A 228,248-nucleotide genomic window follows, 5' to 3' on the forward strand; every position below is an offset into this window, starting at 1 on the left:
GCTTATGTCGGCGCAGGACGCGGGGCGCTCGACAAGCGGGAATGTTAACTGCCCGCCCTGTCCCGCCCGCTCTACGAATGCATCCTTACCGGCGTCGTGCCCATCGACAGCGGGATCGTGCACAACAATGTCTCGCGCCTCTCGAACCAGCGCAGCATTTTCCATTACGCCACCGAGGCCGGCCTGGGTACGGCAGCCGCTGCCTATCATTGGGTCAGTGAGCTCTACAACGTTTCACCCTTCGTCGCCGGTCGTGATCGTCACACCGAAAACCCCGACCTGCCGATTCAGTACGGGCATTTCTACTGGAATGACCACTACCCCGATTCCCATCTGTTCGCCGACGCCGAGCACCTGCGCCAGCGCTACTCGCCGAACTTCCTGCTGGTGCATCCGATGAACATCGATGACGCCGGGCACAAACATGGCCTCGATACGCCGCAATACCGCAACAGCGCCCGCTCGGCCGATATCAACCTGGCGGTCTACCTGCAAGCCTGGCTCGACGCCGGTTATCAGGTGCTGGTGACGTCTGACCATGGCATGAACAACGACCGCTCCCACAACGGCCTACTGGCGGAAGAACGGGAAGTGCCGCTGTTTGTCCTCGGGAACGGCTTCAGCCTGGACGCCAACGCTGCCCCTCGGCAGACCGAGTTGTGCGGCACGATTTGCCAATTGCTCGGCATCGCCCACGACAAACCCTATTGCCAGGAGTTGCTCAAGTGAACGCCATGACGCGCGGCAAATGGCTGGCAGCGTTGTGCCTGGTGCCCTTCGCGATTTTCTTCATCGTGTTCCAGATCGCCCCGCTGCTGTGGGTGCTGGTCAACAGCCTGGAATCGGAAGAGTTCGGCTGGGGCCTCGCCAACTTCAGCAAGATCTTCAGTTCGAAGTTTTACCGGCAGGCGATCCAGCACAGCCTGGAAATCAGCTTCTGGTCCAGTGTGTTCGGCATCATCATCGCCGTGCTCGGCAGCTATTCCCTGCGCCGCGTCGACTCGCGCCTGCGCAACTTCGTCAACGCCTTCGCGAACATGACCAGCAACTTCGCCGGCGTGCCCCTGGCCTTCGCCTTCATCATCCTGCTGGGGTTCAACGGCAGCATCACGATCATGCTCAAGCAGGCGGGGATCATCGAGGATTTCAACCTGTATTCGAAAACCGGGCTGATCATTCTCTACACCTATTTCCAGATTCCCCTGGGCGTGTTGCTGCTCTACCCGGCCTTCGACGCGCTGCGTGAAGACTGGCGCGAGTCCGCCTCCCTGCTCGGCGCCAGCGGCTGGCAGTTCTGGCGGCACATCGGCTTGCCGGTGCTGACCCCGGCGCTGCTGGGCACGTTCGTGATCCTGCTGGCCAACGCCCTCGGCGCCTACGCGACGGTTTATGCGCTGACCACCGGCAACTTCAACGTGTTGCCGATACGCATCGCGGCCATGGTCTCCGGCGACATCTCCCTGGATCCGAACATGGCCAGTGCATTGGCCGTGGTGCTGGTGGCGTTGATGACCCTGGTAACCATCGTCCATCAACTGTTGCTCAAGAGGAGCTACCATGTCTCGCGCTGAATCGGGCCCCGCCGGGCTCTATCATCGGGCAGTGGTTTACCTGCTATTCGCCATTTTGCTGCTGCCCCTGGCCGGCACGCTGATTTACTCCATCGCCAGCAGTTGGTCGGCCACCGTGCTGCCCAGCGGCTTCACCTTCAAATGGTATGTGCAGTTGTGGAGCGATCCGCGTTTTCTCCATGCCTTCGGCCAATCCCTGATTGTCTGTGTGGGGGCGCTGGTGCTGTCGGTGGTGCTGATCCTGCCGTTGCTGTTCGTGGTGCATTACCACTTTCCCAAGCTCGATGCGCTGATGAACATTCTCATCCTGCTGCCCTTCGCGGTGCCGCCAGTGGTGTCGTCAGTGGGACTGTTGCAACTTTATGGTTCCGGGCCGCTGGCGATGGTCGGCACGCCGTGGATCCTGATCGGCTGTTACTTCACCGTTGCCCTGCCGTTCATGTACCGGGCGATCACCAACAATCTGCAAGCCATCAACCTGCGCGACCTGATGGACGCCGCGCAACTGCTCGGCGCCAGCACTTTCCAGGCCGCGTTGCTGGTGGTGCTGCCAAACCTGCGCAAGGGCCTGATGGTGGCGCTGCTGCTGTCCTTCTCGTTCCTGTTTGGCGAGTTCGTGTTTGCCAACATCCTCGTCGGCACCCGCTATGAAACGTTGCAGGTGTACCTGAACAACATGCGCAACAGCAGCGGTCACTTCACCAGTGCGCTGGTGATTTCCTACTTTTTCTTCGTACTGGTCCTGACCTGGGCGGCCAACATCTTGAACAAGGACAAAAGCCAATGAGCTACGTCAGCGTCCAACACCTGCAAAAAAGCTACGCCGGCACGCCGGTGTTCAGCGACATCAACTGTGAGATCCACAAGGGCGAATTCGTCACCCTTCTCGGCCCTTCCGGCTGCGGCAAGTCCACGCTGTTGCGCTGCATTGCCGGCCTGACGGCGGTGGATGACGGCAAGATCCTGCTGGACGGCCAGGACATCGTCCCCTTGAGCCCGCAAAAACGCGGGATCGGCATGGTCTTCCAGAGCTACGCCCTGTTCCCCAACATGACCGTGGAGCAGAACGTCGCCTTTGGCCTGCGCATGCAAAAGGTCGACGCCTCGGACAGCCGCCAGCGGGTGCTGGAGATCCTGCGCCTGGTGGAGCTGCACGACTTTGCCGCGCGCTACCCCCATCAACTTTCCGGAGGCCAATGCCAGCGCGTGGCCCTGGCCCGCTCCCTGGTGACCCGGCCCCGCCTGTTGTTGCTGGACGAGCCGCTGTCGGCCCTCGATGCACGGATTCGCAAGCACCTGCGCGAACAGATCCGACAGATCCAGCGCGAATTGGGTCTGACCACGATCTTTGTCACACACGATCAGGAAGAAGCCCTGACCATGTCTGACCGGATTTTCCTGATGAACCAGGGAAAGATCGTACAGAGCGGCGATGCCGAGACCCTCTACACGGCACCAGTCGATGTGTTTGCCGCCGGTTTCATTGGCAACTACAACCTGCTGGACGCCGACAGCGCCACCAAACTGCTGCAACGCCCGGTGAACGGTCGCATCGCGATTCGCCCGGAAGCCATCGAACTGAGTCGCAACGGCGAACCCGATGCGCTGATCCGCAGCCACAGCCTGCTGGGCAACGTGATCCGCTACCGGGTCGAGGCCCGTGGCGTGGAACTGGTGGTGGATGTGCTCAATCGCTCGGCCGCCGACCTGCATCCTGACGGTGCCCGGTTGGCACTTTCCATCGATCCGTCGGCCCTGTGTGAGGTAGCCTGACGGCCTTGTTGATTTTGAGAAGGAAAACGCGCTGATGGCCCTGGCAATTTTTGATCTGGACGAAACCCTGATCCACGGCGACTGCGCCACCCTCTGGAGCGAACAGATGGGACGCCTGGGCTGGGTCGATCCGGAGTCGTTCATGCGGCGCAACAACGAGCTGATGGACGCCTACAGCCACGGCAAGCTGCGCATGGAAGAGTACATGGACTTCAGCCTGGAGCCGATGATCGGCCGCACGCCGGAAGAAATCGAACACCTCGTCGCGCCGTGGGTGGAGGATTTCATCGAGCCGATCATCTTCAGCGACGCCACCAAGACCATCGCCGAACACCGCAAGGCCGGCGACAGGATCCTGGTGATCTCGGCTTCGGGCACCCACCTGGTCAAGCCGATTGCCGAACGCCTGGGCATCGATGAGATCCTGGCGATCGAACTTGAAGTGGCCCACGGGGTGTACAGCGGCAAGACCGTGGGCACCCTGACCTACCGCGAAGGCAAGATCACCCGGTTGCTGGATTGGCTGGATGCCGAAGAGGAGAACCTTGAAGGCGCGAGTTTCTATTCCGATTCGCGCAACGACTTGCCGTTGTTGCTGCGGGTGGATTACCCGCATGTGGTGAATCCGGATCAGGTTTTGAAAGCTCATGCCGAGCTGGCTGGGTGGCCAATCCATACCTGGAAATAACCCCCGGACGAGAAAAACACTCCGGTCCCTGTGGCGAGGGAGCTTGCTCCCGCTCGGCTGCGAAGCAGTCGTAAAACCGGCTGACGCGGTCTACCTGGATAGTTGCGCCGTCCCGATTGGGGCGGCTGCGCCACCCAGCGGGAGCAAGCTCCCTCGCCACGGGGGCGATCCAAGCCTGCGGATACAAGACCTGTGCGAGCTTGCTCGCCCACAGGTTCAACCCAGCAGCAGCCAAAAACTCCAGCCGATCAACAACACACCACAGATACGACTGAGCCAGAGCCCCTGGGGCAGGTTTTTCTCCAGCAGGATGAAGGCCCCGATCACTGCCACCCAGAACAGGTTCATCACGCCGACTACGAACAGCAGCCCCATCAGCGCCCAACAGCAGCCCAGGCAATAAGCGCCATGGGCCAGGCCCATGCGCCAGCCGCCGAGCACGTCGGGGCGCCAGTAGCTGAGCAGAAAATGCAACGGCCCGCGACAATGCTCGAGGCAGGCCGCCTTGCTGGGCAGCCACTGATAGACACCCGCGACCAGCAGCAGACCGGCGCCCAACACAGTACTGCTGCTGCGCATCGCCGGAGTGAGCAAGGCCAGTTGTTCGAGTGCCCACTGCAGCGCCGTGGCGCCCAAGGCGAAGCCGACCCAGACCAGGCCATAGGCGCTGCAGAACAGCAGCAAGGCCAAGTGTCGCTTCGGTGACGGCATGCACTTGCGCAGCATCTGCTGATAGATCAGCAACATGGGCAATGCGCTGGGCAGCATCATGCCCAGCATCATCACCCCCCACATGGCAAACATCAGCAGCGCATCGGCCAGGCTCCAAGGCATGACCATACCGGCCATTGCCGCATCAGCCATGCCACCCGGCGCGCTCATGTCGCGGGCCATGCGCAGCAGCATGAGCCAGGCCAGGGCGGTCAGCGCGAGCAGGCAGAACACCAATAACCACTGCTCGCCAGTCAGTCGCCTGCCCTGGGTCACTGCCTGAGGTGCTTCCATCGCTACGGCTCTATGCCGTGGCCAGTGAAGTGCACGTGGGCGAGGTGGCTATGGCTGCCCTGGGATTGCAGCTTGAGGGCTGAATGCGTCTGGTAGCTGCCGCTGGCGACTTCGGCCTCATGGAACTCGAAGCCCTCGGGCAGGGACAGGCGGACGCGATGAGGCGAGCCGTCGATCGGGCTGCGGATCGGCTCGCCGCTGGCCTGCAGCACGCCTGGAATGTCCAGGTGCGCCAGGCGCTGGTCGACATCGATGGACAGGGTGATGGGCACGAATTGTGGTTCGAACGCCTCACTCATGGTGCTGCTGAACACCTGGAACACGTTGGCCCCGGGGTCGCTCTCCAGGCCAGAGAGGATAGTCAGCAGGGCTTGGCGTTGCGCCTCGTCGGCGCGTTCATCGATGAACACCTGGCAACTGCCTTTGCCCTCATGGATAGCGCCCGGCCAAGCGAAGGTGGCGGCCCAGCACAAGCCGTCCAACGTGACTTGCTCGAAATACCCGCGTTCCACCCGCATCGACGCCACTGCCTGGCAGTGGCCATGGGTCGGTGGCGCATTGAATTGGCACGGGCAGCCCCAATTGCAGTTGCAGGCTATGAACTCGACGCCCTGCATGCGCCATTCGGCGATGGCCATGATCACTCTCTTCACCTGGCGGTGAAATAAAAGCTGCGGTTACCCCATCCCCTCATTGATTAACGCTAGCAGGGCGCGCGCATCGGATACGGGCTGCCGACCAAAGGTCAGCGTGCCGGAGTCGCCCTTGCCTCCTGTGTGGGAGCTTGCTCGCGATGGCGGTCGAGCATTCAACAGCCTTGTTGACTGTCACGCCGCTATCGCGAGCAAGCTCGCTCCCACAGGATCTGCATCAGCTCAAGCTTTCATCGACCACCAGCACCAACTTCCCGGACACCGTGTTCGTCGCCAGTTCCGCAAACGCCGCTTCGGCATCGGTGACCGCAAACGTCCGGGCCAACTGAGGGCTCAAGCGTTTATCAGCGAACAACGGCCATACCTGCTGCCCCAGTTCGCTGATCAGATCGGCCTTGAATTGATCGTTGCGACTGCGCAGGGTCGAGCCGAGCAATTGGATGCGCTTGCCCAGCACCTGGGCCAAGTCGAGTTCGGTCGTGCGGCCGCCCATGAGGCCGATCAATACCCAGCGGCCGTCAACTGACAAAAGTTTCACGTTGAGGCTGGCGTAGTTCGCGCCGACCGGATCGAGGATCACATCGAACGGCGCGAAGTCGTTCAGGCTGTTGATATCGTCGGTGCGCACCACGCCGCCCTGGGCCCCCAACGCCTCGCAATAGGCCAGCCGATCCGCCGAACCGACGCTCACCCAGCATGGGTTGCCAAACGCCTTGCAGAGCTGGATTGCCGCCGAGCCGACGCCACTGGCACCGGCGTGCAGCAGCACTTTTTCACCCGGCCGCAACCCGGCAAGCTGGAACAGGTTCAGCCACGCGGTGCCGTAGACCTCAGGCAGCGCGGCCGCTTCAGCCATCGACAGGCCTTCAGGTACCGGCAGCACGTGGCGGCCGTCGACCACCACTTCTTCGGCCATCCCACCGCCCGCCAACAGGGCGCAGACGCGGTCGCCGACCTGCCAGGAAGAGCCAGGCCCGACTTCGCTGATCACCCCGGAACACTCGAGCCCCAGCACCTGGCTGGCGCCCGGAGGCGGTGGATAATGCCCGGCTTTCTGCAATAAATCGGCCCGGTTCAGGCCGGCGGCCGCCACACGGATGCGAACTTGCCCCGCATCGCAGGCCGGACTCGGCTCATCTGCCCATACCACTTGACCTTCAACGCCTTGCAATGCTTTCACGGTGCCTCCATAGTGAGTCTCGACTGGGCCCGCTGCTTCAACGCCGGGCTTTCTTGCATTATGCGCCCGGGCCACATGGAACCGGCGACTTCAAAGACGGCCTAATATGCGTTATCAATTGTCCCTGCGTCGAATCAGCATGAAGCACTTGTTCCCCAGTACTGCACTTGCCCTTTTCATTGGCCTCGGCGTTTCGACGCTTTCGAGCAATACGTTTGCGGCCAACAGCTGGGACAAGCTTCAGCCCGATCGCGACGAGGTGATCGCCAGCCTCAACGTCGTCGAGCTGCTCAAGCGCCATCACTACAGCAAGCCGCCGCTCGATGACGCACGCTCGGTCATCATCTATGACAGCTACCTGAAGCTGCTTGATCCGTCGCGCAGTTATTTCCTGGCCAGCGACATTGCCGAATTCGACAAGTGGAAGACCCAGTTCGACGACTTCCTCAAGAGCGGCGACCTGAACGCCGGCTTCGTCATCTACAAGCGCTACCTGGATCGCGTCAAGGCGCGCCTGGACTACGCCCTGGCGGAGTTGAACAAGGGCGTCGACAAGATCGATTTCAATGCCAAGGAAACCTTGCTGGTCGACCGCAAGGATGCGCCTTGGCTCAAAAGCACGGCCGAACTCGACGACCTCTGGCGCAAACGCGTCAAGGACGAAGTGCTGCGCATGAAGATCGCCGGCAAGGATTCCAAGCAGATCCAGGAAACCCTGACCAAGCGCTACAAGAACCAATTGGCGCGCCTGGACCAGACCCGCGCCGAGGACGTCTTCCAGGCCTACATCAACACCTTCGCGATGTCCTACGACCCGCACACCAATTATCTGTCGCCGGATAACGCGGAAAATTTCGACATCAACATGAGCCTGTCCCTCGAAGGGATTGGCGCGGTACTGCAGAGCGACAACGACCAGGTCAAGATCGTGCGCCTGGTGCCAGCTGGCCCGGCAGACAAGACCAAGCAGGTCGGCCCGGCAGACAAGATCATCGGTGTCGCCCAGGGCAGCAAGGAAATGGTCGACGTGGTCGGCTGGCGCCTGGACGAAGTGGTCAAGCTGATCCGTGGCCCGAAAGGCTCGGTGGTTCGCCTGGAAGTCATTCCGGCCAGCAATGCGCCGAACGACCAGACCAGTAAAGTCGTGTCCATCACCCGTGAAGCGGTGAAGCTGGAAGAACAGGCCGCGAAAAAGTCGGTCCTCAACCTCAAGCAGGACGGCAAGGACTACAAGCTCGGCATCATCGAGATCCCGGCGTTCTACCTCGACTTCAAGGCCTTCCGCGCCGGGGATCCGGACTACAAGAGCACCACCCGCGACGTGAAGAAACTGCTGACCGAATTGCAGAAGGAAAAAGTCGACGGCGTCGTGATCGACCTGCGCAACAACGGCGGCGGCTCCTTGCAGGAAGCCACCGAGCTGACCAGCCTGTTCATCGACAAAGGCCCGACCGTGCTGGTGCGTAACGCCGATGGCCGGGTGGATGTGCTGGAAGATGAAAATCCGGGCGCGTTCTACAAAGGGCCAATGGCCTTGCTGGTCAATCGCCTGTCGGCCTCGGCCTCGGAGATTTTTGCCGGCGCCATGCAGGACTATCACCGCGCGCTGATCATCGGCGGCCAGACCTTCGGCAAAGGCACCGTGCAAACCATCCAGCCGCTGAACCACGGCGAACTGAAGCTGACCCTGGCGAAGTTCTACCGGGTCTCCGGCCAGAGCACCCAGCACCAGGGCGTGCTGCCTGACATCGATTACCCGTCGATCATCGACACCAAGGAAATCGGTGAAAGCGCCTTGCCCGAGGCCATGCCGTGGGACACCATCCGACCCGCGATCAAGCCGGCCGTGGATCCGTTCAAGCCGTACCTGGCCCAGCTGAAATCCGAGCATGACGCCCGCACGGCCCAGGACGCGGAGTTTGTGTTCATTCGCGACAAGCTGGCCTTGGCGCAAAAGCTGATGACCGAGAAAACCGTCAGCCTCAACGAAGCCGATCGCCGGGCGCAGCATGCCGACATCGAGGCCAAGCAACTGGCGATGGAAAACCTGCGTCGCAAGGCCAAGGGCGAAGAGCCGCTCAAAGAGCTGAAGAAAGAAGACGAAGACCTCATCACCGAACCGGAAAAGACCAAGCCGGAGGACGATGCCTACCTGAGCGAAACCGGGCGGATCCTGTTGGATTACCTGAAACTCAACACGGCGGTCGCCAAGCACTGAGATGATGGCCATTTAATGGTGACGCTCGTCGGAGTGTCATCAAACTGACATCAGTCTGTCGTGAAATACAGGACCGGGCGCACCCCAGCAGGGGTTGCGCCCAGTCCTTTTTTTATCGCCAGAGATCGCCATGACCACGATAGAACAGCTGAGTGCCTTGAGCTCAATCCTGACTCAAAGCGGTTTGCACAGTCTGTTCCAACCTATCGTCTGCCTCTCTGAACGACGTATCCTGGGCTACGAAGCCTTGACCCGTGGCCCGTCGAACAGCCCGCTGCACTCCCCCATCGCATTACTGTCCGTGGCCCGCCAGGCCGGACGGCTCACCGAATTGGAACTGGCCTGCCGACGCAGTGCCTGCCAGCGCTTCAATGAGCAAAAGCTGCCGGGCAAATTGTTCCTCAACGTGTCGCCCGAATCCTTGCTCGAAGCGGCGCACCAGACCGGTCGTACCTTGCAGCTCTTGCAAGACTTCGGCATTTCGCCCAGCCAGGTCGTCATCGAACTGACCGAACAAACCCCGATCGATGATTTCCAGCTCCTGCAAACCGCCCTGCATCACTATCGGGCCATGGGTTTTTCGATTGCCTTGGATGACCTCGGCGCCGGTTATTCAAGCTTGCGGCTCTGGTCGGAACTGCGGCCGGATTATGTGAAGATCGACCGCCACTTCATCGATGGCATTCACCAGGACGCGCTCAAGCGCGAGTTCGTCGGTTCGATCCTGAAGATTGCCCAGGCCTCACGGGCCCAGGTGATTGCCGAGGGAATAGAATTGCCGGAAGAACTGGCCGTGTTGATCGAGATGGGCGTCGATCTGGTCCAGGGCTACCTGCTCGCCCGGCCCCAGGAATACCCATCCCACGACGCCAAGGCGCTGATGCCTCGCTCAGACAGCGGCACGACGCCACTGGGCGACGAAGTCAACGACCTTGGCGCATTGCTCAACGAACAACCGGCAGTGACCCACAACACACCGACGGCGGCAGTCCTGGACGCGTTCCGCCGCCAGGCCAACCTCAACTCCCTGGCGGTACTGGATGACCGTGGCCAACCGTGCGGCATCGTCCATCGCCATTCACTCTCGGACGCCCTGCTCAAACCCTTCGCCACCGACCTGTTCGCGCGCAAGCCCATCAGCCGCCTGATGAGCGACGACTTCCTCGCGGTGGAACTCAACCAGTCCCTGCAGCAAGTCAGCCGGCTCATTACCAGCCGCGCCCGGCAACGCATCGAAGAAGATTTCATCATCACCCTCAACGGCAACTACATGGGATTGGGCCGGGTCATCGACGTGCTCAAACTCATCACGGAGCTGAAAATCCAGCAAGCCCGCTACGCCAACCCCCTGACCTTGCTGCCCGGTAACGTGCCGATCCAGCAATGCCTGACCCGCCTGTTGCAGCAACGGCAGGAATCGGTGATCTGCTACGTCGACATCGACAGCTTCAAACCTTTCAACGACATCTATGGCTATGGCCGCGGCGACGAAGTCCTACTCTGCCTGGCGCAATGCCTGAACGAACGCATCGACCCCAGCCGCGACTTCGTCGGCCACATCGGCGGCGACGACTTCCTGCTGGTCCTCGGCCCGGATGACTGGCGCAAACGCCTGACCCAACTCCTCAACGACTTCCAAACCCACTGCCGCCGTTTCTACCGCCCCGAACATCTCGAGGCTGGATGTTTTACCGCGCTGAACCGCCAGGGAGTGCGGCAGGAGTTTGCGTTGCTGTCGCTGTCGATTGGGGTGGTGCACCTGCGTTCCGAGGCCTGCGGAGAGCTGGATGCCAGCCAGTTGGCGGAGATGGCTTCACAGGCGAAGCATCATGCCAAGGAGATTGTGGGCGGGAGTGTGTACTTGATTAATGGTGCGATCGAGCAGGCACCGGTCCTGGAGTTGGGGCTATCGGTGTGAAAGTGGGTTGCCTTCACCCCAACGGAATGGCAGCTACAAATCCTGTGGCGAGGGAGCTTGCTCCCGCTGGGCTGCGTACAGCCCCGTTGGCCGAGTAGCCTGTGTCAGGCTTTTAGCTGATCCGTTGTGGGAGCGAGCCTGCTCGCGAAAGCGGTTTAGCAGGCAGCATCAACTCAAATCATCTGACCCTATTGCCAAGTCCTACTTTTTTAGTTTATTTAGCGCGTTCGTTAGTACTTCTTCCAGCTCCGCCCAGTTCTTTGCGTATTCACAGTGTATTGGAGTATCCCAGTTAGATTCTGATATCAGAACGACTCTAAAGTGGCCATCCTTACAAAATTCCGGGTACCAACCGATATCTAAAATTTGATCCAAGGGGAAGCTGACTTGAAACAGGTCCTCTTTCAGGTCATCTATAAGCAGCGTTGGCTCCGCTGTTTGGTTTAAATGCGAAATATCATCAAATGTTATTTTTCCGCCAAGCTCGTTTATTTTCTGAGTGTTCATCAATTACTTCTTCTTGGTGAATTTTTTAAACGATTCTTCGGATATCGGGTGCCCGTGTATTGTGCGGGCGCTCAATTCAACTCTCATATATCGAGTTTCTTTGCCGTCGTTTGCTCCGACCGTTCGTCCCAGATCCATAATTTTCCATGGCTTCCCATTATTAACACTTTGTCCGTTTGCAAAAACATAACGCTCCAGTGCTTCAATATCAGTACCCGGTAAATATCTGGCAGCACCACCGTTGGCAGTAGATTTTACAACGGCGGGCCAAGGCGCTTTTGGAGAAACATGCTTATTACCGTGATTTGTCCATTCGACATCTGGAAGCTTGGGTGTACCTTTGTTGACACTCGTTTTGTGTCCAGGAGCTTGATCGCCCTGTTCAGGAGCGCATTTACCTTTTCCTGGACAATCCTCCAACCCCAACGGATCCACCCAGCCCGTCGGGTTCAGGGTGTATCGATACCCATTGAGCCCGCCCTTGAGCTTGCTCGGATCCAGCGTCAGATACCGCCCCGTCTCCGGATTGTAGTACCGGTGCCGGTTGTAATGCAGGCCGCTTTCCCGGTCGTGGTATTGGCCTTGAAAGCGCAGCGGTTGTTCCAGGCGCTTGCCGTTGCCGTGCTTTAGCTCGGTGAGTTTGCCGTAACCGTTGTAGCGCGCCGCCCAGACAATTTCACCCTGGTGGCTGGTCAGTTCCTGCGGCGTGCCGAGGTGGTCGTTGTGGTAGTGGAACGGCGTGGCGTTGTCCGGGCCCTCGCCTTCCAGCAGGGCCAATGGGCGGAAGGTGCCGGGTTCGTAGACGTAGCTTTGGTAGTGGCGGTCGCTGCTTTCGGCGATGACTTGGTCGCCTTGCCAGATGAATTCCGTGGTGTTTCCAGCCACGGTCTTTTCGATGCGTCGGCCGAAGGCGTCGTAGCGGTAGGACGTTTCGTTGCCGTCCGGGCTGGTGACGCCGATGAGGCGGTGTTGGCTGTCGTAGCGGTAGTGGGTGACGAGGCATTGGGCTTTGCCGCGGCGTTCGCGGATGAGGTTGCCGTAGGCGTCGTAGTCGTAGTGGCGGTCGCCCTCCATGAGCAGGCGGTTGCCCTTGAGGGTGGTAGGGCCGGGGCGGTCTTGCAGCAAGAGGTTGCCGGCTGGGTCGTGGGCGAAGCGTTCGGGGCCTTGGCTGTGGGCATAGTCGATGCGAAGCAGACGATCTTGCGAGTCGTACTGGTAGCTGCGGCGGTTTCGATTGTCAGAAAGGGCGGCGAGGTTGCCGTTGGCGCTGTAGGAGTAATCGCGCCAGAACAATTGGTGCTGCTGGGTCTGCCACACGGTTTGGGCTTTGAGGCGACCTTGTTCGTCGTAGCGGTAGTCGCTGAGCAGCAGGCCTTGCTGGCGTTGGGTTTCGCGGCCGCCCTTGAAACGGTGTTCGGTCAGGCAGGTGCCGTTGAGGTCGATGGCGATCAGCGCACCGCCTCGAGCATGGCGGTAGTCGAGGGTACTGCGGTCGGGCAGTCGGCAGTGGATCAAGCGACCGACGCTGTCGTAGCGATAACGCAGGGTGGCCCAGCCCTGGTGTTCGGCGACGAGACGGTCTCGGGCGTCGTACTCGTAGGCCAGCGGCCAATGGCCGTCGTCGACGCTGACCAAGCGGCCGAGGGCGTCGTAGCGGTAATCGATCGCTGTGCCGTCGGGCAGGGTCTTGCGCAGCAGGCGCCCAGCGCTGTCGCGTTGGTAGGCGGTGATGCGCTGGCTGCCGTCGGCGCCAAACTCGGTTTTTTCCAGCAGGTGACCGTTGAGGTCGTAGGCATAACCGGTGCGCTGGCCGTCGAAGCCGGTTTCCTGTCGGATCAGTCCGTTGGGCGTGTAGTCCAGCCGATAGTGTTCGCCGGATTCGTTCTCGATGTCCGTCAGCAACAGCCGCGCCGAGTCGTAGCGATACTTCAGCTCGCTGCCGTCGGGGTTGAGGCGGCGGCTGATCAGGTGCAAATCGTCGGCGTATTCGTAGCGGGTGGTGCGCCCCAGTTCGTCCTGCTCGGCGATGACTTTGCCGTAGGCGTTGTAGCGCCAGGTGCGGGTGGCGCCACCGGGCAAGGTGGTCTGCAGCAAGCGGCCCACGGCGTCCCATTGGTAATGGGTGATAGCGCCGTGTTCGTCCTGGCGGGTCAGCAAACGCCCTTGGGCGTCGTAGGAAAAACACCGCCGACTGCCATCGGGCAGGGTTTCTTCCGTCAACTGGCCCAGGCGGTTGCGCACAAAATAATGGGCGCTGGCGTCCGGGTAGCTGATGGTTTTCAGTTGCCCTTGGCCGTCGTAGTGGTACCAGGTGCTTTGGCCGTCCGGGTCGATGGCCTCGATGACATCGCCCTGGTCGTTGCGGCGGTAGGTCCACACGGCTTTACCGCGCTGCCGGGTGTGCAGGAAACCGTTGCGGTATTCGTAGGACGTAGGCTCGTATTCAGGCGGAATCAGCGCCACCAGCCGTCCGACTTCGTCGTAGCGATATTCAGTGACGGCGCCGAGCGGGTCTTGCTCGGCGATCAGCCGGCCCTGTTCGTCATAGGCCTTGAGGTGTTCACCGCCGGCGGGATCGACCTGGCGCACCAGTCGCGCGCGGTCGTCGTGGACGTAGACTTCCTGGCTGCCATCAAGGTTGTGAACGGTGACGCTGCCGTCCTCGCCCCAGGTGTAGCGGCTGTCCATCTGGGCGAACGACGCCCAATGCCGCACGCAGCGCGCCGCCGGACCGGAGCCCTGCCACTCCCAGTAAAAACTCGCGCCGCCGGCCAGTTGCCGCTGGAGGATGACGTGCTGGTCGTCGTAGTCGTAGCGCTCGCTTTCGCCAGCCGCGTTGGTCGCTTCGATGAGTCGGAAACGGCCGTCGTAGCGGTAGGAAACCAGCGTTTGTTCAGTGCGCCAACTTTCGTCGCGGGTCGGCGCCGGGTGAAAACTCTGGTAATCGATGGCGACCAGGTGGCGGTGTTCGTAGCGTAAACGCAGGCAGCGTCCGGCGCCGTTGTCCAGCCGGCTGATGTCACCGTAGATGTTGCGCTGGATCGTCAGGCGGTTGTCGTACCGATCGCTCAGGGCGATCAGACAACCGTCGCGAAAATGTAGGAAAGGGGCGTCTTCGCCGGGCTGGGCGATGATCAATTCGTCCGGCTCATTGCTCAGGTAGATCGCCGCGCGGGCCAGGCTGTTGTGGATGGCCGGGCGTTGCAGGCTGGGCCGGGGAAAGGTGGTGCGACGGTTTTCCTGGTCGAGCCAGATGACCTGCTCGCCTTCGATCAGCAGGCGATGGGCCAGGGCATGGCTCCACCCGCGGCCGAGGCCGATGTCCAGCTCGGCGGCGCTGGTGCGATAGAGGCGGGTGAAGGTAAACGGCAAGCGTCCGTCGAGGATGCCGTCGTCCAGGGTCAGCAGTTCTTCGCCGGTGACCATCGACACCGGGCAGCCGTGGGTGCGGGTCTGGGCGGCGCTGTCGGCCGGGTCGCCGTTGGGGTTTGTCGATTGGGTGGGGACGTCGTCGTGGTGTTCCTGCTTTTTCAGCGTGGTGTTGCGCTGCGCGTCCCAGCGCAACTGCATCCGTCCCTTCTTGACACCAACGGCGATGCCTCGCGCCGCCACGGTTTTATAACGGTCGACGTAGCCCATGAAGCCGTTCACCAGCGCGAAAATGGCGCTGATAAAACGCTTCACCGCGTCCAACAGCCGTGCGCCGTACCGGAACAAGCGCATCGTCAAATAGGCAATGCCCGCCCCCACACCGACAAAGGTCAGCACCACGCCGATCAGCAGATCAATCGCCAATTGCACAACCATCGTGGCGACTGCCGCCGCTGTCCCGCCCGCTAATTCGCTGGGTGGTAGCATCTCCAGCCAAAGCATGGCGGTTCGCACCAGCAGGCAGAGCGCCGCTTCGTCACTGACGAGTAGCTGTAGCTTCGCCATGACCTGTGGTGCCGACTTGGCAAGCTTGACAAAATCGTCCGCACTGCTGCCCAACCGGTCGCCAAATTGGCTGGGATCCTTGAGGATGTCCGACAGCAAACCGATGCTGTCCCACACGCCTTCGATCGCCGCCCAACCGCCAGCGAGCAAGCCATTGCCCACCGCTGCCGCCGAAGTCGCCAACGACTGCTGGGCCCACTGCGGCTTGAAACCCTGCCACTCGCCGCGCAGCCAGTCCGTCAGATCGGAGCTCAAGCCGTCGTAGGAAGAAAACAGATCGTCAATTTGCTTGGGGGATACGTCGCCTTGGACGTGAACCCGATAGGACCGCCCCGCCTCGCCCTTGAAAGTCCCGATACCCTGGGCGTCAAGCGTGACTGGAGTGACTTCGCCCGTGTCCACCGACACCACATCGACCACGATGTCGCCCAGCGGGATGTCATACACAGACTCGAGCTTGCTCTCGATCGTCATGCTCCCGCCTTGCGGGCACTGGGCGACGGAAGAGAGAAAATCCTTGTCTTCGATACTGACAGCGGTAATGCCGTCGCCGAAACGAATCAGCCGCTCCATACCCATCAGTGAAGGCAGGTCGGTTGCTTGGCTGGCCCGGTCCGCAGCCCGGCTGTACCAACTTTCGAGCTGCTCGCGGTAGAGAGGGAGGGTGTCCTTGAAGTCGTCGAGTGCCTCCTCGATGCGGCGCACCTGATCCATCAGGACGGGGCTCGGCCATGAGGCAGCAGGAAAAAACGGTCGGACATGGAGGAGCATCTCGCGAGAAATCGGGAAGCGCGAGACTTTGCCGGGGACGGCAGGAAAAATAAGTCAGATAAGGAGACGCAGCTCGTAGGATCGTTCTTTAATTGGCCCTACAGGACCGGCCCACAAGACGGGGAACAACACTGGCCAGACAGCCTGTGGATAACGCTACGGATTCTGGTCGTCGAGCCCCTTGAGCTTGATGTCGGCCAATGGGTGCCCAGCCTTTGCCGCCAGGGTCCACCAACGCGCCGCTTCGGCCGGATCGGGCGCCTTGGTGGTGGAGCCAGCAAGGCTGATGACACCCACTTGATAGGCGGCCTTGCCATCACCGGCCAATGCAGCCAATCGCAGCAGACGAACGCCCTCTTCCCTGGCGCCGAGGCCTTGGCCGCGAAACGTCAGGATATGGCCATAAAAGCTTTGAGCACTGACGTCGCCCAGGTTCGCCATGCGGGCAAATTGACCTTCGAGCCAGGCCCACCCGCGTGGCTGCCGAACGAACCATGACCAATGAAACAACCGGCGCGCGAGCCAATAACCGGCCCGGGCCTTAATACGCCAGAGCATTCAGGCCTCCGCCGATTCGGGGTACTCGTATTCGAACACGCGGACCACTTCCGAAGCATGCCAGGACGCGGCGGCCACACCGTCGGAGGGGCCGGAAAAACGTCCAAGACGTTCAACGCACTCGAAGAAGCCCGTACGTGGCAGTCGGCTGGCACCCTGGCTGATGACCAGCGAACTGCGCAGCGGTTGCTCGGCCCGCGCATCCAGCGCCGCCAGATGTTCAAGCGCCGCAGTCAAGGTCTGCATGGCCGGGCTGGGAAGTTGCAAGCGCTCCAGCAAGGCGCGGTATGTCAATAAATGGCGCTGGCGACGCGCCTGGTCCAACTCACCCAACAACCCGTCCCAATGTTGCCGACTGATCCGTACACTCACGATTCATCCCTCCAACCCGGCACCGTCAGTTCCCAGGCCAGACTGCGCTTGATCGCGGCGTCGGGTTGACGCTCACCGCTTTCGATCATGGCCAGATAAGACGGGCTGATGCCTACCGTGCGGGCCAGCGCCTCGATGGCGATGCCCTTCCCTTCGCGCAGACTGCGCAGTTGATCCAGACCAGGGAGAACCTGGCCGGGTGCCGCCGCATGCGAGACGTTTGCCTCACGCGACGGAGCTTGATTGATGCCGGCTGCCTTCAATAACGACTGGTACTGATCCCACGGTAAAACCGCGTACTCGGGCTCTCCGTCGCGTGTGATTATTTGAATATCCATGAACACCCCGTAGGACAACAACACTTTGCGAGTCAGCTTTTTTCCTAGGAAGTGTAATCCTAAATAGCAGCCAAGGTCGCGGGGCGATGAAGTTCTGAAGGGAAACGGACTGAATCAGGTCTTTTTTGGACCTTGGAGCTGCAGCTGTTCCGGGGTGTCGGGGAGTCTTTCGACCAGTGCGAGTTTCTCGGGGGATTGGCAGTCACGCCACGCACGGAACGCACTCAGCTCGTCGTCGAGGGTTTTCATGATCCACGCCAGCACGGCGATATCGTCAAACATGCCAAACATGGGCAGCAAGTCCGGAATCGCATCCAGGGGACTGAGGAAGTACATGAGCCCCGCCACCACCGAGAGCAACGACTTGGCGCTCACCGCCCGGTATTCGCCACGCCAGTAGGCCAGGCACAGCGCCTGCAACAAGCGCAGGTCGTCCTTGAGCTTGCCCAGTCGACCGCCTTCCCGGGCACCCTTGCTGGCAACGGCAAACAGCAACGTCGGCAATCTGCCGCGGGCCAGCAGCCGTCCCGCCAAGGGCAGGAATCGCGTGAAATTCCACGGCGCCTTCATTTTTTCTCCCGCTGAAATGTTATCCACACAAATTGTGGATAACCTTGTGAACAGAGCTGCGTTTCACCGCTGAAGCCCCCGTTTTATAAGGGCCCGGCTTAGATCGGGCGTTTTTTACTCACATAAAAAAACCCAATATTTCATTGACTTGATGGGTCGACTGCGTCTAGCACAGGGCCCGTATTGCCTATGACTGTGGCCTGCAGCGGGGGTTCGGTTTTTTTGATCGTTTACCGAAAGCCGAATGCAACAACGCCCCGCATAAGCGAGGCGTTGTCTTTATAGCAGACGCGATTACTTGGCTGCGTCTTCTTTTGCCGGATCCTTGATCGCCAACAGTTCAAGGTCAAACACCAGGACCGAGTTGGCAGGAATGGCCGGGCTCGGGCTCTGGGCGCCGTATGCCAGATCACTCGGGATGTACAGCTTGTATTTCTCGCCGACGTGCATCAGTTGCAGACCTTCGACCCAACCCGGGATCACGCCGCTAACCGGCAGGTCAATCGGGCTGCCACGCTCAACGGAGCTGTCAAACACGGTGCCGTTGGTCAGCTTGCCGGTGTAGTGAACGGTCACTACGTCGGTTGGCTTGGGCTGTGCGCCGTCGGCTTTCTTGACCACTTCGTACTGCAAGCCGGAAGCGGTGGTGGTCACGCCGGCCTTCTTGCCGTTTTCCTCGAGGAATTTCTTGCCGGCAGCTGCCGACTCTTCGCTCATCTTGGCCATGCGCTCTTCGGCACGCTTTTGCAGTGCGGCAAAGGCCTCGACCAATTCTTCGTCTTTCAGCTTCTGTTCTTTCTTGCCGACGGCATCTTCGATGCCCTGGGCAACCGCTTTGGAGTCCAGGTCATCCATACCTTCCTGAGCCAGGCTCTTGCCCATGTTCAGGCCAATACCGTAGGAAGCTTTCTGCGCCGGGGTTTTCAGCTCTACGCTGGTCTGCGAGTCGCAACCCGCGAGTACCAGGCCAACCAGGGCTACCGCCGCCGCCAACCGATGCTGTTTCATGCTATTTCCTTGTTCATGCGCCTAAAGGGCAATCGAGTAAAGCCGCGAGCTTATCAGGCGGCCACGACCAATGGCTACCGGCATGTGAGCCGCAAACCGATGATAAGTTCAGGTCGGCAAACGCTTTTTAATCCCAGGAAGATGAAGCATCTGTCATCGATTTCGTACAGAGACGGATTGCCGCCCCCTGCAGCCCAAGGGTAATGGCCACTTGCCGGCCAGGCGGCACTGAGGCATAAGGACATATCAAAAAAACAAGGACGTTACCGTGCGCCTCCTCTCTCGCCTCCTCTTGCTGATCCTCGCATTGCTCATCGTGATCGTGGCCGTCGTGCTTTATTACGTCGCCAACCCACGCCTGCCGGTCTACACACCTGTCGAACAGGTGCATTACCTGGACCAATGGAGCGCCAGCGAGCGCCAGACTTACTATTTCACGCCCCAGGGTACCCAGGTCAAAGGCCTGCGTTACGACTGGTTCACCGCGCTTGAACTGCCGTTTTCGCAGCAGCGCTTCGCGTCGCCGGAGTACCTGGCGCGCTTCGGTTTCCTGGTCGATCCGGCGCAAAAAGCCACGCCGGACAATCCCGGCAACTTGCCGGTAGGCTTCACACGACACCAGAACGCGGGCAGCAGCGAGCAATATCTGGACATCACTTGCGCCGCCTGCCACACCGGCGAACTGCACTTCAAGGGCCAGGCGATACGGATCGATGGCGGTTCCGCCCAACACGTCCTGCCGTCGACCGTTCCGACATTACGCGGGGGCAGTTTCGGACAGGCCATGGTCGCCAGTCTCGCCTCGACCTACTACAACCCATGGAAATTCGAACGTTTCGCCCGCCAAGTGCTGGGCAAGGACTATGACGCCCGCCACGAAGCGTTGCGCAAGGCATTCAAGGTTTCCCTGGACACTTTCCTGCGCACGGCCTGGAATGACACGCACCGCGGCCTCTACCCCACCCAGGAAGGCCCGGGCCGTACCGACGCCTTTGGCCGTATCGCCAATGCCAGTTTCGGCGATGCCATTTCGGCGGAAAACTACCGGGTCGCCAACGCACCGGTGGATTACCCTCAGTTGTGGGAAATCTGGACCTTCGACTGGGTACAGTGGAACGGTTCGGCCCAGCAACCGATGGCCCGTAACGTCGGCGAGGCGTTGGGGGTCGGTGCCACCTTGAATTTCTTCGATGCCCAGGGCAAACCGTTGCAAGGTGAAGCGCGCTACCCCTCCAGCGTACGCGTGCGGGACCTGAACAAGATCGAAGAAACCTTGCAGTTGCTCAAGCCTCCCGCATGGCCTGAAGCGCTGCTGGGCTCAATCGACAAGCCCTTGGCCGCCAAGGGCCGGGCACTTTTCGCCGAGAACTGCGCCGGTTGCCACGTTCCTAAAGTCGTACAAGGACCTGACAGGCCAGTCCAGCAACTGCACATGCTGCCGGTGCAAGTGATCGGCACCGATCCCGGCACGGCTAACAATATCGCCGACCATCGCTTCAACCTGACCAGCCTGCAGTGGGACCCGGCCGAGCTGGCCAAACTCGACGTGCAACTGCACCCCACCCCGACGGAACCGTTGGATCTGAGCCAGGTATCGGTCGCCAAGGGCCTGGCCTACGTCACTGCATTCGTCGAAAACCGCGCCTATCGCGATGCCGGCGTCACCCCCGTCGAGCGCCCGGCCCTGGATGGTTTCGGGCTGCCCATCGGCGTTCGTGAATTGCGCGCCTACAAAGCGCGACCACTGGCGGGCGTCTGGGCCACGCCACCCTTCCTGCATAACGGCTCGGTTCCGACGATCTATCAATTGCTGTCGCCGCAGGATGAACGGGCGACCACTTTCTATAAAGGCACCTTCGAATACGATCCGCGACATCTGGGCTATCGCACCGAAGCCTTTGCCAACGGCTTCCTCTTCGACACCAAGATCACCGGCAACCACAACAGCGGTCATGAATTCCGCGCTGGCGAACGAGGCAACGGCGTCATCGGGCGCTTGCTGCAACCGCAAGAACGCTGGGCCTTGCTGGAATATCTGAAGGTGCTTGGCGGGCCGCTGGAGTCGCAACTGTAATGATGAACCTCATAAGTAAAAGGATGTTGGCATGTTGATCACGCTCTGGCTGCGCCTCGGCGCCTTTTTGGGCAAGACGCTCCTGTGGCTGCTGGGTTTCGGGCTCCTCGGCTGGGCCTTGGCCACAGCCTGGTTTGCCTGGCAGCACAGCGGGCCGGTCCCGGACCAGGAACAGATACCGCCCGGCGAAAGCGCCATGACCCAGGACATCATCCAGACCGCGATCCGCATCGTTGATCAGCACCGCGAAGGCACGCGTTACCTGCGCGACGCCCATGCCAAGGCACACGGTTGCGTCATGGCCGAAGTCCAGGTGCCCGGTGACTTGCCTGCGCCGTTGCGCCAGGGTGTATTCGCCGAACCGGGCAAGACCTGGCAAGCAACGATCCGCCTCTCCAACGGCAACGCCTATCCACAATTCGACAGCTTGCGCGATGCCCGGGGGATGGCCATCAAGTTGCTGGATGTGCCTGGCAAGCAACTGCTGGCCGATCGGCAATCCCAGGGTGAGCAGGATTTCGTGATGTTCAATCATCCGAATTTCTTTGTCAGCGATGTCGCCGAGTACCGTCAGAATGTGGCCGCTCAGGCTGACGGAAAGAAGGTAATGGCGTTCTTTCCGAGCCTCGACCCACGCACCTGGCAGATCCGACATTTATTCATCGCCCTGGCGACACTTTCGCCACCACCGGCCAGCCCGACCCAGACCACTTATTTCTCGGTATCGCCTTACAAATTCGGCGAGGCCAATGCCAAGTTTCGCGTCGCACCGGACCCGGACAGCTGTCCGGGCTACACCTTGCCGCCGCAGAACCAGGATTTGCCGAATTTCTTGCGTAGCGCGCTGAATCAGCAGTTATCCACCGATCGCGTGCCGGCCTGTTTTGTCTTGCAAATCCAACGTCAGGATCCGAGCAAGTACATGCCGATCGAAGACACCAGCATTGAATGGAATGAAAGCGATGCACCGTTCGAGACGGTGGCGCGCATCAAGGTACCGGCCCAGGACTTCGATACGCCCAAGCTGAACCTGGCGTGTGATAACCAGTCGTTCAACCCGTGGTTCGGTATCGAGGCCCATCGTCCGATTGGCGGTATCAACCGTTTGCGCAAGGCGGTTTATGAGGCGGTCAGCGATTACCGTCATAGCCGCAATGCCGAGCAGTAGGACAGAGGCAAAAAGACAGGCAACAAAAAGCCCGCTCAAATGAGCGGGCTTTTTGTTGGCAACCTGGCGTTCAGTATTCCAAGTGCCGAATATGGCGCAGCGGACGGGACTCGAACCCGCGACCCCCGGCGTGACAGGCCGGTATTCTAACCGACTGAACTACCGCTGCGCGTAACATTGAAAGTTTGGTGGGTGATGACGGGATCGAACCGCCGACATTCTGCTTGTAAGGCAGACGCTCTCCCAGCTGAGCTAATCACCCTTCACTTTCGATGCGGGGCGCATTCTCTCACAGTTTTTTGTAACGTGCTGATTTAATTAACAAATCCAGCAAAAAACATGAGCGACGCACACCGCAGGAACTGCAAACAGCAAAAAGCCCGCGTTAGCGGGCTTTCCGTGGTGACCTGGCGTTCAGTGTTCCAGGTAACCGAATATGGCGCAGCGGACGGGACTCGAACCCGCGACCCCCGGCGTGACAGGCCGGTATTCTAACCGACTGAACTACCGCTGCGCGTAACACTGGAAGCGAATGGTGGGTGATGACGGGATCGAACCGCCGACATTCTGCTTGTAAGGCAGACGCTCTCCCGGCTGAGCTAATCACCCTTCACTTTCGATGTGGCGCGCATTCTACGGAGCAGCCCCTGAGCTGGCAAGCACTTTTTAAATTAATTTTTTCAGGCCTTCCAAAGGCTTAGCGAAGGGTTGGCCTATGGCGCCGCGAAGAGAATAATGCCCCCCTTTGTATAAAGGAGAGACTCACCCCATGTGGTTCAAGAACCTGCTTATCTATCGCCTGACCCAAGATCTGCCTGTTGATGCCGAGGCGTTGGAAACTGCACTGGCGAGCAAACTGGCGCGCCCCTGTGCAAGCCAGGAGTTGACCACTTACGGTTTCGTCGCGCCGTTTGGCAAAGGCGAAGATGCACCCTTGGTGCACGTCAGCCAGGATTTCCTGTTGATCGCCGCGCGCAAGGAAGAACGCATCCTGCCTGGCAGCGTCGTGCGCGACGCGGTCAAGGAAAAGGTCGAGGAAATCGAAGCCGAGCAAATGCGCAAGGTCTATAAAAAGGAACGGGACCAGATCAAGGATGAAATCATCCAGGCCTTCCTGCCTCGCGCGTTTATCCGTCGCTCGTCCACTTTTGCCGCCATCGCGCCAAAACAGGGCCTGATCCTGGTCAACTCCGCCAGCCCGAAACGCGCCGAAGACTTGCTCTCCACGCTGCGCGAAGTCATCGGCACGCTGCCCGTGCGTCCGCTCACCGTGAAGACCGCACCGACCGCGATCATGACCGACTGGGTCAAGACGCAGAAAGCTGCTGACGATTTCTACGTGCTGGACGAATGTGAACTGCGCGACACCCATGAAGACGGCGGGATCGTGCGTTGCAAGCGTCAGGACCTGACCAGCGACGAAATTCAGCTGCACCTGAACACCGGCAAGGTGGTGACCCAACTGTCGCTGGCGTGGCAGGACAAGTTGTCGTTCGTGCTCGACGACAAGATGGTGGTCAAGCGCCTGAAATTCGAAGACCTGCTGCAAGACCAGGCGGAGCAGGATGGCGGCGACGAGGCTCTTGGCCAGTTGGACGCCAGCTTCACCTTGATGATGCTGACGTTTGGCGAGTTCCTGCCGGCGCTGGTGGAAGCGCTGGGCGGGGAAGAGATTCCGCAGGGGATCTAAAGACTGTTGGTCTCTATGTGGGAGCGGGCTTGCTCGCGAAGGCTGACTGATATTCAACGATGATGTTGAATGACACTTCGCTTTCGCGAGCAAGCCCGCTCCCACATTGGGTTTGTGGTGTTCTTAATAATAAGGATCAGGTCATGCGTGCACTGGCTGCATTGAGCCGCTTTGTCGGCAATACGTTCGCTTACTGGGTGTTGTTCTTTGCGGTGCTGGCATTCATGCAACCGCAGTGGTTCGTCGACCTGAAGGTCGCCATCGTGCCCCTGCTGGGGCTGGTGATGTTCGGCATGGGCCTGGCACTCAAACTTGAAGACTTTGCCGAAGTGGCGCGTCGTCCGGGACGCGTGGCCCTGGGCGTGATTGCCCAGTTCGTGATCATGCCGGGTACGGCGTGGTTGCTTTGCCAAGTATTCAGCCTGCCGCCGGAAATTGCCGTCGGGGTGATCCTGGTGGGCTGTTGCCCGAGCGGCACCTCGTCCAATGTCATGACCTGGCTCGCACGCGGTGACCTGGCCCTGGCCGTGGCGATTTCCGCCATCACCACCCTGCTCGCCCCTTTGCTGACCCCGGCACTGATCTGGCTGCTGGCTTCGGCCTGGCTGCCGGTGTCGTTCTCCGCGTTGTTCTGGTCGATCCTGCAGATTGTGTTGTTGCCCATCGCTCTGGGCATCATTGCCCAGCGACTATTGGGCGCGCGGGTTCGTCACGCTGTTGAAGTGCTGCCTCTGGTCTCGGTGGTCAGCATCGTGATTATCGTCGCCGCAGTGGTCGCGGCCAGCCAGGCGAAGATCGCCGAATCCGGCTTGCTGATCATGGCCATTGTCGTCCTGCACAACAGCTTCGGCTACTTGCTGGGGTATTTCACCGGTCGGCTGTTCGGATTGCCGCTGGCCCAGCGCAAGACCTTGTCCCTGGAAGTCGGCATGCAGAACTCCGGCTTGGGCGCGGCGCTGGCCAGCGCGCACTTTTCGCCGTTGGCGGCGGTGCCCAGTGCGCTGTTCAGCGTCTGGCACAATATTTCCGGGGCACTGCTCTCGACCTGGTTCCGCCGCATGAGCGAAAAACAGGACCGTGAGCAATTGGCCCGGCAGGCGGCGGACTGAGCGAGCGACTTGATCAAACGGTCAGCATTGGGCATCCTTCTGCCCAATGCGGGGACGACCCCGCTGCTCCATTGGAGTTTTTCTTGTCCGGGGACGACCCCATCCATCGATGAGGTGTGTGATGTCCTGGATCATTCTGTTTTTTGCCGGCCTGTTCGAAGTCGGCTGGGCTGTCGGCCTGAAGTACACCGACGGCTTCAGCCGCCCGCTCCCCACTGCGCTGACCATTGCCGCCATGGCGATCAGCCTCGGCCTGCTTGGCCTTGCAATGAAGGAATTGCCGCTGGGCACGGCCTACGCGATCTGGACCGGGGTCGGTGCCGTGGGCACGGTGATCGCCGGGATCATTCTGTTTGGTGAGTCAATGGCGCTGGTTCGGTTGGCCAGCGTCGCGTTGATCGTTGCCGGGCTGATCGGGCTCAAGGTCAGCGCTTAGATCCGTTTCTGTGGGAGCGAGCTTGCTCGCGATTACAATCAGCCTGCTGGCGTCGATGTCACAGGCAGACCGCTATCGCGAGCAAGCTCGCTCCCACAGGGTTTCGGCTTATCTCACAGCCCCGCGCAACTCCCCCACCAGCGCTTGCAACTTCGCAGGATCAGCCGCCTCGACCGCCACCGCCGTCCCCGCCACCAAAGTCACTCGCGACCAAAAACGACGGAACATTCCTTTACTCGGATCGCGACTGAAGAAGCTCCCCCACAACCCTTGCAGCGCCAGCGGGATCACCGGCACCGGGGTCTCCCGGAGGATGCGCGTCAAGCCACTCTTGAACTCATTGATCTCACCGTCGGCGGTCAACTTTCCTTCAGGGAAGATGCACACCAGCTCACCGTTTTTCAGATACTGGGCGATGCGGCTGAAGGCTTTTTCGTAGATATGGATGTCTTCCTGGCGCCCGGCAATCGGAATCGTCCCGGCGGTGCGAAAGATAAAGTTCAGCACCGGCAGGTTGTAGATCTTGTAGTACATGACAAAGCGAATCGGCCGACGCACCGCGCCGCCAATCAACAAGGCATCGACAAACGACACGTGATTGCACACAAGCAGCGCGGCGCCTTCGTCAGGAATCGCGTCCAGGTTGCGATGCTCCACGCGGTACATGGAGTGGCTGAGCAGCCAGATCATGAAACGCATGCTGAACTCGGGGACGATCTTGAAGATGTAGGCGTTGACGCCAATGTTCAGCAGCGAAACCACCAGGAACAACTGCGGAATCGACAGCTTGGCCAGGCTCAGCAGGACGATGGAGACAATCGCCGAGACCACCATGAACAAGGCATTGAGAATGTTGTTGGCGGCGATGACCCGCGCTCGCTCGTTTTCGACGGTACGCGACTGGATCAGTGCATACAGGGGCACGATGTAGAAACCACCGAAGATGCCCAGGCCGAGAATATCGATCAGCACCAGCCAGGCGTGGCCGAACCCGAGAATCTGCAGCCAGCCGTGGCCGTCGACGCTGTCGGGGATCCCACCGGAATGCCACCACAGCAGCAGGCCGAACACGGTCAGCCCGAACGAGCCGAACGGCACCAGGCCGATCTCGACTTTGCGCCCCGACAGCTTTTCGCAGAGCATCGAGCCCAAGGCGATCCCCACCGAGAACACCGTAAGGATCAGGGTCACGACGGTTTCATCGCCGTGCATCCACTCCTTGGCATAGGCGGGAATCTGCGTCAGGTAGATCGCCCCGACAAACCAGAACCATGAGTTGCCAACGATGGAACGGGATACCGCCGGCGTCTGCCCCAGGCCCAACTTCAGCGTGGCCCAGGACTGGCTGAAAATGTTCCAGTTCAAGCGCATCTGCGGCGAGGCGGCCGCTGCCCGTGGGATGCTGCGACTGGCCAGGTAGCCGGCCGCGGCAATGCCGACAATCGCCACTGACACGACTGGCGCGTAGTGTGCCGACGACATCATGATTCCTGCGCCGATGGTGCCGGCGAGGATCGCCAGGAACGTCCCCATCTCCACCAGCCCATTGCCGCCAACCAGTTCATCCTCGCGCAGGGCCTGCGGCAGAATCGAATACTTCACCGGCCCGAACAGCGCCGAGTGGGTGCCCATGGCAAACAGTGCCACCAGCATCAGCCATAAATGATCGAACAGGAACCCCAACGCGCCAACCGCCATGATCGCGATCTCGCCCAGTTTGATCAGGCGAATCAACGCATCCTTGGCGAATTTTTCCCCAAACTGGCCCGCCAATGCGGAGAACAGGAAGAACGGCAGGATGAACAAGAGCGCGCAGAGGTTGACCCAAATCGAGCGGTCACCCTCGATGGTCAGTTTGTAGAGGATGGCGAGAATCAGCGACTGCTTGAAAATGTTGTCGTTGAACGCGCCAAGGGACTGCGTAATGAAGAACGGCAGGAAGCGCCGCGTGCGAAGCAAATTGAACTGCGAAGGGTGACTCATCTTCCATGTTCCTGAGTGGCGTGGACGCTTATTGGAATGACGCTTTTTCGATCCAGGCCACACATTACCTGTCTTTGCCGATTATTTCGCCAACCCCGATATACACGGCGACACAAACAACTCACCGTGCCAGGCGCCGACCAGCGTGCGCCAGCCAACGATCAGCCACATCACCACCAGCAGCGCCACCAGCCCCCAGCCGAACACACTGAAAAACGCCAGGCCCAGCAGGCTCGCCAGCTTCAGGGTCGTCAGCGCGTACACGCCCAAGGGAAAGGTGAAGCCCCACCAACCAAGGTTGAACGGGATGCCTTCACGTAAATAGCGCGCGGTGATCAACAGCGCCATCAACATCCACCAGAAACCGAAGCCCCACAAGGTGATGCCGGCGACCAATCCCAGGCCTGAAGCGACCTCGCCCATGCCCGGCAGACCATTGGCGGCGAAAATCATGGGCGCATCACCGCCCAGCAACAACATGCCCAGGGCGCCGGTACCGATCGGGCCAAGGGCCAGCCAGCTCGAAGCAGCCATGTTTTCGTGGGGCAGTTTATGCAGGGCCATGCGCAACAGCAAGATCGTCAGAATGCTGAATGCCACCGGTAGGGAAAATGCCCAGAGTATGTAGCTGGTGACCAATATCACCAGTTGCGAATGGGCGTCCCCAAGGTGCGGTGCCAATAACCCACCGCTGGCGGCGGCGACTTCGGCGGCCACCACGGGCAACAGCCACACGGCCGTCATCTGGTCGATGCGGTGTTCCTGGCGGGTAAACATCAGGTACGGAATCAACACGCCACAGGCCAATGACATCGCCACGTCGATCCACCACAACACCTCGACCAGCGACAGCACGCCCTCCCCCCAGCGCGGTACGCCGAACAGCAGGAAACCGTTGATGATGGTTGCCAGCCCCATCGGAATCGTACCGAAAAACATCGACACGGTTGAATGTCCGAAGATCCGCCGGGCCTCATCAAAGAAGAGCACCCAGCGAGCGGTGTAGAGCCCGGCAAACACAATGAACAGCAAAATGTTGAGCAACCACAGCCCTTCAGCCACCCGGTGCAAGCCCGGGGTCGCCCCGGGCAACTGCGCCAAGGCCAGCGCCAGCACACCGGTGCCCATAGTGGCGGCGAACCAATTCGGGGTGAATTGCCGAACGACTTCCAGCGGACTCGGCAGATGGCTCAGTGGGCGCAGGCGATATCTTTCAGCACGGCACGTCATGGTCACTTCTCTCCTCGGATAAGGTGACGCCATGCTAGAACCCGAGAGAATATCTATATAACGGGTAATTTCTCTATATCTAATCTGTTTTGCAGATATGCGATCAAGAACGAAGCCCATCAGCCAACGGTTTTGCGGGTTGGCGCAGCAAGCCTGCCAGCGCGCCGACGGCCATTAAGATCAGCACTGCACCGAAACCATTGGTGGTCGGAATCAACCCGTAGATACGGGTCAGGTTTCCCGCCAGCAACGATGGCAAGCTGAACGCCAAATAACTGAGCACATAGAACGCCGACATCAACCCGGCCCGTTCGTGGGGCAAGGCCAGCGGCATGATGCTGCGCAGGGCACCGAGGAATCCCGAGCCGAAACCGCTGCCGGTAATCAGCGTGCCAATGAAAAACAAGGGCAGGCTGGCCGTGTGCACGGCGATCAGCACCAGGGCCAGGCCAAGTACCAGCAGGCTGGCGCCAAGCCGCAGCATCATGTCCGCCGCGCGGTTACGCAGGGCATAGATCGACAACGCCCCCGTGAGCGTCAACACGGCCACCAGCGCACCGCCGATCAGGTTCGACGTCGAGCCGGTCGCGGCCCGAACCAAAGACGGGGCCAGGGACAGATAGAATCCACCGACCGCCCAGGCCGCCAAGTCCAAGGGCAATATAAGCCACAACGCGCGCCGCGCCTGGACCGGCACATGTAAGGTCGGGCGCAGCGATCGCCAGGCCCCGGGTTGTGGGCTGACGCTTTCCGCCAGGCGCCAGAGGTAAATGCCTTGGAAGACAAACAACGCCAACAGAATCCAGTAGGTCAGTTGCAACGGCATCGGCGCGAATTCTGCCAACAAGCCACACCCCATCGCGCCACATGCCATGCCCAGCAGAGGCGCCACGCTGGTGATCAGCGGGCCCTGCTGGCGATCGAAATCCAGCAACGCTGCGCCCAAGACACTGGTGGCCATGCCCGTGGCGAAGCCCTGGATCAACCGCGCGCCGATCAACCAGGCGACACTCTCGGCATTGATAAATAGCAGCATCGCCAGCACGTTGAGCAGCAACGCGACGAAAATCACCGGTCTGCGGCCGAGGTAATCAGACAACGAGCCGACGACCAACAGGGCCGCCAACAGACTGAACGCGTACACGCCGAAGATTAGTGTCAGGATCGCCGGGGAGAATTGCATGTGCTCCTGGTAGAGGTGGTACAACGGCGTCGGCGCGCTGGACGCCGCCAGAAAACCGAGCAAGGTGATCGCCAGAAATATCAGGCTGACGCGGGTCGAAGCTGGACGAGACATGGGCACGCTCCACAAGGACATTCATAAAAGCTAATTTTTTGCTTTTGCCGAGTGTGCTACCGGTGTGTGCTTAAAGCAAATTCTTTGTGTTAAGGTCCGACACATGGCTATCAAAGAAGGTTTACGCCCCGGCGGCAGAAGCGCCCGGGTCCAAGAGTCGATTCATTCGGCGGTGCGCGCCCTGCTCCAGGAGCAGGATCGCGCCACCCTGACCGTGCCGCAGATCGCTGCGCGCGCGGGCGTCACGCCGTCCACCATTTACCGGCGCTGGGGCGATCTGCCGGCGCTGCTGGCCGACGTCGCCATCGAGCGCATGCGCCCCGACGGCGAACCGGCCAACACCGGCAGCCTGCGCGGCGACTTGCGCGCCTGGGCCGAGCAATACCTGGACGAAATGACTTCCGAGCCCGGCCGCAACATGATGCGCGACATCCAGGCCTGCGCCACGCCGGGGTATTGCGTGGGCATTATCAGCGGCCAACTGCAGATCATCCTGGACCGTTATCCCGATGAGCCGAATCCCGGGATCGAGCGGTTGGTGAACGTGATCGTCGCGCCGACGGTGTTTCGCATCCTCTTCGCCACGGCGCCGCTGGAGGTCGAGGAGCTGTATCGGTTGGTGGATATGGCGTTGGATCAGTGAAAATGCCATCGCGAGCAAGCTCGCTCCCACATTGGATTTCGGTGTGCCACAAATCTTGTATTCGATAAATAGCCATTGTGGGAGCGGGCTTGCTCGCGAAAGCGGCCCGAAAGAACACTAAATAATTCCCCACCCGCGACACCCCGCCGCGCCTCGACCTTGGTCGACACTGACGAACCCGAGCGGGCATGCGAGACTGTCTTGCCGGGCTCAAGCCCGGGCGTATTTGTCTGGGAGTTTCCATGTCGCTGTCCAGCGGGCTGATCGCCGTTGTCGCCCTGGCCTATATGGCCATCATGTTCGCCATCGCCTTCTACGGCGACCGACGCAGCACGCCGCTGCCGCCGCGCGTGCGGGCGTGGGTCTATAGCCTGTCGCTGGCAGTGTATTGCACCAGTTGGACGTTCTTTGGCGCAGTGGGCCAGGCCGCCGAACAACTCTGGGCCTTCCTGCCGATCTACCTCGGGCCGATCCTGTTGATGGTGTTGGCGCCGTGGGTCCTGCAGAAGATGGTGATGATCAGCAAGCAGGAGAACATCACCTCCATCGCCGACTTCATCGCCGCCCGCTATGGCAAGTCCCAATCCCTGGCGGTGGTGGTGGCCCTGATCTGCCTGGTCGGCGTGCTGCCCTACATTGCCTTGCAGCTCAAGGGGATCGTGCTCGGGGTGAACCTGTTGATCGGCGCCGGAGCCGACGCCATGGGCACCCGGGCGCAGGATACGGCGTTGATCGTCTCGCTGATCCTGGCACTGTTCACGATTGTCTTCGGCACCCGCAACCTCGACGCCACCGAGCACCACCGCGGCATGGTGCTGGCGATTGCCTTTGAATCCCTGGTCAAGCTGTTCGCCTTCCTGGCGGTCGGCGCGTTCGTCACGTTCGGCCTTTATGACGGCTTCGACGATCTCTTCAACCAGGCGATGCTGGCGCCGCGACTGGAACAGTACTGGAAAGAAACCATCAACTGGCCGTCCATGGTGGTGCAGACCGGGGTGGCGATGATGGCGATCATTTGCCTGCCGCGGCAGTTCCACGTCACCGTGGTCGAGAACATCGAACCCCAGGACCTGCGCCTGGCCAAATGGGTGTTCCCCGCCTACCTGGCCCTGGCGGCGCTGTTCGTCGTGCCGATCGCCCTCGCCGGGCAAATGATGTTGCCCAGCTCGGTGTTGCCGGACTCGTTCGTCATCAGCCTACCGCTCGCCCAGGCCCATCCGGCGCTGGCGGTGCTGGCCTTCATCGGCGGCGCCTCGGCCGCCACCGGCATGGTCATCGTCGCGAGTGTCGCGCTGTCGACCATGGTCTCCAATGACATGCTGTTGCCCTGGCTGCTGCGCCGCAACAATGCCGAGCGGCCGTTTGAAGTATTCCGCCAATGGATGCTGTCGGTACGCCGGGTGAGTATTGTCGTGATCCTCCTGCTGGCCTACGTCAGCTATCGATTGCTGGGTTCGACAGCGAGCCTGGCGACCATCGGCCAGATCGCCTTCGCCGCCGTGACGCAACTGGCGCCCGCCATGCTCGGCGCGCTGTACTGGAAACAGGCAAACCGGCGCGGTGTGTTTGCCGGCCTCGCCATGGGCATATTCCTCTGGTTCTACACCCTGGTGCTGCCGATCGCCGCCCACAGCCTGGGCTGGTCGCTGGGCAGTTTCCCAGGCCTGGCCTGGCTGCATGGCAACCCACTGAACCTGCCGATCACCCCGCTGACCCAAGGCGTCGTCCTGTCCCTGGCCGGCAACTTCATATTGTTCGCCTGGGTCTCGGTGCTGTCGCGCACCCGGGTGTCGGAGCACTGGCAGGCTGGACGCTTCATCGGCCAGGAGATCAGCGCCCGCCCCAATCCTCGCTCGATGCTGGCGGTGCAGATCGATGATCTGTTGCAACTTGCCGCCCGCTTCGTCGGCGAAGAACGCGCGCGCCAGAGCTTCATCCGCTTTGCCTATCGCCAAGGCAAGGGTTTCAACCCAAGCCAGAACGCCGACAGCGAATGGATCGCCCACACCGAGCGCCTGCTGGCCGGCGTCCTGGGGGCCTCTTCGACGCGAGCGGTGGTGAAGGCGGCGATCGAAGGCCGGGAGATGCAACTGGAAGACGTCGTGCGGATCGCCGACGAAGCGTCCGAGGTGCTGCAATTCAACCGGGCCCTGCTGCAAGGCGCCATTGAAAACATCACCCAAGGCATCAGCGTGGTCGATCAGTCCCTGCGGCTGGTGGCGTGGAACCGCCGGTACCTGGAATTGTTCAACTACCCCGACGGCTTGATCAGCGTCGGTCGGCCGATCGCCGACATCATCCGCTACAACGCCGAGCGCGGCCTCTGTGGTCCGGGCGAGGCGGAAGTCCATGTCGCCCGGCGCCTGCACTGGATGCGCCAGGGCCGCGCGCACACCTCGGAACGGCTATTCCCCAACGGCCGGGTGATCGAGCTGATCGGCAACCCGATGCCCGGCGGCGGTTTTGTCATGAGTTTCACCGATATCACCGCGTTCCGCGAAGCCGCCCAGGCCTTGACCGAAGCCAACGAAGGGCTGGAACAACGGGTGGCCGAACGCACCCGCGAACTCTCGCAACTGAACCTGGCCCTGACCGAAGCCAAGAGCACGGCCGAATCCGCGTACCAATCCAAGACCCGCTTCCTCGCCGCTGTCAGCCATGACCTGATGCAACCGCTCAACGCCGCGCGACTGTTCTCCGCCGCGCTGTCCCACCAGCACGACGGCTTGCCGGGCGAGGCCCGGCAGTTGGTCCAGCATCTGGACAGTTCGTTGCGCTCGGCCGAGGACCTGATCACTGACCTGCTGGACATTTCCCGGCTGGAAAACGGCAAGATCAACCCCGACCGCAAGCCGTTCGCCCTCAACGATTTGTTCGACACGCTGGGCGCCGAATTCACGGCGCTGGCCCAGGAGCAAGGCCTGAAATTTCGGGTTCGTGGTTCGCGGCTGCGGGTCGACAGCGACATCAAGTTGCTGCGGCGCGTTCTGCAGAACTTCCTCACCAACGCCTTCCGCTACGCCAAGGGGCCGGTGCTGCTGGGCGTGCGCCGCCGCGACGGTGAGCTGTGCCTGGAGGTCTGGGATCGAGGGCCGGGCATCGCCGAAGACAAACAGCAGGTGATTTTCGAAGAGTTCAAACGCCTCGACAGCCATCAGACCCGCGCCGAAAAAGGCCTCGGCCTCGGCCTGGCGATCGCTGATGGGCTGTGCCGCGTGCTTGGCCATACATTGCGCGTACGCTCCTGGCCGGGGCGCGGCAGTGTGTTCAGCGTCAGCGTGCCGCTGGCCAGCACGCAAGTCGTGGCGCCCACTGTCGTGGTCGAGCCCAACGGTCACTTGCCCAGCGGAGCACAGGTGCTGTGTGTGGACAACGAAGACAGCATCCTGATTGGCATGGACAGCCTGCTGACCCGCTGGGGTTGCCGGGTGTGGACCGCGCGCAACCGCGAAGAATGCGAGCGTTGGCTGACCCAGGGTGGTCGCCCGCAACTGGCCCTGGTGGATTTTCATCTGGACGACGGCGAAACGGGTACCGAGTTGATGGCCTGGTTGCGCACGCGGATGGGCGAACCGGTGCCGGGCGTGGTGATCAGCGCCGACGGCCGGCCCGAGACCGTGGCCCAGGTGCATGCGGCGGGATTGGATTACCTGGCCAAGCCAGTGAAACCGGCGGCGTTGAGAGCGTTGTTGAGCCGGCATTTGCCGTTGTAATTCAGGGAAAAGGTAACCCCCTGTGGCGAGGGAGCTTGCTCCCGCTGGGCCGGTCCGACGCCTCGGGCGTAGCGGCCCTCTTATTTGTGAGCGCTGCGCACTCAAGCGGGAGCAAGCTCCCTCGCCACAAGGGGGGCGGTGCAAACCTTGAAGGCTACTGACCCTGGCTTTCTTCGCCGGTCTCTTCAGGCAACCCATCCACATCCGCCATTGCGCGCTCGAGCAGCTCCGCAGGCAGGCTCTTGCTCGCCCGGGCGCCCAGCAGCTTCAGTTGTTCGCTGCGGCTGACCAGGTTGCCGCGCCCTTCCGTCAGCTTGTTGCGTGCAGCGGCGTAGGCTTTGTCCAACTGCTGCAAGCGGCTGCCGATTTCATCCAGGTCTTGGATGAACAGGACGAACTTGTCATACAGCCACCCCGCCCGCTCGGCGATTTCCCGGGCGTTCTGGCTCTGGCGTTCCTGTTTCCACAGGCTGTCGATCACCCGCAAGGTCGCCAACAGCGTAGTCGGGCTGACGATGACGATGTTGCGATCGAAGGCTTCCTGGAACAGATTAGGCTCGGCTTGCAGGGCCGCGGAAAATGCCGCTTCGATCGGCACGAACAGCAACACGAAATCCAGGCTGTGCAAACCGTCCAGGCGCTTGTAGTCCTTGCCGGCCAAGCCTTTGACGTGGGCCCGCAACGACACCACGTGTTGCTTGAGGGCGAGCTGGCCGATGGCATTGTCCTCGGCGGCCACGTATTGCTGGTAAGCCGTCAGGCTGACTTTTGAATCGACGACGACTTGCTTGTCGCCGGGCAGGTAGATCAACACGTCTGGCTGGAAACGTTCACCATCCGGGCCCTTGAGGCTGACTTGGGTCTGGTATTCGCGGCCCTTCTCCAGGCCGGCATGTTCCAGGACACGCTCCAAAATCAATTCGCCCCAGTTGCCCTGGGTTTTCTGGCCCTTGAGCGCCCGGGTGAGGTTGGTGGCTTCATCGCTCAGGCGCAGGTTCAGTTGTTGCAGCCGCTCCAGCTCCTTGCCCAGGGAGAATCGCTCCCGCGCCTCGGCCTGATAGCTTTCTTCGACGCGTTTTTCGAAGGACTGGATGCGCTCCTTCAGTGGATCGAGCAATTGCCCGAGGCGCTGCTGGCTGGTTTCGGCGAAGCGCTGTTCGCGCTCATCGAAGATTTTCCCCGCCAGCTCAGCGAACTGGGCGCGCAATGCGTCTCGCGAGCCTTGCAGGTCGTCCAGGCGCTGCTGATGGCTTTCCTGCTGCTCGCGCAATTCGGCATGCAACGAGGCCGCCTGGGCATCGAGGCGGCGCAGTTCCGCTTCTTTATTGGCGCGTTCCAGGTTCCAGGCATGAGCTGCGTCCCTGGCGTTGTCGCGTTCGATCTGCAGCAACTCGACCTCGCGACACGCGGCGGCAAGCTCGGCCTGCTTGGCGGCATTGGCCTGGCTCAGGTCGCTGATTTCGTCGCGGCAAGCATCGAGTTGGGCGTTCAACCCATCGTGGGCCATGTGGGCGGTGGCCAGGCGTTCTTCCAGCAGCGCCAGTTCGGTCTGCGCCGCGCTGGCCTGGCGTTGCAGGTGCCAGGCCAGTGCCAACAGCGGCACCGCAGCGCCTGCCAGGCCGAGCAACAGGCTGGTCAAATCCATCGCCATGACAATTCCCGCGCAAGAAATAAAGGCCGAAGGTTAACCAAGCCGCCAAGCGTTGCCCAGCTCAGTCTTCGATTTCGCCCAATGCCTGGCGGGCGCGATGATCGCCGGCCCGCGCGGCTTGGCGCAGCAAGTCCTGGCCGATGCGGCGGTCTCGCGCGTTGCCACATTCGCGGCACATCAACTGGCCGAGGCGACTTTGCGCAGCCACCACGCCTTCACGCGCCGGCTGCTTGAGCAGGCGACCGGCCAAGTGCTTGACGCTAGGGCGTTCGCCCAGGCGCGGGCTGTCCAGCAGCCACTCGGCGAGGCGCATCGATATGCGTTTGGGTGGGGTAACACCGGAGGGTGCGGCGGTAACAGGATTTGATACGGAGCGAAACTTCATGACGCACTACGGGACAGATCGGAAGGCGCGCCACTCTACTCCTTTTTTCGTACGGGTAAAGTCGAAAAAATCCAGCACGCCCGTCCTAGAGCAAGCGCGCGGGACAATCCACAGAAGCTGTGGATAACTCAGTGGACAACCCACCCTGAACCCGCCGCAAGCCCTGTGGAACGGGGCCTGCGCTCAAACTGACGATTTTTTCACCAGTAAAAAAAAGCGATGTTTTTCATTGACTTAAATTTTGGATACAGGCACCTACCCCCGAATGTTTCAACGTGACAGTTAGGTGACAACTCGGTGCACCGGTGTGTACAAGTAACATCCGAACGGTTATATCGCCGCGCTTTTTTGGCTCATCAGGGCTTGCATCCTGTGGACAAATCTGATCAATGAAGGCAAACCGCCAGCTTCCGGTCGTCGGCGGGACTGTTTCTTTTTTGACCAACGCCCTTCCCTTCACCGATTCGATCCGTTAGTATCTGCGGCGTTAGTACCAAGCTGAAAGTCAATTCCGGGTCGGAAACATCTCTGCGGTCAGCCATCCCCCAAGGGACGCCTCACCGAAAAAAGAGACCGCCCCCCTCGATGGTTTCCAGGTAACCCTTGCACCGACACGCTTTTCGCACGAACGCGAGGTGTGATGCCAGGCTCATTACTCTGACCGAACCAACCTGCAAAATTGATCAGGATCTTCACCCTGGGCCCAGAACCTTTGCCCTTGTCGTGTTGCCTGCCCTCCTAAGTACCTACCTGCCAGCCCAAGCGCGCCCTTTATCTAGCGCTCAAACTGGCTGCTTTGTTCCAGTCGGGTTCTTCGTTCGACCAATGGTGGTCGACGTTACTGGAACGTTTTAACGCTGCACGGTTCTTAACCGTGTCATTTGCAGGAACACCCATAACATGTCTAATCAAATCCAGACACAGGATGCCATTCGCACCCTAACCAACGCTTTTGCCCCAATGAACTGCCTGATCATGGCCGCTCGCAAAGGCTGCTTCAGCTTCACGCTGGTCAACGAACACGGTATCGCTCGTCACAGCGAACGCTTGTATCCCGACCAGTACTCCAGCGAAGAACCGCTGCAGGCCGTGATCAAGCGTACCCGCCAGGCACTGGTTGCCTGAAACGCCGAAGCGCTGAAACCCAAAGGCCCCGCCCGAAAAGCGGGGCTTTTTATTGCCCGGCGTTTCTCGATAAAGCGCAGCGGCGTAAGCACGTATGGCTATAACAGTCATAACCGTTCGGCGAACATGGTTTAAAAACAGTCCTTTACAGCGCAGATATGACACTACACTTCAACTCGAGCGGCATGATCCGCTTCGGCGGAGCCTGAACCGATCCACCCGCTGCCAAGCCCATACCTTCAGGCTTCGCCCATTTTCCCGATCCGAGGGTCTTATGGGTATCGCTGCCAGCGAACTGTGTCGATATGTGATCCGCCCGACGCTCCTGTACCTGGGGAGCCACAGCACCACGGCGGAAGCCTTGTTGCTGGGGATTGCCGCCAGCCAGTCAGGCCTGGGCGCTGCCTTGCATGACCGTCGCGGACACGGTTTGTACCGGATCACCGAACCTCGCCATCAAGCCCTCTGGGACGACTACCTCGCCCTCGACCCGGAACGTGCCAGCCTGGTGCGTGGCCTGGCGAGCCAGCACGCTTTCCTCAGCGGCCCTCATCTGGAACTCACCGTCAACCTGCGCTACGCCACGGCCATCGCCTGGTTATTGGTGGAAGAACACGCCACCCCGCTCCCCAACGCCGACGATCTGCTGGGCATGGCCCGGATCTGGCGCCAGGTTTTCCACCCTCCAGGCCGCCTAAGGGACTTTACCTGCGCCTGGCAAAATTGTGTCTCACCTGTGAATCAGGTCGCCTGCTGAACGGAAAAATGGAAACTTCCTACAAATGTCATGAATTTGGTCGGATTGTCCTACAAAACCCCTCTAAAACAAGCGATACAAGCTATAGCGCTTGCACGAAAATGTTGGTAATTTTCGCCTCGGTGATCACCTGGAGTTCTAACAATGAAAAAAATGATGCTCAAAACCACCCTTGGCCTTGCCGTGACCTTGGCATCCACCCAACTTTTTGCCAGTGGCTTTGCCTTGAACGAACAAAGCATCAGTGGCATGGGCACTGGCTTCGCGGGTCGTTCTTCTTCTGCCGATGATGCAAGCACCGTGTTCGGCAACCCTGCCGGCATGTCGCGCCTCAAGCGTCAACAAGTCACCGGCGGTTTCGCTGCCATCGACGCCTCCACCGATATCAACGATGCCAGCGGCAGCCGCTCCGGCACCAACGATGGCGACATGGTTCCGCTCACCGGTGTTCCGATGGGCTACTACGTCAAGCCAATCGATGATCAGTGGGCATTCGGCCTGGGCGTCTACGCGCCGTTCGGCCTGATCACCGACTATGAAAACAGCTTCCAGGGCCGCAACTTCGGCAGCAAGAGCGTAGTGAAGGTCGTGACCTTCCAGCCAACCGTCAGCTATGCCTTCAATGACAAGGTATCGATCGGTTTCGGCCCGACCATCAACCGGATTTCGGGTTCGTTGGAGTCGGCACTGGATGTACCGGGCCTGTCTACCAACGGCAATGTAAAGATCAAAGGCGATGATATCGGCTACGGCTACAACATCGGTCTCTTGGTACAGGCGACCGATACCACCCGTGTTGGCCTGACGTATCACTCCAAAGTCAAATACAAGCTGGAAGGCCATACTGAAGTGAACCCGGGTGGCACTCCCGTTTTCCCAGGCCTTCTGGTAGATGGGCGCTACGACGCCTCGCTGGACATCACCACGCCTGAGTCGGTGGACTTTTCCGTCACCCAGGAAATCAACGATGCCTGGACCGTCTACGCCGGCAGCACCTGGACTCGCTGGAGCCGCCTGAAAGACATCACCGTGAACAATGACGTCACGGGCGGCGGCGCATTGAACCCAACCCTCTTCGGCACCATCACCGAAGAACAGAACTGGCACGACACCTGGGCCTACGCCATCGGTACCTCCTACCAGCTGAACAAGCAGTGGGTACTGCGCACCGGCCTGTCCTTCGACCAGTCGCCGACCAACAACACCGACCGCTCGCCACGTATCCCTACCGGTGACCGGACCATCTTCAGCCTCGGTGCCGGCTGGAGCCCAACCGAAGACCTGACCATCGACGTGGCGTATTCCTACCTCAAGGAAGAAAAAGTCAACGTCAACAGGACCAACGCCTTGGGTCAAGCCTACAGCGCTGAATACGAAAACAGCGCCAACGGCTTCGGTGTCGGTGCAACCTATCGCTTCTGATGATTCACGGCGAGGTTGAATACCTCACCCATTGAAGCGAAAAAAAGCCCCGCACTCTGCAAAGAGGCGGGGCTTTTTCGTAGCTGAAGATCAGGGTTTGGAAGCGATGGCCGCCTCTACCGCCTTGATGAAATCAGGATCATCAGGCTTGATCCGGCTGGAGAAACTGCCGACCACCTTGCCTTGGCGATCAACGACGTATTTATAGAAATTCCATTTCGGCGCGCTGGATTGCTCAGCCAGATGCTTGAACAACGGTATGGCGTCCGCGCCTCGCACCGGTTGCGGCTCGGTCATGGTGAAGGTCACGCCGTAGTTGACGTAGCAGACCTTGGCGGTCTCTGCGCCATCCTTGGATTCCTGCTTGAAATCATTGGACGGTACGCCCAGCACTTCCAGCCCTTCGCCTTTGTAACGCTGGTTCAGGGCTTCGAGCCCTTTGAACTGTGGGGCGAACCCACAGAAGCTGGCGGTGTTGACCACCACCAATGGCTTACCGGCGAAGCGCTGGCAAAGATCGATGGTTTCCTTGGCCCGCAATTTGGGTAATTTGCCTTCCAGCAATGGCGGGCAATCAGCCGCCCATACTTGCCCGGTCACAGCGAGCAACAGGGCGGGAACAGCAAGCCAGCGCATCAGCATCTCGGATTTTCCTTGTAAGCCTGTCAGACCAAGACGTTACTCCGCCATGCCCAGTGCCGTCCACACGTCAGCAGTTGCCCATGCCCAGTTGCATCAAAGCCAACCCGCCCTGGTGCCAGCCCCACCAGGCGAGCGCCAGCAGCGCAGCAGCGCCAGCCACGATCAACCAGGGACCGACGCGACTCATGCCGCACCGACCTGGGCTTGCAGGCGCGCCACCGGGCGCTCACGCACCGGCCAGTTCAATGCCGCCGCCAGCAGGCTGAGCAGGATCGAGACTTGCCAGATCAAGTCATAACTGCCAGTCCGGTCGTACACCACCCCGCCCAGCCAGCCGCCCAGGAACGAACCCAACTGGTGGAACAGGAACACGATCCCACCCAGCATCGAGAGATTTCGTACACCGAACAACGTTGCGACCGTTCCGTTGGTCAGCGGCACCGTCGACAACCACAGCAAACCCATCGCCATGCCAAACAGATAGGCCGTGGTGGTCGTTACGGGCAGCCACAGGAACAAGCCGATCACCACCGCACGCACCAGATACAGACCAGTGAGCAGGCGCGGCTTGGACATGCGCCCGCCCAACCAGCCGGCGGTGTAGGTGCCGAAGATATTGAACAGCCCGACCAGCGCCAACACGGTGGTGCCAACGCTGGCCGGCAGGTGTTGGTCCACCAGATAGGCCGGCAGGTGCACGCCAATGAACACCACCTGGAAACCGCAGACAAAAAAGCCGACCGCCAGCAACCAGAAACCAGAATGACTGCACGCCTCGCGCAGCGCCTCGGACAAGGTCTGTTCGTTGCCGCTCAGTGGCGCCGGCGCATCCTTGAGCATACTGACCAACGGCACGATCAATGCCACCAGCAATCCCAGTGCCAGCAACGCGGCGGACCAGCCGAGCCAGCCGATCAGGCCCAGCGTGCCGGGCAGCATGGCGAATTGGCCGAAAGAGCCGGCCGCACTGGCGATGCCCATGCCCATGCTGCGTTTTTCCGCAGGGACGGCCCGCCCGACCACGCCAAGAATCACCGAGAACGAAGTGCCGGACAGGCCGATGCCGATCAACAGCCCGGCGCTCAACGACAGCGACCAGGGCGAGTCGGCCATGCCCATGAAGACCAGGCCAAGTGCGTAGAGAATGCCACCGATCAACACCACTTTCGCCGCACCGAAGCGGTCGGCCAGTGCGCCAGTAAAAGGCTGCGCCAGGCCCCAGATCAGGTTCTGCAAGGCAATGGCGAAGGCAAACACCTCGCGCCCCCAGCCGAATTCGGCGCTCATCGGCGCCAGGAACAGCCCGAAGCCATGCCGCACGCCCAGGGACAACGCCAATATCAGCGCGCTACCCACCAGGACCCAACCACAGGTACGCCACATCGATGTCATTCTTATTCTCCGGTCGCGGGTATATACCCACTTATCATCGGACGAACCGGCATTACGCCAGCTCATCCAGCAAGGCCAGCAAGGTGGCGCGTTTTTCGGCACCGAGCTTATCGATCAATTTCTGTTGCGCCGCTTCCCAGGCCGGCAGCGCCGCCGCCAACCGGGCATTTCCCGCCTCGGTGAGCACGACGATGCGGTTGCGCAAATCGTCGCCCTCAGCCAGCTTCACCAACCCCTCGCCTTCCAGTACCCGCAGGTTGCGCCCGAGGGTGCTGCGGTCCAGGCCCATGGCCTCGGCCAGGGAGGAAATGCTCGGCTGGTCCAGGCGCGCCAGGTTATTGAGCAGAGAATACTGGGCAACGTTGATCCCGAAGCCATCGAGAGCGCCGTCGTAATACCTGCTGACGCCACGGGCGGCGCGACGCAGGTTGATGCACAGACATTGGGAAGGAAGCATGATGCGTGTATATACCCGCGACTAAATGAATGCAAATTTAAATCAGCGCTGGCCCATCGGCAACATGCCGATTCAGTTAAAGACCAACGCCACCAGAACGGCCATTTCCAGCAGTTCCAGCAAGGCGCCCGCGGTGTCGCCGGTGCAGCCCTGCAGCCTGCGCAACATCAGCTGCCGCAAGCCAATGAAGACCATTGCGGCGACCACCAGTGCCCACAGCCCTGCCCAGCCCATCGCCAGAACGCAAACCAGGGCGCTGGCCAACAGCACCTGCCAACCCGAGCGGCGCGGCAGGTGATCGGCCAGCGCCTGGCCCAAGCCGCCGGCACGCACATACGGCGTCGTGAGGAACAGACCCAGCAAGGCGCCACGCCCCAACATCGGCACGATGAGCAAGGCCAGCGCCTGCCCTTGTTCGATCAATGCCACCAGCGCGGTCCATTTGAGCAGCAACACCAGCGCCAACGTAATTACGGCGATCGGCCCGCTGCGCGGGTCTTTCATGATCAGCAGCGTGCGCTCGCGATCGCCGAAACCGCCGAGCCAGGCGTCGGCGCTGTCGGCCAGGCCGTCCAGGTGCAAACCGCCGCTGAGCAGCACCCACGCCGCCAGGAGCAGCGCGGCATGCAGCAACGCGGGCGCGCCCGACAACAGCGCATCGAGCAAGCACAGCAGCCCCCCGAACAACAGCCCCACCACGGGATAGAACAACAACGAACGACCCAATTGTTCAGGCTCGGGCATGCCCGGCAGGCGAACCGGCAAGCTGCTGAGAAATTGCAGGGCGATCCAAAACGGCAACATCGTCAAACCGCCTCTTCGAGCACGGGACCGGACGACACGGTCAGGGAAAACAGCGCTCCATGGCCGACTTCGACATTCAGCAATTGCTCGCGAGGTAAACCGCGAGCCCGGGCCAGCAGCAAGCGCATCACACCGCCATGACTGACCAGCAGGACGCGCTGCCCGGCATACCCCACGTGTAAGCGCTCGACCGCTGCCAGGACCCGCGCCGAAAACGCCAGCACCGGTTCACCGTCGGGCGGGGTAAAGGCATAAGGATCGGCCCAGAAGCGACCGAGGGCGTCGGCGTCGGTTTCCATCAACGCCGCCGCGCTACGGCCTTCCCAGGCACCGAAATGCAACTCCTGCAAGTCCTTGTCCTGATGCACCGGAACACCCAGCCGGGCGCCGAGTTGTTCGGCGAAACGCGCGCAGCGCTGCAACGGCGAGCACACCAGGCGATCCCAAGGCCCGCGCTGCGCCACTGCCGCGTGCATTTGTTCCCAGCCGTTGGCCGTCAAGGCATCGTCGAGGCTGCCGCGCAATCCGCCGCCCAGTTCGGTTTCGCCGTGACGCAACAGGTCCAGGCGCAAGGTCATGCCGGGCGATCCGCCACGGCCGCTTCGGCAAACGTCGCCATCTGCCCGTGAAGATCACAGGCCAGGCGCAACAACGGCACCGCCAGCGCCGCGCCACTACCCTCGCCCAGGCGCAGGCCCAGGTCCAGCAGCGGTTCCGCGCCGAGGGTTTCCAATACGTGCTTGTGGCCTGGTTCGGCGCCGCGGTGACCGAACAGCAGCCATGGCCGGCATTCGGGATTGAGGCGCACCGCCACCAGCGCCGCAACGCTGCAGATGAACCCATCCACCAGCACGGCGACGCCTTGCTGGGCACAGGCCAGATAAGCGCCGGCCAATGCCGCGATCTCGAAACCGCCAAGGTTGAACAGCGTCTGCAACGGGTCGTTGCCTTGGGCGCCATGCAGCGCCAGGGCGCGCTCGATCACTTGCGCCTTGCGGCTGACTCCCGCCGCATCCAACCCCGTCCCCGGACCGACCAGATGCGCCGCCGCGCAATCGAGCAAGGCGCAGGCCAGCGCACTGGCCGCCGTGGTATTGCCGATGCCCATCTCGCCGCCAATGAATAATTGCGTCCCGCTCGCCACGGCACGCATCACGCTGTCACGCCCGGCTTGCAAGGCCTGTTCGCCTTGATCCAGGGTCATCGCCGGCCCTTGGACGAAGTTCGCGGTGCCAGGGCCAAGGTTCAAATGGCGCACGCCGGGCAAGTCCAGCGAAGGTGTCACGGTGCCCAGGTCCACCACGTCCAGCGAAGCCTCCAGTTGCCGTGCGAGCACGCTGATGGCCGCGCCGCCGCTGACAAAATTGAACAGCATCTGCCCGGTGACTTCCTGTGGATACGCCGAGACCCCTTCGGCCACGACCCCATGGTCGCCGGCAAAAATAGCGATCCAGAGCCGATCCAGGCTTGGCTTGAGCTGCCCTTGCAGGCCCGCCAGTTGCACCGCCACCGTTTCCAGGCGCCCGAGGGAGCCGGCCGGCTTGGTCAGTTGTTGCTGACGGGCCGCGGCCTGCTCCAGCGCCAGGGTGTCAACGGGCTTGCACGGATCCAGCCACCAGCGGTGATTCATAACGCAGTTCCTTTCAGAGTCAGGGGCAAGCCGGCAACGGTCAGCACGACGCGCTGACAACGTTCGGCCAGGGCTTGATGCAGCCATCCGGCTTCATCGACGTAACGACGGGTCAGTTCGCCCAGCGGCACGACGCCCATGCCGGTCTCGTTGCTGACGAATATGACTTCGCCGGGGAGCGCGCTGATGCAGTCCAGCAGCGCTTCACGCTCGGCGATCAACCGTTCGGGATCGTCGAGCATCAGCAGGTTGGTCAGCCACAGGGTGAGGCAGTCCACCAGCAGGCATCGATCGGTCGCGGCGTTTTCCCGCAGCGCCTGCGCCAGCGCCAACGGTTCCTCCACCAACGCCCATTCGGCCGGACGCCGGGCGCGGTGTTGGGCGACACGTTGGTTCATCTCGCCGTCGATGGGTTGGCTGGTGGCGATGTAGGTCACCGGCAAGCGTGTGTCTGCCGCGAGTTTTTCGGCCAGGCGACTCTTGCCGGAGCGGGCGCCGCCCAAGATCAATTGCAGCATGGGGCATTACCTTTTGTTTGGCGTATGGCGACTGTCCTCATCGCGAGCAAGCTCGCTCCCACAGTTTGAAATGCATTCCCTTGTGGGAGCGAGCTTGCTCGCGATGAGGCCAGCCTAGCCAACCTAGATCCCACAGAGTTCACGCAGCAACCCGGTATCGAGATGCCGCTCCACCAGGTCCGCCAACCGTTCGATATCTCGCTCGCGCAAGCCGTGGTAATCCACCGCCTGTACGTCCTCCAGACCCGACCAACGCAGCAACGCGCTGCTGGCCGCCGGCGACTCGAACAGCCCGTGCAGATAAGTCCCGACAATCTGCCCGTCCAGGCTCCGAGCGCCATCGCAACGGCCGTCATCGAGATGCACCGCAGCATGTTCCAGAGCGGAGCCGACGGTCACGCCCGCGTGGATCTCGTAGCCGCTGACCTCGGCGTCTTCCAAAGCCAGCCGCCCGCAAACATTGCGCAATTGCTTCTCGCGTTCCAGGGTCGTTTCGAATTCCAACAGGCCCAGCCCGGCGCTGGAGCCCGCCGCGCCTTCCAGGCCGAGCGGGTCGTGGACGTGCTGGCCAAGCATCTGCAGACCGCCACAAATGCCCAACAGCTTGCCGCCGTAGCGCAGGTGTCGATGGATCGCCGTTTCCCAGCCGTTGGCTCGCAGAAAGGCCAAGTCGCTGCGCACACTTTTGGAACCGGGCAGGATGATCAGGTCGGCTGGCGGGATGACCTGGCCGGGGCCGATGAATTGCAAATCGACTTGCGGATGCAGGCGCAGCGGATCGAAATCGGTGTGGTTGCTGATGCGCGGCAGGACCGGCACCACCACCTTGAGCACTTGTTCGGCCTTGTCGGCCTGACGCTGGTCGAGGCCGTCCTCAGCTTCCAGATGCAGGTCCATCACGTAGGGCAACACGCCGATCACCGGTTTGCCGGTGCGCGCTTCCAACCAGTCCAGGCCGGGCTGAAGCAAGGCCAGATCACCGCGAAAGCGGTTGATGACGAAGCCCTTGACCCGCGCCTGCTCGCTGGGCGAAAGCAGTTCCAGGGTGCCGACCAGATGGGCGAATACCCCCCCGCGATTGATGTCGGCAATCAGCAATACCGGGCAGTCAACCGCTTCGGCGAAGCCCATGTTGGCGATGTCTCCAGCCCGCAGGTTGATCTCCGCCGGCGACCCAGCGCCCTCGACCATGACGACTGGATACGCCGCGCTCAATCGCTCGTGGGAGGCGAGCACCGCCTGCATCGCGATGGATTTGTAATCGTGATAAGCCACCGCGTTCATGGTCGTGACGGCGCGGCCATGGATGATGACTTGCGCGCCGGTGTCGCTGTTGGGCTTGAGCAGGACCGGGTTCATGTCGGTGTGCGGTTCGAGGCCGCAAGCCTGGGCCTGGACGGCCTGGGCCCGGCCGATTTCGCCGCCGTCGGCGGTCACTGCGCTGTTGAGGGCCATGTTCTGCGGCTTGAACGGCACCACGCGCACGCCCTGGCGCTTGACCCAGCGGCACAGCGCCGTGACCAGGGTGCTTTTGCCGGCATCGGAGGTGGTGCCCTGCACCATCAAGGTCGTCATTGAATGTCCTTGGCGTAGGCTTCGAAAGCCTGTTCCAGGCGCAGGAATTGCGCGTCGTCAGCCGGCAGCCCAAAGCGCAGGCTGCTGGTCTCGGTGAAGAGCCGCAGGAGAATGCCGCGATGGGCCATGAATTCGTAAAGCGCCTGGGCATGTTCGGTGACCAGCCACTGGAACAATGCACAACCGCCTTGGGGCTTGAAGCCGTGGCGTTCCAGCGTCATGGCCAGGCGCTGGCTGGTTTCTACGCAACGCTCGCGCTGCCGTGCATGGGCTTCGGTGTCCAGCAGACAAGCTTCACCCAAAACCCGGGTCGGCCCGCTGATGGCCCACGGCCCGACTTGCTCGGCGAGTAGCTTCAGCAAACGGCGCTCGGCCAGGACGAACCCCAGGCGAACCCCGGCCAGGCCAAAGAATTTGCCGAACGAGCGCAACACGATCAGCCCGACCTGATGGGCATGGGCACTGAGGCTCAGGTGCGGCGTGATGTCCATGAACGCCTCATCCACCACCAACCAGCCGCCGCGCTGGGCCAAACGCGCATGCCAATCGAGCAAGCGTTCCGGGCTCAGGCTCAGGCCGGTGGGATTGTTCGGATTGACCACCACCAGCACGTCGAGGCTGTCGAGGAAGAAGTCCACTTCCGTCTCCAACACTTCGCGCACGATGTAACCACAGCGGCGCCAGGCTTCGGCGTGCTCGGCGTAGCAGGGCGACAAGACACCGACCTTGCCGGCCCGGCGCAGGCGCGGCAACAGTTGGATGGCCATCTGCGAACCGGCCACCGGCAACGCATGCGTCGCTTCGTAGTAGTCGCAAGCGGCCTGCTCCAATCCATCGTCGGCCTCGGGCAGGCGCGCCCAGGCTCGCGGCGGGATTGGCGGAATGTCGAACGGCCAGGGCGCCAGGCCGCTGGACAGGTCGAGCCAATCGGCCTCGGCAATGCCGTATTGCCGGGAAGCGTTGCGCAGTCGTCCACCATGCTCAAGCATAGAACTCGGCTCCGAGGCAGAGAATCAGCAGCCATAACCATACGCCGCGCTGCACCAATTGCCAGCCGCGATCAATGGAATCAGCACTCGCCGGCACACCTTCGCCCAGCGGCGGACGCTGATGCAGTTCGCCGTGATACACCGCCGCGCCCCCCAGTTCCACGCCCAGCGCACCGGCGCCGGCGGCCATCACCGGCCCGGCGTTGGGGCTGTCCCAGGTCGGCCCCTGGGTTCGCCAGCATTTGAGCGCCAGGCGGGTCTTGCCGAGGACGGCGTAGGTCAACGCCACCAGGCGCGCGGGAATGTAGTTGAGCACATCGTCGATCTTTGCCGCCGCCCAGCCAAAACGCTCGAAGCGCTCGTTGCGATAGCCCCACATGGCGTCGAGGGTATTGCTCAAGCGGTACAGCACCACGCCGGGCGCACCGGCCACCGCGAACCAGAACAACGCCGCAAATACCGCATCGCTGCCGTTTTCCAGCACCGACTCGGTGGCGGCACGGGCGACCGCGGTTTCGTCCAGCTCAGCCGTCTGGCGACTGACCAGATAACTGACCCGCTGGCGCGCCTCGTCCAGATCGCCACTGCGTAACGCCCTGGCCACCGGCTCGACATGCTCGCCGAGGCTGCGCAAACCGAGGGCGCAGTACAACGCGAGGATGTCCACCAGCCAGCCCACCAAGGGTACCCAGGACAAGGCCGTGGCCAGCAAGGTCAAGGGCAGCACGGCGATGATCCACGCCGTAACACCGTGACTGCGCCAGCCACGCCCACCGGAATTGAAACGTTGTTCGATACGGCTGGCGAAACCGCCGAATGCCACCAGCGGATGCCAGCGCCGGGGCTCGCCCAGCAACGCATCCAGCGCCACTGCGGCGGCGCTGAGCAACGCTACGCTCATGGGCGCACTCCCCAGTGATTTTCATAAAGCAGTTCATTGAGCGGACGCGGTTGCGCCCAGCCTTCCAGGGCGAGCATTGGCGCCGGATAGAAACCTTCGACTGGGCCAAGACACAGAATCGCCAGGGGCTTGGCGCCTGTGGGCAATCCCAGTAGATCCGCCAACGCCTGGGGTTCGAACAACGACACCCAGCCCATCCCCAGCCCTTCGACGCGAGCCGCCAGCCATAAATTCTGGATGGCACAGGACAGCGAGGCCAAATCCATTTCCGGCAACGTCCGACGCCCGAAAATGTGTCGCTCGCGGTCATCCATCAGCGCCGCTACCAGAACTTCGGCACAGTCGTTGATGCCTTCGACCTTGAGTTTCATGAACTCGTCGCTGCGCTCGCCCAGGGCTTCGGCGGTGCGGATGCGCTCTTCTTCCACCAAGTGCTGGATCTCGCCCCGCAAGGCGCGATTGCTGATACGGATGAATCGCCACGGTTGCATCAGCCCGACGCTGGGGGCCTGGTGCGCGGCTTCCAACAGGCGGCGCAGTAATTGCGGCTCGACGGTGCCGCCGTTGAAATGGCGCATGTCACGGCGTTCGGCGATGGCGCGGTAGACGGCTTCGCGTTCGGCCAGGGAGAAATAGTTGTCAGTCATGGCCTCTTCGCGAGCAAGCTCGCTCCCACACCGGTAGGCGTTGTACTTGAGATCACACGATCCCCTGTGGGAGCGAGCTTGCTCGCGATAGCGACCTGAAGATCAGGCGCAAACAACGCGGCAACCGCCCTCGGATTGGACGGAAAATAAAAATGCACGTAGGAAGCTGTCATCCGCCCCTGGCGAAAAACCGCCTCCGCTCCCCGTCCGCCATTGGGGCTGTGCCCACGGGCAATCGGCTCAAGCTCGGTACTGGTCAGCGAATGATGGTAGGTATGCCCGCGCAGGGTACCTTCCGGCAAATCCACCGATTGCAGCGCGAGGGCGGCCAGGCGCTTCTGCATCTGCGCATCCCCGGCCAGCAAACCCAGCAGTTCGGCGCGGACGCCTTCAACGTCGGTCAACGAATCAAGCAGATACAGCATGCCGCCGCACTCGGCGAGCAGCGGTTTGCCGGCCGCATGGTGGGCACGGATCGCTGCCAGCATCGGCGCGTTCTGCGCCAGGGCGACGTGGTGCAGTTCGGGATAACCGCCGGGCAGGTAAAGGCTGTCCGCCTCTGGCAATTGGGTATCGTGAATCGGCGAAAAGAAACTCAACTGCGCGCCCATGGCCCTCAGCAGATCGAGGCTCGCACCGTAGGTGAAGGCAAACGCCTCATCCCTGGCGACAGCGATGCGCACACCGTCGAGCCACGGCTCGACAACGGTCATCTCCGGAGCCGCGAATTCAACGCTGGGCGGCAGAGCCACTTCACAACTGCTGGCCAACGCCTCGGCGGCAGCGTCCAGGCGAACGTCCAGGTCGTTCAACTCACTGGCCTGGACCAGCCCGAGATGACGGCTTGGCAACTCGATGCCGGTTTCCCGTGACAACGCGCCATACCAGCGCAAGCCCTCGGTCAGGCTGCCTTCGAGCAATTGCGCATGACGCAAGGTCCCGACCCGGTTGGCCAAGACCCCGGCGAACGGCAGGTCCGGTTGATAACGCGCCAGGCCCAGGGCCAAGGCGCCGAAGGTCTGGGCCATGGCCGTGCCGTCGATCACCGCGAGTACCGGCACGCCGAAATGCCGCGCCAGGTCGGCGCTGGACGGCGTGCCGTCGAACAGCCCCATCACGCCTTCGATCAGGATCAGGTCCGCTTCGGCGGCAGCCTCCCACAACAGCCGGCGACTTTCCTGCTCGCCGACCATCCACATGTCCAATTGATAGACCGGCGCGCCACTGGCTCGCTCAAGGATCATCGGGTCGAGAAAGTCCGGACCACACTTGAACACCCGCACCTTGCGCCCCTGGTTGCGGTGCAACCGTGCGAGGGCGGCGGTGACGGTGGTCTTGCCCTGGCCGGAAGCCGGGGCGGCAATCAACACCGCCGGACAATGGCGGCTGGTCATCGGCGCATCGCTCACAATTCGACGCCTTTCTGCGCCTTGATGCCGGCCTGGAACGCGTGCTTGATCATGCCCATTTCGGTCACGGTATCGGCCAACTCGATCATCTCGGGCTTGGCGCCGCGACCGGTCACCACCACATGCTGCATGGGCGGTCGGGCTTGCAGATCGCTCAGGACTTGATCGAGGTCTAGGTAGCCGTGCTTGAGGGCGATGTTCAGCTCATCGAGTACCACGAGGCCAATGGCCGGGTCGCTGAGCAACTGACGCGACACAGCCCAGGCGGCTTCGGCGGCGGCGATGTCGCGCTGGCGGTCCTGGGTTTCCCAGGTGAAGCCTTCACCCATGACATGAAAGCGCACCTGCTCGGGGAAGCGGCGGAAGAACAGCTCCTCGCCGGTGCTGTTGCGCCCCTTGATGAACTGCACCACGCCGCATTGCATGCCATGGCCCATGGCCCGGGCCAGCATGCCGAATGCCGAACTGCTCTTGCCCTTACCGTTGCCGGTCAGCACCAGCAGCAGGCCGCACTCGTTCGGCGAGTTGGCGATGCGCTCGTCAATCACGGCTTTCTTGCGCAGCATGCGCGCCAGGTGGCGTTCGTCGCGATCGGGCGTGTCGGTCATGGGGGAGCTCTCCGTTGGGACTGGATAACGGCGGGCGGGCAAAAAAAGGACGGCAATGAGCCTGGCATCGCCCACCGTGATGCCGTTGGATGAATCAGGCCGGTCTCCGGGCTCATGAGCGGCATAACGCCTGGCTGCGCGCCTTCCCATGTCCTGGAACACAGTGGCTTAGGCACAGCGTTGACTCATTTACCGTTGCGGGGGCAGCGCCGGGTTTGTGTGCACGCACCGGCTTCCCTGTTTCACCCTATCGGCCATTGCCATAGAGCACCTGAAACAAGCCGCGAAGGTTAGAGGGTTGGGGGTGGAGCGTCAATTAAAGCCGCGACGGCTATCACCTGGGACATTGGCCCGGATCAATAAACTGACGTCAATCTTGTGTGATGCTGCGGCAAGTGATATCAAAGAGACACCATGACCCGATATCACAAGAACAAGAGGGCAAACGCATGCAAGGCATGATCATCAGCAATCCGAAGCTGGAATTCCTGCGCCCGGTGTTGGAACGCTGGTTCGACTGTATCGACCGCTACAACGCCGTGCGCGGCGATAGCGACACACCCTATTGGCACGATGAAAAAGCCAACCTCGGGTTGCTGTCGGCCGCCGCCTGGATGGCTGAGATGGTCACGCTGCAGGACGCGTCCACGCGCAAACAGAACGAAGAAGGCGAACGCAACGCCCGCGCCGACCTGTTGATTGCCAGTACCGATGAACGCGCCTTCATCCAGGCGACCCAACGCTGGCCGAAGGTCAACAACCTGAACCTGACCCAACCCTTGCTGGAAGCCACCAGCGACGCCAAGCGCATCAGCTATGCCAGCGACTTGAAGCTCGGCTGCCTGTTCGTCGCCCCGCAAAAAGCCCAGCAGAGCGCCACGCCCGAAGAACTGCAGGACATGATCGATGACCTGCAGAAAGAAAACACCTGCGCCGTGGCCTGGTATTTCCCCTATGCCTATCGCAAATTGCGCAACGAAACCGGGCACTATCACCCTGGCGTCGCGGTGCTGTTAAAGCAGGCCCATGGTTGATCTAGTGGAACCTGTGGGAGCGGGCTTGCTCGCGAATGCGGTGGGGCAGTAGGCATAAATACTGACCCACCGCATTCGCGAGCAAGCCCGCTCCCACCCAGATTTCACTTGGCTAAGCGGCCGCCCGCCATTGAACCATCCCACGTCTACGCTTCTCTATGAATAACACCATGCATTCATAGGGAAGCCCGCATGCTCAAGCCCTCTCATCTTTTGATCGTCGCCCTTGCTACAGGGCTAGTCGCTTGCGGCGAGTCTTCCACCTTGCAGGTTTCCGATGGGATCGGCCCGTCGCCGAAACTGCCCGAGCCGAACAAGACCCTGATCCCCACGGTGAATATCGCCGAAGCCGTCGGCTGGCCGGACGGCGCCAAGCCAACCCCGGCCCAGGGCCTGAAGGTAGTGGCGTTCGCCGAGGGGCTGGATCATCCACGCTGGCTCTATGTCCTGCCCAATGGCGATGTATTGGTGGCGGAAACCAACGCACCGCCCAAGCCCGACGATGCCAAGGGCATTCGTGGCTGGGTCATGAAAAAAGTCATGGGACGCGCCGGCGCTGGGGTGCCAAGCCCCAACCGCATTACGTTGCTGCGCGATGCAAACCATGACGGCGTTGCTGAAACCCGGACGATCTTCCTTGAAAATCTCAACTCACCGTTCGGCATGACGCTGGTAGGCAATGAGCTGTACGTGGCCGATACCGATCGGTTGATTCGCTTCCCTTATAAGGAAGGCGACACGAAGATCACGGCACAGCCGACCAAAGTGGTCGATTTGCCGGGCGGCACGCTCAACCACCACTGGACCAAGAACGTGATCGCCAGCCGGGACGGCAGCAAGCTGTACGTCACCACGGGCTCGAACAGCAACGTTGCGGAAAATGGCATGGAGGCGGAAGAAGGCCGCGCGGCGATCTGGGAGGTGGACCGGGCCACCGGCGCTCATCGCATTTTCGCCTCGGGCTTGCGCAACCCCAACGGCCTCGCATGGGAGCCCCGCAGTGGCGCGTTGTGGACCGCGGTAAACGAACGGGACGAGATTGGCAGTGACCTGGTGCCGGACTACATCACCTCGGTGAAGGATGGTGGTTTCTACGGTTGGCCCTACAGTTATTACGGGCAGAACGTGGACATCCGGGTCGAACCACAAAACCCCGAGCGGGTGGCCAAGGCTATCGCCCCCGACTATGCCGTCGGCCCCCACACGGCGTCATTGGGCCTAGCCTTCGCCGAAGGCAGCACCTTGCCCGCGCCCTTCACCGAAGGGGCCTTCGTCGGGCAGCACGGCTCCTGGAACCGCAAGCCCCACAGTGGTTATAAAGTGATCTTCGTCCCGTTTAGCGCAGGTAAACCGGTGGGACCACCGGTGGATGTGCTGACCGGTTTTCTCAACGCAGACGAAAAAGCCCAGGGCCGGCCGGTGGGCGTGGTGATTGATAAACAGGGCGGGGTGTTGGTGGCGGATGACGCCGGGAACAAGGTCTGGCGGGTTTCGAAGAACTAAGAACCGGAACCGAACCGTGGCGAGGGAGCTTGCTCCCGCTGGGCTGCGTAGCAGCCCCAAGCTTTTAGCGGTTGCTGCGCAACCGAGCGGGAGCAAGCTCCCTCGCCACAAGAGCCTCTCCAGCAGAGTCGATCTTCTTAATCGTCAGGGATTACGCGCCAGATGCTCCGGCTGCAACACGCGCTTGGCGCCCAGGTAGGCTTTCTGCCAATAGGCCTTGGACAGGCTGTCCAACTTGACCGTCCCGCCCGTGGCTGGCGCATGGACAAAACGCCCTTCCCCGACATAAATCCCGGCGTGACTGACCTGGGAGCCGCCATTGGTGGCGAAGAAAACCAGGTCGCCGGTCTCCAACGCATCCTTGCCGACCTCCGGCGCTCGCATGCTGATCATTTCCCGGGTGGAACGCGGCAGGGAAATACCGGCGGCGTCACGGTACACGTAGCCGATCAAGCCACTGCAATCGAAACCTGAATCCGGCGTGTTGCCACCCCAGCGATAGGGCGTTCCCACGAGCCCCAGCGCGCGGAACAGCACGTCTTCAGCGGCCGGAGACGAAGGTTGGGAGGGAGCGAATACCACCGGAGCCCGCACGGATGCGGGTGGCGGAGTACGACTGGCACATGCGCTGAGCAGCGCGGCAAGGAGCATGAGAGCGAGGCGGGCCGACGTCGACATATGCAGAACAATCCTGATCTGGATGCGGCTTTTTCTGCCGTGGAGATGGAAACAAATCCGCCCGCGTAATACGCAGGCGGATTGCCATCAATCAATGATCAAGGATTCTAGCGGCTATGGGGCAAACTTCAAGTAAGACTTTAAGTTTGCCCTACAAACTGTGCGCTTACTTGCGAGCGGTGACCACGGTCGGTGCCATGGCGAGGGCGCGCTTGGCTTCGAGGAAGGTCTTGCTCCAGTAGCTGTCGCCCAGGCTGTCGATTCGCACCCCACCGCTGCGGCGGCTGCTGGAGTGGATGAACTGGTTGTCACCCAGGTAGATACCGGCGTGGCTGACACGACCGCGACGACCGTTGGTGCTGAAGAACAGCAGGTCGCCAGGCTCCAGCTGATTGCGTGCAACCAGTGGGGCGTTCACGTTGATCATTTCGCGAGTGGAACGTGGCAGGTTCATGCCGGCCTCTTCGCGGAACAGATAACCGATGAAACCGCTGCAATCGAAGCCGGCCTCAGACGTACCGCCAAAACGATAACGAGTACCGATCAAGGACATGCCACGCTCCAGGATGCTGTCTGCCAGCACTGGAAGCTGATAAGGCTTGCTGCCGGCGAACTCTGCCAGCTCTTTGTCGGTGGCCATTTCTTCCTGGAACGCAACGGAGGAAGACTGGGCGGTTACGGAATTCTTGACCTGTACTTGCGGCGCTTGCTGGGACACTGGGGAGTGGGCAGCGCAACCGAACAACAGGCTAACGAGTGCGAGAGGCACGAGGGGTGCGAAGCGATTTAGCATGGGCACGACCGTGGCTGAAGTAGTAAAGATGGCGAGACTATGCCTTCTATCGTCCTCATTTGCAAATTCAATCGATGCAAATGTGACTTCTCGGTTTTACGTTTACATCTAAGCGCTTAAGCCCCATTTTGAACGTCACGCAGCCTGCAACCCAGCAGGACCGCGGGTTTCGCCGCGCCCAGAGCAGGCTATAAGCCACTATTTGCGCCGGTTCTACCAGCCCAAGGTTTCTTTCAAAAAAGGAATAGTCAGCTTGCGCTGCGCCTGGAGGGAGGCCTGGTCGAGGCGTTCGAGCAGCTCGAACAACGCGCTCATGCTGCGGGTGCCACGGGTGAGGATGAAATGCCCGACCTCATCGGTCAGGTGCAGGCCACGGCGGGAAGCGCGCAGTTGCAGCGCCCGCAGCTTGTCTTCATCGGAGAGCGGGCGCATCTGGAAAATCAGCGCCAGGGTCAGGCGGGATTTCAAGTCAGCCAGTTTAACCGGCAGCTCTCGCGGCGACGTGGATGCCGCGATCAACAAGCGCCGCCCACTGTCGCGCAACCGGTTGAACAGGTGGAACAGCGCTTCTTCCCAATCAGCCTTGCCGGCCACGGCCTGGAGATCGTCCAGGCAGACCAGTTCGTATTGTTCAAGGTTGTCGAGAATTTCAACGCCGCGATCAAGCAGCTCGGCCAGCGGCAGGTAAACCGCCGGCTCGCCCAGTTGCTCGAATCGCAAGCACGCAGCCTGCAGAAGATGCGTACGCCCTACTCCATCCTTGCCCCACAGGTAGATCAGGCTCTCGGTCCAGCCAGCGTCGGCTTCGCAAAGCCGCTCGACATAGCCGAGTGCAGCGGCATTGGCGCCTGGATAGTAGTTGATGAAGGTGGCGTCATCACGCAGACGCACACCAAGGGGCAGCTGAATCGGTTTCATGCTGACTGAACAGTTCCAAAGGAACCATTAGTGGCCTCTGTGTAAAGTTCGCAAAGTTTATACCCGTGACGCGGACCGCACAATGCGCCGGACCACGAGGAAAATCAAAGGTTTGCAGCGACAAGGGCGCGCAGCGTCAGTTTCCCTGACACCGCGCGCGCCCTTGGCCTTACAGCTCGGGGTCTTCGACGCCGCTATAGATGTCCGAATCCTTGTACAGATCGTGCACGTGACGCACCAGCACCATGATCACCGCTGCCACCGGCAGCGCCAGCAAAATCCCGGTGAAACCGAACAACTCGCCACCGGCCAGGATCGCGAAGATCACCGCCACCGGATGCAAGCCAATGCGATCGCCTACGAGCAGGGGCGTCAGTACCATGCCTTCCAAGGCCTGTCCAACCATGAACACCGCCACGATGCCGACCATGGGGTACAAGTCGCCGCCGAATTGGAACAGCCCGGCGACCAGCGCCGCGCCGATGCCGATGACAAATCCCATGTAAGGCACGATGGCCGCCAACCCGGCGATCATCCCGATCAACAACCCAAGCTCCAGCCCCACCAGCATCAACCCGGCCGCATAGATGAAGCCCAGCGCCACCATGACGAGCAATTGCCCGCGCACAAAGGCGCCCAGCACCTCATGGCATTCGCCGGTCAGGGTCATGATGCGTTCTTCGCGATGACGCGGCAGCAGGCTGCGGATCTTGGCCATCATCAGGTCCCAGTCACGCAGCAGATAGAAGGCCACCACCGGAATCAGCACCAGGTTCGCCAGCCAACCAATCAACGCCAGGCTCGAAGCCGTGGCCTGGCTCAACACAACCCCGACGATATCGGTGGTCTGGCCCATGTGCTCGCTGATGGCAGCCTTGACCCTGTCGAATTTCCAGAAGCCGTCCGCCAACCCCAGCTTCGATTGCACCCAAGGCACCGCGCTGTGCTGGAGCCAGTCGAGCATCTGTGGCGCCAGTTCATACAGGCGAAACAGTTGCTTGGCGAGCATGGGAATCAGCACCAGCAACAGGGCGCTGACGATCAAGGTAAACAGAGCGAACACCGCCACTACGCCCCAGGTCCTGGACAGCCCGAGCTTCTCCAGGCGATCCACCACCGGATCGAACAGATAGGCCAACAGCAGCGCAACCAGGAACGGCGTGAGGATCGGATGCAGCAAGTAGATAAATGCAATCAGCAGGGCGACCCCACCCAACCAGAACCAACGCCGCGTATCGCCCATGAACCACTCCTGATCCTATATAAAGAAGAAACTACCAGCGGAACCGCAGATTGGCCGCCGGCGCCGGCGCTGGCTGGGCGGGCGCAACGGTCCCATCGACGGCGGGCTGGGCTGCAGGCGGTGGCGCAACAGCCTCACCGGCGGGGATTTCCTGCAGCTTCGCCAGGGCCAACTGCGCCTTCAACTGCTCGGCACTGCCGTTGACCTTGTAGAAACTCATGTCACCCTCGACCCGCTGCAACTGCCCAGCGAACGGTTCGAGCAACCGCCCCAGCGCCGCGTAACGCTCAAGATTCATGCCCTGCACTTCCAGCAACTGCTCGGTCGCCACGCCCGGCTTGGCCACGAAACGTGGTGCCAGGCGCTGGCTCACCGCCAACATTACGGCATCGGCCAATGCCGCCGGATCAGCCCCTTGCGCGCTGCCTTGTTCGCGCTGGTCGCCCAACCACAGGCGCCAAGTCGCTTGCCATTGGCCGCCCTCTTCTTTCGCGTGGACAGCCAGCAAGGCGTCGGAGCCATAACGCTCCGAAGCATTACGCAACGGGGCCGGATCATTGCCTTCCAGGCTGGGTGCCGTCGCGACAATCTGCTCGCTCAGGTCAGCCAGCGGCAAGTGCAACGGCAAACCCCGGTGCTGAGCGGCACGGCGCAGCGGCGTAGCGCTGCCTTGCCCATCCCCCACCAGGCTGGAACCTTCCGCCGAATCATTCAGCCACCAGGCCAGGATCGAAGGACGATTCGCTCCCCAAAGCGATAGACCCGCCGAGCGCAACGCGCGATCGGTGCTGGCGGGATCGAAGTCCACCTGCAGGCTCTCAGGCGGACCGGCATCGTAGCCGTATTGAAGAATGATTTGCTGCGGGTCCTTGCGGATCGCCGCCAGGCCTGGGTTCTGCGCAGCCTTGGTGTCACCGGTCAGGCGCAGCACCAAGGTGTCCAGGGCTCGCAATGTCGCCTGGTTACGCTCGTCCGGCGCCTGGCTGCTGACCGGCTCACGCACCTGGTAAAGGTTATTGAGGGTTTCGGCATGGCTCGCGAGGCTGACCAGCGACAAGCAGCCAACAGACAAGAATTTGAACAAACGCATGGAAGATTCCCGGACATAACGGCTGGCACCGGCCGTGTGGAGAAGATTGAGCATGGCTGTGACACGGCACCAGGCAAAACATTCACCTGCCCGATGCAAGTTTCCACGGTCATAACCATAGTCGCTTACCGCTACACCTTATACAGACGCGTCGCACAGTACCAATACAAGAAATATCGGTTTTTTTTGGCGGATATGTCCCTGCCCGTCGGCGCGAGGATGGCCGCTGCTCCACAAGCCTGATAAAATCGCGCGCCTTCGCAGACCGGCAATGGCTGGGCACCCGGAATAATTCGTACAACGGTTATTCAACGGCCCCGGCGATCGGTCGTTACCCAGAAATCCCCCTTTAAAGGCCTGGATCATGAGCAAGCAACCCTCCCTGAGCTACAAGGACGCCGGTGTAGACATCGACGCCGGTGAAGCATTGGTCGAACGCATCAAGAGCGTCGCCAAGCGCACCGCGCGCCCGGAAGTCATGGGCGGCCTGGGCGGTTTCGGCGCCCTCTGCGAGATCCCGGCCGGCTACAAGCAACCGGTCTTGGTCTCGGGCACCGACGGCGTCGGCACCAAGCTGCGCCTGGCCCTGAACCTGAACAAGCACGACAGCATCGGCATCGACCTGGTGGCCATGTGCGTGAACGACCTGGTGGTCTGCGGCGCCGAACCGCTGTTCTTCCTTGACTACTACGCCACCGGCAAGCTGAACGTCGACACCGCTGCCCAGGTCGTGACCGGCATCGGCGCCGGCTGCGAGCTGTCCGGTTGCTCCCTGGTCGGCGGCGAAACCGCTGAAATGCCTGGCATGTACGAAGGCGAAGACTACGACCTGGCCGGCTTCTGCGTCGGTGTCGTGGAAAAAGCCGAAATCATCGACGGCTCGAAAGTCGCGGCTGGCGATGCCCTGCTCGCCCTGCCATCTTCCGGCCCGCACTCCAACGGCTACTCGCTGATCCGCAAGATCATCGAAGTGTCCGGCGCCGACATCGAGAACACCCAGCTCGACGGCAAGCCGCTGGCCGACCTGCTGATGGCCCCGACCCGCATCTACGTCAAGCCGTTGCTCAAGCTGATCAAGGACACCGGCGCCGTCAAGGCGATGGCCCACATCACTGGCGGTGGCCTGCTGGACAACATCCCGCGCGTGCTGCCAAAAGGTGCCCAGGCCGTGGTCGACGTGGCGAGCTGGACCCGCCCAGCGGTATTCGACTGGCTGCAAGAAAAAGGCAACGTCGATGAAACCGAAATGCACCGCGTGCTGAACTGCGGCGTGGGCATGGTCATCTGCGTGGCCCAGGAGCACGTCGAAACCGCCCTGAACGTATTGCGTGAAGCCGGCGAACAGCCTTGGGTCATCGGCCAGATCGCCACTGCGGCGGAAGGCGCTGCACAAGTCGAGCTGAAAAATCTTAAGGCACATTGATGCACGAGCAGATGCCTGCAACCTGTAACGTCGTGGTGCTGCTGTCCGGCACCGGCAGTAACCTGCAGGCCCTGATCGACAGTACGCGGACCGGCGACAGCCCGGTCCGCATCCGCGCGGTGATCTCCAACCGCGCCGACGCCTACGGCCTGCAACGCGCCAAGGATGCGGGAATCGACACCCGCGTCCTGGATCACAAGGCGTTCGAGGGCCGCGAAGCCTTCGACGCCGCACTGATCGAACAGATCGACACCTTCAATCCGCAACTGGTCGTACTCGCCGGCTTCATGCGCATTCTCAGCGCTGGCTTCGTGCGGCACTACCAGGGACGCCTGTTCAATATCCATCCCTCGCTGCTGCCTAAATACAAAGGGTTACACACTCATCAGCGAGCGCTGGAGGCCGGAGACACGGAGCATGGCTGCTCGGTGCACTTTGTCACCGAGGAACTCGATGGCGGACCACTGGTCGTACAGGCAGTAATACCGGTAGAGTTGCACGACACGCCGCAAAGCCTGGCGCAACGGGTCCATGCCCGCGAGCACCAGATCTACCCGATGGCCGTGCGTTGGTTTGCCGAAGGACGGCTGACCCTCGACGATCGCGGTGCTTCACTGGACGGCCAGTTGCTCGCCGCCAGCGGCCATTTGATTCGATACTAGGAGATTTTATGCGTCGCGCCCTGCTCTTCGCTTGCGCTCTGCTTGCCTTGCCCCTGGCACAGGCCGCAGACCTTCAACCGTTCTCCGCCAGCTACACCGCCGACTGGAAACAGTTGCCCATGAGCGGCACCGCCGAGCGCAGCCTGACCAAGGAGGCAAACGGTACCTGGAAGCTGAGCTTCAAGGCTTCGATGATGATCGCCAGCCTGACCGAAGAAAGCACCCTGACGCTGGACAAGGACACCTTGCTTCCGCAGTCCTACCACTTCGAGCGCGGTGGCCTGGGCAAGGCCAAGAAGGCTGACCTGGACTTCGATTGGAACACCAAGATGGTCACCGGCACCGATCGCGGTGACGCGGTCAAGATCCCGCTGAACCGGGGCATGGTCGACAAATCGACCTATCAGCTTGCCCTGCAGCATGACGTGGCGGCCGGCAAGAAAAGCATGAGCTATCAGGTCGTCGATGATGGCGAAATCGATACTTATGATTTCCGCGTGCTGGGCTCGGAAAAAGTCGACACCAAGGCCGGCCAGATCGACGCGATCAAGGTCGAGCGCGTGCGCGACCCGACACAGAGCAAGCGCATCACCGTGCTCTGGTTCGCCAAGGACTGGGACTACCTGCTGGTACGCCTGCAACAGGTCGAGACCGACGGCAAGGAGTACAACATCATGCTCCAGGACGGCACGGTCAACGGCAAGGCTGTGAAAGGCAGCTGATCGACGCCGATAACACCAAGCCCCGCAAATGCGGGGCTTTTTGTTGCCCGGATTTCAAACCCAACCAATGGGCCTTTGGGAGTAAACCTGTGGGAGCGAGCTTGCTCCGGGCGGCGATCCGACGATAGCGCCGGATCAGCCAACTCCACTATCAACTGACACACTGCTATCGCGAGCAAGCTCGCTCCCACAGGTTTTATTTGCGCTCACGCCTGGCAACATGAAAACTTTTTCATGAACACCGCCTGCGACCGAATGCCGCGCCCTGCCTGGCCTGCAGGATTGTTGCGCTTTTCATGAAAACTTCTTAACGAACCGGGGCATTTACTTAGCACGCTACCAAAATCTATAACAAAGTCCTGCACACGCCTTGCTGCAGATAACAGAGATTGGAGCTTGCAAGATGACTGTGAAAGTAACTGAACGCGACGACGCCCATATGTCCCACGAAGGGATTGCCGCCGGTATCCGGATCTGGGACGTGCATCAACAGGACATGCTGGTAGGGATGTTCCACTCCGAGACGGACGCCCACAGCTACAAGGCCGAGCTGGAGCGCGAGGAGCGGCAGCGTTTGCGTGAGACAGCTGAATCCTGAACCACACAAAACACCTGTGGGAGCGAGCTTGCTCGCGATAGCATCGTATCAGTCAATATTTCTGTCACTGATATACCGCTATCGCGAGCAAGCTCGCTCCCACAGGGTTTGTGTTCAACTCAATAGCATTGTCCCGCTTACCACATCAAATCATCAGGAATCTGATAGGCCGCGTACGGATCATCGGCATCGACTTCTTCGGTCTGGGTGTTGAGCTGGACGATGCGCTTGGGGTCGCGTTCCTGGATCTTCAGCGCCGCTTCGCGCGGGATCACTTCGTAGCCGCCGGCATGGTGAACGATCGCCAGGGAGCCGCTGCTGAGCTTGTTGCGCATCAGCGTATTGACCGAGATGCGCTTGACCTTCTTGTCGTCGACAAAATTGTAGTAGTCCTCGGTGGTCAGCTTCGGCAGGCGCGAGACTTCGATCAATTGCTTGATCTGCGCAGCCCGGGCTTTCTGCTCGGCCTTTTCCTGCTGCTGGCGATTGAGTTCCTGGTCGCGCTTGACCTTCTCGGCCATGGCTTCCTGGGCAGCACGCTGCTGGGAATCATCCAGTTCGATCTGGCCTTTGTGGGCCAGGCGCTGCTGTTTCTGTTTCTCTTTGCCGACCTGCTTGGCCTGCTTTTGGTTGACCAGCCCTGCTTTGAGCAACTGGTCGCGAAGGGAAAGGCTCATGGTGCTTACTCACTTAGGCAACGGCCTCAGCCACAGCTGGGCAAATTCTTTTCCTGACGTTTGGCTTCGCCCCACAAGGCGTCCAACTCTTCGAGGGTGCAATCTTCCATGGGACGGTGGGTGTCGCGCAATGCCTGTTCGATAAATCGGAAACGGCGCTCGAACTTCGCGTTGGCGCCACGCAGGGCTGTCTCGGGGTCCACCTTGAGGTGTCGCGCCAGGTTGACCACGCTGAACAACAGATCGCCCACCTCATCGCTGATGGCTACGGGATCGTTGTCTGCCATGGCTTCAAGCACTTCGTCCAGCTCTTCCCTGACCTTATCGAGTACCGGTAACGGCCCCGGCCAGTCGAAACCCACCTGGCCAGCACGCTTCTGCAGTTTTGCCGAACGGGACAAAGCCGGCAGCGCCGCCGGGACGTCGTCGAGCAACGACAGCTGCTCGGGCGCCGAAGCCTTCTCGGCACGTTCTTCGGCCTTGATTTCTTCCCAGCGCTGCTTGACCTGCTCTTCGCTCAATCGCGGGATATCCACCGGTGCATACAAGTCACCGGTAGGAAACACGTGGGGATGGCGACGAACAAGCTTGCGCGTGATGCTATCGACCACGCCGGCGAATTCGAAACGGTTCTCTTCCCGCGCCAATTGGCTGTAATACACCACCTGGAACAGCAAGTCGCCCAATTCGCCCTGCAAGTGATCGAAATCGCCGCGCTCGATCGCATCGGCCACTTCATAGGCTTCTTCCAGGGTATGGGGGACGATGGTGGCGTAGGTTTGCTTGATGTCCCACGGGCAACCGTATTGCGGATCCCGCAGGCGGTTCATCAGGTGGAGCAGGTCTTCGAGGCTGTACATCAATCCATCCCGTCACAAAAAAACCTGTGGGAGCGAGCTTGCTCGCGATTGCGGTGTGTCAGATAACCTTGATGCGTCTGATATACCGCTATCGCGAGCAAGCTCGCTCCCACATAAACCAAGACAACCAGCAATCACCCCGGTGTCCGATTCCGCCGCGTCTCGATGATGTTTGGCAACTGGGAAATCCGCCCCAGCAACCGTCCCAATGCATCCAGCCCCGGAATCTCGATGGTCAGGGACATCAGCGCGGTATTGTCTTCCTTGTTCGAACGAGTGTTGACTGCCAGCACGTTGATCCGCTCGTTGAGCAACACCTGGGACACATCACGCAGCAGGCCGGAGCGGTCGTAGGCGCGAATGACAATGTCCACCGGATAGGTGAGCACCGGCACCGGGCCCCAACTGACCTGGATGATCCGTTCCGGTTCGCGCCCCGCCAATTGCAGCACCGAGGCGCAGTCCTGGCGGTGAATGCTCACGCCGCGGCCTTGGGTGATGTAGCCGACGATCGCATCCCCCGGCAACGGCTGGCAGCAGCCGGCCATCTGCGTCATCAGGTTGCCCACGCCCTGGATCTGGATGTCGCCGCGCTTGCCGGGCTTGTAGCCCGTGGCCTTGCGCGGGATCAACTCCAACTGTTCGTTGCCGCGCTCCGGCTCCACCAACTGCTGGGCCAGGTTGACCAGTTGCGCCAGGCGCAAATCGCCGGCACCGAGGGCGGCGAACATGTCCTCGGCAGTCTTCATGTTGGCTTTTTCGGCCAGCTTGTCGAAGTCCACCTGCGGCAGGCCGAGGCGACTCAGCTCGCGCTCGAGCAAGGTCTTGCCGGCGGCGACGTTCTGGTCGCGGGCCTGCAATTTGAACCAATGGACGATTTTCGCCCGTGCCCGCGAGGTGGTGATGTAGCCCAGGTTCGGGTTCAACCAGTCGCGGCTCGGCGTGCCGTGCTTGCTGGTGATGATCTCGACCTGCTCACCGGTCTGCAGGCTGTAGTTGAGCGGCACGATCCGCCCGTTGATCTTGGCGCCACGGCAGTTGTGGCCGATCTCGGTGTGGACCCGATAGGCGAAGTCCAGCGGCGTCGCACCCTTCGGCAAGTCGATCGCATGGCCGTCGGGCGTGAAGATGTAGACCCGGTCAGGTTCGATATCGACCCGCAGCTGTTCCGCCAGGCCGCCGATATCGCCGAGCTCCTCGTGCCATTCCAGCACCTGGCGCAACCAGGAGATTTTCTCTTCGTAATGGTTGGAGCCGGACTTGACGTCGGTGCCCTTGTATTTCCAGTGGGCGCAAACACCCAGCTCGGCTTCTTCGTGCATGGCGTGGGTGCGGATTTGCACTTCCAGCACCTTGCCTTCCGGGCCGATCACGGCAGTGTGCAGCGAGCGATAGCCGTTTTCCTTGGGGTTGGCGATGTAGTCGTCGAACTCCTTCGGGATGTGCCGCCACAAGGTGTGGACGATCCCCAGCGCGGTGTAGCAGTCGCGCATTTCCGGAACCAGCACGCGAACGGCGCGAACGTCGTAGATCTGGCTGAATTCCAGCCCCTTGCGCTGCATTTTTCGCCAGATCGAATAGATGTGCTTGGCGCGGCCACTGATATCGGCTTCGACGCCGGTGGCCTGCAGTTCTTCGCGCAACTGGGTCATCACATCGGTGATGAAGCGCTCGCGATCCAGGCGTCGCTCATGCAGCAGCTTGGCGATCTGCTTGTATTGGTCGGGCTCCAGGTAGCGGAAGGACAAATCCTCCAGCTCCCACTTGATATGACCAATACCGAGGCGATGGGCCAGCGGTGCATAAATGTCGAAAACTTCCCGGGCAACGCGATTGCGCTTCTCGTCGTCGGCGGATTTCACGGCACGGATCGCGCAGGTGCGCTCGGCCAGCTTGATCAGCGCGACGCGCACATCATCGACCATGGCGACGAGCATCTTGCGCAGGTTTTCAACCTGGCCCTGGGTGCCCAGCACCATCGACTGGCGCGGACTGAGGCTGGCGCTGATCGCCGCCATGCGCAGCACGCCGTCGATCAGCTTGGCGACCACCGTGCCAAAGCGCTGGCTGACCACTGGCAACTGGATCTGCCCTTCGCGCACGCCACGGTACAGCACCGCGGCGACCAGCGAATCCTGGTCCAGCTTGAGGTCAGCGAGGATTTCCGCGATCTCGAGGCCTGTCTGGAAACTCGACGTGCCTTCGGACCACAGGTTCTTCGCCGCGTTGTGCTGCTGTTCCGCCTCGCGAGCGAACTCGCAGGCGGCCTTCAAGGCTTCGCGATCCAGTGCCGTGTCGATACTGACCGCGTGATCGAGCCAAGCCTCGAGATTGATACTGCCGTCGGTGTTGATCGGCTGGTGTGCTCTCACCTGTACCATCTTTACTTACCTTCCCTACGACGCAGATTCAATGCGTCAACATCGCTGACCTTCGTTGCCCGTGTTTCCGCCCAGGGCCGTGGCGGACTGGCACGAACGGGTCAGTCGGACAAGCCATCCTGGCTCGCTTCAAATAACGCCATGGCCTCGACATGCGCCGTTTGAGGAAACATATCGAGAATCCCGGCACGTTTTAACCGGTAGCCCTGCTTGATCAGTTCGACCGTATCCCGGGCCAAAGTTGCCGGGTTGCACGATACATAAACCAACCGTCTGGCCCCCAGGGACGACAGCTTGCGTACCACCTCGAAAGCACCGTCACGGGGTGGGTCCAAGAGTACCGCAGAAAAGCCTTCGCCGATCCATTCGGCACCCACCAAAGGCTGGGATAAATCGGCCTGAAAAAAAGCAGTGTTATGCAAATTGTTGCTGAGGGCGTTGGCCGCGGCACGGTCGACCATGGTCTGCACGCCTTCCACCGCCACCACCTCGCGCACGCTTTTGGCGAGCGGCAAGGCAAAATTGCCCAGGCCACAGAACAGATCCAGCACGCGCTCTTCGGATCGAGGCGCCAGCCATTGCAAGGCCTGGGCGACCATAGCCTCGTTGACGGCGGCATTCACCTGGATGAAATCCCCTGGCCGGTAAGCCAAGTCCAGGCCCCAGGTTTCCAGGCGATAGCCCAAGGACAATTCGGGATCGACCGGTTGCGGCTCGCCTTCGCCATGCAGCCATAACTGGGCTTCGTGGAGCGCGCAGAAATCCTTGAGGAGCGTCAGGTCGGCGTCCGACAGCGGCGCCATGTGCCGCAACAACAGCGCCACGGACGAACCGGCGAACAATTCAACGTGGCCCAATGCCTGGGGCTTGCCCAAGCGGCGAAGCATTTCCGGCAAGCGGCTCATGATCGGCTGCAAGGGCTGTACCAGCACTGGGCATTCGTCGATGGCGACGATGTCCTGGCTGCCGACGGCACGGAAACCCACTTCGAGTTTTTTTGCTTTCTGGTCCCAACGAACCGCCACCCGGGCGCGACGCCGGTAACCGAATTCCGGCCCGCTCAAAGGCTCAGCCCACTCCTCCGGCTCGACGCCCGCCACCCGTGACAGTTGCTCGGCGAGCATGCGCTGTTTCAGGGCGAGTTGTTCGTTGTGGGGCAAGTGTTGGACGCTGCAGCCGCCGCAGCGACCAGCATGGACACACAGCGCGGCACGACGCAGCTCGCTGGGCGAAAACACCCGTTCGGTGCGGACCTCGACCACTTTGCCGTGGGCCCCGAGCACCCGCGCCTCGACCTCTTCGCCGGCCAGTGCACCGATGACAAACCAGGTGCGCCCGTCGACAAAGGCAATGCCACGGCCATCGTTGGCCAGGCGCTCGATGGTCAGGCGCTGCTTTTTGCCGGTGGGCACTTGCGGGGCCCGGCTTCCGCCGCTGGGCTGGAAGCGCAAGCCTCGTTCTTGCTTGGCCATCAGTTGGGCGCGTCGAAAATGCCGGTCGACAGGTAACGGTCGCCACGGTCGCAGATGATCGCGACGATCACTGCATTCTCAACTTCCTTGGACAAGCGCAGCATGCCCGCCACGGCACCGCCGGAAGACACGCCGCAGAAGATGCCTTCTTCGCGAGCCAGGCGACGGGTCACGTCCTCGGCTTCGCTCTGGGCCATGTCGATGATCCGGTCCACGCGCTCGGCCTGGTAGATCTTCGGCAGGTATTCCTGGGGCCAGCGGCGAATGCCGGGGATCGCCGAGCCTTCCATCGGCTGCAATCCGACGATCTGTACGTTCGGGTTCTGTTCTTTCAAATAGCGCGAGGTGCCCATGATGGTGCCAGTGGTGCCCATCGAGCTGACGAAATGGGTGATCGTGCCGTCGGTCTGGCGCCAGATCTCCGGGCCCGTCGTGGTGTAGTGGGCCTCGGGATTGTCACCGTTGGCGAACTGATCCAGCACCTTGCCACGGCCTTCGGCCTGCATGCGCTCGGCCAGGTCGCGAGCACCTTCCATGCCCTCTTCCTGAGTCACCAGGATCAGCTCGGCGCCATAAGCCGTCATCGCAGCTTTACGCTCGGCGCTGGAGTTGTCGGGCATGATCAGGATCATCTTGTAGCCCTTGATCGCCGCAGCCATCGCCAGGGCAATGCCGGTGTTGCCGGACGTCGCCTCGATCAGCGTATCGCCGGGCTGGATCTGCCCGCGCAACTCGCCACGGGTGATCATCGACAGCGCCGGGCGGTCCTTGACCGAACCCGCCGGGTTGTTCCCTTCGAGCTTGAGCAGAAGCGTATTGCTGGTCGCGCCGGGCAGGCGCTGCAAACGAACCAGCGGAGTGTTGCCGACGCAATCGGCGATGGTTGGGTACTGCAAAGTCATGGCGTATTCGCAATCCGGGCTGCGGGGGCGCCTATCATACCGACAAACCCGGCGAGGCCATATCACGCAAAGTGTGGTGGTTATGGCTTATGGGAATAAGCAAGGTGAAAGCTGAGTGTGCTGCTGGGTGAAGGTAGTCCTTTCCCTACAGAGCCAAGCGCTCGGATCGCGCATGCATACCTGCTGTAAGTACTGTCTGTCATATCCTTCCGGCCTGCTTGTGGGATCGTTCCTTTTATATAAATAAGCAAGCATTCAAGGCTATCGAGCTTTGCACCGTTTGGTTTAAGGTAGTACCGCTAAGCGTACGAGCAGATGTAGAGCAATGACGATAGTCTTAATGAGGAAATTGGCTGCTGCTAGGTGTTCGCAGAAAAACACACACAGACAAGCGGATGGATCTGATGTCGCTTTCAACATCGACGGGGCAGAAGTCAGACGAAAATGTATGTTTACTTCAAGTCATCTTTAGACGCCTATCTTATTACGTTACAAATTGAGGCATGCGCGAATTTAGAGAACAGCTATAAATGTAGTTGCCATTCTAGTAACCAAATCCGCGCCCATCGAATAAAGCCGGGATTGCCTTGATAGAGCCGCATTACCCCAAGGGTTAAGGTAGCCGTCCGGCCTATCCGTTGGGGGCGATGTTGCGAGTTCATCTGATGCAAAACTGGTTTATCTCTGACGCAGAAAAGAAACGTCCTGGTTTATCTGGCCATGGATGTTGTTTTCACGGCGGATACAACCAGAGTTTTAGCTGCAGGCGGGCGTGGGTTTGGTAATGTGTGATGGCACCGGCAAGATAATATCGCTGACACGCCTGATTTATATAATAGATAGCGCTTGATTCTACTGATCGATACTTCGCCGCTGGATGGTTTGAGACACATGACAGACAGGAGTCAACAGATAACATTCATGAACTTGCACTCATTTAATGTAGGTGCAATCAATCGATAGAAGTAACCTTTTCACTTTTGGAGGCAAGGATGCACGACCTAGTTACGTCTGAATATTCTGTTCATCTGTGTATTCATCAGCTATTCGAGGAGCAGGTTGCGCACAGTCCTGAGGCAACGGCACTGATCTTTGAGGGCGAGGTGCTCAGCTATGGCGAACTCAACGCCAGGGCTAATCGGTTGGCGCATCGGTTGATTGCTTTGGGTGTCAGGCCAGACCAGCGAGTAGCAATTTGTGTTGAACGCTCCCCGGCGATGGTTATTGGCCTGATGGCGATCCTGAAGGCGGGCGGCGCCTATGTGCCGCTCGATCCGGAGTACTCGGGCGAGCGACTGGCGTTCATTCTTGGCGATACGACTCCGGCTCTGGTGCTGGCTGATGCGGCCGGGCGCCATGCGCTCGGAGACGCTTTGCAGGCTCGAACCGTACTCGATCCCAATGAGGCTCACGCTGAAGCGTTGATCGGGGCGGACGATAACCCTGAAGTTCCAGATCTTACCCCTAAAAATCTCGCCTATATCATCTACACCTCGGGTTCAACCGGTCAGCCCAAAGGGGTGATGATCGAACATGCTCAGGTGGTGCGCCTGTTCGGCACGACACACGCCAACTTTGGTTTTGAGGCCAGCGACGTCTGGTGCCTTTTCCACTCTTTTGCCTTCGACTTCTCGGTCTGGGAACTATGGGGAGCCCTTCGTTATGGCGGCACGCTGGTGCTGGTTCCGCACGCTATTACCCGTTCGCCGAAAGCGTTCTACCAGCTGATTTGTGAGCAGGGCGTCACTGTTCTGAACCAGACCCCGAGCGCCTTCACAGCCTTGATGGAATATATACAACCGTCATCGGACCGGCTGCGCTATGTCATTTTTGGCGGCGAAGCGCTGCAGCCGTCAACCTTGCGCGACTGGTATGGCGTGCATGAAGAAGCTGCCCCGCAACTGATCAACATGTACGGGATCACGGAAACCACGGTCCACACCTCCTATTACCCCCTGACTTCATCCGATGCGCGACAAGACGACAGCGTGATCGGTCAGCGTCTACCGGATTTGAATCTCTATCTTCTGGACGCGCTTGGCCAGCCTGTTCCGATGGGGGCCGCGGGTGAAATGTACGTCGGCGGCGCCGGTGTTGCGCGTGGTTATCTGAACCGCCCCGAACTGACAGCAGAGCGCTTCCTGCACGATCCCTTCGCCGGCAAACCTGAAGCGCGGATGTATAAAACGGGGGACCTGGCCCGTTATCTTCCAAATGGCAATCTGGCGTTTCTGGGTCGCAATGACGACCAGGTCAAAATCCGCGGCTTCCGGATTGAACTGGGTGAAATTGCGGCTCGATTGGCTGAGCATCGTTCCGTCCGCGAGGCGGTGGTGGTGGCACAAGGGGAGGATGCCGATAAGCGCGTGGTTGCTTACGTGGTGGCGCAGTCCGAAGTTCAGGATGCATCGGTAGCCTCTGAAGTGGGCTTGACGCTGGCGAGCGTGCTGCGTGAATACCTGAGTAGCCGTTTACCCGACTACATGGTGCCGTCTGCCTTTGTGCGGATGGAAAGCTTCCCCCTAACGGCCAATGGCAAGCTTGATCGCAAGGCTTTGCCTGTTCCGCAGGAGGATGCTTTTGCCCGTGAGGCCTACGAGGCGCCGCTGGGCGAGATAGAGGTTGTCCTGGCCGGGATCTGGTCGGAGCTGCTTGGTGTTGGACAGATCGGTCGCCATGACAACTTCTTCGCCCTCGGCGGCCATTCGCTCATGGCCGTGCGGCTGGTCAGTCGCATAGCCGCCCTGGGGGCTGAATTGCCACTCGCAACCTTGTTCGCCTCTCCAACGCTCAAGACTATGGCTTTGGCGATTGAAGCCCGACGCGACGCTGGCGCGGTAGCGCGTGCATCGATCCGCCCCCTCTCTCGCGATGAGTCCTTGCCGCTGTCTTTCGCTCAGCAGCGACTTTGGTTTCTGGCGCAACTCGACAGTGGAATCAGCAACGCCTATCACATCCCCTTGGCGCTGAGATTGCGCGGTCAGTTGAACGCTGACGGTCTGCAGCAGGCCCTTGACGCACTGTGGTCGCGCCATGAGGCATTGCGCTCCGTCTTTGTCATCCAAGAGGGCGAGGTCGAAGTGCGTCTGATGGCCAGCGATCAGGGTTTGCCATTGCGCGAGATTGATCTTCTCGCATCGGACGCAGAAACCGAGCTTGCAAAGCTTTGCACCGAAGAGGCTAGGGCGCCCTTTGATCTCGCAACAGGCCCGCTGATTCGGGCTTGCCTGATCAAGGTGCCTGTCGCCGCGTCCGCTGATGAACATGTATTGCTACTCACACTACACCACATCGTCTCGGATGGCTGGTCGCTCGGCATACTTTTGCCTGAGCTGAGTGCGCTGTACACGGCGTTCAGCAACCATCAGGCCAGTCCATTGTCGCCGCTGGCGATCCAGTATCCGGACTATGCCGCTTGGCAGCGGCAATGGCTGTCGGGGGAGCGCTTGAACGAGCAGGCGACTTACTGGAAACAGGCGCTGGCCGATGCGCCAACGCTGCTTGACCTGCCAACAGACCGGCGTCGGCCTGAGCAACAATCCCTTGTGGGCGCCTCTGTACCGATCAAACTCAGTGCAGAGCTGACTACGGCCCTCAAGCGTTTCAGTCAGCAGCAGGGTGTGACGCTATTCATGACCGTGTTGTCGGCCTGGGCGGCAGTACTGTCACGCCTGTCCGGACAGGTAGATATTGTGATAGGTGTGCCAAGTGCCAACCGGGGCCATTGCGATATCGAGCCGCTGATCGGCTTCTTCGTCAACACACTGGCGCTGCGGATTGACCTTGGCGACAACCCGAGCGTTGCCGACCTTATTGCGCGAGTGTGCGAACGGGTACTCAAGGCTCAGGATCATCAGGATCTGCCGTTCGAGCAGGTGGTAGAGATAACCCAGCCGCCTAGACGTTTGAGCCATACGCCACTGTTTCAGGTCGTATTTGCCTGGCAAAACTACGATGCAGGCCAATGGGCCTTGCCCGGTCTTGAAGCCAGCCCGGTGGGTTCTTCCTATGAAGTAGCCCGGTTCGATCTGGAGCTGAACCTGGCCGAGGCGGGCGATCAAATCGTGGGGGCTATTGGCTATGCGACGTCGTTGTTTGACGCCGCCACGATCGAGCGCCACGTGGGTTATCTGAAGACTGTCCTTGCCGAGATGACCCGGGATGCCAGCCAGACTGTCGCCAAAATAGACCTGCTTGATGTGCCTGAGCGCACTTTGTTGCTCAAGACATGGAACTCAATTGATGAATCCTGCCCGGCTCATTTGTGTATGCATCAGCTATTCGAGGAGCAGGTTGCGCACAGTCCTGAGGCAACGGCACTGATCTTTGAGGGCGAGGTGCTCAGCTATGGCGAACTCAACGCCAGGGCCAATCGGTTGGCGCATCGGTTGATTGCTTTGGGTGTCAGGCCAGACCAGCGAGTAGCAATTTGTGTTGAACGCTCCCCGGCGATGGTTATTGGCCTGATGGCGATCCTGAAGGCGGGCGGCGCCTATGTGCCGCTCGATCCGGAGTACTCGGGCGAACGACTGGCGTTCATTCTTGGCGATACGACTCCGGCTCTGGTGCTGGCTGATGCGGCCGGGCGCCATGCGCTCGGGGACGCTTTGCAGGCTCGAACCGTACTCGATCCCAATGAGGCTCACGCTGAAGCATTGATCGGGGCGGACGCAAACCCTGAAATTCCAGCTCTTACCTCTAAAAATCTCGCTTATATCATCTACACCTCGGGTTCAACCGGACAGCCCAAAGGGGTGATGATCGAACATGCTCAGGTGGTGCGCCTGTTCGACACGACACACGCCAACTTTGGTTTTGAGGCCAGCGACGTTTGGTGCCTTTTCCACTCTTTTGCCTTCGACTTCTCGGTCTGGGAACTATGGGGAGCCCTTCGTTATGGCGGCACGCTGGTGCTGGTTCCGCACGCTATTACCCGTTCGCCGAAAGCGTTCTACCAGCTGATTTGTGAGCAGGGCGTCACTGTTCTGAACCAGACCCCGAGCGCCTTCACAGCCTTGATGGAATACGTACAACTGTCATCGGACCGGCTGCGCTATGTCATTTTTGGCGGTGAAGCGCTGCAACCGTCGACCCTGCGCGACTGGTATGGCGTGCATGAAGAGTCTGTCCCGCAACTGATCAACATGTATGGAATTACGGAAACCACAGTTCACGTCACCTATTACCCGCTGACTTTATCGGATGCGCAACAAGACGACAGCCTGATCGGTCAGCGTTTACCGGATCTGAATCTCTATCTTCTGGACGCGCATGGCCAGCCTGTTCCTATGGGGGCCGTGGGTGAAATGTACGTCGGCGGCGCCGGTGTTGCTCGTGGCTATCTGAACCGCCCCGAACTGACAGCAGAGCGTTTTCTGCATGATCCCTTCGCCGGCACCCCTGAAGCGCGGATGTATAAAACGGGGGATCTGGCCCGTTATCTTCCGAACGGCAATCTGGTGTTTCTGGGTCGCAATGACGACCAGGTCAAGATCCGCGGTTTCCGAATTGAACTGGGTGAAATTACGGCCAAATTGGCCGAGCATCCTTCCGTCCGTGAGGCGGTGGTGGTGGCGCAAGGCGAGGAGACCGATAAGCGTCTGGTTGCTTACGTGGTGGCGCAGTCCGAAGTTCAGGACACGCCGTTAGACTCTGAGGCTGGCTTGGCGCTAGCGGGCGTGCTGCGTGAATACCTGGGTAATCGTTTACCCGACTACATGGTGCCGTCTGCCTTTGTGCGGATGGAAAGCTTCCCCCTGACGGGCAATGGCAAGCTTAATCGGCGGGCGTTGCCGATTCCAGAAGGCGATGATTTTGCCCATGCGACCTACGAGGCGCCGCTGGGCGAGATCGAGGTCACCCTTGCCTATATATGGTCAGAGCTGCTTGGCGTAGAACAAGTCGGTCGCCGTGACAACTTCTTTGCCCTCGGCGGCCATTCACTTTTGGCGGTGCGGTTGATCGAGCGGTTGCGCCGCCAGGGCTTGAGCCTTGCTGTGCGTGATCTGTTTCAGACGCCGGTGTTGTCGGTGCTGGCCAGCACGCTTGGCCAACACCGCGAGGTGGTGGTGCCGCACAATCTGATCAAGTCCGAGACGTGCAGAATCACGTCCGATCTGCTGCCGTTGATCGATCTCAGCCAATCGGACATCGACGTGATCGTTTCACAGGTACCTGGGGGGGCAGCCAACATTCAGGATATTTATGCGCTCTCACCCATGCAGGACGGCATCCTGTTCCACCACATGTTGGCAAAGGAGGGTGACCCCTATTTGCTGGTTACCCAGATGGCCTTTGCTAATCGTGAAACACTGGAGCGCTATCTTTCCGCCGTTCAACAGGTTGTAGACCGTCACGACATTTTGCGTACCGCCTTTGTTTGGGATGGGTTGTCTCGAGCCGCGCAAGTTGTCTGGCGACAGGCTCCACTTTCCGTCACTGATGTTGTTCTCAACCCGGCGGACGGCCCCGTTACCGAACAGCTTTCCCGGCGCTTTGATTCATGTCGGCACCGGATTGACCTGACCCAGGCGCCGGTGCTGCGCTTTATCGTTGCCCATGACCCTGGCGCAGGCCGCTTTATTCTGATGCAGTTGCAGCATCACTTGATTGACGATGCGTCTTCATTGCAGTTTTTTTATAGCGAAGTGCAGGCTTTCCTCGCCGGTCGCGGTGAGAAGCTGCCGTCGCCTCAGCCGTTCCGCAACCTGATCGGTCAGGTGCGGTTGGGTAAAAGCGCGGCGGAACATGAACGTTTCTTCAGATCCATGCTGGCTGACATTGAAGAGCCGACGTTGCCCTTTGGATTGGCGGAAGTGCATCTGGACGGCGCGCAGGTGGGCCAGACCCACCGCATAGTTTCGGCCGAACTCAATGATCGGCTGCGGGCGCAGGCGAGGCGATTGAATGTGAGTCTCGCCAGTCTGTGTCACGTTGCCTTTGCCCAGGTACTGGCGCGCACCAGCGGCCAGGAAAAGGTCGTGTTTGGTACGGTGCTGTTTGGGCGCATGCAAGCGGGCCAAGGGTCAGATCAAGCCATGGGTATGTTCATCAATACGCTGCCGATCCGATTTGACTCAGGCGGCACGGATACCGCTGAGAGTGTCCAGCAGGCTCATGCCCGTCTGGCTGAGTTGCTCGCCCACGAGCATGCCTCGCTGGCGCTGGCACAAAGGTGCAGTGGGGTCGCTACAGGCACGCCGCTGTTCAGCGCATTGCTCAACTATCGGCACAATGACCTCGCGGGTGCGGACAACATCGTCCAGACCATGGGGCAAATGCCGGGTGTTGAATTATTGAGTGAACAAGAGCGGACCAATTATCCGTTCACATTGTCAGTTGAAGATTTCGGTCACTCCCTGGGGTTGACGACCCAAGTGGTCACTCCGTTCGATTCCAATCGTGTGTGTGGCTACATGGAACAGGCGTTGAACAGTTTGGCGCAGACCCTGGAGCGCTCGCCGCACCGCCCGGTTCGACAGCTGAATATTCTGCCTGCGTCTGAACGTACATTGTTGCTCAAGACGTGGAACGCGACGGACGCATCCAGCCCGGATCATCTGTGCATTCATCATTTGTTTGAGGCGCAGGTGGCGCGCACTCCAGAGGCAACGGCGCTGATCTTTGAGGGCGAGGTGCTCAGTTACGGTGAGCTCAATGCCAAAGCCAATCGACTGGCACATCGGCTGGTTGAGCGGGGCGTTGGGCCAGACCAACGAGTGGCGATCTGTGTCGAGCGCTCGACGACGATGGTTATTGGTCTTATGGCGATCCTGAAGTCGGGCGGCGCCTATGTGCCGCTTGATCCGGCTTATCCGGGAGATCGACTGGCTTACATTCTTGCCGATACGGCGCCGGTCCTAGTGCTAGCCGATGCGGCCGGGCGGCAGGTGCTAGGCGAGGCGTTGCAGCGTTATACCGTGCTTGATCCCAATGAAATCTTGACGAAGGCAGATGCTAATTTCCAGGTCACCGGCCTCACACCCCGCAACCTCGCTTATCTGATCTATACCTCGGGTTCAACCGGACAACCCAAGGGCGTCATGATTGAACACCGTGGATTAATCGCATCGACATTGGCAAGAACCACGGTCTATAAGCCAAGTTTCGGCGCGGTATTTTTACTGCTGTCATCCGTGGCGTTTGACAGTTCCGTGGCAGGCATTTTCGGGACGTTAACAACTGGTGGTGCCTTGTGTTTACCAGGCAGAAAAGCCGTCGTAGATCCACACGTCATCAGCCGCCTTTTGATTGAAAACAAAGTCACCTCAGTGCTGCTGGTGCCGTCTCTCGCAAGATTGGTTTTGCCGCAAGTCGCCCAACTTGGATATGAACAGCTACGTCAGGTGATCGTGGCAGGTGAAGTGTGTCCTGCGAAACTGGTCCAAGAAGTGACCTCAGCATTTACTGCGGTTGAATTATTCAATGAATATGGCCCGACGGAGGCGACAGTCTGGGCGGCGGTCCATCGCTGTTCCTCTGACGACATTGATCCGGTTCCGATAGGCTTTCCGATTTCAAACACACGAATTTACCTTCTGGACGCGCATGGCGAGCCTGTTCCGCTGGGTGCGGTGGGAGAAATGTACATCGGGGGCATGGGTGTTGCGCGTGGATATCTGAACCTCGCCAAACTGACGGACGAGCGCTTCTTGCTCGATCCATTTGCCGGCAAGCCTGGCGCGCGGATGTATAAGACGGGGGACCTGGCCCGTTACCTGCCGAACGGAAACCTGGTGTTCCTGGGCCGCAATGACGACCAGATCAAGATCCGTGGCTTGCGAATTGAGCCGGGTGAAATTGCGGCCAGACTGACCGAACATCCCTCCATCCGCGAAGCGGTTGTAGAGATGCAAGGCGTAGACCCGGACAAGCGACTGGTCGCTTACGTAGTGGCTCACCCAGAGGTTTCGGAAAATGATGCCTTTATATCTAGGGCCGACTCGAAGACGGGTCTACCGCTTGCAGGACGACTGCGTGATTACTTGAATGAACGCCTACCCGACTACATGGTGCCGTCTGCCTTTGTGCTGATTGAACACTTGCCGCTAACCCCGAATGGCAAGCTTGATCGGCGGGCATTGCCTGTTCCTGAAGGCGAGGCCTTTGCCCATGCGGCGTATGAGGTGCCGCAAGGTGAGACCGAGACGATCCTGGCCGCGATTTGGTCAGGGTTGCTCGGGCTTGAGCAGGTCGGTCGCCATGACAACTTCTTCGCCCTCGGCGGCCATTCGCTCATGGCCATCCATCTGATGCAGAAAGTCAGGTGTTATGGTTTGGAGTGTTCGTTGAGCGACATTTTTGAACACCCACGATTGGCTAACCTTGCCACTCGGATCGCACAATCTCCTGTGTTCAATCCGCGGATCGGGGCGATCACGGTGCGCGCTGGCGGGACTGAACCCCCAGTCTTTTTCGTGCCCTCGGGATTAGCCGATTATTCGTATGCTATTTCGCTGGCCCAACAAATCCGAGCCAGCTGCCCGATCCATGTATTGCCGTGGTCGGCCATTGGCGACTCTCTGCCTCATTCAATGGAGGATATGGCCGAAAGAATGATACCGCTCATCCAGACGATCCAGCCTGAAGGGCCTTATCGCATTGCGGGGTATTCCTCTGGAGGGATTCTCGCTTATGCCATCGTCCATGCGCTTATGTGCAAAGAGGCCAGCGTTGAATTTTTAGGCTTTATTGATGTCCCCGCGCCGCATAAGTTGCTTTATAAAAACCAAGATGTTAAGAACTACTTTATTCAGCATGTTAAGGCCGTAGCTCCCGAGGCCGACCGTCATAAGTTCGGCATGTTAAATGAGGGTGATGAGTTTGCTGAGTTGATTAAAAAAGCACAGGATTTTGGAGGCTATGATTTAAATGCAAACATCTCGCTGGAAACAGTCAAATGGCAAGCCATTTATCATTTTTCGCAGATTGCCGGCGCCTATAAACCATCTCCACTGCCGGTCAATCTCCATCATTTCTACGCGGCTGACCGTGAGCGCCCTCCTCTGCCGCAGCTTGATATGGTAGACGGGTGGAGAGAGCTCTTACCTGATTTGGTGATTAGCTCTGTTTCTATTCCAGGTGGGCATGTTTCCATGATGGAGGACGTCAGTAATCGCAAGCACTTGGCTGAAGCATTGAATCGAGCGCTTTTGTAAGAGGTGAGGATTGAGCGTTTCGCTCATCTTCATGCAAGTGGGTTTATAACTTCCCACTTGTAATATTGGCTCAAATACCCGTTCAGGCGCCGATATACCGCTTTATTAGTTATTCGTGAGCGTCAAATTATAAAAAAGGAGGAATTATGGCAAATCCCTACCGCGAACTTTTCACTACCCCGGGCGTCATGGGGTTAGTGATCGCGAGTTCCATCGCCCGGCTACCACAGGCAATGATCGGCATTGGCATCATCACCATGCTGGTGCAGCAGACAGGCCTTTATTGGCTGGCGGGCTCGGTCGCCGGTACTTTTACCTTGGCGAATGCGTTTATCGGTCCGCAAGTATCGAAACTTGTTGATCAGCGGGGCCAGCGTCGGATTCTACCCTCTGTGACAGCCTTCAGCATTGTTATGTTGCTCGCGCTGATCATTGCCGTCTACATGAGAGCTCCGGCCACACTGCTGTTTATTCTTGCGGCATTGGCGGGCACGATGCCGAGCATGCCCGCCATGATAAGAGCACGCTGGACGCAGCTTTTTCGTGGCAAGCCAGAGTTGCACACGGCGTTCTCCTTGGACACGGTTCTAACTGAACTCGCCTTTATCATCGGCCCACCACTTGCCATTGGTTTGAGCGTCAGCTTTTTCGCGGAAGCCGGGCCTCTTGTAGCCGTTTTGCTGCTGGTTGTCGGCGTGACGGCTTTTCTTATGCAGCGGCAGACAGAACCGAAGGTGATCGTGGGCATCAGAAGGAGCGCACGCTCGACCCTGCTTATCCCCGGCGTTCGTACCATCGTGCTAGCGCTCTTGGCAATGGGTGTGATTGGCGGATCAATCGACGTGGCGGTTGTGGCCTTCGCCAACGTACAAGGCTGGCCGGCGTCTGCCAGTTTCATCCTGGCAGCCTATGCGCTCGGTTCAATGATCGCGGGTCTGACGTTCGGCGCCTTAAGGATTTCCTTGCCGATTGAAAAGCAGTTCTTTATCGGGGTACTGATAACGGCAGTCACTGCCGTGTTGCCCATCCTTTCACCGGACGTCTACATCCTTTCGGGGATGCTGTTTGTGGCAGGTATGTCATTTGCGCCAACGATGGTCGTCGTCATGAATCTCGGTACAACCATTGTTCCACCGTCCAGGATCACCGAAGGACTTACGTGGATGACGACAGGCATCAGCATCGGCGTAGCGCTCGGTGGCGTATTGGCAGGGCTGGTCATCGACGTCTATGGCGCGCAAGCAGGGTTCGGTGTCGCGATTGTCGCGGGCCTGTCCATGGTGGTGATTGTGCTTTTGGGGCTGCGTACACTTCGTGCCACGTCTGCGGTTTGTACCGAGCTAAACTTCCAGTGATCAGCACTCTGGACTTCTTCGGGGCATCGTTCCGCCGGTAACGGACGCGGGCCCCGTCTGCTGAGCGATGTTGTTCGCCAGCCCCCCGAAAACGTACTTCGTACTGCCAAACTGACGCTTAATCACGCGAAATGGGTGTTCAACCTTGGCCCTGACTTGCGCCTTGGCGTGTTCGATCTTGCGTCTCAGGCGACCGATCAACTCTTTCCATGCTGTTTATTACTGCTGTGCCAGGCGGCATTCGATCATCTTACGATCCTGACGCTCAGGACGCTTATCCACACCGGCGTAACCGGCATCGCCGCAGGCGTTTGTTTCCGTGCATGCAACAACTGATCGACCTGCGTCACGTCCGCTACATTGGCTGGCGTACCCATCGCGCAGTGGCAAGGTCCGCGCCGAACCGATGTACGGTTGACACGAATTTTACAAAGATCCCCCGCCCGCAAATCGCTACACTGCGCAGGTATTGCGTGCCGGATGCGCGCAAAGCTCAATCAGACCGCTGGATGCAGGAGACAAGTGTGCTCAAGAAACTGGGAATCAAAGGCCGCGTCCTGTTGCTGACCCTGTTGCCGACCAGCCTGATGGCGCTGGTTCTGGGCGGCTATTTCACCTGGATGCAGCAGTCGGACCTGCACGCCCAGTTGCTGCAACGGGGCGAGATGATCGCCGAACAGCTGGCCCCGCTGGTTGCGCCGGCGATGAGCCAGCACGACACCGATCTGCTGGAGCGCATCGCCACCCAGTCTCTCGAACAAGCGGACGTACGCGCCGTGACCTTCCTCGCCCCCGACCGCTCGCCCCTGGCCCATGCCGGCCCGACCATGCTCAACCGCGCGCCCGACGGCAACAGTACACAGTTGCTGCAGCGCACCGGTAACGACGCGACGCGTTACTTGCTGCCGGTGTTCGGCAAGCACCGCAACTTGGCGGGTGAACTGATTCCCGAGGAAGCCGACCGCCTGCTGGGCTGGGTCGAGCTGGAGTTGTCCCACAGTGGCATGTTGCTGCGCGGTTATCGCAGCCTGTTCGCCAGCCTGTTGCTGATCGCCGCCGGCCTGGGATGCACCGGGCTGCTGGCCTTGCGCATGGGTCGCACCATCAATCGCCCGCTGAGCCAGATCAAGCAGGCCGTGGCGCAGCTCAAGGATGGCCACCTGGAAACCCGCCTGCCGCCGCTGGGCAGCCAGGAACTGGATGAGTTGGCGTCGGGCATCAATCGCATGGCCGGCACGTTGCAGAATGCCCAGGAAGAATTGCAGCACAGCATTGACCAGGCCACTGAAGACGTGCGCCAGAACCTGGAAACCATCGAGATCCAGAACATCGAGCTGGACCTGGCGCGCAAGGAAGCCCTGGAGGCGAGCCGGATCAAATCCGAATTCCTGGCAAACATGAGCCATGAAATCCGCACGCCGCTGAACGGCATCCTGGGTTTCACCCATTTATTGCAGAAAAGCGAACTGACTCCGCGCCAGCTCGACTACCTGGGCACCATCGAAAAATCCGCCGACAGCCTGCTCGGGATCATCAACGAGATCCTCGATTTTTCGAAGATCGAAGCCGGCAAGCTGGTACTCGACAACATCCCGTTCAATCTGCGGGACCTGTTGCAGGATACCCTGACCATCCTCGCCCCCGCCGCCCATGCCAAGCAGCTGGAATTGGTGAGCCTGGTCTACCGCGACACGCCTTTGTCGCTGGTGGGCGACCCGCTGCGCCTCAAGCAGATCCTCACCAACCTGGTGAGCAACGCGATCAAGTTCACCCGCGAAGGCACCATCGTCGCCCGCGCCATGCTCGAAGACGAGCATGAAGACAGCGTGCAATTGCGCATCAGCATCCAGGACACGGGCATCGGTCTCTCCGCCCAGGACGTCCGGGCGCTGTTCCAGGCCTTCAGCCAGGCCGATAACTCGCTGTCCCGGCAACCTGGCGGCACCGGGCTGGGCCTGGTGATTTCCAAGCGGCTGGTGGAACAGATGGGCGGCGAGATCGGCGTGGACAGTACGCCCGGCGAAGGTTCGGAGTTCTGGATCAGCCTGCGCCTGCCCAGGACCCGGGACGACGCCGAGGACTTGCCCGGCCCACCGCTGCTGGGTCGACGCGTCGCCGTCCTGGAAAATCATGAGCTGGCCCGCCAGGCCTTGCAGCACCAGCTGGAAGATTGCGGCCTGCAGGTCACGCCGTTCAATTCGCTGGAAAACCTGACCAACGGTGTCACCGTCGCCCACCAGACCGACCAGGCCATCGACCTGGCCGTGCTCGGCATTACCAGCAACGACATGCCGCCGGAACGCCTCAACCAGCACATCTGGGACCTGGAACACCTGGGCTGCAAAGTCCTCGTGCTTTGCCCGACCACCGAGCAGACGCTGTATCACCTCTCTGTTCCCAACCCCCACAGCCAGCTCCAGGCCAAGCCCGCCTGCACCCGCAAGTTGCGCCGCTCGCTGTCCGACCTGGTCAATCCGCGCCCATTGCGCAACGAACCCAACGAACCGGCGCCCAGCCGTGCCCCCAAAGTGCTGTGCGTGGACGACAACCCGGCCAACCTGCTGCTGGTGCAGACCTTGCTCGAGGACATGGGCGCCAGGGTGCTTGCGGTTGAAAGTGGTTACGCAGCGGTCAAGGCCGTGCAGAAGGAAACCTTCGACCTGGTCTTGATGGACGTGCAGATGCCCGGCATGGACGGTCGCCAGAGCACCGAGACGATTCGCCAGTGGGAAAGCGAGCGCCACTGCTCGCCGCTGCCGATCGTCGCCCTCACCGCCCACGCCATGGCCAACGAGAAACGCGCCTTACTGCAAAGCGGCATGGATGACTACCTGACCAAGCCCATCAGCGAGCGGCAACTGGCCCAGGTCGTGCTCAAATGGACCGGCCTGGCCTTGCGCAACCAAGTGCCGGACCGAGGCTGGGACGGCCATGGCAGCGGAGAGCTGCTGGTGCTCGATCACGAAGAAGGCTTGCGCCTGGCCGCGGGCAAGGCCGATCTGGCAGCGGACATGCTGGCAATGCTGCTGGCCTCCCTGGAAGCCGACCGCGAAGCCATTCGCCAGGCCAGCGAAGCCAACGATCACAACGCCCTGATCGAACGGGTCCACCGCCTGCACGGTGCCACGCGTTATTGCGGCGTACCGCAATTGCGCGCGGCCTGCCAGCGCAGCGAAACCCTGCTCAAGCAGCAGGATCCCAAAGCGGCGGCGGCCCTTGAGGACTTGGAGCGCGCCATCGATCGCCTGGCCAGCGAGGCGCGTATCAGTGCCTGATCCAGGGCAATACCCTGGAAATCGGAATCACTGAAAATCCCCGCTCCGCCCCCGGACTGTAGGAGCTCCTACGCAGTTCCTACAGGCTTTTCTTTTTGCCAGGAAGCCGTCATGCGCGCCATTCTTTTCAGCAGCCAGACCTACGACCGTGACAGTTTCAGCAACGCGCCCGTACCTGCCAACCTGGAACTGCAGTTTCAACCTGCACGCCTGAACCTCGACACCGTGGCCCTGGCCGAACGGCACGAGGTGGTGTGCGCCTTCATCAATGACGATCTCAGCGCCCCGGTGCTCGAACGACTGGCTGAAGGCGGCACGCGGCTGATCGCCTTGCGTTCGGCCGGCTACAACCATGTCGACCTGCTCGCCGCCAAACGCCTGGGATTGAGCATCGTCCGGGTGCCGGCCTATTCGCCCCATGCCGTGGCCGAACATGCGGTGGCGTTGATCATGATGCTCAACCGATGCCTGCACCGGGCCTGCAACCGCACCCGGGATGGCAACTTCAGCCTCAACGGGCTGACCGGCTTCGACCTGGTGGGCAAGACGGTGGGCGTGATCGGTACCGGCCAGATCGGCGCGACCTTCGCCCGGATCATGGCCGGCTTCGGCTGCCAGTTGCTGGCGTACGACCCTTATCCCAATCCCCAGGTCGAAGCCCTGGGCGCCCGTTATGTGCCGCTAGCCGATCTGCTGGCGCAAGCGCAGATCATCAGCCTGCATTGCCCGCTCAACGAACAGAGCCGACACCTGATCAACGCCCGTTCCCTGGAAACCATGCAACGCGGCGCGATGCTGATCAACACCGGTCGCGGCGGCCTGGTGGACACACCGGCACTGATCGAAGCGTTGAAAAGCGGCCAGTTGGGGTATCTGGGACTCGATGTCTATGAGGAAGAAGCCCAACTCTTCTTCGAGGACCGCTCCGGCCTGCCATTGCAGGACGACGTTCTCGCACGACTGCTGACCTTTCCCAATGTCGTCGTGACCGCCCACCAGGCATTCCTGACTCGGGAAGCCTTGGCGGCGATCGCCACCACTACCTTGGACAATATCGCGGCCTGGGCCGCCGGCGCGCCGCAGAACCTGATAGCCAACTAGCCCCCCTGTGGGAGCGAGCCTGCTCGCGAATTAGATGGGTCATCTGACATCATTGCTGACTGATACACCGCTTTCGCGAGCAGGCTCGCTCCACAGGGGATGCATGGAGTTTCGTCGGCATGCCTTCCATCTGGATCATTCCAAGCCATGCCCCGTGCTAGCATGTCGCGCCTATTTGGAGGACCCATGGCCGAACACGATTTCCGCTACACCCTGATGAACCCACAGCACACCTTGACCGAGGTCCGCGCGCTGGCGCCGGGTCGTTATCAGGTCACCGGCAACGGCGGTTCGATCCAGGCCAACGATGTATTGCTCGTCACCCTCAAGGGCAGCAAGGATTTGTCCATGCGACTGACCGTGGACACCGTTCGCCATCTGCTCAAGCCGATGGGCCAATGGACCGCCATGACCACCGGCCCGGTGTTCGGCGAACTGGCGATCCACACCTGGCAGGTCAATTGCGACCGCTGCGCCAAGGAGCTGAGCTTCGAATTCGCCATCGATGCCAAGCTTGGCACCAAGGCCCAGAAGCCAGCCGCCACCGCACGCATCGCCGAGTTGGGCTGGACGACGGTCGGCGAAAAACACCTGTGCCCTCAATGCCAGGAAGCCGCTTGATGAAACGCCTGGTCCTGGCCGCGCTGATCGGCGCCGGCCTGCTGGGTTGTGCCGGCGAGCCGGTGCAACTGCAACAAAACCGCAGCTACATCCTTGAATGGATTGGTGAGCGACCATTGATGGATTACAGCCACCTGACCATCACCCTGGGCGATGATGGCCGGGCCTATGGCAATGCCGGCTGCAACCATTGGTTTGCGCCGTATACCCTGGAAGGCCATCGGTTGAGCTTCGGCAAGGTTGGCAGTACCCGCAAACTCTGCGCCCCGGCAGTGATGGAGCAGGAGACGCGTTTCCTGCAGGCGCTGGAGAAGGTAGAGCGCTGGGACGTTTCGCCCATCGAACAGATGCGTTTCTGGCCCGCCCAAGACAAGCCGCTGCGTTGGTGGTTGGAAGAAGGCTGAGAACAGCTGTTCGGGTTAACTCTGTGGCGAGGGAGCTTGCTCCCGCTGGACCGGTCCGACGCGTCGGGCGTAGCAGGCCCCTGCTTTCTACCTGACACACCGCAGTGGCAGATCCAAGGGGGCCGCTTCGCGGCCCAGCGGGAGCAAGCTCCCTCGCCACAAAAGCCCCATTATTTCAGTGCCTGCAACGCCTCCAGCTTCGCCATCACCGCCGCCGCCGTCTGCTCCCCGAGCAACTGCTCGCGCACCTTGCCCTGGTTATCGATGATGTAGGTCACCGGCAATCCCTCGCTGCGTGGAAGGTCGAAGATCTCGGCCGGGTCCCGAGCCAGCACGGTGAAATGAATGCCCATCTTGTCGCTGGCACTCTTGAGCTCCTCGCCCTGCACCTGATCGAAGTTGACGCCGAACACGCCCACGTTCCGTCCCTTGAGCTGTTCTGCCAAGGCATTGAATTCCGGAATTTCAGTGCGGCATGGCGCGCACCACTCGGCCCAGTAATTGAGCACCACCCATTGTTTGTCCAACCGTTGCGACGCAATCGGCTGGCCGTTCTGATCCACGCCGTAATCGTTTCCACAGCCGGCGAGCAATAAAATGCCGATGAATGTCAGTGCCGCCGCCAATCGCCTCGTCATGTGCCAATCCTTGCCTGAAATGTGAACGCTGGCCGCCCATCAGGTGCTAGGCGCCTCGCTGCACAGTAGAATAGCCGCCACCTTACGCAAGATGCGACCCGCTCATGACTGATCTGACGCTTTATCACAACCCGCGCTGCTCGAAATCCCGCGGTGCGCTGGAACTGTTGGAAGCCCGCGGCCTGGCGCCCACCGTCGTCCGCTATCTGGAAACCCCGCTGGACGCCGCGCAGCTCAAGCGCCTGCTGGGCAAGCTCGGCATCGGCGCGCGGCAGTTGCTGCGCACGGGCGAGGACGAGTACAAGACCCTGAACCTGGCCGACGAAAACCTGGCCGAGGACGATCTGATCGCCGCCATCGTCGCCCACCCGAAACTCATGGAACGGCCGATCCTCGAAGCCGGGGAAAAAGCCATTATCGGCCGTCCGCCGGAAAAGATCCTGGAGATCCTGCCGTGACCACGCCGTACATCCTGGTCCTGTATTACAGCCGCAGCGGCTCCACCAACGAAATGTCCCGGCAAATCGCCCGGGGCGTCGAGCAGGCCGGGCTGGAAGCCAGGTTGCGCACGGTGCCGGCGATTTCCACGGAATGCGAAGCGGTGTCGCCGGATATCCCGGAACAGGGCCCGCTCTACGCCACGCTCGATGACCTGAAGAACTGCGCCGGCCTGGCCCTGGGCAGCCCGACCCGTTTCGGCAACATGGCCGCGCCGCTCAAATATTTCCTCGACGGCACCAGCAACCTCTGGCTGACCGGCGCCCTCGTGGGCAAGCCAGCCGGCGTGTTCACCTCCACCGCCAGCCTGCATGGCGGCCAGGAAACCACGCTGTTGTCGATGATGCTGCCCCTGCTGCACCACGGCATGCTGATCACCGGCCTGCCCTACAGCGAATCGGCCCTGATCGATACCCAGGGTGGCGGTACGCCCTACGGCCCGAGCCATCACGCCGGCGCCGACGGTAAAAGCGGCTTGAACGCGCATGAAGTCGAGCTGTGCCGAGCCTTGGGCCTGCGCCTGGCGAAAACCGCTCTATTGCTGGAGAACGGCCGTGGCTAAGAAGCCCAAGATCCTCCCACCGGTCCACTGGCTGGAACCGCGCGTACGCATCGCCCGCGCCCTCAGCCTGCTGTGCTTTTTCGGTTTGGTGGGGTTGCTCAGTGCGTATTACTTGCTGATCGCCGACCTGCACGGCGCGCGCCCTTGGGTGATCCTGCTGATCGAGCTGGTGCCGCTGTTGATCCTCGCGCCGGGCATGCTCATCGGCAGCGCCCGCGGGCATTCCTGGATGTGTTTCGTGGTGAACCTGTATTTCATCAAGGGCGCATTGGCCGCGTACGACCCGAACCGGCAGTGGTTCGGCGTGCTGGAAATGGCGGCGAGCGTGGCGGTGTTCTGCTCGGCGTTGCTGTATGTGCGCTGGCGGTTTCAGTTGAATCGAAGGTTGGCGGGCGAAGGCGAACCCTCCGTCGCCTGATACACCGCTATCGCGAGCAAGCTCGCTCCCACACTGGGTTTTTGAACGCTGAAAATCCCCTGTGGGAGCGAGCTTGCTCGCGATGGGCGCTACGCGGTCTCAATGATTCACTGTGTAAGCCAGCATCATCGAAATCTGCGACATCGGCCGCCCACCGCTCTCTTCATGCCACTGGTTGAAAGCATTCTGCACCGTCGCCAGGTCCCGCTGGCTGGTGGGGACTTTGTCGATGATGTCCTGGGCATTGAGCGCCGCCACGACGTCATAACTGGTCGAAAAGGTGTCCTTGTCCATCATTCGCAGGAAACGCGGTGCCGACTGGCCGCCCAGTTGATGGCCGTGCTTTTTCAGGTAGGTCCACAGGCCGACGATGTCAGTCACCGGCCAGTCGGCGACCAGCGCGCCAAAGCTGCCCTTTTCATGGGCCACGTCCAATATCATCTGCGCGTTGCGCGGCACACTCTTGAGCTTGCCCAGGTGGCGGATGATCCGCGTATCCTGCATCAATCGCTCCAGGTGTTCGGCACCCATCAGCACGACTTTCTCCGGGTCGAACTTGAAGAACACCTCTTCGAACGCCGGCCACTTGGCGTCCACCAGGCTGTGCTTGAGCCCGGCGCGAAAGACCCGCAGCGCCAGGGTCGAGAGGTAGCGGTCGTCGCTGATCTTGCGCAGTTGCGCCGGGGTCTTGGGCACCGGCAGACGGGCTTCCAGTTCAGCCGCCGAACCGAAGCGGTTCAGACAATACTCGTGCAGCCACTTGTAATCGCGCATGCCCTCTCCTGGGGTCGGAAACGAAAACGGCGCTCGCAAGCGCCGCAAGAAAATGTCGCTGCAATCGTCAGAGATTCACCACATTGACGAACCGCGGCGTGGCGTTTTCATCGATGCGCAGGTTGGTAAAATCGAACAGGTTGCGATCCGCCAGTTGCGACGGAATGACGTTCTGCAAGCCGCGAAAAATGCTCTCGGTACGCCCCGGAGTCTTGCGTTCCCATTCCTGGAGCATCTCCTTGACCACTTGGCGCTGCAGGTTTTCCTGGGAGCCGCACAGGTTGCAGGGGATGATCGGGAACTGCTTGAAATCCGAATAGGCCTGGATGTCCTTCTCGTTGCAATAGGCCAACGGGCGAATCACCACGTTGCGCCCGTCGTCGGCACGCAGCTTGGGTGGCATGGCCTTGAGCGAGCCGTTGTAGAACATGTTCAGGAAGAACGTCTCGACGATATCGTCGCGGTGATGACCCAGGGCCATCTTGGTCGCGCCAATCTCGTCGGCGAAGGTATAGAGCGTCCCGCGGCGCAGGCGTGAGCACAGCGAGCAGGTGGTCTTGCCCTCGGGAATCAGTTCCTTGACCACCGAATAGGTGTCTTTCTCGACGATGTGGTACTCAACGCCCAACGACTCGAGGTAGGCCGGCAGCACATGCTCGGGGAACCCGGGCTGCTTCTGGTCCATGTTCACCGCGACGATGTCGAACTTGATCGGTGCAACCTTCTGCAGATGCATCAGCACGTCGAGCAAGGTGTAGCTGTCCTTGCCGCCGGACAGGCAGACCATGACCTTGTCGCCGTCCTCGATCATGTTGTAGTCGGCGACCGCCTCACCGGCCAGGCGGCGCAGGCGCTTTTGCAGTTTGTTCTGGTTGACCGTAAGAGTGCCCATGACGCGAAATCCGTGAGGTGTGACGAAAGGCCGGCATTTTACGCAAAAAATCCGCCGTCGGCGAAGGCTGATGACAGGCACTTTTGTGGCGAGGGGATTTATCCCCGTCGGGTTGCGCAGCACCCCCTGCGTTTAGCCTGACACTGCGCGGTGGTATGGGAATAATTGGGGCCGCTGCGCAGCCCAGCGGGGATAAATCCCCTCGCCACAGTAAAATCCGGCGCGCCAGAAACCTCGCGCACAGACCTAACGGCGATTAGCGCTCCCGGCTACAGCGCGATTTGCTCTAAGCCCCCCATCCCCCTCGCCGCCACTCCTTTCTATACTGCGGCATAAGGTCGCACACACTTACAGACCTTAACTTACCCGGCCACTTGGCCCGTAGGCGCTCCGTTGGGGGGCGATGGCAATAACAAAGGAGTGACTGACTATGATCCATCATGTCGTGGGGCTCTTTACCCACCCTGATCAAGAATGGAAAGAAATCCGTGGCGATCAGGAAGAAAGCATCAGCCACATGTACCTCACCCACACGCTGATCCTGGCGGCCATCCCGGCGGTGTCGGCGTTCATCGGTACCACGCAGGTGGGATGGGTCATCGGCAATCGCCCACCGGTCATGCTCACCCAGGAGAGCGCGCTGTGGATGACCATCATGTCCTACCTGGCCATGTTGGGCGGCGTGGCGGTGATGGGTGCGTTCATTCACTGGATGGCCCGCACCTATGACGCCAGTCCGAGCCTGGCCCGGTGTGTCGCGTTTGCCACCTATACCGCGACTCCATTGTTCATTGGTGGCCTGGCGGCGCTCTATCCACACATGTGGCTGGGGATGATCGTCGGCACTGCGGCGATCTGCTACACGGTCTACCTGTTGTACGTGGGCCTGCCGACGTTCATGAACATTCCCCAGGACGAAGGCTTCCTGTTTTCCAGCTCGGTGCTTGCCGTCGGCCTGGTGGTGCTGGTGGCTATCATGGCGTTCACGGTGATTGTCTGGGGGCTGGGCGTTGGTCCGGTCTATACCAATTGAAGGATTGAGGCTCTCCAACAAAAAACGATCTGCCACCACAGGCCGCCGCAAGGCGGCCTTCCTCTGTCTCTGGATCTGCCGGGACGACCATTGGGCACCTGGGCGATTCGCAACGGCCAGCGCTTGCGGCATACTCGCCTTTCTGGAGACCCGTAAAGCATGCTCGAGCAACTCAATACCCGCGTCGAAGAGTGTTACCAACAAGCCGAATCCTTTTTCAAACGTCCTTTCAAACGCCCGGTGGTCAGCCTCAAGTTGCGCGGCCAGAAAGCCGGCGTCGCGCATTTGCATGAAAACCTGCTGCGCTTCAACCCGCAGTTGTACCAGGAAAACGCCGAAGACTTCCTCAAGCAGACGGTGGCCCACGAGGTGGCGCACCTGATTGCCCATCAGTTATTTGGCGACCGTATCCAGGCCCATGGCGAGGAATGGCAACTGATCATGCGTGGAGTCTACGAACTGCCACCCAACCGTTGCCACACCTACGAGATCAAACGCCGCACCGCGACCCGCTACATTTATAAATGCCCGTGCGACGGCAGCGATTTCCCGTTCACGGCCCAGCGCCATCGCCTGGTGCGTCAGGGGCGGCGGTATTTATGCCGCAGTTGTCGCAATACTTTGGTGTTCAGTGGGGAGACGCGGGTCGAATAGTGCTTTTTGTAGTGTTTGGACTGGCCTCATCGCGAGCAAGCTCGCTCCCACACTGGATCCGTGAACGACATTAATCCCTGTGGGAGCGAGCTTGCTCGCGATAGGGCCCTGACGGTCGCTACACAACCACCCTGTCACTGCGCAATTGATTGATCCGCTCCGCACTGAACCCCAACGCCCCCAATACCTGGTCCGTATGCTCCCCCAGCCTCGCGCCGATATGCCGCGGCTCGGGCAGCCCTTCGGAAAACTTCAACGGACAGGCGATCTGCGGCTGTCGCGAGCCATCACCACGGGGCACTTGGGTGACCAGGTCCCGAGCTTTCAACTGAGGATGCTCAAGCGCCTCGTCCAGCCCCAGCACCGGCTCGACGCAGGCATCGACCTTGGCGAACATCGCCTGGAGCTCAGTGAAATCGTATTTTTCGAATTCGCTCTGCAGCTCCCGTTTCAGCAGGTGTTGTTGCCCAGGCTCGGACGACAATCCCTGCGCTGCCAGCTCCGGTCGCCCCAACACTTCGCACAATGCCTGCAGGAAAGCCGGTTCCAGGCTCCCCACCGACATCCACCGGCCATCGCGGGTGCGGTAGTAGTCATAAAAACTGCCGCCGTTCAGCACGTGATTTTCCCGCGCCGGCTCCACGCCACAAGCCAGGTAACCGGCGCCGGCCAAGGCATTCAGGCTGAAAACGCAATCGGTCATGCTCACGTCCAAGTGCTGGCCCTGCCCGCTCTGCTGACGGGCGATCACCGCCGCCAACAGCCCGATCACCCCATGCAGCGAACCGCCAGCGATGTCTGCCGCCTGGATCCCCAGCGGCAACGGGCCGCTGTCGGCACGGCCGGTATGGCTGGCCAAACCCGCCAGGGCCAGGTAGTTGATGTCATGGCCGGCGCGGGCCTTGTAGGGCCCCGTCTGGCCGTAGCCGGTAATCGACACGTAGATCAACCGCGGATTGATCGCTTTCAAGACTTCATACCCCAGCCCCAACCGTTCCATCACGCCGGGGCGGAATTGCTCCAACAGGATGTCATGGTCGGCCAATAGCCGTTTGATGATCTCCAGCGCCGCCGGCTGCTTGAGGTCCAGCGCCAGGCTGCGCTTGTTGCGATTGAGGTAGGCATGGCTGGCCGAGACGCCCTGGTCGTGGGGCGGCAGGATCCGCAGCAGGTCCGGACGGTCCGGCGATTCGATGCGCAGCACCTCGGCGCCCATGTCCGCCAGCAACAGCGAGGCGAACGGCCCTGGCAGCAGGGCCGAGAAATCCAGAACCTTGAGCGATGCCAGTGGCCCCTGCATGGAAGATCTCCGCTTTGAATGTGCATCCAAGACTAGGCAGGGGTTGGCGGTGGGGCAATTACCGAAGGGGTTGTCTGGGCTGACAATTATGCTCAGCACAACTTCATGGTGGCGAGGGAGCTTGCTCCCGCTGGGACGGTCCGACGCTTCGGGCGAAGCGACCCCAAACCAACCGCCGCGGTGTATCAGGTAGACAGCATTCAAGTGGTCGGGGGGCTGCTGCGCAGCCCAGCGGGAGCAAGCTCCCTCGCCACAAAAGCCTGTCTGCCGATAATTGCGTCCAACAAAAAACCCGCCGAAGCGGGTTTTTCGTCACAGGCCGAAGATCACTTCACAGGCACTGCGGTATCAGCCGCTGCAACCACGTCGTCTTCTTCACGGACATCGGAGATACCGCGACCACCGGAAGCCAGTTCGGTCTGCAATTGGTCTTCGTCCAGCTCTTTGACCCACTTGGCGACCACGATCGTGGCAACGGCGTTGCCCACCAGGTTGGTCAGCGCACGGGCTTCGGACATGAAGCGGTCGATGCCCAGGATCAGCGCCAGGCCGGCAACCGGCAAGGTGCCCACGGCCGACAGGGTGGCCGCCAGCACGATGAAGCCGCTACCGGTCACGCCAGCCGCACCTTTGGAGGACAGCAACAGCACCGCCAGCAAGGTGATCTGGTGAGTCAGGTCCATCGGGGTATCGGTGGCCTGGGCGATGAACACCGCGGCCATGGTCAGGTAGATCGAAGTACCGTCGAGGTTGAACGAGTAGCCAGTCGGGATGACCAGGCCAACCACGGACTTCTTGGCACCCAGGCGCTCCATCTTGATCAGCATGCGCGGCAGGGCCGATTCCGAGGAGGAAGTGCCCAGCACGATCAGCAGTTCTTCACGGATGTAACGGATCAGTTTGACGACGCTGAAACCGTGGGCGCGGCAGATGGCGCCCAGCACCACCAGCACGAACACCACGCAGGTGATGTAGAAGCAGATCATCAGCTGGCCCAGTTGCACCAGCGAACCGACACCGTAGGCGCCGATGGTGAAGGCCATGGCACCGAACGCACCGAGCGGCGCCAGCTTCATGATCATGTTGATGATGATGAACATCACGTGGGCGAAGCGATCGATGAAGTCCAGCACCGGCTTGCCGTAGGCACCCAGGCGATGCAGGGCAAAACCGAAGATCACCGAGAACATCAGCACTTGCAGGATGTCGCCGTTGGCGAACGCACCGACAATGGTGTTCGGGATCACGTTGAGGATGAAGGCAATGATGCTCTGGTCTTTACCGGCAGAAATGAAACCGGCGATCTTGCTGGTGTCCAGGGTCGACACGTCGATGTGCATGCCGTTGCCCGGTTGCACGACGTTGACCACGACCAGGCCGATCAGCAGAGCGATGGTGGAAACGATTTCGAAGTACAGCAGCGCGTAGCCGCCGGTCTTGCCGACCGATTTCATGTTCTGCATGCCAGCGATACCGCTGACGACGGTGCAGAAGATGATGGGGGCGATGACCATCTTGATCAACTTGATGAACCCGTCACCGAACGGCTTGAGGGCAACGCCGGTCTGCGGGTAGAAGTGACCGAGCAAAATGCCGATGGCAATGGCTACGATCACCTGGAAATACAGGGATTTGTACAGTGGCTGACGAGTCGTCATGGCAAACCTTCCTCAAGAGTCCCGTGGGGCAACATCCACCTGTTGTCCACGACACCTCAATTGCGAACCCTCCTGCACTGGAGGGATTTGTTTTGTCGGCTGCACGCGGCAGACCTGCACAGGGCATCGCAAGGTCCGTGCCATTTTGAGGAAATGCCCTACAACCCGCGTTGCAGAACGCTTTTGTTTATTTGTCGCCGGTTAAACAGGCGGCGAAGGATGGCGGATTTCCGCCAAGACGCCGTTTCTCACTCCTGGATTTGGCGGATATCCGCCTTGTCCAGCCCGGACGCCCTGCTACCATCGCCGGCTTAACGGACGGATTTGAGCCATGCGCCAACGCACGATTGCCAGCCACTTCGCCCGCGCAGCCCTGGGCGGCGCGCGCCGGCACGGGTTTGACTATCTCCCTCTGCTGCAACAATTGGGCATCAGCCCCGAGCTGCTCGACGAACCGCGAGCGCGAATCGCCCCGGAGCAGTTCGCCCGGCTGTTGCAGGCGCTATGGGCGGATCTGGAGGATGAATTCCTCGGATTTGGCCGGGCCGCGAGTAAACCCGGGACGTTTGCCATGATGTGTCACACGTTGATCCACTGTCGGACCCTGGGCAAAGCCCTGCAACGCGGCCTGCTCTTTTACAGCCTGTTTCCCGATGCGCCGAGCCTGACCCTGGAAACCGAAGGCGACCGGGTACGGTTGAACCTGGATGAGTCGACGCTGCGCGATCCCGATCATTTCCTGACAGAAAGCCTGCTGGTCATCTGGCATCGCCTCGGCAGTTGGCTGATCGGCCAGCGGATCGGTCTGGAGCAGGCGACCTTCAGCTATGCCAAGCCTGCCCACGGCGCGGAGTACGACCTGCTGTTCCCCTGCCCGCTGGTATTCGAGGCTCGACGGACCAGCCTGTTGTTTCACGGGCGCTACCTGGACATGCCGCTGCTCCAGGACGAGCGAACGCTCAAGCATTTTCTCGAACGCTCACCCGCCGACCTGCTCTCGCGCCCGGACGATGGCCACAGCCTGAGCAGCCAACTGCGCCGCCTGCTCAGCCGCGACACAGCGCGTTGGCCCGACCTGGACACCGTCGCCGCGCATCTGCACATCAGTTCCCAGACGCTGCGCCGACACCTTCGCGAAGAAGGCACCAGCTTCCAGGAACTCAAGGATCAACTGCGGCGGGATATCGCCATCTACCATTTGGGCCGGGCGGATCTGTCGTTGCAGCAGATTGCCGAGCAGCTCGGGTTCTCGGAGCCGTCGGCGTTTCATCGGGCGTTCAAGAAGTGGACGGGGGTGACGCCGGGGGCGTATCGGGAGTTGGAAAACTGATGGGGGCATCCAGCATCTTTGCTGCATGTACCGATTCCCGTGGCGAGGGAGCTTGCTCCCGCTGGGCCGCGAAGCGGCCCCAACATTTTGCGGTCGCTACGCAACCGAGCGGGAGCAAGCTCCCTCGCCACAGGGGCCCGTAAAAAACACTGGAAATATTCCAGTCAAACCACCGGAAACAGAATCCGGAACGCCGCCCCGCCCAATTCCGAATCCCCCAAGGTCAACCGCGCGCCATAGCTCTCGATGATGTCCTTGACCACCGCCAGCCCGATCCCTTGCCCCGGATGCTGGCGATCCAACCGTTCGCCTCGCTGGAGAATCCGCGCACGCTGGTCCGGCGGTACGCCTGGGCCATCGTCCTCGACGCTCAACTCCGTACCGCCGAGGGTCTGGTGCACGCTGATCCGCACTTCACCCAGGCACAGCCGATAAGCGTTTTCCAGCAAATTGCCAAGCATCTCCAGCAGGGCGCCCTGTTCGATCGGCACCTGGCAGTGCTCCGGCAAATCGAAATGGACCTGGACACGCTTGTCGCGATAGACCTTGTCGAGGGTGTCGCACAGACTCTGCAGGACCGGGCGCAGACGCACCTGGTGGCGCACCAGCCCGCTTTTGCGCAGGCTGGCCCGTTGCAACTGGTAGCCGATCTGCTGGCTCATGCGTTCGATCTGGGTCTGCAGCACCCAAGCCTGCCCACGGTCCTGCGGGCGCCGGGCCATGTCTTCGCTGACGCCCTGCAACACGGCCAGCGGGGTTTTCAGGCTGTGGGCCAGGTCATCGAGGGAGTCGCGATAGCGGCTGCGCTGTTCACGCTCGCTGTGCAACAACCGGTTAAGCGAGCCCGTCAGGCGCAACAGCTCCCGAGGGTGTGCAGTGCTCAGGCTTTCCCGCGTACCCGCTTCGATTTCGTCCAGTTCCTGGCTCAGGCGTCGCAAGGCGCGCAGCCCCCACGTCAGGCCGATCCACAACAGCGCCAGCAGCACCACCAAAGCCGCACCAAAGCCAAGGTAGAGATTGTCCCGCAGCCCTTGCAAGGTCAGTTCGTAATCACGCACCGGCTGCAAGGTGACGATACTGAACGCCGCGCTCTGGCCACCGAGCAGCTTGACCTCGACGTCATAGACAAAGAATTCCTGGCCGTTGTCCTCGCGGATACGCGCGAACTGGTTGCCTTGGCCGTCATACCGCGGCGTGTAGTTGATGTGTTCTTCCTGGGTCGCCTTCGAGCGCCAGACCAGGTTGCCGTCGCGATCATAGATGTAGCCCAGCAATCGGGCATCGGCGAGGTTGAAGCGCTCATCCGGCAATTGCGCCGGCATCTTCAATCGACCATTTTCCACCCGGGCGGCGGAAATCAGCGTGGTCACATCCGAGGCCAGGCGTTGTTCGATGGACTCCTGCAGGGCCAGGCTGAACGCCCCCTGCATCGCCGGCAACAAGGCCAGCATGAACAACGCCGCCAGGGTCATGGCGGCCAGCATCAACCGCAGCCGCAGCGAACGAATCACTGGCAGCGCTCGTTGAACAGATAACCCAGGCCCCGCACGGTGTCGATCGGCTTGAAGCCGGCCGGGGCTTCCAGTTTGCGGCGCAAGCGGCCCACCAATACCTCGATGACATTGGGATCGCGCTCGTCGTCATCCGGGTACAGTTGCTCCATCAAGCGGTCCTTGGCGACCACCTGCTGGTGGTGGCGCATCAGGTATTCAAGGATGCGATATTCATAAGCCGTCAATGCGAGTGGTTCTTCGCCGAGGGACGCCTGCTTGCGGTTGAGGTCCAGCAGCAATGGCCCGGCGACGATGGTCGACTGGGTGAAGCCACTGGAACGTCGCAGCAAGGCATTGAGCCGGGCCTCCAGCTCTTCGAACTGGAACGGCTTGACCACATAATCGTCCGCCCCGGCGGCAAGGCCTTCGACCTTGTCCTGCCAGTTGCCGCGGGCGGTGAGGATCAGGATCGGAAAAGTCTTGTCCTGTGAGCGCAGCCGGCGAATCAACTCCAGGCCGCTGATGCCTGGCAAGCCGAGGTCGATCACCGCCAGGTCATGATTGAACTCGCGGACCTGATACAGGGCCTCTTCGGCATTGGCCACGGCCTGCACCACATGGCCGCTGTCAGTGAGCCGGGTTTGCAGGTGATGACGCAACAGCGCTTCGTCTTCGACAACCAATAGTTTCATGGGCCTCTCCCAGGCGATTCAGAACAGCCATGTCAAACACGGCGCCGGATCGTCTTGGGCCGACCCGGCTGCACGTTTCCATCTCATGCCGCCTAAAAGGTGTAGTTCGCGGATAGGTATGTCTGGGCGCTGCTGGTCAGGTCCAGCGAGCCAACCTTGGCGCCACCGTGCGGACTCATTTCGGTGCTGGCATTGCTGCGCAGGTAACGGTACCCCAGTTCCACCGAGGTGTTTTGTGAAATCTGTTGCAGGACACCGCCTTGCAAGCCCACTGCGTAGCCGATGTCGGTGTCGCGGCTGAAGCCTGGCGAGTCCTGGGTCAATTTGGTCAGGCCCGCCGTGCCACCGCCGAACAGCTTGGTGCTGCTGGTGACCGGATAGAACAAGTCATAGCTGCCCAGCAGGTTTTCCTGGCGCAGCTTGATGCCGTTGTGGCTGCCCGATACGTTGTCGTAGGTGGCGTAGTAGCGACCTTGATCATTCTGCCGACCCAGGCGCAGGCCGTAGGTGGTGGCCTTGGCGATCGCGCCGTCGGCGTTCGGATGGTTCAGGTTCTGGTCCAGGGCGTTGGATTTCTTGACCTTGTCGCTGGTCTGGCCGAGGGTCAGGCTGGCGAAGTTGTCATCGGCGTGGGCCATGGCGCTGGCGCCCAGTACAGTGAATGCCAGCAACAGTTTTTTCATAGCAGTCATGATCAGGTTCCTTGTGAAGCAATGGTTGTGTGAAGTCGCAGCCACGATAGCCATCGCTCCCTGAACACCCCTTGAATGTTCTCTGAACCTCGGCTGAATGAATCGGCTAGTCTGTGTGCACCACTTTTTAAGGAGATCGATCATGCGCAGGTTGCTTGCTGTTGTACTGCTGGCCTTGAGCGGCGCCAGCCACGCCGCCATCCAGACCCAGGAGATTCCCTACACCAGTGCCGACGGCACGAAGCTGATCGGCTATTACGCCTACGACGACGCGGTCAAGGGCCCGCGCCCGGGCGTGGTGGTGGTGCATGAATGGTGGGGACTGAACGATTATTCCAAGCGCCGCGCCCGTGACCTTGCCGGTCTTGGCTACAGCGCCCTGGCCATCGACATGTACGGCGATGGCAAGAACACCGAGCATCCCAAGGACGCCATGGCGTTCATGCAGGCAGCGCTCAAGGACAGCCAGGCGGCCAGCGCGCGCTTCCAGGCCGGGCTCGACCTCTTGAAGAAACAACCCCAGACCGATCCGGACAAACTCGCCGCCATCGGCTACTGCTTCGGTGGCAAGGTGGTGCTGGACGCAGCGCGCCAAGGCGTGCCACTGGCTGGCGTGGTGAGTTTCCACGGGGCCCTGGTCACCAACACGCCGGCCACTCCTGGCAGCGTCAAGGCCAAGATCCTGGTGGAACACGGCGCGCTGGACAGCATGGTCACCGAGGACAACGTCACCGCGTTCAAGAGCGAAATGGACAAGGCTGGCGCCGACTATAAATTCGTCAGCCTCGACGGCGCCAAGCACGGCTTCAGCAACCCCGACGCCGACCGTTTGAGCCACGGCGAACACGGCGGGCCGGACATTGGCTACAACAAGGAAGCCGATCAGAAGTCCTGGGCGGACATGCAGAAGTTTTTCAAGAAGATCTTCTGACACATACTGCTCCTGTGGCGAGGGAGTTTGCTCCCGCTGGGACGGTCCGACGCTTCGGGCGAAGCGGCCCCAAGATTGTCGGCGACCGCTGCGCAGTCGAGCGGGAGCAAGCTCCCTCGCCACAAAAGCGATCCCGCTCAAGCCTCTCCCACTACCCAGCCTCAAGCCAACCCGGCAAAATGCCGGGCATGAACCCACTCCCCGCCCTGCCCGCCTGCTGCTCGCCTCTGGATGAACATTGGCTGCTGCCCGACGCCTTGCCCGATACGGTGCTGCTCAGCACTCGCTTTGATCCGCTGCTGCTCGTCGCGGCTGATTTCCCCAACAGCGCCATCGAAAAGCCGGACAGCATCCAGCGCTCGGTGGCCAAGCGCCAGGCGGAATTCCTCGCCGGGCGGATCTGCGCCCGGGCGGCCTTGCATCGGCTTGATGGGATCGCCTGTATTCCTCCCATCGGCGAAGACCGCGCCCCCGTCTGGCCAGCCCATATCAGCGGTTCGATCACCCACAGCACCGGCCGGGCGGCGGCCATCGTCGCGCAGAAACAGCGTTGGCAAGGCCTGGGCATGGACCTGGAAAACCTGCTCGACCCGGAGCGCGCCGAGCGCCTGGCCGGGGAAATCCTCACGCCCGCCGAACTGCTGCGCATGACAACCACTTCGCGAGAGGACCGGGCGCTACTGGTGACGTTGACCTTCTCGATCAAGGAAAGCCTGTTCAAGGCGCTGTATCCAATCGTCGGGAAGCGTTTCTATTTCGAACATGCCGAGGTGCTGGAATGGTCCCATGGTGGGCAAGTGCGCCTGCGGCTGCTGACCGACCTGTCGCCCGAATGGCGTCATGGCAGTGAGTTGCAAGGGCAGTTTGGGGTGAAGGATGGGCAGTTGTTGAGCCTGGTGGGGATCGAGGCCTGAGATTTGTATTGCCTGGAGTGCCGCCTTCGCGGGCAAGCCCGCTCCCACAGGTGGTATGCATTTTCAAAATGTGGGAGCGGGCTTGCTCGCGAAAGCGGAATATCATTCAGCGCTTATCTCAAGACCGATCCTGATGCCTCGGCCAGCTCAAGCTGAAACACGCCCCGCCCAGGCTTTTGCTCTTGCCGATCAATGCCCGGCCGTCATGCCAGTGGATGATCCGCCGCACGATCGACAGCCCCAATCCATGGCCACCCGAGGCACGCGCGCGGCTGTCGTCCAGGCGCAGGAACGGCTTGAAGACTCGCTCCCAGGCCGCCTCTGGCACGCCCGGTCCGTCATCCTCGACATCGATCCGGCAGCGCAACTGGCCCACCTGGTAACTCACCGTCACCCGGGATCTGGCGTGGCGCATCGCGTTGCCCACCAGGTTCTGCAGGGCGCGATGCAGGAATCTCGGCTCGGCCTCGACCCAGGCGCCATCGCAATCGGCTGCGGACAGGCAAAGGCCACGCTCCACGGTAACCCCGGCCCGCAGAGGGCCCAATTCTTCGATGACTTGACTGACCAACGCGTCCAGGTCCAATCGCTGGAAATTCAACGCCGGTGAGCCCTGCTCCAGACGCGCATACGTCAGCATTTCATCCACCAGCCGGTCGAGGTCTTCGATGTCGTGGTCCATGCCGGCCAGGTATTTGTCCCGGGCCTGGGGCGTGCTGGCGCTTCCGAGCATTTCCAGGCCGAACCGCAGGCGCGCCACTGGCGTGCGCAATTCGTGGGACACCGCACGCACCAGCTCCCGCTGGATCGCCAGCAATTGCTGCAGATGCTCGGCCATGCCATTGAACGCCGAGGCCAGCCGCCCCACCGAGTCGGCCCCGCGTGCCGGCACGCGGGTTTCCAGGCTGCCCTGGGCGATCTGTGTGGCGGCTGACTCCAGGCCGCGCAAACGTCGTTCCAACTGGCGCACCAGCAGATAGACGATCAAGCCGATCAGGCTCAACCCCAACGCCGCGATCAACACCAGCCATTCGGGCGGGTAAGGATTCATCTGGTACAGCGGGCCGATTTCCAGGACCCATGGGGTGCCGACCATCCCGGCGAACACCCGGATCGAATCGCCACCCTTGCCCAGCGCCATCACCGTATCGCCCTCCGAGACCCGACGACGCTGGTCTTCGTCCATGTCTGCCTGGTCGACGGTCATCAGGCGCAAGTCGAAACCGAAGCCCTTTTCCTGTTTGAGTTGTGCAAGCCGCTCGGGCTGCTCGGCCACGGGGTAGCGCACCAGCTCGTCGGCCAACAAGTAGATCGTCGCCCGGGCCAACTGCTCGCTGATCTGGCGAACTTCGCCTACCAACGCCAACTGCTCGCCATCGCTGACCAGCCGATAGACCTTCGCCGCATGGGGGCCGATCTGTTCCACCAGGACCTGCCCACGCAAGACGCGGGTGCGCTGGCCCAGGTCGAGCTCCGCCTGGCTGAGCACCTGCAGTTCCAGCGGGATGCCCAGCAGGCGCGCCCACACTGCCAGGGCCCGACGACGCTCGGTGTCATTCATCGGCCGCAAATTATCGGCCATCAAGGAAAACGTACCGTGGGCCAGGCGCTCGCGGTATTGCTCGCCGCGCGTCTGGTTGAGCAGGTGCAGCGCCAGTACGCCAAGCACCGCCACCAACACCAGTGCCGCGCACATGCCGCCATAGATGCGCAGGAAGATTGAGTTCACGGAGCGGTGTCTACGCAAGCTTCAGGGACGAACAAGTAGCCTTTGCTGCGGATGGTCTTGATCAAGCGCGGATGGTCGGGGTCGTCGCCGATCTTGGGACGGATGCGCGAGATGCGCACGTCAATGGAGCGGTCCTGGCCGTCGTAGCCGATACCGCGCAGGGCAGTGAAGATCTCCTCGCGGGACAGGATGCGCCCGGCATTGGAGACCAGCAGCCAGAGCAAATCGAACTCGGCGCTGGTCAGCTCGATGCCGTTGCCCTGCAGCCAGGCTTCGCGCAAGGCGTCGTCCACCACCAACGGACCGAACTCCAGGCGCCTCTGCTTCGGTGGCACGGCAGGTTCCGGTTCGCTGCGCCGCAGCAGGGCCTGGATGCGCGCCAGCAGCAAGCGCGGGCGCACGGGCTTGCAGACATAATCGTCGGCGCCCAGGTCCAAGCCCTGGATCTGGTCGCTGTCGTCGGTACGCGCCGTCAGCATCAGGATCGGTCCGTCGTAGCGCTCGCGCACCCTGCGGCAGATGCTCAGGCCGTCCTCGCCGGGCAGCATCAGGTCGAGAATGACCAGGTCCGGCTGCTCGTCGATGATCCGTTGTGCCGCCACCGCGCCGTTGCCTTCGATGGCGACGCGCAGGCCGTTGCTTTCCAGGTATTCGCGGGTCAACTCGGCGAGACGCTGGTCATCCTCGACGATCAAAATCTGCCAGGCTTCTTGTTCCACTGGGGGCCTCGTCTTGTTGTAGGTGCACATTAAACTCTGTGGCGAGGGGATTTATCCCCGCTGGGCAGCGAAGCGGCCCCCTGCATCCTGTCTGACACACCACCGTCACCCATTTGGGGCTACTGCGTAGCCCAACGGGGATAAATCCCCTCGCCACAACGGTGCCCGCTTGAAACCTGCATCCTCCCATCTTTTTGTCATGTTAAAGGAGGATAAACACGCCCATGCACCGGCCGATTGTATAAACGCCACCTTCGCAGAAAACAAGCGGACAAATGCGTTCGGTCGGGTTGGATTTGTGTGGTAACGTCCGCGCCCGCAAAAAACCTCGGGCTGTTTTCGAGTCGTCAAAAACATCGAAAAAAGGCTCGCTCCAGCTAGGTCGCGGCCTACAGAGCAGTTCCACGTTTCGCACACAAATTACGCACAGGCTTATCCACAGGTAGCACGTTGATTCACGCCTGAAAACGCATTATCTTGTAGCCCGCCGCGTAAAAAACCCTACATGTAGGGTTTCAGGCCAAAAACCCAACACAAGTCGGATAGAGAATTCAAGCGCTTTTCTTGCCTCTGTCCTTCTGCAACACCGCAGTTTCCAAGTCCAGACCGCCCCTGCGGATGGCAACCGTTTCGAACGGTCGAAAACGACCGAAACGGTACGGGTGTTGCAGTCCTTCGCTGCCACCTTGGCAAACCCGGTTTCGAGCCCAGGCCCGTTACCCAAGAACTTCGGATGGAGGCGGTGCCCGTGGCCCGCTTCCTACTGTCCCGAAGTTGTTATACCCGGCGCCAGTCGGTTGTAGTGCTTCAGGACGGAACGGTGGGCACCGTGATGGTGCCCAAATAAACATAGAGAACGTGGAGACACCCATGCACACCGACACAACTCGCGAGAACCCGCAGGGCACCGCGCCGCTGGCCGCCGATTCGAGCCCGGATCTGTCCGCCACCGCGCCGGGCCAACTGCGTGTGATCAAGCGTAACGGCACTGTCGTTCCCTACACCGATGACAAGATCACCGTCGCCATCACCAAAGCGTTCCTCGCAGTTGAGGGCGGCACCGCTGCCGCTTCGTCGCGAATCCACGACACCGTGGCCCGCCTGACCGAGCAGGTCACCGCGACCTTCAAGCGTCGCATGCCGTCGGGCGGCACCATCCACATCGAAGAAATCCAGGACCAGGTCGAACTGGCCCTGATGCGTGCCGGCGAGCAGAAAGTCGCTCGCGACTACGTGATCTACCGTGACTCCCGCGCCAAGGAGCGTGCCACCCGCACGCCGGCCGACGCCCCGGTCCAGGCCCACCCTTCGATCCGCATCGCACGCGCCGACGGCAGCCTCGCGCCGTTGGACATGGGCCGCCTGAACACCATCGTCACCGAGGCCTGCGAAGGCCTGGAAGAAGTCGATGGCGACCTGATCCAGCGCGAAACCCTGAAGAACCTCTATGACGGCGTTGCCCTCAAGGACGTCAACACCGCGCTGGTGATGACCGCGCGGACCCTGGTGGAACGCGAGCCGAACTACTCGTTCGTGACCGCGCGCCTGCTGATGGACACCCTGCGCGCCGAAGGCCTGAGCTTCCTGGAAGTCGCCGAGAGCGCCACCCACCACGAAATGGCCGACCTGTACGCCAAGGCCCTGCCGGCCTACGTCGCCAAGGGTATCGAATACGAATTGCTGAACCCTGTCCTGGCCGAATTCGACCTGGAAAAACTCGGCAAGGCGATCAACCACGAGCGCGACCAGCAGTTCACCTACCTGGGCCTGCAGACCCTGTACGACCGTTACTTCATCCACAAGGATGGCGTGCGCTTCGAACTGCCGCAGGTCTTCTTCATGCGCGTGGCCATGGGCCTGGCGATCGAAGAGAAGCAGCGTGAAGACCGTGCGATCGAGTTCTACAACCTGTTGTCGTCCTTCGACTACATGGCCTCGACGCCAACGCTGTTCAACGCCGGCACCCTGCGTCCGCAGCTGTCGAGCTGCTACCTGACCACCGTTCCAGATGACCTGTCGGGCATCTACGGCGCAATCCACGACAACGCCATGCTGTCGAAATTCGCCGGTGGCCTGGGCAACGACTGGACCCCGGTTCGCGCATTGGGCTCGTACATCAAGGGCACCAACGGCAAATCCCAGGGCGTCGTGCCGTTCCTCAAAGTGGTCAACGACACCGCCGTTGCGGTCAACCAGGGCGGCAAGCGCAAGGGCGCGGTCTGTGCCTACCTGGAAACCTGGCACATGGACATCGAAGAGTTCATCGAGCTGCGCAAGAACACCGGTGATGACCGTCGTCGTACCCACGACATGAACACCGCCAACTGGATCCCCGACCTGTTCATGAAGCGCGTCTTCGATGACGGCAAGTGGACCCTGTTCTCGCCGTCCGAAGTGCCGGACCTGCATGACCTGACCGGCAAGGCCTTCGAAGAGCGCTACGAGTACTACGAAGCCCTGACCGAGTACAACAAGATCAAGCTGTTCAAAGTCGTCCAGGCCAAAGACCTGTGGCGCAAGATGCTGTCGATGCTGTTCGAGACCGGCCACCCATGGCTGACCTTCAAGGACCCGTGCAACCTGCGCAGCCCGCAGCAGCACGTGGGCGTGGTCCACAGCTCGAACCTGTGCACCGAGATCACCCTGAACACCAACAAGGATGAGATCGCGGTCTGCAACCTGGGCTCGATCAACCTGCCGAACCACATCGTCGACGGCAAGCTGGACACCGCCAAGCTGCAACGCACCGTGAACACCGCCGTGCGCATGCTCGACAACGTGATCGACATCAACTACTACTCGGTGCCGCAAGCGAAGAACTCGAACTTCAAGCACCGTCCGGTCGGCCTCGGCATCATGGGCTTCCAGGACGCGCTGTACCTGCAGCACATCCCGTACGGTTCGGACGCTGCGGTCGAGTTCGCCGACAAATCCATGGAAGCGGTCAGCTACTACGCGATCCAGGCTTCCTGCGACCTGGCCGACGAGCGCGGCGCCTACGAGACGTTCCAGGGTTCGCTGTGGTCCAAGGGCGTCCTGCCGCTGGATTCGCAACAGATCCTGATCGCCCAGCGTGGCGAGAAGTACATCGACGTCGACCTGAAGGAAACCCTGGACTGGGCACCGGTTCGTGCCCGTGTGCAGAAAGGCATCCGCAACTCGAACATCATGGCCATCGCACCGACCGCCACCATCGCCAACATCACCGGCGTGTCGCAGTCGATCGAACCGACCTACCAGAACCTGTACGTGAAATCGAACCTGTCGGGCGAGTTCACCGTGATCAACCCGTACCTGGTCCGCGACCTCAAGGCCCGCGGCCTGTGGGACTCGGTCATGATCAACGACCTGAAGTACTACGACGGTTCGGTGCAGCAGATCGAGCGCATCCCGCAAGAACTCAAAGAGCTCTATGCGACCGCGTTCGAAGTGGACACCAAGTGGATCGTCGACGCTGCCAGCCGTCGCCAGAAGTGGATCGACCAGGCTCAGTCGCTGAACCTGTACATCGCCGGCGCCTCGGGCAAGAAGCTGGACGTGACCTACCGCATGGCTTGGTACCGTGGCCTGAAAACCACTTACTACCTCCGCGCCCTGGCCGCCACCAGCACCGAGAAGTCGACCATCAACACCGGCAAGCTGAACGCGGTTTCCAGCGGCGGCAACCACGGTGACGATTCGGTCCTGGCTGCTCCAGCCGGCCCGGCACCCGTGCCAAAGGCTTGCGCGATCGACGAGCCGGATTGCGAAGCTTGCCAATAAGCTGAGCGGGCGGGCGCGTAAAGGCGCCCGCTGAAAGAAGCCCCCGATAGGCCATTGGTTTATCGGGGGCTTTCTTTTGCCTGGAGGAATGTTGGCGACTGTTCTGGCCCCATCGCGAGCAAGCTCGCTCCCACATTGGAATGCGAACTCCTGTGGGAGCGAGCTTGCTCGCGATGAGGCCGGTCCAGGCAATACAAAACTGAAGCTCATGAAAAAGCCCCTCTTTCGAGGGGCTCCTTGTGCAGCGTTCAAGCAACCATCGATATCAGGTCATCTGAATGATGGTCTGCATGATGGTGCTCTGGGTGGAGATAGTCTTGGCGTTCGCCTGGTAGTTGCTTTGCGCCTTGATCAGCTCGACCAGTTCGTTGGTCAGGTTGACGTTGGACTCTTCCAGGGAGTTGGAGACGATCGAACCCAGGGTGCCGGTTTGTGGCGCGTCGTAGCCCGGGATGCCCGAGGCGAAGGTTTCCTTCCAGCTCGTGCCGCCTACCGGCTGCAGGCCTTGTTCGTTGGTGAAGCTCGCCAGGGCGATCTGACCGATCGGCTTGGTCTGGTTGTTGCTGAAGTTGGCGAGCATCACGCCGCTGCCATCGATGGTCAGGTTGGTGATCTGGCCAGTGGCGTAACCGTTCTGGGTCGGGATCGACCGCGCGGTGTCGGCGTTGAACTGGGTGGTGTTGCCCATGGAAATCGTGATGGTCGGCGCGCTGGCGGCGCCGTTAGCGGTCCAGGTTCCGTTGGTCACGGTGCCAGGAACCCAGCCGGTCAATACCAGATCGCTGTTGATCGTCGGCGCGGTGGCAGGCGGCACCGGTGGCGTGCTGACCTGAGTCAGCTTGCCGCTGGAATCGAAGCTCATGGTCGAAGGAATCGGCGCGTTCGCACCGGTCGTGGTCGGCAAGGTGCCGTTCAGGTTGCGACCATCGATCAACGTATAGACGTTCCAGGTGTTACCGGCAGTCTTGACCATGTACTGGTCCATCGAGTGCTGGTTACCCTGGGTGTCGTAGATCGGCGTGGTGAACTGCTTGGTGAAAGTAGCGGTATCGGCCGGGTTGAACGCGGCAGTGATCGGCGTCGCCGTCGAGTTCAGGTTGATGGTCGACGAAACCAGGCTGGTGGCTTGCGGCGGCAGGTTCGAGGTGTCGATGCGCAGGTCGGTCAGGATCCCGTTGAGGATCTTGCCGTTGGCGTCCACGCCGTAGCCCTGCAGGCGTGCAGTGCCATCGCTGTTGGTGACGTAGCCTTCCTTGTCGGTCTTGAAGGTACCGGCACGGGTGTAGCTCAACGAACCGTCGTTATCCAGGACAAAGAAGCCCTGGCCCTGGATACCCATGTCCAGCACGTTGCCGGTGTTGTTCACGTCACCCTGGCCGAACTGTTGGGAAACGTTGGCCAGGCGCACGCCGTTGCCGACGGTCTTGCTGCCCGAACCCAGCTTGGTGGCCGAGTAGACGTCTTCGAATTCCGCGCGGGACGATTTGAAACCGGTGGTCGCCACGTTGGCGATGTTGTTGCCGGTCACGTCCAGTTGTTTGTTGGCTGCATAGAGACCGCTAAGGCCGATGTTGAAAGACATGTTGACTCCTTTTGCCGGTTAGTCGGCTCTACATACCAATAGTTTGTACTTTGGACAGGGCAATGCTGCCCAGCCCTGCCAGGTTGAGCATCAGCTCACCGCCCGTCTGGCTGATCGTCACGCTGCTGACCGTGGCCGGCAGGTTGGTGATCAGCGACGTGGCCTGGCCGTCGATGGTGGTCGAGGCCGCGAAGGTGTAGGTGCCCGCTTCAACCGTGGCGCCCGCATCGTTCTTGCCGTCCCAGATGAAGGCGGAGTTGCCGGCCTTCTGGCTGCCCAGGTCGATGGTGCGGACGGTCTTACCGTCCTTGTCCATGACCTTGACCGTGAGGGACGACACCGCCGACGGAACCACCACCGTGCCGTTTAGGCTCTTGGAGGTGTCGACCACGGCCTTGTCACCCGGAGCGATGACCGAGCGACCGACCAGGGACGAAGCCTGCAACGCCTGGGACGAGTTGTAGTTGCCGGCGATGCCACTCACGGTCTGGTTGAGCGTGGTGATGCCTTCCAGGCTGCTGAACTGCGCCAGCTGGGCAACGAATTCACCGTTGTCCTGGGGCTCCAGCGGGTTCTGGTTTTTCAGCTGGGTCACGAGCAACTGCAGGAACGCATCCTTGCCCAGCTCTTTCTTGCCGGTCGCCGCACTGGTTGCCGCGCCCAGGCCATCGGTCGTGGTATTGGTCTTGACCGAAGAGTTGGCGAGGATCTCGTTGAGGCTCAAACCGCCGGTGGTGTTGGTGACGCTCATGTGACTCGCCCCTTATCACTGACCGAGGGTCAGGACCTTCTGCATCATGGTTTTGGCGGTGTTCATCATTTCGGCGTTGGTCTGGAAAGAACGACTGGCGGAAATCATGTCGGCCATTTCTTCAACGACATTGACGTTCGGGTAGTAGACGTAGCCCTTGGCGTCGGCCGCCGGGTGATTGGGCTCGTAACGGGCCTCGAGGTTGCTCTGGTCTTCGACCACGCCGAGCACCTGCACGCCCTGCCCGGCCGCGTCCTGCTCCTGGAACAGCGAGTCGCCGCCGGTGGATTGGCCGCCCTGGAACATGGTGGCGAACACCGGATGACGGGCGCGGTAGGTCTGGTCGATGCTCGACGAGACAGTCTCGGCGTTGGCGATGTTACTGGCGACGGTGTTCAGGCGAGTGGTCTGGGCACTCATGGCACTGCCGGCGATGTTGAAAACGCTCGCGATCGACATGGCTTACTCTCCACGCAGGGCCGATACCAGCCCTTTGAATTTACTGTTGAGCAGGGTGAAGCTGGCCTGGAAGTTCACGGAGTTTTCCGCGTAGTTGGACTGTTCCAGTTGAGCGTCCACGGTGTTCTGGTCGATCGACGGTTGCATCGGCGTGCGATACATCAGCGACTCATCGCCACTGCCCACGCCTTCGGCTTCGATATGACGGCTGTTGGTCATGTTCAAGGCGAAGTGGCCGTTCTTGGCTTTTTCGTTCTGTTCGGCGAGGACCTTGGAGAAGTCCAGGTCGCGCGCCTTGTAGTTCGGGGTGTCGGCGTTGGCGATGTTGTTGGCCAGGACTTCGGCACGCTGGGCGCGGAAGCTCAGGGCCTGTTCGTGGATACCGAGCGCTTTATCGAAGCTGATGCTCATGTCGGAAACCTTTGGGTGACCAGAATGTACGTACGAGAGCTTTAGCAAGCGCCGTGCCACTTTGAAAAACCCCGTAAACCGGGGCTTTGCGGGGATCGGCAAAGCGGCAATGCCAGAAAAGCGGCAATCGGTTTCCGCCGGCTGCCGCTTTTCTGCCGCTTTCGCCCAGGCAATGGGGATCAAATGTGGGAGCGAGCTTGCTCGCGATGGCGGTGTGTCAGTCAAGATTGATGTCGTCTGCAATACCGCCATCGCGAGCAAGCTCGCTCCCACAGGGGACGGGGGAGTGAATGAAAAATCAGCGGGCAAAAAAACGGGAGCCCCGTGGGGCTCCCGTTTTTTATAACCCAAGCCAATCACTTCGCCTGGTAGATGATCCCCGGGCTGCACTGGACCATCTGGTAATGATCCGGCAAGCCGTTCAACGCTTCCGACGCGCCAAGGAACAGATAACCGCCCGGCTTCAGGGTGCTGTGGATACGCATCAGGATGTCCTTCTTCACTTCCGCGGAGAAGTAGATCAGCACGTTGCGGCAGAACACGATGTCGAACTTGCCCAGGCTGGCGTAGCTGTCCAGCAAGTTGAACGAACGGAATTCCACTCGGCTCTTGATGGGCGCCTTGACCACCCACTTGCCCGGCCCTTTCGCGTCGAAATAACGCTGCAGGCGATCGGGTGACAACCCACGGCCAATGGCCAGGCTGTCGTACTCGCCGGTCTTGCAGTTATTGAGCATGGTCCCGGACAGGTCGGTGGCGACAATTTGCACGCCCGCCTTCAGCTGGCCGAGGTTGGTCCGCTCGAACTCATCGATGGACATCGACAACGAATAGGGTTCCTGGCCCGACGAACACGCCGCCGACCAGATCCGCAAGCGTTGGCCCGGGCTGGCCTTGATGGCCGCCGGCAATACTTTGTTCTTCAGCACTTCGAAGGGATAAGTGTCACGAAACCACAGGGTTTCGTTGGTGGTCATGGCATCCACGACCATTTCGCGCAGGCCACTGCGCGGCTGGCTCTGGATACGCTGGACCAACTCGCCCAATGACTTGATGCCCTGCTGTTCCATCATTTTATTGAGACGGCTCGACACCAGGTACTGCTTGTTTTCACCAAGCAAGATGCCACAGGCTTTTTCCAGGAAGACCCGGAACTGTTCGAAATCCAAATTACCCGTAGACAAGATACCGCCTCTTTTCACTGTATTGACTTGCCGGGCGCACAACGCGCCCGACCTTTTTAACCTGCTGTCTTGATTCGCTCGACGACCCGGGAAGCCAGGTCATCGGGCCGAAACTTGGCCAGGAAGTCGTCGGCGCCGACTTTCTTGACCATCGCCTGGTTGAATACCCCGGACAGCGAAGTATGCAAGATGATGTGCAGTTTTTGCATGCGCGGGTCGCTGCGGATCTCCGACGTCAGCGTGTACCCGTCCATCTCCGGCATCTCGATGTCGGAGATCATCATCAGGAACTCCTCTTCCGGCCGCTTGCCCTCGTCGACCAGGTTGCGCAGGTAATCCAGCGCTTGCCGTCCGTCATTCAGGGCGATCACCTCGACGCCGACCGTCTGCAGGCAACGCGTGACCTGCTTGCGTGCCACCGACGAATCATCGACGGTCAACACCCGCAGGGAAACCGCCTTGTGCTGCGTCTCGGCATCCACCACTCCGACGGAAATGGTCTCCGGCGTTGGCGCGACTTCGGCGAGGATTTTCTCCACGTCGATGATCTCCACCAACTGGTTGTCGACCCGCGTCACCGCCGTGAGGTAGTGGTCGCGCCCCGTCCCCTTGGGTGGCGGATGGATCTCTTCCCAGTTCATGTTGACGATGCGCTCCACCGACCGCACCAGGAACCCTTGGGTCTTGGTGTTGTACTCGGTGATGATCACAAACGGATTGCTCTGATCCAGCAACCGACCGGAACCGGTCGCCATCGCCAGGTCGAGAATCGGGATCGTCGCTCCCCGGATATTCGCCACACCGCACACGACGGGACTGGATTTAGGCATCAGGGTCAGCTTAGGGCATTGCAGCACTTCGCGAACCTTGAATACGTTAATTCCATACAACTGTTGGCCATCGAGACGGAACAACAACAGCTCCAGGCGATTCTGACCCACCAGCTGTGTGCGCTGGTTTACCGAATCCATCACTCCCGCCATGCCCTGACTCCTAATCACGCTAATGTGTCCGTCGCGCATTCATCACTAAACGGCACGGGGCTTGCTATTGAACCGGCATGAACGCACAAACGACATTTTCTCGACGCCTGACCACTCACTGCCGCCACTGGCTCGGTGCACTGCTGGCTGCCTGCCTGCTCGCTTCTGGCGGTCCTGCCGTCGGTGCTGCTGAAGTAACCTTGCCTGATCTCCTTATCGGCGTCACTCAGGGCTTTCTTGAGTTCACCGTAGAAGACTATCTGGCAACCAGTCAAACCGAAGGTCGCTACGAGATTGAAGTCAACCAGCTCGACCCGCGCCTGCGGATGCCAATGTGCGACAAGGAATTGACTGCCTCGCTGGAGAGTCCGGCCAGGCCGCTGGGCCGCGTCACGGTGAAGGTTCGTTGCGACAGCGCGGCCCCCTGGACGGTGTTCGTGCCCGCTCAAGTGCGCCTGTATCGCGAAATTGTCACCACCACTCGCCCGCTCAAGCGCGCCGGGATTGTCGAACCCCAGGACGTGGTGCTGCGTGAACGCGACGTCAGCCAGATCAGCCAGGGCTTCCTGACTTCCGTTGATGAAGCCATTGGTCAGAAACTTGTCCGACCAATGGTCGCTGACCAAGTGATCACGCAGGTACATCTGGAACAGGCCGAAGTGGTTCGCAAGGGCGACCAGGTGGTCATCACCGCCCGCAGTGGCACGTTAGCCGTGCGGATGCCGGGCGAGGCCCTGTCCAACGGCGGCATGCGCGAACAGATTCGGGTGAAGAACCTCAACTCCCAACGAGTCATCAAGGCGCAAGTAATGGCGCCTGGCCAGGTGGAAGTGGCTATGTAAGGAGGGTAGACAGGCTGGCGCTTGACCTCGGTGTTCCCTAGACTGTGCCTTACGCAAAGGCAAGCGCAGACGTGCGCTCGTTCATTGAAAAATGAGCCTAAAGTTTTTTTGGGGATGGCCGAAAACATGGCAAGCGTCCAAATACCCAGAGGTTTTTTACCATGGTCATCGATTTCAATCGTTTAAACAGCTCCTCACCTGTGACAGGGACTGCGCGTACCAGCGCCAGCAAGGAAACCGCCGAAACCGGCAAATCCAAGCCAGCCGAACAGGCCGCCACTGTCAGCAATGGGGAATCGGTACACCTCAGCAATGAGGCTCAGCAGTTGCAGAAGGTCACTGACAAGCTGCGCGATCAACCTGTCGTCGACAACGCCCGCGTGGCCGCGTTGAAAGCAGCAATCGCCGATGGCAGCTATCAAGTCGACAGCAACCGCGTAGCCAGCAAGCTGCTCAACTTCGAAGCCCAGCGCTAGGCCGTCCGCCGGCGCCAGGCTTTTGGACGCTCAAGACCCAAGGCCAGCCATGCACGACACTAATTTGTTGCAACTGATCACCGACGACTTCGCTCCAGCACAACAATTGCTGGAGCTGTTGCAGACCGAAGCCCTGGCACTCCACGGGCGGGACATGCCTCTGCTGGAAAATATTCTGGCGCAGAAACAGGCATTGATCATTTTGCTCGACCAGCATGGCCGCAAGCGCAGCGAGATTCTCGCCAGCCTCAACCTGCCCGCAGACAACAACGGCCTTGAACAATTGGCCAGCCAATCGTCGGTTGGCGATCAGTTATTGTCCCAAAGCGCAGTGCTCAACGACCTGCTCAGCCAATGCCAGGCCGCCAACGCTCGAAACGGCCAATCCATCCAAATGCAACAGGCCGCCACCGCCAATCAGTTGCGCATCCTCAATGGCGGCGAAATCCCGACGCTGTATGACGCTCGCGGATCGACCGCGAAACTGGTCAAGCACCGTCCGCTCAGCCAGGCGTGACGCGAACGATGACTGCGCACTATCAACGCGCGAAACATGCTGGCAAAATGCTGGCTCTATGTAGTCGTATTTTGCTTGGAGATTGACCCACCGTGTTCAATGCCTCAAACGCGGAAGATGCTCCGCAGCCACCGAAGGTCCTTACCACGCCCCTGGAAATCTCCGGCAACCTGCGGATGCTGCAAGACAGCCATGATCCGCTTATCATTACTTTCCACGAGCGCAGCCAGCGCTTCCAGAGCTACCTGGTGGATGTTGATCGCGAGAAAAACACCATGGCCCTGGACGAGATGATTCCCCGGGACGGCGAACGTTTCCTGCTGGCGGGCGAGCCGTTTCGTGTCGAGGGTTTCCATGACGGCGTGCGTATCGCGTGGGAAGGCAATGGTCCGCTGACCATCGATGATTCCAACGACGGCCGCTGCTACCGCGGCGCCCTGCCCGAAGAAGTGGTCTATCACCAACGTCGCAACGCCTTTCGGGCTGCGTTGAAACTGGCGCAACTGGTGAGCGTGGAGATGGGTGGCGATAAGCTCAAATCACCGGTCAATGGCCAACTGCTGGACATCTCCGCCACCGGCTGCAAGCTGCGCTTCGATGGCGACATCACCGAACGGCTGCAACTGGGCCAGGTTTATGAACGCTTTATCGCCGCCCTGCCATTCGGCAACATGACCGCGCCGGTGGAACTGCGTTACCTGCATTTTGAAGAGCGGATCAATACCACGTTCGCCGGTGTACGCTTCCACAACATCAGCGGCCTGGTGCAGCGCCAGGTCGAACGCTTCGTGTATCAGTTGCAGCGTGAAGCCCGTCGGTTCGATAAAGACGACTTCTGATTTCGCGGGCGTAAAAAACGGGCAATCCCTTGCAAGGATTGCCCGTTTTTTTATGCCCGGCTCAAGGCCTGGCCTGGGTGAAATCGGAGGATGGCGGTTCGTCGTCCGCACCTTCGGTGACTGGCTCCAATTCAGGTTCCGGCTCTGGCTCGACGTCTGGATTGGGCGACGCCTGCATCTGGTCTTGCACGACCTGCTCGTCTACCCGAGGATCGAGGCACGCCACGAGCGGCGAGCTGGTCATGTTGTCCGGCATGGCCACGTGGTGCAGCGGTGCATCGTCGACCTGGTGCAGGTTGGTAACCGCTTTCGGCCGGATCCGCCACACCAGGACCAACGCAAACAGGGCGAAAAAGCCATAGAGCATCTGACTGCCATACAGCTTCATCAGCACCCCGGCAACCAATGGGCCGATGCTGGCGCCCACGCCGTAGGTCACCAGCAGCATCGCCGTCAGCGACACCCGGCGATCGCCTTCGACGTGGTCGTTGGAAAACGCCACCGCCAGCGGATACAGGCAGAACTGCACCAGCGAACAGCAGAACCCCGCAACGAACAATACTTCCAGCGGCACCTGCGACCAGATAGCCAACGGCAACGCACAGACCGCCAGGGCCAGCGCAAAGCAGCGGATCAGCAACGCACGATCATAACGATCCGATAGCCAGCCCAACGGCCACTGGACCAACAGCCCGGCAAAAATGCAGCAGCCCATGAACAGACCGACCTGTTCGGTGGTGAGCCCTTGCTGGGAGGCGTACAGCGGTGCCAGGCCATAAAAGGAGCCGACGATCAGCCCGGAGCCCAGCACGGTGGTCAACGATTGCGGTACACGCTTGATAAAGAAGCGCGGCTCCATCGGCGCCGGATGCAGCGGTGCCGGGTGAATCCGTCGGGTCAACGCCACGGGCACCAGGCACAGGGCAAAACACAACGCCACCAGCATCAGCAGCTCCAGCCCAAGGGCCGGGTGCATGACCAGGATCAACTGGCCCAGCACCAGCCCCAGGTACGAGGCGATCATGTAGCCGCTGAATACCACCCCGCGCTGCTTGGCATCAGCCTGCTCGTTGAGCCAGCTTTCAATGACCATGTATTGGCACATCATGCCCAGGCCGACGATCATCCGCAGCACGATCCAGGCCGGCAGCCAGTCCACCAGGCCATGGCCCAGCACCGCCGCGCCGACAATCCCGGCACAAGCTGAATAAGCACGGATATGCCCGACACGGGCAATCAGCCGATGGCCGATCTTGCCGCCCAGCACCAGGCCGAAATAGTTGGCGGCCATCAGCGCACCGACCCACAGACTGTCGACATGATCGGCAGCCAGGCGCAACGCCAGGTAAGTACTCAAGAGGCCCGAGCCGATGAGCATCATCAGCGAGGCGAAATAAAGCGCTCGAAAAGGTTTCCAGATTTGGCGCATCGGCGTTCCGAGCGGCTCCTTGAGGTAAGTGAGGGCCATCTTGAAGATAGCCCCTATGCAACGGGTTCGTTATGCCTGGGCCGCCAGTACACGCCGTTCCCAGGGCGTGATCTCGTCGAAGAAACTGGTCAGTTCCAGGGTCTTCGACGCAATGTAACCTTCGATGAACTCGGCCCCGAACAGTTCCTTCGCCAAATGGCTACGCTTGAGACGCTCGAGGGCAGCGTGCAAGGTACATGGCAGCGACAGATTATCCGGCACCTCGAACTCGCCCTGGATCGCGGCGCCCGGTTCCAAGTGATTTTCGATGCCATAAAGCCCCGCCGCCAGGCTCGCGGCAATCGCCAGGTAAGGGTTGGCATCGGCCCCTGGCAAGCGGTTCTCGACACGCCGGGCCACTGGTGAACTGGCGGGAATGCGCAACCCGGCCGAGCGATTGTCATGGGACCAGCACGCATTGTTTGGCGATGCGAACGGATGACACAGGCGCTGGTAGGAATTCACGTTGGGCGCGAACAGCGCGGTGAAATCCGCCATGCCGGCCTGCTGCCCGCCAATGAAGTGCCGGAACGCTGCCGTCGGTTCGCCGGCCTCGTCGCTGAACACATTCCGTCCGCTGCCCAACTCGACAACACTCTGGTGGATATGCATCGAGCTGCCCGGCGTTTGCGCCAGCGGCTTGGCCATGCAAACCACAATCAGGCCATGCTTGAGCGCCACTTCCTTGAGCAAGTGCTTGAACAGGAACGTCTGGTCGGCCAGCAGCACAGGATCGCCATGGAGCAGATTGATTTCGAATTGGCTCACGCCCATTTCGTGCATGAAGGTGTCGCGCGGCAACCCCAGCGTCGCCATGCATTCGTAGACTTCATTGAAGAACGGTCGCAAGCCGTTATTGGAACTGATACTGAACGCCGACTGGCCGTCTTCGCGACGCCCATCCAGGCCCACCGGCGGCCGGAACGGCTGCGTAGGGTCCGCATTGGGCGCAAACACAAAGAACTCCAGCTCCGTCGCCACCACCGGCGCCAGTCCGAGGGCCGCGTATCGCGCGACGACAGCCTTGAGCTGGCCGCGCGTCGAAAGTGGCGAGCTTTCGCCGCTGAGCTCGTCGGCATCGCAAATCGCCAAGGCACGGGGCGGATGGCTCCATGGCAAGCGATGAATCTGCTGTGGATCGGGCACCAGCGCCAGGTCGCCGTCATCGCTGCCATAAAAGCGCGATGGCGGATAGCCGCCCATGATGCATTGCAGCAGCACACCTCGCGCCAGTTGCAACCGCCGGCCCTCGAGGAAGCCTTCGGCGCTCATCACCTTGCCCCTGGGCACGCCATTCAAATCCGGCGTGACACATTCAATCTCATCAATGCCCGTCAATCGCTGCGCGAGTGAACACTGGCCATCGGTCGTCATGACGCAATCCTTGTTATGTGCGAGCCGCGAACGGCAACCCGTACAAAATAGGCTTCGGCTGTTCGGAATATCAAGCACCCAGCGACAATAAAGATCTGCCATTGGAATGCACTGTGGGAGCAAGCTTGCTCGCGATAGCGTCAGGTCAGCAGCATTGATGCAAGCTGATATACCGCTATCGCGAGCAAGCTCGCTCCCACAGGGTTCTGTACCGACCCGGAGACTGGCTCAGGGCAGATAAAGCCTGAACACCCCACCGCCCAGCACACTGCCGTTGGCAATCTCGGTACGCCCGCTCAAGCCGCCACGCTGGTGCAGCCCGGCAATCCTGGCGGCGAAGTACAGGCCCAGCCCGGTGCTACCGCTGCTGTGGTTAATGCCCTGCACGTACTCGGCCTGACGCTCGATCATCTCAGGCGGGTAACCTTCGCCGTCGTCGTTGATGGTCAACACCAGTTGCCCAGCCTCGTCGCTCACGCTGATCAGCAATGCCTGCCGGGCATGGCGAATGGCGTTGTTGATCGTATTATCGAGCACCGAAGCAATCAGCTCACGGTCGAAGAAACCCAGCGGGCTCAGCGGATCGACTTCATATGTGGCCATGATCCCGCGACTGCGAAACACGTCCTGGTGGCCGGCCAGTTGCGCTTCGATGAAGTCATCCAGCTCGTGATAGGCCGGATGCAGCGGCAGTTGATTCACCCCGAGTTTATAAAGTCCCAACAATTGCACCAGGAGGCCATTGAGGTGAGCGAACTCGAAGTCCATCACGCCCTGCTCCGATGTCTGCCGCTCGCGCTCCGGCAAGCGCTCGAGCCATTGCGTATGCGCCTGCATGAGCAAGGTCAGAGAGTTTTTCATGTCATGCACGGTAGACGCGATCACCGTGGAAAAATCGAGTGCCTGTTCGCTGTCATTCATCGCCAAATGCCTTGCTTCGCAGTTTTTGATAGCGCGCATGACGCGCATCGGTGTCGGGCATCATGCCCACCAGTTTCAGGCAGGCGCGGCATTCCTGCAGCAGCTCCGACTCCACACTGGTATCGGTGCCATGCAGCAGGGACTGCGCCATGTTCAGGGCAATACTGATGTTTTTCGGTTGCATCTTCAGGGCCCGGCGGAACAATTCCCGCGCCTCGGGCAATGCGCCCGTCTTGTAGACGCGCACGCCTTCGCGGTTCAGCTCGGCGGCGGCATTGCCCTGGTTGAGAATGTTCGGGTCGTCGGTGAGCTTGGCGATGCCTTGCATGACCGCCGGATCATCACCGTAGATTTCCGCGCAGTTCTTGAGCATCGACTCGCCGGCGCTGGTCTGGCCAAGCATCTGCAACTGCTTGGCCACCAGCAAGGCGGCTTCGGCGCTCATGAACTGCTCCATGCCGTCGAGGCGCTGCAAGGCTTGCTCGGTCAACTTCTCGGCAGTTTCGGCATCGTTGAGCAGCAGGCTCGTGGCTTTCATCAGGCGCGCCCGCACCTGCAGCCCCGGATCGCTGGGGTTTTCCTTCGCCACGGCGCTGAGCGTCGTGTTGATTTCCAGACGGGTCCGAGTGTCCAGGCCCTTCTCGCTGCCCTTGCTGATCAACGCATGGGCGAGTCCAAGGTTGGTTTCCGGGTCCTTGAAGCGCGACTGCGCGCCCTGCCCCACCGCTTGACGATAGGCTTTTGAGGCGGTGTCGTAATCCTCGTTGGTCATCGCCAACTTGCCCAACAACGCTTGTCGGCGCACCGCCAGGGGCGACAGGCGGACGGCCTCTTCCAGCACACTTTGAGCCTGCTTGGTGTCGCCTTCGGCCACCAGCACATCGGCCATGCCGTCGTACAACGCCGGCATCATCGGAAAGACTTTCAGGGCTTTTTCATAGACAGCCTTGGCTTCGCCTATCTGCCCACGCTTGAAGAGCAATTTACCCAACCCCGCGTACGCCCACGGCAACGGGCGATCCGCGATGATGGAATTGTACAACCGCTCAAGGGCCTCGTTCTGATTCAGGTCGCGCAGCGCATCGGCCCGATAGCGCAGGCACAGCGGCCCGTAGCGCGGGTCCTGCTTGCACAGGGCGATACAGGCATTGAGCACTTCCATCGGCTTGCCACGATCGAGGGCCTGCAGGATCGGCTTGAGCAGCGTCTTGCGTTGCTCAAGGCGCTCCAACCGCTGGGCCAGGCCGGAGCGATTGAATGGCTTGGTCAGGTATGCATCGGGCTCATGCTCCAAGGCACTGAGCACCATCGCCTGGCTGGTCTCGGCGGTCACCATGAGGAAGACGCTTTCATGGCTGATCAATTTCTCGATCATCAGGTCCTCCAGGACCTGCTGACCATTTTTACGCCCATCACCCAGGTGATAGTCCTGCAGGATAAAGTCATAGCGCTTCTGCGAGCACATTCGCAGCGCTACTTCACCCGTATCGGCGGTGTCCACGTCCTTGACGCCCAGTTCACGCAGCATAGACCGGACGGAACTGCGGAAGTCCGAGAAATCATCGACGATCAGAAAACTTTTTTGGTGGTACGCCAGCATCGAGGATGTCCAGGCAAATAAGAAAATGAGCTCAATGGCAAAAAACAACACAACACCGCCCCGCGGTTGGGCGAGGCGCGCAGATGATAGACAACCGCGACACCCACCGCGAGCCGCTCCGGGACGCCGCGACGTCAGGAAAGGGGCCTCATTGGGTTATCGGCCGCAAACAGCGATCCGTTAAGGATTCGTGGAAGGGCTTGGGAGGATTTGCACAGGAAATGGTGTCCCAGGGCAGGTTCGAACTGCCAACCTTCCCCTTAGGAGGGGGATGCTCTATCCAATTGAGCTACTGAGACACGGGTCGACCACGAGAAACGCGGTGCGTTGGACGGCGAGCATGTTAACGGCCAGCCCCGCTTTTGTCATGCATCCCCGCCTATTAAGTGTAGGCAAATGGTACGGCCCACCGTGTCGTCAAGCGAATAGCCCGTGACTCCAGCCGCCACTCATCTGTCCCAGCCTTGTCGATCTAGTAAATCGGCCAATTGCCACTATCCTATACGTAACAAGGAAAGCAGCCGTCTTGTTCCGCACCGGTTATCTGCCCAACGGTATGGCACAACGACACGATGCAGTGGTCACAAATGCGGAACCTGACGGTTTTTTCAAACCAGTCCGCATTTTTTGATGAAAGGTGCTGGCATAACGCCTTTACCCGGATCAGAATTTGTCACAGAATTGGCGCCAATGATCTGGCAATTTTGAGGCATGATGCGGGCCTCATAACAATTCAGGTTGAACATTTGGCTGCGCGCCTTGTCCTATCGACATCCTGCGGCCAATCCCGAGAACCGCTCCCCTGAACTAACCGGTTAATAAATATGCGCCCAATGACAAAGCCAATTTATTCCAGCCGTACGGCTGACAAGTTCGTCGTACGTCTGCCAGACGGAATGCGCGAACGCATTGCCGAGGTGGCTCGTAATCATCACCGCAGCATGAACTCCGAAATCATTGCGCGCCTGGAGCAAAGCCTGATTCAGGAAGGTGCGTTGGGCGAAGAGCTGAGCATGCGCCTGGACAGCCCGGAGCTTTCGCTGCATGAGCGCGAGTTGCTTCAACGCTTCCGACAACTTTCCCATCGTCAGCAGAACGCCCTTGTTTCGCTGATCGCCCACGACGCCGAAATGGCCGCAGACGCGTCCTGATCGCGTCCAAGATATTAAAGCCAGCCTCGTGCTGGCTTTTTTTTGCCCGAAATTTGGCCGCGGTGAAAAGCAATCGCCCAGAAAAAAGCCCGCCGGCAGGGCGGGCTTCTTGATAAGCCATTCAGAGCAGGAAGATCGTCGCCAAGCCCAGGAAGATAAAGAACCCGCCGCTGTCGGTCATGGCGGTGATCATCACGCTGGCCCCCATCGCCGGGTCGCGGCCCAGGCGAGCCAGGGTCATGGGAATCAGTACCCCCATCAATGCCGCCAACAACAGATTGAGGGTCATCGCAGCAGTCATGACCACGCCCAACGACCAGCTTCCATAAAGCAGATAGGCCACAACGCCAATCACGCCGCCCCAGATGACGCCGTTGATCAACGCCACCGCCAGTTCCTTGCGCATCAACCGCGACGTGTTACCCGTACTGACCTGGTCCAGCGCCATGGCGCGAACGATCATGGTGATGGTCTGGTTGCCGGAGTTACCGCCGATGCCGGCAACGATAGGCATCAACGCTGCCAGCGCTACCAGCTTCTCGATGGAGCCTTCGAACAGGCCGATGACTCGGGAGGCGACAAACGCGGTGATCAGGTTGATCGCCAGCCAGGCCCAGCGGTTACGCAGGGATTTCCAGACAGAAGCAAAAATGTCTTCTTCTTCCCGTAGACCCGCCATGCTGAGGACTTCGCTTTCGCTTTCCTCACGAATCAGGTCAACCATTTCGTCGATGGTGAGACGGCCGATCAGCTTGCCGTTCTTATCCACCACCGGCGCCGAGATCAAGTCGTAGCGCTCGAACGCCTGCGCCGCATCGTAGGCATTCTCGTCAGGGTGAAAGCTCACGGGATCGCTGGCCATCACCTCGGCCACTTGCTTTTCCGGGTCGTTGACCAGCAGGCGCTTGATGGGCAGTACGCCCTTGAGCACGCCGTCATAATCGACGACGAAGAGTTTGTCGGTATGCCCCGGCAGCTCCTTCAGACGACGCAGGTAGCGCAAGACCACTTCAAGGCTGACGTCCTCACGGATCGTCACCATCTCGAAGTCCATCAGCGCACCGACCTGCTCCTCGTCGTAGGACAACGCCGAGCGCACACGCTCGCGCTGCTGGCCATCGAGGGCTTCCATCAGTTCATGGACAACGTCGCGGGGCAATTCGGGGGCAAGGTCGGCGAGTTCGTCGGCGTCCATTTCCTTGGCCGCAGCGAGAAGCTCATGATCATCCATGTCGGCGATCAGGGTCTCACGAACCGAGTCGGACACCTCAAGCAAGATGTCGCCGTCGCGATCAGCCTGGACCAGTTGCCAGACCGTCAGGCGCTCTTCCAGCGGCAAGGCTTCAAGAATGTAGGCGACGTCGGCGGAGTGCAGGTCATCGAGCTTGCGTTGCAACTCGACGAGGTTCTGCCGGTGGACCAGATTCTCGACCCGGTCATGATGCGGCCCTTCCTGGCGATGCGTCAGGTCTTCCACGACCCGCTGGCGATGCAGCAGCTCAACGACTTGAGCGAGGCGATCCTGAAGGCTTTCCTGCGTTTTTTTTACTTCGATTTCAGTCATAGGCGAACTCCACTCCCAGCAGTGGAGCACGCCGGAAGGATCAATCAGTTAATTCATGATTGGCAAAACAAGCTGTTGAGTAACTACTGGGTAAGTCCATGAAGATATTCCAAAGCCCCGGCGGGGCTGACGGGCGCAATCATACACCGCTTGGCGCTGTAAAACGTTAAAAAATCATGGCAAGAACAAGCGCTTGCGAGACAAACCTGAACACAAGCTGAACCTCCGTATCTACGACGACTTATTCTGAAAAGAAAACACACCGCCTGGCAAAAGTGCAGCAGCTACCCTTGCTCTATTCACCGTCAAGGAGGGACGCCAGGATGCCTGGATTTCGCTGTCTATTTTGGCTCTACGCCCTGCCCTGCCTGCCGCTCTGGGCTGCTGACCACGTTGTGCATCGCTGCGAAGATCTCGATGGACAGGTCACCTTCACGACCTTGAGCTGCGGCCCGGGAGAAACCCTGACGCTGCAACCGATCCATTCGTTCAACCCAGGCTACATCGAGCCGATGCTGCCCGAAGCCGAGAGCCATCAAACATCCAGCAACAAAACCAGGCGCAGGGAACCGACCATCGTCGGTCGCCTCGAAGACCGCTGCGGGAACCTGATCAGCGCCGGCCAGCGCCGCGAAGCGATCATCAACCGTCGGATCATCGCTGGCATGAGCCAGCAAGACGTCGAGAGCGCGCTTGGCAAGCCCGACACGATCAAGGTGCGGAATTCGAGCACGCGGTATACCTACAAAACCAAGAAGGGTCGCAGTGCAGAGGTGGTATTTGATGAGAAAGGATGTGTGAAAACCTGAATCGCAGACAGCAAAAAGCCCGCGTTAAACGCAGGCTTTTTGGTGTTTGGTGCACTCGACAGGATTCGAACCTGTGACCGCTCGGTTCGTAGCCGAGTACTCTATCCAGCTGAGCTACGAGTGCAAGTTGTGGTTTTATACCAGATCACAACTGGTTGAAGCCAAGTTATTTGCATTGCTGCAAGCAACTCTTAAATGGTGCACTCGACAGGATTCGAACCTGTGACCGCTCGGTTCGTAGCCGAGTACTCTATCCAGCTGAGCTACGAGTGCATTTGTTGCCGCGCATTATAGGTCGCCAAATCTTTTTGTAAAGCGCTTTTTTCAGTAATTTCAAACACTTACCGATCAAGCCAGATTACAGCGCACTAAACGAATAATGGCGGAGAACGGGGGATTCGAACCCCCGACACCCTTTTGAGGTGTACTCCCTTAGCAGGGGAGCGCCTTCGGCCACTCGGCCAGCTCTCCGCAACACGGGGCGTATATTAACCACCTTCATCCCCGTTTGCAAACATAAAAATCGATAAAAATTAATGGCTTGGTTCGTCGTCCTTCTCTTTCTTGATACGCAGGTAAATTTCCTCGCGGTGCACAGCGACCTCTTTCGGGGCGTTGACGCCGATACGCACTTGGTTTCCTTTGACGCCGAGCACGGTCACGGTGATTTCGCCATCGCCAATAATCAGGCTTTCTGCACACCGACGGGTCAGAATCAGCATACCTTTCTCCTCACGCAATTCACTTAAGGGACAACCGTCTGCAAAAAAAAGGCATGGGACCTACAACCGAAACGGTCGCAGCCTACAGGCCTAGTATTGACCAGCGCGCGCAAAAGAACAGTTTTGGGACACGCCATTCAGAAAAACAAAGGGCGCGGTAAAAACCGCGCCCTCAAGGCAACGCCTTACTCGCCCTGTCGGGCCGCAGCGTCGAGTTCAAACGCCGTGTGCAGGGCGCGCACGGCCAGCTCCAGGTACTTCTCTTCGATCACCACGGAAACCTTGATTTCCGACGTGGAGATCATCTGGATATTGATGCTTTCCTTGGCCAGGGATTCGAACATGCGGCTGGCCACTCCTGCGTGGGAACGCATGCCGACACCGACAATCGAGACCTTGGCGATCTTGGTGTCGCCAACCACTTCGCGGGCACCGATCTCGCCGGCCGTTTTCTTCAACACGGCTTCGGCGGACTGATAGTCGTTGCGGTGCACGGTGAAAGTGAAGTCGGTGGTGTTATCGTGCGCGACGTTCTGCACGATCATGTCGACTTCGATATTGGCGGCACTGATCGGGCCGAGAATCTTGAACGCCACGCCGGGGGTGTCTGGCACGCCACGGATGGTCAGCTTGGCTTCATCGCGGTTGAAAGCGATGCCGGAAATGATCGGCTGTTCCATGGATTCCTCTTCATCAATAGTAATGAGGGTGCCCGGACCCTCCTTGAAGCTGTGCAGGACGCGCAGCGGAACGTTGTACTTGCCAGCGAATTCAACCGCACGGATCTGCAATACCTTGGAACCGAGGCTGGCCATTTCCAGCATCTCTTCGAAGGTAATCTTGTCCAGGCGTTGAGCCACGGGCACGACCCGTGGATCGGTGGTGTAGACGCCATCGACATCGGTGTAGATCTGGCACTCGTCAGCCTTGAGGGCCGCCGCCAGCGCCACGCCCGTGGTATCGGAACCACCACGGCCGAGGGTGGTGATGTTGCCGTGTTCGTCCACGCCCTGGAAGCCGGCGACCACCACGACGCGACCGGCCTTCAGGTCGCCGCGAATCTTCTGGTCATCGATCTGCAGGATACGCGCTTTGTTGTGCGCACTGTCCGTCAGGATCCGAACCTGGTTGCCGGTGTAGGACACCGCCGGCACGCCACGCTTGATCAGCGCCATGGCCAGCAAGGCGATGGTCACCTGCTCGCCGGTGGAAACGATCACGTCCAGCTCGCGGGGAACCGGTTGCTGGTCGCCGCTGATTTGCTTGGCCAGATCGATCAGACGGTTGGTCTCGCCGCTCATGGCCGACAGCACGACCACCAGGTCGTCGCCCGCTTCACGGAATTTCTTAACCTTGTCGGCGACTTGTTCGATTCTCTCGACGGTGCCGACCGAGGTGCCTCCAAATTTCTGTACGATCAAAGCCATTTCAAAGCCGCCTCTGCCCATGAAGGGCGCCCAAATAATCAATCAACAGCGGCCGGGCGCACCTTGGCGAGCCCGGAGCGCCGTCTTAAATACCCTGCTCTACAAATGCAACGGTCTGGGCCAGTGCCGCGTCCAATGCGCCGGCGTCGGTACCGCCGCCTTGCGCCATGTCCGGACGACCACCGCCCTTCCCGCCCACTGCTGCAGCGGCCTGCTTCATCAAATCACCGGCTTTGAGTTGGCCAGTCAGGTCTTTGGTCACGCCTGCGACGAGAACGACCTTTTCCTCATGGACACCGCCGAGCAGGATCACTGCGCGGCCGAGTTTGTTTTTCAGTTGATCGACCAGCGCCAGCAGCGCCTTGCCATCCTGGCCGTCGAGACGCGCGGCCAGCACTTTGACGCCCTTGACGTCCACCGCCTGGGCCGACAGATCGTCGCCCGCGGCGCTGGCAGCCTTGGCCTGCAACTGCTCGAGTTGCTTTTCCAGCAGGCGGTTGCGCTCCAGCACAGCCGACAGCTTGTCGATCAGGTTGTCACGGCTGCCCTTGATCAGGCTTGCCGCTTCCTTGAGTTGTTCTTCCGCCGCATTGAGATACGCCAGCGCCGCAGCGCCAGTGACCGCCTCGATACGCCGCACGCCGGAGGCCACGCCGCCTTCGCTGACGATCTTCAGCAGGCCGATGTCGCCGGTGCGATTGGCGTGGATGCCACCGCACAGTTCAACGGAGAAGTCGCCCATGCTCAGCACGCGCACGCTGTCGCCGTACTTCTCGCCAAACAGCGCCATCGCGCCCTTGCGCTTGGCGGTCTCGATGTCGGTTTCTTCGGTCTCTACCGGGGAGTTCTTGCGAATCTCGGCGTTGACGATGTCTTCCAGCGCCTTGAGTTGTTCAGGCTTGATGGCTTCGAAGTGGCTGAAGTCGAAACGCAGGCGCTGGCTGTCCACCAACGAACCTTTCTGCTGGACGTGCTCACCCAGCACCTGACGCAAGGCTGCGTGCAGCAAGTGCGTGGCGGAGTGGTTCAGCGACGTCGCGTGACGAACCTCGGCATCGACATGGGCCGCCACCGGGGCAGCGATCATCAGGCTGCCGGAGGCCAGCACGCCGTGGTGCAGGAACGCGCCGCCGGTCTTGGTGGTGTCACGCACGTCGAAGCGCGAGTTGCCGGCCTGCAGGTAGCCGCAGTCGCCGATCTGGCCGCCGGACTCGGCGTAGAACGGGGTCTTGTCCAGCACGATGACGCCTTCCTGGCCTTCGCTCAGGATGTCGACCGACTGGCCGTCCTTATAGATGGCGACGATCTTGGCCGAACCGGTGGTTGCGCTGTAGCCGGTGAATTCGGTGGCCACGTCAACCTTGACCAGGCTGTTGTAGTCCATGCCGAAGGAGCTCGCGGAGCGTGCACGCACACGCTGGGCTTCCATCTCGCGCTCGAAACCTTCCTCGTCGAGGGTCAGGTTGCGTTCGCGGGCGATGTCGCCGGTCAGGTCCATCGGGAAGCCGTAGGTGTCGTACAGCTTGAACACCACGTCGCCAGGGACCACGTTGCCCTTGAGTTCGGCCAGGTCCTGTTCGAGGATCTTCAGGCCTTGCTCCAGGGTCTTGGCGAATTGCTCTTCTTCAGCCTTGAGCACGCGCTCGATGTGCGCTTGCTGGGACTTGAGTTCCGGGAAGGCTTCGCCCATCTCGGCCACCAGCGCCCCGACGATCTGATAGAAGAAGCTGCCCTTGGCGCCCAGCTTATTGCCGTGACGGCAGGCGCGACGGATGATCCGGCGCAGCACGTAGCCGCGGCCTTCGTTGGACGGCAGCACGCCGTCGGCGATCAGGAAGCCGCAGGAGCGGATGTGGTCGGCCACGACTTTCAGCGAAGCCTGGTTGTCGTTGGTGCAACCGATGGCCTTGGCCGACGCGGTCAGCAGGCTCTGGAACAGGTCGATTTCGTAGTTGGAATGGACGTGCTGCAGCACCGCACTGATCCGCTCCAGGCCCATGCCGGTGTCCACCGACGGCGCTGGCAGCGGATGCAACACGCCATCGGCGGTGCGGTTGAACTGCATGAAGACGTTGTTCCAGATCTCGATGTAACGGTCGCCGTCTTCTTCCGGCGAGCCGGGTGGGCCGCCCCAGATGTCGGCGCCGTGGTCGTAGAAGATCTCGGTGCAAGGGCCGCACGGGCCGGTGTCGCCCATGGTCCAGAAGTTGTCGGAGGCGTAAGGCGCGCCCTTGTTGTCGCCGATGCGCACCATGCGCTCAGCCGGGACGCCAACTTCCTTGGTCCAGATGTCGTAGGCTTCATCGTCAGTCGCGTAGACCGTTACCCAGAGTTTTTCCTTGGGCAGGTTCAGCCACTTGTCAGACGTCAGGAACGTCCAGGCGAAGGTAATGGCGTCGCGCTTGAAATAGTCACCGAAGCTGAAGTTGCCCAGCATTTCGAAGAAGGTGTGGTGACGAGCGGTATAGCCGACGTTTTCCAGGTCGTTGTGCTTGCCGCCGGCGCGCACGCATTTCTGGCTGCTCACCGCGCGGGTGTAGGCACGTTTTTCCTGGCCCAGGAAGCAGTCCTTGAACTGGTTCATCCCCGCGTTGGTGAACAGCAGGGTCGGGTCGTTGCCCGGAATCAAAGAGCTGGAGGCTACTCGGGTGTGGCCTTGCTCTTCGAAGAAGCGAAGGAAGGCTTCACGGATTTCTGCGCTTTTCATTAGGTTCTTCCACGGAGGCTGCGGCCAAAGGCCTGTGCATAACGTCAACAGACGAAGCAACGGCAAAGGGCCGCATTATATCGGCCCTTTGCGCGGGGTACAGCGTGTTTATGCGATAGAAACTGTCAATTGGCGCGGTTGGCGGGTCATTGGCGGGAAAATTCGACGAAAGTGGCGACTACCTGATCAATTTGCGCCGCGCTGACGTCCATGTGCGTCACCATTCGTAGGCGCGACGCCGCGCTGAGCTTGACGCCCCGCTCACCGGCAAACGCCTTGATCGCCTCGGCCCGCTCGCCCATTTGCACATAGACCATGTTGGTCTGCACCGGCTCGACCTCGTAGCCCGCCGCCCGCAAGCCCTCGGCGAGCCGCTGGGCATTGGCGTGGTCATCCGCCAGGCGCTGCACGTTATGCTCCAGGGCATACAGCCCCGCCGCCGCAAGGATCCCGGCCTGGCGCATGCCGCCACCGACCATCTTGCGCAACCGGCGTGCCTTGCCGATCAGCTCGGCCGTACCGCACAGGACCGAGCCCACCGGAGCGCCCAAGCCCTTGGACAGGCACACCGACACCGAATCGAAATGCTGGGTGATTTCCCGCGCATCGACATTCAATTTGACGGCTGCGTTATACAACCGCGCGCCGTCGAGGTGCAGGGCGAGGCCATGTTTCCGTGTAAAGCGCCGGGCCCGGGCCAGGTATTCCAGGGGCAGGACCTTGCCCTGCATCGTATTTTCCAACGCCAGCAGCCGGGTACGGGCAAAGTGAAAGTCGTCGGGCTTGATTGCCGCCGCGACGTGCGCCAGATCCAGGGAGCCATCGGCCTGCACTTCGAGAGGCTGAGGCTGGATCGAGCCAAGCACCGCCGCACCACCCCCCTCGTATTTGTAGGTGTGGGCCTGCTGGCCGACGATATATTCGTCGCCGCGCTCACAATGGGCCATCAACCCCAGCAGGTTGCTCATGGTGCCCGTGGGCACGAACAACGCCTCGGCAAAACCCAGTCGTTGGGCCAGCTCGGCTTCGAGGCGATTAACGGTCGGATCTTCGCCATACACATCGTCGCCGGTCGGCGCGCTGGCCATGGCATCCAGCATACCGACGGTGGGTTGGGTGACCGTGTCGCTGCGAAGATCGATAACACTCATGAATCTGGCCTCGGGTTCTGGTGGGGGAATTCCCTTTCGAAGGGCAATTACTGCGGGCATGGCGAGGAATAATCAAGCCCAGGACCACACTAACCCAACAGATTATCCAAATCCCTGTGGGAGCGAGCTTGCTCGCGATGGCGGCAGTACATCCTGCATCGATGCAAGCTGAACCACCGCTATCGCGAGCAAGCTCGCTCCCACAGTGGTTTATGTGTTAAAAATTCTCCGCCGTCACATGCCGTGGCGGCAAAACGTTCTCAGGGCGGGGTGCAACTCCCCACCGGCGGTAATTGCGCGCAATGCGCATAGCCCGCGAGCGCTTGGCACTACACGGCTTTTGCGGTGCAGCGACAAGGTCAGCAGACCCGGTGTGATCCCGGGGCCGACGGTCATAGTCCGGATGAAGAGAGAACGGGATTGACACCCAAGGGCCGACTGCGACTCTGTGCGCGGCGTACCCTCGAATCCCCTTCGATTCATGACGCCCTGTTTTTCACACAAACAGGAACCAGAACATGCAACCCACCGCAATCGACAGCAAGACCAAAAACCATCCGGGCGAGCGCGTCGCGTTCATCCAGGCCTGCTGGCACAAGGAAATCGTCGACCAGAGCCGCAAAGGCTTTGTCGCCGAGATGATCAGCCAGGGCTATCAGGAAAGTGACATCGACTTCTTCGAAGTCGGCGGTGCCTTTGAGATTCCGCTGCACGCCAAACTGCTGGCCAAATCCGGCCGCTACGCCGGCATCGTCGCGGCCGGCCTGGTAGTAGACGGCGGCATCTACCGCCACGAGTTCGTCGCCCAATCGGTGATCAGCGGCCTTATGCAGGTGCAGTTGGAAACCGAAGTGCCGGTGTTCTCGGTCGTGCTGACGCCGCATCACTTCCATGCTGGGGAAGAACATCAGAAGTTCTTCTTCGAGCATTTCGTGCACAAGGGCCAGGAAGCGGCGAAGACCTGCGCCGATACGCTGCACAAGACCCGGGCGCTGCGTCGCAGTGAGCAGCGGGCGGTAGCGGTTTAAAAGCCGCTAAAGAACCTGTGGGAGCGAGCTTGCTCGCGAATGCGGTGTGTCAGTTAACAAATAAGTTGTCTGACACTCCGCATTCGCGAGCAAGCCCGCTCCCACACTGGAATGATGGGGCTTTAGATCAGGTTTTCGTCGGTTGCCGGCACGATCAGGATGCCAGCCCGCAAGCCATTCTTCACCTTGGGATTCGGGAAGATGATCCGCGCGCCCTCTTCTTCGATCACCCAGCGCGTATGGGCGATGTCTTCGGCCAGCACGTAGCCTTTTTCAAGCTCGGAGAAGTTCTCGATGTCCGCCGGCAGGTTCAGGCGGAAGCTGTCGCTGTGCTTGATGATTTCCCGCGCGACGCTGAACAGTTGCAGGCCGTCGAGGCTGTCTTCCATCTCCGGCTCGTTGCCTTCGATGATCTGTTGCAGGCGCGTTTCCAGCTGGCTGACATTGACGCCGTCGTTCTGGCCGAATGGCCGGGCCTTGCCCAACTCCAGGGTGAAGGACTCGGCACCGAGCTGATCGTAGGTATAAGCGCTGAACACGATGGACGGCTTGTTCTGCAGCAACACCGCCTCCATCCCCGCAGCACGCAGGCGCGCCAGTTCACGGCGTGAATGCTGGCGACCTTCTTTCCATGGATAGAGGGCGAACTGCTCGATCTTCGAGCCGCGGATGGCGGTGTGCAGGTCGTAATGCAAGCGGCTGCGGTCCGGCACGCTGAAGAAACTCGCGGCCAGCCGTTCCAGCTCACAGGCGCGCAACGCCTCGGGGCCGCCGCTCAGCTCATGGCGACCATTGAACAGGCGATTGACGTCCTGCTCGACAAAACGCTCGCCGCGCCGGATCGCCTCGGGATTGCCGAACAGGAACAGGATGCGTGCCCGTGGCTTCAGGTCGCCACGGGCAATGTCATGCAGCAGGCGATCGAGCAATTCGATCGGCGCGGTTTCGTTACCGTGGATACCGGCCGAGAGCAGCAAGTCCAAGCCATTATCCCGCGCCTCGGGCGGCTTGACCTCCAGCGCGCCCTCGCTCAACCAGCGCATCCGTACGCCTTCGACAGTCAGTTGAGTCTTCTCCGCCGGTTCACGGCCGGCGAGGGTCAGTTCAAGCAGTTTGCCGAGGGCGAGCATAGTGCGATTTCCTTAATGGTCGTGGCCGCAATCCGGGCCATGGACATGATCGTCATCGCTCATGTCAGCCGGCTCCATTTCCAGCTGCAGGCTGACCAGGTTGGTCGCCAATGGGCGCAACAGCAGGTTGGCGTATTCCTCGTCCCCTTCCTCGACATCGACGCCGATCAGCAGCTGGCCGCGGCCGTCCTGCTGGATCCACAGTTCCTTGCCCTGCCACATCACCGCGACGCGGGTGCAGGAGGTTTCCAGTTGCGTGCCGTCGGTGTCTTCAAGGATCAGCTGCAGGGTATCGCTCATGTTTTTACATTCTCGTCTGGGGATAAGGCAACGCGCCCTGCTTTGACTGTAGTCAGGTCGCGCGCGCTTTCAATTGATCTGGAAAGGATAGACCGAGCCAAGTTTAAGGATTTGTGTCAGCTCATCCAGGGCCGACCGGCATTCCAGCAGCAATTGCGGGTCCGCCAGGTCGTTTTCGGTCATGCGGTCGCGGTAGTGAGTCTCGACCCATTGGGTCAGCGAATCGTACAGCGGCGCGGTCATGATAACCCCTGGGTTGACGGCTGCCAGCTCGGTTTCGTTCAGCGCCACGCGCAACCGCAGGCAAGCCGGGCCGCCACCGTTCTGCATGCTTTGCTTGAGGTCGAAGACCTGCACCTCACGGATGACGCCGCCAGAGCTTGTCAGGCCTTGCAGGTATTGCCAGACGCGTTCGTTGCTACGGCATTCTTCCGGTACGATCAACAGCATCGAGCCGTCGGGACGCGACAGCAATTGGCTGTTGAACAGGTAGGAACGGACCGCGTCATCGACGGTGACCGCCGAACGCGGTACGCACACCGATTGAAATTTCCCACCGACCTTGGCGAGTTTGTCGCTCAGCTCGGCCAGCATCTTCTCGGTCTCGAGGAACGCATCCTCGTGGTAGAACAGCACTTCGCCGTTGCCCACCGCGATCACGTCGTTGTGGAAAACGCCCTGGTCGATCACCGCCGGGTTCTGTTGGGCGTACACCACGCCCTCCTCACTCAAGCCATGCAGGCGAGCGACGGCGCGGGAGGCTTCGAGGGTCTGGCGCGCCGGGTATTTCTGTGGCGACGGGAAACGACTGTCGAACGCACTGCGGCCGAACACGAAGAACTCGACACCAGCCTCGCCATAGGCGCGGCAGAAGCGCGTGTGGTTGGCCGCACCTTCGTCACCGAATTGCGCCACGGCTGGCAATGCGGCGTGGTGCGCGAAGTGTTGCTGGTTGGCGAACATCGCCCCCAGCACGCGACTGGTGGTCGGGTGCTCGATGCTGCGGTGGTATTTGCAGTTGAGGTTGGCGGCGGTGAAATGCACGCGGCCGTCAGCCGTGTCGGCGCTCGGGCTGACGGTGGCGGCGTTGGCGACCCACATGCTCGACGCCGAGCAACTGGCGACCAGCAGCGGCATCGCTTCTTTCGCGGCCTGCTGGATGACCTGCGCGTCGCTGCCGGCAAAACCCAAGCGGCGCAAGGCCGCCACGTCCGGACGTTCCTGTGGCGCCAGCACACCTTGCTTGAACCCCATGTTCATCAGCGCTTTCATCTTCGCCAGGCCCTGCAGCGCCGCTTCCTTGGGGTTGGAGCATTGCTGGCTGTTGCTCTGGGAGGCGACGTTGCCGTAGGAGAGCCCGCCGTAGTTATGGGTCGGCCCCACTAGACCGTCAAAGTTGACTTCATAGGATTTCATCAGCGAGGCTCCACGAGAATCTGTTTTTTATAGGCATCAGTTAAGACCGCAGCGCGGTCTTCGCGAGCAGGCTCGCTCCCACAAAAGGACGGTGCAAATCCCTGTGGGAGCGAGCCTGCTCGCGAAAAGGACTACACCATTTTTACGCCAGGCGTCAGGCTCGCCGGCATGACCAGGCTCGGCGTCTCCAACGAAGCCACCGGATACGCGCAATAATCCGCCGCGTAATAAGCGCTGGCGCGATGGTTGCCCGAGGCACCGACACCGCCGAACGGCGCGCTGCTGGCGGCGCCGGTCAGTTGCTTGTTCCAGTTGACGATGCCCGCACGGCTTTGCAACCAGAACTGCTCGTAGCGCTCCTGAGAGTCCGAAAGCAAGCCGGCGGCCAGGCCATATTGAGTATTGTTGGCTTCGGCGATCGCGCCGGCGAAATCTTTGTAACGTATAACCTGCAGCAACGGCCCGAACAATTCCTCGTCGGGGCGCTCGGCCACGGCGGTGACATCGAGGATCCCCGGCGTCAACAACGCCGCCTGGGGTCGTGGCTGGGTCATGGACAGCAGCGGCACGGCCCCCTTGCCCAACAAATGATTCTGCGCATCCATCAAGGCTTTCGCGGCAGCCAGGGAAACCACCGAGCCCATGAACGGCGCCGGTTGCTGGTCAAACGGCCCAACCTCAATGGTCGAGCTGACTTGCACCAGGCGCGCCAGCAAGGCATCGCCCCACGGGCCTTCCGGCACCAGCAGGCGGCGTGCGCACGTGCAGCGCTGGCCGGCGGAGATGAACGCAGACTGGATGATGGTGTACACCGCCGCATCGACATCGGCCACTTCATCCACCACCAGCGGATTGTTGCCGCCCATCTCCAGCGCGAGGATCTTGTCCGGACGACCGGAGAACTGTTGGTGCAACAGGTTGCCGGTACGGCTGGACCCGGTGAAGAACAGCCCGTCGATGCCCGGCTCCGCCGCCAGGGCAATACCGGTTTCACGCGCGCCTTGCAGCAGGTTCAGCACACCCGCCGGCAGGCCCGCTTCGGCCCAGCACTTGACCGTCAGCTCGGCGACTTTCGGCGTCAACTCGCTGGGCTTGAACAACACGCAGTTACCCGCCAGCAGCGCCGGCACAATGTGGCCGTTGGGCAAATGGCCGGGGAAGTTGTAAGGGCCGAACACCGCCACCACGCCGTGGGGCTTGTGGCGCAGCACGGCGGTGGCGTCGCCCAGGGGCCCGCTCTTTTCGCCGGTACGCTCGCGGTAGCTCTGCACCGAAATGGCGACCTTGTTGATCATGCTGGTGACTTCGGTGGCCGCTTCCCACAGTGGCTTGCCGGTTTCCTCACCGATGCAGCGGGCCAATTCGTCAGCGTGAGTCTTCAGGGTGCCGGCAAATGCTTCCAGTACCTGGATACGTTCGTCCAGCGGGCGCCGAGCCCAGTCCGGGAACGCCTGGCGCGCAGCCTGCACTGCGGATTCCACCTGGGCCGCCGTGGCGCCTCTTCCAGACCACAGCACTTGCTGGGTCACCGGATTCAACGACTCAAAGGCGTCGCCCTGGCCTTCCAGCCAACTTCCAGCGATGTACAACGATTTCATTATTTCGACTCCCGAGCAGCGGACAACGCCACGGCACGCACCTGGTCGCCAGCGTTGAGTTGAAGACGTTTGGCGGTCAGCGGATCGACCACCAGGGTGCCCGCGGCAAAGCGCGCCGGCGCCGCCGTGATGCGGCAGTCCTGGCATTTGCGGTTATGGATGAGGAATGGCGTGGCGTCATCGCCCGGCGTGCCGATGGCCAGCACCAGCGCCTGGCTGTCGCGGATCGCACGGATCTTGCCAGTCTCGCATTCGACGGCCGGGCCGGCATCGAAGATGTCGACGTAGCCCTGGTAGCTGAAGCCTTCGCTCTTGAGCATCGACAGCGCCGGCTCGGTGTCGGGATGAACCTGGCCAATCACGGCCCGGGCGTCCTCCGACAGGAAGCAGGTGTACAGCGGAAACTTGGGCATCAGTTCGGCAATGAACGCCTTGTTGCCCACGCCGGTCAGGTAATCGGCCTGGCTGAATTCCATCTTGAAGAAATGCCGGCCCAGGCTTTCCCAGAACGGCGAGCGGCCATTTTCGTCGGACATGCCACGCATTTCGGCAATGATCTTGTTGCCGAAAAGCTGCGGGAACTCGGCGATGAACAGCATCCGCGCCTTGGCCAACATCCGGCCATTGAGGCCGTTGCGGTAGTCCGCATGGAGGAACAACGAGCACAGCTCGGAATTGCCCGTCAGGTCGTTGGCCAGGAACAGCGTCGGGATTTCCCGGTAGATGTTCAGTTCCTGGGAAGCGCTGACCGTCAGGCCAACCCGGAAGTTGTACCAAGGCTCACGCAACCCCACGGCGCCAGCGATGGCGGAAATGCCCACCACGCGACCGTCATCGTCTTCGAGCACGAACAGGTAGTCCGCGTCACCACGCCCGGCTTCGCCGCGAAACGTCTTCTCGGCCCAGCCAACCCGATGGGCCAGGCGCTCTTCGTTGGCCGGCAAGGTGGTCAGGCCGGTGCCGGTGCTGCGGGCCAGGGCGATCAGAGCGGGTAAATCGCTGCTGCGTACGGGACGAACGATCATGCTATCTCCTCAGACGGGCCGCTCACGCCACCCGCGAAACACTGCTGTTAAACCGCCACCAGGCGCACGCTGGCGCCTTCACCGACGCCCAGGGCTTCGGCTGCTTCCATGTCCAGCGTCACAGGCTTGCCTGGCGCGTAGTCGAGGTCGAGCAGCACGGCGCGGTAGTCCTGCAATTGGGCGTTGGCCACCAGGTATTGGCGACCGGCGCCCTTGACGGCTTCGCCGATCTTGACCGGCACCACTCGGCTCTGGGCGATCGAGCGGATCCCCGAGACGCGGGCATGCAAGGTCGGGCCACCGTCAAAGATGTCGATGTAGTGATCGGTCTCGAAACCCTCGCGCATCAGGATGTCGAAGGTGATCTGTGCGCGTGGGTGAACCTGGCCCATGGCTTCCTGGGCGGCATCCGGCAACAGCGGCACGTAGATCGGGTAATGGGGCATCAATTCGGCGAGGAAGGTCCGGCTTTTCAGCCCGCACAGACGCTCGGCGGCGGCGTAGTTGAGGTCGAAGAAGTTGCGACCGATGGCGTCCCAGAACGGCGAGTCACCATTTTCATCGCTGTAGCCGACGATCTCGGTCACCACCGAATCGGCAAAGCGCTCCGGATGGCTGGCGACGAACAGCAGGCGCCCACGGGAATTGAGTTCGGCCCAAGGCGACCCGACCAGTTCCGGCACGACGTAGAAACTCGTCAACAGGCTGTTGCCGGTCAGGTCGTGGCACTGGGAGAGTACGTGGATCTTGTTATGGATCTTCAGCTCGCGGGACGCATGGACGAAGGTCTCGTTGCGAAAGCTGTAGAACGGCTCGGAGTATCCCGCCGACGCAACGATGGCCGAACAACCCACCAACTTGCCGGTGGCGGTGTCTTCGAGGACGAAAAAATAGCTCTCTTCGCCGTTGAAACTGACTTCGGCGGCGAACGAGGCTTCGCTTGCGGCGATCTTGTCGCTCAGGCGTTCCACGTCATCCGGCAAGGAAGTGACACCGATCGGGCTGTCCGCAGCCAGACGCTGTACCTCGCCCAGATCAGCCATTTGCGCGGGGCGCATCACCAGCATGGTGTCACTCCTTAACTTGAAATAAACGGTTCGACCATTGGGTCGATACACAGAAAAAAATACTCAGTGTGGGAGCGGGCTTGCTCGCGAAGGCGGTTTGTCAGGCAACATTTGGGTTGAATGTGACTGCCTCTTCGCGAGCAAGCCCGCTCCCACAAAGGGTCCGACTCAGCCTCAGGCTTGGGTCAACTTCGCCGCAGCCCGTTCGAAGCGGTCCAGGCCGGCGTCGATGTCGGCGTCTTCCACCACCAGGCTCGGGGCGAAACGAATCACGTCCGGGCCGGCTTGCAGGATCATCAGGCCTTCCTGTTCGGCGGCATTGAAGATGTCCTTGGCCTTGCCCTTCCAGGCGTCGTTCAGCACGCAACCGATCAGCAGGCCCAGGCCACGCACCTGGGTAAACAGGCCGTACTTCACGCCGATCTGCTCCAGGCGGGTCTTGAACTTGTCGTGCTTGGCCTTGACGCCATTGAGCACCTCAGGCGTGTTGACCACGTCGATCACCGCCTCGGCCACCGCGCAGGCCAGCGGGTTGCCGCCGTAGGTGGTGCCATGGGTGCCGACGACGAGGTGCTTGGCCAGTGCTTCGGTGGTGAGCATCGCCGCGATCGGGAAACCACCGCCCAGGCTCTTGGCGCTGGTGAGGATGTCCGGGACCACGCCGTAATGCATGTAGGCGAACAAGTGGCCGCTGCGGCCCATGCCGGTCTGCACTTCGTCGAACACCAGCAGCGCGTTGTGCGCATCGCACAGTTCGCGGGCGCCTTGCAGGTAAGCCAATTCGGCCGGCAACACACCACCCTCGCCCTGGATCGGCTCCAGCACCACGGCGCAGGTCTTGTCCGAGACCGCCGCTTTCAAAGCGGCCAGGTCGTTGTAAGGAACGTGGGTGATGCCGGTGATTTTAGGACCGAAACCGTCGGAGTACTTCGACTGCCCGCCGACGTTGACGGTGAACAGCGTGCGACCGTGGAAGCTATTGAGCGCAGCGATGATTTCGTATTTTTCGCTGCCAAAACGATCGAACGCGACGCGACGGGCCAGCTTGAAAGCGGCCTCGTTGGCTTCGGCACCGGAGTTGCAGAAGAACGCACGCTCGGCGAAGGTCGCGTCGACCAGCTTATGGGCCAGGCGCAAGGCCGGCTCATTGGTGAAAACGTTCGATACGTGCCACAGCTTGTTGGCCTGTTCGGTCAAGGCTCCGACCAGAACCGGGTGGGCATGGCCCAGCACGTTGACTGCGATACCGCCAGCAAAATCGATCAGCTCGCGACCGGACTGGTCCCACACGCGGGAACCGGCACCACGCACAGGGATGAAGGCAGCAGGTGCATAGTTGGGAACCATCACCTGGTCGAAATCGGCGCGTTGTACCGCGGCTTGCTCAACGGACATCGGAGTCTCCTGAAGAGGAACACCCACCTGGAACTGGCGGGCTTGGTAAGGATTGTAAGGACAGTTTTCAGCCCGGCCTTGCCGCCAAGCGACAACTTCTTATAGCGCCAACCCACGTTTTTCGCGGGTTTACGGCAATGCGACAAATAGCGTCGCAAAGGCGCAGTTTAAACGTTGCCGGTGTATTTGAGGTGCCTGCATCCACATTTCCCTCGGCCATGCAAAACACACCTTGTGGCGAGGGGATTTATCCCCGCTGGGCTGCGAAGCGCCCCCTAAAGCCAGGCTGCTCGGTGTGCCAGATAGATTGGGTTGGCTGTCTTGGGGCTGCTTCGCAGCCCAGCGGGGATAAATCCCCTCGCCACAGGGTTACATGCACTACCCATATAAGGGGTTGCGCCAGCTTTAGCCCCGTTCGGACGGCACCGAGGACAATTCGAACGGGCTGCTGCTACGCCGCTGGTTACGGTCTTCCCGCGGCGTGGCACCAAAGAAGTTGCGATAGGCGCTGGAAAAATGAGGGCCGGAAGAGAAACCGCAGGACAGGCCGATCTGGATGATGGACTTGCTGGTCTGCATCAACATCTGCCGCGCCTTGTTCAGGCGCAGTTCCAGGTAATACTGGCTCGGCACACGATTGAGGTACTGCTTGAAGATCCGCTCCAGCTGCCGACGGGACACGCACACATGCTGGGCGATTTCGTCGGTGGTCAGCGGCTCCTCGATATTGGCCTCCATCAGCAGCACGGCCTGGGTGAGCTTCGGATGGCTGGACCCCAAGCGATTCTGCAACGGAATGCGCTGGCGCTCACCGCCCTCGCGAATGCGCTCGACCACCAGTTCTTCCGACACCGCGCCGGCCAATTCGGCACCGTGGTCACGGGCCAGAACCGCCAACAGCAAATCGAGCACCGACATTCCGCCGCAGGCACTCAGGCGATCGCGATCCCAGTCAAACAGATGACTGGTGGCGATGACTTTGGGGAAGCGCTCGGAGAAATCATCCTGCCAGCGCCAGTGCACGGCAGCCCGATAGCCATCGAGCAAACCCAACTGGGCCAGTGGATAGACGCCGGCGGACAAACCACCAATGACGCAACCGGCCCGCACCAATTGTTTAAGCGCACTGCTCAGCGGCGAAGCCAGCGCAGTCGGCGGCTCATCGGCCACCAGGAACAGTTTCTGCAAACCTTCGAGCTTGCCCGCCCACGGTTCGCCCGGCAGTTGCCAGGCGCCCTCGGTCGGAGGCTCGGCTTGAAGAAACGACAGCTCGTAGACCACGTCCGGATGCACTCGCTGAGCGACACGCAAGGCCTCCTCGGCCAGCGCCAGCGTCAAGGCTTTAGTGCTGGGCCAAATCAGGAAACCTATTCGATGGGCAGTCATGGCGGGCGATCCGAAGCGAAAACAGTGTTAAAGCCAAAAGCGGCTGCAACCAAATTAGACCATCTGGCGCGCGGTGCGCAGCATGACCCAAATCAGGTGCGTAACGGGAGCGATTACTTGAGGCTGCCCGACAGGAATTGCTGCAGGCGCTCCGATTGCGGATTGACCAGCACTTCGCGCGGGTTGCCACTTTCTTCGACGATGCCTTTGTGCAAGAACACCAACTGGTTCGACACTTCACGGGCAAAGCCCATTTCGTGGGTCACCACCACCATGGTCCGGCCTTCCAGGGCCAGGGCCTGCATCACCTTGAGCACGTCGCCCACCAGCTCCGGGTCCAGCGCCGAGGTCGGCTCATCGAACAGCATTACCTCAGGCTCCATTGCCAGCGCACGGGCGATCGCCACGCGTTGCTGCTCGCCGCCGGACATGTGGCCTGGGTAGGCATCCTTGCGATGGGCCACGCCGACCTTGTTCAAGTAATGCTCGGCCTTCTCGCGGGCCTCGGCCTTGGGCACGCCCAGCACATGGACCGGCGCTTCGATGATGTTTTCCAGCGCAGTCATGTGGGACCACAGGTTGAAATGCTGGAACACCATCGACAACCGCGAACGCATGCGCTGCAGTTGCTTGGGGTCCGAAGCCTTCATCGCGCCGTCCTTGCCGGCAACCAGTTTCAACTCTTCGTTGTTGAGCAGGATCTTGCCAGCGTGGGGTTGCTCAAGCAGGTTGATGCAACGCAGGAAAGTACTCTTGCCGGAGCCACTGGAGCCGATGATGCTGATCACATCGCCAGCCGCGGCTTTCAGTGACACGCCCTTGAGCACTTCGTGACTGCCATAGCGTTTATGCAGGTCTTGGACTTCAAGCTTATACATGCGGTCGGTTCTCACAAAACGTCAGTCGTTGAGCAGTCGATCGGATCGACGCGTTATCAGTGCTTGCGCGGCGCCAGGTAACCCAGCCAGCGGCGCTCGGCCAGCTTGAACAGGCGCACCAGGATGAAGGTCAGGCACAGGTAGAACACACCGGCGGTGATATAGGCCTCGAACGGCAAGTAATACTGCGCGTTCACCGTGCGCGCGGCACCGGTAATGTCGATCAGGGTCACGATGGACGCGAGACTGGTGGTCTGCAACATCATGATCACTTCGTTACTGTACTGCGGCAGCGCCCGGCGCAGGGCCGACGGCAACAGGATCCGGCGATACAGCTTGTAGCGCGACATGCCCATGGCCTTGGCAGCTTCGATCTCGCCATTGGGCGTGGCCCGCAGGCTGCCGGCGATGATTTCAGCGGTGTAGGCGCTGGTGTTGATGGCGAACGCCAGGCAGGCGCAGAACGTTGCGCTGGACAGCCATGGCCAGAGGAAGCTCTCGCGCACGATGGCGAACTGCGCAAGCCCGTAGTAGATCAGGAACAGCTGCACCAGCATCGGCGTGCCGCGGATCACATAGGTGTAGAGCCAGGCCGTCATGTTGACGATCGGCTGCTTCGACACCCGCATCAGCCCCAGGGGCAGCGCCGCCAACAGGCCGAAGAACAGCGACAAAGCCAACAATTTGAGGGTGGTCAGCAAGCCACTGAAGTACAGCGGCAAGGCGTCATAGATGACGTTGTAGTCGAAGATCATAGATCAGCCGCCCTTACGCCTACCGAGTAGCGCTTCTCAAGGTGACGCAACGCCAGCAACGAGACGCTGGTGATCACCAGGTACATCGCCGCCACTGCGAGGAAGAAGGTGAAAGGCTCGCGAGTGGCATCCGCCGCCTGCTTGGCCTTGAACATCATGTCTTGAAGGCCCACCACGGAAATCAACGCGGTGGCCTTGGTCAACACCAGCCAGTTGTTGGTGAAGCCCGGGATCGCCAGGCGAATCATCTGCGGCACCAGCACCCGGAAGAACACCTGGAAGCCGTTCATGCCGTACGCCATGCCCGCCTCGGCCTGCCCCTTGGGGATCGCCATGAAAGCACCGCGAAAGGTTTCCGACAGGTAGGCGCCGAAAATGAAGCCCAGGGTACCGATACCGGCCGCCAGCGGGTTCAGGTCGATGTAGTCGTCATAGCCAAGCATCGGCGCGACGCGGTTGAGCAGGTCCTGGCCGCCGTAGAAAATCAGCAGGATCAGCACCAGGTCGGGAATGCCGCGGATGACCGTTGAATACAGGTCGCCCAGCCACGCCAGCCAACGCACCGGCGAGAGGCGCAAGGCAACACCGATCAGCCCCAGGACGATGGCCAGGGCCATGGACGACAAGGCGAGCTGAAGCGTCAACCATGCGCCATCGAGGATGACAGCCCCGTAGCCTTTCAACATGATTCAGGTCCTCGAAAGTGGGATGAAAAAATGGCGCAAACCGCAGAGATCCTGTTGCTTGCGCCATTTCGCACGAGTGGCGAGACGTGGTTACTTGCCGTAGATATCGAAGGCGAAGTATTTGTCCTGGATTTGCTTGTACTTGCCGCTCGCCCGAATGGCAGTGATTGCGTCGTTGATTTTGCCTTTCAGCGCATCACCCTTGCGAACCGCGATGCCGATGCCGTCGCCGAAGTATTTCTCGTCGGTGAAGGCCGGGCCGACGAACGCAAAGCCCTTGCCGGCGTCGGTCTTGAGGAAACCGTCATCCAACAGCGTAGCGTCTGCCACGGTGCCGTCGAGGCGGCCGGCGGAGACGTCCAGGTAGATTTCGTTCTGCGAGCCGTACGGCTTGATCTCGGCACCCAGCGGGGCCAGGACTTCACGAGCGAAACGCTCGTGGATCGAACCGCGCTGCACGCCAATGTTCTTGCCCTTGAGCTCGGCCAGGCTGTCGCTGACCTGGGTGCCAGCCTTCATCACCAGACGGGCCGGGGTGTTGTAGTACTTGTTGGTGAAGTCCACGGACTTCTTGCGATCTTCAGTGATCGACATGGACGACAGGATCGCGTCGATCTTGCGCACCTTCAGCGCCGGGATCAGGCCATCGAACTCTTGCTCGACCCACACGCACTTGACCTTCATCTCTTCGCACAGCGCGTTGCCGATGTCGTAGTCGAAACCGACGATACTGCCATCCGGAGCCTTGGAGGCAAACGGAGGGTAAGCCGCTTCGATACCGATCTTCAGGGGCTTCTCGTCAGCGAAGGTTGGCAGGGACAGCACGGACAGTGCCAGGGCGCCAAGCAGCACAAGTTTCTTCATCTTGGGACTCCATCGGTAAAGGGCAAAAACGGCAGAGTGAGCAACAGCCCAATATGCGAATGGGTGAAACGAACTTTAGTGCTGCGTCCGACAAGCGCGCATTTTAGTCAACGCAGGTCACGACGAGCGAGTGATCGGCATTCTAACGACAGGCCCGAAGTCGATATTTCTTCAATGCGACAACAAATTACAGAAGCACCGAGAAAGCTGTTCGAGCACATTGACAGTCTCGAAAATTCATGCAAGAGCAACAGAAAGGGAACCAATCATCGCTGCAAATAGCGGGCCCATTATTCGCAAACCCTTCTAATCCGGCAAGCACAGCGTGTCGGCTTGTTTTTCGAAACGCTTGAAAACGCCCTGCAACGGGGCTTGGCGTTTCACATCGCCCCGTTGTGGCGCCTTTGGTTACACATTTCGAAACACCGGTAACGTTCAGACGCGTCCTACATTGAACGCCGATATTTATTCACCCACCTGTCAGCCAAACGCCAGCCCCTGTGGCGAGGGAGCTTGCTCCCGCTGGGCTGCGAAGCAGCCCCAAAAGCCAGGCACCGCGTTTGTTCAGGCATATCGCATTTATCGGTTTACGACTGCTGCGCAGCCGAGCGGGAGCAAGCTCCCTCGCCACAAAGGCACTCCCACTCCCGGCTCACATAGCGCGTACGAGCGACCATAAAAAAGCCCCACCCGGCAAATACCGGGCGGGGCTTTTCAGTGTTACACGCGACCGTCAGGCAACGTTCATGGTCTTGTGCGTCTCGATCAGGTGCGCCACCACACCCGGGTCGGCCAGGGTGGAGATATCACCCAACCCGTCGTATTCCGCGGTAGCGATCTTGCGCAGGATGCGGCGCATGATCTTGCCGGAGCGGGTTTTCGGCAGCCCCGGTGCCCACTGGATCACGTCCGGCGAAGCAATCGGACCGATCTCCTTGCGCACCCAGTTCTTCAATTCCAGGCGCAAGGCTTCGCTGGTTTCTTCGCCGGCATTGAGGGTGACGTAGACATAGATGCCCTGCCCCTTGATGTCGTGCGGCACGCCCACCACCGCCGCTTCGGCGACTTTCGGGTGGGCAACCATCGCGCTTTCGATCTCGGCCGTACCCATGCGGTGGCCGGACACGTTGAGCACATCGTCCACTCGACCGGTGATCCAGTAGTAGCCGTCCTCGTCGCGACGGGCACCGTCACCCGTGAAGTACATGCCACTGAAGGTCTTGAAGTAGGTGTCGACAAAACGGTCATGGTCGCCGTACAGCGTACGCGCCTGGCCCGGCCACGAGTCGAGGATCACCAGGTTGCCTTCGGCGGCGCCTTCGATCAGGTTGCCGAGGTTGTCCACCAGCGCCGGCACTACACCGAAGAATGGGCGGGTTGCGGAACCCGGTTTCAACGCCGTGGCGCCTGGCAGCGGGCTGATCAACACGCCACCGGTCTCGGTCTGCCACCAGGTATCGACGATCGGGCAACGCTCCTTGCCGACATTCTTGTAGTACCAGTCCCAGGCTTCCGGGTTGATCGGCTCACCCACCGAACCCAGCAGGCGCAGGCTGCTGCCGTCGGCGCCTTCGACAGCGGCAGTGCCCGAGGCCATCATCGCGCGGATCGCGGTCGGCGCGGTGTAGAGGATGCTGACCTTATGCTTGTCGACAACCTTGGCCACGCGGGTGATGTCCGGGTAGTTCGGCACGCCTTCGAACAGCAGCGTGGTCGCGCCATTGGCCAACGGGCCGTAGACGATGTAGCTGTGACCGGTGACCCAACCCACGTCGGCGGTGCACCAGTAGACCTCGCCCGGCTTGTAGTCGAACACACGCTCATGGGTCAGCGCCGCGTACAGCAAGTAACCGGCAGTGGTGTGCTGCACGCCCTTGGGCTTGCCGGTGGAACCGGAGGTGTAGAGGATGAACAGCGCTTCTTCGGCGCCCATTTCCTTCGGCGCGCAAACGGTACCGGCCACCTTCATCAGGTCTTCGTACCAGATGTCGCGGTGCTGGTTCCACTTGATGTTGCCCGCCGTGCGCTTGCACACGATGACCTTCTGGATGCTGCTGGTTTCCGGGTTGGTCAGCGCGTCATCGACGTTGGCCTTGAGCGGGATCTTCTTGCCGGCGCGAATGCCTTCGTCAGCAGTGATCACCACTTTGGATTTGCAGTCGATGATCCGACCGGCCAAGGCTTCAGGGGAGAAACCACCGAACACCACAGAGTGAATCGCACCGATGCGGGTACAGGCCAGCATCGCGACCACGGCCTCGGGGATCATCGGCATGTAGATCGTCACCACGTCGCCGCGATGCACGTCCTGGCCGCGCAGGGCGTTGGCGAACTTGCAGACTTCTTCATGCAGCTCGCGATAGGTGATGTTGCGGCTCTCGGATGGGTCATCGCCCTCCCAGATAATCGCAATTTGATCGCCGCGCTCGGCCAGGTGACGGTCGAGGCAGTTGTAGGAAACGTTCAAGGTGCCGTCGGCAAACCACTTGATGTCGACATGGTGATCGTCGAAAGAAGTCTGCTTCACCGTGGTGAAAGGCTTGATCCAATCGAGGCGCTTGGCCTGCTCGCGCCAGAAGCCATCGGGGTTGACGACCGACTGCTGGTACATGGCCTTGTAGGTCGCCTCGTCAGTCAGCGTGTTGGCCGCAACCTCGGGACGAACGGGATACACAGAAGCCGCACTCATCTTTCTTACCTCGGTGACAATAGTTGTTTTTGTATGGTTCCGTTGTAGCTTGGGGCGGGCCTATAGAACCATTCGACGATGGTAGTAACAAGTCCCTACAAAATGTCGGTACTAACCCGCAAAGCCACCTGAAGATATCTTCATGTGGGAGCGAGCTTGCTCGCGAAGGCGGCGGTAAATCCCACATAGATATAGCAGGCAGCCCCTAGCCCCTAGCCCCTCCGCCGATTATTACCAGATCAACCAACAGTGTTTATCAAAACCGAGTCTGTTTACCCCCACCCCCTCCTTCTAAAATCCACCTCGCCAACCGGCAAACACGATTGACGCAACACAGCCCCCACGAAGGCCGTTGATCCAACTTCCAACACTTGCTCCACACGCAACCCCAAAAAGGTTGCGTGACCCCACTCGACCTCAAAAAAGGTGAAATACAGATGAAAGCTCTATGGGTTCTGGTCCTCGGCAGCCTGTGCGCCACCGCGATGGCGGATGAGACCCCGACGGATGTTGCACAGCAAAAACCGGCAATCGAGGAGTACACCTACTCCACCCACCTGGACATCGCCAAAGTTATCTATATGAGCGACATCCCGAATGTCTGCGAAGTGGTCCCGGCGAAGATGGAATACGACGACTCCAAGGGCCAACGCCACATCCTGCGCTACAGCGTCATGGGCAACGGTTGCTCCAACGGCTGATCAACCTAATCGAACCAGGACCAACCCTCATGAAAAGCAGACTGATCCTCACCCTGACCCTGTCCGTACTGGCTGCCAGCACCTTCGCCGCCGACGGCTTCGATCGCACCGGTTCCGCCGCCGCAATCAAGCGCCAGGACCTGACGGACTCCGCCACGATCGCCACCGACGATCACGACCGCACACGCACCGCGACTGTCGCCACCGATGACCGCGACCATGCCGATTCGGCGCGTACCGACTGATCATTACTGGCAACTTCCATGGCCCGATTTCGGTCGGGCCAGGTTGTGTCTGGAACCGCCGAAAACCCTTCACAAACACAACATGTAGTGCAAAACCGCAAAAAACGCTGGTTTTTTGATCAAAAAAAACCGCGATCCGCACCCTGCAAAAAAAATCTTCAACGGCCAAAGCCTTGTAAACCCTCGCTCCCACGCGGATATACCCCCCGCCGCCCCTTCTGTGAGCTATTTCGCCGCACCACGTAGGCAAAAAAGTCCTTATAATGCCGCCTTAAATGGGCCTGCAATATTCCCTTACAGGGGATCACGCCAGCCTGGAGCCCACGCAGGGGCCCATCGCCTCCTCGCGTTCACCGCTGCTCCGGAATGACCCGTACATTTTTCTGTTTATTGCCTGCGTCAGCTGCTGCAACAAACGATTTTTCAAGATCCACCGCGGCCAGTAGGCCTTCATCGGGCATCTGGCCCTCACGCAGGAGACGACACGTCATGCTGAGCTGGGACGAATTCGACAAAGAAGACAGTGGCGAAGTCGCTGTAAAAGGCGCCAACGCCGGCCACGCTTCTGAAGCCAACATGGACCGCCTCGACAGCGCCGGCGGTGCCGCCGCCCTCGAAGCCCGGGCCGTGACGGCCAGCGACTCGGCCGCGATCATTCGCGCCAAGGCCGCCCTCGACAAACTCGACGTCGCCGAAGGCCTCGCCGAACTCGAAGGCGCCTCCGCCCGTGTCGCCGTCGATGAAAAGCGCATGATCAACTGCCGCGCCGACCTCAACCAGCTCGTGCCATTCAAATACGACTGGGCCTGGCAGAAGTACCTGGACGGCTGCGCAAACCACTGGATGCCGCAAGAAGTCAACATGACCGCCGACATCGCCCTCTGGAAAAACCCGGAAGGCCTGACCGACGACGAACGCCGCATCGTGATGCGCAACCTGGGCTTCTTCTCCACCGCCGACTCCCTGGTTGCCAACAACCTGGTCCTGGCCGTGTACCGCCTGATCACCAACCCGGAGTGCCGCCAGTACATCCTGCGCCAGGCGTTCGAAGAGGCGATCCACACCCACGCCTACCAGTACTGCATCGAATCGCTGGCCATGGATGAAGGCGAAATCTTCAACATGTACCACGAGATCCCATCGGTCGCGAAAAAAGCCGCCTGGGGCCTGAAATACACCCGTTCGATCTCCGATCCGAAGTTCGAAACCGGCACCCCGGACACCGACAAAGAGCTGCTGCGCAACCTGATCGCTTACTACTGCGTCCTGGAAGGCATCTTCTTCTACTGCGGCTTCACCCAGATCCTCTCCATGGGCCGCCGCAACAAAATGACCGGCGTCGCCGAGCAGTTCCAGTACATCCTGCGCGACGAATCCATGCACCTGAACTTCGGTATCGATGTGATCAACCAGATCAAAATCGAAAACCCACACTTATGGGATGCCGAGATGAAGGAAGAAGCGACCCAGATGATCCTGCAAGGGACCCAACTGGAAATCGAATACGCCCGCGACACCATGCCTCGCGGTGTATTGGGGATGAACGCGGCGATGATGGAGGACTACCTCAAGTTCATCGCTAACCGTCGCTTGTCGCAGATTGGCTTGAAGGAAGAGTACCCAGGGACGACCAACCCGTTCCCTTGGATGAGCGAGATCATGGACTTGAAGAAAGAGAAGAATTTCTTTGAGACTCGGGTGATTGAGTATCAGACGGGTGGGGCTTTGAGCTGGGATTGATTCGAAAGACAGATCCTAGGCTGCATGCGTAACTAAAACCCCGTGAAAACGGGGTTTTTGCATTTCTACAGGGGCCCAAACCGCGTTTAACTTCAGGCAGGCATACCACCTCTGCCCTACAACAAACTCAGATTTTTTCCGTATTGACCCCGTATCGCCTCGTTACCTATCTTAGTCGCAGGTGCCTAAGAAACGCCCAACGTAGTAGCTAATCGCCGAACATGGAATCGCGTACTGTCCGAGGACACGTGCAATTCTGTGTGGGGAAATAGCCAGTTGGGATTTTTCTTACATCCTCTACGTCGGGCTCGCGCCACTAACTTTCAAACGTAGAGGTAGTTATGCCCACAAGAACGCAGCTCTGCTCTCCGTATGTCTCGGAGAACCGTCATGCCTGACGCTTACACTCCGGCGGTTTTTACCCGTCATAACGTTAATTTTCATGCCCTTCTGCTTGAAAACCAGGCTTGGTTCAGCGCCTCCGATTTGGGGCGTTTGATGAGCAAGCACCTCGACGAGCGCATGACCCGCAAGCTTGACCCTGACCAGCGCCGGATGATGCTCGTGCATGTCCATGGCTTGACCGAAGAGCGTCTGATGCTGAGCGAGTCAGGCGTTTATGCGCTGCTGGTTTATCACTACTGCCCTGAGTATCGGTTGCTGCGTGAGTGGATCACGCATCAGGTGGTACCAACCCTGCGGGATGAGCGCTACTCGCATAAGGTGGAACGGCCTACGTTGAGCGTGTTGGATTGGCCGAAGATGTCGCTCTGCATGCTGCACTGGCAGGATGAGCCATGGATTCGTTTGCGGGATATGCCAGCGGTGCTGGTGGATGATCCGTTTGGGCAGCACGAATCCTGGTGGCGGAAAGCTTCTCGGATTTTGCGAGGGTCTTGAGATTCAATCAGAGGCCGTCGTCCGTGTTCGAGCGACGTTTTTTGTTGGTCATATGGAATGAGGGCTGCTGCGCAGCCCAGCGGGAGCAAGCTCCCTCGCCACGGGTGTAGGCTCTGAGAACTTCAGCGTCTGTTGATAGAAAAGAATTTATGGAGATATGTAATGACGAAAAAAATAAGAAGTGAGGCCTTCGAGTCGATTCACAGCTCGGCCGAAGCGTTGCTGAAAGTAGGCGCTATCGACGAGGCCACCATGCGAGAGTTCGACGAGGCCTGCATGGCTGAGGTATCTGCTGAACTCTCAGATCAAGAAGATTCGCCTGAACTCAGAGCTAGCCCTCAAACCCCTTGATGACGTCCTCCGGAGTGCGGTCGAAATCCGCCAGCATCCGAATATTCCCCTTCAATCGACCAGGCTTGCGCGCCTGCGGTGTAGCGACATGAGGCAGCAGTTCCAGATAAGGCTTGCCGGCCTTGGTGATCACCACCCTGTCGCCCTGCCATGCACGCGCACCCAGTTGTAAGAGCTGGGACTTTGCTTCGCGCAAGGTTACTTCCACCTGTTCACTCATGCACCGTCTCCACGGATTCAACTGACCCAAGCTTGAGCGCTCGATAGGTTCAAGCTGGCGCTCCAAGTCTCTGCTCTGAACATTTCTCCACCTACCCGGCCGCGCCCTTGTCGCCATCCTTGGCCTTCGTACCGAGCTGTGCTGCGGTTTTGCGTTTAGGATTAGCACCGCGAATGGGCATTTGGGGAGTCGTTTTTTGCGGCTTGGGCGGCGGCGTGTAAAGGGTCGTGGCAGACTTCGTCAGCCCCAGGCGCAGCCCGAACTTTCTCAAGATGGCTTCGATGGTGCTAAGGGTTGGATTGCCCTTGTCCTTCTCGATCTGGTACAGGGCCTTGGTCGACATGTTGCACATGAGAGCAAAGGTTTCCTGATCCAGGCCGGTCACCTCAAGCCGTAGACGGCGAATAGCGGTTCCCAGGGTTTCGATCCCCGTCACATGTTGCATGACGATGTCGTCAATGAGCTCCCTGCGCCGTTCGTTGATGTTCTCTTTCATCGCAGCCCCCATTCAGCCAGGCGCTTATCCAAATTGTTCAGCGGAATAGACTGAGCGCGCCTCACTTCCTCTGGAAGATCAACCAGCAGATCCGGTAAAGCCCTGAATATCTCGGCGGCTCCAAGCAGACGCTCGAAAAGCACGTCAGGGCTGACCAAGTCCTGGAAGTCACTGCAGACCGCTTTCCAGTCTGGACTTCCCATACGCTCAGCCTTCCATTTGGTTACCCGAGTGACACCTTCCGGATCGAGTACCATTGGTGCAAGGTCATAGATCGGCGCCAGTTCGAATTTGTCCCGATATCTGAAGATGGCCGTGTTGCGCCCATGGTTGTCCGAATTTCCCAGGATACGGTTCAGCAGGTCACGGCGAAGGTATTCAAATACCAGTTCCTCAAGCTCACCTTCCTGCCCATTCGTGCGCCACAGGTGAATCAGGCGACTGAGTACATCCTCATGATTCATTCTCGAACCAGGCTCGGTGTTCTCACACACTGAATAAATCGACTCGACCGGAATCCTCTCCACCATGTCGTTGGCGACTCGCCGATCAAAGCGCGGCATCCACAGGCTTGGCTTATCGGCTTCCTCAAGCACCAGTCCATCTGTAGATATCGTCTTCAAACCGAGTCGGGAGATCGCTTTGTAATAGTGGTACTCGGCCCGCAGGATGTTCTTGTCGCGCTCAGTCGCTTGGTTGCGAGCAAACTTCACCAACCAATGACGACGCGCAAGTTCGTCAGAAAGCATCGCATCGGCATAAAGCGCGCCATCCCCATCCTCAACCATAATCAGCTTTGGAGCTTCCCCCTGAGCGCCCGTAGCACCGCCCAGCGCAGCGCCAGATTCATAGGCGTATTCGAGGAAGTCATTTGTTCTGTCTACGATTTCTTTGCGTGCAAAGGCCTCTTTGCGAGTCTGGTCGATCTGCTCGAAAGACTCCTTCACCCTCAAGTGCCCAATGGGAGAAGGTGTGCAGCGACTCAGGAGGAAAAAACTCATGTCCATGCCGTCTGGCTTTTCCTCACCAAATCTCTTCTGCAACGATTTCCGAGCAGCTCCGGCCGGTATGATGTCGTAGACGAATGGGGGATAGCCTTTACCATCGACAGCATTCCAGCTCAGCGGAAGATTTACGCTGAGGGCGTGTTCAAATGCGGTATCTAGCTTATGAATGAAGTGAACCAAGTAATCTTGGTCGTAGGATACGCTGCATCGCGACTCCTCAACCTTCTGAGCGTTCGACACGCTGAAGACCACAGCGTCGCGCCAGTGGCCTTCAACGTAAGTCTGGATGGTGAGTTGTTCGGACATTTTTAAATCAACCGGAACTATGATGCCGGTTAGTCTCGCCAAAAGCCTCTCTACCAGCAATATAATTCCGATTAAAGGCGGAACGCGGCAGATAATCGGCATTCTAATACCGACTAATTGGACCTGGAGCTGCAGAACGAGGGCTGCTCCGCAGCCCAGCGGGAGCAAGCTCCCTCGCCACGGGTCGATGTCAGGGCGCAGGCGGGCGGCGGGCTTGATGGCCAGGTTGGTTCTGGGAATCGCGAGCAAGCTCACTCCCACGGGGTTTGTGATGCGTTGAAACTTCGGGTGCATCCCGCCCTGCCCTTCGGTATTAATACACTTCCTCTCACGGACCCGAGCCCCGATGAAATTCGATACCGCCTATTGCCTCAGCCTCGATGCCAAGCTTTCGATCTATGACGTTCGGGACCTGAATTTCGACGAGACCATGGCCTTCGATTCGGCCAAGGAGCGCTTTCAGTGCCCCAACGATGCCTGTCGGGCGGCGTTTGATGAGGGGAATCGGCTGACGACGTTCAATGCCAAGAACGTCAATTACATCCGCACGCCGCATTTCAAGAATCAGCCGACGACCCAGCATATCGAAGGCTGCCCTTATGTCAGTCCAAAAACGCCAGGGCTTGATGCGCAAAGCGTTGAGGCAGATGACGACCGCGAGGAGCATTTTCCGTCGGAGTTGTTACTGACTCGGCGTCAGTACGTGCGCAAGCCGTCCGATCCGTCGAAGGACGTTGAGGCAGCGACTCGGCCTACGTCGCCCACCCTATCGTCCCATGGTGATAACGCTCATTCCGCCCAGGACTCGACACCGGACAAAACCAGCGTCTTCGCCCACCCAGTGGAGTGTTTCGTCTCGAACTTCGCGGACAAGGATCTGCTCAAGCGCATGCCGCTGAAGATTGGCGAGCACACGGCGCCCTATGGATTGTTCTTCAAGAAGATCGAGTATTTGCAGGACAACAGGGGCTTGATTTACTGGGGCAAGATCAAGGAAATCAAGGATTACACGCTGAGCTTTCGCATCGATTTCGAAGCAAAGGTCTGGTTCAAGCAACCGGACGAGGCGAAGAAAAAACCTTACTCGGTCAACGTTTACCTGAGCAAAAAGCTGATCGATAACTACCGCAAGCGCAAAGCGTTCCTGGCTGAGATCAAGCACGCCATCGACAGTGATGCGCCGTTGTATTGCTTCTTTTATGGCGTGACGCCGGAGTTCAAACAAGTACCGAGCAAAAAGAACCCCGAAGAAACGTTCGGGGTGTTCAGTGCCAATATCGAGAACCTGGATCACTTTATTATTCGGGAGGCGCCGGGGCTAACCGATAACTGATTTCGCCTTGGCTAGCCGTAGCGCTACGCCTCCTTCATTGCGCTTCTTGGGCAAGTTGCCGCTCGAACGACCGCATCTCTCGTTTCACTTCGATGTGCCGCTCACGTGCTGCCTGGGCGGCAGGCTCATCCAAGCCACCATAACGCCGCAACCAATGGACGATCATTTCTTCGTCCGGGTAGTAATAGTCCTTATGTCCCTTACTGCTTCTCGGGGTGTCATTCATATTGCCGTCGAAGCGACCTGCAGAGACTCATCAGAGGGTAACGTGCCCCATTCGGCAGCGCAGTCCTCAAAAATCCAGGAAATCTCGTTGAGGTGCTTTTGCGCACCACGATGGCCACGTTTATAAAAGATGTAATCACGACAACTTTCCTGGAAGCGCTCCATCATCGCTTCATCATCGACCCAGCGAAGAAGATCATGCTGCCCCGCGTGACGCATCAAGCCATTGATCCATCGTTCGGAAAACCGGTGAACAAAACCTTCAATTTCCGCTTTTTTAGCACCGGCGAAAATCATGCAATAACGGGTTCGCACGTGGATGACGAACAACACGTGTTTGCGCTGCACAGTGATTACATGAACCAGCCATTGCTCGTCGAGCTCACCCAGCTCATCGTCCTCGATAACAGGGGATGGCGGTTTCTCTATCGGGGTGACTTTCTTACCTTTGCTCACGCGGCTGAAAAAATTACTGGCCGCTTCGGTGCAGTTGAAGATCAGCATTTAAACTCTCGGAAAATATGAGAGACGCTAGGCGTCGTCGGCCCATTCAATCTCGAACGGTTGGCGAACAGCGTCGGAAACTCTTTCACGAAGCTCCTCATTCAGAATCGTCAATTCCTGATCGCTCAACAGGTCGTACGCAATCAGCTATCTCAACGATAAGGAAATGTCTCGACGTCGACCTACGTTGAACGCCATCGCCAAGCTCTTGTCACGATCTCGCATGAGCCGGTAGAGCGTGCGATATCGAGCGTGAGCGGATAGAGCTTCGTTCTGAGCCACTGTCTGGGCATCCGAAAGAACGCCTTGGCAGAAGCGTTCCAACGCCAGCTCGCTGAGCTCGTTGTAACGCTTCCAATCACTGTCGGATATCGACATGCCACTCTCCTTCAACAAGACATGGAGCAACGCTGCACGGAGATTTTATCTTATCGATATGCCCAGCATCACAACGACCAACAATCCAATATAGACCCAGGCGTGAAGCCTATCCGGTATCCGTCCGATCCATGGCGTTGCCAGACGGATACCCAGCAGCGCGCCAAGTGTCAGCACAGCGAAGGCCATCAAGTCGACGTACCCAACAAACCAAGCCCCCAAATCAAACTCGGTAAACCCAGCCATGAGCATGTAAGTCAACGTCCCGGCCACCGCAACCGGCAAACTCAACGGGTTGGCCATGGACGTCGCGCGGGACATGTTCAGCCCGCAACGGCGCAGCAAGGGCACCGTCATGACGCTGCCACCCACGCCCAGAAAAGTGGCAATGACACCGATGCTGATCCCGCCTGCCGAGACCTCTGTGCTGCTCAATCTCCGTGGGACTGCAGCGTCAGACTGTGTCAGAAAACCGCGTCGGAACAAGCAGTCCAGAATGGTCACGCCCAGGTAAACGATAAAGGCATAGCGAATGACTTCGCTGTTCGACCACATCGCGACAACGGCTCCGATGATAGCGCCCAGGCCAATGAAGCCGCCCAACGGCCATACATAATGACAAATAAGATTACCGGCGCGGTGATGCTTCACGGTGGCGATCAGCGCGTTGACGATCATCACGCAGGTCGAGGTGGCCACGGCAATGTGCATCGCCGATTGGCCGATTGGGTCGTCGGTACCGTGGCTGGCGGTGAGCATGCGGTATAGCAAGGGCACCACGACGAAGCCGCCGCCGAAGCCGAACAACACGGCCGTCACACCACTCAGGCAGCCAAAACAGGCAAGCAATACATAGAACATCGCGGCGAATCCGTGAAATGGGGAGACGCCTACGATAAGAACGCCAAGCTTGGCTCGCCGCAGCAAATAAGCCAACAATGTTCGCGTTTACGCCAATTTGCGAGTAGCCCATCGATGCGCAACAGCTCTATCGATCTATTGGATGCGACACCCAGGGCCGTCGTTGCCATCGGCACCGACTACGCCCACGGCCAAATGTTGCCGTTGCATCGCCATCGCCGCGCGCAGTTACTCTACGGCGCCACCGGGGTGATGCAGGTCTGCACGGCGGATGGCAACTGGGTGGTGCCACCGCAACGGGCGGTGTGGATTCCGCCGGGGATTGATCATGAAGTACTGATGCTGGGCGTGAGTACGCGCAGTCTCTACATCGAACCGGCCACGGTAACGGCCATGGATTCGCGCTGCCAAGTCATCAGCGTGTCGCCCTTGATGCGTCAGTTGTTGATGGAAGCCGTCGAGCTTGCGCCGGAATACGACGAGGCTGGACGGGACGGTGCGCTGATAGGCCTGCTATTGCATGAACTGCTTCGCAGTGCCCATTTGCCGCTGCACCTTCCCATGCCACGGGATCCTCAACTGCTCGAACTATGCCAGGCGTTCCTGACACACCCTGACGCCCATGCCTCGCCTGTGAAATGGGCGGCGCAGTTGCACATCAGCTTACGCACGTTCAATCGGCTGTTCAGTCGGCACACTGGCCTGAGTTTCAGTCAATGGCGTCAACAGGCGTGCGTGATGGCGGCGCTGCCTCGCCTGGCTGACGGGGACTCGGTGACGCGCATCGCCCTGGACTTGGGCTATGACAGCCCAGCGGCATTTTCCACCATGTTTCGCCGCACGCTCGGCCATGCTCCGAGCACCTGGTTGGAGATGACCGCTGGTCGTTGATCAAAAAAATGAGATTGAAGCGGCCTCAAAACAACTGTACAAAAACACAGTATTTATAATCCGCCGCTTTGGAGCTGCTCATGGCCTCTCTCGCAATCAAAACCACCCTGGAACGCATCGCTGTCTATCAATTCACCCCCGCCCACAGTGCACAGGCCCGCGCCATGTTGGGCTGGAGTGTCGAGGAGCTGTCCCGGCAGTCCGGCGTGTCGGTCAAGGCTATCCGGCGCTTCGAAGCCGGTGGCGACTTGCTCGACGTGACCCGCCTGGCCCTGGCGTTTCGCCTGGAAGCCGAGGGCCTGGTGTTCTTCCCCGGCTTCGCACCGGGGCGCGGCATGAACATCAAGGGCGCGACGCCAGACCCGATGGGGCGGCCCGATTACGCGATGATCGAGTAAAACCTACCGCGCAGGTTCTAGGCGATCCCAGCTTGGTCTTGATACGTCGAGGATTCCACGTCCAGCCACCAGGCGCGGCCAGATTGCGGCTGCGTCAGTGTGAAAGCTTCGCCCATTTGGGGCGTGGTGATGCAGACGTTGCGTTCCCAGGCCAGGGCCAGGATTCGATCGAAGGGTTCATACCAGGCATGCATCGCCAGGTCGAACGTGCCGTTGTGGATTGGCAACAGCCAACGGCCCTTGAGATCGATATGGGCCCGCAAGGTTTGCTCCGGCTGCATGTGGACATGAGGCCAATCGACGTTATAGGCGCCGGTTTCCATCAGCGTCAGATCGAACGGGCCGTATCGTTCGCCGATGCGCTTGAAACCGTCAAAGTAACCGGTGTCGCCGCTGAAGAAGATTCGTGTGGCGCCGTCGATCATGACCCACGAGGCCCACAGGGTGCTGTTGCTGTCGAACAGGCCGCGTCCGGAAAAATGCTGGGAGGGCGTGGCTATGAATTCGATGCCGTCAACCTCGGTGCCCTGCCACCAGTCCAACTGGCGCACCTTGCTGGCGTCGACACCCCATTTGATCAGGGTGTCGCCTACGCCCAGGGGCGCCAGGAAGTGGCGGGTCTTGGTCGCCAGCTTGAGAATGGCCTGATGGTCGAGGTGGTCGTAATGATCATGGGAAAGGATCACCGCTTCGATGGGCGGCAATTCTTCCAGGCTGATGGGCGGTTGGTGAAAACGCTTGGGGCCGGCCCATTGCACAGGTGAGGCGCGCTCGGAGAAAACGGGGTCTGTGAGCCAGAATTTATCCCGCAGCTTGAGCAGCACGGTGGAATGGCCCAGGCGGAAGACGCTGTGGTTCGGCGCGGCCAGCAACGCGGCACGTGTCAACGGTCGAACGTCGATGGCACCCGCAGGACGGGTGGAGTGCGGCTTGTGGAAGATCATGTTCCAGATGATGCGCAGGGTGGTGCCAAAGCCTTCGCGCGGTGTGAAGGCATGATTGCGATACTTGCCCTGTTCATGTCGCGATGCAGGGTTATCCGGAGAAGAAATGGTCATGATGCGATAACTCCAAGGGCGTCAGCGCTGTTGCGCTTCGCCGTTGTGGACGCTGGATGGCCGCTACGTACACGCTCAGCCGCTTGATTCAGAAAACTACACCACTCGGTGTAGTTTCTACATTGCATGAATCCTCCAGCCAAGTAAACTGCCGAGTGTAAATTCTCTCCTTCGACCGACGAATGCCCATGACCGCACCGCAACGCCTCACCGAGCGAAAACGCGAAGCCATCCTCCAAGCCGCGATTGCTGAATTCCGTAGCAGCGGTTTCGAGGTCACCAGCATGGACAGGATCGCGGCGACTGCCGGCGTATCCAAACGCACGGTGTACAACCATTTCCCGAGCAAGGAAGAACTGTTTGCCGAAATCCTGAATCGGTTATGGAACAGCATCACTGCGGAACAAGACATGCCCTACCGCTCTCAGGCGCCACTACGGAAGCAATTGCAAACGCTGTTGCAAGCCAAACTGCAGCTGCTGGCGGACGAGAATTTCCTCGACCTGGCACGCATTGCCATCGCGGCGACGATTCACTCCCCGGAGCGAGCACAAGACATGGTGTCGCGCATGGGTGAACGCGAAGAAGGCCTAACGGCCTGGATTCGCCAGGCCCAGGCCGATGGTCGGTTGAAGCCCGTTGAGCCAGCCTTCGCCGCCCAACAGATGCATGGGCTGCTCAAGACGTTCGCGTTCTGGCCGCAGGTTTCAATGGGCCAACCGAGCCTGACTCAGGAGGAGCAGACCCGGGTGATCGAGTCGGCGCTCGATATGTTCCTGAGTCGCTACGAGACCTGAATATCAGCGCCAGCGCAGATTGCGCCCCAACTCGTCGAACAAGGTCACCACCGAACGCAAGGCCCGGCAGTCCGGACGGGTCAGCAGCCACAGCGCCGTGTCGTAACCCTCCAGCGGTTCGCCCAAAGGCATCAGGCCCTTGCCTTCATCGATCAGAAAGTCCGGCAGCGCCGCAACCCCCAGGCCGGCCCGCACCAGCTCGGTGACCGAGAGCATACTGTTACAGCGATAGGCGGGCACCACGCCGGGTAGATGTTGACGACGCCAGGCCACGGTGGGGTGATCGGGCAGGAAATCGTCCGGCGCGATCCACGTCATGGAAGCCAGCGCCTGGGTATTCGTCGAGCGCAGATACTCGGCCCCGGCACATATCCGGTAAGCCACACTGCCCAGGTTTCGACCGACCAGATGCTCCGGCGGTGTACGGGTCAATCGCAACGCAACGTCGGCATCGCGGCGGCTCAGGTTAGCAAAGTCGTTGGAAGTGCTCAGTTCAAGGCTCAACGCCGGATAAGCCGGCATGAAACGCGCAAGTGCCGGCAACAACAACGCTTGCAGGACTGAGTCACTGCAGGTCAGGCGCACCGTCCCGCTGATAACTTCACCGCCCTGCTCCACGCCCACCCGCGCCGCCTCCAAGGCTTGCTCTGCCCGTTCGGCTTGTTCGGCCAACGCCTGGGCCAGGCTCGTGGGCAAGTAACCCGAACGACTTTTATCGAACAAGGGCTGGCCGAGGGCGGCCTCCAAACGACGCACCGAGCGAAAGACGGTGGAGACATCCACCGCCAGCAGTCGAGCCGCCCGTGCCAGAGAGCCGCCACGGACCAGCGCGAGGATCAGGGACAGGTCGGGATAGTCCAGACGATAGTGCGCAGCTGCATTGATCACTTGGGTAAACGCCAATATTGATTGCGTGAACGCCAATCTATAGTGGCAACCAGGAATCAACAAGCGGCGAGCCACCCATGGAAAAACAGCACCCCCTCAACATCGCCCTGGTCGGCGATTATGACCCGCAAATCACCGCTCACCGAGCGATCCCCCTCGCACTTGAACTGGCCGGCAGGCATACGGGCCACGACATTCGCTTCCAGTGGCTGGCCACCAACGGGCTTGTCGACGATACGTTGTTGAATGACTTCGATGGTGTCTGGTGCGTCCCCGGCAGCCCCTACCAAAATGAAGAAGGCGCCTTGCGAGCCATTCGTTTTGCCCGCGAACAACGTCGGCCTTTCCTCGGCACCTGCGGCGGCTTTCAGCATGCCGTGCTGGAATATGCCCGCAACGTGATGGGCTGGGTTGACGCCGTCCATGGCGAAAGGACCCCGAAAGCTGAACGGGCATTATTGACGCCGCTGAGCTGTGCCTTGGTCGAGACCATCGACAGCCTTCAGCTCGATGCGGGCTCGCTGATTGCCAAGGCTTATGGCCGACAGACCGCGTTCGAGGGCTACCATTGCCGATTCGGGGTTAATCCAGATTTTGAAAAAGACTTGCTGAGTCAGCGCCTGCACGCCGTTGCGAGGGATTCGGCCGGCGACCTGCGAGCCGTGGAACTGCGCGATCATCCTTTCTTTGTCGCAACATTGTTCCAGCCAGAACGCGCCGCACTGGAAGGCCGCGTGCCGCCACTGGTCAGCGCTTTTGTCGAAGCCTGCGCGAGGAAAACGCCATGAGCGCCGCCCATTATTACGCCGTGATTTTCACCTCCCTGCGTACCGAGGGGGACCAAGGCTACGCCGAAGCCGCCGAGCGCATGCTCGCCCTTGCCCGGGAGCAGCCCGGATTCCTGGGCGTCGAATCGGCCCGTGGCGACGACGGCCTGGGGATCACTGTTTCCTATTGGAACGATGAAGCAGCCATCCTGGCCTGGAAGCATCACCCCGAACACGTCGCGATCCGTGAACGTGGCCGATCAACCTGGTATGCCGAGTTCCAGACGAGGGTGTGCAAGGTCGAACGAGACTATGCCTTCCAACGCCAAACTTGATGCCAGGCCACAGAACCTGTGGGAGCGGGCTTGCTCGCGAAAGCGGTGGGTCAGCTGCAGCGATGTTGAATGTGCCTACGTCTTCGCGAGCAAGCCCGCTCCCACATTGAATCTTTGGTGTTCACAGATCCAGGTTTTCAGCCTTCGACCAACTGCCGCACCGCAACAATTTCCGGCAGATCGCTGCGGGCCATGTACACACGCAGCGGCTCGGTGAGGTTGATCCGGTCGTCGACGTTCTGGTCCAACAGCAACTGGATTCGCTCGCGCTTGAGCGCCATGGTGCCGTCTGCCGCCGGGGCCCAGGCAAATTCGCTGGTGGGGATGATGCCGTCATCGGCGACGTCCATGCCAAAAGCGTCTTCGCTGAAACGCACGATGTATCGGCCGGTCTTGCGGTTCAGGCCGACAAAACCTTTTAGCTGGTCGGCGGCCTGGCAGATGAGTGTCGAAGTGATGCGCATGGTAAACCTCATGGATGCGTCCCGTGGGACGTCTGATCGATGGTTTACACGCAGGGCAAGCGAATGACGTTCAGGTTTCCCTCTACCGGGGAAACTGGTGCGACCAAGGGTACTGCAAAGTGGTTGGAAAGTGCGTGGGAAAATCTGCTTTACGCAGGTCAATGTCGGTATGGCGATAGCGTCCGCAGCGTTCAATTGTTAAAAGAGAGGTTTTACAGAAACCACGAAAGGATCTCGAGCATGCCTGTCACCTTTACCCGTAGCGCCCTGATGCTCGGCCTGTTGCTCGGCCTCGGCCAGGCACACGCCCTCGAAACGCCAAGTCCGAAGGCCCTGGCAACCCAGCAGGGGATTCCCCATCCAGCGGTCATCGCCCATCGCGGCGCCTCGTTCGACGCCCCGGAATCGACCGCCGCAGCCTACAAGCTGGCGAGGGACCTGGGAGCGGATTACCTGGAGCTCGACCTGCAACGCAGCAAGGACGGCGTCCTGTTCGTCTTGCATGACGACAACCTGCTGCGCACCACCGATGTCGCGACCAAGTTTCCCGAGCGCAACGACAGCAGCGCCAACGCGTTCACCATGGCCGAACTCAAGACGCTGGACGCCGGCAGTTGGTTCAACGCGGCTTATCCGGACCGTGCTCGGCCTTCCTTTGTGGGCTTGAAGATCCTGACGCTGGACGAGGTGATCAACATCGCCGAGGGCAACCCCCAGCAGAAACCAGGGCTGTACATCGAGACTAAGGAGCCCAAGCTGTTTCCCGGCATCGAACGTGACCTCAAGGACAAATTGCAGGACCGTGGCTGGCTGAGTCCGTCCGGGTCCAAGCTGGCCAAACGCGCCACCGGCGTGGGCCAGGGCAAAGGCAAAGTGGTCTTGCAAACGTTCGAGAAGAGCAGCTTGGAACTGCTTCATCAGGAAATGCCCAAGGTGCCGAAAATCCTGCTGCTGTGGGTGGGTGAAGGCAACATCGAGCCTAAATCAAAAGTGACATTCGCCGAGTCCGGCGAAACCGACAAGGCCGCCTACTACGCCAGACAGGAGCCCAAGGACAAGGCCGAGTTCGAGCAATGGATCCAGTACGCCAAGGCCCACGGCGCCATCGGCACCGGACCTTCAGCGGCACTGACCCATGGTGGCAGCCAGAGCTATTCGGACCTGGTGAAACCGTGGATGAACCAGTACACCCATGACCAGGGTCTGCTGGTACATGTCTACACCGTGGATGAACCGGTGGACTTCAAGAAAGTGATGGATGCCGGCGTAGATGGCATTTTCACCAACCGCTCCAGTGAGTTGCTCAAGTACTTCAAGCGTCCCGAAACCGGCAGTGTGGTGCAACTATTGGAGAAGAACGGTTATTAAGAATCGGGGGCGGATCGGTGCGGTCGGCGCAAGTTTTCCGAATTAAGGGTGAATTAAGTTGCCAGAGATAATCTGGCCCCACTTAAACGAATCACCCTTTAACGACACCAAGGAAAGACAGATGAAAACTTTGACTGCCCTGTTCACCGCTGCCGCCCTGACCCTCACCGCTGGCCTGGCCCAGGCGGATGTACGAATCGACCAGATTCCTCAATTGGTCAAGGACGGCAAGATCAAATCCCTCGAGTCGATGAATGCCGAAGCCCTGAAGTTGCACCCGGGCGCCACCATCACCGACACCGACCTGGATAACCACTTCAACGGCTACGAATATGAAGTGGAACTCAAAACTGCCGATGGCAAGGAATTTGACGTTGATTTCGACGCCACCACTGGCAAAGTCTTGTCGAACAAACAAGACACTTGATCCATGGAAATAAAAGAAGCCGCGCAACTTGAAAGTTGCGCGGCTTTTTCGTGAACGCTGACCAAGCCTTCGCCGCAGCCCAACCGTCACAAAACCTTCAAAGAACCCTGCAATGATGCCGCACAAGTGAACCTGTCATCGCCGCGACAGGCACTCCCGCCAGCGAGCCTTCATGAACCACAGCATCGACCAAAGCCATCGCGACCCGGACCTGTTCGGCCTGCTTTACGGGTTTCGCTTCCTGCCTGGCGAGCGCGGACGAGAAATTGATTCGGCCCAGGCCCTGCAAAGCCTGCAACAACCGCAAGATCCCGACGAATTCCTCTGGCTGCACCTGAATTTGGCCCACGCCGCGTGCGAGCGCTGGATGAAAAGCCGGCTGGCCTTGCCCCAGGAATTCTTCGAAGCCTTGCACGAGGGCTCGCGCTCGACCCGCATCGAGCACGTGGACTCGGCCTTGCTCGCCGTGGTCAACGATGTGGTGTTCAACCTCAGCAACCTGGTGTCCTCGGATGTGTCCACGTTGTGGGTTTGCGTGAGCAGTCGGCTGATTGTCAGCGCACGCCTGCAACCGCTGCACTCGGTCGACAAGCTTCGCTCATCGGTCAAGGCCGGCGAGTGCTTTCGGTCACCTTTGGAGTTGCTCGTGCATCTGCTGCGCGACCAAGGCGAGGTGCTGACCCAGATCGTGCGCAAGACCAGCCTCAGCGTCGACCAGATCGAGGATCAGTTGCTGTCTTCACGCCTGTCCACCAACCGCGCCGAACTGGGCAGCCAACGCCGGGTGCTGGTGCGCTTGCAACGTCTGCTGGCCCTGGAGCCGGGTTCGCTGCTGCGTCTGCTCAATCGCCCGCCGCAATGGCTGCAGAAAGAAGACGTCAAGGAACTGCGCAAATCCACCGAGGAGTTCGCCCTGATCATCAACGATCTCACGGCCCTGGGCGAGCGCATCAAGTTGCTGCAGGAAGAAATCGCCGCCAACCTCAACGAACAAAGCAACCGTACCCTGTTCACCCTGACGGTGGTCACGGTACTGGCGTTGCCCATCAACATCATTGCCGGTTTCTTCGGCATGAACGTCGGCGGCGTGCCGCTGGCCAGTGATCCCGAGGGCTTCTGGATCCTGGTGGCGCTGGTCGCCACCTTCACCGTGATTGCAGGCCGATGGGCGTTTCGCAAGCGGCGCGATTATTGAGCTGGTTCACTTCAAGTTTGCATGGAACCTTGTGGCGAGGGAGCTTGCTCCCGCTCGGCTGCGCAGCAGTCGTAAAAGCTGTCGCACCGCGCTGAATGGCTTTGGGGCTGCTGCGCAGCCCAGCGGGAGCAAGCTCCCTCGCCACGGGTGTTAACCAAGCCCTGTTCCAAACCGATCAATGTCGTCAGGCACTCAACCGCGCCGTCACTTCGTTCAACTGCCCCGACAACCCGTGCAGATCCCGACTGGCCGCTTCAGTACGCTGCACATTGTCCAGGTTGGTGCTGGCGATGCAGGTGATTTCAGTCAGATTGCGCGAGATGTCCTCGGCCACGGAGGTCTGCTCCTCCGCCGCCGTGGCAATCTGGCGATTCATGTCGCGAATCGCTTCGACAGCCTGGGTGATACGTTCGAGCATCTCGCCGGCCTGAGTCACCTGCTCGACACTTTCTTCGCTGCGCGACTGCCCGCTCTCGATGGCCTGGGCCGCGTCCACCGCGCCTGTCTGAACGGTCTGGATGATCTGGTTGATCTCGATGATCGACGACGCAGTGCGCTGGGCCAGGCTGCGCACTTCATCGGCCACCACCGCAAAACCGCGCCCGGCCTCGCCGGCCCGCGCGGCTTCAATGGCGGCGTTGAGGGCCAACAGGTTGGTCTGCTCGGCGATCCCGCGAATCACTTCCAGGACCTTGCCGATGCGACCGCTGTCGGTTTCCAAGCGGCGGATCACCGTGGCCGTGTTGGCAATCTCGCCGCGCATTTGGGTGATCGTGTGGATGGTGCCTTGCATGACCTTTTCGCCCAACTGCGCGGAATGATCGGCATCATCAGCGGCCCGCGCCGCGTCGGCGGCATGACGGGCAACTTCCTGGGCGGTGGCGGACATCTCGTTCATCGCCGTTGCGACTTGATCGGTGCGTTCGAATTGCTCGCTGGTGCCTTGGCTCATCAGGCTGGCAATCGCGTTGAGCTCGCCGCTGGCGCTGTCCAGTTCCGTGGCGCTGCGTTGCAGCCGGGTGAAGGTTTCAGCGAGGAAGTCACGCAACGTATTCGCCGCCAGGGCCAGGTCGCCCAACGCATCCTGACGTGTGCTGGTTACGCGCTCGGCGAAACGCCCACGGCTCAGTTGAGTCACGTATTCGATCAGGCTACGGATTGGCTGCACCAGGTTGCGGTTGACCAGCCACAGACTCAGCAAGCCGACCAGCAATCCCGAAAGCAGCATGATCACGGTGCCCAACAGGATCGTACGATCCGCACCGGCACTGATCAGCGCCGATTGTTCATCGCCCAGTTTGTGCAGCTCCACCACCAATTCGCTCATCTGCTCGCTGGCGGCACGGTCAACACCCTTGACCGCCGCGTCCCCTGCCGCGGCGTCTGCACCAGCGGAGACAAACGCATCACGCCCCTTTTGATAGGCGGCACCCAATTGCGCGTGCTCGCCCCGCAGGCGTTCGATGCGCGTCCTGATCGACGCCGGGACACCTTCGTGCTTGATCAACTCACCCAGGAGGTTCTGGACATCGCGCTGGCGATCATCGAACTGCTTCCAGTATTTTTCCAGGTCCGCGGGCTGCTTGCCGCGCAGCAAGACGTTTTTCCATTCCTGGACTTGTACCTTGAATTGCAGATTGGCCTCGTCGATCAATTGCGACGCACGCAACGGGCCATCAATCAGGCTGCGATAATTCTGGATGCCATCGGAAAGGAAATGAAAGGAGGCCAGGGCGATCAGCAGCATCGCCAACAGGCTGCCGCTCAGCAGGGCCAGAATCTGCGCTCTCAGGGATTTTTGTAGAAACATGGAGTCGATCTCTTCGAAGAAAGGACCTCCATGTCCAGGGTCCACTCTCGCTACTGAATGTGGAGGATATGTACACAGGGTCGGCCCCCAGGCCCTGTTCTTGAGCCCTGCCGACCACCGGTAGCGACGGCGTTTTCGCTGCTGGACATGACCTGTCCAGACAAGCCCACCGGTCGCCCCACCAGGATTGAAAGTCTTTTTGTCATTTCTCCTGGGGTATCCTGCCCACGCTTTGTAGAAGCGCGGATCTACCCGATCAATCAACAGACTTTGCGAGGAGCGCGAAATGCACGAGATCCCTAATCTCCCCTTCCCAAGCCTGCACGAACCTGAGCAGACGACCCCGCTGCAAGCCGGAGGGCAACCCGACGCCCAGCAACCCGAGCAGCAGCAAACCACTGAACGCCGCCAGGCCGACAACGAAGACTGATCCACCCGCAGCACCAGACTGTGTGGAAAGCGCAAGGCTCTGTACGAAATGTATCCGCACTCGCCCATACTGCGTTGAAACGGGGCTCGGAATGCTCATGTACTCCAGTACACTGCGCTTCCTCGCCCCGTTTCGCCTTGTCTGGCCTTCGCGCGAACACATTTCGTACAGAGCCTAAGATGCGCTTTCCACACCGCCTGAATCCGAGCCCCACGCCATGACCGACGACACTTCCTCCTTCAGCCCGGCCCAGGCCAGCGTGCTGATTGGCACCGCCGAGAAAATGGTCGAGATCTGGACCCGCCTCTCTTCCGAGAAACAAGCAGCCCTGCTGACTCGGTTCGGCACGGAAGAAAATGCCATTGCCGCGCTGGTCACTGCGCACCTGGTCGCTGACAAAACCACACCCGAGCCGCCGTCCGGCAAATAGTTTTACTTTTCCACGCGCCACCGCTGCGGTCGCCGCTATCATAAGCAGCCTATCTATCCTGCTGCCCCGTGGACCTTTTCCCCATGCCAGATCTCCAGCGCCCCATGGCGGTCACGCTGCAAGTCGTTTCCATCGTCCTGTTTACCTTTATCGGCTATCTGAACATCGGCATTCCCTTGGCCGTCCTGCCCGGGTTCGTCCATGGCGAGCTGGGGTTCGGCGCGGTAATCGCCGGGTTGGTGATCAGCGTCCAATACTTGGCCACGCTGCTTAGCCGTCCTTATGCGGGCCGCATCATCGACAACCTGGGCAGCAAGCGCGCGGTCATGTTCGGCCTGGCCGGGTGTGGTTTGAGCGGCGTGTTCATGCTGGTTTCTGCCTGGACCGCAGGCATGCCGGTCCTGAGCCTGACCAGCCTGTTGATCGGTCGCCTGGTGCTGGGCAGCGCCGAAAGCCTGGTCGGCTCGGGCTCGATCGGCTGGGGCATCGGCCGGGTCGGCGCGGCGAATACCGCCAAGGTCATCTCGTGGAACGGCATCGCCAGTTACGGCGCGCTGGCGATCGGCGCGCCGTTGGGGGTGTGGCTGGTGAAATCCCTCGGGCTGTGGAGCATGGGCGCCAGCATCATCCTGCTGGCCGTGCTCGGGCTGGCATTGGCTTGGCCGAAAACCGCCGCGCCCATCGTCGTCGGCGAGCGCCTGCCGTTCATGCATGTGCTGGGGCGCGTATTGCCCCACGGCTGCGGCTTGGCCTTGGGTTCAATCGGGTTTGGCACCATCGCGACCTTCATCACCCTGTACTACGCCACGCAGCACTGGGAAAACGCCGTGCTCTGCCTGAGCCTGTTCGGCGCCTGTTTCATCGGTGCGCGGCTGTTGTTCGGCAACCTGATCAACCGTCTCGGAGGGTTCAGGGTCGCGATTGCGTGCCTGTCGGTGGAAACCCTGGGCTTGCTGCTGTTATGGCTGGCGCCCGATGCACAGTGGGCACTGGCGGGGGCGGCGTTGAGTGGTTTCGGTTTCTCGCTGGTATTCCCGGCGTTGGGCGTGGAAGCGGTCAACCTGGTGCCAGCCTCCAGCCGTGGGGCGGCGGTGGGCGCTTATTCGTTGTTCATCGATTTGTCGTTGGGCATCACCGGCCCACTGGCCGGGGCGATAGCCGCCGGTTTCGGCTTTGCCTCGATTTTTCTGTTCGCTGCGCTGGCGGCCCTGGGAGGGTTGGCATTGAGCGTCTACCTGTACCGTCAGGCGCCTCGCTACCGTGAGGCGCGGGAGAAACTCTAGAAATCCACCTTGCCGCGCCCGGCCTTGATCGAGCCGCGCTTGGTCTTCGATTCGAGGCGACGTTTTTTCGAGCCGAGGGTCGGTTTGGTCGGGCGGCGTTTCTTTTCGACCTTGGTGGCGCTGAGGATCAGTTCGACCAGGCGCTCCAGCGCATCGGCCCGATTCTGTTCCTGGGTGCGGTATTGCTGGGCCTTGATGATCAACACACCGTCGCCAGTGATGCGACTGTCGCGCAGCGCCAGCAACCGTTCCTTGTAGAACTCGGGCAGCGACGACGCAGGAATATCGAAGCGCAAGTGCACAGCGCTGGAAACCTTGTTGACGTTCTGCCCCCCGGCGCCCTGGGCGCGAATGGCCGTCAGCTCGATCTCGGCGTCCGGGATGTGCACGGTGTTGGAAATGACCAGCATGGAAAGTGTCCGGTGTCAGGGTCCACAGGATACCGCGAATCCCCAAGACAACACTTAACCCCTTGTGGGAGCGAGCTTGCTCGCGATAGCGGTGTGCCAGTCAACATCAATGCTGCTGATCCACCGCTATCGCGAGCAGGCTCGCTCCCACAGGGGATTTGTATGTGGCCTGAAAGAACAAACCCGGCACTCGGCCGGGTTTGTCTTCTTTCAGCGATGCTTACTTGGCGGCAGCCGCCACGGCCAGCTCATGCCGAGCCTCGCGCTTGTTCTTGATCACATAGCACACCCACATGAACACCACCCACACCGGAATCGCGTACACCGAGACCTGGATGCCGGGGATCAGCAACATCACGCCGAGGATGAACACCACGAACGCCAGGCAGACATAGTTGCCATACGGGTACCACAGCGCCTTGAACAGCGGCGTCTGGCGAGACTGGTTCATGTGCTGGCGGAACTTGAAGTGCGAGTAGCTGATCATCGCCCAGTTGATCACCAGGGTCGCGACCACCAACGACATCAGCAGCTCCAGCGCATGCTGGGGAATCAGGTAATTGAGCAGCACCGCCACCAGCGTGACCGCCGCCGAGGCGAGGATCGAGCGAACCGGCACGCCGCGCTTGTCGATTTTCGCCAGGGCCTTGGGAGCATCGCCCTGCTCGGCCATGCCCAGCAACATGCGGCTGTTGCAGTAGGTGCCGCTGTTGTACACCGACAGTGCGGCAGTCAGCACCACGAAGTTGAGGATGTGCGCAGCTGTATTGCTGCCCAGCATCGAAAACACCTGCACGAACGGGCTGCCGCTGTAGGCATCGCCGGAAGCGTTAAGGGTGGCCAACAGGCTGTCCCAAGGCGTCAGGGACAACAACACCACCAAGGCACCGATGTAGAAAATCAGGATCCGGTAGATCACCTGGTTGATGGCCTTGGGGATCACGGTCTTCGGCTTGTCGGCTTCAGCGGCGGTGAAACCGAGCATTTCCAGGCCACCGAAGGAGAACATGATGATCGCCATCGCCATCACCAGGCCGCTCACGCCGTTGGGGAAGAACCCACCGTGGGACCACAGGTTGCTGACTGACGCTTGCGGGCCTCCGTGACCGCTGACCAGCAGGTAGCTGCCCAGGGCAATCATGCCAACGATCGCCACGACCTTGATGATCGCGAACCAGAACTCGGCCTCGCCGAAGACCTTGACGTTGGCCAGGTTGATCGCATTGATCAGGATGAAGAACGCCGCCGCCGAGGCCCAGGTCGGAATGTCCGGCGCCCAATAGTGAATGTACTTGCCAACCGCCGTCAGCTCGGACATTCCCACCAGGATGTAGAGGATCCAGCAGTTCCAACCCGACAGGAACCCGGCGAAACCGCCCCAGTACTTGTGGGCAAAATGACTGAAGGAGCCGGCCACCGGCTCTTCGACGATCATCTCGCCGAGCTGGCGCATGATCATGAAGGCGATGAAGCCGCAGATGGCGTAGCCGAGGATCATCGACGGGCCGGCTGATTTCAGCACCCCCGCCGAGCCGAGGAACAGGCCGGTGCCGATCGCGCCGCCAAGGGCGATCAGCTGAATGTGGCGATTTTTCAGGCCGCGCTTCAGCTCGCCTGAATGCGAGTTTTGTCCACTCATGAAAAGGGTCTCACGCAAGGTTTGATGATATTCGTTAGACGTTGCCGCTCGAATCGGATCTCAAGCAGCGCCGATCAAACCCCAGCGCAGGCACCAGGAATTCAGCGTTTTTACAACGGTCATGCGTCACCTGTTTGTTTTTATCTGTGACGAAATCGAACCCGACACGCTTGTGGCGTGGCGGAGTGAACAAGGCGGATAACCTTGAAAGTGCGTGGCTACGCGAAGGGTCACAGTAAAACGCGGCGCATTGTACACCGCTGACCCCCTGCTGCCAGACACCACCGGATCAGCGTGTCATTTGCCGGGATCGCACGGGGCCGCCTCGAACATCTCGGGCGGCTGCGAAAACAGGTCCGGGCTCTTGCGAGCCGTTGAAGCGTGGAATGCGAAAAACACAACCACGGGGGAAGGAAAACGGAGCTACGGCGTTCATTGCGCCTCCTTTTTGTTATTCACCTGCACGACAGGCATGGAGCGCATCTCACCCTTGAAGAAGCGCTGAAACAAGCGGGCCAGAGCTCCGGAACCAGTCCACGTCGAGGCCATGCGGAAGCTTTTTCTTACAACCGGGAAAACCTGCCTCTACGACCCGCATGCAAGGCTTTTTTCGTCATCAATTCTTTACGGCGCGTAAAGCAGACTTTCCATCAAGGGTGTTTGCAGATCCTGACCACAAATTGACGGTAGATAGCTACCTAACGAAGACAGCCCACCAGACGACTGTTTTTAAACAGCTAATTTGCCCATGAAAAAATGGAACAAAAAGTTCAAACAAAAAAAATAAAATAATTTTTTGCATTCCAAAAAACCCTCGACTAGGTTTTCAGCCACTTGCCCAGGCATCGTGCCGGCGAGTTTTTGCGGTGCCGATTCAGCCGGGTTCCACTCGCCGAATCGGCCCGCGTTTTCCGCAAAAGTCATCTAGGAGATTCACTATGCAAGCACTGGACAAAGACTTGGAAACCGAACTGCAACTGGATGAATGGTTCGACGCACCGACCCATGAAGCCGCCGTTGAAATGATGCAAGCCGACGCCGTCGTTCCGTTCGGCACGGCGATGTGGCCTCTGTAAGCGATACCCGGCGGAGCTGATCCGGCCGGTCGGCTCCGCATCCTGCTGCCAGGAAGCCAAATCAATCGTCAGGGAAGAATAAGCATGGACACACAACGAGCCATCTCACATTTCCTTTACTACCTCGAACATCATCCTGCCCTGGCCGGCATCCAGCCCGCCAAGGTATTGCTCGGCCACACCGCCGATTACGAAGCGTTGGCCGGCAGCATTGCAGAACAAGCCGGGAGCACTTCGCCGTTCAGGTTCAACGCCATGCGCCTGGACCTCGAACCCACGGAACGCCTGTCCCAGGCCATTGCCGACAGCGATCTGTACATTTTCTTCTACGACTCATCCACCCTTCCCAACCCACGCCCCGATGGCCCGGACTTTGTCCGCGCGCTGCAGGGCGTAATGGCGGACAACTGGAAAAAATCGCTGTTGTTCAAAGACTATGGCGACTATTTCTACGACACTTTCAGCGTCATTCCCCAACGGATCGCCGGGCTCAATAGCCACCTGATCCGCCGCATGTCCCAGGCTACGACGTTGAGCTTCGAAGATGAGCACGGCTCGTATTTCGACACCGCGCTGCACAACGTCAAGAAGTGGACCGACATCAATGGCGTCGGCAACTACGATCTGGCTCCCGGCGAAATCGCCACCCACAGCGACACCATCAATGGCCGGGTGAAATTCGTCGGGACTTTCCTGAGCACGATTCCCTTCGCACGCAAATATGGCGTGCTGCAGTCGCCGCTGGAGCTGTGGATCGAAGACTCCACGATCCAGAAAATCGCCACCGATGTCCCGGGTCTGGAACACGATTTCAACCGGTACCTGGACGCCAACCCGTCCAACCGGCGCATCGAAGAACTGGGGATCGGCACCAACGAAGGGGTCAAGAGCCTGTACGCTCGCAACGCCGGTTTCGAAGAGCGCCATTGCGGCCTGCACCTGGGGCTCGGTGGCGGCGCCAAGGGCAGCCATCACCTGGATCTGATTTTCGAAAGCGGTGTGCTGGCGCTGGACAAAGAGCCGATGTTTGATGGGCGGTTTGTGCTTTAGGCTGAAATCGATTGTGGGGCTGCTGGCGCCATCGCGAGCAAGCTCGCTCCCACAGTTGATCTTGGTGACTGGGAGATGTGTGTTCGGCGCCGCTCCATTGTGGGAGCGAGCTTGCTCGCGATGGCGGACTCAAAAAGCGCTGCATCACTAAAGCCAGGCCAAAAAAAACGCCAACCCAACGGTCGGCGTTTTTTCTTGCAGCTTGCAGCTAGAAACTCACAGCTGCCTCACTCCGGCTTACGACGCCCAAACCCCGGACGCTGTCCCGAACCTGCCGGGGCACCACGGCGCTTGCCCGACGGTGCATCGCGGTCAGCCAGGATGATGCCCGGACGCTTTTTCGGCGCAGGCTTGGCCGGGCGCTTGGTGTCGGCCGGGCGATCCGCCACTGGCGTACCGCGACCAGCCGGGGCTCCACGCCCTTCGCCACGCTCGGTACGACCATTGGCCGGACGTGGCGCACGCGGGCCACGCTCGCCGTCCTGACGCGGTGCAGGCTTGCGGGCCGGACGTTCGCCTTCGATCTGCGGCTCGCGGGAAGGACGCGGGCCGGTCGCTACGCCGTCGGCCGCCGGGCGCAGTGTACGCACGCGCTCGGTCTTGCCCATCGGACGCGAGGACTTGCGCTGCATCCGCTCCAGCTTGTCCTTGCTCTTGGCGGTCATCTGCGGCATTGCCACAGGCTTGAGGCCCACTTCGGCCGCCAGGATGTCGACTTCCTGCTGGGTCATTTCACGCCAGCGGCCCATCGGCAGGTCGGAGTTGAGGAACACCGGGCCGAAACGCACACGCTTCAAGCGGCTGACCACCAGACCCTGGGATTCCCACAGGCGCCGCACTTCACGGTTGCGACCTTCCATCACCACGCAGTGGTACCAGTGGTTGAAACCTTCACCGCCCGGCGCCTGCTTGATGTCGGTAAAACGCGCCGGGCCGTCTTCCAGCACGACGCCGGCCTTGAGACGCTCGATCATCTCGTCATCGACTTCGCCACGCACACGGACGGCGTATTCGCGGTCCATCTCGTAGGACGGGTGCATCAGACGGTTCGCCAGCTCACCGTCGGTGGTGAACATCAGCAAACCGGTGGTGTTGATGTCCAGGCGACCGATGTTGATCCAGCGGCCTTCTTTCGGACGCGGCATCTTGTCGAACACAGTCGGACGGCCTTCCGGGTCGTCACGGGTGCAGATCTCGCCGTCGGGTTTGTTGTACATGATCACGCGGCGCACCGTTTCGGCGGCCTCTTCACGCTTGATCACCTTGCCATCGATGGTGATGGCGTCATGCATGTCGACGCGCAGGCCCAAGGTGGCGTCTTTGCCGTTGACCTTGATGCGGCCCTGGGTAATCCAGGCTTCCACGTCACGGCGCGAACCGACGCCGATGCGGGCGAGGACTTTTTGCAGTTTTTCGCCTGCTGGGCCGATTTCCTGGCTGTCGTTCTGGTCTTGGTCGTTCATTTCTGGGCACCTCCCGGTGTGGTCGAGCCAGGCTTGGCCTGACACTTTGAAAACAGGTCTTTCGGCGAAGGGATCGCCAAAGGGTCGCGAATCATACGCTCGTTGAGGTGATTGCGCATCAGAGACTAGCTGATCGAAATGCCCTTGGTGCTTTTTCCGCCGATCGGTGGCACCCGACTTAATGAAGGCCCCTGTGGGACGGCGGTGGATCAGCCAGTGTTTGCAAACCAGTTGAGTCAGTCGTCGAACTGGCGCCGTTCGTTTTCGATCGCTTCAGCCAGGGCGCGGGCCTCGGCCTCTTCATCGCTCAGTTCGGGCTCAGGCGGCGCAAGGGCGGCGACGGCGGCCAGCAATTTTTCCCGGGCTTCGGCGACGCCAAGGATGTCCTCCTCCGGCTCGGGCTCGATTTCACTGAGCGGCGTCGGTTCATCCGCTTCTTCTTCGAGGCCCGGCTCCTCACGCAGCAGGTCGTCGAAGTCGGTCTTCAAGCCCTCCTCCATCGTGTCCAGTTCCAGCAGCAACGAATGGAAACTGGTCTCTTCCTTCGGCTCCTCAGGCTCGGCACTGGCGTCGGCCAGTTCCTGCAAGCCCTGGGGCACCGGAGCGTCGTCGAATTCCAGCATCGGCTCGGGTTCCAACTCCCGCAGTTCCGCCAGCGGCGGCAGGTCGTCGAGGTTCTTCAGGTTGAAGTGATCGAGAAAGGCCTTGGTGGTGGCGAACATCGCCGGCTTGCCCGGTACGTCGCGATAACCGACGACGCGAATCCACTCGCGCTCCAGCAAGGTCTTGACGATGTTGCTGTTGACCGCCACGCCGCGCACATCCTCGATCTCGCCGCGAGTGATCGGCTGGCGATAAGCGATCAGCGCCATGGTTTCGAGCAGCGCCCGGGAATAGCGCTGCGGCCGTTCTTCCCACAGGCGTCCGACCCACGGGGCAAACTTCTCACGGATTTGCAGGCGGTACCCGGACGCCACTTCCTTGAGCTCGAAAGCCCGACCCTCGCAGGATTTGCCCAGCAATGTCAGGGCTTTCTTGAACACGGCCGGCTCGGGCCGCTCGCCTTCTTCGAAGAGTTCGAACAGACGCTCCATCGATTGCGGCTTTCCCGAGGCCAACAGGAAAGCTTCAAGCAAGGGGGCCAGCTCGCGGGGTTCAGTCAGATTCATTGATTTGCTCGTTATTCGGCTCGGGCTCGCACGTGGATCGCTGCGAACGGCTCATTCTGCACCAGCTCGACCAAGGATTCCTTGACCAATTCCAGGACCGCCATAAACGTCACCACCACGCCCAGCCGCCCTTCCTCGGCGGTGAACAGCTCGACGAAGGGGACGAAGCCGCCGCCCTTGAGCCGTTCCAGCACATCGCTCATGCGCTCGCGGGTGGACAGTGCCTCGCGACTGACCTGGTGGCTTTCAAACATATCGCCCCGGCGCAGGACCTCGGCCATGGACATCAGCAACTCTTCCAGGCTCACGTCCGGCAGCAACTTGCGTGCCCGCGCCTCGGGGGCATCGAGCTTGGGCACCACCACATCGCGCCCGACCCGGCTCAGGCCGTCGATGCCCTCGGCGGCCACCTTGAAGCGCTCGTATTCCTGCAAGCGGCGGATCAGCTCCGCCCGAGGATCGTCTTCTTCCTCCTCGACTTCGGCCGAGCGCGGCAGCAGCATGCGCGACTTGATTTCGGCAAGCATGGCCGCCATCACCAGGTATTCCGCCGCCAGCTCCAGGCGCACCGACTGCATCAGCTCGACGTAGCCCATGTACTGGCGGGTGATTTCCGCCACGGGAATGTCGAGGATATTGATGTTCTGTTTGCGGATCAGATACAGCAGCAGGTCGAGCGGACCTTCGAAGGCTTCAAGGAAAACCTCCAGCGCATCCGGCGGAATGTACAGGTCCAGGGGCATTTCCATGACCGCCTGGCCATAGACCATCGCGAAGGGCAGCTCCTGTTGCGCGCCAGCCTGGCTGTCCACGCTGTCGACGGCGGTCTCCACAACGGACATTCAGGCCTCGACCATGAACGGCGTCGGGTCGCCGCAGCCGACGCGCACCACCTGCGGCTCGCCGTCGGCCAGATTGATCACCGTGGAGGCCTTCATGCCACCGAAACCGCCGTCGATGATCAGGTCGACCTGATGTTCGAGCATCTGGCGGATTTCGTAGGGGTCAGTCAGCGGATCGGTCTCGCCGGGCATGATCAGCGTCACGCTCATCAAAGGCTCCCCCAGCTCCGCCAGTAGCGCCAAGGCAATGGGGTGGCTCGGCACGCGCAGGCCGATGGTGCGTTTTTTGGGATGCAACAACAGCCGCGGGACTTCCCGGGTGGCATTCAGGATAAAAGTATAAGGGCCCGGTAGATGGGCCTTGAGCAGGCGGAAAGTGCCGGTATCGATCTTGGCGAACAGCCCCAACTGCGAAAGATCGCTGCAGATGAGTGCGAAGTTGTGCTTGTCATCCAGCTGACGCAGGCGTCTGACTCGCTCGACGGCATTCTTGTCGCCGATCTGGCAACCGATGGCGTAGGACGAGTCGGTGGGATAAACCACCACGCCACCGCCACGGATGATTTCCACGGCCTGTTTGATCAGGCGCGCTTGCGGGTTTTCCGGATGAATCTGGAAAAATTGACTCACGTGTTCTACCTGTTCAGACGGCGGCGATAACGGGATCATGTTTGAATCTACACCATAGTGGTGGCAGATCTTCCGGCAACGGGCGATATTCGCCTATCTCGGACCAGCCCCCCGGGCCATGGAAATCGCTGCCGGCGCTCACCAGCAATCCAAACTCCCGGGCGAGGATCGCCAGGCTGCCGACCTGCTCGGCCGGCTGATGGCCATTGACCACTTCGATGGCATGGCCCCCTGCTTGAATATAGTCGGCTATCAGGCGGCGGCGCTTGCTGCGGGTGAAATCGTAGTGCCAGGGATGCGCCAGGCTGATCCAGGCGCCGGCGGCCCGCAGTGTCCCGACCGTCTCCTCGAGTGTCGGCCAGTGCTGCTTGACGTCCCCCAGCTTGCCGGCCCCCAGCCATTTGCGGAAGGCTTCGGCGCGGTCCTTGACGAAACCTTCGCGCACCATCCAGTCGGCAAAATGCGGCCGGGCCGGCGCGTTGCCGCTGTCGCCCAATTCCTGCTGGATCTGCCGGGCCCCTTCCAGCGCACCGGGCATGCCCTTGAGGGCGAGCTTGCGGCTGATCTCCTCGGAGCGCAGCCAACGACCATCGCGCAACTCGGCGATGGCCTGGACCAAGGGCGGTGCCGTCACATCAAAACCGTAGCCCAGTACATGAATGGTCGCCCCGCCCCAGGTACAGGACAGCTCGACCCCGTTGACCAACTGCATGCCCAGCGCGGTCGCGGCACTGCGGGCCTCGTCGAGGCCTTCGAGGGTATCGTGATCGGTCAGGGCCAGGACTCGCACGCCGTGCTCGAACGCCCGCGCCACCAGAACCGCAGGCGCCAGGGCCCCATCGGAGGCCGTGCTATGGCAGTGCAAATCAACATTCACGGGACTTTGTTACCTCAAATCAGCTGGCCCTATCGCGGCCAAGGATGTTTGTTATTATGCCGCCACATCCTGCTCCTGGCTGCCACTGTGAAACAATTCATCGATTTCATCCCGCTCCTGCTGTTTTTCATCGTCTACAAACTTGATCCCCGGACCGTCGATATCGCCGGCCACTCCTTGACTGTAGGCGGTATCTACAGCGCCACCGCGGTGCTGATCATCAGTTCCCTGGTGGTCTACGGCGCGCTGTTCATCTCCCAGCGCAAGCTGGAGAAGAGCCAGTGGCTGACCCTGATCGCCTGCCTTGTATTCGGTAGCCTGACCCTGGCCTTCCATAGCGAGACGTTCCTCAAATGGAAAGCCCCGGTGGTCAACTGGCTGTTCGCCCTGGCCTTCATCGGCAGCCACTTCATCGGCGACCGCCTGCTGATCAAGCGCATCATGGGCCACGCCATCAACCTGCCCGAGCTGATCTGGACCCGCCTGAACATCGCCTGGATAGCGTTTTTCCTGTTCTGTGGCGCCGCCAACCTGTTCGTTGCGTTCACGTTCCAGGAATACTGGGTCGACTTCAAGGTGTTCGGCAGCCTGGGCATGACGTTGCTGTTCCTGATTGGCCAGGGCATCTACCTGTCCCGTCACCTGCACGATGCCGACCCCACCACGCCAAAAACCGAGGACTGACATGCTCTACGCCATCATCGCCACCGACGTCGCCAACTCCCTGGAAAAACGCCTGGCTGCCCGCCCTGAGCACCTGGAGCGCCTGCAACAGCTCAAGGCCGAAGGCCGCATCGTGCTGGCCGGTCCCCATCCGGCGGTGGACAGCAACGACCCAGGCGCCGCCGGTTTTACCGGCAGCCTGATCGTGGCCGAGTTCGAGTCCCTGGCCGCCGCACAAGCCTGGGCCAAGGCCGACCCGTTCGTGACAGCTGGCGTCTATGCCAATGTCGAGGTCAAGCCGTTCAAGCAAGTCCTGCCGTAAATTTCCCCGGCGCGATGAGCCTTCCTGGCTCATTGCGCTCAATGGCTCATTGTTCTCGTCCGCCTGCCGACAACCTGTCTAATCTGCTAAATCTCGATTGGAATTCAGGAGCTGCAATGCGCAAAGGTCCGTTGTGCCTGTTGTTGGTCACGTTGGCGATCGGGGCGCCCGCCCATGGCGAGGAAACCTCCGAAGCCGGCCATTCGACGCCCTTGTCGCTGAGCGCAGGCGGCCAGATCGCCGAATTGCAGCAACGCTTGAAAGACAGCGAGCGCATGCGTGAAGAGCTCACCCAACAATTACAGAACACCAACGGCGAACGCGAAAGCGCGCTGGTGGGACGGTTGCGCCAGGAAAACCAGCGCTTGAAATTGCAGCTCAAGGAAGCCCAGGCCAATCCCCTGCCACGCCTGCTGACCGATCAGCAGCAATGGTTCGTGGTGGGCGCCGGGGTAGCGCTATTGGCCCTGCTCTGCGGTATCTTTGCCAGCGGTGGACGTAGACAACGTCGGCAATGGCTAAATTGAGTGAGTCATGAGCGAGCTGTTACTGATAGATGATGACCAGGAGCTGTGTGAGCTCCTCGGCAGTTGGCTGGGCCAGGAAGGTTTCCAGGTCCGCGCTTGCCACGATGGCCTGAGCGCCCGCAAGGCCCTGGCCGAAACCGCCCCGGCGGCGGTGGTGCTGGATGTGATGCTGCCCGACGGCAGCGGCCTGGAATTGCTCAAGCAATTGCGCAACGATCATCCGGAGCTGCCGGTATTGATGCTCTCGGCCCGTGGCGAGCCGCTGGACCGCATCCTCGGCCTGGAATTGGGCGCCGATGATTACCTGGCCAAACCCTGCGACCCACGGGAACTGACCGCCCGCCTGCGCGCCGTGCTGCGGCGCAGCCACCCGACGGCCGTGTCCAGCCAGATCGAACTGGGCGACCTGACCTTCAGCCCGGTACGCGGCGTCGTCAGCATCGACGAGCAGGAACAAACCCTCACGGTGTCCGAAAGCCGCCTGCTCGAAGCGCTGCTCAAGCAACCGGGCGAGCCGTTGGACAAGCAGGAGCTGGCGCAGCTCGCCCTGGGCCGCAAGCTGACCCTGTACGACCGCAGCCTCGATATGCACGTGAGCAACCTGCGCAAGAAAATCGGCCCCCACCCCGATGGCCGGCCACGGATCGTGGCGCTGCGTAGCCGGGGTTATTACTACAGCCTTTAAGGCACTGCGCCGATCTCTTGTGGCGAGGGGATTTATCCCCGCTGGGGTGCGAAGCGCCCCCTATTGCTGCCATTAAGGTATATCAGTTGAAGCCGTGGGGGCCGCTGCGCGCCCCAGCGGGGATAAATCCCCTCGCCACAGCAAGCTCCCTCGCCACGGGGATTAGTCTTCGCCCGCTGGATTTGTCAGGTCCGCACCAAACCGTCTTTACCCAAGCTTTACCCACCCCTGACCGCCGCTGACCTTGATCTCCGTAATCTGGACACATCCGGAACTGACCGGGAACGAGACAAGGAGAAACACCATGCGCAAGACCCTCACCGCCCTGATGTTCGCCGCAGCCCTGCCGACCGTCGCCATGGCCATGCCCGAAGGTCCTGGCCCGATGGGCCCGATGGACGGCCCGCGCCACGGTGGCCAGATGCATGACAGAGGTCCCTACAGCCAACTGGACCTGAGCCACGAGCAACGCCAGCAGATCCGTCGGATCATGGGCGAACAACGCCACGAACAACGTGAACTGGTGGACAAATACCTGGCCAAGCTGTCGCCAGCCGACCAGAAAGCCATGCAGGACGAAAGGGAGGCTCGGCACCAAAAAGTCGATGCGCAGATCCGCGCACTGTTGAAGCCGGAACAACAGAAAGAATTCGACGCGATCCAGAAGAAGCAGGCCGAACGTCGGGCCGAGTGGGCCGAATTCAAGGCCTGGAAAGCGCAACAGCCGCAAAAAGCGCAATAATGCCCTGAAGTACCACCAGCCCAACGGCACACCGCCGTTGGGCTTTCTTTGTTTTCGAGGATAAATCCGTGCGTTCATTGTTCTGGCGCGTCCTGGCCAGTTTCTGGCTGGCCATCGCTCTGGTGGCGGGACTTTCGATTCTGATGGGCCACATGCTGAACCAGGACGCCTGGATCCTCAGCCGTCATCCAGGCCTCAATACCCTGGCCGAAGAGTGGACGCAGACTTACGAAAGCCAGGGCGAAGACGCCGCGCAGGCCATCCTCCAACAGCGCAAGCGCCAGTATCACATCGACGTCCAAGTGCTCAACGAAAGTGGCGACCCGGTGGTGCGCGGCACCTTTCCGCACCGTGCCGCCGCGTTCGAGGCGCGCCAGAACAACGACGACCGACGCCTGCCCTGGCGGCGCCTGACCGACGAGTTCACCAGCGCCAAGACCGGCGACACGTACCTGTTCATCTACCGCATCCCCCACCCCGAATTGGACGCCTGGCACCGCGGCAGCTTGCTCTGGCCCCTCAGTGCCCTAGCGATTGCCCTGGTAGTACTGACCTTGTTCAGCCTGTTGGTGACCCTTTCCATCACCCGTCCGCTGAGCCGACTGCGCGGCGCGGTGCATGACCTGGGGCAAGCGGCCTATCAGCAGAACAGCCTAGCCAAGCTGGCCAACCGACGGGACGAATTTGGTGTGCTGGCCACGGATTTCAATCGCATGGGCGCGCGCCTGCAAAGCCTGATCGCCAGCCAGCGCCAACTGCTGCGCGACGTTTCCCACGAATTGCGCTCGCCCCTGGCCAGGCTGCGCATCGCCCTGGCACTGGCGGAGCGCGCGAGCCCCGAGGAGCGCGAAAAACTCTGGCCGCGACTGACGCGTGAGTGTGATCGACTGGAAGCGCTGATCAGTGAAATCCTGGTCCTGGCTCGCGTCGATGCCGACAACGCCAGTGCCGAAGAGGTCGATCTCAACGGGCTACTGATCAATCTACAAAAAGATGCCCAGATGGCTTCGCCGGAGCAAATCGTGCAGCAGGAAACCGAGCCGAACCTGGCCCTCAAGGGTTGGCCGACGATGATCGAGCGTGCCGTGGACAATTTGTTGCGCAACGCCCAGCGCTTCAGTCCGGACGGGCAGCCCGTCGAAATGCGCGCGGTGCGCCAGGGGGAGCGAATCCTGGTCAGCGTGCGCGATCACGGGCCGGGCGTCGAGGCCGAGCATCTGGGCCAACTGGGCGAACCGTTCTATCGCGCGCCCGGCCAGACCACTGCCGGTCATGGCCTGGGCCTGGCGATCGCCCGCCGCGCAGCCGAACGCCACGGCGGAGCGCTGGTATTGGCCAACCATCCCGAGGGCGGGTTCATCGCGACGCTGGAATTGCCGTTGGTGCCGGGGGCAGTAGTCCCCCCTACAGACCAACAGTGAACCCCGTGGCGAGGGAGCTTGCTCCCGCTCGGCTGCGCAGCAGTCGCAAACTGGTTGGCGGGATTTACCTGTTGCACCGCGGCGCCTGGTTTTGGGGCTGCTTCGCAACCCAGCGGGAGCAAGCTCCCTCGCCACAGGAAATCAAGCGCCCCGATCAAACCAAACGATAATTCCTCTTATTCAAACCGCCCTGCCCTGTTAGACTTTGCGCCCGCGTTTCACTCGTCCCGCAGGATTCCCGATGCCGTCGTTGCCTCTTCGCTTATGCGCTCTGCTGTTGGCCTTGGGCCTGAGTGCCTGCGATGACGCCCCGCGTTTCACCCAGGCCGAGCCCGGCGAAGCCAAGTCCGGTGGCAACGCGACGGTACGCAAGGCCGACCAGAATGCCTTTTCCCTGCCTTCGGCCAACCTGCCGCCCTCGCGGCGCGTGGATTTCAGCGTCGGTAACAGTTTCTTCCGCAGCCCTTGGGTGATCGCTCCTTCGACGACGACTGCCCGCGATGGCCTCGGTCCCTTGTTCAACACCAATGCCTGTCAGAACTGTCATATCAAGGACGGTCGCGGCCACCCGCCCGCACCAGACGCAACCAGCGCGGTATCGATGCTGGTGCGCCTGTCGATTCCGGACGCGCCACCCTACGCGAAGGTCATCGAACAGCTCGGCGTCGTGCCGGAACCGACCTACGGCGGGCAATTGCAAGACATGTCCGTGCCAGGCGTTGCGCCGGAAGGCAAGGTGCGGGTCGATTACTCGCCAGTCCCGGTGCGTTTCAACGACGGCACCGTCGTGGAACTGCGCAAGCCGAACCTGCAGATTACCCAGCTGGGTTATGGCCCGATGCACCCCGACACGCGTTTTTCGGCCCGCGTCGCACCGCCGATGATCGGCCTGGGTTTGCTCGAGGCCATCCCCGACGACGCCATCCTGGCGAATGCGCAGGCTCAGGCACGGGACAAAAACGGTATTGCTGGCCGTCCGAACAGGGTCTGGGACGATATCCAGCAAAAGACCGTGCCGGGGCGTTTCGGCTGGAAGGCCGGGCAGCCGAACCTCAATCAACAGAACGTCCATGCGTTTTCCGGCGACATGGGCCTGACGACCAGCCTGCGTCCGTTCGACGATTGCACCGAGGCCCAGGTCGATTGCAAGCGCGCGCCCAACGGCAACGGTCCGAAGGGCGAGCCGGAGGTCAGCGACAACATTCTGCGCCTGGTGTTGTTCTACAGCCGCAACCTCGCCGTGCCGGCCCGTCGCGACGTGAACTCGCCCCAAGTGCTGGCGGGCAAGAATCTGTTTTTCCAGGCGGGTTGCCAGTCCTGTCACACCCCCCAATACACCACATCCGCCAACGCTGCCGAGCCGGAGCTGGCGAACCAGGTCATCCGCCCATACACCGATTTGCTGCTGCACGACATGGGTGAAGGGCTGGCTGACAACCGCAGCGAGTTCCAGGCCAGCGGCCGCGACTGGCGGACTCCGCCGTTATGGGGTATCGGCCTGACCGAAACCGTCAGCGGTCATACCCAGTTCCTGCACGACGGTCGCGCCCGCAACCTCCTCGAAGCCGTGCTCTGGCATGGCGGCGAGGCCCAGGCGGCGCAGCGACAGGTCTTGGCTTTCAACGCCGAGCAGCGCGCTGCGCTGTTGGCTTTCCTGAATTCCCTTTAACGTTATTTCCTGAAACGGGAGCCCGACATGTTCCGTCCCAAGCTGTTGTTCACCAGCCTCGCCGCCATCGCCCTCGGCGCCTGCTCGCCCCAGGATCCCCAGGCGGTCACGTCGGCTGCCATTGCCAAGCAAGTGATCCTGCCGACCTACAGCCGCTGGGTCGAGGCAGACCGGCAATTGGCGAGCAGTGCCTTGGCGTTCTGCCAAGGCAAGGAAACCCTGGAGACCGCCCGCGCCGACTTTCTCAAGGCACAAAAAGCCTGGGCCGAACTGCAACCACTGCTGATCGGTCCACTGGCCGAGGGCAACCGCGCCTGGCAAGTGCAGTTCTGGCCGGACAAGAAAAACCTGGTCGGCCGCCAGGTCGAGCAATTGGTCAACAGCGAGCCGCAGATCGACGCCGCCGGCCTGGCCAAATCCAGTGTTGTCGTGCAAGGGCTCTCCGCCTACGAATACCTGCTGTTCGACGCCAAGATCGACATGGCCGACAGCGCCCAGAAAGCCAAGTACTGCCCACTGCTTACCGCCATTGGTGAACGCCAGAAGCAACTGGCCGAAGAGATCCTGTCCCGTTGGAACACCAACGACGGCATGCTCGCCCAGATGAGCAAGTTTCCTAACCAGCGCTACGCCGATTCCCACGAGGCAATCGCTGATCTGCTGCGGGTCCAGGTCACTGCCCTGGACACCTTGAAGAAAAAACTTGGCACTCCAATGGGCCGCCAGAGCAAGGGCGTGCCGCAACCGTTCCAGGCCGATGCCTGGCGCAGCCAATCGTCACTGCAAGGTCTGGAAGCCAGCCTGAGCGCCGCCAGGACCGTGTGGGTCGGCGTCGACAACAAAGGCCTGCGCGGTCTGCTGCCAAGCGACCAGAAGCCATTGGCGGACAAGATCGATGCTGCCTACGATGCCTCGTTGAAGCTGTTCGCCAGCAGCCAGCGCTCACTGACCGACATGCTCAACGACGACGCCGGGCGCCAGCAACTCAACGATTTGTACGACAGCCTCAACGTCGTCCACCGCCTGCACGAGGGCGAACTGGCCAAGGCGCTGGGCATTCAACTGGGCTTCAACGCCAACGACGGTGACTGATCATGTTTCGACGTCAGGCTCTGGCACTCGGCAGTATGCTGCTGGGTGCCGTTACCCTGGGCGGCTGGACGCTGTTCAAGCAAAAGGACAAGCGTGCGCTACTGCTTTCGGCACGGGACGATGGCGATGGCAATCACTTCGCCGTCGGCTATCGACTGGACGGCACCCGGGTGTTCGCCACCCGGGTCGGCCAGCGTTGCCATGACATCATCAACCACCCGACGCTGCCGATCGCGCTGTTCGTTGCCCGCCGTCCAGGCACCGAAAGCTATCTGATCGACCTGCGCGACGGGACACTGTTGCAGACCATCGCCTCGTTACCGAACCGGCATTTCTACGGTCACGCGGTGATCCACAAGAGTGGCGAGTGGTTGTACGCCACAGAGAACGACACCCGCGACCCGGGGCGCGGCCTGTTGGGCGTGTATCGTTTCGAAGGCGAGCGGCTGGTCCACAGCGGCGAAATCTCCACCCACGGCATTGGCCCCCACCAAGTGTCATGGATGCCTGACGGCGAGACATTGGTCGTTGCCAACGGCGGCATTCGCACCGAGGCCGAAAGTCGGGTCGAAATGAACCTTGACGCCATGGAGCCGAGCCTGGTGTTGATGCAGCGCGATGGCACGCTGCTGAGCAAGGAAACCCTCGCCCAGCAGATGAACAGCGTGCGCCATTTGGGCATCGCCAGCGACGGGACCATCGTCTCCGGCCAGCAATTCATGGGCGCCGCACATGAGCCGTCGGAACTGCTGGCAATCAAGCGACCGGGCCAACCTTTCCAGGCGTTCCCGGTGCCCGAACATCAGTTGCAGGCCATGGGGCACTACACCGCCAGCGTCGCCGTGCACAGCGAACTGCGCCTGGTGGCCCTGACGGCGCCACGGGGCAATCGCTTTTTCATCTGGGACCTGGACAGTGGCGAGGTTCGCCTGGACGCGCCTTTGCCGGATTGCGCCGGGGTGGGCGCGGTGGCCGACGGTTTCGTCGTGACATCGGGCCAGGGGCGTTGCCGCTATTACGATTGCCGGCAATCACAATTGGTTGCAAAACCGCTGGACCTGCCGGCGGGGCTCTGGGACAACCATCTGCATCTGGTCTGAGCGGGGGGCGGTGCCGGGCGCTATGACTTTTCAGAAGAGTCCTACGCCCCACCGTCCCGCCAGCATCTGGAATACCCCGAGCGCACAGGGTAATGTGCCCGCCTATCTGTATTTTCTCTCAGCTCTTTTCCAAGGAAGTGGAACATGCTGCGACGCCGCATGCTGATCATGTTGGGTGTTGTCCTGCTGGTGGTGCTGTTGCTGGCAGGCTACAAGGCCTTCTCCATCTACCAGCAGATCCAGATGTTTTCTGTCCCGAAACCGCCCGTCAGCGTTGCCGTGGCCAAGGCCACCGAGCAACCCTGGCAGTCTCGCCTGCCCACCGTCGGCAGCCTGAAGGCCTTGCAAGGCGTTGACCTGAGCCTGGAGATCGCCGGCACGGTGCAAAAGCTGCAGTTCGAATCGGGGCAAAAGGTCAAGGCCGGCCAACCGCTCCTGCAACTGGACAGCGAAGTCGAAAGCGCCCTGCTGGAAACCGCCCAGGCCGACCTTGGCCTGTCGCAGCTGGATTTCGGCCGGGGTCGACAACTGGTCGGCAGCCAGGCGATTTCCAAAGGCGAGTTCGATCGGCTTGCGGCCCAGTTGAAGAAGAACCAGGCCACGGTCAACCAGCTCAAGGCATCGCTGGCGAAGAAACACATCGTCGCGCCTTTCAGCGGCACCATCGGCATTCGTCAGGTGGACGTTGGCGATTACCTGGCCAGCGGCACGGTGATCGCCACCCTGCAGGACCTCAGTAGCCTGTACGTGGATTTCTATGTCCCGGAACAGACGGTGCCTCGGCTCGCCGTTGCCCAAACGGTCAACGTCAGTGTCTCGGCCTACCCAGGCCAGACATTCGTCGGCACCATCAGCGCCATAAACCCCAAGGTCGAGGACAGCACCCGCAATGTGCTGGTGCGCGCCACCCTTGCCAACCCCGATGGCAAGTTGTTGCCCGGCATGTTTGCCAACCTGCAGGTCGTCTTGCCAGACGTGGCCGCCGGCATCGTCGTGCCGGAGAGCGCCGTGACCTACACGCTCTATGGCAACTCGATGTACGTGGTCACCCAGAAGAAAGCCGCCGATGGCAGCGTCGAGAAAGATGACAAGGGCCAGCCGGTCCTGATCGCCGAGCGGCGCTTCGTCGAGACGGGTGAGCGTCGCGACGGGCAGGTCCTGGTGACCAAGGGCGTGCACAGCGGTGAAGACGTGGTGATTGCCGGCCAGCTCAAGCTCGACAACGGCACGTCCATCGCCATCAGCGACGACAAGACCCTGACCGAACAGAACAGCACGCCGCGCGCGGACTGATCAAGGAACCCCCATGGCTTTTACCGATCCGTTCATCCGCCGCCCGGTGCTCGCCACCGTGGTCAGCCTGTTGATCGTGCTGCTGGGCTTCCAGGCCTGGAGCAAGTTGCCCCTGCGCCAGTATCCGCAGATGGAAAACGCCCTGATCACGGTGACCACCGCCTACCCCGGCGCCAATGCCGAGACTATCCAGGGCTATATCACCCAGCCAATGCAACAAAGCCTGGCCAGTGCCGAAGGCATCGACTACATGACCTCGGTCAGCCGACAGAATTTCTCGGTGATCTCGGTCTATGCCCGTATCGGCTCCAACAGCGACCGGCTCTTTACCGAACTGCTGGCCAAGGCCAACGAGGTCAAGAACCAGCTGCCCCAGGACGCCGAGGACCCCGTTCTCAGCCGAGAGGCTGCCGACGCCTCGGCGCTGATGTACATCAGTTTCTTCAGCAAGGAATTGAACAATCCGCAGATCACCGACTACCTGTCACGGGTGATCCAGCCCAAACTGGCAACCCTGCCCGGCATGGCTGAGGCGGAGATTCTCGGCAACCAGGTCTTTGCCATGCGCCTTTGGCTGGACCCTGTCAAGCTCGCAGGCTTTGGGCTGACGGCTGCCGACGTGACCGATGCGGTGCGCCAGCAGAACTTTCTTTCTGCCGCCGGCGAAGTGAAAGGCGAGTACGTCGTTACCAGTATCAACGCCAACACCGAACTCAAGTCCGCCGAAGCGTTCGCCGCGATCCCCCTGAAGACCGCCGGGGACAGCCGCGTGTTGCTGCGGGACGTCGCTCGCGTGGAAATGGGCGCCGAAAACTACGACACCATCAGCTCCTTTGGCGGCACGCCTTCGGTATACATCGGGATCAAGGCCACGCCCGGCGCGAACCCACTGGACGTGATCAAGGAAGTGCGCAAGATCATGCCGGAGATGGAAGCCCAGCTTCCGACCAACCTCAAGGCCGAGATCGCCTATGACGCCACTTTGTTCATCCAGGCCTCCATCGACGAGGTAGTGAAGACCTTGTTCGAGGCGGTACTGATCGTCATCGTCGTGGTCTTCCTGTTCCTCGGAGCCTTGCGCTCGGTGCTCATCCCGGTAGTGACCATTCCACTGTCGATGATCGGCGTCATGTTCTTCATGCAGTTGATGGGCTACTCCATGAACCTGCTGACGCTGCTGGCCATGGTGCTCGCCATCGGCCTGGTGGTGGACGATGCCATCGTGGTCGTGGAAAACATCCACCGACACATGGAGGAAGGCAAGACCCCATTCGACGCCGCCATTGAAGGCGCGCGGGAAATAGCCATGCCGGTGGTCTCGATGACCATAACCCTCGCGGCGGTGTACGCGCCCATCGGCTTGCTTGAAGGCCTGACGGGGGCATTGTTCAAGGAGTTCGCCTTGACCCTGGCTGGCGCCGTGGTCATTTCAGGCATCGTCGCGCTGACCTTGTCACCCATGATGTGCGCGATGCTCCTGCGCCATGACGAGAATCCCACGGGGCTGGCCCATCGACTGGACGTGATTTTCGAACGCCTGAAAAACCGTTACCAACGCCTGCTCCATGGCACGCTCAACAGTCGGCCCGTGGTGCTGGTATTCGCGGTGATCGTGCTGTTGCTCATTCCCGTGCTGATCATGTTCACCAAGTCCGAACTGGCGCCCGACGAGGACCAAGGCATCATCTTCATGATGGCCAACGCGCCGAAGACGACCAACCTCGATTACCTGAACGCCTACACCGATCACTTCATCACGATCTTCAAGGAGTTCCCCGAGTACTACTCCTCTTTCCAGATCAACGGCTATAACGGCGTCCAGTCAGGCATCGGCGGCTTCTTGCTCAAGCCCTGGAACGAACGCAGCCGCACCCAGATGGAAATCCTGCCCGAGGTCCAGGCCAAGCTGGAAGGCATCCCGGGCCTGCAGATCTTCGGTTTCAACCTGCCCTCGCTGCCAGGCACCGGCGAAGGCTTGCCCTTCGAGTTCGTCATCAATTCGCCGAAGGACTACACGACGCTGCTGCAGATTGCCGAACGGGTCAAGAAACGCGCGCTGGAGTCCGGCAAATTCGCTTTCATGGACATCGACCTGGCCTTCGACAAACCCGAAGTCGTGGTGGATATCGATCGCGCCAAGGCCGCCCAGATGGGCGTGTCAATGCAGGACCTGGGCGGAACCCTGGCAACACTGCTGGGTGAGTCCGAGATAAACCGCTTCACTCTGGAAGGGCGCAGCTACAAAGTAATTGCCCAGGTCGAACGACCGTTTCGGGACAATCCGGACTGGCTGAACAATTACTACGTAAAGAATACCCAGGGCGAATCGCTCCCGCTGTCGACGCTGATCAAGGTCAGCGACCGGGCACGACCGCGCCAGTTGAATCAGTTCCAGCAGCTCAATGCGGTGACGATTTCAGGCTTTCCAACCGTGAGCATGGGCGAGGCCATTGAAACCGTCCGCCAGATTGCCCGCGAGGAAGCTCCGGTGGGGTTCGCCTTCGATTACGCCGGAGCTTCGCGCCAGTTCGTACAGGAAGGCAGTGCGCTGTGGGTGACCTTTGGCCTGGCGCTTGCGATCATCTTCCTGGTGCTGGCCGCGCAGTTCGAGAGTTTCCGGGATCCACTGGTCATCCTGGTCACGGTGCCGTTATCCATTTGCGGCGCGCTGATTCCGCTGTTCCTCGGCTGGTCGAGCATGAACATCTATACCCAGGTCGGGCTGGTGACGCTGATCGGACTGATCAGCAAGCACGGTATCCTGATCGTCGAGTTCGCCAACCAATTGCGCAAGGAACAAGGCCTGAGCCCGCGCGATGCCGTTGAGCAGGCCGCGTCGATACGACTGCGGCCCGTACTGATGACAACCGCGGCAATGGTATTCGGCATGGTGCCGTTGATCCTGGCCACCGGCGCCGGAGCGGTCAGCCGCTTCGACATCGGCACGGTCATCGCCACGGGCATGTCGATCGGCACCCTGTTCACGTTGTTCGTGTTGCCTTGTGTCTACACCTTGCTGGCCAAAGCCGACAAACACTGAGACCTGTGACGGTGCAAAAAACAAAGGCCTCGCAAATGCGAGGCCTTTGTTTTGAATCAGGACGCTCAACTCTGAGGCTTCATGCCTTGGGACAGGCCAAACATGAACAGCAACAGATCGTTATCCGGTCGGATAGCATCCGTCGCCTTTGCTACTCGAGGCAAAGGGCAATGCGCGCCAACGGTGGAAGTATGGTTGGAGGCACTGAGGATCTGTGATCGGGGCTGCTCCCATACCGCGACCGCCATTGATGCAACTGCCAGGGCTCCGACTAGAAACAAACCTCTAGCAATTTCTAGTTTCATCGCTATAAACCTTTGATAGCGCTGCCAAACGCCGTCTCATAAAAGTAGACCAGTTTTTTCCAGTCGGAATCACGAAACGACGAATGGCGCCGCAGTTGCTTCATGTCGTGGGAGGCCGCGCTTCGGGCAGTCAGGCGTTGTCGGCATTTCTCGAAATCCAACAGGGCGACTTCGGCCTTCGCCGACTCGCCTTCTCCGGTTACGCGGACAAACACATGCTTGATGTAGAGGCATCCATGTTGCCAGCGGCCCTTGTGCATACGAGCCAGGTTTTCAGCCAACGACTGGAGGATATGGTCATGTACGGCCTCGCCGTGACGTTCGCGTCCGCCTCCGGCATACCAGTGTTCGATTTCCTGGAAGCCATCCATCGCGTGAGTCACCAATAGCGCACGCCACTTATGCACCGGGTCTCTTTGGGCGCCGCAGAAAAAAATCTGGGGAACCGTGACGTTGAGCTCGCTCAGAGCCGACAACGCACGCTGCTCACGCAGCACAGTCGGGCGACCAAACGGATGCATCAGGCTGCGGTAGATGTGCCCCGTCTGACGCTTGGAATACAACAGTTCGCCATTACTGCTGATCCGTTGTACGCCACTTTCACCGCCACGGCGCGTATTGGGCTCTTCCACCCATTCGCCGCGCTGATTCCAAAAATGATCGAAGCAACTATGAGAAGCCGTTGGGGCTCCTGCTGCCTGCACTGCCATCCCGTTACCCCTTGCGCAATACATAAACTCGCCACATGGCATAAAGCGGTAGGAAATCCAATTGTTCCTGGATCCGAAACCCGGCCTGTCGAAATTCCTCCTCCACCGTAACAGCAGGTAACACAAATCGGTTTTGGTAGCCTTTCTGCCCACGCTTTCGCTCCGCGCGTTTGCGTTTCCAGGCCTTGAAATTGCCATCGACCCACAATGAAACGATCACGCTGTCCCGGCTGACACGCTCGAATTCCCGCAGAATCGCCAGGCGGTGCGCGGGTTCACCGATGTGGTGGAGCAGGCGAATGCAAAAAATGCTATCGACGGCGTTATCAGGCAAGGCGATGTCGAACGCAGAAGTCTGCAAAGGTTGTACCCGTTTTACGACATCGGCGGGCTGAGCGCTCATTGCGGTTTGAAGCATGGCTTCGGAATTGTCCGCACCGATAATGACCCGGTTCGGTTTTTCGGCCAGCAAGGGCCAGAAACGCCCCGCTCCGCATGGCAGGTCCAGCACCAAGCCAGGCTCACCCGCCAGGGTCAGGGCGCGGCGTGCTAGTTGTTGGTCGCGATGGTGGGAGAGACGACGGCTCAATCCACTGCGATGCTTGAGAAAATATTGCTTGGCGTGCTGCTCGTCGTATTTCTCGGAAAAATCCAGCTTGACGGTCTTCGACATGGGGGCACTCCGTTACGAATGCCCAACCTTATGAACCGGCATGTCATCTCTTTGTGAAAAATCCGTCGCGAAAATTGACGAATCGTTTCAAGGTTTTTCAAGTACCAGTGTCAGCCCTTCGGATTCAGTTCTACCTCGAAACGGCAGCCATTGGGTTCCATTGTGCTGAGGCTGACCGTCCAACCCTGGTTCTCGCAAATCCGTTGCACCAACGACAGCCCCAGCCCCAGGCCTTCGCCGCGCTTTTCGTTCCCTCGCACGAAAGGCTCGAACATCGCCTCGCGCTTCTCCTCGGGGATGCCCACGCCGCTGTCTTCGACCACGAAACCTGTCGCGGTCAGCGAAACACGAATGAACCCCTGATCGGTGTAATGCAAGGCATTGCGCAACAGGTTGCCCATGACAGCTGTGAGGAAGGTGGCGTTATACGGTGTATCAAGGGGCTGCCCCGATTCGAAGATCAACGCCAGCCCTTTGGATTCGATAGGAGCGCGCCATACACCGAGCAGGTTTTCCGCGACCTGACCAAGCGTCAGCCGGGGTGCCATGCCGTTGTCTTCGCGCTGGGCCCGGGCAAGCATCAGGAAGGTCTGCACCAATTCGCGCATTTCTTCACTGGCCCGGTTGATGCGTTCGACCTGAGTACGCCCCCGCTGGTCGAGTGCCGGATTCTCCAACAACAGTTCGCAGGACGTGGCCAAGACCATCAATGGCGTGCGCAACTCATGGCTGACGTCACTGGTGAATAGCCGCTCACGGGTCAAGGCTTGGCGCAGTCGGCCCAACGTAGCGTCGAACGCCACGGCCAGCTCGCCCACTTCGTCGGCGGCATAGTCCGGGGCCAGCGGTGGCGCGAGTCCGAGGAGCTGGTCGCGATGCCGAACCTGGCGGGCCAGGCGCACGACCGGCGCCATCACCCGACGGGCCAACACCCACCCCAGGAACACTGCCAATGCGAGGCTGAGCACGAAGCCCACCAACACCACGGCGAACAGGACCCGTTCACGCTCCTCGAAATCGCTCTGGTCCTGCAGCAACACGTAATGCCGACCGTCTACGATCTCCACCATGGCGTGGTAGGACAGTTGTTCGCGAAACACCTCATGAAAGCCACGGTCGAGGTGACGGAGATCCTTGGGCAGCTCGAAGTCACCCGGGCCGCCGCTGAAATAGAACAACTGGTCGGGTTCGGGCCGATGACTCCAGTCGGAAACGCTGTCCATCAACAGCAAGCGTTGCAAGTCGCCGCCGAGCCCGGCGGAAATCAGTTTTTCTTCCACCAGGTGGACCGTTGCCACGATGCCAAGGGCGAAGGCCCCCGCCACCAACGCGCTCATCAACGCGAACGCGATGATGATCCGCTGGGCAAGGCTTTGCTTAAACTCCATCGCGGCCCTCGGCCAAGCGGTAACCGACGCCGTGCACCGTATGCAGCAGCGGTTTTTCGAATGGTTTGTCGATCACTTGTCGCAGTTGATGCACGTGGCTGCGCAGGCTATCGCTGTCCGGGCAATCATCGCCCCACAAGGCTTCCTCGAGTATCTCGCGACGCAGCACATGAGGACTTTTCTGCATCAGTACCGCCAGCAACTTCAGCCCTACGGGGTTGAGCTTGAGCAGCTTGCCTTCGCGGGTAACCTCCAGGGTATCGAGGTCGTAGCTCAGGTCGCCGACCTGCAAGGCGCGCCGACCACCGCCCTGGGCGCGACGCATGACCGCTTCGATCCGCGCCGCCAGCTCCGACAAGGCGAAAGGTTTGACCAGATAATCGTCGGCCCCGGATTTGAAGCCCTGCAAACGATCATCCAATTGGTCGCGCGCGGTGAGCATGATCACCGGCGTATCTCGCCGGGCATCTTCGCGCAGACGCTTGCACAGCGTGTAGCCGTCGATGCCCGGCAGCATGATGTCGAGCACGATCAAGTCATAGTGTTCGGTCGCGGCCAGGTGCAGCCCCGACAAACCGTCCTGGGCACAATCGACGGTGTAGCCCTTGAGCCCCAGGTAGTCGGCCAGGTTGGCCAGGATGTCACGGTTGTCTTCGACCAATAGAATTCGCATGGGCATCTCCTCTGCACACGTAGGCAATCGTCGTGGCCCGCGCAGCTTAAGGCCAAGCGTGTCTCGCGGCTAGGGTTGTATCTGCCTGTGTCGGGGCGAACCAGTAGAGCGCATTGCACGGACTGGACCGCATTGACGAGTTTTTCACCGAACATTCACACCTCGCCAACGCTGCGCGGCCCACACTTCGCGCGACGCGCTGTTCACGAACATTCCCTTAAAGGTACCGCCATGGTTTCCACCCTCCTGCGCCCCGCTTCCAGACCGCTGAACGTGCCGGTCGCCCTGGGTATTCCCGCCGTGGTCGCGGTCATTCTGGTGTTACTGGAACTGACCACGCTGGACATGGACCTGGCCCGTCTGTTCTACAACTCCGCTGGCGGGGGATTCATCGGCCGGCACAGTTTTTTCCTTGAAGATATCCTGCACGACCGGGCCAAACAGCTCGTTATCGCATTCTCTCTTCTGGCCGTCCTGGGGTTCATCGCTTCTTTTTTTATCGCCCGACTCAAACCTTTCAAACGCGAGCTGGGCTGTCTGGTCTTGTCGCTCGCGCTGGCAACGGCCTTTGTCACGCCCCTGAAGGCGGTCACCGCGGTGCAATGCCCCTGGAGCCTGAAAGAATTCGGTGGCAAGGAAACCTACAGTGAATTGCTGAGCCCACGTCCAGCCACCGACAAGCCTGGCCGATGCTGGCCCGGTGGACACGCCGCCACGGGTTTCACGTTGTTTGCGCTGTTTTTCGTGCTGCGCGACCGCCGTCCGCGCCTGGCCCGTCAATCGCTGATATTTGCCTTCTCACTGGGCACCGTTTTCTCCGTGGGCCGGATGATGCAGGGGGCGCATTTCTTTTCCCACAATGTGTGGACAGCGGTGTTCTGCTGGCTGATTTGCCTGGGGTGTTATTACTTCATTCTCTACCGGCCGGCCGCCAGGGCTGATCGCGTAGCGCTGAGCCAACCCGCCAACGCCTGAACATGGTGCAGTAACTCTGTGGGAGCGAGCTTGCTCGCGATGGCGGTGGGTCAGTCAATCAAGCATCGACTGATACTCCGCCATCGCGAGCAAGCTCGCTCCCACAGGGGAATGGGGTGTTGCTTCATGAATCCAGGGCAATAAAAAACCCCGCTTGCTTTCGCAGGCGGGGTTTTTCGCTACAGGGGTAAGGCTGGCTTACATCATGCCGCCCATGCCACCCATGCCGCCCATGTCCGGCATGCCGCCGCCAGCTGGAGCGTCTTCCTTGATTTCAGCGATCATCGCCTCGGTGGTGATCATCAGGCTGGCAATCGACGAAGCTGCTTGCAGAGCCGAACGAGTCACTTTGGCTGGGTCCAGGATACCCATTTCGATCATGTCGCCGTATTCGCCGGTAGCAGCGTTGTAACCGTAGTTACCCGAACCCTGCTTGACCTTGTCGACCACGACGCTTGGCTCGTCGCCGGAGTTGGCAACGATCTGGCGCAGCGGTGCTTCAACAGCGCGACGCAGCAACTGGATGCCGACGTTCTGGTCATCGTTGTCGCCTTTCAGCTCGCTGATGGCTTGCAGGGCACGAACCAGTGCCACGCCACCGCCAGGTACCACGCCTTCTTCGACGGCTGCGCGGGTTGCGTGCAGGGCGTCTTCAACGCGGGCTTTCTTCTCTTTCATTTCAACTTCGGAACCGGCACCAACCTTGATCACCGCAACACCGCCGGACAGCTTGGCCAGGCGCTCTTGCAGTTTTTCACGGTCGTAGTCGGACGAAGTCTCGGCCACCTGGGCGCGGATCTGGGTCACACGCGCCTGGATATCGGCATCGTTGCCAGCGCCGTCGATCACGGTGGTGTTTTCCTTGGACAGGATCACGCGCTTGGCGTTACCCAGGTGCTCCAGGGTGGTGCTTTCCAGGCTCAGGCCGATCTCTTCGGAGATAACGGTACCGCCGGTCAGTACGGCGATGTCCTGCAGCATGGCCTTGCGACGGTCGCCGAAGCCTGGTGCCTTGACGGCAGCAACCTTGACGATACCCCGCATGTTGTTCACGACCAGGGTCGCCAAGGCTTCGCCTTCGACGTCTTCAGCCACGATCAGCAGTGGGCGACCGGCTTTGGCAACGGCTTCCAGCACTGGCAGCATTTCGCGGATGTTCGAGATCTTCTTGTCGACCAGCAGGATCAGCGGGCTGTCCAGCTCGGCAACCATGGTGTCTGGCTTGTTGACGAAGTATGGCGACAGGTAGCCACGGTCGAACTGCATGCCTTCTACAACCGACAGTTCGTTTTCCAGGCCCGAGCCTTCTTCAACGGTGATCACGCCTTCCTTGCCGACTTTTTCCATGGCTTCGGCAATGATGTCGCCGATGGAGTTGTCGGAGTTGGCCGAGATGGTACCGACCTGGGCGATTGCCTTGGAGTCAGCGCATGGCTTGGCCAGGCCCTTCAGTTCCTTGACGATGGCGATGGTCGCCTTGTCGATGCCGCGCTTGAGGTCCATCGGGTTCATACCGGCAGCGACGGCTTTCAGGCCTTCGTTGACGATCGACTGGGCCAGTACGGTCGCGGTGGTAGTACCGTCACCGGCGTCATCGTTGGCACGGGAGGCAACGTCTTTGACCAGTTGCGCACCCATGTTTTCGAAGCGATCTTTCAGCTCGATTTCCTTGGCTACGGAAACGCCGTCCTTGGTGATGGTCGGAGCGCCGAAGCTCTTCTCGATGATCACGTTACGGCCTTTCGGGCCCAGGGTCGCTTTTACTGCGTCAGCCAGGACGTTGACACCGGCGAGCATTTTCTTGCGGGCGGAATCGCCGAATTTAACTTCTTTAGCAGCCATGATCGATATTCCTTAAATACTTTTTAGTAGCGGGAAAATGAGCGGGGGAATCAGCCTTCGAGAACGGCGAGGATTTCGCTCTCGCCCATTACCAGCAGGTCTTCGCCGTCGACTTTCACAGTGTTGCTGCCGGAGTAAGGGCCGAACACAACCTTGTCACCCACTTTCACGGCCAGCGCACGTACTTCACCGTTTTCCAGTGCCTTGCCTGGACCTACAGCGAGAACTTCACCGTGGTTGGCTTTCTCGGCAGCCGAACCTGGCAGGACGATACCGCCAGCGGTTTTCTTCTCTTCTTCGCTGCGACGGATGACGACGCGGTCATGCAGAGGACGAAGCTTCATTGTCGATCTCTCCTAATTTTGGTTTTCATCGGCCGGTGTAGTCCCGGCGGGTTTAACAAAAGCCGGCGGAGCCGGGGTGCGGTTCGTCAAGCGAACCGCGGAAGTCTGTCCAGTGTCGCCACCGGAAACCTTGCGGTGACCCATACATAAGGGCGTGCAAGGCGATTACAAGGGCAAGAGATGAAAATTTTTACTTCATCCGGGCAAAAACGGACACGGCACCCGAAGGTGCCGTGTCGCAGGATATTCACTTGGTATCGCGGTGCTCGAATTCACCTTCGATCACGTTCGGCTCGCGGCCTACGGGCTCCCTGGGGGCCGGGCCGCCACGAGGTTGGAGATCATCGGCAAAGGCTCGCTGACGCATCGCCTGATCTTCGGCGCGCTGGCGCATCTTGTTGGCCAGCAACCGGCGGGTAAACGGCAACAGCAGGACCAGGCCCAGCACGTCGCTGATGAAACCTGGCAGGATCAACAGGCCGCCGCCCAAGGCCAGCATCAGGCCTTCAAGCATGGTCTGGGCAGGCAGCTCGCCACGGCTCAGGCTTTCACGGGCCCGCAGCGCCGTGGCGAGACCGGCGATGCGCAGCACGAACACGCCGAGCATCGAACCGAGAATGACCAGCAACAGCGCCGGGAAGAACCCGATCGCACCGCTGACCTTGACGAATACGAACAGCTCCAACACCGGGAACAGCAGAAAGAGCAACAAAAAAGGGCGCATCAAAAGGTTCCTCAACGCAAGAATGCCTTGCTATGAAAACCTAGATGACGTCGCCCTTTCGTGAATTCAAGCACCAACCTCGGCATTTTTTGGCCATTGCTCGGCGTGGGCCAGATAAACCAAGGCCTCGCGAACTTGTGTCGGCGTGTTGCAAGGGTTCGGGAACGCGAGCCAATGCAATCCCTGCCCGATGCGCAGGTGCATGCCTTCGCTGTCGATGCCGACCAATTGCGCCGGTTCTGTTTTCGGCAGCCCCGTCAGCGCCACGTAATGGGCGATTGCCTTGGCGTGATCGACATTCATGTGTTCGATCATGCTGGCTTCGGCCTTGCCGGCGAAAGGATTGGCCAGGGTGAGGTGGTCGATCCAGTGAATGGCGCCGAAACCGCCAATGTAGCGATGGCGCACCGGGTCCAGGACCCAGAAGTCGAAATCGTGGGCCTTGTGGTAGTTCTGCGACTCAGGAAAATAGCGGTAGTAACGCTCGGCTGCGGCCTCGATCGCGATACTGTCTTCGAGTCTGCGGGCCTCGGCCAGATAGGTCAGGCGCCCCACCGCCTGCACATCCTCAGCGCCCCGCTCCCCTACCAGCATCGAGCACTTGGGATCTTTCTGCAGGTTGTGGGTGTGCTGGGCGATGCGGCTGATCAGGATCAACGGCCGGCCCTGCTCGTCCAGGCAATACGGCACAACGGAGCCGAACGGAAAACCCGGCATCGACTTGGAATGGGTGGAGAGCATCCCCCGGTATTCCTTGAGCAGCAATTCTCGGGCATGCTTGGCAACGTCAACGCTCAATTTATGACTCCTTTGAAGAAATCCGTTTAAAAAACGGACAGGCGACTGATGGATGTTTCAGTGCGCCGTCGGGGCAGTTCTCATGTGCAGCCGGGCTACACCGTCGCAGATCGAGAGGCCTCCATGAAGGTAATCCTCTAACGTTCTGCCACCGGGACATGCGAATGCAACTCACCGACAAAGTAATCATTATCACTGGCGGTTGCCAGGGCCTGGGCCGCTCCATGGCGGAGTATCTGGCTGGCAGGGGCGCGAAGCTCGCCCTGGTCGACCTCAATCAGGAAAAGCTCGACCAGGCGGTCGCCGCTTGTGCCGCCAAGGGTGTCGAGGCCCGTTCCTATGTGTGCAACGTGGCGAACGAGGAGCAGGTCAGCGACATGGTTGCCCGGGTGGCAGAGGATTTCGGCGCGATTCACGGCCTGATCAACAACGCAGGCATTCTGCGTGATGGGCTGCTGCTCAAGGTCAAGGACGGCGAAATGACCAAGATGAGCCTGGCCCAATGGCAAGCCGTGATCGACGTCAACCTCACCGGTGTATTCCTGTGTACCCGTGAAGTGGCGGCAAAAATGGTCGAGCTGAAGAACAGCGGCGCGATCATCAATATCTCGTCGATCTCCCGCGCGGGCAATATCGGCCAGACCAATTATTCCGCCGCCAAGGCCGGCGTCGTCGCCGCCACCGTGACCTGGGCCAGGGAACTGGCGCGTTATGGCATCCGCGTGGCAGGCATCGCGCCAGGTTTCATCGAAACCGAAATGACCCTGGGCATGAAGCCCGACGCCTTGGAAAGAATGACCTCCGCAATCCCGCTCAAGCGCATGGGCAAACCCGAGGAAATTGCCCATTCGGCCGCCTATATCTTCGAGAACGACTACTACACCGGTCGGATCCTGGAGATGGATGGCGGGATGCGCATCTAAACCCACCGCATAACCCATGTGGGAGCGAGCTTGCTCGCGATGGCAGAGTATCAGTCACATCAAGGCTGACTGAACCGACGCCATCGCGAGCAAGCTCGCTCCCACAGGGGATTGTGTTTCAAAGCATCAATCGTCGCTGACGGTGATGTTCGGCATCGCCGGTGACGCGGCTTCCTGCAACACGATCCGCGCGCCGACGTGGCGGGCCAGTTCCTGGTAGACCATGGCGATCTGGCTGTCCGGTTCGGCGATGACGGTCGGCTTGCCACCGTCGGCCTGTTCGCGGATCACCATCGACAGCGGCAGCGAGGCCAACAGCTCGACGCCGTACTGGGTCGCCAGTTTTTCCCCGCCACCTTCGCCGAACAGGTGCTCGGCGTGCCCGCAGTTCGAGCAGATGTGCACTGCCATGTTTTCCACCACGCCCAGCACCGGGATGTTCACCTTGCGGAACATCTCCACGCCCTTGCGCGCGTCCAGCAGGGCGAGATCTTGGGGCGTGGTGACAATCACCGCGCCGGCCACCGGGACTTTCTGCGCCAGGGTCAACTGGATATCGCCGGTGCCCGGGGGCATGTCGATCACCAGGTAATCCAGGTCGCCCCAGGCGGTTTGCGTGACCAATTGCAGCAAGGCCCCGGACACCATCGGCCCGCGCCAGACCATCGGCGTGTTGTCGTCGGTCAGGAAGGCCATGGACATGACTTCGACGCCGTGGGACTGCAGCGGCACGAACCATTTCTGATCCTTGACCTGCGGGCGGGTACCCTCGGCGATGCCGAACATGATGCCCTGGCTCGGACCGTAGATGTCCGCATCGAGAATCCCCACCTTTGCCCCTTCGCGGGCAAGTGCCAGCGCCAGGTTGGCGGCCGTGGTGGACTTGCCCACGCCGCCCTTGCCCGACGCCACGGCAATCACGTTCTTGACGTTCGCCAGCCCCGGCACCTGGGCCTGGGCCTTGTGCGCGGCGATCACGCTGTTGATCTCGACTTTGGCGGCTGCCACGCCGTCCAGGCCTTCGATGGCCATCTGCAGCATTTGCGCCCAACCGTTCTTGAACAGATCGGCGGCGTAGCCGATTTCCAGCTGGACACTGACGCGATCGCCCTGGATGTCGATGGCACGCACGCATCCGGCGCTGACCGGGTCCTGGTTCAGGTAAGGGTCGGTGTACTGGCGAAGGACGGCTTCCACCGCTGCGCGATTGACGGCGCTCATGGGCAACTCCGATAGCAAGACTTGAAAAACAGGTCGCTATCCTACGCCGCACGCTCCCGCGTGGCGACCCGATTACAGCAGTGCGAACACCTTTTGTGGCGAGGGGATTTATCCCCGCTGGACTGCGCAGCAGTCCCAAAACATTCGATCCCGATCAGCCTGACTCACCGAGGCGCCAGGTTTTGGGGTCGCTTCGCAACCCAGCGGGGATAAATCCCCTCGCCACAAACAGGCCGGCGGGGTGAAATATATTTCCCGGCGCTTTATAGTGGCCGACCTCCGTTTCATCAAGTAGCCGAGCCCCATGTCCGAGCCACGCAAGATCCTCGTCACCAGCGCCCTGCCCTATGCCAATGGTTCGATTCACCTTGGCCATATGCTGGAATACATCCAGACCGATATGTGGACGCGCTTCCAGAAACATCGCGGCAACCAATGTATTTATGTCTGCGCCGACGACGCCCACGGTTCGGCCATCATGCTGCGCGCGGAAAAGGAAGGCATTACCCCGGAACAACTGATCGCCAATGTCCAGGCTGAACACAGCGCCGACTTTGCCGAGTTCCTGGTGGATTTCGACAACTTCCACTCCACTCACGCCGAAGAAAACCGTGAGCTGTCGAGCCAGATCTACCTGAAGCTGCGTGACGCCGGGCATATTTCCACCCGTTCGGTCACCCAATATTTCGACCCGGAAAAGAAGATGTTCCTGGCCGACCGCTTCATCAAGGGCACCTGCCCGAAATGCGGCACCGAAGACCAGTACGGCGACAACTGCGAAAAATGCGGCGCCACCTACGCCCCGACTGATTTGAAAGACCCGAAGTCGGCAATTTCCGGCGCTACCCCGGTGCTCAGGGACTCCCAGCATTTCTTCTTCAAGCTGCCTGACTTCCAGCAGATGCTGCAGACCTGGACCCGCAGCGGCACGCTGCAGGACGCGGTCGCCAACAAGCTCGCCGAGTGGCTCGATTCGGGCTTGCAGGAGTGGGACATTTCCCGCGATGCGCCGTACTTCGGCTTCGAGATTCCCGGCGAACCCGGCAAATATTTCTACGTGTGGCTGGACGCGCCGATCGGCTACATGGCCAGTTTCAAGAATCTTTGCGACCGCACACCGGAGCTGGACTTCGATGCGTTCTGGGCCAAGGATTCCACCGCCGAGGTGTATCACTTCATCGGCAAGGACATCGTCAACTTCCACGCGCTGTTCTGGCCGGCCATGCTCGAAGGTGCCGGTTTCCGCAAGCCGACCGGTATCAATGTCCATGGCTACCTGACCGTCAACGGCCAGAAAATGTCCAAGTCCCGCGGCACCTTCATCAAGGCGCGCACCTACTTGGATCACCTGTCGCCGGAATACCTGCGCTACTACTACGCGGCCAAGCTCGGCCGTGGCGTCGACGACCTGGACCTGAACCTCGAAGACTTCGTGCAGAAGGTCAACTCCGACCTGGTGGGCAAGGTCGTCAACATTGCCAGCCGTTGCGCCGGCTTCATCCATAAGGGCAACGCCGGTCTACTGGTGGCCGGGAACGCCGCGCCGGAACTGACCGACGCCTTCCTGGCCGCCGCGCCAGGCATCGCCGACGCCTACGAGAACCGCGACTTCGCCCGTGCCATGCGCGAGATCATGGCCCTGGCCGACCGCGCCAATGCCTGGATTGCCGACAAGGCACCGTGGTCGCTGGCCAAGCAGGAAGGCAAGCAGGACGAAGTCCAGGCCATCTGCGCCCTGGGCATCAACCTGTTCCGCCAGCTGGTGATTTTCCTCAAGCCGGTGCTGCCGTTGCTGGCCGCCGATGCCGAGGCGTTCCTCAACGTTGCGCCGCTGACCTGGACCGATCACCAGACCCTGCTGAGCAACCATCAGTTGAACGAGTTCAAGCCGTTGATGACCCGCATCGACGCCACCAAGGTCCAGGCCATGATCGACGCGTCCAAGGAAGACCTGGCCGCCAGCCAGACCGATACCGGCGGCCCGAGCGGCAACGGTGAGTTGGCCAAGGACCCGCTGTCGCCGGAAATCGACTTCGACGCCTTCGCTGCGGTCGACCTGCGCGTGGCACTGATCGTCAAGGCCGAGGCCGTGGAAGGGGCGGACAAACTGCTGCGCCTGACCCTGGACATCGGCGATGAACAACGCAACGTGTTCTCCGGCATCAAGAGCGCCTACCCGGACCCGGCCAAGCTTGAAGGTCGGTTGACGATGATGATCGCCAACCTCAAGCCACGCAAAATGCGTTTCGGTATGTCCGAGGGCATGGTGATGGCGGCGGGCCCCGGCGGTGAAGAGATCTACTTGCTGAGTCCGGACAGCGGCGCCAAGCCGGGCCAACGGATCAAATAATCCGATCGCGTACGGCACCGATCCCACAGTCGCCTCCCAGCGACTGTGGGATTTTCATATCTGGCCCACCCTCACGGCGTACCGGATAATGCCTAATCTTGCTTACAGGCTCCTCATCACCAACGGACCATGACCGACATCCTCCTCTCCCTGTTCAGCGCCGCCCTGATCAACAACCTTGTGTTGCAATGGCCGCTGGGCATCGATCCGCTGCTAGAGGCCAAGGGCAGGCGCCAAGTCCACGCCTTGGGTCTGGCGACGGCGTGCCTGATGCTAATGGTCGGTACCTTCGGTTATATGGTCGACGCGTGGCTGTTGGCTCCGACACAGCTGACATCGCTCCGGTTATTCGCCTGGCTGCCGCTGAGCGTGCTGCTGATCGCGCCGTTGCTGCGCCTGCTGGCGCGCTGGCTGCCCTCACTGCCGTTCGATGGCTTGTGGCCGCTGTTGCTCGGTAATGCCGGTGTCCTCGGTGTCGCGTTGCTCAATGGACGAAGTGATCAGGGGCTGGGGTCTGCGATGGCTTTCAGCTTGGGCGCCGGGTTGGGCTTCTGGTGGGTGCTGAGCCTGTTCGACGACTTGCGCCAGCGTACCTTCAACAATGATATTCCCCTGCCCTTCCAGGGCCTGCCGATTCAGTTGATCAGCGCCGGATTGATGGCGGTGGCCTTCCTCGGATTACGCGGGCTGGTCAAGACATGAACCTGATCCAAAGTATCGACGCCCTGCTGCCGCAGACCCAATGCGGCAAATGCGGCCATCCCGGCTGCAAGCCCTACGCCGAAGGCATCGCCCAAGGCGAGCCGATCAACAAATGCCCCCCCGGCGGCGATGAAACCATCGCGGCCCTGGCCGAGCTGATGAAAGTGCCCGTGCTGGAACTGGACGCCAGTCGCGGCTCAGCGCCGGCGCAGATCGCCTTTATCCGTGAGGCCGAGTGCATCGGTTGCACCAAATGCATCCAGGCCTGCCCGGTGGACGCGATTGTCGGCGCGGCAAAACTGATGCACACCGTCCTCATCGACGAATGCACCGGCTGCGATCTCTGCGTGGCGCCTTGCCCGGTGGACTGCATTGAAATGCGGCCACTGCCGATGGAGACCGTGCTGCCGGTCGTCGGCGGCCTGGCCTTCAGCATCGAAGCGCTGCAAGCGCGTGCCGCCAAGCGCAACCACGCCCGCCAGCGCTTTGAACAGCGCAACGCGCGTCTGCGTCGCGAAGAGGAGCAGCGTCAGGCCGAGCGCCTGGCGCGGGTCCAGCGCAACGCTCAGGCTCAAGCCCAGCCCCTGGATCCGGTGCAAGCCGCGCTGGAGCGAGTGCGCGCGCAAAAAGCCGCCAGTGCCGATGCCGCGTTGAAGAAGGCCAAGATCGACCTGGCCATGAGCCGGGCACAACTGAACAAATCCTTGAAGGCGTTCGGCCATCCGCCCACGTTCGAGCAGCAGTCGCAATTGATCGTCCTGCAACGCCAGTTCGAAGCGGCGGAACAGGCGCTGGCCCAACTGGAGAGCACTACGCCGCCAGCCGCTGCCCTAGCTCCTGCGCCGATAAACGACGCCGATCTCAAGCGGGCCAAGATCCAACTGGCGATGCGTCGCGCCGAGCTTGCCAAGGCCCGGGCCGCCTCCGCTTCGGATGAGCAATTGAAAGCGCTGGAGCAAGCCGTGGAAGACGCCGAACGGCAGGTGGCCGCCCATGCCGCTTCCTGAGCCGCTGGATGAGCGACTGCGACAGGCGATGGGCCGGGTATTACTGGCGACCCTGCCGGGCGTGCTGGCCTTGATGTGGGTTTATGGCTGGGGCGTGATATTCAATCTGCTACTGTCCGGCCTCACCGCACTGGCGGTCGAGGCGCTGGTACTGCGTTTGCGACGCCGCCCACTCAAACCGCCACTGGGCGATGGTAGCGCACTGGTCAGCGCCACCTTGTTGGCCGTTGCCCTGCCGGCCTATAGCCCGTGGTGGCTGACGGTCACAGCGACCGCCTGCGCCTTGTTGTTTGGCAAACATGTGTGGGGCGGGGTCGGCAGCAATCCGTTCAATCCGGCCATGCTGGGATACGCCCTGGTCCTGTTGGCGTTCCCCCAACACATGAGCCAATGGCCGACGCTTCATGGCATCGGCCTGGGCGATGGGTTGCGGCACGTTGCTGGCATTGCCCAGGCACCCGACGGATGGGCTGGCGCCACTGCGCTGGACAGCCTGCAAATCAATCGAAGCCTGACCATCGACGAACTGTTTGCCAGTGACCCGGCGTTCGGTCGTTGGGGTGGGCGTGGTGTCGAGTGGGTCAACCTGGCCTTCCTCGCTGGCGGCCTGTTTCTGCTGCAACAACGCGTGTTCAGTTGGCACGCCCCGGTGGGCATGCTTGTCAGCCTGTTTACTGTGAGCCTGTTGTGCTGGAACGGGTCTGGCTCCGACTCCCACGGCTCGCCGCTGTTTCACCTGTTGACCGGCGCGACCATGCTGGGCGCGTTTTTTATCGTGACCGAGCCCGTGTCCGGGGCCAGGACGCCGCTTGCGCGGTTGTTGTTCGGCGCAGGCGCGGGGTTGCTGGTCTATCTGATTCGCACCTGGGGCGGCTTCCCGGATGGCGTGGCGTTTGCGGTGCTGTTGATGAACCTCGGTGTCCCGGCACTGGACCGCTTCGTCGAGGCGCGGCAAAGACGGTCGCCGACATGAAGAAAACCGCGGGCATTGCGATCCTGACCTTGCTGGCCGGCCTCGGTATCGGCGCCACGTACCTTGTGCAGATCAATACCACCGCGCGCATCGAAGCCCAGCGGCAAATCATCGCCAACAGAACGTTGCTCGACGTGTTGCCAGCCGGCCAATATGACAACCAGCCACTCGCGCAGTCTGTTGTCGCAGCCCCTGTGGTATTGCCCCACAGCACGCTGCTGAACGGTTACCTGGCGACCCGCGGCGGCCAGCCCACGGCTGTGCTCTTGCGCAGTCAGGCACTGGGTTATGAAGGCAGTATCGAATTATTGGTCGCCATCGACCCCACCGGCCGACTGCTGGGCGTGAAAACCCTGCGCCAGTCGGAAACCCCCGGCCTGGGCGCGGCGATCGCCGGTTGGCCGAACAGCTGGCTACAGATGTTCCAGGGCAAGACGCGCCAGGCGCCAACGGATGAAGGTTGGGCCTTGAAGAAGGACCAGGGCCAATTCGATCAACTGGCTGGCGCGACGGTGACGTCCCGGGCAGTCCTTGAAGCGGTCCACGATGCGCTGCGTTACTTCGACGAGCACACGGTTCAATTGACCGGAGCGATAGAGCATGATTAAGCCTGCGTCCTGGTCCCGCGGCCTCGTGCTCGTTCCCCTGGTAGGCGCCAGCGACTCGTTGGTCAATGCGCTGGCCCTATGGGTTGCCTGGGTTTTGATCAGCCTCGCCCACGGCTCGGCAATGACATTTTTAAGGACACGCCTCTCAGTCCGCCAGCAACTCCTCGCATCCATCGTCCTGGCAGCCACAATGACCGCTTGCGCAGACTTGCTGGCACAAGCCTGGATGTTGGAACGGCACGACGCGTTGAGTTTGTATATCGGATGGATCGCGCTGAGCTGCGTGACACTGGAACGCCTGACAGTCGTCGAGACCCGCATGCTTGCTTATCTCAGGCTGGCGGGACAATTCGGCCTGCTGATCACCAGCCTGGGCGCTCTGCGCGAGATGATCGGCGCAGGCGTCCCATTGGCCCTGCTCGTCCCCGGCGGATTCATCCTGCTCGGCCTGTTGCTCGCCGCCTACCAAGCTTGGACTTCCACTCCGCCCCGTTCACCCCTAGAGGAAAAGCCGCGCCCATGAACGCCGCAAAACGCCTGGAAATATTTCGTCGCTTTCATGAAGACAACCCGGAGCCGAAGACCGAACTGGCCTACTCCTCTCCGTTCGAGCTGCTGATCGCGGTAATTCTGTCGGCCCAATCCACCGATGTTGGCGTCAACAAGGCTACGGCCAAATTGTTTCCTGTGGCCAATACGCCACAAGCGATCCATGCCCTGGGCGTCGAAGGGCTGTCCGAATACATCAAGACCATCGGGCTGTTCAACAGCAAGGCAAAAAACGTGATCGAGACCTGTCGCCTGCTGATCGAGCGCCACGGCGGCGAGATCCCCCAGACCCGCGAAGAGCTGGAAGCCCTTCCGGGCGTCGGCCGCAAGACTGCGAACGTGGTGCTCAATACCGCTTTCCGGCAATTGACGATGGCAGTCGACACGCACATTTTCCGCGTCAGTAACCGGACTGGACTGGCCCCGGGCAAGGACGTAGTAGAAGTGGAAAAGAAGCTGATGAAATTCGTTCCCAAGGAATACCTCCTGGATTCCCATCATTGGCTGATCCTGCATGGACGTTACGTCTGCCTGGCGCGCAAGCCCCGTTGCGGGAGCTGCCGGATCGAAGACCTGTGCGAGTACAAGCACAAGACATCCGACGATTGATGCGCTATTGCTTTTGTTTATCCGTCGATTGAAAAAATCTTTTTTACCCGCCGGTGGTTTATCGCTATAAGGAGCGCGAATGGCAGTCTTAGCCTGGAGCCGAACCCATGAGTACTGGCAAAGAACAACTGGATGTAGAAGACGATTTCATCGCCGTTGAGGCTGACGACGCGGAACCGGTGGTGGTGGAAGTGGCAAAAACCAACCTGAGCAAACGCCGCACCATCGATAACCTCCTGGAAGAGCGTCGCTTGCAGAAGCAACTGGCCGATTACGATTTTGACCTCTGACACGTAAAAGCCTCCCTGGTGGAGGCTTTTTACCGTGTGCCTGTGGCCCTGAACTCAGACCAATCCATTTCGCTGGGCCAATTCGATCAGGTCGACCAGCGAGCGGGCGTTGAGTTTCAACAACAGGCGGGTCTTGTAGGTGCTGACGGTCTTGTTGCTCAGGAACATCGCGTCCGCTATTTCCTTATTGGTTTTTCCGCGAGCCAGTTGCTGCAGGACCATCATTTCTCTCCCGGACAAACGGTTCACCATCTCGGACTCACTGGCATTGCCAAGACTTGAACGTACCGTGTGCAGCGCCTGGTTGGGAAAGTAACTGTAACCCGACAGCACGGCCTTTATTGCACTTAACAACTCGGTCAGGTCCTGTTGTTTGCAAACATAGCCCGCTGCCCCCGTCTGCATGCAACGCATCGAAAAATGCCCGGGAGCCTGGGACGTCAATACCAATACTTTCAAGGGTGAAGGATTGACGGTCAGGCGTGCGATGACTTCCAACCCATCCAACTTCGGAATTCCAATATCCAGGATAACGATATCGGGCATTTGTTCCCGGGCAATCTGTAATGCATCAACGCCATTATCCGTTTCGGCGATAACTTCATATCCATGACGCTCCATTAGTAAACGTACAGCAAGACGAATGACGGGGTGATCATCCACGATCAGCACTTTATTCATGGGCAAATCCAATTTCGCTGTTCGAATTTTTAGAGCATGCACAATAGCCTAGTCATTTTCCCTTGGCATGCCGCTCCCCCTGAGCGCTCGCAGCGAAAGACATAACCTACAAACATCACAGAAAATTCCTACAAATAATCCGCAAAATAATGTGGCATGAATTTTCCGAAAAAATCGAAGCGGCGAATCTGACGCACCGACCCTCCTATGAATGACGCGACCTTTCCTGCACAACAAAACACATTTCAGTTCACATCGACAACATACTCATAAAAAGTAACTGATTTATTTATAGACAAACGGTAAAAATTTCACTCAATCGAATCAGCTTCTGTATAAAAAGAATGGCTCAACACCCTCGACTTAAAAGACGTCATTGTGCTTTTTTGGCCAGGCTGTTTTGTTTAGAGCCAACACATCAAACCCACTCGATTAAAACTTCAATCACCGAGCATAAAATTATCCATGAGCATTTATTATGAACAACACCCAAAGAACCATTACCAACCCCATGACGTTGATTGCCATACTGGCAACGTTATCAGAAACATCCGCAGCGATAGCCTTGCCCTTCCTGGATGATGAAGATCGTGAATGCTATATCTGGTTCCTGATCGGTTTTCCCTTTTACTTGTCGCTGCTGTTTTTTCTCACACTCAACTTTAATTACCGTTCTCTGTATACCCCTTCGGACCTTCATAAAAGCAAACACCTCAAAAAGACCACGAACGGCTCCGCCGGCCGACGCGGCCATGCATTACGTCGAGGGAGGAAAAACCAGCGTCATTTGATGCGTCTTCGTCGGAGAAGAAAACCGTGACCCTGTTCGACGGACAAAAAAACGGCCTGCTCATGGCAGGCCGTTTTTCATTGAACCGGATCAGATCAGAACAGCTTGCGACCCTTGTTCGCCGCGATACGCATGCGCAAGGCGTTGAGCTTGATGAAACCGGCCGCGTCGGCCTGGTTGTAGGCACCGCCGTCTTCTTCGAAGGTCGCGATGTTGGCATCGAACAGCGAATCGTCGGACTTGCGCCCGGTCACGATCACGTTGCCCTTGTACAGCTTCAGGCGCACGACACCATTCACGTTGACCTGGGAGGCATCGATCATCTGTTGCAGCATCAGACGCTCCGGGCTCCACCAGTAGCCGGTGTAGATCAGGCTGGCGTACTTGGGCATCAACTCGTCCTTCAAGTGAGCCACTTCGCGATCCAGGGTGATCGATTCGATCGCCCGGTGAGCGCGCAGCATGATGGTGCCGCCTGGGGTTTCGTAGCAGCCACGGGACTTCATGCCGACATAACGGTTCTCGACGATGTCCAGGCGACCGATGCCATGCTCGCCGCCGATACGGTTCAGGGTCGCGAGCACGGTGGCCGGGCTCATTTCCACGCCGTCCAGCGCGACGATGTCACCGTTGCGGTAGGTCAATTCCAGGTATTGCGGGGTATCGGGAGCCTTCTCAGGGGAGACGGTCCAACGCCACATGTCTTCTTCGTGCTCGGTCCAGGTGTCTTCCAGAACGCCGCCTTCATAGGAGATGTGCAGCAGGTTGGCATCCATCGAGTACGGCGATTTCTTCTTGCCGTGGCGCTCGATCGGAATCGCATGCTTCTCGGCGTAGTCCATCAGTTTTTCACGGGACAGCAAGTCCCACTCACGCCACGGGGCGATGACTTTCACGCCGGGCTTGAGGGCATAGGCCCCCAGTTCGAAACGCACCTGGTCATTACCTTTACCGGTGGCACCATGGGAAATGGCGTCAGCGCCGGTTTCGTTGGCGATTTCGATCAGGCGCTTGGCAATCAGCGGACGGGCGATGGAGGTACCCAGCAGGTACTCGCCTTCGTAAACGGTGTTGGCGCGGAACATCGGGAACACGAAGTCACGGACGAACTCTTCGCGCAGGTCATCGATGTAGATTTCTTTGACGCCCATGGCCTGGGCCTTGGCGCGTGCAGGCTCGACTTCTTCGCCCTGCCCCAGGTCCGCGGTGAAGGTCACCACTTCGCAGTTATAAGTGTCCTGCAGCCACTTGAGGATCACCGAAGTGTCCAGGCCGCCGGAATACGCCAGAACGACCTTGTTTACGTCCGCCATGCCATCACTCCACGGGTTGTACGGAAAGCCGGGAAGTCTAACGTCCAGCGCGGATAATTTACAGAGGCGCGACAGCTTATGACGACGAAGCGACAGATTATGTCGATTGAGCGACGATCAGGACGGGGTCAGGAAGTGCGTGCAGTTGCCGCGGCAGGCGCAGCCGTCTTGGCCGGAGCAACCGGCGTCGGTGCCTTGCCCGGCGCAGCAGCGGGCGCCACGGCAGGAGTAGCTGGCGCTGGCGCGGCTGTTGGTGGCTGAGGAGCCGGGGCCTGGGTAGCCGCTACACGCTCGAGCTGAACGACGACACGGCGATTCTTGGCCCGATTGGCTGCGTTGGTGTTGGGAACCAGCGGATAGCGCTCGCCGTGGAAACGCACGGTAAATTGGGACTCCTGGAAACCGTTGGCCTTGAAGAAATCCATGACCGCCAGCGCACGACGACGTGACAACTCCCGGTTGGTCAGACGATTGCCGCTGTTGTCGGAATGGCCGTCAAGCTCGACATGATTGACGCTCGGGTCAGCCTTGATGAAGTCGAGCATGACCTGCAACTGGGCCTTGGCCTGGGCGTCGAGCTCAACCCCCTCGCCCGGAAAACCGATCTGGGTCTGCTTGATCTGCTCGAAGTTCTTCGGCAACAGTTTCGCTACACAGCCCTGGTAATCGTTGAACGCCTTGTTGAAGCGCACAGGCAGCAGCCGGACTTCGGATACGCGCCCATCCTCGGTATTGCGTCGAATCACCGGACTGCGTCCCTCCATCAGCCCGCTGATCAGACGGCCCGCCTGTATTTGGGAGCTATTGAACAACACGTCGCCACTGCCGATCCGGACCGAGCCCAGATTGATGTCGCCCCGTCCCGGCTGCCACGGCGCCGCAGCCGCCAACAACGTCGCGGAGCCACCACCGAGCATCGGGTTATACGCCTTGAGCCGGAACGTAGCCTGCTCGCCCGCCTTGCGCACGAATTCGCCGCTGCCAAAATCGGTGATCGGCTGACTCAGCCGGCACTCGAACTTGTCACCTTCGACCGTCCACTCAATGCTCTCCAGACGGGTCTGGAAAGTGAGCGCCATCGCAGGAAGGCTGGCAAACACACTGAGCAAGGCTAGATAACGCTGGCGCACGGGAGGCTCCACTGGCTTTTATACGGAAATCGAAAACGCTGGGCATGCCGTTTGGCCGAGACAAGGCACAAAATCGCGGCACACCTGAAGGGGCTATCGGTAACTTGCGGCAAAACTTGATAGCGGGTGCCCGGATCAGTCTTTTCCGGTAGCATTCCCCGGAGATTTACCCGCCTGGAAGCCCCCCATGTCCGACCGCCTGACCCTGCTGCGTCCCGACGACTGGCATATTCATCTTCGCGATGGTGCTGTGTTGACCCATACCGTCGCCGATGTCGCGCGCACTTTTGGCCGCGCCATCATCATGCCCAACCTGGTTCCGCCCGTGCGCAACGCCGCCGAGGCCGATGGCTATCGCCAGCGCATCCTGGCCGCGCGCCCGGCCGGCAGCCGCTTCGAACCGCTGATGGTGCTTTACCTCACCGACCGCACCCAACCCGAGGAAATACGCGAGGCCAAGGCCAGCGGTTTCGTGCACGCGGCCAAGTTGTACCCGGCCGGCGCTACGACCAATTCGGATTCCGGCGTCACCAGCATCGACAAGATCTTCCCGGCGCTGGAGGCGATGGCCGAAGTCGGCATGCCGTTGTTGATCCACGGCGAAGTGACCCGGGGCGATGTCGATGTGTTCGACCGCGAGAAAATCTTCATCGACGAGCACATGCGCCGCGTCGTCGAGCGTTTCCCGACCCTCAAGGTTGTGTTCGAGCACATCACCACGGGCGATGCCGTGCAGTTCGTCAACGAGGCCCCGGCCAACGTTGGCGCAACCATCACCGCCCATCACCTGCTGTACAACCGCAACCACATGTTGGTGGGCGGGATCCGGCCACACTTCTATTGCCTGCCGATCCTCAAGCGCAACACCCATCAGGAAGCCTTGCTGGACGCGGCCACCAGCGGCAGCGCCAAGTTTTTCCTCGGCACCGACTCGGCACCCCACGCCCAGCACGCCAAGGAAGCGGCCTGCGGTTGCGCCGGCTGCTACACCGCCTACGCCGCCATCGAGATGTACGCCGAGGCGTTCGAGCAGCGCAACGCCCTGGACAAGCTCGAAGGCTTCGCCAGCCTGCACGGCCCACGCTTCTATGGGCTGCCGGTGAACACCGATCGTATTACCCTGGTCCGCGACGAGTGGACCGCCCCTGCCAGCCTGCCGTTTGGCGAGCAGACTGTCATCCCGCTGCGCGCCGGTGAAAAACTGCGCTGGCGCCTGCTGGAGGAAAACGCGTGAGTGAAGATCATTTCGACGACGAACTGGACGGCAATGGCGGCTCGGGCGGCCCTCGCCACCCCATGGCTGCCCGCTTCCGGGGTTATCTGCCGGTTGTGGTCGACGTAGAAACCGGTGGTTTCAACTCAGCCACCGATGCGCTGCTGGAAATCGCCGCGACGACCATTGGCATGGACGAGAAAGGCTTTGTCTTCCCCGACCACACCTATTTCTTCCGGGTCGAACCGTTCGAAGGCGCCAACGTTGAAGCAGCCGCCCTGGAGTTCACCGGGATCAAGCTCGATCATCCGTTGCGCATGGCGGTCAGCGAAGAAACCGCCCTGACCGACATCTTCCGTGGCGTGCGCAAGGCGCTGAAAGCCAACGGTTGCAAGCGAGCGATCCTGGTCGGTCATAACAGCAGCTTCGACCTGGGCTTCCTCAACGCCGCCGTTGCACGCCTGGACATGAAGCGCAATCCGTTTCACCCGTTCTCCAGCTTCGACACCGCGACCCTGGCGGGCCTGGCATACGGCCAGACGGTATTGGCCAAGGCCTGTCAGGCGGCCGACATCGATTTCGATGGCCGCGAAGCCCACTCGGCCCGCTACGACACCGAAAAGACCGCCGAGCTGTTTTGCGGCATCGTCAACCGGTGGAAGGAGATGGGTGGCTGGCAGGATTTCGACGACTGATATAGAGCTAGGCTTAGCTCTTTGTGGCGAGGGGATTTATCCCCGCTGGGTCGCGAAGCGGCCCCAAACCTGCCAACTGGGTGTGGCGGACTCACCTTTTTGGGACTGCTGCGCAGTCCAGCGGGGATAAATCCCCTCGCCACAGTATGTATTCAGCCACCCATAAAAAAACCGGCCCATCGAGGGCCGGTTTTTTTATGCCGCGGTTGTGCTTACAGCTTGTCGCCGTGCTCACCCAGGTAAGCGGCTACGCCTTCAGGCGATGCAGTCATACCCTTGTCGCCTTTTTTCCAGTTGGCCGGGCAGACTTCGCCGTGCTCTTCGTGGAATTGCAGGGCGTCGACCAGGCGGATCAGCTCTTCCATGTTACGGCCCAGCGGCAGGTCGTTGATGATCTGCGAACGAACGACACCTTTGTCGTCGATCAGGAACGCGCCACGGAAGGCCACGCCGCCCTCGGACTCAACGTCGTAGGCCTTGGCGATTTCGTGCTTCATGTCGGCAGCCATGGTGTATTTCACCGGGCCGATGCCGCCTGCGTTGATGGCAGTGTTGCGCCAGGCGTTGTGGGTGAAATGCGAGTCGATCGAAACAGCGATCACTTCCACGTTGCGCGCCTTGAAGTCGTCCATGCGGTGATCCAGGGCGATCAACTCGGACGGGCAGACGAAGGTGAAGTCCAGCGGGTAGAAGAACACCAGGCCGTATTTGCCTTTGATGGCCGAGGACAGGGTGAAGCTGTCGACGATTTCGCCGTTGCCGAGGACGGCGGGAACGGTGAAGTCAGGGGCTTGTTTGCCTACGAGTACGCTCATTGGATATCTCCTGGTGTAGTAACGTGAAAACAAGGTCCGCGCCAGCCTGCCACCTCCAGGCGACAGCCCTGTGACACGAACCCGCTTCGCAAGGACCGACCATCATACACCGCACGTTTGGACTGTCCTCAACGGTTTTTCCACGGCATCGAAAATCTGTTGCGCATGATCGACTCTCCAACCGAAAACCGTTCGTCAGCCCGAAGCAAAGGTGATGAAAGAGTCCTAGAAACCACTTTGACAATCATTCTCGTTAACATTAAGATCCGTCTCAATTGAGTCACAACCAGCGACGGTTCTCACTTATGTATGTATGCCTCTGCACTGGCGTCACCGACGGGCAAATCCGCGAAGCGATCTATGAAGGTTGCTGCAGCTATCGCGAAGTCCGCCAGGCCACCGGCGTAGCCAGCCAATGCGGTAAATGCGCCTGCCTCGCCAAGGAAGTGGTGCGTGAAACCCTCGCCAAAGTACAGACCGCCCAGGCCTCGATCCCTTATCCGGTAGAATTTACTGCCGCATAAATCCAGCTTTTTGAAGAACCGGACTCAATGTCCGGTTTTTTTATGCCTGTAAATCAAATGGTTAGGTGCCAGACGCGGAACTCAAACATTCTTATTCCGATTAATTTTCATTTATTATTCAAATACTTAGGTTTGACACCGGTAAATGCGCGGCTCAAACTCTGCCTTATACACAGCTATTACAGGGCAGGCCGTTACCATGAAAGGCGACATCACAGTCATCCAGCATCTCAACAAGATCCTCGCCAATGAGCTGGTCGCGATCAATCAATACTTCCTGCATGCGCGCATGTATGAAGATTGGGGCCTGAACAAGCTGGGCAAGCACGAATACCACGAATCGATCGACGAGATGAAACACGCGGACAAGCTGATCAAGCGCATCCTGTTTCTCGAAGGCCTGCCAAACGTCCAGGATCTTGGCAAGCTGCACATCGGTGAACATACCCGCGAAATGCTTGAATGCGACCTGCGTATCGAACGCACTGGCCACGCCGACCTCAAAGCCGCCATCGCCCACTGCGAAAGCGTCGGTGACTTTGGCAGCCGCGAACTGCTCGAAGATATTCTCGAATCCGAAGAAGAACACATCGACTGGCTGGAAACCCAACTGGGCCTGATCGACAAAGTGGGTCTTGAGAACTACCTGCAATCGCAGATGGGCGAAGAATAAGCTTCCCAGAAGCAAGCCACTAAAAAGCCCCGCCCTCTTTCGAGGCGCGGGGCTTTTTGTTGCCCGAATTTCAAACCACTGAAATCCATCGTGGGAGCGAGCTTGCTCGCGATAGCGGTGGATCAGGCAAAAAAATACTGACTGACCTACCGGTATCGCGAGCAAGCTCGCTCCCACAAGGGTTCGTGTTCACCACAACCGGTGTAATGAACAGAACCTCATGAATCAGGCTTCGGACTTGTTCGCCGCTGCTGCTTCAACAGCTGCCTTGATCGTGGTTTGCAGAGAACCGTCAGCCGCCATCTCGGTCATGATGTCGCTACCACCGATCAGCTCACCACCCACCCACAGCTGTGGGAAGGTTGGCCAGTTGGCGTACTTTGGCAGGTTGGCGCGGATTTCCGGGTTCTGCAGGATGTCCACGTAGGCGAACTTCTCGCCACACGCCATCACCGCCTGAGCAGCCTTGGCCGAGAAGCCGCATTGCGGGGCATTCGGCGAGCCTTTCATGTAAAGCAGGATAGTGTTGTTGGCAATCTGGTCTTTGATCGTTTCGATGATATCCACGGAGCACCTCGGCTTGAACTTTGCGACTACAGATGTCGACACGGTGGCGCATTGTAACGGAAAGCCGAGCACCCTGCTCGGTCCGCCCCAGGGACAATTTTACGCAGCCGCGACCTTCACCGGAACCCCGTTGAGCGCCGCATTCCCGGACAGCTCATCAAGCTGACAGTCATCCGTCAGGTCGTTGGCACTGGAACCGGGTTGCCCGCTGGCGATGGTCATCTGTACACCCGGGCGGGCGTGGCCCCAGCCGTGTGGCAGGCTGACCACGCCTTTCATCATGTCCTGGCTGCCCTGCACTTCCACTTCAATCATGCCTACGCGAGAACTGACCTTCACCCGCTGCCCATCGACAAGGCCTCGGCTGGCAAGATCGTCCGGGTGCATCAGCAACTGGTGACGCGGCTTGCCTTTCACCAGCCGATGAAAATTATGCATCCAGGAATTGTTGCTGCGCACATGACGACGGCCAATCATCAATAGCTCGTCGGACGCTGGCGGCGGCAACGCGGCAAAACGTGCCAGGTCGGCGAGGATCACCGCTGGCGCCGCCTGTACCCGGCCGTTTTCGGTTTTCAACCGGGAAGCCAGGTTGGGCTTGAGCGCACCGAGATCGATGCCGTGGGGATGATCGAACAGCGTCGCCAGGGATAATTTGTGCGGCGATGCATCCCCGTACGCACCCGCCCGCAGGCCGAAATCGATCATCTGCGCGGGCGGCATGGTCGGCTTGAGTTCCTTGCCAGTCCGGCCAGCAAAGGCTTTTGCCAGGCCAACGAAGATCTCCCAATCGTGCAATGCACCTTCGGGCTTGGGCAGGATCGCTCGGTTGAAACGAGTGACGTTGCGCACCGCGAACAGATTGAAGGTGGTGTCGTAATGATCGTTTTCCAACGCTGAAGTCGATGGCAGGATCAAGTCGGCGTAGCGCGTGGTCTCGTTGATGTACAGGTCAATGCTGACCATGAACTCAAGTCCGTCCAACGCCTGTTCGAGCTGTCGCCCGTTGGGCGTGGACAAGACCGGATTGCCGGCCACGGTCACCAGTGCGCGGATCTGTCCTTCGCCCTCGGTGAGCATTTCTTCGGCAAGGGCCGAGACGGGCAGCTCGCCAGCATATTCGGGGCGCCCGGATACCCGGCTTTGCCAGCGATTGAAATGGCCGCCCGAGGTGGTCGCCACCAGGTCAACCGCCGGCTCGGTGCACAGCGCACCGCCCACCCGATCGAGGTTGCCGGTGACCAGGTTGATCAGTTGGATCAGCCAATGGCACAGCGTGCCAAAAGCCTGGGTTGAAACCCCCATCCGCCCATAACACACCGCCGACGGCGCGGAGGCGAAATCCCGGGCCAACTGACGGATCTGTGCGGCCGGAACGGCACAGAGAGGGCTCATCGCCTCGGCGGTAAAGGTTGCAACGGCCTGGCGCACTTCGTCGAGGCCATCCACCGGTAAATGGCTGTCGCGGGTCAAGCCTTCGCTGAACAGTGTGTTGAGCAAGCCAAACAGCAGCGCGGCGTCGCCACCAGGACGTACGAAGATGTGCTGGTTGGCGATGGCCGCTGTCTCGCTGCGCCGAGGATCAACCACCACAACCTGGCCACCACGGGCCTGGATCGCCTTCAGGCGCTTCTCCACGTCCGGTACGGTCATGATGCTGCCATTGGAGGCCAGCGGGTTGCCGCCCAGGATCAACATGAAGTCGGTGTGGTCGATGTCCGGGATGGGCAGGAGCAAACCATGCCCATACATCAGATGGCTGGTGAGGTGATGGGGCAACTGGTCCACCGAGGTCGCCGAGAAGCGGCTGCGGGTCTTCAACAGGCCCAGGAAATAATTGCTGTGGGTCATCAGCCCATAATTGTGCACGCTGGGATTACCCTGGTAGACCGCCACCGCGTTCTGGCCGTGACGCTCTTGAATGCTCGCGAGGCGATCAGCCACCAATGCGAAGGCTTCTTCCCAGGCAATCGGCTGCCACTCGCTGCCGACCCGCCGCATCGGCTGGCGCAACCGGTCCGGATCGTTCTGGATGTCCTGCAGGGCCACGGCCTTGGGGCAGATGTGGCCACGGCTGAAACTGTCCAGCGGATCGCCCTTGATCGAAGTGATCGCCAGGCCCTGGCCTTCTGTTTCAGTGGTTTCGAGGGTCAGGCCGCAGATGGCCTCGCACAGGTGGCACGCACGGTGGTGAAGAGTCTTGGTCATGGCCAGTCTCTGTTTTATTCGTGGCGGGCATTGTTGGCCGCGGGAGCAAAACTATGGCCCGTGATCCTCCACAGCGCCAGCGACGTTCGTCCCGTGAATCGCCGGGCATCAGGCCCGCCGATGAAGCGGCGTCAGGGCTGTTCGGGCGGCGGCGCCAGCAACTGGATTTCCTCGATGGTCTCCACCTGCTCCTGGGCGATGGGCACCCCGGTCAATTCGCCGATCAATCGCCAATGTTCGTCGAGCCCACTGCTGATGGTGGCCATGCGGTCGATCATTCGCCGGCCAGCGGCCTTGGTCACTTCGTCATCACTGCGCAACAATTCGAATGACATGGACGTCACCGAAGCGGTGAGGTGCGTCAGGGAGCGTGCCGTCAGCCCCAGCAATTCCATCAGTTGTTGCTCTTTCAAATCCATTTCGGGGCTCCTGCATCTCGGGATTCATTTATAACCCAGCCCCCTGCATTAGGAAATATTTCACGTCAGACAACAGACAGGCGCGCCAAAGACTGGCCTCCACAATCGCTCGCCAGATAGACAGCCACCCGCCCAGCTTGATTGCCAAGGGACTCGACGCCAGTGTACAAATGGGTCGCTGCTGTCAGGAAACCGGCCTCGACCATGCCATTGCAACTCTGTGATGGCTTCGCTGAAATCCCTTAAAACCGTAGCCCTATTGGTAAGACGCGACATTTAATGTCAATATCGCGCCTTCCCCTATTTTCGTCGCCCCGTGCGGCTTTTGCCGCAGGTCTCGCCCGTTTTTTCGTTAAACAAGGCTTTGAGCATCTGCGGTCAGTAACAAAAAGGTAGTCAATCATGAGCGCAAGGCACTTTCTCTCCTTGATGGATTTCACGCCCGAAGAGTTGCTCGGCGTCATCCGTCGAGGCGTGGAGCTCAAGGACCTGCGTAAGCGCGGCGTACTGTTCGAGCCCTTGAAAAACCGTGTGCTGGGGATGATTTTCGAGAAGTCATCGACCCGCACGCGCATTTCATTTGAGGCCGGCATGATCCAACTCGGTGGCCAGGCGATCTTCCTCTCGCCCCGCGACACACAGTTGGGCCGTGGCGAGCCGATCAGCGATTGCGCCATCGTCATGTCGAGCATGCTCGACGTCATGATGATCCGTACTTTTGCACACAGCACCCTGACAGAGTTCGCGGCCCACTCCCGCGTGCCGGTGATCAACGGCTTGTCCGATGACCTGCACCCTTGCCAACTGCTTGCCGACATGCAGACATTCCTCGAGCACCGCGGCTCCATCCAAGGCAAGACCGTGGCCTGGGTCGGTGACGGCAACAACATGTGCAACAGCTATATAGAAGCAGCGATGCAATTCGACTTCCAGTTGCGTATTGCCTGCCCCGAAGGTTATGACCCCAATACCGAACTGCTCGCCAAGGCCGGTGACCGGGTGTCCATCGTGCGTGATCCGAAGCTGGCCGTGGCCGGTGCGCACCTGGTGAGCACCGACGTCTGGATATCCATGGGACAGGAAGAGGAAACCGCCAAGCGCCTGAAGCTGTTTGCCCCGCTGCAAGTCAACCGCGCCCTGCTCGACCTGGCGGACGCCGAGGTGCTGTTCATGCATTGCCTGCCAGCCCACCGTGGCGAAGAGATCAGCCTCGACTTGCTGGATGACCCGCGCTCCGTGGCTTGGGACCAGGCGGAAAACCGTCTCCATGCGCAGAAAGCCCTGCTGGAATTCCTGGTCGAGCCGGCGTACCACCACGCATGAGCCATTCATTGCTGCTGAACCTGCAAAACCTGGCCTGCGGCTACCAGGACCAGCGGGTCGTACAAAACCTCAACCTGCACCTCAATGCGGGCGACATCGGTTGCCTGCTCGGCTCGTCCGGATGCGGCAAGACCACGACCTTGCGGGCCATCGCCGGGTTCGAGCCCGTACACGAAGGCGAGATCCAGTTGGCCGGGGAAACCATCTCCCGCGCGGGTTTTACCCTGGCACCGGAAAAACGCCGCATCGGCATGGTGTTCCAGGATTACGCGCTGTTCCCGCATTTGAGCGTCGCCGAGAACCTGGCGTTTGGTATCCGCAAGCACCCTGAAAAGGACCGCGTGGTCGACGAACTGCTGGAACTGGTCAACCTGAAGAACCTGGGGAAACGCTTCCCCCATGAACTCTCCGGAGGCCAGCAACAACGCGTCGCACTCGCCCGGGCACTGGCGCCCGAACCGCAATTGCTGCTGCTCGACGAACCCTTCTCCAATCTGGACGGCGAGCTGCGACGCAAGCTCAGCCATGAAGTCCGGGACATTCTCAAGGCCCGGGGCACCAGTGCGATCCTGGTCACCCACGATCAGGAAGAAGCGTTTGCCGTGAGTGATCATGTCGGCGTGTTCAGGGAAGGTCGCCTGGAACAGTGGGACACGCCTTACAACCTCTATCACGAACCACTCACGGCCTATGTCGCCAGCTTCATTGGCCAGGGCTATTTCATCCGGGGACAGCTGGATAGCCCGGAATCGGTGCAAACAGAATTGGGCGCACTGCGCGGCAACCGGGCCTACACCTGGCCGGTTGGCTGTGCCGTGGATGTGTTGCTGCGCCCTGACGACATCGTCTACGCGCCAGACAGCCCGCTGACGGCCACCATCGTCGGCAAGACCTTCCAGGGCGCTTCAACCTTGTATCGCCTGCAATTGCCGACGGGTGCGCAACTGGAATCGATCTTCCCGAGCCATGCCGACCATCTGGTCGGCGCCACTGTCGGTATTCGCGTGGCGGCCGAGCACTTGGTGCTGTTCCAGGCCTCGGGTAGCACGGCGGCACACTTGCCGCCGGTGGAAAGCGGTGTGCGGCGGTTCAGCACTGTGTAGGCGCTGCCGAAGGCTGCGATCTTTTGATCTTCTGTTTGATTCAGTGGGCCTGAAAAAGATCGCAGCCTCGCTTCGCTCGACAGCTCCTACCAGATGTATCGGGCATTAGCCCAGCGACAACGTCCCGCTGGCCACCAACGTCGCATTGCCGCCGATCTTCACTCGCTCGCCTTCCAACCGACAAAACAACGCCCCGCCCCTGGCCGAGCATTGATAAGCCGTCAGCCCCAGCTTGCTCAGGCGTTTGGACCAGTATGGAATGAGGCTGCAATGGGTCGATCCGGTCACCGGGTCCTCGTTGATACCAATCGCCGGAGCAAAATAACGCGAGACAAAATCGTGCTTGCTTCCCGGTGCGGTAACGATCGCGCCCGGCCACGGCAGTTTCGCCAGGGCCGTCATGTCCGGCTTGCATTCAAGGACAGCCTGTTCCGATTCCAACACCACGAACAGTTCGTTCGAGCTCAGCACGTCCACCGCCTCGACACCCAAGGCATTCTGGACCGCCAGTGACGCGCCCAATTCAACGGGCACGATGGCCGGAAAATCCAACCACAGCCGATCACCTTCCCGGGTCACGCTCAGGGCACCGGATTTACAGATGAAATCCAGTCGCTCCGAAGCTTCTTTATATATCTCGAACAACACATAGGCGCTGGCCAGCGTGGCATGACCACACAACGGAACTTCAGTGGTTGGGGTAAACCAGCGAATGTGCCATTGCTGGTTCTCTCGCACCAGGAACGCGGTCTCAGCCAGGTTGTGTTCAGCGGCTATTTTCTGCATCAACTCATCGGCGAGCCAGGCATCGAGGCGATAGACCATCGCAGGGTTACCGCCGAAAGGCCGGTCACTGAACGCATCGACCTGATGAAACGCAAGCTGCATGGCACTTCTCCTTTTTTATTGATGCGCGAGCATGATCGGTCACGGCACCGTTTAACCAGTGACAGATCCGCAGAATTTTCGCCCTACAGCGCATAAAAAATCCGACATCCTTTCAGCCTTGAAGACTCCCTCCATTGTGAGGCGCGCGCTCCTGCCGGGTGGCGCAGCTGCTACAAACCTTCAGTCAGGCACGTCCAATATCAGCAAACTTCGCCCCGGTATGCTCCGCCAATACCGCAGGCGCCAATTCGACTTCCAGGCCACGTCTCCCCGCGCTGACGAACATATGGGTGAGCGGCTGCGCGGAACTGTCGATAAACGTGCGCAGGCGCTTTTTCTGTCCCAAAGGGCTGATGCCCCCCAGCAAATAGCCGGTCGAGCGCTGTGCGGCGGACGGATCGGCCATCTCGACTTTCTTCACCCCGGCAGCATGAGCCAGTGCTTTCAGATCCAGGCTCCCCGCCACTGGCACCACAGCCACCAGCAGCTCGCCTTTTTCGCTGGTCGCCAGCAAGGTCTTGAATACCTGCGCCGGGTCCAGTCCGAGCTTTTCCGCCGCCTCCAAGCCATAAGACGCGGCCTTGGGATCGTGTTCGTAGCTATGAATGCGATGTTCGGCGCGCACCTTCTTAAGCAGATCCAACGCAGGGGTCATGACCATTCCTTACAGGGAAACGAATGGCAAAATTCTATGCGATCAGCGAGCAAAAGGCTTTGAGGACATTGCTTTCAGTGTCAAGACGCCCTGCGCCAAAGAATCATTCACAGCACGAATAATCCAAATATGACCAATGGTTCACTTTCGACCTTTGACAGCAGCGTTTCTTGTCTATATTTTTTCGAAACTGAAAGCAGAAACACGTGTCTCAAGAAACAACCCGAGGGCAGGCTGAACATCAGGTCCCCTGGCGAAGAACGCGCAACCAGGTTTATCGGCGGCGCAAGACAAGAAAAAGAATTGAGGTTTGAATGGCTACTGCTTTAGAACAACCGTCCCTCTCCAGCCAGTGCCTGGCAGAATTCCTGGGGACGGCCCTGCTGATATTCTTCGGCACGGGTTGCGTTGCGGCGCTCAAGGTCGCGGGTGCCAGCTTCGGACTATGGGAAATCAGTATCATCTGGGGCGTCGGCGTCAGCATGGCGATCTACCTCAGCGCTGGCATTTCCGGCGCGCACCTGAACCCCGCCGTCAGCATCGCCCTGAGCCTCTTCACTGACTTCGAAAAACGTAAACTGCCCTTCTATATCATTTGCCAAGTGGCCGGCGCTTTTTGCGGCGCGCTGCTGGTCTATACGCTGTACAGCAACCTTTTCTTCGATTTCGAACAGTCCCGTCATATGGTTCGTGGCACAGAAGCGAGCCTCGAGCTGGCTTCGGTATTCTCCACCTACCCTCACTCCGCGCTATCCACTGGCCAGGCGTTCCTGGTGGAGGTGATCATTACCGCTATCCTGATGGGCGTGATCATGTCCCTCACCGATGACAACAATGGCTTGCCCCGAGGGCCGCTGGCACCGCTGCTGATCGGCCTGTTGATCGCGGTGATCGGCAGCTCGATGGGCCCCTTGACGGGCTTCGCAATGAATCCAGCGCGAGACTTCGGTCCAAAACTGATGACTTTCCTTACTGGCTGGGGTGAAATTTCCCTCACTGGCGGACGCGACATTCCGTACTTCCTGGTGCCGATCTTTGCGCCGATTGTCGGGGCATGCCTGGGCGCAGCCGCGTACCGCGGATTGATCGCGCGCCACTTGCCAAGCCCCTTGGCTACGGGAAAGGATGCAGGATCTGCCATCGACGGCAAACCCAGAACGTCTTGAAACAACGGGTGCGCCGCCTGCCCCTCACTGCGCGCCCCATGGCTCCACCCCTTATTTACGTCCCAAGGCAATCGACATGACCGACATTGAGAATAAGAACTACATCATTGCCCTCGACCAGGGCACGACCAGCTCACGTGCGATTATTTTCGACCGTGACGCGAACGTGGTCGGTACCGCCCAACGGGAATTCGTCCAGCATTATCCGCAGCCTGGCTGGGTCGAACATGATCCGATGGAGATCTTCGCTACCCAGAGCGCAGTCATGGTAGAGGCGTTGGCCCAGGCCGGCCTGCATCACGACCAAGTCGCCGCCATCGGCATTACCAACCAGCGCGAAACCACCGTGGTCTGGGACAAGAACACCGGGCGCCCGATCTACAACGCCATCGTCTGGCAATGCCGACGCAGCACCGAGATCTGCCAGCAACTCAAGCGTGACGGCCACGAGCAATACATCAGCGAAGCCACCGGCCTGGTCACCGATCCGTATTTCTCCGGCACCAAGCTCAAATGGATCCTCGACCACGTCGAGGGCAGCCGTGAGCGAGCGCGCAACGGCGAACTGCTGTTTGGCACCGTGGATAGCTGGCTGATCTGGAAATTCACTGGCGGCAAGGTCCATGTCACCGACTACACCAACGCCTCGCGCACCATGCTCTTCAATATCCACACGCTGGAGTGGGATGCGAAGATGCTCGACATCCTCAACATCCCTCGAGAGATGTTGCCGCAAGTCAAATCCTCCTCCGAGATCTACGGTCGTACCAAAAGTGGCATCGCCATCGGCGGCATTGCCGGCGACCAGCAGGCCGCCCTCTTCGGCCAGATGTGCGTGGAGCCGGGCCAGGCAAAAAACACCTACGGCACCGGCTGCTTCTTGTTGATGAACACCGGCAACAAGGCCGTCAAATCCAACCACGGCATGCTCACCACCATCGCCTGCGGCCCTCGCGGCGAAGTGGCCTACGCCCTGGAAGGCGCGGTCTTCAATGGTGGCTCCACCGTGCAATGGCTACGCGACGAGCTGAAAATCATCAACGATGCCCTCGACACCGAATACTTCGCCAACAAGGTCAAGGACAGCAACGGCGTTTACCTGGTGCCGGCCTTTACCGGCCTGGGCGCACCGTATTGGGACCCCTACGCCCGCGGCGCCCTGTTCGGCCTGACCCGTGGCGTGCGAGTCGATCACATCATTCGCGCCACGCTGGAATCCATCGCCTACCAGACCCGCGACTTGCTTGACGCCATGCAGCAAGACGCCGGCGAACGCCTCAAATCCCTGCGCGTGGATGGCGGCGCGGTGGCCAACAATTTCCTGATGCAATTCCAGGCCGATATCCTCGGCACTCACGTCGAACGCCCGAAGATGCGCGAAACCACGGCCCTTGGCGCTGCGTACCTGGCCGGCCTGGCGTGCGGTTTCTGGGGCAGCCTGGAAGAGTTGCGCGGCAAGGCAGTCATCGAGCGCGAATTCGAACCGCAACTGGATGAACAAGCGAAGGAAAAACTCTACGCCGGTTGGAAAAAAGCCGTCAGCCGCACCCGCGACTGGGAACCTCACGAAGACGCTGAATAAGGCCCGATAAAACTCTGAAACTGGTCGGGAGGGCGTTCCTGCGGCATCATGGGCAAATTTTGTATGGCAGCCCAAAGGAAGCCCCATGAATCTGCCTCCCCGCCAGCAACAAATCCTCGAGCTTGTCCGCGAACGCGGCTATGTCAGCATCGAGGAAATGGCGCAATTATTCGTCGTTACCCCACAGACCATTCGCCGCGACATCAATCAACTGGCGGAAGTGAACCTGCTGCGCCGCTACCACGGCGGCGCCGCCTATGATTCAAGCGTGGAAAACACCGCCTACGCCATGCGCGCCGATCAGATGCGCGATGAGAAACAACGCATCGCCGAGGCGATCGCTGCACAGATTCCCGACCACGCCTCGTTGTTCATCAACATCGGCACCACCACCGAATCCATCGCTCGGGCGCTGCTCAATCACAATCATCTCAAGGTCATCACCAACAACCTGCACGTAGCGTCGATCCTCAGCGCCAAGGACGACTTCGAAGTCCTGATCGCCGGCGGCAATGTACGACGCGACGGCGGCGTGGTGGGCCAGGCCTCCGTCGATTTCATCAACCAGTTCAAGGTCGACTTCGCCCTGGTGGGCATCAGCGGAATCGATGAAGACGGCAGCCTGCTGGACTTCGACTACCAGGAAGTGCGGGTATCCCAAGCCATCATCGCCAATGCCCGACAGGTATTGCTGGCGGCGGACTCGAGCAAATTCGGACGCAACGCCATGGTTCGCCTGGGCCCGATCAGCCTGATCGATTGCCTGGTGACCGACCAGCAACCGGTGCCAGCCCTGGCGCAGTTGTTGAGCCAGCACAAGATTCGGCTGGAAGTGGTCTAGCTCCGCCCCCTGTATCCAGTTCCTGTGGCGAGGGGATTTATCCCCTCGCCACAAAAGCACTTCCACCCACATCCCCACCCTTCGTGTTCGAAAATTTTCCTTTCAGCCCCCTTCGATCAGTATTTTCAATCGAATTCGACTGGCTGCGGCCGTGCTTATGGGCTAGTATTTTCGCAAATGAACATAAATGTTCGAATTCAAATATTTCGAAAAGAGCCCGAGGCCAGCCGATGCCCACTTCCACCTTGCCTACGCCCCCTATCGCCGAGATCTACGACATCGCCGTCATTGGCGGCGGGATCAATGGCGTGGGGATTGCCGCGGACGCTGCCGGTCGCGGTCTTTCGGTGTTCCTTTGCGAAAAGGACGACTTGGCCAGCCATACCTCATCGGCCAGCAGCAAGCTGATTCATGGCGGCCTGCGCTATCTCGAACATTATGAATTCCGTCTGGTGCGTGAAGCCCTGGCCGAACGCGAAGTGCTGCTGGCCAAGGCCCCGCACATCGTCAAGCAGATGCGCTTCGTCCTGCCCCATCGCCCGCACCTGCGTCCGGCCTGGATGATTCGCGCCGGCTTGTTTCTCTACGATCACCTGGGCAAGCGTGAACAACTCGCCGGCTCCAAGAGCTTGAAGTTCGGCGCCGACAGCGCCTTGAAAAGCGAGATCACCAAAGGCTTCGAATATTCCGACTGCTGGGTCGACGACGCACGGCTGGTAGTGCTCAACGCCATGGCCGCCCGGGAGAAAGGTGCGCATATCCATACCCGGACCCGCTGCATCAACGCTCGCCGCAGCAAGGGCTTGTGGCATTTGCACCTGGAACGTGCCGACGGCAGCCTGTTTTCGATCCGCGCCAAGGCATTGGTCAACGCCGCCGGCCCGTGGGTGGCCAAGTTCATTCGGGATGACCTGAAGATGGAGTCGCCCTACGGCATCCGCCTGATCCAGGGCAGCCACCTGATCGTGCCGAAACTCTACGAAGGCGAGCACGCTCACATTCTCCAGAACGAGGACCAGCGCATCGTCTTCACCATTCCCTACTTGAACCAATTTACCTTGATCGGCACGACTGACCGCGAGTACACGGGCGATCCGGCGAAAGTAACGATTACCGAAGGCGAAACCGACTACTTGTTGAAAGTGGTCAATGCGCACTTCAAGAAACAGCTCAGCCGCGAGGATATCTTGCACAGTTATTCCGGCGTCCGCCCGCTGTGCAACGACGAGTCCGACAACCCTTCCGCCGTGACTCGGGACTACACCCTCTCACTTTCCGGGGGCGGCGAAGAGGCGCCGTTGCTGTCGGTGTTCGGCGGCAAACTGACCACCTACCGCAAACTGGCCGAATCGGCCATGGCGCAACTGGCCCCTTACTTCACACAGATGCGCCCAAGCTGGACCGCCGTCGAGGCCCTCCCCGGCGGTGAAAACATGACCACGCCACAGGCGCTGTGCTCGGCGATCCGCGACAAATTCGACTGGCTGCCGACCGACATCGCCCGCCGCTGGGCCACGACCTATGGCAGCCGAACCTGGCGCATGCTCGAGGGCGTGCACAGCCTGGCCGATATGGGTGAACACATCGGCGCCGGCCTCTACACCCGGGAAGTCGATTACCTGTGCAGCGATGAATGGGCAGTCGATGCCCAGGACATCCTGTGGCGCCGCAGCAAGCTGGGCTTGTTCACCACCGCTCCCGAGCAACAGAAGCTCCAGCAGTACCTGGATAAGGTCGAGCACAACCGCCGCAAGATCGAAGCGGCCTGAACGTAACCCGCTAAACCAAAAGCCCTTGAAATCCGGCGATTCAGGGGCTTTTTATTGTCTGTAATCCGTCATGGACTTGTGGGAGCGGGCTTGCTCGCGAAGACGGCGGCCCCTTCTACATCATCGTTATAGATGGACCGCTTTCGCGAGCAAGGCCGCTCCCACAAGGATCGAGAAGCCCGTGAGGAATTCGGTTTTCCGAACACGACCCGGCAGTCAGTTCGGCAAACCGGATAAACAACGCTTAAAAAAGCTGAAACAAAACATTAATTTCCTTTAAAAACAGCCAGATAGCACCAAGCCACTGGCTTGGCACGACTCATGCTCTACACTCCTCGAGACGAACGCCTGTTACGCCAACACAACAGGAGCTGCCAGGCATTCGACGCACTCAGGGCCGGTGAACCGGCCAAATACAAAAAAAACAATGTCGAGGAAACATCGATGCGCATCGTTCCCCATCTCCTGGGCGCAGCCATTGCTGCCGCTCTGATCAGCACTCCGGTCTTCGCAGCCGAACTGACCGGCACGTTGAAAAAGATCAAAGAGTCCGGCGTCATCACGCTCGGTCACCGCGACGCCTCCATTCCGTTTTCCTACATCGCGGACGCTTCCGGCAAGCCGGTCGGCTACTCCCATGACATCCAGCTGAAAGTCGTCGAAGCCCTGAAGAAAGAGCTCGACGTACCGAACCTGCAGGTCAAGTACAACCTGGTCACCTCGCAAACCCGTATCCCGCTGGTGCAGAACGGCACCGTGGACCTGGAGTGCGGCTCCACCACCAACAACGTCGAGCGCCAGCAGCAAGTCGCCTTCTCCGTTGGCATCTTCGAGATCGGCACCAAGCTGCTGTCCAAGAAAGATTCCAAGTACAAGGATTTCGACGACCTCAAGGGCAAGAACGTCGTGACCACCGCCGGCACCACGTCCGAGCGCTTGCTCAAGGCGATGAACGCCGACAAGCAAATGGGCATGAACGTCATCTCGGCCAAAGACCACGGCGAGTCCTTCCAGATGCTGGAATCGGGCCGGGCCGTCGCGTTCATGATGGACGACGCCCTGCTCGCTGGCGAAGCCGCCAAGGCCAAGAAGGCCGATGACTGGGCCGTTACCGGTACTCCACAGTCCTACGAAATCTACGGCTGCATGGTGCGCAAGGGCGACGAGCCGTTCAAAAAGGCTGTCGATGACGCCATCAAGGCCACCTACGCCTCGGGCGAGATCAACAAGATCTACGAAAAATGGTTCATGCAACCTATCCCGCCAAAAGGCCTGAACCTCAACTTCCCGATGAGCGAAGAACTCAAGAAGCTGATCGCCAACCCGACCGACAAAGCGGCTGACGAAAAGAAATCCTGATTTCTGACTAACCTTATCTCCTGAAGGGGCCCGGCCCTTTCAGGGGATGGTCATTCCCTGCTGGCAAATCTGGAAACACTCGAACCGGTGGCTGTCGAGCCGATCGCGTGTGCCTGGCCCTCCAAGCCGGGCGGGAACGGAGTTTCCCCAGGCGGGCATTTGTATATCGAACGATCTGAGGGGAGACCCTAATGAATTACAACTGGGACTGGGGCGTGTTCTTCAAGTCCACCGGCGTGGGCAGCGAGACTTATCTCGACTGGTACGTGGCCGGCCTGGGCTGGACCATCGCCATCGCCGTCGTCGCCTGGATCATCG

204 protein-coding genes, 8 tRNA genes, 7 pseudogenes and 2 riboswitches (1 of these 221 running past the window's edge) are annotated in these 228,248 nt (G+C 60.3%); of the genes and pseudogenes, 99 read left to right on the forward strand and 120 right to left on the reverse strand.

Annotated features, from left to right (window positions below; translation table 11 throughout):
* The 5 genes and pseudogenes from Q7C33_RS00005 to Q7C33_RS00025 form a co-directional block, all read left to right on the forward strand.
* Window positions 1-729, forward strand: a pseudogene (locus tag Q7C33_RS00005) (alkaline phosphatase family protein); the annotation flags it as partial.
* A 5-nt stretch (window positions 730-734) separates the two neighbouring features.
* Window positions 735-1,571, forward strand: a complete 837-nt coding sequence (locus tag Q7C33_RS00010) for an ABC transporter permease (protein WP_187293360.1) — start codon at window positions 735-737, stop codon at window positions 1,569-1,571.
* On the forward strand, window positions 1,558-2,358 hold the full coding sequence (locus Q7C33_RS00015; RefSeq protein ID WP_030142357.1) for an ABC transporter permease: 801 nt from the start codon (window positions 1,558-1,560) through the stop codon (window positions 2,356-2,358). The genes Q7C33_RS00010 and Q7C33_RS00015 overlap by 14 nt, the downstream gene beginning before the upstream one ends.
* On the forward strand, window positions 2,355-3,344 hold the full coding sequence (locus Q7C33_RS00020) for an ABC transporter ATP-binding protein (RefSeq protein WP_030142358.1): 990 nt from the start codon (window positions 2,355-2,357) through the stop codon (window positions 3,342-3,344). Before Q7C33_RS00015 ends, Q7C33_RS00020 begins: the two co-directional genes overlap by 4 nt.
* Before the next feature lie 34 nt (window positions 3,345-3,378).
* The gene (locus Q7C33_RS00025; RefSeq protein ID WP_407682637.1) at window positions 3,379-4,032 is read left to right on the forward strand and encodes an HAD family hydrolase; all 654 of its coding nucleotides are present in this window, start codon (window positions 3,379-3,381) and stop codon (window positions 4,030-4,032) included.
* 216 nt (window positions 4,033-4,248) lie between these two features.
* Here Q7C33_RS00025 and Q7C33_RS00030 read toward each other — a convergent pair whose 3' ends face one another.
* The 3 genes from Q7C33_RS00030 to Q7C33_RS00040 all read right to left on the reverse strand — a co-directional run bounded on the left by Q7C33_RS00030 (window position 4,249) and on the right by Q7C33_RS00040 (window position 6,870).
* Window positions 4,249-5,037, reverse strand: a complete 789-nt coding sequence (locus Q7C33_RS00030; protein WP_407682638.1) for a DUF2182 domain-containing protein — start codon at window positions 5,035-5,037, stop codon at window positions 4,249-4,251.
* Between the two features lie 2 nt (window positions 5,038-5,039).
* A complete protein-coding gene (locus tag Q7C33_RS00035; RefSeq protein ID WP_030142361.1) occupies window positions 5,040-5,675 on the reverse strand; it encodes a DUF1326 domain-containing protein in 636 nt (211 codons plus the stop codon).
* Window positions 5,676-5,907: 232 nt separating this feature from the next.
* Entirely contained in the window at window positions 5,908-6,870 is a 963-nt protein-coding gene (locus Q7C33_RS00040; RefSeq protein WP_030142362.1) for a zinc-binding dehydrogenase, read from the reverse strand.
* Between the two features lie 139 nt (window positions 6,871-7,009).
* On the opposite strand from Q7C33_RS00040, the gene Q7C33_RS00045 reads away from it, so the two are divergent.
* Together Q7C33_RS00045 and Q7C33_RS00050 are read left to right on the forward strand one after the other, a co-directional pair.
* Complete coding sequence (locus Q7C33_RS00045; protein ID WP_187293361.1) at window positions 7,010-9,088, forward strand: carboxy terminal-processing peptidase; 2,079 nt, start codon at window positions 7,010-7,012, stop codon at window positions 9,086-9,088.
* Between the two features lie 130 nt (window positions 9,089-9,218).
* Complete coding sequence (locus Q7C33_RS00050) at window positions 9,219-11,006, forward strand: bifunctional diguanylate cyclase/phosphodiesterase (RefSeq protein WP_407682639.1); 1,788 nt, start codon at window positions 9,219-9,221, stop codon at window positions 11,004-11,006.
* A 201-nt stretch (window positions 11,007-11,207) separates the two neighbouring features.
* Here Q7C33_RS00050 and Q7C33_RS00055 read toward each other — a convergent pair whose 3' ends face one another.
* From Q7C33_RS00055 to Q7C33_RS00085, 7 genes are all read right to left on the reverse strand, one after another.
* Entirely contained in the window at window positions 11,208-11,513 is a 306-nt protein-coding gene (locus Q7C33_RS00055) for a hypothetical protein (RefSeq protein WP_198798094.1), read from the reverse strand.
* 3 nt (window positions 11,514-11,516) lie between these two features.
* Window positions 11,517-16,163, reverse strand: a complete 4,647-nt coding sequence (locus Q7C33_RS00060) for an RHS repeat-associated core domain-containing protein (protein WP_407682640.1) — start codon at window positions 16,161-16,163, stop codon at window positions 11,517-11,519.
* Window positions 16,164-16,376: 213 nt separating this feature from the next.
* Entirely contained in the window at window positions 16,377-16,778 is a 402-nt protein-coding gene (locus tag Q7C33_RS00065; RefSeq protein ID WP_030142013.1) for a sel1 repeat family protein, read from the reverse strand.
* Window positions 16,779-17,150, reverse strand: coding sequence for a hypothetical protein (locus Q7C33_RS00070; RefSeq protein WP_003179080.1), 372 nt, complete (start codon window positions 17,148-17,150; stop codon window positions 16,779-16,781).
* A complete protein-coding gene (locus tag Q7C33_RS00075) occupies window positions 17,147-17,488 on the reverse strand; it encodes a helix-turn-helix domain-containing protein (RefSeq protein WP_249875755.1) in 342 nt (113 codons plus the stop codon). Before Q7C33_RS00075 ends, Q7C33_RS00070 begins: the two co-directional genes overlap by 4 nt.
* A gap of 114 nt (window positions 17,489-17,602) precedes the next feature.
* Window positions 17,603-18,058 carry a YkvA family protein gene (locus Q7C33_RS00080; protein ID WP_217861439.1) on the reverse strand — a complete coding sequence of 152 codons (456 nt, stop codon included), beginning with the start codon at window positions 18,056-18,058 and terminating at the stop codon, window positions 17,603-17,605.
* A 294-nt stretch (window positions 18,059-18,352) separates the two neighbouring features.
* On the reverse strand, window positions 18,353-19,066 hold the full coding sequence (locus Q7C33_RS00085) for an FKBP-type peptidyl-prolyl cis-trans isomerase (RefSeq protein ID WP_030142016.1): 714 nt from the start codon (window positions 19,064-19,066) through the stop codon (window positions 18,353-18,355).
* Between the two features lie 268 nt (window positions 19,067-19,334).
* Here Q7C33_RS00085 and Q7C33_RS00090 point away from each other — a divergent pair, with 268 nt between their 5' ends.
* Both Q7C33_RS00090 and Q7C33_RS00095 read left to right on the forward strand, forming a co-directional pair.
* Complete coding sequence (locus Q7C33_RS00090) at window positions 19,335-21,140, forward strand: di-heme-cytochrome C peroxidase (protein WP_407682641.1); 1,806 nt, start codon at window positions 19,335-19,337, stop codon at window positions 21,138-21,140.
* A gap of 31 nt (window positions 21,141-21,171) precedes the next feature.
* Window positions 21,172-22,308, forward strand: a complete 1,137-nt coding sequence (locus Q7C33_RS00095) for a catalase family protein (RefSeq protein ID WP_407682642.1) — start codon at window positions 21,172-21,174, stop codon at window positions 22,306-22,308.
* A 92-nt stretch (window positions 22,309-22,400) separates the two neighbouring features.
* On the opposite strand, the gene Q7C33_RS00100 is transcribed toward Q7C33_RS00095, so the two are convergent.
* The 4 genes from Q7C33_RS00100 to Q7C33_RS00115 form a co-directional block, all read right to left on the reverse strand.
* A tRNA-Asp gene (locus tag Q7C33_RS00100) sits at window positions 22,401-22,477 on the reverse strand.
* Window positions 22,478-22,494: 17 nt separating this feature from the next.
* A tRNA-Val gene (locus tag Q7C33_RS00105) sits at window positions 22,495-22,570 on the reverse strand.
* Between the two features lie 175 nt (window positions 22,571-22,745).
* Window positions 22,746-22,822, reverse strand: a tRNA-Asp gene (locus tag Q7C33_RS00110).
* A 19-nt stretch (window positions 22,823-22,841) separates the two neighbouring features.
* Window positions 22,842-22,917, reverse strand: a tRNA-Val gene (locus Q7C33_RS00115).
* Window positions 22,918-23,077: 160 nt separating this feature from the next.
* On the opposite strand from Q7C33_RS00115, the gene rdgC reads away from it, so the two are divergent.
* The 3 genes from rdgC (at window position 23,078) to sugE (ending at window position 25,543) form a co-directional block, all read left to right on the forward strand.
* Entirely contained in the window at window positions 23,078-23,998 is a 921-nt protein-coding gene (gene rdgC, locus Q7C33_RS00120; RefSeq protein WP_030142368.1) for a recombination-associated protein RdgC, read from the forward strand.
* Window positions 23,999-24,141: 143 nt separating this feature from the next.
* Window positions 24,142-25,107 carry a bile acid:sodium symporter family protein gene (locus Q7C33_RS00125; RefSeq protein ID WP_030142369.1) on the forward strand — a complete coding sequence of 322 codons (966 nt, stop codon included), beginning with the start codon at window positions 24,142-24,144 and terminating at the stop codon, window positions 25,105-25,107.
* A 121-nt stretch (window positions 25,108-25,228) separates the two neighbouring features.
* Window positions 25,229-25,543 carry a quaternary ammonium compound efflux SMR transporter SugE gene (gene sugE / locus Q7C33_RS00130; RefSeq protein ID WP_003204587.1) on the forward strand — a complete coding sequence of 105 codons (315 nt, stop codon included), beginning with the start codon at window positions 25,229-25,231 and terminating at the stop codon, window positions 25,541-25,543.
* Window positions 25,544-25,651: 108 nt separating this feature from the next.
* Here the strand turns inward: sugE and Q7C33_RS00135 are convergent, their stop codons facing one another.
* From Q7C33_RS00135 to Q7C33_RS00145, 3 genes are all read right to left on the reverse strand, one after another.
* Window positions 25,652-27,526, reverse strand: coding sequence for an MFS transporter (locus Q7C33_RS00135; protein WP_407682643.1), 1,875 nt, complete (start codon window positions 27,524-27,526; stop codon window positions 25,652-25,654).
* Between the two features lie 81 nt (window positions 27,527-27,607).
* Complete coding sequence (locus tag Q7C33_RS00140; RefSeq protein WP_334597074.1) at window positions 27,608-28,756, reverse strand: TDT family transporter; 1,149 nt, start codon at window positions 28,754-28,756, stop codon at window positions 27,608-27,610.
* A 103-nt stretch (window positions 28,757-28,859) separates the two neighbouring features.
* The gene (locus tag Q7C33_RS00145; protein ID WP_407682644.1) at window positions 28,860-30,053 is read right to left on the reverse strand and encodes an MFS transporter; all 1,194 of its coding nucleotides are present in this window, start codon (window positions 30,051-30,053) and stop codon (window positions 28,860-28,862) included.
* 103 nt (window positions 30,054-30,156) lie between these two features.
* On the opposite strand from Q7C33_RS00145, the gene Q7C33_RS00150 reads away from it, so the two are divergent.
* Both Q7C33_RS00150 and Q7C33_RS00155 read left to right on the forward strand, forming a co-directional pair.
* Window positions 30,157-30,696 carry a TetR/AcrR family transcriptional regulator gene (locus tag Q7C33_RS00150; RefSeq protein ID WP_030142373.1) on the forward strand — a complete coding sequence of 180 codons (540 nt, stop codon included), beginning with the start codon at window positions 30,157-30,159 and terminating at the stop codon, window positions 30,694-30,696.
* Window positions 30,697-30,938: 242 nt separating this feature from the next.
* Window positions 30,939-34,409 carry a hybrid sensor histidine kinase/response regulator gene (locus Q7C33_RS00155; RefSeq protein ID WP_198798102.1) on the forward strand — a complete coding sequence of 1,157 codons (3,471 nt, stop codon included), beginning with the start codon at window positions 30,939-30,941 and terminating at the stop codon, window positions 34,407-34,409.
* Between the two features lie 154 nt (window positions 34,410-34,563).
* On the opposite strand, the gene rmuC is transcribed toward Q7C33_RS00155, so the two are convergent.
* Together rmuC and Q7C33_RS00165 are read right to left on the reverse strand one after the other, a co-directional pair.
* Entirely contained in the window at window positions 34,564-35,946 is a 1,383-nt protein-coding gene (rmuC, locus tag Q7C33_RS00160; RefSeq protein WP_187293364.1) for a DNA recombination protein RmuC, read from the reverse strand.
* Between the two features lie 175 nt (window positions 35,947-36,121).
* Window positions 36,122-36,445, reverse strand: a complete 324-nt coding sequence (locus Q7C33_RS00165) for a sel1 repeat family protein (RefSeq protein ID WP_407682645.1) — start codon at window positions 36,443-36,445, stop codon at window positions 36,122-36,124.
* A gap of 900 nt (window positions 36,446-37,345) precedes the next feature.
* Here Q7C33_RS00165 and Q7C33_RS00170 point away from each other — a divergent pair.
* From Q7C33_RS00170 to Q7C33_RS00180, 3 genes are all read left to right on the forward strand, one after another.
* The gene (locus tag Q7C33_RS00170; RefSeq protein WP_030142377.1) at window positions 37,346-37,570 is read left to right on the forward strand and encodes a hypothetical protein; all 225 of its coding nucleotides are present in this window, start codon (window positions 37,346-37,348) and stop codon (window positions 37,568-37,570) included.
* Window positions 37,571-37,844: 274 nt separating this feature from the next.
* Window positions 37,845-38,327 carry a hypothetical protein gene (locus Q7C33_RS00175; protein WP_030142378.1) on the forward strand — a complete coding sequence of 161 codons (483 nt, stop codon included), beginning with the start codon at window positions 37,845-37,847 and terminating at the stop codon, window positions 38,325-38,327.
* Window positions 38,328-38,471: 144 nt separating this feature from the next.
* Window positions 38,472-39,749 (forward strand): OmpP1/FadL family transporter, encoded by a 1,278-nt coding sequence (locus Q7C33_RS00180; protein ID WP_181288487.1) that lies wholly within the window; start codon window positions 38,472-38,474, stop codon window positions 39,747-39,749.
* A 90-nt stretch (window positions 39,750-39,839) separates the two neighbouring features.
* Here the strand turns inward: Q7C33_RS00180 and Q7C33_RS00185 are convergent, their stop codons facing one another.
* The 13 genes from Q7C33_RS00185 to cobO form a co-directional block, all read right to left on the reverse strand.
* A complete protein-coding gene (locus Q7C33_RS00185) occupies window positions 39,840-40,391 on the reverse strand; it encodes a glutathione peroxidase (RefSeq protein ID WP_030142380.1) in 552 nt (183 codons plus the stop codon).
* Between the two features lie 183 nt (window positions 40,392-40,574).
* Entirely contained in the window at window positions 40,575-41,783 is a 1,209-nt protein-coding gene (locus Q7C33_RS00190; RefSeq protein WP_198798104.1) for an MFS transporter, read from the reverse strand.
* Between the two features lie 52 nt (window positions 41,784-41,835).
* Window positions 41,836-42,240 carry a MarR family winged helix-turn-helix transcriptional regulator gene (locus Q7C33_RS00195; RefSeq protein WP_030142382.1) on the reverse strand — a complete coding sequence of 135 codons (405 nt, stop codon included), beginning with the start codon at window positions 42,238-42,240 and terminating at the stop codon, window positions 41,836-41,838.
* 72 nt (window positions 42,241-42,312) lie between these two features.
* On the reverse strand, window positions 42,313-43,044 hold the full coding sequence (locus Q7C33_RS00200; RefSeq protein WP_198798105.1) for an adenosylcobinamide-GDP ribazoletransferase: 732 nt from the start codon (window positions 43,042-43,044) through the stop codon (window positions 42,313-42,315).
* A gap of 2 nt (window positions 43,045-43,046) precedes the next feature.
* Window positions 43,047-43,622 carry an alpha-ribazole phosphatase family protein gene (gene cobC, locus Q7C33_RS00205; protein WP_407682646.1) on the reverse strand — a complete coding sequence of 192 codons (576 nt, stop codon included), beginning with the start codon at window positions 43,620-43,622 and terminating at the stop codon, window positions 43,047-43,049.
* Window positions 43,619-44,674 (reverse strand): nicotinate-nucleotide--dimethylbenzimidazole phosphoribosyltransferase, encoded by a 1,056-nt coding sequence (cobT, locus tag Q7C33_RS00210; protein WP_407682647.1) that lies wholly within the window; start codon window positions 44,672-44,674, stop codon window positions 43,619-43,621. The genes cobC and cobT overlap by 4 nt, the downstream gene beginning before the upstream one ends.
* Complete coding sequence (gene cobU / locus Q7C33_RS00215) at window positions 44,671-45,192, reverse strand: bifunctional adenosylcobinamide kinase/adenosylcobinamide-phosphate guanylyltransferase (protein ID WP_407682648.1); 522 nt, start codon at window positions 45,190-45,192, stop codon at window positions 44,671-44,673. The genes cobT and cobU overlap by 4 nt, the downstream gene beginning before the upstream one ends.
* Before the next feature lie 123 nt (window positions 45,193-45,315).
* Window positions 45,316-46,767, reverse strand: a complete 1,452-nt coding sequence (locus tag Q7C33_RS00220) for a cobyric acid synthase (RefSeq protein WP_407682649.1) — start codon at window positions 46,765-46,767, stop codon at window positions 45,316-45,318.
* Window positions 46,764-47,756, reverse strand: coding sequence for a threonine-phosphate decarboxylase CobD (gene cobD, locus Q7C33_RS00225; protein ID WP_198798107.1), 993 nt, complete (start codon window positions 47,754-47,756; stop codon window positions 46,764-46,766). Before cobD ends, Q7C33_RS00220 begins: the two co-directional genes overlap by 4 nt.
* Complete coding sequence (gene cbiB, locus Q7C33_RS00230; RefSeq protein ID WP_407682650.1) at window positions 47,749-48,657, reverse strand: adenosylcobinamide-phosphate synthase CbiB; 909 nt, start codon at window positions 48,655-48,657, stop codon at window positions 47,749-47,751. Before cbiB ends, cobD begins: the two co-directional genes overlap by 8 nt.
* Window positions 48,654-49,304, reverse strand: coding sequence for a 5,6-dimethylbenzimidazole synthase (gene bluB, locus Q7C33_RS00235; RefSeq protein ID WP_407682651.1), 651 nt, complete (start codon window positions 49,302-49,304; stop codon window positions 48,654-48,656). Before bluB ends, cbiB begins: the two co-directional genes overlap by 4 nt.
* Window positions 49,301-50,698, reverse strand: coding sequence for a cobyrinate a,c-diamide synthase (locus Q7C33_RS00240; protein ID WP_407682845.1), 1,398 nt, complete (start codon window positions 50,696-50,698; stop codon window positions 49,301-49,303). Before Q7C33_RS00240 ends, bluB begins: the two co-directional genes overlap by 4 nt.
* A gap of 11 nt (window positions 50,699-50,709) precedes the next feature.
* Window positions 50,710-51,321: a cob(I)yrinic acid a,c-diamide adenosyltransferase gene (cobO, locus tag Q7C33_RS00245; protein WP_030142392.1), complete on the reverse strand. Its 612-nt coding sequence runs from the start codon at window positions 51,319-51,321 to the stop codon at window positions 50,710-50,712.
* Window positions 51,322-51,401: 80 nt separating this feature from the next.
* Window positions 51,402-51,611: riboswitch (cobalamin riboswitch) on the reverse strand.
* Window positions 51,612-51,770: 159 nt separating this feature from the next.
* Here cobO and Q7C33_RS00250 point away from each other — a divergent pair.
* Both Q7C33_RS00250 and Q7C33_RS00255 read left to right on the forward strand, forming a co-directional pair.
* Complete coding sequence (locus tag Q7C33_RS00250; RefSeq protein ID WP_198798111.1) at window positions 51,771-52,355, forward strand: hypothetical protein; 585 nt, start codon at window positions 51,771-51,773, stop codon at window positions 52,353-52,355.
* A gap of 192 nt (window positions 52,356-52,547) precedes the next feature.
* Window positions 52,548-53,858, forward strand: coding sequence for a PQQ-dependent sugar dehydrogenase (locus Q7C33_RS00255; protein ID WP_407682652.1), 1,311 nt, complete (start codon window positions 52,548-52,550; stop codon window positions 53,856-53,858).
* 144 nt (window positions 53,859-54,002) lie between these two features.
* Here the strand turns inward: Q7C33_RS00255 and Q7C33_RS00260 are convergent, their stop codons facing one another.
* The 5 genes from Q7C33_RS00260 to Q7C33_RS00280 all read right to left on the reverse strand — a co-directional run bounded on the left by Q7C33_RS00260 (window position 54,003) and on the right by Q7C33_RS00280 (window position 58,580).
* The gene (locus Q7C33_RS00260) at window positions 54,003-54,536 is read right to left on the reverse strand and encodes a C40 family peptidase (RefSeq protein WP_407682653.1); all 534 of its coding nucleotides are present in this window, start codon (window positions 54,534-54,536) and stop codon (window positions 54,003-54,005) included.
* A 166-nt stretch (window positions 54,537-54,702) separates the two neighbouring features.
* Window positions 54,703-55,329, reverse strand: coding sequence for a C40 family peptidase (locus Q7C33_RS00265; RefSeq protein ID WP_030142396.1), 627 nt, complete (start codon window positions 55,327-55,329; stop codon window positions 54,703-54,705).
* Window positions 55,330-55,542: 213 nt separating this feature from the next.
* Complete coding sequence (gene hda / locus Q7C33_RS00270) at window positions 55,543-56,247, reverse strand: DnaA regulatory inactivator Hda (protein WP_003178999.1); 705 nt, start codon at window positions 56,245-56,247, stop codon at window positions 55,543-55,545.
* A gap of 169 nt (window positions 56,248-56,416) precedes the next feature.
* Window positions 56,417-57,490 carry an AI-2E family transporter gene (locus Q7C33_RS00275; protein ID WP_407682654.1) on the reverse strand — a complete coding sequence of 358 codons (1,074 nt, stop codon included), beginning with the start codon at window positions 57,488-57,490 and terminating at the stop codon, window positions 56,417-56,419.
* Window positions 57,491-57,521: 31 nt separating this feature from the next.
* Window positions 57,522-58,580 carry a DUF2066 domain-containing protein gene (locus tag Q7C33_RS00280; RefSeq protein ID WP_030142398.1) on the reverse strand — a complete coding sequence of 353 codons (1,059 nt, stop codon included), beginning with the start codon at window positions 58,578-58,580 and terminating at the stop codon, window positions 57,522-57,524.
* A 364-nt stretch (window positions 58,581-58,944) separates the two neighbouring features.
* On the opposite strand from Q7C33_RS00280, the gene purM reads away from it, so the two are divergent.
* The 4 genes from purM (at window position 58,945) to Q7C33_RS00300 (ending at window position 61,985) form a co-directional block, all read left to right on the forward strand.
* Window positions 58,945-60,003: a phosphoribosylformylglycinamidine cyclo-ligase gene (gene purM / locus Q7C33_RS00285; RefSeq protein ID WP_003204658.1), complete on the forward strand. Its 1,059-nt coding sequence runs from the start codon at window positions 58,945-58,947 to the stop codon at window positions 60,001-60,003.
* 11 nt (window positions 60,004-60,014) lie between these two features.
* Entirely contained in the window at window positions 60,015-60,665 is a 651-nt protein-coding gene (gene purN, locus Q7C33_RS00290; RefSeq protein ID WP_030142401.1) for a phosphoribosylglycinamide formyltransferase, read from the forward strand.
* Between the two features lie 8 nt (window positions 60,666-60,673).
* Window positions 60,674-61,387: a DUF3108 domain-containing protein gene (locus Q7C33_RS00295; RefSeq protein ID WP_030142402.1), complete on the forward strand. Its 714-nt coding sequence runs from the start codon at window positions 60,674-60,676 to the stop codon at window positions 61,385-61,387.
* Window positions 61,388-61,790: 403 nt separating this feature from the next.
* Window positions 61,791-61,985 carry a hypothetical protein gene (locus Q7C33_RS00300; RefSeq protein WP_030142403.1) on the forward strand — a complete coding sequence of 65 codons (195 nt, stop codon included), beginning with the start codon at window positions 61,791-61,793 and terminating at the stop codon, window positions 61,983-61,985.
* Between the two features lie 137 nt (window positions 61,986-62,122).
* Here Q7C33_RS00300 and Q7C33_RS00305 read toward each other — a convergent pair whose 3' ends face one another.
* From Q7C33_RS00305 to cysM, 5 genes are all read right to left on the reverse strand, one after another.
* Window positions 62,123-62,662, reverse strand: coding sequence for a DUF2058 domain-containing protein (locus Q7C33_RS00305; RefSeq protein WP_030142404.1), 540 nt, complete (start codon window positions 62,660-62,662; stop codon window positions 62,123-62,125).
* 26 nt (window positions 62,663-62,688) lie between these two features.
* Window positions 62,689-63,522, reverse strand: coding sequence for a nucleoside triphosphate pyrophosphohydrolase (gene mazG / locus Q7C33_RS00310; RefSeq protein ID WP_407682655.1), 834 nt, complete (start codon window positions 63,520-63,522; stop codon window positions 62,689-62,691).
* Between the two features lie 134 nt (window positions 63,523-63,656).
* Window positions 63,657-65,903 (reverse strand): GTP diphosphokinase, encoded by a 2,247-nt coding sequence (gene relA / locus Q7C33_RS00315; RefSeq protein ID WP_030142406.1) that lies wholly within the window; start codon window positions 65,901-65,903, stop codon window positions 63,657-63,659.
* Between the two features lie 101 nt (window positions 65,904-66,004).
* Entirely contained in the window at window positions 66,005-67,375 is a 1,371-nt protein-coding gene (gene rlmD, locus Q7C33_RS00320; RefSeq protein ID WP_407682656.1) for a 23S rRNA (uracil(1939)-C(5))-methyltransferase RlmD, read from the reverse strand.
* Window positions 67,375-68,277, reverse strand: a complete 903-nt coding sequence (cysM, locus tag Q7C33_RS00325) for a cysteine synthase CysM (RefSeq protein ID WP_030142408.1) — start codon at window positions 68,275-68,277, stop codon at window positions 67,375-67,377. The genes rlmD and cysM overlap by 1 nt, the downstream gene beginning before the upstream one ends.
* 572 nt (window positions 68,278-68,849) lie before the next feature.
* Here cysM and Q7C33_RS00330 point away from each other — a divergent pair.
* The 3 genes and pseudogenes from Q7C33_RS00330 to Q7C33_RS00340 form a co-directional block, all read left to right on the forward strand.
* A pseudogene (locus Q7C33_RS00330) lies at window positions 68,850-68,957 on the forward strand (IS5/IS1182 family transposase); the annotation flags it as partial.
* A 354-nt stretch (window positions 68,958-69,311) separates the two neighbouring features.
* Window positions 69,312-78,434: pseudogene (locus Q7C33_RS00335) on the forward strand (amino acid adenylation domain-containing protein); the annotation flags it as partial.
* Between the two features lie 146 nt (window positions 78,435-78,580).
* The gene (locus Q7C33_RS00340; protein ID WP_407682658.1) at window positions 78,581-79,789 is read left to right on the forward strand and encodes an MFS transporter; all 1,209 of its coding nucleotides are present in this window, start codon (window positions 78,581-78,583) and stop codon (window positions 79,787-79,789) included.
* On the opposite strand, the pseudogene Q7C33_RS00345 reads toward Q7C33_RS00340, so the two are convergent.
* Window positions 79,790-80,184: pseudogene (locus tag Q7C33_RS00345) on the reverse strand (transposase); the annotation flags it as partial.
* Window positions 80,185-80,313: 129 nt separating this feature from the next.
* On the opposite strand from Q7C33_RS00345, the gene Q7C33_RS00350 reads away from it, so the two are divergent.
* The 4 genes from Q7C33_RS00350 (at window position 80,314) to Q7C33_RS00365 (ending at window position 85,190) form a co-directional block, all read left to right on the forward strand.
* Window positions 80,314-83,064: a response regulator gene (locus tag Q7C33_RS00350; RefSeq protein ID WP_198798073.1), complete on the forward strand. Its 2,751-nt coding sequence runs from the start codon at window positions 80,314-80,316 to the stop codon at window positions 83,062-83,064.
* A 111-nt stretch (window positions 83,065-83,175) separates the two neighbouring features.
* Window positions 83,176-84,165 (forward strand): 2-hydroxyacid dehydrogenase, encoded by a 990-nt coding sequence (locus Q7C33_RS00355; protein WP_407682659.1) that lies wholly within the window; start codon window positions 83,176-83,178, stop codon window positions 84,163-84,165.
* A 186-nt stretch (window positions 84,166-84,351) separates the two neighbouring features.
* Window positions 84,352-84,786 (forward strand): hypothetical protein, encoded by a 435-nt coding sequence (locus Q7C33_RS00360; RefSeq protein WP_407682660.1) that lies wholly within the window; start codon window positions 84,352-84,354, stop codon window positions 84,784-84,786.
* Window positions 84,786-85,190, forward strand: coding sequence for an META domain-containing protein (locus Q7C33_RS00365; RefSeq protein ID WP_407682661.1), 405 nt, complete (start codon window positions 84,786-84,788; stop codon window positions 85,188-85,190). The genes Q7C33_RS00360 and Q7C33_RS00365 overlap by 1 nt, the downstream gene beginning before the upstream one ends.
* 170 nt (window positions 85,191-85,360) lie before the next feature.
* Here Q7C33_RS00365 and Q7C33_RS00370 read toward each other — a convergent pair whose 3' ends face one another.
* Window positions 85,361-85,828 carry a TlpA disulfide reductase family protein gene (locus Q7C33_RS00370; protein WP_407682662.1) on the reverse strand — a complete coding sequence of 156 codons (468 nt, stop codon included), beginning with the start codon at window positions 85,826-85,828 and terminating at the stop codon, window positions 85,361-85,363.
* A gap of 104 nt (window positions 85,829-85,932) precedes the next feature.
* Here Q7C33_RS00370 and arsC point away from each other — a divergent pair, with 104 nt between their 5' ends.
* Genes arsC through Q7C33_RS00385 form a run of 3 tightly spaced genes read left to right on the forward strand, consistent with a single transcriptional unit; the run spans window position 85,933 to window position 87,306 of the window.
* Entirely contained in the window at window positions 85,933-86,286 is a 354-nt protein-coding gene (gene arsC / locus Q7C33_RS00375) for an arsenate reductase (glutaredoxin) (protein WP_198798077.1), read from the forward strand.
* Window positions 86,283-86,888: an NAD(P)H:quinone oxidoreductase gene (gene wrbA / locus Q7C33_RS00380; RefSeq protein ID WP_407682663.1), complete on the forward strand. Its 606-nt coding sequence runs from the start codon at window positions 86,283-86,285 to the stop codon at window positions 86,886-86,888. The genes arsC and wrbA overlap by 4 nt, the downstream gene beginning before the upstream one ends.
* Window positions 86,881-87,306: a DUF2069 domain-containing protein gene (locus Q7C33_RS00385; protein WP_217861422.1), complete on the forward strand. Its 426-nt coding sequence runs from the start codon at window positions 86,881-86,883 to the stop codon at window positions 87,304-87,306. Before wrbA ends, Q7C33_RS00385 begins: the two co-directional genes overlap by 8 nt.
* 99 nt (window positions 87,307-87,405) lie before the next feature.
* On the opposite strand, the gene Q7C33_RS00390 is transcribed toward Q7C33_RS00385, so the two are convergent.
* Complete coding sequence (locus tag Q7C33_RS00390) at window positions 87,406-88,080, reverse strand: DNA-3-methyladenine glycosylase I (RefSeq protein WP_407682664.1); 675 nt, start codon at window positions 88,078-88,080, stop codon at window positions 87,406-87,408.
* Window positions 88,081-88,147: 67 nt separating this feature from the next.
* Window positions 88,148-88,972, reverse strand: coding sequence for a tRNA 2-thiocytidine(32) synthetase TtcA (gene ttcA, locus Q7C33_RS00395; RefSeq protein ID WP_030142418.1), 825 nt, complete (start codon window positions 88,970-88,972; stop codon window positions 88,148-88,150).
* A gap of 430 nt (window positions 88,973-89,402) precedes the next feature.
* Between ttcA and Q7C33_RS00400 the strand changes: the two genes are divergently transcribed.
* Together Q7C33_RS00400 and Q7C33_RS00405 are read left to right on the forward strand one after the other, a co-directional pair.
* Window positions 89,403-90,005, forward strand: coding sequence for a Yip1 family protein (locus Q7C33_RS00400; RefSeq protein ID WP_030142419.1), 603 nt, complete (start codon window positions 89,403-89,405; stop codon window positions 90,003-90,005).
* 159 nt (window positions 90,006-90,164) lie between these two features.
* Window positions 90,165-90,659 (forward strand): SprT family zinc-dependent metalloprotease, encoded by a 495-nt coding sequence (locus tag Q7C33_RS00405; protein ID WP_030142420.1) that lies wholly within the window; start codon window positions 90,165-90,167, stop codon window positions 90,657-90,659.
* 118 nt (window positions 90,660-90,777) lie between these two features.
* Here the strand turns inward: Q7C33_RS00405 and Q7C33_RS00410 are convergent, their stop codons facing one another.
* Both Q7C33_RS00410 and Q7C33_RS00415 read right to left on the reverse strand, forming a co-directional pair.
* The gene (locus Q7C33_RS00410; protein ID WP_407682665.1) at window positions 90,778-91,959 is read right to left on the reverse strand and encodes a CaiB/BaiF CoA transferase family protein; all 1,182 of its coding nucleotides are present in this window, start codon (window positions 91,957-91,959) and stop codon (window positions 90,778-90,780) included.
* A 326-nt stretch (window positions 91,960-92,285) separates the two neighbouring features.
* Complete coding sequence (locus Q7C33_RS00415; RefSeq protein WP_198798080.1) at window positions 92,286-93,617, reverse strand: dicarboxylate/amino acid:cation symporter; 1,332 nt, start codon at window positions 93,615-93,617, stop codon at window positions 92,286-92,288.
* Between the two features lie 331 nt (window positions 93,618-93,948).
* Here Q7C33_RS00415 and Q7C33_RS00420 point away from each other — a divergent pair, with 331 nt between their 5' ends.
* Window positions 93,949-94,947, forward strand: a complete 999-nt coding sequence (locus Q7C33_RS00420) for an AraC family transcriptional regulator (protein WP_198798081.1) — start codon at window positions 93,949-93,951, stop codon at window positions 94,945-94,947.
* 164 nt (window positions 94,948-95,111) lie between these two features.
* On the opposite strand, the gene Q7C33_RS00425 is transcribed toward Q7C33_RS00420, so the two are convergent.
* The 3 genes from Q7C33_RS00425 to Q7C33_RS00435 form a co-directional block, all read right to left on the reverse strand.
* The gene (locus Q7C33_RS00425; protein ID WP_217861418.1) at window positions 95,112-96,458 is read right to left on the reverse strand and encodes an ATP-binding protein; all 1,347 of its coding nucleotides are present in this window, start codon (window positions 96,456-96,458) and stop codon (window positions 95,112-95,114) included.
* Window positions 96,455-97,132 carry a response regulator gene (locus Q7C33_RS00430; protein ID WP_013694070.1) on the reverse strand — a complete coding sequence of 226 codons (678 nt, stop codon included), beginning with the start codon at window positions 97,130-97,132 and terminating at the stop codon, window positions 96,455-96,457. Before Q7C33_RS00430 ends, Q7C33_RS00425 begins: the two co-directional genes overlap by 4 nt.
* 92 nt (window positions 97,133-97,224) lie before the next feature.
* The gene (locus tag Q7C33_RS00435; protein ID WP_198798083.1) at window positions 97,225-97,824 is read right to left on the reverse strand and encodes a hypothetical protein; all 600 of its coding nucleotides are present in this window, start codon (window positions 97,822-97,824) and stop codon (window positions 97,225-97,227) included.
* Between the two features lie 142 nt (window positions 97,825-97,966).
* Between Q7C33_RS00435 and Q7C33_RS00440 the strand changes: the two genes are divergently transcribed.
* On the forward strand, window positions 97,967-98,755 hold the full coding sequence (locus Q7C33_RS00440) for a dienelactone hydrolase family protein (RefSeq protein ID WP_030142426.1): 789 nt from the start codon (window positions 97,967-97,969) through the stop codon (window positions 98,753-98,755).
* 188 nt (window positions 98,756-98,943) lie between these two features.
* Window positions 98,944-99,669, forward strand: coding sequence for a 4'-phosphopantetheinyl transferase family protein (locus Q7C33_RS00445; RefSeq protein ID WP_187293362.1), 726 nt, complete (start codon window positions 98,944-98,946; stop codon window positions 99,667-99,669).
* Window positions 99,670-99,787: 118 nt separating this feature from the next.
* On the opposite strand, the gene Q7C33_RS00450 is transcribed toward Q7C33_RS00445, so the two are convergent.
* Window positions 99,788-101,398: an ATP-binding protein gene (locus tag Q7C33_RS00450; RefSeq protein ID WP_198798084.1), complete on the reverse strand. Its 1,611-nt coding sequence runs from the start codon at window positions 101,396-101,398 to the stop codon at window positions 99,788-99,790.
* Window positions 101,395-102,117 (reverse strand): response regulator, encoded by a 723-nt coding sequence (locus tag Q7C33_RS00455; RefSeq protein WP_198798085.1) that lies wholly within the window; start codon window positions 102,115-102,117, stop codon window positions 101,395-101,397. Before Q7C33_RS00455 ends, Q7C33_RS00450 begins: the two co-directional genes overlap by 4 nt.
* 870 nt (window positions 102,118-102,987) lie before the next feature.
* Here Q7C33_RS00455 and Q7C33_RS00460 point away from each other — a divergent pair.
* Complete coding sequence (locus tag Q7C33_RS00460; protein ID WP_181288529.1) at window positions 102,988-105,879, forward strand: ribonucleoside-diphosphate reductase subunit alpha; 2,892 nt, start codon at window positions 102,988-102,990, stop codon at window positions 105,877-105,879.
* A gap of 265 nt (window positions 105,880-106,144) precedes the next feature.
* Here Q7C33_RS00460 and flgE read toward each other — a convergent pair whose 3' ends face one another.
* From flgE to Q7C33_RS00490, 6 genes are all read right to left on the reverse strand, one after another.
* The gene (flgE, locus tag Q7C33_RS00465) at window positions 106,145-107,461 is read right to left on the reverse strand and encodes a flagellar hook protein FlgE (RefSeq protein WP_198798086.1); all 1,317 of its coding nucleotides are present in this window, start codon (window positions 107,459-107,461) and stop codon (window positions 106,145-106,147) included.
* Between the two features lie 28 nt (window positions 107,462-107,489).
* Window positions 107,490-108,212: a flagellar hook assembly protein FlgD gene (gene flgD / locus Q7C33_RS00470; RefSeq protein WP_407682666.1), complete on the reverse strand. Its 723-nt coding sequence runs from the start codon at window positions 108,210-108,212 to the stop codon at window positions 107,490-107,492.
* Window positions 108,213-108,227: 15 nt separating this feature from the next.
* Window positions 108,228-108,671 carry a flagellar basal body rod protein FlgC gene (gene flgC, locus Q7C33_RS00475; RefSeq protein ID WP_030142433.1) on the reverse strand — a complete coding sequence of 148 codons (444 nt, stop codon included), beginning with the start codon at window positions 108,669-108,671 and terminating at the stop codon, window positions 108,228-108,230.
* Between the two features lie 3 nt (window positions 108,672-108,674).
* On the reverse strand, window positions 108,675-109,082 hold the full coding sequence (gene flgB, locus Q7C33_RS00480) for a flagellar basal body rod protein FlgB (protein ID WP_181288532.1): 408 nt from the start codon (window positions 109,080-109,082) through the stop codon (window positions 108,675-108,677).
* A 356-nt stretch (window positions 109,083-109,438) separates the two neighbouring features.
* Window positions 109,439-110,266, reverse strand: a complete 828-nt coding sequence (gene cheR, locus Q7C33_RS00485; RefSeq protein WP_030142435.1) for a protein-glutamate O-methyltransferase CheR — start codon at window positions 110,264-110,266, stop codon at window positions 109,439-109,441.
* 56 nt (window positions 110,267-110,322) lie between these two features.
* Complete coding sequence (locus Q7C33_RS00490; protein ID WP_030142436.1) at window positions 110,323-111,249, reverse strand: chemotaxis protein CheV; 927 nt, start codon at window positions 111,247-111,249, stop codon at window positions 110,323-110,325.
* Between the two features lie 77 nt (window positions 111,250-111,326).
* Here Q7C33_RS00490 and flgA point away from each other — a divergent pair, with 77 nt between their 5' ends.
* The 4 genes from flgA (at window position 111,327) to Q7C33_RS00510 (ending at window position 113,923) form a co-directional block, all read left to right on the forward strand.
* Complete coding sequence (gene flgA / locus Q7C33_RS00495; protein WP_030142437.1) at window positions 111,327-112,091, forward strand: flagellar basal body P-ring formation chaperone FlgA; 765 nt, start codon at window positions 111,327-111,329, stop codon at window positions 112,089-112,091.
* 161 nt (window positions 112,092-112,252) lie between these two features.
* Window positions 112,253-112,567 carry a flagellar biosynthesis anti-sigma factor FlgM gene (flgM, locus tag Q7C33_RS00500; protein ID WP_030142438.1) on the forward strand — a complete coding sequence of 105 codons (315 nt, stop codon included), beginning with the start codon at window positions 112,253-112,255 and terminating at the stop codon, window positions 112,565-112,567.
* 49 nt (window positions 112,568-112,616) lie between these two features.
* Window positions 112,617-113,084, forward strand: a complete 468-nt coding sequence (locus tag Q7C33_RS00505; protein WP_181288537.1) for a flagella synthesis protein FlgN — start codon at window positions 112,617-112,619, stop codon at window positions 113,082-113,084.
* A 92-nt stretch (window positions 113,085-113,176) separates the two neighbouring features.
* Window positions 113,177-113,923 (forward strand): flagellar brake protein, encoded by a 747-nt coding sequence (locus tag Q7C33_RS00510; RefSeq protein WP_030142440.1) that lies wholly within the window; start codon window positions 113,177-113,179, stop codon window positions 113,921-113,923.
* 61 nt (window positions 113,924-113,984) lie between these two features.
* On the opposite strand, the gene Q7C33_RS00515 is transcribed toward Q7C33_RS00510, so the two are convergent.
* The 5 genes from Q7C33_RS00515 to Q7C33_RS00535 all read right to left on the reverse strand — a co-directional run bounded on the left by Q7C33_RS00515 (window position 113,985) and on the right by Q7C33_RS00535 (window position 119,585).
* Window positions 113,985-115,352, reverse strand: a complete 1,368-nt coding sequence (locus Q7C33_RS00515) for an MFS transporter (RefSeq protein ID WP_198798088.1) — start codon at window positions 115,350-115,352, stop codon at window positions 113,985-113,987.
* 69 nt (window positions 115,353-115,421) lie between these two features.
* Entirely contained in the window at window positions 115,422-116,663 is a 1,242-nt protein-coding gene (locus Q7C33_RS00520; RefSeq protein ID WP_407682846.1) for a glutamine synthetase family protein, read from the reverse strand.
* A gap of 330 nt (window positions 116,664-116,993) precedes the next feature.
* Entirely contained in the window at window positions 116,994-117,686 is a 693-nt protein-coding gene (locus Q7C33_RS00525; RefSeq protein ID WP_407682667.1) for a sensor histidine kinase, read from the reverse strand.
* Complete coding sequence (locus Q7C33_RS00530; RefSeq protein WP_030142444.1) at window positions 117,679-119,286, reverse strand: tetratricopeptide repeat-containing response regulator; 1,608 nt, start codon at window positions 119,284-119,286, stop codon at window positions 117,679-117,681. Before Q7C33_RS00530 ends, Q7C33_RS00525 begins: the two co-directional genes overlap by 8 nt.
* Window positions 119,287-119,508: 222 nt before the next feature.
* Window positions 119,509-119,585: transfer RNA gene (locus Q7C33_RS00535), tRNA-Arg, on the reverse strand.
* A gap of 525 nt (window positions 119,586-120,110) precedes the next feature.
* On the opposite strand from Q7C33_RS00535, the gene Q7C33_RS00540 reads away from it, so the two are divergent.
* Complete coding sequence (locus tag Q7C33_RS00540) at window positions 120,111-120,437, forward strand: Arc family DNA-binding protein (protein ID WP_030142445.1); 327 nt, start codon at window positions 120,111-120,113, stop codon at window positions 120,435-120,437.
* 121 nt (window positions 120,438-120,558) lie between these two features.
* On the opposite strand, the gene mgtE is transcribed toward Q7C33_RS00540, so the two are convergent.
* Entirely contained in the window at window positions 120,559-122,001 is a 1,443-nt protein-coding gene (gene mgtE, locus Q7C33_RS00545; protein ID WP_030142446.1) for a magnesium transporter, read from the reverse strand.
* Between the two features lie 323 nt (window positions 122,002-122,324).
* Between mgtE and Q7C33_RS00550 the strand changes: the two are divergent.
* Window positions 122,325-122,838: pseudogene (locus tag Q7C33_RS00550) on the forward strand (cell envelope protein SmpA).
* Between the two features lie 19 nt (window positions 122,839-122,857).
* Here the strand turns inward: Q7C33_RS00550 and Q7C33_RS00555 are convergent.
* The 7 genes from Q7C33_RS00555 to ltaE form a co-directional block, all read right to left on the reverse strand.
* Window positions 122,858-122,934: transfer RNA gene (locus Q7C33_RS00555), tRNA-Arg, on the reverse strand.
* A gap of 72 nt (window positions 122,935-123,006) precedes the next feature.
* A tRNA-Arg gene (locus tag Q7C33_RS00560) sits at window positions 123,007-123,083 on the reverse strand.
* Between the two features lie 107 nt (window positions 123,084-123,190).
* Window positions 123,191-123,281, reverse strand: a tRNA-Ser gene (locus Q7C33_RS00565).
* Between the two features lie 62 nt (window positions 123,282-123,343).
* A complete protein-coding gene (csrA, locus tag Q7C33_RS00570; RefSeq protein WP_003178872.1) occupies window positions 123,344-123,532 on the reverse strand; it encodes a carbon storage regulator CsrA in 189 nt (62 codons plus the stop codon).
* A 185-nt stretch (window positions 123,533-123,717) separates the two neighbouring features.
* Window positions 123,718-124,959: an aspartate kinase gene (locus tag Q7C33_RS00575; protein ID WP_030142447.1), complete on the reverse strand. Its 1,242-nt coding sequence runs from the start codon at window positions 124,957-124,959 to the stop codon at window positions 123,718-123,720.
* Between the two features lie 85 nt (window positions 124,960-125,044).
* Window positions 125,045-127,666, reverse strand: coding sequence for an alanine--tRNA ligase (alaS, locus tag Q7C33_RS00580; RefSeq protein WP_030142448.1), 2,622 nt, complete (start codon window positions 127,664-127,666; stop codon window positions 125,045-125,047).
* Window positions 127,667-127,812: 146 nt separating this feature from the next.
* A complete protein-coding gene (gene ltaE, locus Q7C33_RS00585; RefSeq protein ID WP_323154881.1) occupies window positions 127,813-128,817 on the reverse strand; it encodes a low-specificity L-threonine aldolase in 1,005 nt (334 codons plus the stop codon).
* A 252-nt stretch (window positions 128,818-129,069) separates the two neighbouring features.
* Window positions 129,070-129,237: riboswitch (FMN riboswitch) on the forward strand.
* A gap of 98 nt (window positions 129,238-129,335) precedes the next feature.
* Between ltaE and Q7C33_RS00590 the strand changes: the two genes are divergently transcribed.
* On the forward strand, window positions 129,336-129,845 hold the full coding sequence (locus Q7C33_RS00590) for a 6,7-dimethyl-8-ribityllumazine synthase (RefSeq protein WP_030142450.1): 510 nt from the start codon (window positions 129,336-129,338) through the stop codon (window positions 129,843-129,845).
* A 122-nt stretch (window positions 129,846-129,967) separates the two neighbouring features.
* Here the strand turns inward: Q7C33_RS00590 and astE are convergent, their stop codons facing one another.
* The 13 genes from astE to acs all read right to left on the reverse strand — a co-directional run bounded on the left by astE (window position 129,968) and on the right by acs (window position 145,034).
* Window positions 129,968-130,975 (reverse strand): succinylglutamate desuccinylase, encoded by a 1,008-nt coding sequence (gene astE / locus Q7C33_RS00595; RefSeq protein WP_030142451.1) that lies wholly within the window; start codon window positions 130,973-130,975, stop codon window positions 129,968-129,970.
* 12 nt (window positions 130,976-130,987) lie between these two features.
* The gene (locus tag Q7C33_RS00600) at window positions 130,988-131,275 is read right to left on the reverse strand and encodes a hypothetical protein (RefSeq protein WP_030142452.1); all 288 of its coding nucleotides are present in this window, start codon (window positions 131,273-131,275) and stop codon (window positions 130,988-130,990) included.
* A 69-nt stretch (window positions 131,276-131,344) separates the two neighbouring features.
* A complete protein-coding gene (gene astB / locus Q7C33_RS00605; RefSeq protein ID WP_202335032.1) occupies window positions 131,345-132,691 on the reverse strand; it encodes an N-succinylarginine dihydrolase in 1,347 nt (448 codons plus the stop codon).
* A 131-nt stretch (window positions 132,692-132,822) separates the two neighbouring features.
* Window positions 132,823-134,292, reverse strand: a complete 1,470-nt coding sequence (astD, locus tag Q7C33_RS00610) for a succinylglutamate-semialdehyde dehydrogenase (protein ID WP_407682847.1) — start codon at window positions 134,290-134,292, stop codon at window positions 132,823-132,825.
* Window positions 134,289-135,314 carry an arginine N-succinyltransferase gene (gene astA, locus Q7C33_RS00615; protein WP_030142455.1) on the reverse strand — a complete coding sequence of 342 codons (1,026 nt, stop codon included), beginning with the start codon at window positions 135,312-135,314 and terminating at the stop codon, window positions 134,289-134,291. Before astA ends, astD begins: the two co-directional genes overlap by 4 nt.
* 47 nt (window positions 135,315-135,361) lie before the next feature.
* The gene (gene aruF / locus Q7C33_RS00620; RefSeq protein WP_030142456.1) at window positions 135,362-136,381 is read right to left on the reverse strand and encodes an arginine/ornithine succinyltransferase subunit alpha; all 1,020 of its coding nucleotides are present in this window, start codon (window positions 136,379-136,381) and stop codon (window positions 135,362-135,364) included.
* Between the two features lie 174 nt (window positions 136,382-136,555).
* Window positions 136,556-137,776, reverse strand: coding sequence for an aspartate aminotransferase family protein (locus tag Q7C33_RS00625; RefSeq protein ID WP_217861411.1), 1,221 nt, complete (start codon window positions 137,774-137,776; stop codon window positions 136,556-136,558).
* A 405-nt stretch (window positions 137,777-138,181) separates the two neighbouring features.
* Window positions 138,182-139,162 carry a transcriptional regulator ArgR gene (gene argR, locus Q7C33_RS00630; protein ID WP_030142458.1) on the reverse strand — a complete coding sequence of 327 codons (981 nt, stop codon included), beginning with the start codon at window positions 139,160-139,162 and terminating at the stop codon, window positions 138,182-138,184.
* A 113-nt stretch (window positions 139,163-139,275) separates the two neighbouring features.
* Window positions 139,276-140,040 (reverse strand): ABC transporter ATP-binding protein, encoded by a 765-nt coding sequence (locus Q7C33_RS00635; RefSeq protein WP_030142459.1) that lies wholly within the window; start codon window positions 140,038-140,040, stop codon window positions 139,276-139,278.
* A 56-nt stretch (window positions 140,041-140,096) separates the two neighbouring features.
* The gene (locus Q7C33_RS00640) at window positions 140,097-140,795 is read right to left on the reverse strand and encodes an ABC transporter permease (RefSeq protein ID WP_258649557.1); all 699 of its coding nucleotides are present in this window, start codon (window positions 140,793-140,795) and stop codon (window positions 140,097-140,099) included.
* The gene (locus Q7C33_RS00645) at window positions 140,792-141,481 is read right to left on the reverse strand and encodes an ABC transporter permease (RefSeq protein WP_003178836.1); all 690 of its coding nucleotides are present in this window, start codon (window positions 141,479-141,481) and stop codon (window positions 140,792-140,794) included. The genes Q7C33_RS00640 and Q7C33_RS00645 overlap by 4 nt, the downstream gene beginning before the upstream one ends.
* 90 nt (window positions 141,482-141,571) lie before the next feature.
* Entirely contained in the window at window positions 141,572-142,345 is a 774-nt protein-coding gene (locus Q7C33_RS00650) for an ABC transporter substrate-binding protein (protein ID WP_030142461.1), read from the reverse strand.
* 733 nt (window positions 142,346-143,078) lie between these two features.
* Window positions 143,079-145,034: an acetate--CoA ligase gene (gene acs, locus Q7C33_RS00655; RefSeq protein WP_030142462.1), complete on the reverse strand. Its 1,956-nt coding sequence runs from the start codon at window positions 145,032-145,034 to the stop codon at window positions 143,079-143,081.
* Window positions 145,035-145,471: 437 nt separating this feature from the next.
* Here acs and Q7C33_RS00660 point away from each other — a divergent pair, with 437 nt between their 5' ends.
* The 5 genes from Q7C33_RS00660 (at window position 145,472) to Q7C33_RS00680 (ending at window position 148,971) form a co-directional block, all read left to right on the forward strand.
* Entirely contained in the window at window positions 145,472-145,735 is a 264-nt protein-coding gene (locus Q7C33_RS00660; RefSeq protein ID WP_264427413.1) for a DUF2790 domain-containing protein, read from the forward strand.
* A 29-nt stretch (window positions 145,736-145,764) separates the two neighbouring features.
* Window positions 145,765-145,980, forward strand: coding sequence for a hypothetical protein (locus Q7C33_RS00665; protein ID WP_030142464.1), 216 nt, complete (start codon window positions 145,765-145,767; stop codon window positions 145,978-145,980).
* Window positions 145,981-146,469: 489 nt separating this feature from the next.
* Entirely contained in the window at window positions 146,470-147,720 is a 1,251-nt protein-coding gene (locus tag Q7C33_RS00670; RefSeq protein WP_030142465.1) for a ribonucleotide-diphosphate reductase subunit beta, read from the forward strand.
* Between the two features lie 390 nt (window positions 147,721-148,110).
* Window positions 148,111-148,620: a BRO-N domain-containing protein gene (locus Q7C33_RS00675; RefSeq protein ID WP_407682668.1), complete on the forward strand. Its 510-nt coding sequence runs from the start codon at window positions 148,111-148,113 to the stop codon at window positions 148,618-148,620.
* 162 nt (window positions 148,621-148,782) lie between these two features.
* Window positions 148,783-148,971: a DNA-binding protein gene (locus Q7C33_RS00680; RefSeq protein ID WP_217861406.1), complete on the forward strand. Its 189-nt coding sequence runs from the start codon at window positions 148,783-148,785 to the stop codon at window positions 148,969-148,971.
* Here the strand turns inward: Q7C33_RS00680 and Q7C33_RS00685 are convergent.
* The 3 genes from Q7C33_RS00685 to Q7C33_RS00695 form a co-directional block, all read right to left on the reverse strand.
* Window positions 148,952-149,191 carry a type II toxin-antitoxin system Phd/YefM family antitoxin gene (locus tag Q7C33_RS00685; protein WP_198797917.1) on the reverse strand — a complete coding sequence of 80 codons (240 nt, stop codon included), beginning with the start codon at window positions 149,189-149,191 and terminating at the stop codon, window positions 148,952-148,954. The two genes, Q7C33_RS00680 and Q7C33_RS00685, sit on opposite strands and share 20 nt — an antisense overlap.
* A 91-nt stretch (window positions 149,192-149,282) precedes the next feature.
* A complete protein-coding gene (locus Q7C33_RS00690) occupies window positions 149,283-149,687 on the reverse strand; it encodes a helix-turn-helix domain-containing protein (RefSeq protein ID WP_225936094.1) in 405 nt (134 codons plus the stop codon).
* On the reverse strand, window positions 149,684-151,000 hold the full coding sequence (locus Q7C33_RS00695) for a type II toxin-antitoxin system HipA family toxin (RefSeq protein ID WP_407682848.1): 1,317 nt from the start codon (window positions 150,998-151,000) through the stop codon (window positions 149,684-149,686). Before Q7C33_RS00695 ends, Q7C33_RS00690 begins: the two co-directional genes overlap by 4 nt.
* Window positions 151,001-151,346: 346 nt before the next feature.
* On the opposite strand from Q7C33_RS00695, the gene Q7C33_RS00700 reads away from it, so the two are divergent.
* Window positions 151,347-152,333: a hypothetical protein gene (locus Q7C33_RS00700; RefSeq protein ID WP_323154886.1), complete on the forward strand. Its 987-nt coding sequence runs from the start codon at window positions 151,347-151,349 to the stop codon at window positions 152,331-152,333.
* 34 nt (window positions 152,334-152,367) lie between these two features.
* Here the strand turns inward: Q7C33_RS00700 and Q7C33_RS00705 are convergent.
* Together Q7C33_RS00705 and Q7C33_RS00710 are read right to left on the reverse strand one after the other, a co-directional pair.
* A pseudogene (locus tag Q7C33_RS00705) lies at window positions 152,368-153,062 on the reverse strand (DUF6933 domain-containing protein).
* Between the two features lie 423 nt (window positions 153,063-153,485).
* Window positions 153,486-154,301: a sulfite exporter TauE/SafE family protein gene (locus tag Q7C33_RS00710; RefSeq protein ID WP_198797922.1), complete on the reverse strand. Its 816-nt coding sequence runs from the start codon at window positions 154,299-154,301 to the stop codon at window positions 153,486-153,488.
* Between the two features lie 114 nt (window positions 154,302-154,415).
* Between Q7C33_RS00710 and Q7C33_RS00715 the strand changes: the two genes are divergently transcribed.
* Both Q7C33_RS00715 and Q7C33_RS00720 read left to right on the forward strand, forming a co-directional pair.
* On the forward strand, window positions 154,416-155,192 hold the full coding sequence (locus tag Q7C33_RS00715; protein ID WP_407682669.1) for an AraC family transcriptional regulator: 777 nt from the start codon (window positions 154,416-154,418) through the stop codon (window positions 155,190-155,192).
* Window positions 155,193-155,272: 80 nt separating this feature from the next.
* Window positions 155,273-155,590, forward strand: a complete 318-nt coding sequence (locus tag Q7C33_RS00720; protein ID WP_198797924.1) for a helix-turn-helix domain-containing protein — start codon at window positions 155,273-155,275, stop codon at window positions 155,588-155,590.
* A 17-nt stretch (window positions 155,591-155,607) separates the two neighbouring features.
* Here Q7C33_RS00720 and Q7C33_RS00725 read toward each other — a convergent pair whose 3' ends face one another.
* Complete coding sequence (locus Q7C33_RS00725; RefSeq protein WP_030142476.1) at window positions 155,608-156,648, reverse strand: MBL fold metallo-hydrolase; 1,041 nt, start codon at window positions 156,646-156,648, stop codon at window positions 155,608-155,610.
* 188 nt (window positions 156,649-156,836) lie between these two features.
* Between Q7C33_RS00725 and Q7C33_RS00730 the strand changes: the two genes are divergently transcribed.
* The gene (locus tag Q7C33_RS00730; RefSeq protein ID WP_407682670.1) at window positions 156,837-157,445 is read left to right on the forward strand and encodes a TetR/AcrR family transcriptional regulator; all 609 of its coding nucleotides are present in this window, start codon (window positions 156,837-156,839) and stop codon (window positions 157,443-157,445) included.
* Window positions 157,446-157,448: 3 nt separating this feature from the next.
* Here the strand turns inward: Q7C33_RS00730 and Q7C33_RS00735 are convergent, their stop codons facing one another.
* A complete protein-coding gene (locus Q7C33_RS00735) occupies window positions 157,449-158,396 on the reverse strand; it encodes a LysR family transcriptional regulator (protein ID WP_323154888.1) in 948 nt (315 codons plus the stop codon).
* A 14-nt stretch (window positions 158,397-158,410) separates the two neighbouring features.
* Between Q7C33_RS00735 and Q7C33_RS00740 the strand changes: the two genes are divergently transcribed.
* Window positions 158,411-159,121: a CTP synthase C-terminal region-related (seleno)protein gene (locus Q7C33_RS00740; protein ID WP_407682671.1), complete on the forward strand. Its 711-nt coding sequence runs from the start codon at window positions 158,411-158,413 to the stop codon at window positions 159,119-159,121.
* Window positions 159,118-159,435 carry an antibiotic biosynthesis monooxygenase family protein gene (locus tag Q7C33_RS00745; RefSeq protein ID WP_407682672.1) on the forward strand — a complete coding sequence of 106 codons (318 nt, stop codon included), beginning with the start codon at window positions 159,118-159,120 and terminating at the stop codon, window positions 159,433-159,435. The genes Q7C33_RS00740 and Q7C33_RS00745 overlap by 4 nt, the downstream gene beginning before the upstream one ends.
* A gap of 137 nt (window positions 159,436-159,572) precedes the next feature.
* On the opposite strand, the gene Q7C33_RS00750 is transcribed toward Q7C33_RS00745, so the two are convergent.
* Window positions 159,573-159,899: a DUF2025 family protein gene (locus Q7C33_RS00750; protein WP_181288567.1), complete on the reverse strand. Its 327-nt coding sequence runs from the start codon at window positions 159,897-159,899 to the stop codon at window positions 159,573-159,575.
* A gap of 240 nt (window positions 159,900-160,139) precedes the next feature.
* Between Q7C33_RS00750 and Q7C33_RS00755 the strand changes: the two genes are divergently transcribed.
* The 3 genes from Q7C33_RS00755 to Q7C33_RS00765 all read left to right on the forward strand — a co-directional run bounded on the left by Q7C33_RS00755 (window position 160,140) and on the right by Q7C33_RS00765 (window position 162,889).
* A complete protein-coding gene (locus Q7C33_RS00755; protein ID WP_407682673.1) occupies window positions 160,140-161,267 on the forward strand; it encodes a glycerophosphodiester phosphodiesterase in 1,128 nt (375 codons plus the stop codon).
* A 121-nt stretch (window positions 161,268-161,388) separates the two neighbouring features.
* Complete coding sequence (locus Q7C33_RS00760) at window positions 161,389-161,694, forward strand: PepSY domain-containing protein (protein ID WP_030142484.1); 306 nt, start codon at window positions 161,389-161,391, stop codon at window positions 161,692-161,694.
* Window positions 161,695-161,866: 172 nt separating this feature from the next.
* The gene (locus Q7C33_RS00765) at window positions 161,867-162,889 is read left to right on the forward strand and encodes a transporter (RefSeq protein WP_198797929.1); all 1,023 of its coding nucleotides are present in this window, start codon (window positions 161,867-161,869) and stop codon (window positions 162,887-162,889) included.
* 184 nt (window positions 162,890-163,073) lie between these two features.
* On the opposite strand, the gene Q7C33_RS00770 is transcribed toward Q7C33_RS00765, so the two are convergent.
* Window positions 163,074-164,699, reverse strand: a complete 1,626-nt coding sequence (locus tag Q7C33_RS00770; RefSeq protein WP_407682674.1) for a methyl-accepting chemotaxis protein — start codon at window positions 164,697-164,699, stop codon at window positions 163,074-163,076.
* Between the two features lie 286 nt (window positions 164,700-164,985).
* Here Q7C33_RS00770 and Q7C33_RS00775 point away from each other — a divergent pair, with 286 nt between their 5' ends.
* The 3 genes from Q7C33_RS00775 (at window position 164,986) to Q7C33_RS00785 (ending at window position 166,842) form a co-directional block, all read left to right on the forward strand.
* Window positions 164,986-165,129: a hypothetical protein gene (locus Q7C33_RS00775; RefSeq protein WP_187293363.1), complete on the forward strand. Its 144-nt coding sequence runs from the start codon at window positions 164,986-164,988 to the stop codon at window positions 165,127-165,129.
* A gap of 217 nt (window positions 165,130-165,346) precedes the next feature.
* Window positions 165,347-165,559 carry a hypothetical protein gene (locus tag Q7C33_RS00780; protein WP_198797931.1) on the forward strand — a complete coding sequence of 71 codons (213 nt, stop codon included), beginning with the start codon at window positions 165,347-165,349 and terminating at the stop codon, window positions 165,557-165,559.
* Window positions 165,560-165,642: 83 nt separating this feature from the next.
* Window positions 165,643-166,842, forward strand: a complete 1,200-nt coding sequence (locus Q7C33_RS00785) for an MFS transporter (RefSeq protein ID WP_407682675.1) — start codon at window positions 165,643-165,645, stop codon at window positions 166,840-166,842.
* On the opposite strand, the gene arfB is transcribed toward Q7C33_RS00785, so the two are convergent.
* Together arfB and Q7C33_RS00795 are read right to left on the reverse strand one after the other, a co-directional pair.
* A complete protein-coding gene (arfB, locus tag Q7C33_RS00790) occupies window positions 166,839-167,252 on the reverse strand; it encodes an alternative ribosome rescue aminoacyl-tRNA hydrolase ArfB (RefSeq protein ID WP_030142489.1) in 414 nt (137 codons plus the stop codon). The genes Q7C33_RS00785 and arfB overlap by 4 nt on opposite strands.
* Before the next feature lie 220 nt (window positions 167,253-167,472).
* Window positions 167,473-168,891, reverse strand: coding sequence for an amino acid permease (locus tag Q7C33_RS00795; protein ID WP_198797934.1), 1,419 nt, complete (start codon window positions 168,889-168,891; stop codon window positions 167,473-167,475).
* Window positions 168,892-169,829: 938 nt separating this feature from the next.
* Between Q7C33_RS00795 and Q7C33_RS00800 the strand changes: the two genes are divergently transcribed.
* The gene (locus Q7C33_RS00800) at window positions 169,830-169,967 is read left to right on the forward strand and encodes a hypothetical protein (RefSeq protein WP_407682676.1); all 138 of its coding nucleotides are present in this window, start codon (window positions 169,830-169,832) and stop codon (window positions 169,965-169,967) included.
* 84 nt (window positions 169,968-170,051) lie between these two features.
* Window positions 170,052-171,017, forward strand: a complete 966-nt coding sequence (locus Q7C33_RS00805) for a leucyl aminopeptidase (RefSeq protein WP_407682677.1) — start codon at window positions 170,052-170,054, stop codon at window positions 171,015-171,017.
* Window positions 171,018-171,244: 227 nt separating this feature from the next.
* On the opposite strand, the gene rluB is transcribed toward Q7C33_RS00805, so the two are convergent.
* The 5 genes from rluB to Q7C33_RS00830 form a co-directional block, all read right to left on the reverse strand.
* Window positions 171,245-172,480 (reverse strand): 23S rRNA pseudouridine(2605) synthase RluB, encoded by a 1,236-nt coding sequence (gene rluB, locus Q7C33_RS00810; RefSeq protein ID WP_030142493.1) that lies wholly within the window; start codon window positions 172,478-172,480, stop codon window positions 171,245-171,247.
* A gap of 236 nt (window positions 172,481-172,716) precedes the next feature.
* Window positions 172,717-173,649, reverse strand: a complete 933-nt coding sequence (scpB, locus tag Q7C33_RS00815; protein ID WP_030142494.1) for an SMC-Scp complex subunit ScpB — start codon at window positions 173,647-173,649, stop codon at window positions 172,717-172,719.
* Between the two features lie 11 nt (window positions 173,650-173,660).
* Entirely contained in the window at window positions 173,661-174,359 is a 699-nt protein-coding gene (locus Q7C33_RS00820) for a segregation and condensation protein A (RefSeq protein ID WP_167352838.1), read from the reverse strand.
* Window positions 174,360-174,491: 132 nt separating this feature from the next.
* On the reverse strand, window positions 174,492-175,121 hold the full coding sequence (locus Q7C33_RS00825; protein ID WP_030142496.1) for an L-threonylcarbamoyladenylate synthase: 630 nt from the start codon (window positions 175,119-175,121) through the stop codon (window positions 174,492-174,494).
* 13 nt (window positions 175,122-175,134) lie between these two features.
* Window positions 175,135-175,998, reverse strand: a complete 864-nt coding sequence (locus Q7C33_RS00830; protein ID WP_030142497.1) for a PHP domain-containing protein — start codon at window positions 175,996-175,998, stop codon at window positions 175,135-175,137.
* A gap of 87 nt (window positions 175,999-176,085) precedes the next feature.
* Here Q7C33_RS00830 and Q7C33_RS00835 point away from each other — a divergent pair, with 87 nt between their 5' ends.
* From Q7C33_RS00835 to Q7C33_RS00885, 11 genes are all read left to right on the forward strand, one after another.
* Window positions 176,086-176,682 carry a septation protein A gene (locus tag Q7C33_RS00835; protein WP_030142498.1) on the forward strand — a complete coding sequence of 199 codons (597 nt, stop codon included), beginning with the start codon at window positions 176,086-176,088 and terminating at the stop codon, window positions 176,680-176,682.
* A gap of 1 nt (window position 176,683) precedes the next feature.
* Entirely contained in the window at window positions 176,684-176,983 is a 300-nt protein-coding gene (locus Q7C33_RS00840) for a YciI family protein (protein ID WP_030142499.1), read from the forward strand.
* Between the two features lie 116 nt (window positions 176,984-177,099).
* Window positions 177,100-177,510, forward strand: coding sequence for a translation initiation factor 2 (locus Q7C33_RS00845; RefSeq protein ID WP_030142500.1), 411 nt, complete (start codon window positions 177,100-177,102; stop codon window positions 177,508-177,510).
* Window positions 177,511-177,517: 7 nt separating this feature from the next.
* Entirely contained in the window at window positions 177,518-178,195 is a 678-nt protein-coding gene (locus tag Q7C33_RS00850; RefSeq protein ID WP_030142501.1) for a response regulator transcription factor, read from the forward strand.
* A gap of 304 nt (window positions 178,196-178,499) precedes the next feature.
* Window positions 178,500-178,937, forward strand: a complete 438-nt coding sequence (locus Q7C33_RS00855) for a Spy/CpxP family protein refolding chaperone (protein WP_030142502.1) — start codon at window positions 178,500-178,502, stop codon at window positions 178,935-178,937.
* Between the two features lie 68 nt (window positions 178,938-179,005).
* Window positions 179,006-180,358, forward strand: coding sequence for a sensor histidine kinase (locus Q7C33_RS00860; RefSeq protein ID WP_407682678.1), 1,353 nt, complete (start codon window positions 179,006-179,008; stop codon window positions 180,356-180,358).
* Window positions 180,359-180,599: 241 nt separating this feature from the next.
* Window positions 180,600-182,027: a di-heme oxidoreductase family protein gene (locus Q7C33_RS00865; RefSeq protein ID WP_407682679.1), complete on the forward strand. Its 1,428-nt coding sequence runs from the start codon at window positions 180,600-180,602 to the stop codon at window positions 182,025-182,027.
* A gap of 27 nt (window positions 182,028-182,054) precedes the next feature.
* On the forward strand, window positions 182,055-183,119 hold the full coding sequence (locus Q7C33_RS00870; RefSeq protein ID WP_030142505.1) for an imelysin family protein: 1,065 nt from the start codon (window positions 182,055-182,057) through the stop codon (window positions 183,117-183,119).
* Window positions 183,120-183,121: 2 nt separating this feature from the next.
* On the forward strand, window positions 183,122-184,219 hold the full coding sequence (locus tag Q7C33_RS00875; protein ID WP_407682680.1) for a DUF1513 domain-containing protein: 1,098 nt from the start codon (window positions 183,122-183,124) through the stop codon (window positions 184,217-184,219).
* Between the two features lie 144 nt (window positions 184,220-184,363).
* A complete protein-coding gene (locus tag Q7C33_RS00880) occupies window positions 184,364-185,512 on the forward strand; it encodes an efflux RND transporter periplasmic adaptor subunit (protein ID WP_217861393.1) in 1,149 nt (382 codons plus the stop codon).
* 13 nt (window positions 185,513-185,525) lie between these two features.
* Entirely contained in the window at window positions 185,526-188,552 is a 3,027-nt protein-coding gene (locus tag Q7C33_RS00885) for a multidrug efflux RND transporter permease subunit (protein WP_030142507.1), read from the forward strand.
* A 65-nt stretch (window positions 188,553-188,617) separates the two neighbouring features.
* Here the strand turns inward: Q7C33_RS00885 and Q7C33_RS00890 are convergent, their stop codons facing one another.
* The 5 genes from Q7C33_RS00890 to colR all read right to left on the reverse strand — a co-directional run bounded on the left by Q7C33_RS00890 (window position 188,618) and on the right by colR (window position 192,301).
* Entirely contained in the window at window positions 188,618-188,857 is a 240-nt protein-coding gene (locus Q7C33_RS00890) for a hypothetical protein (protein WP_030142508.1), read from the reverse strand.
* 2 nt (window positions 188,858-188,859) lie between these two features.
* The gene (locus tag Q7C33_RS00895) at window positions 188,860-189,567 is read right to left on the reverse strand and encodes a lipopolysaccharide kinase InaA family protein (RefSeq protein ID WP_407682681.1); all 708 of its coding nucleotides are present in this window, start codon (window positions 189,565-189,567) and stop codon (window positions 188,860-188,862) included.
* 4 nt (window positions 189,568-189,571) lie between these two features.
* The gene (locus Q7C33_RS00900; RefSeq protein WP_030142510.1) at window positions 189,572-190,240 is read right to left on the reverse strand and encodes a class I SAM-dependent methyltransferase; all 669 of its coding nucleotides are present in this window, start codon (window positions 190,238-190,240) and stop codon (window positions 189,572-189,574) included.
* Between the two features lie 110 nt (window positions 190,241-190,350).
* Window positions 190,351-191,628 carry a sensor histidine kinase gene (locus Q7C33_RS00905; protein WP_407682682.1) on the reverse strand — a complete coding sequence of 426 codons (1,278 nt, stop codon included), beginning with the start codon at window positions 191,626-191,628 and terminating at the stop codon, window positions 190,351-190,353.
* Entirely contained in the window at window positions 191,618-192,301 is a 684-nt protein-coding gene (colR, locus tag Q7C33_RS00910; RefSeq protein WP_030142512.1) for a two-component system response regulator ColR, read from the reverse strand. Before colR ends, Q7C33_RS00905 begins: the two co-directional genes overlap by 11 nt.
* A gap of 231 nt (window positions 192,302-192,532) precedes the next feature.
* Between colR and Q7C33_RS00915 the strand changes: the two genes are divergently transcribed.
* Window positions 192,533-193,276: a phosphatase PAP2 family protein gene (locus Q7C33_RS00915; RefSeq protein ID WP_030142513.1), complete on the forward strand. Its 744-nt coding sequence runs from the start codon at window positions 192,533-192,535 to the stop codon at window positions 193,274-193,276.
* Window positions 193,277-193,474: 198 nt separating this feature from the next.
* Here Q7C33_RS00915 and groL read toward each other — a convergent pair whose 3' ends face one another.
* The 4 genes from groL to Q7C33_RS00935 all read right to left on the reverse strand — a co-directional run bounded on the left by groL (window position 193,475) and on the right by Q7C33_RS00935 (window position 196,984).
* The gene (groL, locus tag Q7C33_RS00920) at window positions 193,475-195,118 is read right to left on the reverse strand and encodes a chaperonin GroEL (RefSeq protein ID WP_030142514.1); all 1,644 of its coding nucleotides are present in this window, start codon (window positions 195,116-195,118) and stop codon (window positions 193,475-193,477) included.
* Window positions 195,119-195,168: 50 nt separating this feature from the next.
* Window positions 195,169-195,462, reverse strand: coding sequence for a co-chaperone GroES (locus Q7C33_RS00925; RefSeq protein ID WP_030142515.1), 294 nt, complete (start codon window positions 195,460-195,462; stop codon window positions 195,169-195,171).
* 247 nt (window positions 195,463-195,709) lie between these two features.
* On the reverse strand, window positions 195,710-196,186 hold the full coding sequence (locus Q7C33_RS00930) for an FxsA family protein (protein WP_030142516.1): 477 nt from the start codon (window positions 196,184-196,186) through the stop codon (window positions 195,710-195,712).
* A 66-nt stretch (window positions 196,187-196,252) separates the two neighbouring features.
* Window positions 196,253-196,984 (reverse strand): HugZ family pyridoxamine 5'-phosphate oxidase, encoded by a 732-nt coding sequence (locus tag Q7C33_RS00935; RefSeq protein ID WP_407682683.1) that lies wholly within the window; start codon window positions 196,982-196,984, stop codon window positions 196,253-196,255.
* 164 nt (window positions 196,985-197,148) lie between these two features.
* On the opposite strand from Q7C33_RS00935, the gene Q7C33_RS00940 reads away from it, so the two are divergent.
* A complete protein-coding gene (locus Q7C33_RS00940; RefSeq protein ID WP_030142518.1) occupies window positions 197,149-197,907 on the forward strand; it encodes an SDR family oxidoreductase in 759 nt (252 codons plus the stop codon).
* Window positions 197,908-198,033: 126 nt separating this feature from the next.
* Here the strand turns inward: Q7C33_RS00940 and apbC are convergent, their stop codons facing one another.
* A complete protein-coding gene (apbC, locus tag Q7C33_RS00945) occupies window positions 198,034-199,128 on the reverse strand; it encodes an iron-sulfur cluster carrier protein ApbC (protein ID WP_030142519.1) in 1,095 nt (364 codons plus the stop codon).
* A gap of 304 nt (window positions 199,129-199,432) precedes the next feature.
* On the opposite strand from apbC, the gene metG reads away from it, so the two are divergent.
* From metG to Q7C33_RS00985, 8 genes are all read left to right on the forward strand, one after another.
* Window positions 199,433-201,478, forward strand: a complete 2,046-nt coding sequence (gene metG, locus Q7C33_RS00950) for a methionine--tRNA ligase (RefSeq protein ID WP_407682684.1) — start codon at window positions 199,433-199,435, stop codon at window positions 201,476-201,478.
* Window positions 201,479-201,607: 129 nt separating this feature from the next.
* Window positions 201,608-202,180 (forward strand): Rnf-Nqr domain containing protein, encoded by a 573-nt coding sequence (locus Q7C33_RS00955; protein WP_407682685.1) that lies wholly within the window; start codon window positions 201,608-201,610, stop codon window positions 202,178-202,180.
* Window positions 202,177-203,187, forward strand: coding sequence for an electron transport complex subunit RsxB (gene rsxB / locus Q7C33_RS00960; protein ID WP_407682686.1), 1,011 nt, complete (start codon window positions 202,177-202,179; stop codon window positions 203,185-203,187). The genes Q7C33_RS00955 and rsxB overlap by 4 nt, the downstream gene beginning before the upstream one ends.
* Window positions 203,174-204,160: an RnfABCDGE type electron transport complex subunit D gene (locus Q7C33_RS00965; protein ID WP_323154682.1), complete on the forward strand. Its 987-nt coding sequence runs from the start codon at window positions 203,174-203,176 to the stop codon at window positions 204,158-204,160. The genes rsxB and Q7C33_RS00965 overlap by 14 nt, the downstream gene beginning before the upstream one ends.
* Window positions 204,157-204,768 (forward strand): RnfABCDGE type electron transport complex subunit G, encoded by a 612-nt coding sequence (locus Q7C33_RS00970; protein WP_198797944.1) that lies wholly within the window; start codon window positions 204,157-204,159, stop codon window positions 204,766-204,768. Before Q7C33_RS00965 ends, Q7C33_RS00970 begins: the two co-directional genes overlap by 4 nt.
* A complete protein-coding gene (locus Q7C33_RS00975) occupies window positions 204,761-205,291 on the forward strand; it encodes an Rnf-Nqr domain containing protein (protein WP_217861387.1) in 531 nt (176 codons plus the stop codon). Before Q7C33_RS00970 ends, Q7C33_RS00975 begins: the two co-directional genes overlap by 8 nt.
* Window positions 205,288-205,926, forward strand: coding sequence for an endonuclease III (gene nth / locus Q7C33_RS00980; RefSeq protein ID WP_030142526.1), 639 nt, complete (start codon window positions 205,288-205,290; stop codon window positions 205,924-205,926). Before Q7C33_RS00975 ends, nth begins: the two co-directional genes overlap by 4 nt.
* Before the next feature lie 107 nt (window positions 205,927-206,033).
* Window positions 206,034-206,216, forward strand: a complete 183-nt coding sequence (locus Q7C33_RS00985; protein ID WP_030142527.1) for a PA3496 family putative envelope integrity protein — start codon at window positions 206,034-206,036, stop codon at window positions 206,214-206,216.
* A 54-nt stretch (window positions 206,217-206,270) separates the two neighbouring features.
* Here Q7C33_RS00985 and Q7C33_RS00990 read toward each other — a convergent pair whose 3' ends face one another.
* Window positions 206,271-206,897: a response regulator transcription factor gene (locus Q7C33_RS00990; protein ID WP_030142528.1), complete on the reverse strand. Its 627-nt coding sequence runs from the start codon at window positions 206,895-206,897 to the stop codon at window positions 206,271-206,273.
* Between the two features lie 478 nt (window positions 206,898-207,375).
* Here Q7C33_RS00990 and Q7C33_RS00995 point away from each other — a divergent pair.
* Window positions 207,376-207,616: pseudogene (locus tag Q7C33_RS00995) on the forward strand (hypothetical protein); the annotation flags it as partial.
* Window positions 207,617-207,782: 166 nt separating this feature from the next.
* Here Q7C33_RS00995 and Q7C33_RS01000 read toward each other — a convergent pair.
* A complete protein-coding gene (locus Q7C33_RS01000) occupies window positions 207,783-209,000 on the reverse strand; it encodes an argininosuccinate synthase (RefSeq protein ID WP_024779511.1) in 1,218 nt (405 codons plus the stop codon).
* Window positions 209,001-209,128: 128 nt separating this feature from the next.
* Window positions 209,129-210,130: a flagellar protein MotY gene (locus Q7C33_RS01005; RefSeq protein WP_030142530.1), complete on the reverse strand. Its 1,002-nt coding sequence runs from the start codon at window positions 210,128-210,130 to the stop codon at window positions 209,129-209,131.
* 187 nt (window positions 210,131-210,317) lie between these two features.
* On the opposite strand from Q7C33_RS01005, the gene pyrC reads away from it, so the two are divergent.
* Window positions 210,318-211,364 carry a dihydroorotase gene (gene pyrC / locus Q7C33_RS01010; protein WP_030142531.1) on the forward strand — a complete coding sequence of 349 codons (1,047 nt, stop codon included), beginning with the start codon at window positions 210,318-210,320 and terminating at the stop codon, window positions 211,362-211,364.
* A complete protein-coding gene (rnt, locus tag Q7C33_RS01015; RefSeq protein WP_030142532.1) occupies window positions 211,361-212,038 on the forward strand; it encodes a ribonuclease T in 678 nt (225 codons plus the stop codon). The genes pyrC and rnt overlap by 4 nt, the downstream gene beginning before the upstream one ends.
* 212 nt (window positions 212,039-212,250) lie before the next feature.
* Here the strand turns inward: rnt and Q7C33_RS01020 are convergent, their stop codons facing one another.
* Window positions 212,251-212,853: a peroxiredoxin gene (locus Q7C33_RS01020; RefSeq protein ID WP_030140760.1), complete on the reverse strand. Its 603-nt coding sequence runs from the start codon at window positions 212,851-212,853 to the stop codon at window positions 212,251-212,253.
* A gap of 305 nt (window positions 212,854-213,158) precedes the next feature.
* On the opposite strand from Q7C33_RS01020, the gene Q7C33_RS01025 reads away from it, so the two are divergent.
* Window positions 213,159-213,377 (forward strand): bacterioferritin-associated ferredoxin, encoded by a 219-nt coding sequence (locus Q7C33_RS01025; protein ID WP_003178704.1) that lies wholly within the window; start codon window positions 213,159-213,161, stop codon window positions 213,375-213,377.
* A gap of 199 nt (window positions 213,378-213,576) precedes the next feature.
* Window positions 213,577-214,050, forward strand: a complete 474-nt coding sequence (bfr, locus tag Q7C33_RS01030; protein WP_003178701.1) for a bacterioferritin — start codon at window positions 213,577-213,579, stop codon at window positions 214,048-214,050.
* A gap of 225 nt (window positions 214,051-214,275) precedes the next feature.
* On the opposite strand, the gene grxD is transcribed toward bfr, so the two are convergent.
* The 3 genes from grxD to Q7C33_RS01045 form a co-directional block, all read right to left on the reverse strand.
* Complete coding sequence (gene grxD / locus Q7C33_RS01035) at window positions 214,276-214,617, reverse strand: Grx4 family monothiol glutaredoxin (RefSeq protein WP_030140761.1); 342 nt, start codon at window positions 214,615-214,617, stop codon at window positions 214,276-214,278.
* A gap of 99 nt (window positions 214,618-214,716) precedes the next feature.
* Window positions 214,717-216,825: a molybdopterin oxidoreductase family protein gene (locus tag Q7C33_RS01040; RefSeq protein WP_407682687.1), complete on the reverse strand. Its 2,109-nt coding sequence runs from the start codon at window positions 216,823-216,825 to the stop codon at window positions 214,717-214,719.
* Window positions 216,826-216,956: 131 nt separating this feature from the next.
* Complete coding sequence (locus tag Q7C33_RS01045) at window positions 216,957-217,244, reverse strand: hypothetical protein (protein ID WP_030140763.1); 288 nt, start codon at window positions 217,242-217,244, stop codon at window positions 216,957-216,959.
* A gap of 402 nt (window positions 217,245-217,646) precedes the next feature.
* On the opposite strand from Q7C33_RS01045, the gene argF reads away from it, so the two are divergent.
* Together argF and Q7C33_RS01055 are read left to right on the forward strand one after the other, a co-directional pair.
* Window positions 217,647-218,567: an ornithine carbamoyltransferase gene (argF, locus tag Q7C33_RS01050; protein WP_030140764.1), complete on the forward strand. Its 921-nt coding sequence runs from the start codon at window positions 217,647-217,649 to the stop codon at window positions 218,565-218,567.
* Complete coding sequence (locus Q7C33_RS01055) at window positions 218,564-219,670, forward strand: ABC transporter ATP-binding protein (RefSeq protein ID WP_030140765.1); 1,107 nt, start codon at window positions 218,564-218,566, stop codon at window positions 219,668-219,670. Before argF ends, Q7C33_RS01055 begins: the two co-directional genes overlap by 4 nt.
* A gap of 105 nt (window positions 219,671-219,775) precedes the next feature.
* On the opposite strand, the gene Q7C33_RS01060 is transcribed toward Q7C33_RS01055, so the two are convergent.
* Both Q7C33_RS01060 and ybaK read right to left on the reverse strand, forming a co-directional pair.
* Window positions 219,776-220,558, reverse strand: a complete 783-nt coding sequence (locus Q7C33_RS01060; protein ID WP_030140766.1) for a PhzF family phenazine biosynthesis protein — start codon at window positions 220,556-220,558, stop codon at window positions 219,776-219,778.
* 184 nt (window positions 220,559-220,742) lie between these two features.
* Window positions 220,743-221,213 (reverse strand): Cys-tRNA(Pro) deacylase, encoded by a 471-nt coding sequence (gene ybaK, locus Q7C33_RS01065; RefSeq protein ID WP_334597032.1) that lies wholly within the window; start codon window positions 221,211-221,213, stop codon window positions 220,743-220,745.
* A 314-nt stretch (window positions 221,214-221,527) separates the two neighbouring features.
* On the opposite strand from ybaK, the gene Q7C33_RS01070 reads away from it, so the two are divergent.
* The 6 genes from Q7C33_RS01070 to Q7C33_RS01095 form a co-directional block, all read left to right on the forward strand.
* Window positions 221,528-222,379: an MIP/aquaporin family protein gene (locus Q7C33_RS01070; RefSeq protein WP_198798038.1), complete on the forward strand. Its 852-nt coding sequence runs from the start codon at window positions 221,528-221,530 to the stop codon at window positions 222,377-222,379.
* 76 nt (window positions 222,380-222,455) lie between these two features.
* Complete coding sequence (gene glpK / locus Q7C33_RS01075) at window positions 222,456-223,961, forward strand: glycerol kinase GlpK (RefSeq protein ID WP_030140769.1); 1,506 nt, start codon at window positions 222,456-222,458, stop codon at window positions 223,959-223,961.
* An 85-nt stretch (window positions 223,962-224,046) separates the two neighbouring features.
* Window positions 224,047-224,802, forward strand: a complete 756-nt coding sequence (locus tag Q7C33_RS01080) for a DeoR/GlpR family transcriptional regulator (RefSeq protein WP_003204973.1) — start codon at window positions 224,047-224,049, stop codon at window positions 224,800-224,802.
* A gap of 230 nt (window positions 224,803-225,032) precedes the next feature.
* A complete protein-coding gene (glpD, locus tag Q7C33_RS01085) occupies window positions 225,033-226,571 on the forward strand; it encodes a glycerol-3-phosphate dehydrogenase (protein WP_407682688.1) in 1,539 nt (512 codons plus the stop codon).
* A 444-nt stretch (window positions 226,572-227,015) separates the two neighbouring features.
* On the forward strand, window positions 227,016-227,930 hold the full coding sequence (locus Q7C33_RS01090; protein ID WP_030140771.1) for a glutamate/aspartate ABC transporter substrate-binding protein: 915 nt from the start codon (window positions 227,016-227,018) through the stop codon (window positions 227,928-227,930).
* A gap of 191 nt (window positions 227,931-228,121) precedes the next feature.
* Window positions 228,122-228,248 carry the start of an amino acid ABC transporter permease gene (locus Q7C33_RS01095; RefSeq protein WP_018614191.1) on the forward strand. It continues 620 nt past the right edge of the window, so the window shows 127 of its 747 coding nt (coding positions 1-127); it begins with the start codon at window positions 228,122-228,124; the stop codon falls past the right edge of the window.

The organism is Pseudomonas sp. BP11-1-1 (assembly GCF_052112105.1).
Classification (GTDB): Bacteria; Pseudomonadota; Gammaproteobacteria; order Pseudomonadales; family Pseudomonadaceae; genus Aquipseudomonas; species Aquipseudomonas alvandae.

Excerpts from the sequence above, each read along its gene's own strand:
- Q7C33_RS00195 (WP_030142382.1), bottom strand. The coding sequence starts at position 42,240 with ATGCTTCCTTCCCAATGTCTGTGCATCAACCTGCGTCGCGCCGCCCGT.
- Q7C33_RS00575 (WP_030142447.1), bottom strand. The coding sequence starts at position 124,959 with ATGGCTTTGATCGTACAGAAATTTGGAGGCACCTCGGTCGGCACCGTC.
- Q7C33_RS00095 (WP_407682642.1), top strand. The coding sequence starts at position 21,172 with ATGTTGATCACGCTCTGGCTGCGCCTCGGCGCCTTTTTGGGCAAGACG.
- Q7C33_RS00020 (WP_030142358.1), top strand. The coding sequence starts at position 2,355 with ATGAGCTACGTCAGCGTCCAACACCTGCAAAAAAGCTACGCCGGCACG.
- cysM (WP_030142408.1), bottom strand. The coding sequence starts at position 68,277 with ATGACTTTGCAGTACCCAACCATCGCCGATTGCGTCGGCAACACTCCG.
- metG (WP_407682684.1), top strand. The coding sequence starts at position 199,433 with ATGTCCGAGCCACGCAAGATCCTCGTCACCAGCGCCCTGCCCTATGCC.
- astA (WP_030142455.1), bottom strand. The coding sequence starts at position 135,314 with ATGATCGTTCGTCCCGTACGCAGCAGCGATTTACCCGCTCTGATCGCC.
- glpD (WP_407682688.1), top strand. The coding sequence starts at position 225,033 with ATGCCCACTTCCACCTTGCCTACGCCCCCTATCGCCGAGATCTACGAC.
- Q7C33_RS00865 (WP_407682679.1), top strand. The coding sequence starts at position 180,600 with ATGCCGTCGTTGCCTCTTCGCTTATGCGCTCTGCTGTTGGCCTTGGGC.
- cobT (WP_407682647.1), bottom strand. The coding sequence starts at position 44,674 with ATGAATCACCGCTGGTGGCTGGATCCGTGCAAGCCCGTTGACACCCTG.
- flgB (WP_181288532.1), bottom strand. The coding sequence starts at position 109,082 with ATGAGCATCAGCTTCGATAAAGCGCTCGGTATCCACGAACAGGCCCTG.
- Q7C33_RS00540 (WP_030142445.1), top strand. The coding sequence starts at position 120,111 with ATGCGCCCAATGACAAAGCCAATTTATTCCAGCCGTACGGCTGACAAG.
- Q7C33_RS00365 (WP_407682661.1), top strand. The coding sequence starts at position 84,786 with ATGAAACGCCTGGTCCTGGCCGCGCTGATCGGCGCCGGCCTGCTGGGT.
- Q7C33_RS00280 (WP_030142398.1), bottom strand. The coding sequence starts at position 58,580 with ATGCGTTTGTTCAAATTCTTGTCTGTTGGCTGCTTGTCGCTGGTCAGC.
- Q7C33_RS00680 (WP_217861406.1), top strand. The coding sequence starts at position 148,783 with ATGACGAAAAAAATAAGAAGTGAGGCCTTCGAGTCGATTCACAGCTCG.
- groL (WP_030142514.1), bottom strand. The coding sequence starts at position 195,118 with ATGGCTGCTAAAGAAGTTAAATTCGGCGATTCCGCCCGCAAGAAAATG.
- Q7C33_RS00900 (WP_030142510.1), bottom strand. The coding sequence starts at position 190,240 with ATGTCGAAGACCGTCAAGCTGGATTTTTCCGAGAAATACGACGAGCAG.
- Q7C33_RS00135 (WP_407682643.1), bottom strand. The coding sequence starts at position 27,526 with ATGAGTCACCCTTCGCAGTTCAATTTGCTTCGCACGCGGCGCTTCCTG.
- rlmD (WP_407682656.1), bottom strand. The coding sequence starts at position 67,375 with ATGGCCAAGCAAGAACGAGGCTTGCGCTTCCAGCCCAGCGGCGGAAGC.
- Q7C33_RS01060 (WP_030140766.1), bottom strand. The coding sequence starts at position 220,558 with ATGCAGCTTGCGTTTCATCAGGTCGATGCGTTCAGTGACCGGCCTTTC.
- Q7C33_RS00200 (WP_198798105.1), bottom strand. The coding sequence starts at position 43,044 with ATGTTGCCGTTTTGGATCGCCCTGCAATTTCTCAGCAGCTTGCCGGTT.
- Q7C33_RS00880 (WP_217861393.1), top strand. The coding sequence starts at position 184,364 with ATGCTGCGACGCCGCATGCTGATCATGTTGGGTGTTGTCCTGCTGGTG.
- Q7C33_RS00845 (WP_030142500.1), top strand. The coding sequence starts at position 177,100 with ATGCGCAAAGGTCCGTTGTGCCTGTTGTTGGTCACGTTGGCGATCGGG.
- mgtE (WP_030142446.1), bottom strand. The coding sequence starts at position 122,001 with ATGACTGAAATCGAAGTAAAAAAAACGCAGGAAAGCCTTCAGGATCGC.
- Q7C33_RS00440 (WP_030142426.1), top strand. The coding sequence starts at position 97,967 with ATGCGCAGGTTGCTTGCTGTTGTACTGCTGGCCTTGAGCGGCGCCAGC.
- aruF (WP_030142456.1), bottom strand. The coding sequence starts at position 136,381 with ATGCTGGTGATGCGCCCCGCGCAAATGGCTGATCTGGGCGAGGTACAG.
- Q7C33_RS01020 (WP_030140760.1), bottom strand. The coding sequence starts at position 212,853 with ATGAGCGTACTCGTAGGCAAACAAGCCCCTGACTTCACCGTTCCCGCC.
- Q7C33_RS00520 (WP_407682846.1), bottom strand. The coding sequence starts at position 116,663 with ATGAGCGCCGAAGGCTTCCTCGAGGGCCGGCGGTTGCAACTGGCGCGA.
- Q7C33_RS00155 (WP_198798102.1), top strand. The coding sequence starts at position 30,939 with ATGTCGCTGTCCAGCGGGCTGATCGCCGTTGTCGCCCTGGCCTATATG.
- Q7C33_RS00765 (WP_198797929.1), top strand. The coding sequence starts at position 161,867 with ATGAACCACAGCATCGACCAAAGCCATCGCGACCCGGACCTGTTCGGC.
- pyrC (WP_030142531.1), top strand. The coding sequence starts at position 210,318 with ATGTCCGACCGCCTGACCCTGCTGCGTCCCGACGACTGGCATATTCAT.
- alaS (WP_030142448.1), bottom strand. The coding sequence starts at position 127,666 with ATGAAAAGCGCAGAAATCCGTGAAGCCTTCCTTCGCTTCTTCGAAGAG.
- Q7C33_RS00530 (WP_030142444.1), bottom strand. The coding sequence starts at position 119,286 with ATGCTGGCGTACCACCAAAAAAGTTTTCTGATCGTCGATGATTTCTCG.
- arfB (WP_030142489.1), bottom strand. The coding sequence starts at position 167,252 with ATGCTGGTCATTTCCAACACCGTGCACATCCCGGACGCCGAGATCGAG.
- Q7C33_RS00080 (WP_217861439.1), bottom strand. The coding sequence starts at position 18,058 with ATGAAGGCGCCGTGGAATTTCACGCGATTCCTGCCCTTGGCGGGACGG.
- Q7C33_RS00030 (WP_407682638.1), bottom strand. The coding sequence starts at position 5,037 with ATGGAAGCACCTCAGGCAGTGACCCAGGGCAGGCGACTGACTGGCGAG.
- astB (WP_202335032.1), bottom strand. The coding sequence starts at position 132,691 with ATGAAATCCTATGAAGTCAACTTTGACGGTCTAGTGGGGCCGACCCAT.
- Q7C33_RS00775 (WP_187293363.1), top strand. The coding sequence starts at position 164,986 with ATGCACGAGATCCCTAATCTCCCCTTCCCAAGCCTGCACGAACCTGAG.
- Q7C33_RS00265 (WP_030142396.1), bottom strand. The coding sequence starts at position 55,329 with ATGCTAAATCGCTTCGCACCCCTCGTGCCTCTCGCACTCGTTAGCCTG.
- Q7C33_RS01070 (WP_198798038.1), top strand. The coding sequence starts at position 221,528 with ATGGCTACTGCTTTAGAACAACCGTCCCTCTCCAGCCAGTGCCTGGCA.
- Q7C33_RS00695 (WP_407682848.1), bottom strand. The coding sequence starts at position 151,000 with ATGTCCGAACAACTCACCATCCAGACTTACGTTGAAGGCCACTGGCGC.
- Q7C33_RS00125 (WP_030142369.1), top strand. The coding sequence starts at position 24,142 with ATGCGTGCACTGGCTGCATTGAGCCGCTTTGTCGGCAATACGTTCGCT.
- Q7C33_RS00755 (WP_407682673.1), top strand. The coding sequence starts at position 160,140 with ATGCCTGTCACCTTTACCCGTAGCGCCCTGATGCTCGGCCTGTTGCTC.
- ttcA (WP_030142418.1), bottom strand. The coding sequence starts at position 88,972 with ATGGGCACTCTTACGGTCAACCAGAACAAACTGCAAAAGCGCCTGCGC.
- Q7C33_RS00435 (WP_198798083.1), bottom strand. The coding sequence starts at position 97,824 with ATGACTGCTATGAAAAAACTGTTGCTGGCATTCACTGTACTGGGCGCC.
- Q7C33_RS00190 (WP_198798104.1), bottom strand. The coding sequence starts at position 41,783 with ATGACATCGATGTGGCGTACCTGTGGTTGGGTCCTGGTGGGTAGCGCG.
- Q7C33_RS00875 (WP_407682680.1), top strand. The coding sequence starts at position 183,122 with ATGTTTCGACGTCAGGCTCTGGCACTCGGCAGTATGCTGCTGGGTGCC.
- argR (WP_030142458.1), bottom strand. The coding sequence starts at position 139,162 with ATGACTGCCCATCGAATAGGTTTCCTGATTTGGCCCAGCACTAAAGCC.
- mazG (WP_407682655.1), bottom strand. The coding sequence starts at position 63,522 with ATGTACAGCCTCGAAGACCTGCTCCACCTGATGAACCGCCTGCGGGAT.
- cobD (WP_198798107.1), bottom strand. The coding sequence starts at position 47,756 with ATGCTTGAGCATGGTGGACGACTGCGCAACGCTTCCCGGCAATACGGC.
- hda (WP_003178999.1), bottom strand. The coding sequence starts at position 56,247 with ATGAAACCGATTCAGCTGCCCCTTGGTGTGCGTCTGCGTGATGACGCC.
- Q7C33_RS00915 (WP_030142513.1), top strand. The coding sequence starts at position 192,533 with ATGGTTTCCACCCTCCTGCGCCCCGCTTCCAGACCGCTGAACGTGCCG.
- Q7C33_RS00840 (WP_030142499.1), top strand. The coding sequence starts at position 176,684 with ATGCTCTACGCCATCATCGCCACCGACGTCGCCAACTCCCTGGAAAAA.
- Q7C33_RS00855 (WP_030142502.1), top strand. The coding sequence starts at position 178,500 with ATGCGCAAGACCCTCACCGCCCTGATGTTCGCCGCAGCCCTGCCGACC.
- Q7C33_RS00390 (WP_407682664.1), bottom strand. The coding sequence starts at position 88,080 with ATGCGCGATTACAAGTGGCTGCACGAGTATTGTCTGAACCGCTTCGGT.
- Q7C33_RS00975 (WP_217861387.1), top strand. The coding sequence starts at position 204,761 with ATGATTAAGCCTGCGTCCTGGTCCCGCGGCCTCGTGCTCGTTCCCCTG.
- purM (WP_003204658.1), top strand. The coding sequence starts at position 58,945 with ATGAGCAAGCAACCCTCCCTGAGCTACAAGGACGCCGGTGTAGACATC.
- Q7C33_RS00665 (WP_030142464.1), top strand. The coding sequence starts at position 145,765 with ATGAAAAGCAGACTGATCCTCACCCTGACCCTGTCCGTACTGGCTGCC.
- Q7C33_RS00305 (WP_030142404.1), bottom strand. The coding sequence starts at position 62,662 with ATGAGCCTTTCCCTTCGCGACCAGTTGCTCAAAGCAGGGCTGGTCAAC.
- rsxB (WP_407682686.1), top strand. The coding sequence starts at position 202,177 with ATGAACCTGATCCAAAGTATCGACGCCCTGCTGCCGCAGACCCAATGC.
- Q7C33_RS00635 (WP_030142459.1), bottom strand. The coding sequence starts at position 140,040 with ATGTATAAGCTTGAAGTCCAAGACCTGCATAAACGCTATGGCAGTCAC.
- nth (WP_030142526.1), top strand. The coding sequence starts at position 205,288 with ATGAACGCCGCAAAACGCCTGGAAATATTTCGTCGCTTTCATGAAGAC.
- Q7C33_RS01080 (WP_003204973.1), top strand. The coding sequence starts at position 224,047 with ATGAATCTGCCTCCCCGCCAGCAACAAATCCTCGAGCTTGTCCGCGAA.
- Q7C33_RS00725 (WP_030142476.1), bottom strand. The coding sequence starts at position 156,648 with ATGACCATTTCTTCTCCGGATAACCCTGCATCGCGACATGAACAGGGC.
- Q7C33_RS00170 (WP_030142377.1), top strand. The coding sequence starts at position 37,346 with ATGTCTAATCAAATCCAGACACAGGATGCCATTCGCACCCTAACCAAC.
- ltaE (WP_323154881.1), bottom strand. The coding sequence starts at position 128,817 with ATGAGTGTTATCGATCTTCGCAGCGACACGGTCACCCAACCCACCGTC.
- astE (WP_030142451.1), bottom strand. The coding sequence starts at position 130,975 with ATGCTCGCCCTCGGCAAACTGCTTGAACTGACCCTCGCCGGCCGTGAA.
- Q7C33_RS00370 (WP_407682662.1), bottom strand. The coding sequence starts at position 85,828 with ATGACGAGGCGATTGGCGGCGGCACTGACATTCATCGGCATTTTATTG.
- Q7C33_RS01055 (WP_030140765.1), top strand. The coding sequence starts at position 218,564 with ATGAGCCATTCATTGCTGCTGAACCTGCAAAACCTGGCCTGCGGCTAC.
- scpB (WP_030142494.1), bottom strand. The coding sequence starts at position 173,649 with ATGAATCTGACTGAACCCCGCGAGCTGGCCCCCTTGCTTGAAGCTTTC.
- Q7C33_RS00710 (WP_198797922.1), bottom strand. The coding sequence starts at position 154,301 with ATGTTCTATGTATTGCTTGCCTGTTTTGGCTGCCTGAGTGGTGTGACG.
- Q7C33_RS00060 (WP_407682640.1), bottom strand. The coding sequence starts at position 16,163 with ATGGATCAGGTGCGCCGCATCGAGGAGGCACTCGACGACTTCAAGGAC.
- Q7C33_RS00400 (WP_030142419.1), top strand. The coding sequence starts at position 89,403 with ATGATCCATCATGTCGTGGGGCTCTTTACCCACCCTGATCAAGAATGG.
- Q7C33_RS01025 (WP_003178704.1), top strand. The coding sequence starts at position 213,159 with ATGTATGTATGCCTCTGCACTGGCGTCACCGACGGGCAAATCCGCGAA.
- Q7C33_RS00720 (WP_198797924.1), top strand. The coding sequence starts at position 155,273 with ATGGCCTCTCTCGCAATCAAAACCACCCTGGAACGCATCGCTGTCTAT.
- Q7C33_RS00145 (WP_407682644.1), bottom strand. The coding sequence starts at position 30,053 with ATGTCTCGTCCAGCTTCGACCCGCGTCAGCCTGATATTTCTGGCGATC.
- cobU (WP_407682648.1), bottom strand. The coding sequence starts at position 45,192 with ATGCTGCAATTGATCTTGGGCGGCGCCCGCTCCGGCAAGAGTCGCCTG.
- cobO (WP_030142392.1), bottom strand. The coding sequence starts at position 51,321 with ATGACCGACACGCCCGATCGCGACGAACGCCACCTGGCGCGCATGCTG.
- Q7C33_RS00760 (WP_030142484.1), top strand. The coding sequence starts at position 161,389 with ATGAAAACTTTGACTGCCCTGTTCACCGCTGCCGCCCTGACCCTCACC.
- sugE (WP_003204587.1), top strand. The coding sequence starts at position 25,229 with ATGTCCTGGATCATTCTGTTTTTTGCCGGCCTGTTCGAAGTCGGCTGG.
- Q7C33_RS00700 (WP_323154886.1), top strand. The coding sequence starts at position 151,347 with ATGAAATTCGATACCGCCTATTGCCTCAGCCTCGATGCCAAGCTTTCG.
- flgM (WP_030142438.1), top strand. The coding sequence starts at position 112,253 with ATGGTCATCGATTTCAATCGTTTAAACAGCTCCTCACCTGTGACAGGG.
- bfr (WP_003178701.1), top strand. The coding sequence starts at position 213,577 with ATGAAAGGCGACATCACAGTCATCCAGCATCTCAACAAGATCCTCGCC.
- Q7C33_RS00430 (WP_013694070.1), bottom strand. The coding sequence starts at position 97,132 with ATGAAACTATTGGTTGTCGAAGACGAAGCGCTGTTGCGTCATCACCTG.
- Q7C33_RS00730 (WP_407682670.1), top strand. The coding sequence starts at position 156,837 with ATGACCGCACCGCAACGCCTCACCGAGCGAAAACGCGAAGCCATCCTC.
- csrA (WP_003178872.1), bottom strand. The coding sequence starts at position 123,532 with ATGCTGATTCTGACCCGTCGGTGTGCAGAAAGCCTGATTATTGGCGAT.
- Q7C33_RS00905 (WP_407682682.1), bottom strand. The coding sequence starts at position 191,628 with ATGGAGTTTAAGCAAAGCCTTGCCCAGCGGATCATCATCGCGTTCGCG.
- Q7C33_RS00780 (WP_198797931.1), top strand. The coding sequence starts at position 165,347 with ATGACCGACGACACTTCCTCCTTCAGCCCGGCCCAGGCCAGCGTGCTG.
- Q7C33_RS00035 (WP_030142361.1), bottom strand. The coding sequence starts at position 5,675 with ATGGCCATCGCCGAATGGCGCATGCAGGGCGTCGAGTTCATAGCCTGC.
- Q7C33_RS00295 (WP_030142402.1), top strand. The coding sequence starts at position 60,674 with ATGCGTCGCGCCCTGCTCTTCGCTTGCGCTCTGCTTGCCTTGCCCCTG.
- Q7C33_RS00360 (WP_407682660.1), top strand. The coding sequence starts at position 84,352 with ATGGCCGAACACGATTTCCGCTACACCCTGATGAACCCACAGCACACC.
- Q7C33_RS00525 (WP_407682667.1), bottom strand. The coding sequence starts at position 117,686 with ATGAATGACAGCGAACAGGCACTCGATTTTTCCACGGTGATCGCGTCT.
- rdgC (WP_030142368.1), top strand. The coding sequence starts at position 23,078 with ATGTGGTTCAAGAACCTGCTTATCTATCGCCTGACCCAAGATCTGCCT.
- colR (WP_030142512.1), bottom strand. The coding sequence starts at position 192,301 with ATGCGAATTCTATTGGTCGAAGACAACCGTGACATCCTGGCCAACCTG.
- flgE (WP_198798086.1), bottom strand. The coding sequence starts at position 107,461 with ATGTCTTTCAACATCGGCCTTAGCGGTCTCTATGCAGCCAACAAACAA.
- Q7C33_RS00175 (WP_030142378.1), top strand. The coding sequence starts at position 37,845 with ATGGGTATCGCTGCCAGCGAACTGTGTCGATATGTGATCCGCCCGACG.
- Q7C33_RS00640 (WP_258649557.1), bottom strand. The coding sequence starts at position 140,795 with ATGATCTTCGACTACAACGTCATCTATGACGCCTTGCCGCTGTACTTC.
- Q7C33_RS00645 (WP_003178836.1), bottom strand. The coding sequence starts at position 141,481 with ATGTTGAAAGGCTACGGGGCTGTCATCCTCGATGGCGCATGGTTGACG.
- Q7C33_RS00515 (WP_198798088.1), bottom strand. The coding sequence starts at position 115,352 with ATGCGCCAAATCTGGAAACCTTTTCGAGCGCTTTATTTCGCCTCGCTG.
- Q7C33_RS00065 (WP_030142013.1), bottom strand. The coding sequence starts at position 16,778 with ATGCTCTGGCGTATTAAGGCCCGGGCCGGTTATTGGCTCGCGCGCCGG.
- Q7C33_RS00770 (WP_407682674.1), bottom strand. The coding sequence starts at position 164,699 with ATGTTTCTACAAAAATCCCTGAGAGCGCAGATTCTGGCCCTGCTGAGC.
- Q7C33_RS00410 (WP_407682665.1), bottom strand. The coding sequence starts at position 91,959 with ATGCAGGGGCCACTGGCATCGCTCAAGGTTCTGGATTTCTCGGCCCTG.
- flgA (WP_030142437.1), top strand. The coding sequence starts at position 111,327 with ATGAACGCACAAACGACATTTTCTCGACGCCTGACCACTCACTGCCGC.
- Q7C33_RS00750 (WP_181288567.1), bottom strand. The coding sequence starts at position 159,899 with ATGCGCATCACTTCGACACTCATCTGCCAGGCCGCCGACCAGCTAAAA.
- Q7C33_RS01040 (WP_407682687.1), bottom strand. The coding sequence starts at position 216,825 with ATGACCAAGACTCTTCACCACCGTGCGTGCCACCTGTGCGAGGCCATC.
- glpK (WP_030140769.1), top strand. The coding sequence starts at position 222,456 with ATGACCGACATTGAGAATAAGAACTACATCATTGCCCTCGACCAGGGC.
- Q7C33_RS00025 (WP_407682637.1), top strand. The coding sequence starts at position 3,379 with ATGGCCCTGGCAATTTTTGATCTGGACGAAACCCTGATCCACGGCGAC.
- Q7C33_RS00180 (WP_181288487.1), top strand. The coding sequence starts at position 38,472 with ATGAAAAAAATGATGCTCAAAACCACCCTTGGCCTTGCCGTGACCTTG.
- flgD (WP_407682666.1), bottom strand. The coding sequence starts at position 108,212 with ATGAGCGTCACCAACACCACCGGCGGTTTGAGCCTCAACGAGATCCTC.
- Q7C33_RS00010 (WP_187293360.1), top strand. The coding sequence starts at position 735 with ATGACGCGCGGCAAATGGCTGGCAGCGTTGTGCCTGGTGCCCTTCGCG.
- Q7C33_RS00140 (WP_334597074.1), bottom strand. The coding sequence starts at position 28,756 with ATGACGTGCCGTGCTGAAAGATATCGCCTGCGCCCACTGAGCCATCTG.
- Q7C33_RS00930 (WP_030142516.1), bottom strand. The coding sequence starts at position 196,186 with ATGCGCCCTTTTTTGTTGCTCTTTCTGCTGTTCCCGGTGTTGGAGCTG.
- Q7C33_RS00085 (WP_030142016.1), bottom strand. The coding sequence starts at position 19,066 with ATGAAACAGCATCGGTTGGCGGCGGCGGTAGCCCTGGTTGGCCTGGTA.
- Q7C33_RS00490 (WP_030142436.1), bottom strand. The coding sequence starts at position 111,249 with ATGGCGGGAGTGATGGATTCGGTAAACCAGCGCACACAGCTGGTGGGT.
- Q7C33_RS00260 (WP_407682653.1), bottom strand. The coding sequence starts at position 54,536 with ATGTCGACGTCGGCCCGCCTCGCTCTCATGCTCCTTGCCGCGCTGCTC.
- Q7C33_RS00745 (WP_407682672.1), top strand. The coding sequence starts at position 159,118 with ATGAGCGCCGCCCATTATTACGCCGTGATTTTCACCTCCCTGCGTACC.
- Q7C33_RS00985 (WP_030142527.1), top strand. The coding sequence starts at position 206,034 with ATGAGTACTGGCAAAGAACAACTGGATGTAGAAGACGATTTCATCGCC.
- Q7C33_RS00150 (WP_030142373.1), top strand. The coding sequence starts at position 30,157 with ATGGCTATCAAAGAAGGTTTACGCCCCGGCGGCAGAAGCGCCCGGGTC.
- Q7C33_RS00890 (WP_030142508.1), bottom strand. The coding sequence starts at position 188,857 with ATGAAACTAGAAATTGCTAGAGGTTTGTTTCTAGTCGGAGCCCTGGCA.
- argF (WP_030140764.1), top strand. The coding sequence starts at position 217,647 with ATGAGCGCAAGGCACTTTCTCTCCTTGATGGATTTCACGCCCGAAGAG.
- Q7C33_RS01090 (WP_030140771.1), top strand. The coding sequence starts at position 227,016 with ATGCGCATCGTTCCCCATCTCCTGGGCGCAGCCATTGCTGCCGCTCTG.
- Q7C33_RS00275 (WP_407682654.1), bottom strand. The coding sequence starts at position 57,490 with ATGGGCGATACGCGGCGTTGGTTCTGGTTGGGTGGGGTCGCCCTGCTG.
- Q7C33_RS00300 (WP_030142403.1), top strand. The coding sequence starts at position 61,791 with ATGACTGTGAAAGTAACTGAACGCGACGACGCCCATATGTCCCACGAA.
- Q7C33_RS00715 (WP_407682669.1), top strand. The coding sequence starts at position 154,416 with ATGCGCAACAGCTCTATCGATCTATTGGATGCGACACCCAGGGCCGTC.
- Q7C33_RS00895 (WP_407682681.1), bottom strand. The coding sequence starts at position 189,567 with ATGGCAGTGCAGGCAGCAGGAGCCCCAACGGCTTCTCATAGTTGCTTC.
- Q7C33_RS00405 (WP_030142420.1), top strand. The coding sequence starts at position 90,165 with ATGCTCGAGCAACTCAATACCCGCGTCGAAGAGTGTTACCAACAAGCC.
- Q7C33_RS00990 (WP_030142528.1), bottom strand. The coding sequence starts at position 206,897 with ATGAATAAAGTGCTGATCGTGGATGATCACCCCGTCATTCGTCTTGCT.
- Q7C33_RS00940 (WP_030142518.1), top strand. The coding sequence starts at position 197,149 with ATGCAACTCACCGACAAAGTAATCATTATCACTGGCGGTTGCCAGGGC.
- rluB (WP_030142493.1), bottom strand. The coding sequence starts at position 172,480 with ATGAACGACCAAGACCAGAACGACAGCCAGGAAATCGGCCCAGCAGGC.
- Q7C33_RS00255 (WP_407682652.1), top strand. The coding sequence starts at position 52,548 with ATGCTCAAGCCCTCTCATCTTTTGATCGTCGCCCTTGCTACAGGGCTA.
- acs (WP_030142462.1), bottom strand. The coding sequence starts at position 145,034 with ATGAGTGCGGCTTCTGTGTATCCCGTTCGTCCCGAGGTTGCGGCCAAC.
- Q7C33_RS00055 (WP_198798094.1), bottom strand. The coding sequence starts at position 11,513 with ATGAACACTCAGAAAATAAACGAGCTTGGCGGAAAAATAACATTTGAT.
- Q7C33_RS00625 (WP_217861411.1), bottom strand. The coding sequence starts at position 137,776 with ATGTCCGTTGAGCAAGCCGCGGTACAACGCGCCGATTTCGACCAGGTG.
- Q7C33_RS00660 (WP_264427413.1), top strand. The coding sequence starts at position 145,472 with ATGAAAGCTCTATGGGTTCTGGTCCTCGGCAGCCTGTGCGCCACCGCG.
- Q7C33_RS00505 (WP_181288537.1), top strand. The coding sequence starts at position 112,617 with ATGCACGACACTAATTTGTTGCAACTGATCACCGACGACTTCGCTCCA.
- Q7C33_RS00420 (WP_198798081.1), top strand. The coding sequence starts at position 93,949 with ATGCGCCAACGCACGATTGCCAGCCACTTCGCCCGCGCAGCCCTGGGC.
- bluB (WP_407682651.1), bottom strand. The coding sequence starts at position 49,304 with ATGACTGACAACTATTTCTCCCTGGCCGAACGCGAAGCCGTCTACCGC.
- Q7C33_RS00965 (WP_323154682.1), top strand. The coding sequence starts at position 203,174 with ATGCCGCTTCCTGAGCCGCTGGATGAGCGACTGCGACAGGCGATGGGC.
- Q7C33_RS00355 (WP_407682659.1), top strand. The coding sequence starts at position 83,176 with ATGCGCGCCATTCTTTTCAGCAGCCAGACCTACGACCGTGACAGTTTC.
- Q7C33_RS00165 (WP_407682645.1), bottom strand. The coding sequence starts at position 36,445 with ATGAAGTTTCGCTCCGTATCAAATCCTGTTACCGCCGCACCCTCCGGT.
- Q7C33_RS00805 (WP_407682677.1), top strand. The coding sequence starts at position 170,052 with ATGGACACACAACGAGCCATCTCACATTTCCTTTACTACCTCGAACAT.
- cobC (WP_407682646.1), bottom strand. The coding sequence starts at position 43,622 with ATGACCTTGCGCCTGGACCTGTTGCGTCACGGCGAAACCGAACTGGGC.
- apbC (WP_030142519.1), bottom strand. The coding sequence starts at position 199,128 with ATGAGCGCCGTCAATCGCGCAGCGGTGGAAGCCGTCCTTCGCCAGTAC.
- Q7C33_RS00250 (WP_198798111.1), top strand. The coding sequence starts at position 51,771 with ATGCAAGGCATGATCATCAGCAATCCGAAGCTGGAATTCCTGCGCCCG.
- cbiB (WP_407682650.1), bottom strand. The coding sequence starts at position 48,657 with ATGAGCGTAGCGTTGCTCAGCGCCGCCGCAGTGGCGCTGGATGCGTTG.
- Q7C33_RS00340 (WP_407682658.1), top strand. The coding sequence starts at position 78,581 with ATGGCAAATCCCTACCGCGAACTTTTCACTACCCCGGGCGTCATGGGG.
- Q7C33_RS00650 (WP_030142461.1), bottom strand. The coding sequence starts at position 142,345 with ATGAAGAAACTTGTGCTGCTTGGCGCCCTGGCACTGTCCGTGCTGTCC.
- Q7C33_RS01000 (WP_024779511.1), bottom strand. The coding sequence starts at position 209,000 with ATGGCGGACGTAAACAAGGTCGTTCTGGCGTATTCCGGCGGCCTGGAC.
- Q7C33_RS00240 (WP_407682845.1), bottom strand. The coding sequence starts at position 50,698 with ATGACCAGCCGCCATTGTCCGGCGGTGTTGATTGCCGCCCCGGCTTCC.
- Q7C33_RS00445 (WP_187293362.1), top strand. The coding sequence starts at position 98,944 with ATGAACCCACTCCCCGCCCTGCCCGCCTGCTGCTCGCCTCTGGATGAA.
- Q7C33_RS00785 (WP_407682675.1), top strand. The coding sequence starts at position 165,643 with ATGCCAGATCTCCAGCGCCCCATGGCGGTCACGCTGCAAGTCGTTTCC.
- Q7C33_RS00045 (WP_187293361.1), top strand. The coding sequence starts at position 7,010 with ATGAAGCACTTGTTCCCCAGTACTGCACTTGCCCTTTTCATTGGCCTC.
- Q7C33_RS00795 (WP_198797934.1), bottom strand. The coding sequence starts at position 168,891 with ATGAGTGGACAAAACTCGCATTCAGGCGAGCTGAAGCGCGGCCTGAAA.
- relA (WP_030142406.1), bottom strand. The coding sequence starts at position 65,903 with ATGGTACAGGTGAGAGCACACCAGCCGATCAACACCGACGGCAGTATC.
- Q7C33_RS00675 (WP_407682668.1), top strand. The coding sequence starts at position 148,111 with ATGCCTGACGCTTACACTCCGGCGGTTTTTACCCGTCATAACGTTAAT.
- Q7C33_RS00670 (WP_030142465.1), top strand. The coding sequence starts at position 146,470 with ATGCTGAGCTGGGACGAATTCGACAAAGAAGACAGTGGCGAAGTCGCT.
- Q7C33_RS00600 (WP_030142452.1), bottom strand. The coding sequence starts at position 131,275 with ATGAGCGATACCCTGCAGCTGATCCTTGAAGACACCGACGGCACGCAA.
- Q7C33_RS01045 (WP_030140763.1), bottom strand. The coding sequence starts at position 217,244 with ATGGATTTGAAAGAGCAACAACTGATGGAATTGCTGGGGCTGACGGCA.
- Q7C33_RS00690 (WP_225936094.1), bottom strand. The coding sequence starts at position 149,687 with ATGAAAGAGAACATCAACGAACGGCGCAGGGAGCTCATTGACGACATC.
- Q7C33_RS00740 (WP_407682671.1), top strand. The coding sequence starts at position 158,411 with ATGGAAAAACAGCACCCCCTCAACATCGCCCTGGTCGGCGATTATGAC.
- Q7C33_RS00590 (WP_030142450.1), top strand. The coding sequence starts at position 129,336 with ATGCAACCCACCGCAATCGACAGCAAGACCAAAAACCATCCGGGCGAG.
- Q7C33_RS00955 (WP_407682685.1), top strand. The coding sequence starts at position 201,608 with ATGACCGACATCCTCCTCTCCCTGTTCAGCGCCGCCCTGATCAACAAC.
- Q7C33_RS00800 (WP_407682676.1), top strand. The coding sequence starts at position 169,830 with ATGCAAGCACTGGACAAAGACTTGGAAACCGAACTGCAACTGGATGAA.
- Q7C33_RS00460 (WP_181288529.1), top strand. The coding sequence starts at position 102,988 with ATGCACACCGACACAACTCGCGAGAACCCGCAGGGCACCGCGCCGCTG.
- ybaK (WP_334597032.1), bottom strand. The coding sequence starts at position 221,213 with ATGACCCCTGCGTTGGATCTGCTTAAGAAGGTGCGCGCCGAACATCGC.
- Q7C33_RS00870 (WP_030142505.1), top strand. The coding sequence starts at position 182,055 with ATGTTCCGTCCCAAGCTGTTGTTCACCAGCCTCGCCGCCATCGCCCTC.
- flgC (WP_030142433.1), bottom strand. The coding sequence starts at position 108,671 with ATGTCGATCGCGAGCGTTTTCAACATCGCCGGCAGTGCCATGAGTGCC.
- Q7C33_RS00220 (WP_407682649.1), bottom strand. The coding sequence starts at position 46,767 with ATGACGACCTTGATGGTGCAGGGCACCACCTCCGATGCCGGCAAAAGC.
- Q7C33_RS00415 (WP_198798080.1), bottom strand. The coding sequence starts at position 93,617 with ATGACGACTCGTCAGCCACTGTACAAATCCCTGTATTTCCAGGTGATC.
- arsC (WP_198798077.1), top strand. The coding sequence starts at position 85,933 with ATGACTGATCTGACGCTTTATCACAACCCGCGCTGCTCGAAATCCCGC.
- Q7C33_RS00850 (WP_030142501.1), top strand. The coding sequence starts at position 177,518 with ATGAGCGAGCTGTTACTGATAGATGATGACCAGGAGCTGTGTGAGCTC.
- Q7C33_RS00075 (WP_249875755.1), bottom strand. The coding sequence starts at position 17,488 with ATGGATATTCAAATAATCACACGCGACGGAGAGCCCGAGTACGCGGTT.
- purN (WP_030142401.1), top strand. The coding sequence starts at position 60,015 with ATGCCTGCAACCTGTAACGTCGTGGTGCTGCTGTCCGGCACCGGCAGT.
- Q7C33_RS00685 (WP_198797917.1), bottom strand. The coding sequence starts at position 149,191 with ATGAGTGAACAGGTGGAAGTAACCTTGCGCGAAGCAAAGTCCCAGCTC.
- Q7C33_RS00015 (WP_030142357.1), top strand. The coding sequence starts at position 1,558 with ATGTCTCGCGCTGAATCGGGCCCCGCCGGGCTCTATCATCGGGCAGTG.
- Q7C33_RS00970 (WP_198797944.1), top strand. The coding sequence starts at position 204,157 with ATGAAGAAAACCGCGGGCATTGCGATCCTGACCTTGCTGGCCGGCCTC.
- Q7C33_RS00050 (WP_407682639.1), top strand. The coding sequence starts at position 9,219 with ATGACCACGATAGAACAGCTGAGTGCCTTGAGCTCAATCCTGACTCAA.
- Q7C33_RS00885 (WP_030142507.1), top strand. The coding sequence starts at position 185,526 with ATGGCTTTTACCGATCCGTTCATCCGCCGCCCGGTGCTCGCCACCGTG.
- Q7C33_RS00925 (WP_030142515.1), bottom strand. The coding sequence starts at position 195,462 with ATGAAGCTTCGTCCTCTGCATGACCGCGTCGTCATCCGTCGCAGCGAA.
- Q7C33_RS00185 (WP_030142380.1), bottom strand. The coding sequence starts at position 40,391 with ATGCTGATGCGCTGGCTTGCTGTTCCCGCCCTGTTGCTCGCTGTGACC.